The organism is Microtetraspora malaysiensis, from assembly GCF_001528665.1.
GTDB lineage: Bacteria > Actinomycetota > Actinomycetes > Streptosporangiales > Streptosporangiaceae > Microtetraspora_A > Microtetraspora_A malaysiensis.
The window spans coordinates 1-226,203 of record NZ_BBYJ01000005.1 but is presented as its reverse complement, the minus strand read 5'-3'; the positions used below and the strand labels follow the sequence as shown (position 1 = coordinate 226,203).

The window sequence follows — 226,203 nt, the reverse complement described above, 5'->3', positions numbered from 1 at the left end:
CGCGCAGGCCGCCGGGCTCGACCTCCACGAGCGCGGCGGAGATGCTGGTGGCCGCCTTGAAGATCGTGGAGTCGACGATGCGGACGGTCCCGCCGGAGAACCGCTGCGCCGGCTGTGCGAGCATCCGGTGCTTGAACGTGCTGGGCACGTCGCCGGTAGGGCTGACGATCCGGTCGGAGTCCAGGGCAGGCGGCACCTGGCCCTGGAAGATGTACTTCTCCTTCTCCGGCATGTTGGCCATCTGCTGCGGCGTCCAGCCGAAGTTCTTGGCAAGGATGTTCTTGGGGGTGTGCGCGAACCAGTCGCTCATCATGAAGGTGGAGTTCTCGGAGAATCCGCCGTCGTCGAAGACCAGCAGGAACTCCACGCCCTCCTCCAGCGCCTGGATGTAGTGCGGCACCCCCTTGGGAAAGAACCACAGATCGCCCTTCTGCACGTCGTCGAGAAAGTTGCGGCCCTCCTGGTCGACGGCGCCGATGCGGCAACTCCCCTCCAGCACGTACCCCCACTCCGCCTCCTTGTGCCAGTGCAGCTCGCGGTAGGCGCCGGGGTTGAGCTTCATGTCCACACCGGCCAACGTGGTGGCGATCGGCAGCTCCCGCTGGGTGACCTCGCGCGTCCAGCCGCCCTCCTCGATGCGGGTGTGCGCCATGGAGAAGGAGAACTTCATGTTGGGAACGGTGCCGTGATCGGTCTCCGGCGGCACGAGCAGGTCGGGGTTCTGCAGGTCCAGTTCGACGTTGCGGGGCCCGGTGTCCAGGCCACCCTTGCCGTCGCGCTGCGGATGCGGGATGCGCTGTTGCGGCTGCATGGGCTTGGTCATAGGTGATCGTCCTTTCGGGTCGATGCGGATGGGATCGGTCGCGGCGGCAGCAGGAACAGTTCGCGGACGAGGTCCGCGCCCCCCAGTGCCGCCACGGCCGGCGGTACGGCGAGGCACATGAGCGTCAGTGCCACCGTGAGCCACTCCGGGGTGTCGACGACGGGTGCCGCCGCGGCGAGCAGGGCCAGGGCGACCAGCTTGATCCGGGTCCGTGAGATGGAGACCGGGATGCCGACCGGCGTCGCAGGGCCGTGCTCCGGCCCACGGGCGGCGGTACGGATGGGATCGGTCCGGTGATGGTCGCTCTGCGCTGGCATCGGTCACCTCGGTGGCGGGATCGGGTCGGAACAGCTCAGAACAGCAGGGCGAGGGGCAGGGAGCAGGCCAGCAGGGCGACCACGGCCGCGGCGGTGGCCGCGATCGCGGTGGTGAGCGGGGCGTTGGCCAGCGGGCCCATGAGCGTGCGGTCCCGGCAGAAATAGACCAGCAGGAACAGCGCGACGGGCACGCCGAGGGAGATGACCACCTGGCTGAGGATCAGCAGTCCGGTCAAGGGTGCGCCGGCCAGCAGGGCCAGCACCGCCGGGGCCATGGTGATGACCCGCCGCACGTACACGGGCACCCGCCGGCCCAGAAAGCCGTGCATCACGACGTCGCCGGCCAGTGTGCCGATCCCGGCGGAAGACACCCCCGACGACAGCAGCGTGACGGCGAACGCCAGGGCGGCGACCCCGCCGATCCGGCTGGCCAGTTCGCCGTGCGCGGCCACCAGGTCACCGGCCCAGGCGCCGTCGGTCGCCGCGCCGAGCCCGGCGCCCAGAGCGATCATCGAGACGTTGACCAACGTGGCCAGGCCCAGCGCGAGCGAGCAGTCCAGCCGCAGGATCCGGCGGACCAGAGCCGGTTGGCGTCGGGCCGCCTGGGTGGAGACGCCGCGCCCCTGCACCAGTGCCGAGTGGAGGTAGACGGCGTGCGGCATAACCGTGGCGCCGACGATGCCCATTGCCAGAAGCAACGCCCCGTCGCCGCCCAGATTCGGGACCAATCCGGCGGCCAGCGCGCCGGCGGACTGGTGCCCCACAAAGACGATGTCGTAGCCGAATCCAGCGCCGACCAGCAGCAGGACCGCCGCGCTCGCCAGCTCAAAGGGGCGGGTCCGCCCATGACGCCGCAGTTCAAGCAGCATCAGGGACATCACGGCGGTCACCCCGGCCGAAACCGCGACCGGCATCCCGAACAGCAGGTGCAGGCCGATCGCGGCGCCCACGAACTCGGCCAGGTCGGTGGCCAGCACGACGATCTCGGCCTGCAGCCACAGCACACGGCTGCCCCACCTGCCGAACCTTCGGCGGCACAGCTCCGACAGACTCCGGCCGGTCGCCATGCCGAGCTTGGCCGCCTGGAACTGCACCAGGATCGCCACCAGGCTGGCCACCACGACGACCCACACCAGCGTGTAGCCGAGAGTCGCCCCCGCCGTCAGGTTGGTGGCGACGTTGCCGGGATCCACATACGCGATCGCCGCGACGAAAGCCGGCCCGAGTATGGGCACGATCCTGACGCTCCTACGGGCGGATGCACGCGTGCCTGTCCGCCGGTCCGCGTCCGTACTACGAACACTCACTAACCCTCCCCAAATCGCATAACTAAAACTGATCACAGCATCTATGACTTGATCCGCCGAAGTAGCGACGCTGGGGATGAATGCCCCCACAAAGGGGCGCACGAAACTAAGATCACTCCATAATTGCCTTATCGAGCGTCGAGGCGACCATAAATGTCGATTAATCAACACGAGGCACTTCTGCCTAATAATTCCCATCAAATCCGGACATAGCCGACCCAGCATTGACAAGGCAAAGTCCAAACAATCGCGCTGGCAGAACACCTCGCCGGGATGCGAGGCCGCACGAAAGACAGCGGCGAGAGAGAACTCATTGACCGAACAGTTGGCGGCCGAACAGGCCACCGACGGACCCCGGACGCCATCCCATGGCGTTTAGACTCGCCCGAATAATCACAAATAGCCATGTCTTACGGCTGGCGATCGGTCAGGAAGCGGGGAGGGCGACGGCCGCCGCCCGGAGGCGGGCGCGCGCCACGCGCCAGTGATCGGCGAACCGGCGGAAGAGGCCCTTGACGGGCCGCTGGTGCGACCGTGGATCAAGGCGGCAGTACGGCATTTGTGAGCACCGCCGCCCGACATGGCGGTCTATTGCGGAGCGGTGTACTCGATCGCGGCATGCTCGATGTAGGCGTCGAGCTCCGGGAGATTGACAACCACCGGGTTCACGCCGGAGCGCACTACCGCCCAGACCGTCTCAAACTCGGTGGAGGCGTTGATCTCCTGGTGAACGACGTAGGAGGGGACGAACACGAAATCTCCGGGGCCCGCTTCGGCTACGTGCTCCAGCCGGTCTCCCCATCGGAACCGGGACGTGCCGCTGACGACGTAAAGGACGGTCTCCTGGTCCCCGTGATGGTGCGCTCCAGTCACCGCGCCGGGCTTGACGGTGCTCAGGAATGCCGACAGATGGGCCGCGTCCGGGTTGCGGGCGTCGAAGGCGACGTCGCGGATGAGCCCGGGTGTCTGCGCCGTGTCGCCCTCGAGAGCGCCACGGCGTGCGATCCTGACCTGCTTGCCGGCGGAGATGTCACTCATGACTGTGGTTCTCCAGCGTCAAAGGTGCTGTTCGTTCCTGCGACCGCCCGCCAGGACTTGCCTCCGACCGCGAAGCGGAGCAGCCGCATGATCGCCAGATCCATGAATCCGAGTGTGTTTTATGCCACTCTATCCCGGTTGGAAATCACACAGCGCGACTTCTGCGGCCCTCGGCCAGCGGCTGCCGGGACTCGCATCAGGACGCGTCCGAGACGAAGATGGCGGACGTGCGATCACCGTCGTCCGTCTCGATGAAGCCGAATCCGTAGAGCTCTCCGGTCGCGGCCACCCGCGCGAAGGAGGACAGGAACGGTTTTGCACCCGGGGGGTGCGGAAGGTTGGAGATGGTCCAGGAGCCGTCTTCCCGGCGAGAAAGCACCGCTGAATAGTCTGCGTTTCCCTCCTGATCCATCTTTGTCGCGGCCACGTGAACGGCACCGCGCGTACCGCCGATCACCGCACCCAGCTGCCAGCCGTGCGGCACCGGGACCTGGCTCCAGAGGCGACCGTTCCAGCGCGCGGCAACGGGAATCTCCTGCCCGTCGGAGGCGCCCTCGCCCGTGTGGTCGGTGCTTGGCCCGGTTTGCGTTCCGAAGACCCAGACGTCATCCCTTGCCGCGGCGTGCACGCTGGTGAACTGGGTGAACGCCTGATCGTTGGGCGAGCCGAATGCGGAACCAAGGGACACGGTCCCCCAGGTTCGACCGTCGAAGTGGGCAACCGCCGCCCGATCCCCGCCGGCATCATCACGCCAGCCGATGGCCCACACATCCTCTTCGGAAGCGGCGCTCGTCGCGGTGACCCGGAGCGGTAACCGCACCCGCCGCCAGTTGCCGTCGTCGAAGAACCAGGTGTCCCCGACGTAGCCGCCGAACAGCCATACCCGGTGGCGGCCGACGGCCTGCACGCCGCTCACGTCCTGCTGGACCCGGCGGGCGAGCGTCCACCGGCGACCATCGAAGCGGAGCACATTGGCGAATCCGGTCTCGGAGCTGGACACAGCCCAGACGTCGGTCCGTGACGAGCCACTTGCGGACAGAAACGCGCCCTCGAACTTGCCCGGGAGCCGGACCGTGCGCCACGATGCCCCATCCCAGCGCAGCGTCACGGGGAACTGCGGCTCCAGCTCGTCACCCACATTGGTCTGGCCGAACGCCCATCCTTCCGCCGAGCCGACCATGACCCCGACATTCATCGAGTCGAACTCGCCGTAGTCGTGCTCATGTGCGATTCGCCATGGCGGACCAGCGGCGACGACCGGCTCCACCCCGGCAGGCGTCTTCCCGATCGTGGCCGCGGTCGCCACGGGGGACGATCCCGCTGACGGTGCCGTGGCAGGCCGCCGAACGGACTGGCAGCCGGTCAGGACCACCACCGTGACCACCACGCCCGCCGCTACGGCAACTCGCCGCGGCTTGCCCGGCTTTGGGAGTTCGGCAGCGTTCATTGCATCTCCTGGGGCGTCCATGTCGATGGAGGAACGTTAGAGGGACGGAGCACGGCGATCCAGGCGCTAGGTCGTGTCTGACAAATCAAGCCCTGCTGCGCGCGGCCCAGACGGCGCCTCGCTGCGTTGTCGTCGTCGGCCGTAGGCTCCGCTACGGCCTCCTCCTCCGCCTTGCGATGCATCCATCTGGATCCGCGCTCGCTACGGGCAGCATTTGTCAGACACTCCTAGATCTCCCCGTTGTAGAGCGTCGCCGTGGCCCGTGCCGATGCGGCGACGCGCTCCCGAAGCTCCGGCGGCGCGAGCACCTCCACCTCCGGGCCCAGCCGCAGCAGCTCTGCCTCCGCGTGGTCGAGGCTCTCGATGGGGATGACGGCCCGGCGCCACCCGCCGGGCTCCGGCTTTCCTTGGTTCACGCCATCGAGCACCGCCTGCGCCGTGACGTCCTGGAGGCGGGTGATGCCGACCGGTGAGATGCGTATCTCCGCTTCGCCCTGCCACAGCCGCTCCTGCAGCCGCGCCGTATGGGCCTGCCAGTGACGAGCCAGGTCGAAACGGACAGGTGGGTCGAACACCTCTTCCAGCGGCTCCAGGTCAAGGATCTGCCCGATCCGGTAGGTGCGCAGGTCATCGCCGGCACGGGCGACGGTGTACCAGCGTCCGGCCTTGAGCACGATCCCGTAGGGCTCCAGACGCCGCTCAACCACCTGCGGGGCTTGCCATCGGCGGTAGCGCACGCGGATGGCCCGCCGCTCCCACACCGCGGCCGCCACCGCCGGAAGATGCGGCACCTCGTCCGCCTGCCGGTACCAGCCCGGGGCGTCGAGGTGGAAGCACTCACGGATCCGCCGGACCTGCTCCTGCAGCGCGACCGGCAGGGCCGCCTCGAGCTTGAGCTCGGCCGCTGCCAGGACCGAGCCCATCCCCAGCTCGGCCGCCGGCCCGGGGAGACCGGCCAGGGGCAGAGCCTGCGCCTCGGCCGCGGTCAGCCCGGTCAGCCGCGTGCGGTAGCCGTCGAGCAGGGCGTAGCCGCCCGCGTGCCCCGCCTCGCCGTAGACCGGCACGCCCGCCGCGATCAGCGCCTGCACATCCCGGTACACCGTACGCACCGACACCTCGAGCGCCGCCGCCAACTCATCGGCGGTCATCCGGCCGCGGTTTTGCAGCAGGAGCAGAAGCGAGAGGAGTCGACCGGCGCGCATGGCCGGAAATCTACGGCCGATCCACTGACACGGGATGTCAGGGGACCGGTCCTAGCGTCTGCGGCATGACGAACAACGACTTCGCGTTCTTCACCGGCACCTACGACGTCGCCAACCGCTGGCGCAAGGACTTCCTCGACCCGACGGAGGGCGACGACCGTTGGGAGGAGTTCCCCGGCATCACCCGCGCCTCCTGCCACTTCGACGGCGCCGCCAGCTTCGACGAGATCGAGTTCCCGACCAAGGGCTTTTCCGGGCTGACCTTGCGGCTGTTCAACCCGGCGACCGCACAGTGGTCGCTGTACTGGGCCAGCAAGCGCACCGGCACCCTCTTCCCACCCGTCACCGGCAGCTTCGGCGCGGACGGCACCGGCGTCTTCCACGGCGACGACGAACACAACGGCCGCAAGATCAGGGCGCGCTTCATCTGGTCCGGCATCACCACCGACCGCGCCCACTGGGAGCAGGCGTTCTCCCTCGACGACGGGCAGACCTGGATCACCAACTGGCACATGGACTTCACCCGGCGCACGGCGACCGACGACAGGCCACGACTCGCAACGCGCCACTGATGAAACGCGGCTCAGATGTCCCTGCCGACGTCGTTGTCCTGACCCGGGAGAGTGGTCCGGCGCTCCGTGCCGCCCTGGGACGGCGTCGGCGACTGCTCCCCGGGACGCGGCGAGGCCGGGGTCGGCGGCGGCGTGGGGACGACGACCGGCGGGGGCAGCGGGCGGGTCGGCGGTGGGTCGCTCTCCAACCGGAACAACAGCAGCCACGCCATCACGACCATCATCGTGACGAGCGTGGCCAGCAGCGCCGCGGCCAGGCCGACCGCGCGCCTGGTCGCGGCCGGCGGGGGTGCGGGCGGCCCGGGCGCGGGCAGCGCCGGGTCGCGGTCGCCCAGCCAGTACGGCACGAAGTCCGGCCCGTTCCGGTCGCCGAGCAGCATCCCCGACACCATGACCGGTTCGAGGAAGCGCTCCGCCCCCGCCCCACCCGGCGCGTACGGCACGGCCACCCAGGGAGCCGGCCCGCCGTCCATGGCGAGCACCGTCAGGGCCGCGCGCGACCCGCGCCGCCTTCCGCGCCGTTCGGCCTCGCGGGCGGCGGCGACGAACCGGTCCCTGGCCACCGGGTCGAGGGCGGCGCCCCGGGTGAGGAGAGCGACGGAGACGGCGCGGCCGTCGGGGCCCTGCCCGAGGTAGACGAGGCCGGCCGGGCCGGTCAGCAGGCGGGCCAGCAGCACGAATGGCCCCAGGTGGGGCGGGTCGCCGTACTGCAAAGGTGTGGCCATCCAGCTCATGAAAACACACCGGACGGTTCCGGCTTCCGACGCCGGGCACTGTGTGGGCATGGATTCTCCCACCAAGTCACGATTGAATAACGCGCATGACCGTCGCGGATGAGCGCAGTGACCCGGATCGGGACCGGGCGGGGGACGACGACGCCGAGGCGTTGCGGGAGACCCTCGCCGAGGTGAGGCGGGTGATCGTCGGGCAGGACCACATGGTCGAGCGGCTGCTGGTGGCGCTGCTGGCCCGGGGCCACTGCCTGCTGGAGGGCGTCCCCGGGGTCGCCAAGACACTGGCCGCCTCGACGCTGGCCACGGTGGTGGGCGGCACGTTCGCGCGGATCCAGTTCACCCCCGACCTGGTGCCGAGCGACATCGTGGGCACCCGCGTCTACCACCCGGGCAGTGAGCGGTTCGACGTGGAGCTCGGCCCGGTCTTCGTGAACTTCCTACTCGCCGACGAGATCAACCGCGCCCCGGCGAAGGTGCAGTCGGCCCTGCTGGAGGTGATGGCCGAGCGGCAGGTCACCCTGGCGGGACGGACGCATCCGCTGCCCCGGCCGTTCGTGGTGCTGGCGACGCAGAACCCGATCGAGTCCGAGGGGGTCTATCCGCTGCCGGAGGTGCAGCGCGACCGGTTCCTGTTCAAGGTGCGGGTGCCGCATCCGAGCGCGCGCGAGGAGCTGGAGATCCTGCAGCGGATGAGCGTGCGGCCGCCGGCGGCCCGGCCGGTGCTCGACCCCGACCGGCTGACGCGGCTGCAGGAGGCGGCGGAGCAGGTCTCCGTCCACCATCTGGTCGCCGACTACGTGGTGCGGCTGGTGATGTCCACCCGCTCCCCCACCGAATACGGCCTGCGCGACCTGGAGGAGACGATCGAGGTCGGCGTCAGCCCGCGCGCCACGCTGGGGCTGATGGCGGCGGGCCGGGCGCTGGCGCTGCTGCGCGGACGCGACTACCTCCTGCCGGACGACGTGCGGGACGTGGCGATCGACGTGATGGCGCACCGGCTGATGCTCACCTTCGACGCCCTCGCTGACGACGTGGACGCCGAGCACGTCGTCCGGAGCATCCTGGCGACCGTCCCCCCGCCGGTCGTGGTGTGGAACCAGGGCGCCAGGTGATCCGCACATGAGCGCCGCGTCGCCGGAGCTCGCCCTGCGCCGCCTGGAGCTGACCGTGGTCCGGCGGCTGGACGGCCTACTGCACGGCAACCATCAGGGGCTGGTCCCGGGGCCGGGCAGCGAGCTGGGCGACACCCGCGTCTACGTCCCGGGCGAGGACGACGTCCGCCGCATGGACTGGGCGGTCACCGCGCGGACCACCACCCCGCACGTGCGGGACCTGATCGCCGACCGCGAGCTGGAGACGTGGGCCGTGGTGGACCTGTCGGCGAGCATGGACTTCGGCACCGCCGACATGGAGAAACGCGACCTGGTCGTCTCGGCCGTCGGCGCGATCGGGTTCCTGACCGGCCGGGTCGGCGACCGGTTCGGCGCGTACATCCTGAACGGGGTGGAGGTCCGCCGCCACCCGGCGCGCGGCGGGCGGCCCGCCCTGTACGCGCTGCTGCGCCGGCTGGCGGACGCGCCGCGCGGGGCGGGGGCGGTGGACCTGGGCGCCGCGGTGGAGTCGCTGGCCGCGGCCCATCACAAGCGGGGGTTGCGGGTGGTCGTCTCCGACTTCCTGGACGATCCGGGCTCCTGGGAGCGGCCGATGCGCCGCCTCTCCTCCCGGCACCAGGTGCTGGCCGTCGAGGTGATCGACCCGCGTGAGCTGGAGCTGCCCGACGTGGGCCTGGTGGCGCTCCATGATCCGGAGACCGGCCGTACCCGGGAGGTGCACCTGTCGCGCCGGGTCCGCGAGCGGTACGCCGTCGCGGCGGCCATGCAGCGGGAGGCGACCCGGGCCGCGCTGCGCCGCGCCGGGGCGGCGCACTTGGTGCTGCGCACCGACCGGGACTGGGTGGCCGACATCGTCCAGTTCGTGCTGCGGCAGCGGCGTACCGCGCATCTGGCCCGGCGCCGCCAGACGGGAGGGCGCTGATGATCTTCCTTTCCGCGGGCTGGCTGTGGCTGTTCGTCCCGGTCGCGCTCCTGGGCGGCGGATACGTCGCGTTGCAGTTCGCCCGCCGCAGGTACGCCGTCCGGTTCACGAACCTGCGGCTGCTGTCGGTGGTCGTCCCGGAGCGGCCGGCCTGGCGGCGGCATGTTCCCGCGGCGGTCTTCCTGGTGATGATGAGCGTCATGGTCCTGGCCGCCGCCCGCCCGGCGGGCGCCGTGCGCGTGCCGCGGGACCGGGCCACCATCATGATCGCGGTGGACGTCTCGCTGTCGATGGAGGCCCGGGACGTCTCGCCGACCCGGCTGGCCGCGGCCCGGCAGGCGGCCCAGCAGTTCGTCGCCGACCTGCCCGAGCGCTTCAACGTGGGAGTGGTGGCCTTCGCGCGGTCGGCGTCCGTGGTCATCTCCCCGACCGCCGACCACACCGCCGTGATCACCGCGATCTCCAACCTGACCACCCGGCCCGGCACCGCGATCGGCGAGGCGGTGTTCGACTCGCTCGACTCGATCAGGTCGTTCGATCAGCGGGCGGTGACCGATCCGCCACCCTCGGCGATCGTGCTGCTGTCCGACGGCGACAACACCTCGGGCCGCTCGGTCAACGAGGCGATCCAGGCCGCCGTGTCCGCCAAGATCCCCGTCTCCACTATCGCGTACGGCACGCCGGAGGGGACGGTCACCATCGACAACCGGCCGGTGCAGGTCCCGGTGAACAAGGCCACCCTGCAGTCGCTCGCCGACGGCACCGGCGGCCGGGCGTACGAGGCGCAGTCGGGCAGCGAGCTGCGCGACGTCTACGCCCAGATCGGCACCTCGCTCGGGTACAAGATCGTGAATCAGGAGATCACCCAGCGGTTCATCCTGGTCGCGCTGCTGCTGGGCGCGGTGGCGGCCGGGGCGGCCATGCTGCTGGGCGCACGGCTCCCCTGACCCGTTGGTAACGTCTCTGCACGTGGCACATTACTTCGAGGAGCGGCCGCGGACGGCCAGCCGGCCGGGCACGGTCACCCTGCTCCTCCCCGACCTGCATCTGCGGCTGGAGACCGACCGCGGGGTGTTCTCCCCCGACCGGATCGACGCGGGGACCCGCGTCCTGCTGGAGAGCGTGCCACCGCCGCCCGCCGAGGGCGACCTGCTCGACCTGGGCTGCGGCTACGGCCCGATCGCGCTGACCATGGCCTCGCGGGCGCCGGGCGCGACCGTGTGGGCGGTGGACGTGAACCGCCGCTCCGTGGAGCTGTGCGCGCGCAACGCCGAGGCCGCCGGCCTTGACAAAGTAAGGTCGGTTCATGTCGACGAGGTGCCCGGCGACGTGCGCTTCCGGGCGATCTGGTCCAACCCGGCCATCCGCATCGGCAAGCAGGCGCTGCACGAGATGCTGACCCGCTGGCTGGACCGGCTCACCCCGGACGGCGTCGCCTACCTGGTCGTCCAGAAGCACCTCGGCTCCGACTCCCTGCAGAACTGGCTGAACGAGCAGGGCTGGCCCACCACCCGGGCCGCCAGCCGGTCCGCCTACCGAATCCTCAAGGTGGAAGCGCGATGAGCACCCCCAACCCGCGCAGGCAGCTCCGTCCGACCGACGTCAAGCGGCTCAACCGCACCTGGCGCCGGGCGACCGGGTCCCGCCTCGCGATGATCCTCGAATCGGTCACCGGCCCGTTCAACATCGGGTCCGTGTTCCGCACGGCCGCCGCGTTCGGCGTGGAGACGATCTGGCTGGCCGGGAACGCGACCCCGCCGACGAACCCCAAGGCACAGAAGACCGCGCTGGGCACCGACCGGCTGGTCGAGTGGCACGAGCCGGTCCCCGCCGTCGACGCCGTACGCGCGGCGAAGGAGAAGGGGTACCGGGTCGTCGCGGTGGAGCTGACCGGGGACGCCGCGCCGCTGCACGAGGCGAGCCTCGGCGGGGATGTCTGCCTGGTCGTCGGCAGCGAGGACCACGGCTGCTCCCCCGCGCTGCTGGAGGCGGCCGACGCGGTCGTCTACATCCCGCAGGTGGGCCGGGTGGGCTCGCTCAACGTGTCGGTGGCGGCGGCCATCACGCTCGCCGAGGCGCGGCGGCAGGAATGGGTGACAGCGGCCGTTCATCCCTGATCATCGGATGTTCACCGGGCGCTGGCTGACGGGCTGGGCCTCCAACCGGCATACTCCTGGGCATACTGGAGCTGATCCGAGGAGCCGTGACCAACGAATGACCCGGCGTCGCTTCGCCTTTCTCGACCACCCCGGGCCGCTCGCCTTCGCCCACCGGGGCGGGGCGGCCGAGGGGCGGGAGAACACCATGTCCGCCTTCGCGCGCGCGGTCGAGCTCGGGTACACGTACCTGGAGACCGACGCGCACGCGACGGCCGACGGCGTGCTGCTCGCCTTCCACGACCACACGCTGGACCGGGTCACCGACAGCAAGGGCCGGATCTCCCAGCTCCCCTACCGCGAGGTGCGCAAGGCCCGCATCGGCGGCACGGAGGAGATCCCGCTGCTTGAGGACCTCCTCGGCGCCTGGCCGGACGTCCGGTTCAACATCGACGTGAAGGAGAGCGCGACCATCCTGCCGCTGGCCCGCGCGCTCCGCCGGACCAACGCCTACGACCGGGTCTGCCTGACCTCGTTCTCCGACCTGCGCCTGGCCCAGGCCCGCCGCGCCGTCGGCGTCCCGGTGTGCTCCTCGCTCGGGCCGCGCGGGGTGGCCACGCTGCGCGCCGCCGCCATGGGGTCGGGGTACGGCCGACTGCTCGCCTCCCTGGCCCGCGCCGGGGTGCCCTGCGCGCAGGTGCCGATCGGCGTGGGCGGGCTGCGCGTCACCACCCGATCCTTCATCCGCACCGCGCACGCGCTCGGCATGCAGGTGCACGTCTGGACGGTGGACGACCCGGCGGTGATGCGCCGGCTGCTCGACCTCGGCATCGACGGGATCATGACCGACAACATCACCGGCCTGCGCGACGTCCTCAAGGCGCGCGGCCAGTGGCATCCCCGCGCCTGAAACACCCGCACCCGACACCCCCGCCCGGCGAGGAGGACGTGTGACCGCCCCCCAGGTCATCGACGAGACCCCGAAGGCACGCCTTCGGGAACAACGCGGCTGGTACTTCTACGACTGGGCCAACTCGGTCTTCTACACCACGATCATCTCGGTCTTCCTCGGGCCGTACCTGATCCCCGTCGCCAAGGCGGCGGCGTGCGGCAAGGACTTCCCCGGGATGCCGGTGGACGCCTGCGTGGCCGACTTCGACCGGCTGGCGACCGGCGAGCTGGGCTTCGTCGACGTGCTGGGCCTCGACATCCGGCCCGCGGCCTACTTCGGGCTCGTCATGACGGTGTCGGTGCTGGTGCAGATCGTCGCCCTGCCCGTGGTGGGCGCGCTCGCCGACCACACCGGCCGCAAGAAGGAGCTGCTCGGCGGCTTCGCGTACGTCGGGGCCCTGGCGACCATGGGTCTGTACTTCGTGGAGGGCGACCGCTACCTGCTCGGCGGCGTGCTGTTCACCGTGGCGAACCTGTCCTACGGCGCGTCGGTCGTGGTCTACGACTCGTTCCTGCCGCAGATCTCCACGCCGGACGAGCGGGACCGCGTCTCCTCGCGCGGGTGGGCGATCGGCTACCTCGGCGGCGGCCTGCTCCTCGCGCTCAACCTCGCCCTCTACCTCGGCCGGGACAGCTTCGGCGTCAGCGAGGGCATGGCGGTGCGGATCAGCATGATGTCGGCCGGGATGTGGTGGGCGATCTTCACGGTCGTGCCGCTGCTCGCCCTGCGCAACCGGCCGGTCCCCGCCCACGAGACCACGGCGCTGCGGTCGGTGGGAGGCAGCTTCCGCCAGCTCGGGCGGACCATCGCGGAGCTGCGCCGCTATCCGCGCACGCTGCTGTTCCTGGTCGCCTACCTCGTCTACAACGACGGCGTCCAGACGGTGATCGGGAACTCGGCGGCGTACGCGTCGGAGGCGTTGAAGCTGAGCAAGGACGTGCAGATCAGCGCGATCCTGATGGTGCAGTTCGTGGCGTTCGGCGGCGCGCTCCTACTCGGCGCCCTCGCCGCCCGGTACGGCACCAAGCGCACCATCCTGGCGAGCCTGGTGCTCTGGACGGCGATCGTGGTCGTGGCGGTCTTCCTGGAGGAGGGCGCGGCGGCGCAGTTCTACGCCATGGGCTTCGGCATCGCCATCGTGCTCGGCGGCACGCAGGCGCTGTCGCGATCGCTGTTCTCGCAGGTGATCCCGCCCGGCAAGGAGGCGGAGTACTTCAGCCTGCTGCAGATCAGCGACAAGGGGTCGGCGTTCCTCGGGTCGCTGACGATCACGCTGGCCCTGCAGTTCTCCAACAGCTACCGGATCGCGATCGTCTCGCTGGTCGTCTTCTTCGTGCTCGGCTTCGGACTGCTGGTCGCGGTCAACGTCCCGCGGGCCATCCGGGAGGCGGGCAACGAGGTGCCGGAGCGCATCTGAGCGATCGCAGGCCGCGAAGGGCGGTTGGATCGGGCCTCCTGTGGGAATCCCCACACGGTATCAAGCGTTGAACGCGGTGGAGACCGACCCCTCTCAGGCGGGGACCTCAGGAGGCATTAAGAATGGGCGAGCGTGCGCTTCGCGGTACCCGGCTCGGCGCGACCAGCTACGAGAACGACCGCAACACTGATCTGGCTCCGCGCCAGGAGGTGTCCTACACCTGCCCCAAGGGCCATCGCACCACCGTGCCGCTTGCCGCCGAAGCCGAGATTCCGGCGAGCTGGGAGTGCCGCCACTGCGGGGCCACCGCTCTCCGGGTGGACGCCGAGCAGCCCCAGCAGAAGAAGGCGAAGCCGCCCAGGACGCACTGGGACATGCTGCTGGAGCGGCGCACGATCGAGGACCTCGAAGAGGTGCTCAACGAGCGCCTGGCGATCCTGCGGGCGCAGCGGCGCAAGAGCGCGTAGGGCACACGTCGGGTAGGAAGACGGATAGACCGACCGATGACGGCGGCCCCGGAGGGTTTTCCCTCCGGGGCCGTCGCGCGTTCCGAACGGGGGCCAAGTTCTGCCCACCGGCCCGCAAATCCGCCCGGGGCAATTGCGCACTTCAGGTGGCGTGGTCTGCCGCACAGGGCGCCAGGGTGCTGCGACCCCCCTCTGCCATCAGGGACAAGCACCACGAGATGATCACCCTATGGCGAATGTGGTTTTCTTCGATCTGGACGGCACCCTGGTCGATCATCGAAGCGCGGTCTTGGAAACGATCGGCCAGATCGTCCTGGCCGCGCCGAACGCGACGGCTCCACCAGAGGAGCTGGTGACGTTGTGGTGGACGCTGGAGGGGCGCCACATGCGGGAATACCTGGCCGGCCAGTGCTCCTTCGCTGAGCACCACCGGCGCAGGCTTCGTTCCTTCCTGCCCATGCTCGGCGAGCCGGTTCCCGAAAATCCCGGCCTTCTGGACGCCTGGATCGCCGACCGCTACCTCACCGTGTTCGAGGAGTCCTGGCGGAGCTATCCCGATGTCCAGCCATGCCTGGAGGCCCTGAAACGGCTTCCCCGAGGACCGCGCCTGGCCGTTCTCACCAACGGGGACCCCAAGCAGCAGCGCGCCAAGCTCGCTCGCTTCGGCCTCCTCGAATACTTCGAAGCCGTCCTGACCCCGACCGAGCTCGGTGCGGCCAAGCCCGTCGCCTACGCCGCCGCCTGCCGGCGGATGCGGACGGACCCCGCGCAGGCGGTCAACGTGGGCGACATGCTGGAAAGCGACGTGAACGCGGCCGCACTCGCCGGGCTCACCGGCATCTGGCTGGACCGCGGCATCGACTTCATCACCGGTGGACCATCGCCGACGGCAGACGAGACGGTGCTCCGCATCGAACGCCTCACCGACTTCCCCGAGCACCTATCACGCATGAACGCCTGACCGATTCCGGCCGCGTTCGTCGGTGGCGATCCCGGCCGAGCGTCGAACAGGTCGGCGGCGGGCATCTCCTGTTCGCAGACCGCGACCCCGGGCCGCCGGCCACCGCAGCCGTCGGCAAGTTCGTGACAGCCGTCATCGCCGACGCCGTGCAGCGACGACCGGCCTAGGGACCCGCCGCCGCGGTCACGGCTGCGACGCGAACCGATCGTGGCCAACGCCAACGACGGCCTCGCCGCCGCGCGCCCGGCCGCCACCACCGCAGGCCGGCGGCGGAAGGTTTGGATTTCCCGCGATTGCTACCGGGGTCACTCCCAGGTGACGGTGAGCTGGTTGCGCTGCCCGAACCGTTCGAGGTGGCGGCCCAGCACGTCCTGAACGGCGCCCAGCGACTCCTCGTCGTCGGCGGTGGCGCGCATGACGAGGCGGTCGGCCTCCGGGGTCAGCAGGCCCTCGCCGCGCCCGGGGAAGGTCAGCCGGTAGCCGCCGTCGGACAGCTCCTCGGCCTGGATCTTGCGTCCCAGATGCGCGGCGAGCTGCTTGGCGTACCGGGGGGCGGCGTCGGTGGCAACGTAGGCGATGGAGCTGGGCACGCGGATCCTCCTGCGTCAAACGGTCATCGATAAGCACATAGCGGTCTTCGCCAGACTATCCGCTTCCGCGGCACGCTTGAATGTTCAATCATCGCTAGGCTGGGGTCATGTCCGGGACGCGATGGTTGAGCGACGAGGAGCAGCGGATCTGGCGGGCCTACCTGGCCAGCACGCGGCTGCTCCAGGAGGCCCTGGAGCGGCAGCTCCAGCGCGACTCGGGCATGCCGCACGCGTACTACATGATCCTCGCCATGCTGTCGGAGGCGCCGAACCGGGAGATGACGATGACCCGGCTCGCCTGCGTCACCGGATTCTCCGCCAGCCGGCTCTCCCACGCCATGGCCCGTCTGGAGGAGAAGGGCTGGGTGCGCCGGGTCAAGCACGAGCGCGACCGGCGCACGACCATGGCCGAGCTGACCTGTGAGGGGTTCGCGATCCTGGAGGCGACCGCGCCCGGCCACGTCGAGGAAGTGCGCCGCCGCCTGTTCGACCCGCTCACCCCCGAGCAGGCCCAGGGGTTCCGCGACGTCCTGGCCGCCCTCATGGACGCGTACGCGCGCGAAGAGGACGACACGGGCACCGAGGACCGGCCCCTCACTCCGTGGGCGCCTGGATGCCCTCCAGGACCATGCTGAGGTAACGCCGGGCGATCTCGTCGGCGGGCAGCCGGCCGCCGGGGCGGTACCAGCTCGCCGCCACCCACACGGTGTCGCGCAGGAACCGGTACACCAGCGGCACGTCCAGGTCCGGCCGGAACGCGTTCTCCTTGATCCCCCGGTCGAGCAGCTCACCCCACATGCGCTCGAACCGGTCCCAGGACTCGCGCAGGTAGCCGAAGCGCTCCCCCTCCGACAGGTGCCGCGACTCGTTCTGGTAGATCACCACGGCGGCCCGGTGCCGGTCGATCGCACGGAAGGACTCCACGACGAGGCGCTCCATCGTCTCGCGCGCCCCCAGCCCCGCGGCGAGCACCTCGTCGTAGCGGGCCCACAGGTCGTCGAGGAACGTGGAGAGGATCTCGTCGACGATCGACTCCTTGGAGTCGAAGTGGTAGTAGAGGCTGCCCCCGAGGATGCCCGCCGCGTCCGCGATCTCCCTGACGGTGGTGGCGGCGTACCCTCGCGAGGCGAACACCTCGGCCGCGGTGGCGAGCAGCTCCGCGCGCCTGCCCGCCCGCGCGTTCGCGGCGCCCTCGTCGTCCCGCCGTCGTGGACTCATCTGTGCCGGCTCCCTGGATGCTCGAAGACGGGGCCGGTCGCCCCGTCACGTGTATGGCACTAGTCTCCCGTCTCCCGCCGGTCTCCCGGCCTAGGCCCAACGTCCGATGGCGGACGGGGGTGGCGCTGATCTACAACGGATGGCACGGGCCGCTCAGCCCGCGAGACATCGGACGAATCGGGGATACACCCATGCGCGCCATCCGCCTGCACGCCTTCGGACCCGCGGAGAACCTCCACTACGAGGAAGCCCCGGACCCCGCGCCGGCCGCCGGCCAGGTGCGGATCGCCGTACGGGCGGCCGGGGTGCACCTGGTCGACACCGTGCTCCGCGCCGGGAACCACGGCGGCGGCCCCATCCCCGTCCCGGAGCTGCCCACGATCCCCGGGCGCGAGGTCGCCGGGGTGGTCGACGCCGTCGGCGAGGGCGCCGACCCCGGCTGGCTGGGCAAGCGCGTCGTCACCCACCTGGGCATGGCGCCCGGCGGATACGCCGAGCTGGCCGTACGGGACGCCGCGGCGGTGCACGAGATCCCGGACGGGCTGGGGTACGAGGCTGCGGTCGCCATGATCGGGACCGGCCGCACCACCATGGGCATCCTGGACGTGGCCGCCATCACCTCCGACGACGTCGCGCTGGTGACCGCCGCGGCGGGCGGTATCGGCAACCTGCTCGTGCAGGCGGCGCTCGCCGCCGGGGCCACCGTGGTCGGGCTGGCAGGCGGCCCGGAGAAGGTCGCGCGGGTTCGCGCGCTGGGCGCCGCGCACGCCGTGGACTACACCCGGCCGGACTGGCCGCAGGCGGTGCGCGACGCGCTCGGCGACCGCCCGGTGACGGTGGGGCTGGACGGCGTCGGCGGCGCGCTGGGGCGCGGCGTGCTGGAGCTGCTGGGCATCGGCGGCCGGCTGGTCCTGTTCGGCTGGGCCGACGCCGCGAGCGGGCCGACCGAGGTCACCACCGGGGACCTGTACTCGCGGGGCCTGACGGCGACGGTCGCGGTCGGCCCTCGGGTGCTGAACCGGCCCGGGGGCCTGCGCGGCCTGGAGGAGCGGGCGCTGGCCGCCGCGGCGGACGGCGCGCTGGTGCCCCTGACGCAGGCGTTCGCGCTCAAGGACGCCGCCGCCGCGCACGCCGCGCTGGAGAGCCGGGCCACGACGGGCAAGATCGTCCTCGTGCCCTGACCGGCCTCCGGCCGGCCGGGAGCGGGTCAGCGGGAGCCGGCGAGATAGCGCTCGGCCAGCTCGCAGCTCCCCTCGGTGTATCCGGCGCCCAGCTCGCGGGCGATGTCCACGGCCGAGTGGGTGCCGATCCAGGCCACCAGCAGCAGCCGCCGGAACAGGATGAAGGTCCAGATCTCGCGCTCCTCCTCCTTCCCCAGGGGGAGGACGGCGCGGTATCCCCGGAGCCAGGAGTCGATCATCTCGGGCACCTGGGGGTGGTGCTCGATGAAGCTGAGCGCCGCGCCGAGGTCGTAGAGGTACCAGCCGAACCCGCAGTCGTCGAAGTCGATGACGTGCGGCGTGCCGGCCCCCTCGACGAGGAGGTTGGCGAGCCGCAGGTCGGCGTGGATGAGGCCGTAGCGGTCGCTCCCCCGCCCGAAGGCGGCGAGCCGCCGCCGCAGCTCGGTGTCCAGCCGCGCCAGGACGGCCGCGGCCTCGCCGTGGACCCCGGCGCCGTCCTGCCAGCGCCCCCAGCGGGATTCGGCGCCGAGCGCGGCGTCGTAGTCCCAGTGGAAGCGGTGGAAGCCGGGGGGCCGCCGCCAGCCGCGCGCGTGCCGGTGCATGCGCGCGGTGAGCGCACCGAGCCGTTCGAAGTCCTCGACCAGACGGTCCTCGGACGGCTCGGCCCCGGGCAGGTGCTCGAACATCACGCAGTGGCGCCGCTCGCCGCCCGGGCCGTCGATCGCGATGATCCGGGTGCCGGCGGCGGAGCGGATCACCCGGGGGGTGCGTACGCCGGCCTCCTCGCGCAGCGCCTGCAGCCAGTCCAGCTCGGAGGCGATCGCCCGCTCGGAGTGGTAGCCGAGGCGGTGTACGCGCAGGATGGAGCGCCGGCCGGTGGCCGGGTCGTCCACCCGGTACGTCGCGTTCTCCGAGACGTTGATCAGCGTCGCGGACGCCTCCGGCGACAGGGTGTGGCGGCGCAGCGCCAGGCGGGCGACGAGGTCGGTCCGCGCCAGCACCTCCGCGCCTCCGGAGAGGTCGTGTTCCCGCATGCGCTGTCCTCCGAGGGGCTGGCGAGGGCGGCAAGGTCACCGACATTGTGGAGCAGCGAGATATTTTCCAAGTAAATCATCCGTTAAACTGGTACACATGGGGACATATCGCGACGTTCCGGTGCAGTCGAGGCTGAGGGACCTCGTCCGCCCGCTTCCGGTGAAGGGCGTGCTGCGCCTGCGGCCGTTCGGCGACATCTGGCACAAGCCCGCGCTCAGCGTGGTGATCGCGACCGCCGTCCCCAGCCTGGTCCTGCTCCTCCTCGGCCGCCTCGACCTGGCCATCTACGCCTCCGCCGGCTCGCTGTGCGCGCTGTACTGCCACGGCCTGCCGTACGCCGCGCGGCTCCGGACGCTGCCCTGGGTGGTCGCGGGGATGCTCGCGGGCACCGGCGTGGCGCTGGTGACCGCCTCCCTCACCGACTCGACGCTCATCCGGGTGGCCGTCGCCGCACTGATCGCCGCCGTCCACCGCGTGCTCTGCGACGCCGCCCGCATCGGCCCTCCCGGCAACGTCGTCCTCACGTTCGTCGCCGCGACCTGCGCCTTCCTCCCACAGCGCCTGGGCGACATCCCCGGGCACCTGGCCGTCGGCCTCGGCGCGGGCGCGGTGGCGCTGCTGGTCTGCCTGGCCCCGGCGCTGCTGCGCCCGCACGGCCCGGAGCGCGTCGCCGTCGCCCGCGCCCTGGAGTCGGCCGCCCGGCTCCGCTCGGGGACGCCCGAGGAGGGGCCCGCGCGTGGCGCCGCCCGGCATGACACGGCCGCCGCCGTGAACGCCGCCTGGCACGCCCTCGCGCTGCTGCGGCCGAGGTCGGCCGCGGGCCTGCACTCGCGGGCGGCGCTGGAGCGGCTGGTGGAGCACGCGGAGGCCGCGCTCGCGGGCGGACGGGCCGACCCGGCCGAGGCCGCGCGGTTGCGCGAGTGGGCCCGCGCGCTGCGCCGGGGCGGCCCGCTGCCCACGGCTGCGCCGGAGCCCGGCGCCTGCGCCGTGTCCCGGATTCCCGCCGCGGGGGCCGGAGGCGGCCTGCGCCCCCTGCTGTCCGCGCTGCGGCCGGGGTCGCCGCTGCTCCCCATCGGGGCGCGGGTCGCGGTGGGTTGCGCCCTGGCGGGCTGGGCCTCGATGGCGGCCGGGGTCGGCCATCCGTACTGGGCGGTCGTCACCGCCGCGGCGGTCTTCCAGGCGAACACGTCGCTGAGCTGGCAGCGGGCGTTGCAGCGCGTGCTCGGCAGCCTGGCCGGGCTCGTGCTGTTCACCGCGATCCTGCCGGTGTCGCGGCTCGGCCCGCTCGCGCTGATCGCGACGGTCCTCGTCTGCCAGTTCCTGACGGAGGCGGCGATGACCCGCAACTACTGGGCGGGCAACGTCTTCCTGACCCCGATGGCCCTGCTGATGACGGAGTTCGCGGTGCGGCAGCCGGCGTCGGTGCTGGTCGCCGACCGCTGGCTGGACACCTGCGTCGGCGCGGCGCTCGGCGTTTTGAGCTGCCTCCTGGTGACGAACCGGCGGGCGGGTGGCCGGGTCGACCGCGCGCTGCGGCGGGCAGCCAGGGCCCAGGAGGACGCGCGTGACCTCGTCGCGGCGCGGGAGCCGTACGGCGCGGCCCCGAGCGCGAGGGAGGCGGCGCGGGTGCGGCGCGAGCTCGCCGAGGCCCTGGTCCAGCTCCGCGAGGCCGTCGACGTCGCCTCCGGCGAGTGGTGGCAGCGGGCGCTCCCCGAGCAGGAGGTCGCCCTGGCCGAACGTGAGGGACATCACCTGCTCGCCGAACTGGCCGCGCGGCTGCCCGTCGCGCGGGCCGCCTGACAGCCGCCCGACAGGGAGTGTCTGACAATTGCTTGATTTGTCGGACACGACTTAAGGAAGGGAGTCCGTATGGAGGACGTCGTCGCCGGGGTGGTACGCCAGTGGCAGGGGGTGCGCCCCGATCTCGATCTCGGGCCGATGGCCGTGATCGGGCGGCTGAGCCGCTGCTCGGCGCTGCTGCGCCAGGCCTCGGACGCACTGCTGGGCGATGAGGGCCTCACCCGGCCGGAGTTCGACGTCCTCGCGGCGCTGCGCCGGGTCGGCGGCGAGCTGACCCCGAGCCGGCTGGCCAGGGAGACGTTCGCGTCCGGGGCCGCCGTCACCAAGCGGGTCAGGGTCCTGGAACGCGAGGGACTGGTGGCGCGCCGGGTGGACGGGCGGGACCGCCGGGTGGTCCATCTGTCGCTCACCGAGCGGGGCCGCGAGCTGATCGACCGGCTCCTGCCCGAGCAGCTCGCCCTGGAGGCCGCCCTGCTGTCGGGTCTCGATCCGGAGCGCCAGGACAGGCTGGCCGCCGCGCTCGGCGAGCTGCTGGTCACCCTGGAGGGACGACTGGGCGGCCTGGTCGGCTGACCGGGCCGGTCGTCGAGGCCGGGCGTCGAGGCAGGTCGTCGAGGCAGGGCGCGGCGCGCGGGACGGCTACCCGCGTGCCGCGCCGGAGCCGTCCTTCCCGTACGCGGACAGGCCGTTGACGATGAGCGTGACGGCCTCCTCGTAGGCGTCGTCGTCGCGCGGGAACACCCCGTTGATCTCGGCGACCAGGAACCCGGCGGTGAACGCGAAGAGGGCGTTGCGCACCGCCGCCATCCGCTCCGCGGGCACGCCCGCCGCGGTCAGCGCCCGCAACAGCAGGCCCGCCACCGCGTCCTGGCGCATGAGCTGGGGGTGAGCGCACAGGTACGGGTAGAGCGAGGGGTGCCGGTGGGCCAGGGCGCGCAGCCCGGCGCCGAGGACCCTGACCTGCTCCTGCCAGGAGGACCCGTCGTCGTCGGCCGGCCTGATCTCGGAGAGCACCAGGTTTCGCACGCCGTCGAGGAGCGCCTCCTTGTTCGGCACGTGGTGGTAAAGCGACATCGGGTTGACGTTCAGCGCCGCGGCGAGTTTGCGCATGCTCAGCGCCTCGACCCCGTGCTCGTCGATGAGGCGCAGCGCCTCCGCGTGGATCTCCTCGGGCGAGAGGGGCGAACCTCTCCGTGCACTCACTGCCATACGCCGTATGGTAGCGTTCCATACGGTGTATGGCTGACAGAAGGTAGGAGGTCGTCTCTCATGGCCCAGCTCGCGTCCGTTCCCAGTCTCCGGGGGTTGCCCGTCGTGGGGAACGCGCTGCGCGTCCCGCACGACCGTCCGAGCGCGTACTTCGAGGAGGTGGCCGCGCAGCACCCGGGCGGTCTCTACCGGATGGAACTGCCCGGCCGGAGCGTGCTCTTCGTCTACGACCCCGACCTGGTGGCGGAGCTGTGCGACGAAAGCCGGTTCTACAAGCCGGTGGACGCGCCGCTGTCCACAGTGCGCGACTTCGCCGGTGACGGCCTGTTCACCGCGCGCGGCGACGACCCGGTCTGGGGGCAGGCGCACCGGATCCTCCTGCCCGCGTTCGGGCAGCGGTCGATGAAGGCGTACTTCCCGCAGATGCTGGAGGTCGCCGAGGCGCTGACCGCGAAGTGGGCCCGCTCCGACGAGGTCAACGTGCCCGAGGACATGACGCGGCTGACCCTGGACACGATCTCGCTCACCGGGTTCGGCTACCGCTTCGACTCCTTCCGGAGCGCCGAGCTGCACCCCTTCCTGCGCTCGATGGGCAACGCGCTGACCGAGGCGATGGCGCGCAACCGCCAGCTCCCGTTCGTCACCAAGATGAAGCGGCGGGCGGACGAGGCGTACCAGGCGGACATCGCTCGGATGCGCGAGCTGGTCGACGAGGTCATCCGCGAGCGGCGCGCGGCCGGGGCCGGCACGGGCGAGACCGACCTGCTCGGGCTGATGCTGCAGGCGGCCGACCCGCGCACCGGCGAGCGGCTCTCCGACGCCAACATCCGCGACCAGGTGCTGACCTTCCTCATCGCCGGGCACGAGACCACCAGCGGCCTGCTCTCCTTCGCGATCTACAACCTGCTGCGCAACCCGCAGGTGCTGGCCCAGGCGTACGCCGAGGTCGACCGCCTGCTTCCCGGCGACACCGTCCCGACGTACGAGACGATCATGAAGCTGGACGTCATCCCGCGGATCCTCGACGAGACGCTGCGGATCTGGTCACCCATCCCCTCGATCGGGCTGGCGCCGCGCGAGGACACGGTGATCGGGGGCCACTACCCGGTGGCGAAGGGGACCAAGTGCGCGGTGCTGCTGCCGCCGCTGCACCGCCACCCCAAGGCGTGGGAGCGGCCCGACGAGTTCGACATCGACCGCTGGCTGCCCGAGAACAAGGCCGCGCACCACCCGCACGCGTACAAGCCGTTCGGGAACGGCGAGCGGGCCTGCATCGGCCGCCAGTTCGCGCTCACCGAGGCCCGGCTGGCGCTCGCGCTCGTCCTCCAGCGGTTCGCGATCTCCGATCCGGAGGCGTACCGGATGGAGATCAAGCAGACCCTCACCATCAAGCCGGACAACTTCACGGTGCGGGTGCGACCGCGCCGGACGGCCGAGCGGCTGGACACCGCGCCCGAGCCCGAGCCGGCGGAGGCGGAGGCCGAGCAGGGCGCCCAGGTCCGGGTCCAGGGGGTGGGCCTGACCGTCGCCTACGGCTCGAACCTCGGCACCTCGCAGGACATCGCCGAGCAGGTCGCCGACCGGGCCCGCAGGTCCGGCTTCGCGACCACGCTGACCTCGCTCGACGCGCTGGAGCCGCCCCGGGACGGGCTGCTCGTCGTGGTCGCGGCCAGCTACAACGGCCGGGCCCCGGACAACGCCGCCGCCTTCGACGCGGCGGAGGGTCTCGGCGACCTGCGCGGGCTGCGCTTCGCCGTGCTGGGCTGCGGCAACACGCAGTGGCCGACGTACCAGGCGTTCCCGAGGAGGGTCGAGGACAAGCTGCTCGCCGCGGGGGCCGAGCAGTTCGTCCCGCGCGGCGAGGCCGACGCCTCGGCCGACTTCGACGGCGACGTGCAGGCCTGGACGGCCGCGCTCTGGTCGGCGCTGGCCGCCGAGTACGGCGCGGGCGCGGCGGGCGAGCCGGAGGGCCGCCGCTACCGGGCCGAGCTGCTGACGCAGACGCAGGTGCGGCCCGCGGTCGTCTCCGATCGGGCGGTCCCGCTCACGGTGATCTCCAACGAGGAGCTGGTCCGGGACCCGTCCGGGCTGTGGGACTTCGGCGACGAGCGGCCCCGGCCCGGGGTGCGCTCGATCGTCGCCGAGCTGCCCGAGGGCGTCACGTACGAGGCGGGCAACCACCTCGCCGTGTACGCGAGGAACGACCCCGAACTGGTCGCGTGGGCGACGCGCTGCCTGCGGCTGCCCGCCGGTCAGGTGGTGCGGCTGAGCCAGGAGGGCGAGCGCGCCACGCACCTGCCGCTCGGCGTTCCGGTGCCGGTGGAGCTGCTGCTGACCGAGTTCGTCGAGCTGCAGGAGGTCGCCACCCGCTCGGACCTGGAGACGCTGGCGTCCTTCACCGAGTGCCCGTGGACGCGGGGCGAGCTGGCCCGGATCGACTACGCCGAGGACGTGCTGGCCAAGCGGGTGTCGGTGCTGGCCCTGCTGGAGCGGTTCCCGTCGATCGCGCTGCCGCTGGAGGCGTTCCTGGAGATGTGCGGCCCGATCCGGCCGCGCTTCTATTCGATCTCCTCCTCGCCGCTGGCCGGGCCGCGGCGGGTACGGATCACGGTGGGACTGGTGGACGGCCCCGCCTGGTCGGGGGCGGGGCGGTACCGGGGGATGTGCTCGGCCTACCTGGCCGGTCTTGAGCCGGGGGACGCGTTCTACGGGTACGTCCGGGTGCCCTCTCCTCCGTTCCACCTGCCCGCCGACCCGGCCACGCCGTTGGTCCTGATCGGCCCCGGCACCGGTTTCGCGCCGTTGCGCGGCTTCCTGGAGGAGCGGTCGCTGCTGCCGGACGCCGGTCCGGCGAAGGTGTTCTACGGCTGCCGCCACCCCGAGCACGACTGGCTGTACCGGGACGAGACCTGGGACGCGGACGTGCGCGTGGCGTTCTCCGCGCTGCCCGGCCACCCGCACCGGTACGTCCAGGAGGCGCTGCTCGCGGACGCCGAGGGTGTGCGTGACCTGGTCGAGCGCGGAGCGTACGTGTACGTCTGCGGCGACGGCGTGCGGATGGCCCCGGCGGTGCGCCGGGCGCTGGTGGAGATCTGCGGCGAAGAAGGGGTACGCCGGCTGGACGCGGAGGGCCGCTACCAGCAGGACGTGTTCGGCGGCTGAGGAGCTCCCGCCGAAGTGGAAGGAGCGGGCCGGGCCCTACGCGGCCTGGAAGAAGACCGGCTGGGGCCCGCCCGTACGCATCGTGGACATGACCAGGGACTGGACGATCCGCATGATCAGGGCCTCGAGGAGCATGAAGGCCGCCTTGGCCAGGATGGAAGCCAGGAATTCGGACACTTGATACCTCACGGGGGTGAAACTGCACTTACGGCCAGATTCCACCACATAAACGGATAGTGAGGCACCATCTAAGTGAACGGAGGATGAACAGGCAATGACTACTCGGCGGCCCCCGTGATGGCAGGAACCAGTGTGACCTGCGGTGCGACCGAAATCTCGGGGTGAACCTCAGGATAGCCCGCCGGGTGGAGCGCCACCGCCCGCTCGACCACCCGCCCCAGCAGACCGATCCCCGTGGCGCAGCCGAGCCCGATGCCCCAGCCGAACGGCCCGACCGGGCGGCAGCCGAAGAAGTGGCTGAGTCCGGGAACCGACACGATCAGGGCCAGGACGGCGAGCGACGCCAGCGCGGCCAGCGTGACCGGGCGATCCCTGCCGCCGGCCATGAGCGTCTGCAGCAACTGCGTCGCCACCAGGCCGATCAGCCCGACCGTGTCCGCCCGTCCGCGCGTCCCGGTCATCCGCGCCAGTGCCCAGGCCAGCCCGGCGCCCACGGCCGTCGTCCCGGCGCGTACGTAGATGTCGCGGGTCAGGGCTTCGCCGAGGGACACCTCCGGCCCCTCCTCCAGGAGCTTCTCCGGGCTGATGGCGCTCGGCGGGCGCACCGCGACCATCATGGCCGGGAGCATGTCGGTGAGCAGGTTGACCAGGAGAAGCTGGCGGGCGTTCAGCGCGCTGCGCCGGGTGAGCAGGCTGGAGCCCACGGTGAAGAGGATCTCCCCGACGTTGCCGCCGAGCAGGATGCCCAGCGACTCGCGGACCGATCCCCACATCGCCCGCCCCTCGACGATGGCGTCGATGATCGTCTCAATGCGGTTGTCCGCCACGACGATGTCCGCGGCGGCGCGGGCGGCGGGCGTGGCCCCCGATCCGAGCGCCACCCCCACGTCGGCGAGCCGGATCGCGGGCACATCGTTGGCGCCGTCGCCGGTGACCGCCACGACCTTCCCGGCGCGGCGCAGGCAGGACACGATCCGCGCCTTGTGCGCGGGGGTGACCCGCGCGAAGACCGACACCTTGGGCAGCAGGTCGACCAGGGCGTCGTCGTCCATCTCGTCGATCTCGGGGCCGGTCATGACGGGCATCCCGTTCAGCGCGCCGACCTCGGCCCCGATCGCCTCGGCCGTGCTCGGGTGGTCACCCGTGATCATGACGACCCGGACCCCGGCGCGGATCAGCCCCTCCACGCTCCGCTTCGCCGTGGGCCGTACCGGGTCGGACAGGCCGAGGTAGCCGAGGAAGCACAGCCGGCTGATCCGGGACTCGTCCAGGTCGGCTCGGCTGGACGCGCGGCGCTCGGCCACCGCGAGCACGCGGTAGCCCTGCCGGGCCAGCCGGTCCACCTCCTCCTCCAGCTCCGTCCGGATCTTGTCGTCCAGGGGGACGGCCCCGCCATCGCGTACGACGCTGTCGCAGCGCTCCAGCACGACCTCGGGCGCCCCCTTGACGCTCAGCAGGTGGCCGGCCTCGGACAGGCCGAGCACGGCGTGGTAGCCGCGGGCCGGCTCGAACGGCATCTCGTCGACGCGCGTCCACTCGCGCAGACCGTCCTCGGGGGTCACGCCGATGCGGGTCCCCCCGTCCACCACGGCCCGGTCGGTCGGGTGCGGGATGGCCCGGCCGCCCCCGAACCGGGGGGACGCGCGCAGGGCGGCGCCGACGATCGGGCGCAGCCCCGGGGTGAGGGCGTCCACGTCCTCCTCCGTCCAGCCGTCCGACACCCGGCCCAGGCTGATGCGCCCCTCGGTGAGGGTCCCGGTCTTGTCGAAGCACAGCACGTCCACGCGGCCGAGCGCCTCGATGGTCGCGGGATTCCTGACCAGGGTGTTGCGGGTGGACAGCCGCCTGGCGGCGGCCAGCTCCGCCACGGTGGCGATGAACGGCAGCCCCTCCGGGACCGCGGCGACGGACAGGCTCACCGCGGTCGACACGGCGGAGGCGACCGGCGAACCGCGCAGCAGGTCGATCACCATCAGCAGCGCGCCGGAGCCGAGCGCGACGGGCAGGATGCGCTGGCTCAGTTCGCGCAGGCGCAGCTCCACCCCGCTCGGGGGCGGCCCCTCACCGCCCATCTCCGCCGTACGGCCCACCTCGGTCCCCCCGCCGACCGCGACGACCACGGCCAGGCCGTGCCCGGCCGCGACGGTGGTGCCCTGGTAGACCATCGACGTCCGGTCGGCGACGGCCGGCGCCGCCGTGGGCGCCGTCGTCTTGCTCACGAGCTGCGACTCGCCCGTGAGCGTGGACTCGTCCACCTCCAGGCCGACCGCCCTGATCAGCCGGGCGTCGGCGGGCACCGCGTCCCCGGCGCGCAGCTCGATCACGTCGCCCTGGACCAGGTCCTCGGCGATCGCTCCCCCGTGGCCGCCCCGGCGCAGGAGCCGTACGTGGAGCTCGGTCTCCTTCGTGAGGTGGCGCAGGGCGCGCTGGGCGTCCCTGCGCTGGGCGCCGCCGAGGACGGCGTCCACGACCATCACCCCGCCGATCAGGACGGCGTCCAGGACCGAGCCGACCACGGCCGACACTCCCGCGCCGGTGGCGAGGACCGGGGTCAGCGGGTTCGCGAGCTCCTCGACGGACGCCCGGACCAGCGACGGCGGCTTCTCCGGCACGTGGGGCGCGACCTCCCCGTGCCGGTGGACGGCCTCCTCCTCTTCCAGGCCGGCGGACGAGGTGTCCAGCCGGGTCAGCACGTCCGACGTCGCCATCGCGTGCCAGGGCGTGCGGTCGGTGGCGGTCGGCGGCCGCACACCGCGCAGGCCGCGGCCCACCAGCGCGCCGACGACCATCGCCGCCAGCGCGGTGGCGTCGCCGAGGAGGATGGCGCTCGGGATCGCGCGCCGGCCGGGGCCGAGCGCCGCCAGCCCGAGACCGAGCACGGCGGCGAACATGGTCACCCGGACGCTCTGCTCGCTGGCCTTCCTGGCATACGGCAGGCCGCGCAGCAGCAGGTGGACGCCCTCCAGGTCGGCGATCACGTCGGCGTCCCAGGGCACGTGCGACGAGCCGCTCCGGAAGACGCCGATGCCGAGGTCGGCCTCCGACAACCCGTGCGGGGAGCGTCGCGACACGAGCGCGACGCCGTGCCCGTCCCGTTGGAGGTTCCGCACCGTGTCGGCCAGGTGCGCGGCGCGTGCCGCCGTCTGGTCCACGCCCAGGCGGCGGCCGAGGCCCGGCTCCCCGCCGGCGATCATGACGCGGGCGGTGCCCATCGGCGCCGCGGCGAGCGCCTCCGAGAGCGGGTGCAATTCGGGCGCGAGACCCACGAGCGCGACCCGCGTGCCGTCCCTCCACACCTCGATCGGCCGTACCCCGTGCTCGCGCCACAGCGTCAGCCGCTCGGTCTCCCCCGTCTCCTGTTCCCGCTCGCGCGGGAGCGGCTCGGCGACCCAGTCGCCGTCCGTGCGCCGCGCGTCCGGCTTCTTCAGGTCGAGGAGCGTGTACAGCCGGGCGTGCAGCGTGTCGCGATCGCCGTCCGGCGTGAGCGGCACCACCTCCTCGATCTCCCACCCTCCGGTGGCGAGGACGGCGGCGTCGATGAGGACGGTGTCGATCCGGTCCATCCGGCGCAGCGCGATGCGGTGCAGCACGATGCCGCCACGCTCCGACAGCACGCGCACGAGGACACTGATGAAGCCGTCCCGGCCGAGCCGGGCCGCCTTGGGCGTCGTCGAGATCAGCACCGAAACGCCGCGCTCCTGGCTGCGGCTGATCACCGAGGTGAGGCCCTGCGCGCCCAGGGCGGCGAAGCTGGCCGCCTCGGCGTACCGCTCGATCGGGCCGTGCGGCAGGGGCGCGGAACGGGGCTTGGCGAGCACGCGCAGGTGGCGGTAGGCCCCTTCGTGCGCCGCGAACTCCTGCTCGCGCCGGGCCCAGGAGCGACAGCCCGCCCGGGCGTCGGCGTACCGGCCCGCGGCCGCGAGCGAGTCGAGGAAGAGGGCGATGGGCCGCACCGCGAGCGTCTGGATGACGATGCGGGTCGCCGTGAAGAGCGTGTCGGTGGCCGGCACCCCGATCCGGCGTTCCAGGGTCACCCGCACCCGGGGCATGTGCTCCACGAGCCCCACGAAGGCGGGGACGGTGGGTGGCAGCCGCCGTACATGGGTGAGGAGCCCGGCCAGCGCGAGGCCGGTGCCGGCGATGCCGCCGACCAGGGCGATGCTCGCGTGGACCTGCTGTGCCACGCCGTCGCGCGCCCACCGGACGCCGCCGGCCTGCTCGGCCTGCTCGGCCTCCTCTTCGTCGCCGACGTCGCCCGGGTCGGGGTCGCCCCCGCCCGGCGGGTCGGCCTCCTGGCCGTCGGGCTCGGCCACGCCCGTGTCGCACTCCTGGACGATCGCCAGCAGGCGGGACAGATCGGCGTCCTCGGCGTGACGCACGAAGACGCAGCCGAGCGCGCCGTTCACCTCGGCGCGGTCGGCGCCCGCCTCGCACAGGCGGGCCTCAAGCGCCTCGGCCGCGTCCCGGGTTCCGGGGCCGCCGATGCGGCGCAGTTCGATCCGGGTTCCGCCCGCGCACGCCTGGAGGCGGCGCGGGCGTGGTACGAAACTTCGCAGCGGCTCCGGGAGGATGCTGAGCAGCGTGCCGAAAGCGGACAGTCCGGGAAGCGCCATGTCAGCGACTCCGGTCTGTCACGTGGATCGGGTGGGCGGCGGTCCGGGTGGGCGTCTGGCCGCCGCCCGGACGGGATGGCGGCATCACCCGCGCGTCCGAGCGGACCGCATCGCCGGAGTCCGCGCCCGCGACCAGGCCTTGGACTCCTCCGTGCGACCCCGCTGCGCGAGCATGGTCCCCACGCCGATGGCGGCGGCGACCGGCCATTCGAGCACGCCGAGGACGGCGAGGGCGCCGAGGCCTCCGTAGTAGATGACGCGCTCCGGCGGCGGCAGGAACGACCGCGCCACGTCCACGGCGTGGCCGACCTCCTGGCGGCTCATGTGCGGCATCTCCACGTGCGGCATTTGCGGCCGGTGGAACTGGAGGCTGACCATGGGCAGGTTCAGCGTGAATTCACCGTTGTGCCCGTCATGCTGCCCCTGCGTGATCGGGGTCGGCATCGGCGTCGGTGTGGACGCGGTGCGGGCGGCGCGCGCGCGGGTCGCGGCGGTCCGCGTTGTCCGCGTCGCGGCGGCCCGCGTCCCGGCGGCGGTCCGCGTCGCGGCTGTCCGCGTCGCCGTCGTCGTCCGCTTGCTCGCGGGCGTCTCCACGGCCGGCTGCTTCTTCGTCGTCGGCCGGGGCGTCGTGGCCGCGCGTGTACGGGTCGTGCGGCCCGTCTGGGGCGTCTCCGTCACGATCGAGTCCCTCCTCCACCCGGGAGCGGTCCCCCGGCAAGACGGCAGGGAGGAAAGCGCCCGGCTGCGGGCGCGCCTCCCGTATCTCCATACTTCGCCCGCCCGTCGATTACGGAAAGCCCTAATCGCGTCCTTTTACAGTCCCATTCTCGATCCCGGACACTCCGCCGCCCGAACCGCGGGTCAGCGCAGCCGGAGCCGCTCCGGCAGTGCGGCGAGAGGCTCCGGCAGCCGCAGCGGGCCGCGTCCCGGGGTGACGGTGCCCAGAATCCGCGCCCCGGACGCGCCCGTGCAGCCGGGCACCGTCCCCGCCAGCCCGTGCGCGGTCAGCCAGCCCAGATAGGAGAACGCGATCGCCTCCTTGGCGTCGGAGGGCACGCCCAGCTCGTCGCTCGCCAGGAAGCGGGCGCCCGGCGCCCGGCGCCGCAACTCGTCCATGACGACCGGGTTGCGCACGCCGCCGCCGGACACGACCACCGTGTCCAGCCGGTGCCGCCGGATCTCCGCCGCCACGGTCTCCCCGGTCAGCGCGGCCAACGTCGCGAGCAGGTCCGCCAGGTCCGGCGCGTACGGCGCCGCCACCCTCGCGAGGTACCCCTCGTGGAACAGCTCCTTGCCCGTGCTCTTGGGCGGCGTGCGCCGGTAGTACGGGTCGGCGAGGAGCTCGGCGAGCAGCCCCTCGTGGACCCTCCCCGCCGCCGAGATCCTGCCGTCCTCGTCGTACGGCCGGCCGGTCGCGGCGAGCACGGCGGCGTCCAGGAGGGCGGAGGCCGGGCCGGTGTCGTACGCCACCGGGACGGCCGGCACGGTGAGGTTGGCGATCCCGCCGAGGTTGAGCGCCCCGGCGCGGCCGGGCAGTCCGGCCAGCAGCGGCAGGTCGAACGCGGACACCAGGGGCGCGCCGTGGCCGCCCGCGCTCACGTCGCGGACGCGCAGGTCCGAGACGACCGGGACGCCGAGGCTCTCGGCGATCCAGGCGGGCTGGCCGAGCTGCAGCGTGCCCCGGACCCGGCCGTCCTCGACCCAGTGGTAGAGGGTCTGCCCGTGCGAGCAGATCAGGTCGGCGGCGGGGCACTCCCGCGCCGCTCCGGCGAACGCCTGGCCGATCAGCGTGTCCAGGCGGCACACCTGCGCCATGTCGACCGGGTGCGGCGGCAGCGCGGCGACGATCGCGGCCCGCAGCTCCGGCTCGTACGGCCGCGCGCCCACATGCTCGACCACGCCGGTGAGAACGCCGTCGGCGGCCATGGTCCAGTCCACGACCGCGCTGTCGATCCCGTCATGGGACGTCCCTGACATCAGCCCGAGCACTCGCACGCCTGCTCCTTGTCGGGATTCTTCATAGGAATATAGTTCTTGGAAGATTATCTACACATGGAGAGCGTGTGACGACTCTGGTCATCGGCGTCGACGGCGGGGGCACCGGCACCCGCTGCGTGGTGGCGACACGTACGGGCCACGTGGCCGGGAGGGGAAGCGGCGCGGGCGCCAACGTGCTCTCCGCCGCCGACCCCGCGGGCAGCCTGCACTCCGCGCTGGAGGGGGCGCTGTCCGGCCAGGACCGCGACCGGGTCGCGGGCGGGGTGTTCGCGCTCGCCGGCGCCGGCTCGGCGCCGGAGCGGGCCGAGGCGCTGGCCGCCGAGGTGTGGCGGGCCTGCGGCCTGCCCGGGCGGCCGGTGGTGGCGCCGGACATCCTCGCCGCGTTCGCCGGAGCCACCGAGGAGCCATCGGGCCGGGTGCTCATCGCCGGCACCGGCGCGGTCGCCGCCAGGATCAGCGGGCGCACCGTCGTCGCCCGGGCCGACGGGTACGGCTGGATCCTCGGCGACGAGGGCTCGGGGGTGTGGATCGGGCGGCGTGCCGTACAGGCCGTGCTGGGCGCGCTCGACGGCCGGGGCACGCCCACGGCGCTGCTCGACGGGCCGCCGGAGTGCGCGATCCGCGACGCCCTGGTGGAGGCCCCGGGCGAGCCGGGCGCGCGCCTGACCCCGGAGGCGGTCGTACGGGTCGTCCAGGCGGGGGTCGACGAGGGCGGGCCCGCGTGGCTGGGCCGGTTCGCGCCGGCCGTCGAGGCCGCCGCCCGCCTGGGCGACGAACCGTCCCTGGCGATCCTGCGCGAGGCCGCGCGCCGCCTCGTGGCCACGGCCGGGTCCCTGGGCGAGGAGGCCGGGCCGACGGTGCTGGCCGGGTCGCTGCTCACCGAGCCGACCCTGCTGGCCGACCTGGTCAGGTCCGGGCTCGGCGGCCCCGCGGTCCCGGCCCGCGACGGCGCGGCGGGGGCGGCCGCTCTCGCCCTCCACCGCGCCGCGCCGGAGGCCTCCGAGGCCCCGGACGTGCTGGCCGCCCACCGCAGGCTCATCGCCTGATCGGGGGCGGCCCTGATCAGCGGACCGTGCGGCCGTCGCTCGGCTCGCTGATCCGGTTCACCTGGTCCACGGCCGCGACGTAGTAGGTCGCGCCCTGGCCGCCTTCGGGATCCACCCAGCGCACGTTGCGGCCCGCCGGGACGAGCCCGACCAGGTTGCGGGCGTCGGCGAAGTCGCCCGGCCCCGCCTGCCGGTCGAACCGGAAGACCGCGAACTGGAACGGGATGGTGCTGCCGGTCGCGACGATGTGCAGTTCGGCGCCTCCGGCCACCCGGCGGGCGGTGGCCAGGACCGGACGCCGCGGGGCCTGGCCGTTCGCGAGGCGCGGAAGCAGCGGGCCGAGGGCCGGTCGGGTGTAGTGGTCGGTCGCGACCGTGGAGAGGGAGCCCAGCCGGTCCTCGCGCACGTCTACGGCGCTGAACCAGATGTCCCCGCCGACCTCCGGATGGTTCCGGTTGAGCGTGAGGTGCTGGGTGAGCTCGCCCGGCTGGAACCACTCGGCAGGCTGCCCGTCGGCACCGGCCTTGTAGGCGGCCTGGCCGATCCACAGCTGCACGCCGGTGCCGGACGCGACGCCGGACCACCAGGGGATCAGCTTCGCGTAGTCGGCGTTCGACTGGCCGATGTACCAGTAGATCTGCGGCGCGATGTAGTCCAGCCAGCCCTTCCTGACCCAGCCCCGCGTGTCGGCGTGCAGGTTGTCGTAGGACTGGCCGCCGGCGGTGTCCGAGCCGAGGGGGTCGGTGGACTTGTTCCGCCAGATGCCCGACGGGCTGATGCCCCAGGCGACCTCCGGCTTGGCCTGCCGTACGCGCTGCTGCATCTCCTGGACGAGCAGGTCCACGTTGTGGCGCCGCCAGGCGGCGAGGTCGGGGAAGCCCGCGCCGTACTGTGCGAAGGCCGCACTGTCGTCGAACGCCGTGGTGTTGACCGGGTAGAAGTAGTCGTCGAAGTGCAGGCCGTCGATGTCGTACCGGGTGATCGCGTCCATCATCGCGTCCTGGACGAAAGCCCGTACCTCCGGAATTCCGGGGTTGTAGTAGAGCTTTCCGCCGTACGAGACGATCCAGTCCGGGTGCTTGCGGCCCGGGTGCTCGGGGTGGAGCTTGGCCGGGTCCGGCTGCATCGACACACGGTACGGGTTGAACCAGGCGTGGAAGGCCATGCCCCGCCGGTGCGTCTCCTCGACGAGGAAGCCCAGCGGGTCGTAGCCCGGATCCTGGCCCTGGACCCCGGTCAGGTACTCCGACCAGGGCTCGAAGTTCGACGGCCAGAACGCGTCGGCGGTCGGCCGGATCTGGACGAACACCGAGTTGAGCTTGCGCGCCTGCGCCAGGTCCAGCCAGGCGAGATACTCCGCCTTCTGCTGGTCGACGGTCAGGCCCGACTTCGACGGCCAGTCGATGTTGACCACCGAGGCGATCCACATCCCGCGCATCTGGCGCAGCGGGGGGATGTGGCCGTCGGGGCTCCCCGCCGCGAAGGCGGGCGAGGAAGCGAGGGCGGACAGGGGGAGAGCCGTCGCGGCGGTGGCCAGAGCCAGGCCGCGCAGGACGGAACGTCGGGTGGGGGAGCTCATCGGACCTCCGTTGGGGGATGAAGAAGAAGGCACCGAGCGCGAGATTGGCAGAAACTTACTTTCAGATCAATGACGGTGAAAGAAAGTGTCATTGATGTGTAACCTGCTTCAAGACATCCACACGGGAGGGTGACCTCGTGCCCGCACGCAGTTCCAGCCTGGACCGGCTGGCCATGACCGTCCTGCAGCCCGGCTTCGACGGCGTCGCGCCGCCCGCGTGGCTGCGCGAAGCGCTCGCCGACGGCCTGGGCGGCACCGTCCTGTTCGCGCGCAACATCGTGGACGTCGGGCAGACCGCCGCGCTCATCGCCGCGCTACGCGAGGAGAACCCCGCCGTGGTCGTCGCGGCCGACGAGGAGGGCGGCGCGGTCACCCGGTTCGAGGCCGCGCTGGGCAGCTCGTGGCCCGGCAACCGGGCCCTCGGCGTCGTCGACGACGTCGTACGCACCGAACACGTCGCCCGGGCCATCGGCCGGCTCCTCGCCGCCGCGGACGTGACCCTGAACTACGCGCCGGTGGCGGACGTCAACGCCAACCCGGCCAACCCCGTGATCGGCATCCGCTCCTTCGGGCCCGACCCCGACCTCGTCGCCCGGCACACCGCCGCCTGGATCACCGGCCTCCAGGCCGAAGGGGTGGCCGCGTGCGCCAAGCACTTCCCCGGCCACGGCGACACCGTCACCGACTCCCACCTCGCGCTGGCCACCGTGCACGCCTCCCTCGACGTGCTCCGCGAGCGCGACCTGCCGCCGTTCCGCGCGGCGGTCGAGGCCGGCGTCCGCTCGATCATGTGCGGCCATTTGCTGGTGCCCGCGCTCGACCCGGACGTCCCCGCCACCCTCAGCCGGAGGATCCTCACCGGCCTGCTCCGCGAGGAGCTCGGCTTCGACGGCATGCTCGTCACCGACGCGATCGAGATGCGCGCCGTCGCCGCCCTCCACTCCCCCGGCGAGGTCGCCGTACGCGCCCTCACGGCCGGAGCGGACGCGATCTGCGTGGGCGTCTCCTCCCCCGGCGGCGAGAGCGTCTACGCGCTGCGGGACGCGATCGTCGAGGCGGTGCGCGACGGCCGGCTCCCCGAGGAACGCCTCGCCGAAGCCGCGGCCCGGGTGCTCGCCCTCGCCGACTGGCACGCCGCCCAGGCCGCCGAGCGCCGCCCGGCCGAACCCGCGACGGCCGTCGACCGCGCGGCCGAGGAACTCGGCCTGGACACCGCCCGCGCCGCCATGCGCGTGGTCATGTCCGACGCGGCCTCCGTACCGCTCTCCCGGCCGCCCCTGGTGATCCACGTCGCCCCCCGGATGAGCCGGGCGGTCGAGCCCGGAGCCCCCGCCGGCCTCACCCGTGAGCTGGCCGGGCTGCTTCCCGGCACCGAGGGCCATACGATCATGACGGAAGCCACCGCGCTTCCCGACCTGAGCGGCGACCGGCCGGTCGTTCTGGTCGTGCACGACGCAGGCCGGCACGCATGGGTCCGCGAACTCGTGGCGACAGCCGTACGAGCCCGGCCAGACGCGATCGTGGTAGAGACCGGCATTCCCGCCGAAGCAGTCGGGGCGGTATATGTCACTACACACGGCGTCTCACGGGCCTCCGAGCGTGTCGTCGCTCGTTGGCTCACCGGCGGCGAGGACCCGAGACCCGGACAGGAGAAGGCGGCAGGGTGAACGAACACGAAGGGCCGAACCCGGTCAACCTGGTGGCGACGGTGCGGGCGGTCCTGCCGTCCCTCACCCCCGCGGCCCAAGCCGTCGCCCGCCTGATCCTGGACGACCCCGCGATGGTCGCCGGCAGCACGATCACCGAGTTCAGCGCCGCCTCCGGCACGAGCGAGGCGACCATCGTGCGCACCGCCAGAGCCCTCGGGTTCGCCGGCTACTCCCAGCTCCGCTTCGCCCTCGCCGCCGCCGTGGCACGTGCCAAGCCCGAACGCCTCGTCCCCGGCGACCTCGGCCCCGACGACCCCCTCACCGACGTGATCGCGAAGGTCACCCGGGCCGAGTCCGAGGCCCTCGCCGACACCGCCGCCCAGCTCTCCCCCGAGCGGCTCGCCGCCATCGTGGAGGCCATCGCCTCGGCCCGGCGGATCGACGCGTACGGCGTGGGGGCCTCGGGGCTGGTCGCGGTCGACATGGCGCAGAAACTCATGCGCATCGGGCTCCCCGGCCACTCCTTCACCGACGCGCACCTCGCCCTCACCAGCGCCGCCCTCGTCCGCGCCGGCGACGTCGCCGTCGGGGTGAGCTGCACCGGCGAGACACCCGACGTGCTCGGCCCCATGCGCGTGGCGAGCGCGGCCGGGGCCACCACCGTGGCGATCACCAACAACCCCCGCTCCTCCCTGGCCGAGCTGGCCGACCACGTCCTGGTGTCGGCCGGCCGGGAGACGGCGTTCCGCCCGGGGGCGCTGGCCAGCCGGATCAGCCAGCTCCTGATCGTGGACTGCATCTTCGTCGGCGTGGCCCAGCGCACCTTCGACACCTCCGACTCCGCCTTACGCGCCACCCGCGCCGCGCTCAACGGCTACATCGAGGATTCCCGCCGGCGTACCAAGACGGGATGAGCCCGTGGTCACTCGCCGCCGATAAGTGACGCCGCGGCGGCTGCTCCGGTATGCGCCGAGCCCCCGCCGTCGATGAGTGCCGCTGCGCTGCGGCGGGTGGCTGTTCGCCCGGCTGTCGGTCCGCGCGCCCAGGACGATGTTGGTGACATGGTGCCCGACCCAGGTTGCGTTCCCCCAGAGCACGTCCAGCTTCGGCACAGGCCGCCACGCCTCTCAGAATCTCTTGCCCGAAATCGGTCACGTCGTAGACGACATCGACGGTGAATACCTCGTCGAAACAGGGGGCACCGCTAAGGCGTCGGCGGTGTGGGAGGCTGGGCCGGTGCCTGTGACCCTCCGCCCCCTGGACGCCCGACACTTCTCTGCCTGGCTCGAACGCAGTCGAGCCGAGTACGCCAAGGATCTCGTTGCTTTGGGGCAAACGTCCGAGGACGCCTACCGGCATGCGGACGAGAGCATGGCTCACTTCTTTCCGTCCGGGATACCGACCCCAGGGCACGTGGTCTTCGACGTAGTCGACGATGCCGGGGTAACCGTCGGCTACCTCTGGATCGGACCGGATACGAGCGACGACGCCGACGCCTGGTGGATCTGGGACATCGTGATCGACGCCGACAAGCGTGGTCGGGGCCTCGGACGAATGGCCATGCTCCTCGGCGAGGAATACGCCCGGGCGCAGGGCGCTCATACTCTGGGTCTCAGCGTCTTTGGGTTCAACACAGGCGCGCGTGGCCTTTACGAGTCGCTCGGCTACCAGACGACCTCGGTGAAGATGCTCAAGAAACTCGACGGAGCCTCAGGCGACGTTGGCCCTGCCGACGACGGCGCGTAGGCGGGGGTTGTCGGTGTTGCGGTTTCGCCAGGCGATGTAGCGGCGGATCATGCTGGCCTGCTCCCGGTGGTCGGCGTCGTCGGTGCCGTTGAGGGTGGACTCGCGCAGCGCGGTGAACTGGGCCTCGATCCGGTTGAGGTAGGTGCCGCGCACCCTGGGTGCGCGAACCCGCTTGGCCATGAGCAGAGTGTGAGGCGATCACGCCGATCGCGGTGGGACCTTGATCGGCATGTCGCGACGAAGCGGGGCAAACCCCAGCTGATGCGGCACTAGATCCCCACCGACGAGGGTGGCCAGAACTACGGCGCAGTGATGATCTTGGAATTGGCCCGGTGTGGCACAAACCGTGGCACTGACGGGATTACGGTGTGCTCAGCGCCGCATCGATGGCCGCGCCATGGCGATCCAGCCAGGCCTCGCGCCGCTTGATCTCATCCCCGATGCCCTCATCCCACATCCTCGCCCAGCCACCGCCCTGCTCCTCGGCTCTCTGCTTCATCAGGAACCACGCCCGCCGGGTCCCCAGCGTGAGCATCTCGACGAGCCGGGAACGGTCGACGTCCGACATCCCGTAGGCGTCGGCCAGGATCCGGCAGCGGCGCGGCACGTCCACCTTCCGCAACAGCGGGTCGGCATCGACGGGGTCGCACAACGGCGCCCAGTACATCATCGCGTTGGACACCTCATCTACCCGGGTGGTCGGCCTGGCGAGGTCGAAGTCGATCAGCGCGGCCGCCTCACCGTCCCGGAACACGATGTTGTCTGGCGTGTAATCCCTGTGCCCGACCACCTCAGCCGGGTATCGCGGCGCGGGCGGCATACCCGGCGGCTCCGAGAGCCCCCGGCTCGGCCGCACCCCTTCAGGGATGACGAACCCCGCGACGGCGGCGTGGTAGCCGCGTACGAGGCGCCCGACGGAGGCCAGCCGCTCCTCGTCGGCGAGCCACGCCGGCCTCGGCCGCCCCGCGACCTCGCCGGGAACGAAGGTCAGTACCTCGCGCCCGGCCGCGTCGATGCCGAGGAACCGCGGCGCGCCCGGGTACCCGGCTTCCTCCAGATGGCCCAGCAACGCGTGGACAAGCGGGGCGTTGGGGCCGACCGGCCGGCGCACAGTGTCGCCGACCCGCACAACCCCCTCGGTGACGTCACCGCCGACGAGTGGGATCTCGGGGTGGGACTCGGACGATTCGACGTAGGTGAAAGAGTTCATTTTCCCTGGGGGGTAGAGGCCAACGACTCGGTCCGCCGCAGCGAATACAGTCATGATCTCAAAGCACACGACCCGATGCCGGATGAGTTCGCGGCCGAGGCGGACCTGGTCGACCGCAACGGCGCGCCCGCCATCTCCGCGGACGCCCTGCGACGCACCTTCGGTTACTTCTCCCTGACATTCCAGGCTCGATCGGCCCCGGAGCGCTGGCGAAACTGACCGGCAACCACTGCTGGTAGGCCTTCGCTTGACGCAATAATTCTTGCGGAGGTCGCCTTGCCTGAGCCATCCCACATCCCCGTCGCCTCCCACGCTTGCGTCTCCGCTGACACCAGGCGGGACGAACGTGGAGTTCAGGATCAACACAAGCTCAACCGGGCAACAGCAGCCCGGCATGGCTGGACTGTCGTCCACGAGTTCACCGACAACGACAAGTCCGCCGCGAAGGCCGACGTCGTCCGCGACGACATCGAGGCCATGCTGAAAGCGCGCCGGAGCGCTTCACCCGTGCATGTACTGACACCGGCTGGTCCTGCGATTGGGCGCTGCACCGCCCAGCTTCCGGGCAGGCCGGTGTCTACACATACGGAGGACCGGAAGAGGAAGGGCGAGGTGCGCGAGGATGGCGCCGTTGAGCATTGACTTGATCGAGCGGGCCCGCTCCGGGGACGAGGCGGCGTTCGAGCAGCTGGTCGGCCGGTATCGAGGCGAGGTGCAGATCCATTGCTACCGGTTCTTGGGCTCGCTCGCCGACGCCGAGGACGCCCTGCAGGAGACCCTCGCCGCCGCCTGGCGTGGTCTGGCCGGGTTCGAGGGACGAGCGTCTTTCCGCACGTGGCTGTACCGGATTGCCACCAACCGTTGCCTGAACTTGTTGCGCACGGCCAGCCGGCGCCCGCCCGCCGATCTGACAGGGCTAGATGTCGAGGCGCCCGAGCCGACCCGCCGAGGAGAGGTGGTCTGGCTGGAGCCCTACCCCGACGTGCTACTCGCCGACCTTCCCGACACCGCAGCCGGCCCGGAGGCCCGTTATGAGGCACGCGAGGCCGTTTCTCTCGCGTTCATCACGGCGTTGCAACTTCTCCCGCCTCGCCAGAGAGCCGCATTGATCTTGTGTGAGGTGCTGGACTTTCCCGCCCGTCAAGTCGCCGAGATGCTGGACACCACCGATCAGTCGGTTGCCAGCGCCCTTAAGCGGGCCCGGGCAACCCTTGCCCGGGAGCTACCCAAGACGGACCAGCCGACTCCGGCGGCGAACTCGCCCGCCGAGCAGGAAGTGCTCAGTCGGCTGGTTCAAGCGTTCGAGGACAGCGACGTCCAGGCCGTCGTCGCGTTGATGACCGACGACGTCTGGGTACGCATGCCTCCGGTCCCGCTCGAATACCAAGGCCGAGAACTGGCAGCTCGGTTCTTCGGCACGATCGCCTTCCGCCACGGTCGCCGTTATCGGCTCGTGCCGACCCGCGCCAACGGCCAACCGGCATTCGGTGTCTACCTCCGCGACCCGCTCACCCAGGTGGCACACGCGTTCGGCCTGTTCGTCATCACACTGGCAGGCGAGCGCGTGAGCGCCATCACCCGGTTCGACAGCGGGGTATTCGCGCGGTTCGGCTTGCCCAGGACTCTCGCTGACTGATGCGCGGAGTACGACCATGCCAGACGACTGATCCCGTCACAGTTGAGGAGTCCTGAAGGCGCCCCGGAGAGCGAGCCGGAGGATGGGGCGGGACCTGCGGCCGCCGGTCGCCGCTCCGCCCGAAGCCGGGTACCGCTTCTGGACAGAATCCAATATGTACACACGATGGATGGGCCGCTGGGTCCGGCTCGACAGCCCCCCGGCGGCGAGTACTTCGTGGAAGTGAACGACGGTTTCGCCGCGCTGGGCAATCTCATAGAGGTCGACCACCACGCCAGATCCCGGTTCACATGAGGTCCGCCCAGCGGGGTTCGAGTTCGACGCCGACGGCGCGCCGGCTGAGGCGGGCGGCCTCGATGAGGACGGTGCCGACCCCGCATATGGGGTCGCAGACCAGCTGGCCCGGTTCGAAAGATTCGGCGACGGCCGCCCAAATCGAGAGCGAAGCAGTGTCTATCAGGTAGGACGAGGAATGAGGCGCGCTGAACCTAGCCGCGCAACCACCGACAGACCGACGACGAGCCGGAATGAAAGGAATCCATCGAATGACGGACGCTGAACAACCCTCCGCAACGCCTGCCGAAGCGAGCGCGGACTATCAGAAGATGATCCGCGTGGAGGCCTCTCCTCAAGCGCTGTTCGATGCACTCACCAGCGTCTCCGGCCTCGCCGCCTGGTGGACCCGTGTCACGGGATCCGGCGACGCCGGCGGCGAACTCAGGTTCTTCATGAGCTCCCCCGAACCGCTCGTGATACATGTCGATGAGGCAACGCGGCCCACATCGGTGCGATGGACCGTAACCGAATGCAGCTTCCTCCCCGACTGGGTTGGAACGCGTCCGACCTTCACCATCACCCCGGTCGATGGCAACGCGTCTGAACTTCAGCTCCGTCACCACGGTCTAACTCCAGAATTGGACTGCATCGGGATGTGCACTCGCGGCTGGGACCACTTTCTCGCGAGGAGCTTGCGTGAGTACGTCGAAGTCGGCCACGGCAGCCCTCACGGAAGCAGCGCAGATAAAGCCCGCCGCGTCTAGGAACCCTACCGAATGACTCCGAAGGGAAGCGTTGCCCAAGCTCGCTCTTAGTTACCGGCACCGGACCGACTACATTCCAGACAAGGAGTGATCATGGCAAAGGTAATTTTTGGAAACCATTCGGCGGTTCGAGTTCCTCGGACAGAAAAGGACAGAATTCGCAGGTTCTATCGTGACGTCCTAGGCTGCGAGATAGCGAGAGAGGGTGACCAAAAGGACGACTTTCGCATGGGAGGCAACTTCTATATCGCGTTTCTCTACGAGAACGAGGGCGTCGCTCTGGATGAGAGCGGGTTTTTGAAAGCGATCTATCTGGAGCTGAAGACCGACAACGTCGAAGAGATGAGGCAAAAAATTGTCGCCTTCGGCGTCAACGTAATCGAAGTGCCGGATCCGCACCTCTACTTCCAAGCCCCTGGAGGACAGGTCTTGCGGCTGGTCGGAATCAACGAGGACCTCTCCAAATATGAGGGGACCGGGCACGGCGAACAGTTCGTTGGGCGGGCGTTTGAATGAGGGCACGAAAGCTCAAAAACGCAAACAAAAGGCGCCAGCCCGGCACAACGATTGCGACAGAGGAGCGGGGGCGACTGCTGGTGCTAGTGACCCGCCAAATCAGCCGTGGGCAAGACCCTGCTGAACTAACGGAATCGGCCCCGGATTCTTGTCTCGGCCACCAGCCGCAAAGTCGCCGCACACGGATTCATCGACCGGCTCGGCCGGCCACGGCGCATGGTTTCCCTTGCCCATGAGTCAGCTGAGGGTGTTGAACGTCGCTTCTGGGCGGTCACGTCGGGAGTACAGCTCCCAAGCCGCTTCGGCGATGCCATCGGGATCGAGTGTTCTGGCCCCCACGTCACCGAACTGGTCCTGCTGGGACTGGACCATCTCGTAGATGTCGCCGCGTTCGATAAGCCCACCGATGATCAGGCTTCCGGCGTAGACGCCCTTCTCGGCCAGTGCCGTGTTCAGAGTCAGGGCGTAGTTGCGCAGCGCGGCCGAAGACAGCGCGAGCGCGCCGAGGGCGGGCATGGGCATGACAGCGCTGAGGCCGCCGGCGAACAGCAACCCGCCGTCGCCACGCTCGATCATGCCGGGTAGCACCTTGCCGACCACGTCGACGGCCGGATACACCGAGGCCATCGCTTCTCGCACGCTCGCCGAGTCGGTATCGACGATCGGCGTCGGCGGGGCCTGCAGGTCGGCCGCGCCGGGCCCGTAGTAGAGCACGTCGATGCGGGAGAACCTGTCGGCGATGGCGTCCAGAGTGGACAGGATCTGGTCGCGGTCACGTACGTCGGCGACGAAGGACTCGGCTTCGATGCCCGCCTCGGCCAGAGAGGACAGGTATCCCGCGTGCCGGTGGTCGCTGCGGGATAGAGCGCCACCGCATGGCCCTCACGGCCGAAGCGATGCGCGATGGACATGCCGAGCCGGGGCCCGACGCCAACGCCGTTTGACCCGCGCCCCCGCCCCGTCGTGGCGGTCGACATGAGCAAGACCAAGCCGCGGGAGCCGGATCCAGGCACCTGGCTCCTGAACAAGATCGACATCCGCGAGCAAGGTCTGACCTGTCAGATCGAGCAGACACAGGCGCAGATCGACGCTCTGACAACGCGGCTGCGCGAACTCCAGGTCAGCCAGGGCATCCTCGTGGAGACCGAGCCGGGATTGTTCGCTCAGCCGCATCCCTAAAGACCCCGGCCCGGGCGTGACGTCGTCCATGGGCTGGCCCCCAGGGCGGTGGTGAGACGCGAAGCGAGCCTCGCGACGGCGGCATGCAGTTCCGGCCCGCCCTCGATGCGGAAGGGGAACGGCACGTTCGGCAGCCACTCCTGCGCGTACATCGTCGGATTGCTCGTGCTGCCGACGAGCACGCACCTGTCCCCCGACGGTTCGAGCCTTCCCATCGGCGGCCGGATCCAAGGCGCCACCTCTGCGAGGGGAGCGTCGAACACGACGCGCGTGGCGAATTCCCACCCGGTGCCCAGGTTCTCCTCCAGCGCCGCCACCGGGTCGAGGTCGTCGGGCGGCTCGAACGCGTGTGTGCTCCGCCGAACCTGGCGGACGCGGTCGACCCGGTAGGTGCGGACGGCGTCCGCGTGGTGGGAATAGCACAGCAGGTACCAGCGCCCGTGACGGACGACGACCGCCCAGGGGTCGACCTCGGCCTCCCACTGGTTGCCGGACTCGCTCTGGTAGGCGACCACCACGCGCCGCCGGTCCGCGATGGCGGCCACGAGCGCGCTGGTGGTGGCGGGATCCGGACGGGCCGAGAACCGGTCGGGCGCCGCCGACGCATACTCACGCAGCGCCGCCGCCTGCCGTCCGATGTTCTCGGGCAGGGCCCGGATGACCTTGCCCAGGGCGGCGCCGACGAGGTCGCTGACGTCGGTGGCCGCCGGCTGGCCATTGAGTACCGCCATGACCAGGCCAAGCGCCTCGGGTTCTGTGAAGGCGACCGGAGGCAGCCGCGTCCCGCGCCCAAGCTGGTATCCGCCATACGGGCCGCGGACCGACTCGACGGGGATGCCCGCCTCACGAAGGATCCCGACGTACCGGCGCGCGGCCCGCTCCGTGACGCCCAGACAAGCGGCGAGTTCGCCGGCCGTCACGCCAGGGCGGGCCTGGAGAATCTCCATGGCGCGCAGAGCTCGTGCGGTGGGACTGAGATCGGTCGGCACACGAGCACATTACGAGGTCACGTAATGAACAGGAAGTAGAACGTCCGGAATCGGCCCTAGCCTGACGTCCTGACCGCGTTCCGTCCTCGCCGGAACGCGCTGAAGAAAGAGAACTGACCATGGATATCCTGCTCATCGCCGGCCTGTGGCTCGACGGATCCGCGTGGGACGACGTCGTGCCCGTCCTTCAGGCGCTCGGCCACCGCCCCATACCGATCACCCTGCCCGGGCAGGGGGACGGATCTGCCTCGGCCACTCTCGACGACCAGGTGGCAGCCGTGCTCGCCGCGGTGGCGTCGGCGTCAGGAAAGCCCATGGTGGTGGGGCATTCCGCCGCTTGCACCCTGGCCTGGCTGGCCGCCGACGCGTGCCCGGAGCGGGTCGCCAAGGTCGCGTTCATCGGCGGCTTCCCGGCCGCGGACGGGCGGCCCTACGCCGACTTCTTCGAGGTGAAGGACGGCGTCATGCCCTTCCCCGGCTGGGGTCCTTTCGAAGGACCGGACTCAGCTGACCTCGGCGAGGAGGCAAGGAGCGACTTCACGTCCGCGGCGATTGCCGTCCCCGCCGGGGTGACGAAGGGCGTGGTACGCATGACGGACGAGCGACGGTTCGACGTACCCGTTCTCGTCGTGTGCCCCGAGTTCACCCCCGCCCAGGCTCAGGAGTGGATAGCCGCCGGTGACGTGCCCGAGCTGGCCAAGGCCAAACACCTTGACCTTGTGGACATCGACTCGGGCCACTGGCCCATGATCACACGGCCTGCCGAGCTCGCCCGGCTTTTGGCCGCCGCGGCCCCTGAGATCTGACGCAGCTGCCGGCCATCGCTCCTCGCTGATCAGCCGGGTCAGCGTAGCGATCCCGCTCGACAGCAGAGTGCCTTCGCGCAGCATGTGCACCACGGCGCGGTCGAAACAACGCCCACAGCCTTTCGACCGTCGACCACACCCCGGGGGCCAGGTGGCCGCAGACCTCCTGTTCATGTTCGGAGAACTCCGCCGGCTCCAGCAGGTCCAAGATCTCCCAGGCGTGCTCGTTGGGGGGGTCTTAAGATGGCCGGAAACGCCTTGACCGCCCGCCTTACCTGATTCAAGCGACGGAAGGGGCATCAACTCGCGCAATGCCCTCTTAGGCACCAGGGGAGACATTGCGGAGTTTAGTGGCCCGCCACGCAACCTTGCGGGTAACTCGTTCAGCTTCTGATCGGCGAGCTCGCGGCAGAGTTGGTCATGGGCTGTGCTCGGGCGTTGCGCCAGCGCACGTAGGCACCGATCGCCGCGTTCTGCTCGTCACGACTACGGTGGTCAGCGCCGTTCAGCGCGTGGTAGCGCAACGCGGCGAACTCCGACTCGATCCAGTGGAGTTGCCCCGGTTCCTTCGCGCTCCGTGTGATCCGCTGCAGCTTGCGGCCTTCCTCCATCGTTAACGGCCGGACGAACACTTCCGGTCGGCGAACCACGACCGCCTCCCATCATCCATATCGGCCTTGATGCCATCGCCTACTGCGCCCATCGGCGCCCAACCGCGACGAGCACTTTGCGGATGAGCCGGGCAGCATCACCGTCTCCTCCCCATACCGCCACGCGATCGCCGTCTACGGCGCGAATCGCTACATGGGATGAAGGTGGCCGGCCTGCGATGCCAGATCGCTTACCTGGCAGGTAATCGCCCTCCGCGCGAAGGGCGTGCCAAGATCGGCAGCGCACCGAACACGACCCACCGGGAGGACACCATGCCCGCCTACGTCATCGCCCACCTGCAGGAGGCGGCCCCGCACCCGGAGATCGCCGAGTACATCGAGCGGCTCCCCACCACCTTCGAGCCGTACGGCGGCCGCTATCTCGTCCACGCCACCCAGCACGAGGTGAAGGAGGGCGACTGGCCGGGACATGTCGTGATGATCGGGTTCCCGGGGATCGCCGAGGCGCGGGCGTGGTGGGATTCGCCCGCGTACCGGGAGATCGCGCCGCTGCGCTCGCGGCACATCGAGGGCGACATCATCATGGTCGACGGCGTGCCCGAGAACTACGTCCCGACGGCGGCCGTCACCGCCCTACGGAAGGCGGCGGCCCTGCCCGCGTAGGTCAGCGTCCGGGATGACAACAGGAGCGCACTCAGGCCCCTGGGTGAATTGGTCGATCTTGGTCGACGACCAGTCACGCACGTGCTGCCGGGAGCCTGGCGCTTGACCCTCACGCGTCGTCAGGCTGCATAGTCGGTGGCGTGGAGGAGCACTTGACCGTGGGACGCGTGGCCGAGCTGGCCGGCGTGACCGTCCGCACGCTGCATCACTATGACGAGATCGGGCTCGTGCGGCCGTCGGCGCGGACCGCAGCCGGGTACCGGGCCTACTCGGCGGGCGACGTGGAGCGGCTGCGGGAGGTGCTGGCCTACCGGCGGCTGGGCTTCGGGCTGCGGGAGGTCGCGGACCTGGTCGGCGACCCGTCCACCGACGCGGTCGCGCACCTGCGCCGACTGCGCGGCCTGCTGCTGGAACGGCGTGATCGCGCTGATGCCATGGTGGCGGCCATCGACAGGGAACTCACGGCTCGGGCGAAGGGAATGAAGATGACGCCGGAGGAGCAACTGGAGATGCTCGGCGCGCGGCTGTACGACGCGATCGGCGGCGCTTATATCGCGACCCGGCGCACCGAGCTGCGGATCGCCACGCAGATCTGGGATGCGCTTGGGGACGCACAGACGGTGCTGAACGTCGGGGCTGGCACCGGCTCCTACGAGCCCTCCGACCGCGACGTGACCGCAGTAGAGCCGTCGGCGGTCATGCGGGCGCAGCGACCCACTGGCGCGGCACCGTGCGTGGCCGCCGCCGCGGAGAGCCTGCCATTCAAGGACCAGTCCTTCGACGCCGCAATGGCCGTCTCCACCGTTCACCACTGGCGGGACCCGATCGCCGGGCTACGCGAGATGCGGCGCGTGGCCCGCCGCGTGGTGGTACTCACATTCGACGCCAGCGAGCCCGGATGGCAGCGCCGGTTCTGGCTTACCCGCGACTACCTGCCCGAGTTCGTCGGCCTCTTTACCCAATGGCCCTCGCTTGCCGGGATGGCCGACGCGATCGGCGCCCGCGCGGAGCCGGTGCCCATTCCGTGGGACTGCGCTGACGGCCTGTTCGAGGCATACTGGCGCCGGCCCGGGGCGTATCTGGAGGATCATGTGCGCCGCGCGATGTCGGTGTGGACGAGGGTCGGGCCGGAGGCCGAGCAGCGGGCGGTGCGAAGCCTCAGCGACGACCTCGCCTCCGGCCGGTGGGCCGAGCGTAACCGCGACCTCGCCGACCTCGACGCGGCAGAGCTTGGCCTCCGCCTGCTCATTGCCTGAACCGCGTCGCAACCTCAGCATCGTGGCTGTTCGTGAGAAGCGACCGCGTTCCTGGCTGGTTGCGGACGTGGTCTGCCGGGCGGACGGAGCTGTCAGAGCCGGCCGACGGCGCGGAGCAGGGCGCGGGCGAACCTGCTGAGCGTGAGCGCGGGCAGTTCGTCCGGCGTGAACCAGGGGGCATCGCCTGCCCAGCCGCTTGGTATCCGAGCCCTCGTCGACGCCACTCACGAAGCCGCCGTGACGAGCTCCCAGAGCCGCCGCACGAGACCCTCCGCCCAGTCCTCCCTGAACTGAAGTCGTCCCTGGCTCTGGATACTGCGGGTGCCGACTGATCATCCGGCCAGGTCAAGCCCGCATGGCGGTATGCCCTGAGGCCTCCGCCAAGTCGATCATGTCGGCAGACGTGCGGCGCGATCGGAGCCTCATGCTGAATACCTCGGCCTTGCCGAGCAGCGGTCGCGGGCGCGTCAGGCGCCTTGCCATGCGAGGCGGCCTGAGCGCAGGTCGTCGATCACCGCGCGCAGCCAGTCGCGTTCGGCGACGGCCACCGCGCGGAGGTACTCGGTCTCCAGCGCGGCGACGCGGGAGTGGCCGTCGACCACGTTGGCGGCGAGACCCTCCTCGCCCGCACCGCCCCCGAGGACCTGATGGCCGTCGGCCCGATGGAGGCGATGCCCGACGTGCCGGCATGGCACCGGGGCCGGATGGTGCTGGTCGGTGACGCCGCGCACGCCCCCTCCTCAAGCTCCGGCCAGGGCGCGTCACTGGCCGCCGAGAGCGCCGTCGAACTGGCCCGCTGCCTGCGTGACCTGCCCACCGCCGAGGAGGCGTTCACGGCGTACGAGCGGCTGCGCCGCCCCCGCGTGTCGGTGATCGCCGGGGATGCCGCCGCCAAGAACAAGGCGAAGGCGGGCAAGGCCGAAGGCCAGGCGGCGTTCCCGACCCCCGAGCAGATGTTCGCTCCCGTGCACCGGCACCACATCGACTGGGACGCCCGCATCACCGCCTGACGCCCCGGCGGTGACGGCGGCCCCATCAGTGGAACGCCTGCTCAGGGTCGGCAAGAGTAGGCCCGCAAGACTGGAACCGGATCCGCTGCCAGATCATGTTTCGTGGTGCAGGCTGCCGCCGAAGCCTTCGAACCCTGGCACGCCCTGGTCTTCGACAAGCTCCGCACTGCCGGCATCCGCGACGAGGACGCCGCGGGCCGCGACGTCCTCCACGCCTTCAACGAGACAGAGGTGGGCCGGCGGTCCCCTGAAATGTCGGCGATGGTCGGTGCGGCGGGAAAGCGGAGCGGAGTGCAGCGCAGCGCCACTCTCGGACGGCGAGCACCACGCCCCGGGGAACTCCCCTCAGCGAGAGTTGAGGATCTCGGTGACCCGGATGAACCCGTCCGTGCCGTGGCCTTGGGCGATGGCGCGCCGGGCCAGGTCGTCGACGGCGCGCAGCACGCTCGCGTCGATGCCATTGGCCTCGGAGGCGTGGACGATGTGGGCCACGGACGACGCCGCCGAGGTGATCGGGTTGCCTTCGCCGGAGAACGTGCCGCTGTCCACGTCGTCCGCCAACTGGTCGAAGAGCGGGGGGAGGATCGCGCCGATGCCCTTGGCGAACGGCGCCAGTTCCCGCGCGGTGATCCCTTCGGCCCTAGCCATCGCCAGGGCGTGCGCGTATCCCGCCATCGCGGTCCAGAAGATGTCGAGCAGCGCGATGTCGTACGCGGCCGCCCGGCCGACGTCCTCGCCGAGGTGGGTGTGGGTGCCGCCCAGGGCGTCCAGCACCGGCCGGCGCTCCAGGTAGAGCTCCTTCGGGCCGCTGTGGAGGAACACGGCGGCCGGTGTGCCGATGGTCGGGGTCGGCGTCATGATCGCGCCGTCGAGGTACCCGATGCCGTGCTCGGCCGCCCAGGCGGCGGTGTCGCGGGCGCGGTCGGGGGTGTCGGCGGTCAGGTTCACGAGGGCGCGTCCCTTGAGCGCGGCGGCGACCGCGTCGTGCCGTACGACGGCGTCCACCGCGTCGTAGTTCACCACGCAGATCACGGTCAGCCCGCTCGCGGCGACCGCCTCTTCGGGGGACGGGGCGCTCACCGCGCCCCTTTCGACCAGTTCCCGGTCCCGGCCCGGCGTCCGGTTCCAGACGGTGGTTCGCAGGCCGGCGTCGAGGAAGGCGCCGGCCAAGGACCGGCCCATCGGCCCCAGTCCGAGCACGGTGACGGCAGACTGGTCGGTATGTGACGTCATGGTTCAACTCCTGCATGGAAATCAACGAACGGCAACGAATGGGACGAAGATGACGCGCAGCCGCGCCCAGGACCTGAATGTCTGCGGAGTGACCGCCGCGATCGCGGTGATCGACGGCAAGTGGAAGACGATCCTGCTCTGGCTTCTGGAATCGCGCCCGTACCGGCCCGGCGAACTGCGCCGACGGCTGCCCGGCCTCACCGAGAAGGTGCTGACTCAGACACTCCGGGAGATGGAGGCCGACGGACTCGTCCACCGGGAGGTGCACGATGTCCGGCCGCTGAAGACCGTGTACTCCCTGACCGATTTCGGCCGGGAGCTGTCCGAAGCGTTGGCTCCGATCTCCGACTGGGGCCACCGGCGCCTGGACAGGCTGGCCGAGTCCCAGCGGGTTTCCTGAGCCACGGCTACGCCTCCCTTCGCACCGGATTTCGACGGCCGCGCGACCGCCCATGACCATGGTTCCGGCCACCACATCCCGCGACAAGTACCCACAAAAAGGTGGCTATCGGCCATGAGGAGCATCGGGCGCGTCTCCCGCGGCCTCTTCAGGGGGCCGCGGGCCCGGAAGGTGGAGCGGCTGGCCGGCCGTCTGCATGACGCGTGGCGCGCGGGACGCCGGCTGCCGGGCGGCGGCTACGAGCCGCAGATCAGGACGACCGCCGATCGGGCCTGGGTGAGACGGCACGGCGCCGACCGGGTGGACATCGCCAACACCGGTTACCGGGATCTGCCGGCCGACTGGCAACAGGAGAACCGGGAGTCGGCGATCGTCGCGGTCAGGCTGGTGACGGAGGGCCGCAGGCGCGGGGCCGACCTGTCGGGCGAGGAGTTCATGGAGTCCGCGAGCCACGCCGTGCACGAGGCATGGCTCGTACGCAACGGGCGGCGGGCGTCGCCGGAGCAGCGGCTGCCCTACCGCCTGCTGCCCGAGGCGGAGAAGGAGAAGGACCGGCTCGTGGTGCGCCTGGCGCTTGAGCTCTGGTCGTGAACGCCGGACGGCGCTCCGGTCAGGACGCGATCCGGAGCGCCTCGGCGGCGACGGCGTGGCGCAGGTCGCGGATGCCCGGCCGGCCGCGTACGGGGTGGACGTTGTTGGTCAGCAGGACGACGGTCAGCGCCCGTTCGGGGTCGACGACGAGGGAGGTCCCGGTGAACCCGGAGTGGCCGTAGGCACGGCCGAGCGGCCCCACGATGGCGGGGTCGCCGATGCGGACGCCGAGCCCGTGGTCGAACGCCGCCCCCGTGACGCCCTGGTCGCGGGTCATCTCCGCCACCGTGTCCGGGCGCAGGATCGGCCCGCCCCCGGTGCGCAGGGTCTCCCCGAAGCGGACCAGGTCGTCCGCCGTGGAGAACAGCCCGGCGTGCCCGGCGACCCCGCCGAGGCCGTACGCGGTCTCGTCGTGGACCTCGCCCCTGATGCAGCCGGGGCCGGGGCGGTCGGCCTGGTACTCGGTCGCGACGACACGCGGGAGCAGCTCGGCCGGGGGGCGGTAGCAGGTGCTCGTCAGGCCGAGCGGCCCGATGACACGGGTGCGTACGAGCTCGTCGAGGGGGGCTCCCCCGGCGATCTCGGCCACCCGGCCCGCCGTCACCATGCCGACGTCCGAGTAGACGTACCGCTCCCCGAGGGGGTGATCCGGCCGGGTGGTGAGGATCAGCTCCATCCGCGCGGCACGCACGGCGGGGCCGTCGCCGGGGATCTCCTCGTGGGCCCGGCGGCTCGGCGGCAGGCCGGCCGTGTGGGTGAGCAGGTGCCGCAGCGTGGTCGCGCGGTGCCCTCCGTACGCCGCCGGTAGCCAGGTGGCGACCGGCTCGTCGAGCTTGAGGAGGCCGTCCTCCACCAGCGACAGGATGGCGGTGGTGGTGAACAGCTTGGTGATCGAGGCGAGGTCGAAGACCGAGTCGCGGCGGGCGGGCGGACGTTTGTCCAGGAGCGCCTCCGTAGCTCCTGAATAACGTACGGCCTCACCCGCCGCGGCAGCGGCGACGACAGCTCCGTCCACGGCGATCACGGCGACCGCCGCCGAGCAGGCGGTGGGGACGGCGTCCGCGAGAATTCCCCGCAGGCTCGCGTCCGGGCCGCCGGAGTCTCCCGGGTCAGGCACCGACCACTCCCCCGGACGCGGCCTGCCTGGCCGCCTCCAGCTGGTCGCCGTTGGCCCGCAGGAGCGCCCTGGCGTCGTCGGCCGCGAGGTCGTGCTCGATCATGAGCACGGCCGCCTTGACCTGCCAGCCCGCCGCCTCCAGGGTCGCGTGGGCGGTGTCCAGGCCCGCGCCGGTGATGTCGCCCACCATGCGGGCGGCCCGGTCGACGAGCTTGGAGTTGGCCGCGGAGACCTCGATCATCGAGTTCCCGTACGTCCGGCCGAGCCGGACCATCGCGATCGTGGAGATCATGTTCAGGACCAGCTTCGTCGCGGTCCCGGCCTTGAGGCGGGTCGACCCGGTCACGATCTCGGGCCCGACGATCACCTCGATCCGGTGCTCGGACGCCGCGGAAAGCGCCGAGTCCCGGTTGCAGGACAGCCCGGCGGTCAGCGCGCCCCTGCGGGCGGCCTCCCCGACGGCCCCGATCACGTACGGCGCCCGCCCGCTGGCGGAGACCCCCACGACGCTGTCGAGCGGGCCCACCTCCTTGCCGGCGATGGCCGCGGCTCCGGCGGCGTCGTCGTCTTCGGCTCCCTCGACCGAGCGGGTCAGCGCGGGCACGCCGCCCGCGATGATGCCCTGGACGAGCTCGGGGTCGGTGCCGAAGGTGGGCGGACATTCGGACGCGTCGAGCACGGCGAGGCGGCCGGAGGTCCCGGCGCCCACGTAGAAGAGTCGTCCCCCCTGCTTCATGCGGGCGACGATCGCGTCGATGGCGGCCGAGATCTCCGGGATCGCCACGGCGACCGCCGCGGGGACCTTGGCGTCGGCCGCGTTCATGAGCCTGGCGACCTGTTCGGTGGGCAGCCGGTCGATCTCGCTGTAACGCGGATCGCTCTGCTCGGTGGACAGGTCGGCGAGTGGTTCAATCATCTCGTTCCATGTCGCTAATTTTCACCGGATGGTTCCATTATGCAAAGATTCTTCGGAGAATGGGATCATGTCACACGTACGAACCGGCGCCGAGCGGCTCGCGAACGATCCCGATCTCCTACGTGGGGGCCGGATCGGTCTCGTCACCAACCCGACCGGGGTTCTTCCCGATCTGACCCCGACCGCCGCGGCGCTGCAGGCGGCGGGGGTTCCACTGGCCGCGCTGTTCGGTCCCGAGCACGGGATCCGGGGCACGGCGCAGGCGGGTTTCGGCGAGGACGCGGGTCAGGACCCGGCGACCGGGCTCCCGGTCCTCGACACGTACGGCAGGAGCGGCGACGCCCTGGACGCGGTGGTGGCGGCCTCGGGCGTGGACACGCTCGTCTTCGACATCGCCGACGTGGGGACGCGCTTCTACACGTTCGTGTGGACGATGCACGACCTCATGGCGTCGGCGGCCCGGCTGGGGCTGCGCTTCGCGGTGCTCGATCGGCCCAACCCGCTGGGCGGCACCCGGGCCGAGGGCCCGGCGCTTGAGCCGTCCTGCGCGAGTTTCGTGGGCCGGGCGCCCCTCCCGGTGCGGCACGGCCTGACCCTGGGCGAGCTGGCGCTCCTCTTGAACGAGTCGATCGGCGTCGATCTGACCGTTGTCGTGCTGGAGGGCTGGCGGCGCTCCATGCGCTTCGCCGACACCGGTCTGCCGTGGATCATGCCGTCGGTGAACATGCCGACCCCGGACACCGCGCTGGTCTACCCGGGCACCGGCCTGGTCGAGGGCACGTCCGCGTCCGAGGGCCGGGGCACCACGCGACCGTTCGAGCTGGTCGGCGCGCCCTGGCTGGACGGCGGCTTCGCCGCCGGGCTGAACGGGCTCGGCCTGCCCGGCGTGCGGTTCCGCGACACCTGGTTCACGCCGGCGTTCCACAAGCACGCCGGCGCGGCGGTGCGCGGCGTCCAGGTGCACGTGCACGACGCCGAGGCGTTCCAGCCGGTGCTGACCGGGGTGTCGATCCTGCACCTGCTGCGCTCGCGGTGGCCGGAGCAGTTCGCCTGGACCACCGCCGACCCCGCCGGGACCGGCGTGGAGGGCGGCCGGCACTTCATCGACCTGCTGTGGGGCTCCCCGTCGCTGCGCGAGCGGACGGACGCGGGGGACGACCCCCGCGACCTGTGCCCCTCCCCCTGCCACCCGGAGGCCTGGTTGTACGGCGGGAAGCTGCTCTACCCGTGACATCCGGCCGTCACCGCAGGTCCCGGCGGTAGAGCCAGAAGACGCGCTCGGCCCGGGCCCCCACCGCTCCGGAGTAGAACCGCAGGGGGCCCACCCAGGAGATCTGCGCGCTCGCCAGGCCCGCCGCGCGCATCTCGGCCAGACAGCGGCGCAACAGCACGCCGCCGACGCCGAGCCCGCGCGCCGCGGGGGCGGTGCCCATGGGGCCGAACCAGGCGGGCCTGGCCCCCCACGCGGCGAAGCCGATGATCTCGCCGTCGCGGGACGCGTAGTGGCAGCCGGTGGCCTGCTCGGCCTCCCAGGCCCAGCTCGCGTTCCACTCATCGCGGACGAACGCCGCCACGGCGGCCCGCTCGCCGGGACCCGCCGCGCGTACGGCGACGCCCTTGCCGGCCAGCCGCTCGACGTCGGCGGCGACCGCCCCCTCGTCGCAGGCGGCGCCGGACAGGTCGGCGGTCATGTTCCAGGCGACCTGCTCGCGCTCGTAGCCGAGGGACTCGAACAGGCAGGCGGCGGCCGTGTAGCGCACGTCGACGCCGGGCCAGGCGTAGCAGGGCGGGTTGCCCGCGACGCGGACCGTGGTGACGCCCTCGCCGCGCAGCCACTCCTGCGCCGCCTCGACCAGCGCCCGCCCGCGTCCGGCGCCCCGGGCTCCGGGGTGGACGGCGAGCAGGTCGATGTGCCCGACGGACGGGTCGCGGGTGGACACCGAGGTGAGGACGGCGGCGTCGAGGTCGGGGGTCGCGAGCGCGGTCCAGCGGCGGTCGGCCGGAGGCGCGGCGAGCCGGGCGACCAGCCGCGGCGCCTCGGCCGCGTCGAAGGCGAGCGCGGCCGCGGCCAGCTCACCGAGGGCCGCGACGTCCCCCGACGCGTCGCGGACGCCCAGGTTCCCGGTCACGCCTGAACCGCCGGGGTGGCGACGACGCTGCGGCGCCGCGGATGGAAGCAGGCGTGTTCCTGCACCGTGCCGCCGTCGTGCCCGAGCACGGGCGTCTCGGCCTCGCAGCGGTCGGTGCGGAACGGGCAGCGGGGCGCGAAGAGGCAGCCCGTGTCCTTGCGGTTCGGGTCGATCGCCTCGGTCGGCGTCACACGCTCGGCGCCGGGCACCTCCAGGCCGTGCAGCACCGGGATGGCCGACAGCAGCGACTGCGTGTACGGGTGGACCGGGTCGGCGATGACCGTCTCGACCGGGCCGCGCTCGACGACCTGGCCCCGGTAGATCACGTACAGCTCGCCGTCCAGGCCGATGTAGCGGGCGGTCGCCACGTCGTGCGTGATGAACAGCACGCTCACGCCGAGCCGGTCACGCAGGTCCTTGAGCAGGGCCAGGATGCCGAGCCGCAGCGACACGTCGATCATCGAGGTGGCCTCGTCGGCGACGAGCATGTCGGGGTCGACGGTCAGCGCGCGGGCGATGACCACGCGCTGGCGCATGCCTCCGGAGAGCTGGTGCGGATAGCGCGACAGCACGTAGCCCGGGTCGAGGCCGACGAGGCCGAGCAGCTCCTCGGCCCGCTCGTCGATCCAGGAGCGGGAGCGGCCGGTCTGCTTGGCCCGCAGGGTCAGCGGCGCGTCCAGCGTCTGGTGAATGGTCCGCGCCGGGTTGAGCGCGGAGTACGGGTCCTGGTGGATGAGCTGGATCCGCCGGAAGTGCGACTGGCGCTGGCGGTGGCTCAGCGACGACATCGGGACGCCGTCGATGGCGATCTCGCCGGAGTCGTAGCTCTCCAGGCCGGCGAGGATGCGGCCGAGGGTGGTCTTGCCGCAGCCGGACTCGCCGATGAACGAGACCGCTCCGCCCTTCTCCATGGAGAAGTCGACGCCGCGCAGCGCCGGGACCTCCCGGGCGCCGAGCATGCTGCCGCGCTGCCGGAACGTCTTGGTGATGCCCTTGCCGGTGATCATGCCTGCTCCTCCCCTCTCGTGGGTCCCGTCGTGACGGTCTCCTTCTGCTCCCCCTCGCCGGCCGCCGTGTGGCAGGCCACGATGCGCGGTCCGATGGTGAGGACGGGCGGCTCGCCGGTCTCGCACACGTCCATGCGGACGTCGCAGCGCTCGCGGAACACGCACCCGTCGGGCGGGATGGTGCCCAGCGTCGGCGGGCGGCCGGGCAGCGCCCTGGCCTCGTCGATGTCGCCGACCAGTCGCGGGATCGCCTGGAGCAGGCCCCGCGTGTACGGGTGCCTGGGCGCGCCCAGCACCTCCCTGGTCGGGCCCTGCTCGACCAGGCGACCGCCGTACATGACGGCGAGCCGGTCGGCGATCTCGGCGACGACGCCGAGGTCGTGGGTGATGACGAGCGTGGTGAGACCGCGCTCCTCGTGGACCTCGCGGATGATCCGCAGGATGGTCGCCTGGGTGATCATGTCGAGCGCCGTGGTGGGCTCGTCCAGGACGACGACGTGGGCGTTGAGCACCAGTGCGAGCATGATGCCGACACGCTGGCGCATGCCGCCGGACAGCTCGTGCTGGTAGGAGTCGAGGACCCGCGCCCCGTCCAGGCCCATCCGGTCGAGGAGGCTCCGCGCCTCCTTGACCAGGCCGGGCAGGTCGTCGACCTCGTGCGAGCGCCCCAGGTCGAGGAGCTGCTTGCCGATCGTCTTGAGCGGGTTGAGCGAGTTCTGCGCGGCCTGGAAGACGTAGCCGACGTGCCGGCCGCGCGTCTTGCGCAGGTCTTCGCCGCCCAGGGTCACGACGTCGCCGAGGCCGTCGATGTCCACGCTTCCCGACCTGATCCGGCCGGGCGGCTGCACCGCGTTGAGCATCGACAGCGCCAGGGTGGACTTGCCGGAGCCGGACTCGCCGACCACGCCGGTGATCGTCCCGGGTACGAGCTCCAGGTCGACGCCCCGGACGGCGGGCAGTTCGCCCGCGCCGGTGCGGTAGACGACGGACAGGTCGCTGATACGGACGCCCGGCGCCCTCTTGTCAGTCACGGGCACCGGTCACTCCTCACGCAGGCGGGGGTTGAAGATCTCGTCCATGGCGTCGACGACGAGCACGATGCCCAGGGTGAGCAGCAGGATCGCCAGCAGCGGCGCCAGAAGGTACGGCAGGGCCGCGGTCGTGGTCAGCGCGCCGCCCCCGAAAACGGCGAGGTTGAGCATCACGCCCCAGTTGTTGGCCTCGAACGGCAGCACGCCGAGGAAGAAGAGGCCGACCTGCGCGTACACGGCTCCGGTGACCGCGATGAGCATGTTCATCGCGATGTACGGGGCCATGCTGGGCAGCAGCTCCCTGCCGATGATGTGCGGCGTGGACAGGCCGAGCCCGCGGGCCGCCTCCACGAATCCGCGCTCACGCAGCGAGAGCGTCTGGGAGCGCACCGCGCGGGCGACGCCGCCCCAGCCGAGCAGGCCGAGCACGAGGCCCATCTCGATGGCGCTGGTGAACTTCCAGATCGTGGACAGCACGAGCAGCAGCGGCAGACCGGGGATGGTCAGCTTCATGTCGGTGATCCGCATGAGCACGGTGTCCCAGCGGCCGCGCCTGAACCCGGCGAACAACCCGATGCCCGCGCCGAGCACGACCGTGATCACCGCGGTGACCAGGCCGGTCAGCAGCACGTACCGCGCTCCGGTCACGACCAGCGCGAGCACGTCGGTGCCCTCGAAGTCGGTGCCGAACGGGTGCGCCCAGCTCGGCGCGGCGTACAGCGCGTTCGTGTCGCGCGGGAGCCGCTCCGGGTAGAGCATCGGCCCGAAGATCCCCATGAAGGCGAACCCGGCCATGATGACCACGCCGACCATGCGGCTGGGCTTGCGCTTCATGACCCGCCAGACGCCGCGCCAGAAGTTGCGGCGCAGGGCGGCCGAGGCGCTGCGCGCCTCCGGCATGATCGTGCTCGCGGTCATGCCGCCTCACCTCCGCTTCTGACCCGGGGGTCGATGACGGTGTACAGCAGGTCGGCCGCGATGTTCGCGATGATGATCGCCACCGTGATGAGCAGGAAGGCCCCGCCCATCAGGGCGTAGTCGCGCCCGGTGATGCTGTCGATCAGCATCAGGCCGAGCCCCGGATAGTTGAAGATCCGCTCGATGAAGATCGCGCCGCCGAACAGCATGCCCAGCGACAGCGCGAGGATCGTGAACAGGGGCAGGATCGCGTTGCGCGCGATGTACCTGAAGATGATCGACCGCTTCATGCCGCGCAGTTCGGCGGCGAGGATGAAGTCGTCGCCGAGCACGGTGACGACGCTCGACTTCATCGCCAGGATCCAGCCGCCGTAGCTCGCCAGCGCGTACGTCACGACAGGAAGCGTGGCGTGCTGGATCAGCGAGCCGATGTAGCCGGCGTTGAACCCTGGCTCGAACATGATGTCGGCCGTTCCTCCCGCGGGGAGGATGGGGATCAGCGTCGTGAAGATCGCGCCGAGCAGCAGCGCCAGCACGTACTGCGGCACGCCGTGCAGCAGCGATCCGGAGATCGCGAGCAGGTCGCCGAGCTTGCCCTGGCGCTTGATGGCGGCGTACACGCCGAGGATGATCCCGACCAGGAAGCTCAGCAGGGTGCCGGCGAGGACCGGGATCAGCGTCCACTTGGCCGCGGACATGAGCACGGTCCCCACGCCGGTGCCCGGCACGGTGAGCGACTGGCCGAGGTCGAGCCGGGCCAGCCCCTTCATGTAGTCGAGGTACTGCTCCCACATGCTGCCGGTCGGCATGAACCCGTACAGGACGTTGACCGCCTGCTGGGCCGCCTCGGGCGACATGCCCTGTTCGACGAGCTTCTCGTACTTGGCCGCCATGGGGTCACCGGGGATGTTCCTGATGATCAGGAAACTGATCGTGGTGACCACCAGGATCATGACGAGCCCGCGGGCCAGATGGCCCGCGAGCCGTCGCACGACGGCGATTCCCCCGGAACGTCCCGGGACCCCGATGAGCGTCATGAACCTACTTCTTCTTGATCATTCCGAGCTGGAGCCACACGCCGGAGGTGAGGCGGAGCGCCTCGCTGTCGTTCTCCGGGAAGCCGGTGAACCGCGACGTGTTGATGAACTGCGTGTTGACGTAGTCCCACAGCTGGATAACGGGAAGGTCCTGGTTGGCCGCCTTGGCGAGCTGGCTGATGATCGCCTTCTGCTCGGACTCGGGAGCGGTGTTCAGCTTGCCGGTGAGCTCGCCGGGGTTGACCTTCCCGACGCCCTCGACATTGATCGTCTCGGGGCTGCCCATCCAGTTGCCGTCCTTGCCCGGGGCAGAGTGCTTGATCTTGCCGCCGAGGATGGACCAACCGTTGGAGGCGCCGTAAAGGCGCTGGTAGATGTTGTACGGCGCGGGGCCGAGGGCCACGAGCCAGAAGCCGACGTCGTACTTGCCCGCCGCCAGCTCCGAAAGGTAGAGCGGGTAGTCGGCGCTGGTGAGCACCTCGGCGCTGACGCCCGCCTCGTTGAGCTGGCTGGTCACGGCCTTGGCCGCGGACACCCAGTCGGAGAACGGCGCCGGCACGTTGATCGTGAACTTCCACGGCTTCCCGTCGGGAAGCGTCCACTTGCCGCCGGTCTTCTTCAGACCGGCTTCCTTGAACTCCTTCTCCGCCTTGGCCACGTCGAGCTTGTACGGCTCGAGCTGGCTCAGTTCGGAGCCGAGCCACGCCTCCGCGGGCTTCTGGTGGATGCCCGTGGTGGTCAGCGCCGGGGTGCCGCCCTCCGGAGAGGCGATCTTGGTGACCTCGTCCCGGTTGATCAGGTAGGCGAGGCCCCTGCGCACGTGGACGTTGTCGTAGGGCTTCTTGGACTGGTTGAACGCCATGGCGACCGAGACGGGCGAGAAGCCCTTGACGACCGCGTTTCCAGGCGTCTGGCCGATCCGCTTCATCACGTCGGCCGGCACCGCGGTGAACGGCGCATTGTCGAGCTTACCCGAAATCAGGTAGTTCCAAATCTGCTCGTTACCTGTGTAGTTGAGCAGCTTGACCTGGTCGGGGCCGACATTGGCGGCGTTGTAGAAGTTCTTGTTCTTGACGAGAAGGGCCTCGCCCGGGTTCATCCGCTCCAGCGTGTACGGGCCGGAGGAGACGTCCTTGGCGGGGGCGAAGGCGAGCACCTTGTCCGACAGCGCGGTGATTTCGGCGCGGGCCTTGTCGGCCTCGGCGCCCTCGCCGCGGGACGCCTTGAGGGTGTCCCAGAAGTTCGCGGGGATCGCGTCCTTCCAGATGTGCGCCGGGACGACGAAGCTGTCCATTACGCCACGAACGAACGTGACGCTGGGGTTGCTCATGTCCTGGGTGATCTTGACCGTGTGGTCGTCGACGATCTCCACGTCGGAGGCCGCGCCCGCGGCGCCGGGGGCGGTGGAGAAGGCCGTGCTGCCCTGCGTGTACGCGAGGGCGATGGAGAGCTTGACGTCCTCGGCGGTGACCGGCTTGCCGTCGGACCACTTGTTGTTCGGCTGCAGGTGCAACGTGACCGAGGAGTTGTCGGGCGCGATCTCCCAGGTCGCCGCGATGCCGGGGTAGAACTGGTTCGGGTCGGTCAGGGTGTTCTTGACCCACCCGAGCTTCATCGCGTTGTACCCCTGGAACATGTTGCCCTTGGGGTTCCACGGGTTGATCGGCCCGTTGACGTCGAGACCGGGCTTGAAGCCGTCGATGGTGGTGAAGACGCCGCCACCGGAGGCCGAGCTTCCACCCTTACTGGTGCTGCTGCAGGCCGTCGCGGTGACGGCGGCAAGGCTGAGCAACGACACAACCGCTGCTACACGCTTCATGGACCGCTCCGTGGGGGTCTTTTTATCGGGGCTGGACAGTCGGAACTTTTCCCGGACTTTATGGCGAAGCGGCGATGGCGTCAATTATCTCCACAAGCCGTGAAGCTTCTGTAACTTTCCTTCATCGCGTCACACGCGAAACCGATCGTCAGACCCTGAAGTCCATGGTCAGGAGAATGCCGCGCGGAACGCCCGGGCGAGGTCGAGCAGGTGGTCGTCGTCCCGGGCGGTGAGCTGGAGGTCGAGCAGGATCTCGTCCGCGCCCGCCTCGGCCGCCGCGGCCAGGTAGTCCGAAATCTGCGCCACGGTCCCCATGCCGGGGACGTGCGCCTCCGGCGCGGGCGCGTCCGTGACGATCGGGTTGGCCCGCAGCACCATGCGCAGGGCCTCGGGATCGCGTCCCGCGGCCTCCGCGGCCCGGCGGATCACGGCCCACATCCCGGTCAGGACCGGGATCGGCAGGGCGGCGCCGAGCCAGCCGTCGGCCCGGCGACCGACGCGCTCAAGTGCGCTAGAAGCGAAACCGGCCAGGTAGATCGGCATCCCGCCGGGCGGCTTGGGGAAGACCCGGCTCGGCGGGACCTGCCACCGCTCGTCGGCGTAGCTGACCGGGTCGTCGGTCCAGGCGGCGCGCAGCAGGTCGAGCGTGGCGTCGAGCCGCTCCCCGCGCGACTTCCACGGCACACCCACGGCCGCGTACTCATCGGAGGACCAGCCGAGCCCGAAGCCCGCGATCATCCGGCCCCCGCTCAGCGCGTCGATCGTGGTCAGCGAGCGGGCCAGCAGCATCGGCGGGTACCAGCAGGCGTTCAGCGTGCTGGTACCGAGCCGTACCCGCCGGGTGTCCGCGGCGGCCACGGAGAGCACGGCGAACGGGTCGAGGAAGACCAGGTGCTCGGCGGGGATCGTCCCTCCGCCGCCGGGATAGCGGTCGCGCGGGTGGAGCGGGGTGAGCAGCCGGTCCCCCACCCATAGACTGGCGAAGCCGAGTTCCTCGGCCTCTCGTGCCACCCGCCGCACGGACTCCAGTGAGGCGAACCGCCCGTACTGCGCCAGCGCCAGACCGAGCTCCATCCGCAACCTCCAACTGTTCCGAGAGGCCGACGATCCCGAGAGAATCCAACCCGGGACGCGTCCCGCAAATCAAGCCTTCGCCGGCCCTGCTGTCAGTCCTGCTCGTGCGGATCGCCGACGATGGCGCGCAGGGCCGCGACGTGCGCGTGGTAGGCGGCGCGGCCCGACTTCGTGAGGGACAGCCACACCCGCTGACGGGTGTCGCGCACGGCCTTGGTCTGCTCGACGTACCCGGCCTCCATCAACACGCTGACATGCTTGCTCAGCACCGAGGCGCTGACCTGCAGCCGCTCCTGCACCACGCCGAACTCGACCTTCTCGGCCGCCCCCAGCAGGGCGCAGATCCGCAGCCGGTTGGGCGCGTGGATGGTGGCGTCGAAGCCGCCGGCGGCCCTGTCGTCAGCCGTGTCGGTGGACTTCATGCCGATGCCCGTGCCCGTTCCCGTGCCCGCCGGTTGTGGAGGATGCCGTAGCCGATCGTCCAGCAGGCGCCGGTGACGGCGATGACCACCCAGACCACCGGGCCCCACCGGTCGTCGAGGAGCTGGCCGGCGATCCAGAGCAGGAGCAGCGGCGCCGCGAGGACCAGCTGCTGGCGCATCGTGAGCTCCCGCGGCGCGACGCCGGACCTGTCGACCTGCTTGTTGTAGACGCGCTCGATCGCCAGGTAGCCGACAACCAGGGCGACGATCAGTGCGAGGCCGACGATCTCGTGCAGCGCCTGGAGCATCAGGACGCCGCCCACCAGCAGGCCGAGCGTGGGAAAGAACCACGCGGGGATCGGGGTGTATCCGGCGGAACTGGCCTGCTGCGCGGCCTTCAGCGCGGCGGCGGCCTCTTCGGGGGAGGGACGTAACGCGTCCTTGTCTCTTTCCATACTGGAAAGGCTCTCCCAGACTTTCCAATCCGTCAACAGTCGAATTTCCGGTACGGAAAGTCGGCGGCGAAGCGGCCGCGCGCCTTCGGGCTCAGGCCTCGGCACGACACCGCCCACCCACCGGCCGCGCTCGCGCGTCTGCGCCCTCACCACGGACGTCACGACCCGGCTGGACGGAAGGCGGCCGTCAGGGGCGCCCGGCCAGCGAAACGTCCAGCATCGTTTGCGAACCGCGGACGAATCGGCACGATGCGGAGGCATGGACGACAGAAATCTCAACAACCGCCGGTTCGTGATGGTCAGCTCGACCGCGAGCGAGGTGGACCCGGACGCGCCGACCGAGTTCGTCTACCTCGAGGAGGACGGCATCGTCTGGGGCAGCTACTTCGGCGACACGGTGACCCACGGGCACTTCGTCGGCAGCCGGGACGACGACCGCCTGGAGATCACCTACATCCACCACCTCAAGAAGGGCGGGCACGCGGGCGGCCGGAGCACCAGCCGGATCGAGACCCGCCCCGACGGGCTGCTGCACCTCGTCGAGGAGTTCCAGTTCGAGGGCGACGACAGGACCCACGTCAGCGTGTGCGCCGAGGTCCGCTGACCCCGCACGTCCCCGTCGGGGGCGCTAGCCCTTGTCCCGCTGCAGCCCGGCCCGGCCCTCGGAGACGCCCTCGAAACGCATCTTGCCCAGCGGCACCCCGTCACCCGACGCCTCGGGTGCGGGCCGCCGCGGGGCGGGCCGCCGGTCGGTCGGCAGGATGTACGGCCGCTTGATCACCTCGTCGAGGATGAAGACGGTCTCGGTGGCCTTGACCGCCGGGATGTTCGCCAGGCGCTCGGTCACCAGGCTGTGCACGGCGGCGACGTCGGTCATCCGCACCTGGATCATGGCGTCGTGCTGGCCCGTGGTGATCGCGCAGTACTCCACCTCGGGCATCTGGGCGAGCTGCGCACGGAACTGGCGCCACATCTGCTGCCGCACGGTCACGAAGATCAGCGCGGTGATGCCGAGACCGGCCCGGACATGGTCGATCTCGGCGGTGAAGCCCTTGATCGCCCCTTCGGCGCGCAGCGCCTCGAACCGGGTGTAGGCGTTCGCGCGGGAGATGCCGACCCGGTCAGCGAGGGCGGAGACAGAGATCCGGCCGTTCTCCCGCAGCACCTCAAGGATCTTGAGATGTGTCGAGTCGAGTTCCAGGCCGATGCCGATACGTCCAGAAGGAGTGGTCCCAGGCGTCGGGTAGCTTGACATTTCGGTCACGGCAGTTTCCCCCTCATCAGATTTGTCTCAGCATCCCGGCACACGCTGGACTTTCTGTCGGACACTCCTGCACCATCATCTGCTAAACGTCTCACATGGCACATTTTCGGAGGATACAGATATGGCGCTCCGTTCGCGGCGCCGGCGGGCGACCACCGCCCTGCTGCCGGTCGTGCTCACCGGTGCTCTCGCCCTCGCCGCGTGCTCCAGCGGCGGCTCGTCCGCCACGCAGGGGCAGAGCAGCGCGGGCAAGACCCTCGTGATCGACACATCCTTCGATCTCAAGACGGCCGACCCGGGCCGCACGTACGAGCCGACCGGTCTGATCGTGGACAAGGCGGCCTACGACACGCTCCTCACCTTCGAGGGCGCGGACGTCACCAAGCCGGTCCCGTCCCTCGCCGAGTCGTACGAGATGTCGTCCGACGGCAAGGAGCTCACGCTCAAGCTGCGCAAGGACGCCACGTTCGCCGACGGCACCCCCGTCACCGCCGACGACGTCCTCTTCTCGCTGACCCGCGTGCGCGACATGAAGGGCACCCCCTCCTTCCTGCTCGACGGCGTCGAGGTGGCCAAGACCGACGACACCACCGTCACGCTGACCTCGAAGGCCCCCAACCCGGCGCTGCCGTACATCCTGCCGAACCCGGCGCTGGGCATCCTGAACTCCAAGGTCGCCAAGGAGAACGGCGCGACCGCGACCCCGGACGACAAGGCCGAGCAGTACCTCAACTCCGCCTCGGCCGGCTCCGGGCCGTACACGATCGAGTCGTTCAACGTGAGCAGCCAGGTGGTGCTCAAGAAGAACGACAAGTACTGGGGCGCCAAGAAGCCCGTCTACGACAAGGTCGTCCTGCGCAACGTCGAGTCGGCGACGCAGAAGCTCAACGTGCAGCGCGGCGACAGCCAGGTCGCGCTGAACCTGTCCGGCGACCAGGTGGGCGGCATCGGCGGCGGGCTCCAGGTCCAGCGGACCACCTCGGCGTACGTGTTCTTCCTGCTGGCCAACCAGGACCCGGGCGTCAGCAAGGTCACCTCCAACCCCAAGTTCGTCGAGGCGCTGCGCAAGGGCGTCGACTACACGGGCCTGCTGGAGCTGGCCGGTGAGGGCTCGACCCAGGCGGCGGGCATCATCCCGTCGATGTTCCTCGGCGCGCTCCCGGCCGACCAGGCCACCAAGCGCGACGTCGAGGGCGCGAAGGCGGCGCTCAAGGAGAGCGGCGTGGCCAACCCGACGGTCAAGCTGGAGTACCCGAGCGAGCTGACCGTGAACGGCCTGTCCTTCCAGCCGCTGGCCGAGCGCATCCAGGCCAACCTCAAGGAGGTCGGCATCACCGTGGAGATCGCGCCCGCGCCGGTCACCACGGCCCTGGACAACTACCGCAACGGCAAGGAGGAGCTCGGCCTCTGGTACTGGGGCCCGGACTTCCCCGACCCCAGCAACTACCTGTCGTTCCTGCCGGGCAAGCTGGTCGGCCTGCGCGCCGGCTGGAAGGCGGACTCGGACAAGGAGCTGGAGGCCGCGGGCGAGAAGGCCGCCACCGCGGTGACCGACGACGACCGCAAGCAGGCGTACACCGACGTGCAGACGAAGCTCAACGCCTCCGGGCCGTTCATCCCGCTGATCCAGCCGGGCCAGAACATCGTGACGGCCGGGTCCGTCACCGGCCTGCAGTACCACCCCGTGTGGACGATCAATGTCGCCGACCTCGGCGCCAAGTAAGGACCGCGCGGGCGGCGCGGCCCCGGACAGCCGGAAGGCTGTCCGGGGCCGCGTCGCCCGCCGGCATCCGTTCGCCCGTTTCCTGGTCCGCAGGATCATCACGGCGCTGCTGCTCGCCCTGGGAATCACGCTCGTCACGTTCATCCTGACGAACCTCGTCCCCGGCGACCCGGCCGCGGCCAACCTGGGCCAGCGCGCCATCGGCGACCCGGCGATCGTCGCGCAATGGCGCGCGGACCACGGACTGGACAAGCCGCTGCCCCAGCAGTACCTGGTGCACCTGTCCGGCGTGCTGCACGGGGACTTCGGGCAGAGCCAGCAGAGCCACCGCCCGGTGGCCGACGACCTGGCCGAGTTCGTGCCCGCGACGCTGGAGCTGGCCGGCGCGGCCATCCTGATCTCGCTGGTCCTCGGTGTCGGCTTCGGCGTCGTCGCCGCGCTGCGCCGGGACCGCCTGGCGGACCACATCCTGCGCGTGACCAGCCTGTTCGGCATCTCGGTGCCGACGTTCTGGCTCGCCCTCGTCGCGTTCTACGTGTTCTTCTACCGGCTGCAGATCACGCCGGGCAGCGGCCGGATCGACCCCGGCATGACGCCACCGCCGCACGCCACCGGCCTGTACACGGTCGACGCGGCTCTGGCGGGCCAGTGGGACGTGTTCGCCTCGGCGGCCGGCCACCTGGTCACCCCGGCGCTGGTCCTCGCGCTGTACACGATCGGCCTGCTCACCCGGTTCACCCGTTCGGCGGTGCTGGAGGTGCTCGGCCAGGACTACGTCCGCGCGGCCCGCGCCAAGGGCCTGCCCGGCCGGGTCATCCTGTTCCGATACGTCCTGCGTCCGGCGCTGGTCCCGGTCATCACGGTCGCGGGCCTCGCCTTCGGCAGCCTGCTGTCCGGCACCGTGCTCGTCGAGGCGATCTTCGCCTGGCCCGGCGTCGGCCAGTACGCCTACAAGAGCGCGACCTCCCTGGACCTGCCCGCCGTCATGGGCGTCGGCCTGGTGGTGGGCGTGGTCTACCTCGTCATCAACCTGATCGTGGACGTTCTGTACGGCGTCATCGACCCGAGAGTGAGACTGTCGTGAGACGACGGCAGACGGCGCCGCGGACAGGGGGGCTGATCCGGCGGCTGCCCGAGGCGTGGCGGCGGCCGCTGGCGATCGCCGGCGGTGTGGTGGCGATCGCCTGGATCGTGATCGCGCTGGCCGCGCCGGTGCTCGCCCCCCACGACCCGCTCGCCCAGGAGCTGCCCCGGCTGGCCCCGCCCGGCCCCGGCCACTGGTTCGGCACCGACCAACTCGGCCGCGACATTCTCAGCCGCGTGCTGTACGGCGCCAGGGTGTCGATCCCGCTGACGCTGCTGCTGGTGGCGCTGTCGGTGCTGATCGGCGGTCTGCTCGGCGCCTGCGCCGGATATTTCGGCAAATGGGTGGACGAGACGATCATGCGGCTGGCGGACCTGGTGTTCGCCTTCCCCACGATCATCCTCGCCATGGTGGTGGCCGCCGCGCTCGGCGCGAGCCTCGGCAACGCCGTGCTGGCCGTGCTCGTCGTGGCCTGGCCCGCCTACGCCCGAGTGACGCGCGGCCTGGTGCTCGGCATCCGCGAGCGGGAGTTCGTGGTGAGCGGCCGGCTGCTCGGCTTCTCGGCCTGGCGTTCGCTGCGCGTGGACGTCCTGCCCAACGTCACCGGTCCCGTCATGGTGCTGGCGACGCTCGACATCGGCACCGCGCTGCTGCTGCTGTCCGGCCTGTCCTTCCTGGGCCTCGGCGCCAAGCCGCCGTCGCCCGAGTGGGGCGCGATGGTCGCCTCCGGCGTGGAGGTCTTCGACAGCTGGTGGGTGGCGACCTTCCCCGGTCTCGCCATCCTGACCGTGGTGCTCGCGTTCAACTTCCTCGGGGACACGCTGCGCGACGCGCTCGACCCCCGTACCGCCCGCGCCATCAAGGAGCGTGCCATTTGAGCGAGCGACACGAGACGGCCGCGGGCAACGGCGTCCTCGCCATCGAGGGGCTCACCGTCGCCATCGGCGGCAAGGAGATCCTGCGCGGCGTCGACCTCACGCTGGAGCCGGGCCGGGTCCACGGCCTGGCCGGCGAGAGCGGCTCCGGCAAGACCATGACCGGCCTCGCCGTGCTCGGCCTGCTGCCGCACGGGGCCCGCGTGTCGGGCCGGATCGCGCTGGCCGGGCGTGACCTGCTGTCCCTGCCTCCCAAGCAGCTCAACGCCGTACGGGGGGCCGAGGTCGCCATGGTCTTCCAGGACCCGGCGACCAGCCTGCACCCCATGCTGACGGTCGGGCGGCAGCTCACCGAGCACATGCGCCACCACCTGCGGCTGAGCCGGGGCGAGGCGCGGGAGCGGGCGATCGACCTGATGCGCAAGGTCCGCATCCCCGGGCCGGAGGAGGCGATCGGCCGCTACCCGCACCAGTTCTCCGGCGGCATGCGGCAGCGCATCGCGATCGCGGTGGCGCTCGCCTGCGCGCCCAAGGTGCTCATCGCGGACGAGCCGACGACGGCGCTCGACGTGACCGTCCAGGCGGGCATCCTGCGGCTGCTGCGCGGCCTGTGCGACGACCTCGGCCTGGCCGTGCTGCTGGTCACCCACGACCTCGGCGTGATGTCGGCGGTCGCGGACGAGGTGAGCGTGATGAAGGACGGCCTGATGGTGGAGACGGGGCCGCGCGGCCAGGTGCTGGTCGAGCCGCGCCACGCGTACACGCGGGCGCTGCTCGAATCGCTGCCCGAGAACGCCGGGAACGCGGCGGCCGCGACCGCCGGGGCCGAACCGTCCGAAGGAGAGCCGGCATGACACTGCTGAAGGTGGACGACCTGGTCGTCGAGCACCGCACGCCCGGCCGCCCCGTGGTGCGGGCCGTCGCCGGGGCCAGCCTGAGCGTGGCCGCCGGAGAGGTGGTCGGCCTGGTCGGCGAGTCCGGGTGCGGCAAGTCGACGCTGGCCCGCACGGTGTGCGGGATCGGCCGCCCGGCCTCGGGGACCGTCTCGTTCCAGGGCCGCCCGGTGGCGCCGCTCGGCCTGCGCCGCAGGGACTCGTCCCTGACCGGCATCCAGATGGTCTTCCAGGACCCGTACGCGTCGCTGAACCCGCGGCGGCGGGTGGGCGACCAGATCGCCGACGGGCTGCGCACGGCGGCCGACACCTCGACCACGCCGGCCGACCTGCTCGACCGCGTCGGACTGCCGCGCGAGTTCGCCACGCGGTACCCGCACGAGTTCTCCGGCGGCCAGCGCCAGCGCATCGCGATCGCCCGGGCCCTGGCCGCCCGGCCGTCCCTGCTGATCGGCGACGAGCCGATCTCGGCGCTCGACGCGTCGGCGCAGGCGCAGGTCGCCCGCCTGATGCGCGACCTCGCGGTCGAGTCGGGCGCCGGGCTGCTCTTCATCAGCCACGACCTGTCCGTGGTACGGCTGATCGCCGACCGGATCGCGGTGATGTACCTGGGCAAGATCGTGGAGACCGGCCGGACCGACGAGGTCTGGGCCGACCCGCGGCACCCGTACACGCGGGCGCTGCTCGGCGCGATCCCGGCGCCGGACGGGGCCGGAGTGCTCCCGGCGGAACTCCCGGGGGACGTGCCCGACCCGGCCTCGCCTCCGACCGGCTGCCGGTTCCACCCCCGCTGCCCGAAGGTGATGGACGTCTGCAGGGAGCGCGAGCCCGAGTTCGGGCCGGTCGCCTGCTGGCTGCACGAGCCCGCCTGACCGGTTCTCCCGGTCGGGCGGGGCCTGATGACCAAAGTCCCGGCGGCGCGGGGGCCGTCGGCACTGGTCTCCCCGGCGGATACGGCGAAGTCTGGCCCTGTACGAGATCCGTCTATCTCGAGGAGGCCAACGATGCTCTCGCCCCTGGCGTCCGATCTCGGCGTTCAGTACCTTCTGGTGGCGGCTGAGCAGGCCCCGTCCGTGCTCAACACCCAGCCGTGGCGCCTGCGGACCTCCGGGCACGACCTGGCCGAGCTGCTGTGCGACCCGAGCCGCAGGCTGCGGGTGAGCGACCCCAGGGGCCGTTCGATGCATCTGAGCTGCGGCGCCGCACTGTTCAACCTCCGGCTGGCGGTCAGGGTCGGCGGCCACCGCCCGACGGTGTCGCTGCTGCCCGATCCGGACGAGCCCGAGCTGCTCGCCTCGATCCGGATGACCGATTCGACGCCGGCCAACGCGACGGAGCGCGCCCTCTACTCGGCGATCCGGGTGCGCCGGACCAACCGCGAGCCGTTCGAGGACCGGATGATCCCGCCCTCGGTCATGGCCGGCCTGCGCATCGCGGCCACCCGCGAGGGCGCGAACCTGCTCCCCCTGGACGGCGCGGCGGCGAACGAGCTCCTCGAACAGGTCGCGCTGGCCGACGACGAGATCGAGCGGGACAAGAGCTACCTCGCCGAACTGGCGGCGTGGACGGCCGGGCGCGCGCTGTTCGACGGCGTCCCGCGCCACGTGCACGGGCCGCGCGCGGACCGCGACCCGGCGCCGGTGCGCGACTTCGGGCTGGGCCACCGGGGACGGGACCGCCGGGTGGAGCGCTTCGAGTCGCACCCGCAGCTCGCCGTGCTCACCACCCGGGGCGACCGGCCGGTCGACTGGCTGCACGCGGGCCAGGCGCTGCAGCGGGTGCTCCTCATGGCCACCTGCCACGGGATCTCCGCGTCGTTCCTCAACCAGCCGCTCGACCTGCGTGACATGCGCCGCCGTACGGACCCGAGGCACGCGCGCGGGCACGCGCAGATGATCATCAGGCTGGGGTACGGCCCGGTGGTGCCGCGCGCTCCGCGCCGCCCGGCGGGCGAGCTGCTGCTCCAGGAGCGGCGCGGGCGCGACCGCCTGATGCCGCTGCTGCGCCTCTAGCGGGTCTCCAGGGGCTCCGGGCCGTCAGCTCTGGGGAATCACCGCGACGGGGCAGCGCGCGTCGTGCAGCACGGCCTGGGTGACCAGGCCGAGCGTCACCCTCGCCGGCTCGCGGTGCCCGCGGTTGCCGATGACGACCAGCGCGGCCTCCTTGCTCTCGGACACCAGGACCTCGGCCGCCGCCCGCTCCGCGAACGAGGTGGAGACCCGCACCTGCGGATACTTCTCGCACCAGGGCGCCACGATCCGCTGGAACCGGGCGCCCACCTCGCGGGGCGGCCCCTCGTCCTCCGCCCAGGCGTGTACGGCCAGCAGCTCGGCACGGCGCAGCGACGCCTCCTCCATGGCGAAGCCGAGCACCCTGCCGCCCAGCGGCGAGTCGTCCACGCCGACGACGACGGGGCCGGAGGCCGCGCCCGGCTCGCCGATGAGGATCACCGGGCAGGGCGCGTGCCCGGCGACCTGGACGGCGGTGGAGCCGATCTTGAGCCGCTCGAAGCCGCCCGTCCCCCGCGTGCCGAGGAGGATCAGCTCCTCGGCCGCCGCATCGGTGAGCAGGACCGACGCCGGTGACCCCTGCTCCAGCCGGCCCCGGACCTCCAGGCGCGGCGCCATCGTGGTGGCCAGGGTGACGCCCTTGCCGAGGGTGTGCTCGGCCGAGAGCCGTACGGTCTCGACGATCGACGGGTCGCTCGGCTTGACCTGGAACGGCCACTGCCAGGCGTGGGTCACCACCAGGGGCGCGTACCGCAGCAGCGCCTCGCGCACCCCGAGGCGCAGGGCCGTCTCGCTGAGCGCCGATCCGTCGTATCCGACCACCACGGGCCGCTGGTCGGCTCGCATGCCGTCTCCTCTCGTCGCGCGCTCCGCCGGGCCCTGGTTCAGCCGGACCGGCGCAGGAGTGCCAGCCGGATCATCCGGGTCATGTCCTGGGCGGTGACCATGCCGGTGATCTGTCCCCCCTCGGTGACGACGGCGGCCAGCTGGCCGAGGGCCGGGCGTTCGAGCAGCACGATCGCCTCGGCGTCGGGGCCGACCACCCGCTCGGGCGCCAGCGGCCGGGCCAGGTCGCCCAGACGGGTGGAGCCGCGCCGGGCGGGCGGCACGGCGGCCAGTTCCTCCAGCGTGACAGATCCGACGGGCTCACCCCCGAACGCGACCACGGGGAACACCGTCTGGTGCGATCGGGACGCGACGCTGGAGACGAACTCCCCGACGTCGAGCCAGGCCGGGGCGAGGTCGGGCAGCGGGGTCATCACGTCCTTGATCCGGACGCCGGCGAGCCCCTCACGCGCCGAGCGCGCGGTCATCTCGGTGCCCGCCGCGCCGGCCAGGAACCATCCGATGATCATGAGCCAGAGGCCGCCCGCCCACGTGGTGAACAGCACCTCGGCCACGCCCGCGGCGATCAGCAGGAGCCCGAGTCCCTGCCCGGCCCGCGCGGCGGCCCGGTCGGCCCGGAAGCGGTCGCCGGTGCGCCACCACACCACGGCGTGCAGCGCCCGGCCGCCGTCGAGCGGCGCGCCGGGGAGCAGGTTGAAGACCCCGAGCAGCAGGTTCATCAGCGCCAGCCACATGAGGGCGGACATCACCAGGCGCGGCCCGGGCGCGTACACGGCCACGACGAAGGCGATCCCCCCGACGGCCAGGCTGGTCAGCGGGCCGACCAGGGAGATCTCCAGCTCGCCGCGCGGCGTCCGCGCCTCGCCCTCCATCTGCGTGACGCCGCCGAAGAGCCACAGCGTGATCGACCGCACGGGGATGGCCCGCCACCGGGCGACCAGCGCGTGCGCCAGCTCGTGGGCCAGCAGCGAGGCGAAGAACAGCACGGCGGTCACCACGGCGAGCACCCAGTACAACCGGGGAGCCTGGCCGGGCACCGCGCCGGGCAGCACGGCGCCGGCGAGGCTGACCGCGATCAGCGCCGCGATCACCAGCACCGACCAGTGGACGCCCACCGGGATCCCGGCGATCCGCCCGAGCCGCAGACTCTGCTTCATACTTCCACCATCCGCCCGAACGGCCGGTCCCGGCAGGGACGTCTCGTCCCTTTCGCCGAGGACTTTCGACTGCCCGTGGCGGGGCGGATGTAACCGATCAGCCGGCGGTGGCGGCCTCGGTCAGCCGCACGCCGTCCGCGTCGCGTCTCGGTAGCGGCCGGGGGTGATCCCGAAACAGCGGACGAACCAGCGGGTGAGGTGGCTCTGGTCGGCGAACCCCGCCTCGGCCGCCGAGTTGCGGCTGGTGGGTCTGGCGGTCCACGGCGGCAGGAACGACGTGGACAAGGTCCTCAAGGGGCTGCCGCTGCACCCCTGACACCGTTCCGGCGCGGCCGCCCGGCCGCCCGGCTGTCGGGCTGTCGGGCTGTCGGGCTGAGACTCAGCCGATGTCCATCCACATCAGCAGGACCAGGCCGAGGATGTGGCCGAGGATCACGAAGACGACCAGGAAGATGAAGATGAACTTGGCCGGGCCGTGCTCGAAGTACTTGCCCTTCTCGACGAGGGGCGGCCGCTGCGCCTGGCGCTCGGCGATCCGCTCTTCGAGACTCTTCCGCCGCAAAGGGGCCACGACCTTACCTCCGGTCAGGTGAGCCGCTCCGGCCTTCCGGGGTCGGCGGCTCACGGACTCAGCGATTAGTTGGTGCACAAATCATTTGTGTACTAATTTTTATACCACGCCCGTCGTACGGAGGTGCATGTGACCGGCTTCGCCGACATTCAGGACCCGTTGTCCCTGGAACGCCAGGTGTGTTTCGCACTGTCCGTCGCGTCCAGGAACGTCATCGCGGTCTACCGTCCACTGCTGGAGCCGATGGGCCTCACCCATCCGCAGTATCTCGTCATGCTGGCGCTCTGGGAGCACGCGCCCCTGGCCGTGAAGGACCTCAGCCGGATGCTCCAGCTCGACCCGGGCACCCTCTCCCCGCTCCTGAAGCGCCTGGAGGCGGCCGGGCTGGTCCGGCGTGAGCGCGACCCCGAGGACGAGCGCGCCCTCGCCGTCGTCCTCACCGAGGCGGGCCGTGACCTCCGGTCCGACGCGAAGAGGATCCCGCCGGCGATCGTGGCCCGGCTCGGCATGGGACTGGACGAGCTCCAGCACCTGCACGAGTCGCTCATGCGCGTGATCGCCGCCGCCAACGCCGCCAACAACGGCCACGCCCCGCACGATCCGGCGCCGACCGGCGTCAGGACCCGATGAGGACGTCGATCAGCGCGGGGAACGCGACCCCCGCCCCGTAGAGCGCGAACGGGACGGGGAACTGGAGGCAGAAGGCGAGAAGGCACCCTTGACCGCCTCCGAGCGGGGACGGCGGCGGGTCCTGCGGGCCGAGCCCGCGCCACAGCGATCGGGGCTCGGAGAGCAGGTAGGCGACGGCGCCGATCGTTCCGACGGTGAACAGCCAGAACCAGGCCCAGCGGTTGCCGAGCCGGGGCCGGGCGGTGCCCAGCATGATGAGGAGCGTGGCGATCCAGGCGGTCGCGACCGCCCAGCTCCCGTGGGGCAGGGGCACCCGGAACGGCCAGGAGGGGAAGATCCCGCGGCGGGACCCGTCCTCGGCCCGCCGTACCACCGGGCGCGGGTCGGGCACATAGGCGTCGGCGTCGGAGATCTCCGGGGCGACGTCGGCGAGAAGGCCGGCCTGCGTGTAGGGAACGTCGCCCGGCCACGGCGACCGCGCCCGGTACCAGAACAGCGGGGCCGTGGACCAACGCACCTCCCACAGCTCGGCGCGCGCGTCGCCGCCGCCGCCCGTGGAGATCACGTAGGTGACCCGTCCGGCGGCGAGGTCGGCGCGCAGATCGGCGAGGTCGCGTTCGCGGGGCGCGACGCTGAGCAGGGTGACGAAGCCGCCCCACACCAGCACGACGAGCAGGAGCACGCGCACCCACAGCCCCGCGATCCGGTACGGCTCCCGGTACTCCGCCACGCGCTTCCCCCGATCGTCTTGGCACCCCGCACTCTTCTGGATCATCTCGTACCGAACCGGGCCGGATGCCGGGAATTCGTGGCATTCGACCGGAATGCGGGGGCGGGCGGTCCCTCAGTCGTCGAGGGCGTCCGGGTCGAGGGGCGGGTCGTCCACCGCCTCGGCCATGGTCTCGATGAGCCGCAGCACCGCGCGGCAGTCGCCGACCGCGTTGTGGTCGCCGCCGGGCAGCGCGTGCCGGCGCCAGTCTCCGCGCCGCTCGTCCCACTGGCCTCTGAACCAGCCGTACACGGTCATCGCGCACTTCCAGGAGAAGCCGCGCGACCAGGCCATGGCGTAGTCGAGGCTGCGGACGCGGGCGACCTCGGCGCGCAGGAGGCGTCCGTCGTACCGGCTGTTGTAGACGATCACCGGCCGGTCGGGCGCGGTGAGCACCGTGCTCAGCTGAGGCAGGACCTCGCCGAAGGCGGGCTGCCCGGCGACGTCGCGGTCGTGGTAGCCGTGGATCGCGGACGCGTCGGCCGGGATGGGCACACCGGGGTCGACCAGCGTGTCGAGCAGGACGTCGCCGCGCATGTCGACGACGCTGACCTGCACCGCGCGGTCGGTGTTCGGGTCGGTGCCGGTGGTCTCGGTGTCGAGGATGACGGCGTTGGACCGGAGCATCGCGTCGGCCCACCGGATCGCCCTCCAGCGTTCGGCCTCGAGATCAATCGTGTCATGGTCGCGGTAGAGTTCGAACTCGCGGCCGTCGATGACGACGAGCGCGACGGGCGGTCTGACCGGCAGGCGGCGTCGCTTCGCGAGCTGCCCCTTGGTGCGGAGGTCACGGGCGTTGGCCTGCCGCCAGGTGAGCCGGGGCAGTCCCTCGGGCGCGACCGCGGGGGAAGTGGTCATGATCGCGATATAACAGTCGCCACCGACACTTTCGCACCCCCGCCTCGCGCGGCACGTACGGAACGAGCGGCGGAAGGCGGCCGATGGAGCAGGGCGCGGGCGTGGCAGAACGGCCGGAGATGCCGGAGGCGTGGCCGCACACCGTGGCGGACGCGGAGGCGGAGCAGGAGCGGCTGCGCCCCTTCGTGGACCTCGCCGACCCCGGGCCGGAGACCGTCCGGTACGTCGCGGGCCTCGACGTCGCGTATGAGGGCCAGGACGAGGGCGACCGCCTCACCGCGGCCGTGGTGGTCCTGGACGCGCGGACCCTCGACGTGGTGGACCAGGTCGTCGTGCGGGAGCGCGCCCGGTTCCCGTACGTGCCGGGCCTGTTCGCCTTCCGCGAGCTGCCGCCGCTGCTGAGCGCGCTCGACCGGGTGCGGGTCACGCCCGAGCTGCTGGTCTGCGACGGGTACGGCCTGGCCCACCCGCGCCGGTTCGGCCTGGCCTGCCATGTCGGCGTGCTGACCGGGCTGCCCGCGATCGGGGTGGCCAAGACGGCGTTCGTCGGCCGCTACGAGGTCCCCGCCTCGGAGCGCGGCGCGTGGGCGCCGATCGTGGAGCGCGACGAGGTGGTCGGGCGGGCGCTGCGCACGCGTACGGGTGTCAAGCCGGTCTACGTGTCCCAGGGGCACCGGATCGGCCTCGACAACGCCTGCCGGCACGTGCTGCGGCTCACTCCCGAGTACCGTCTGCCCGAGCCGATCCGGCTCGCCGACCGGCTCTCCCGTTCAGGGGTGCCGGCCGCCTGACCCCGCCCGCTCCGCAGCTCTCTGGCGCCTATGGGGCCGTTGCGGCGCAGGAAACATCTCGATAACGGACGTAACGCACATGTTGCCACGAATCACAACAGGTCCGTATCGTCACGGCCATATTCTATAGAATCCAGAATATGGAGGGCCTGGATGAGTGCCACGTCGCGAGCAGCGATCGTCGTCGACGCCGCCGGCGAGGTGCGGATCAGGTCCTATGAGGTGCCGGCCCCCGGGCCGGGCGAGTTCACGCTCAAGGTCGAGCTGTGCGGCGTCTGCGGCACCGACGCGCACGTCTACCAAGGGCGGCTGCCGAGCATCGCCTTCCCCGCACTGCTCGGGCACGAGATCGTCGGCACCGTCGCCGCGCTCGGCGAGGGGGTGACCGCCGACCACCGCGGCCGTCCCGTCGCCGTCGGCGACCGCGTCGGCGTTTTCCCCGCCGTGAGCTGCGGCCACTGCCACCAGTGCCAGGTGCGGCGCCGCCCGGCGAACTGCCCCGGCCGCCGCCCCTCCTACGGCTTCAAGTCCCCGGTGACGACCCCGCCCCATCTGACCGGCGGGTTCGCCGAGTACCTGCACGCGGCCAACGCGGGCACGGTGTTCCACCGTACGGACCTGCCGCCCGAGGTCGCGGTGCTCCAGGAGCCGTTGTCAGTCGCGCTGCACGGCGTCGAGCGCGGCGGGGTCCGCCTCGGCTCGACGGTCGTCGTGCAGGGCGTCGGCGCGATCGGCCTGATGGCCGTGGTCGCCGCGCGCGCCGCCGGGGCATCCCGGGTCGTCGCCGTCGGCGCCCCCACGGCTCGGCTGGAGCTGGCCGAGGCGCTCGGCGCCGACGTCGTCGTGGACATCGCCCAGGTGGCCGACGTCCCCGGGCGGCGGCGGGCGGTCTTCGACGCGCTGGACGCACCCGGCGCCGACTGTGTGATCGGCGCGAGCGGCTCCCCGCACGCCTTCATGGAGGCCATCGGGCTGGTGGCCGACGGAGGCGTCCTGGCCGAGCTGGGCAACTTCACCGACCGGGGCACCGTCCCCTTCAACCCCTTCGGCGACCTGCTGAAGCGGGACATCACCATCGCCGGCGTCTACGGCGCCGGCCCCGACATGCAGCGCAGGTACCACGAAGCGCTGCTCATCCTGGAGCGCGGCGGCCGACCGTACGACCGTGTGGTCAGTCACCGCGTGCCCCTGGAGCGGGTGGGCGAGGCGCTCACCGCGCTCGGCGGCGGCTTCTCCCTCGATGGCCGGGACATCGTCAAACTCGCGATCGATCCCTGGGCCTGATCCCCCTATCCCCCGTAAAACCCTTGAGAGGAGAACCGGCCATGCGCCGATATCTCCGGCTGGCGGCGACCGCCGCCGTCTTCAGCCTCACCGTCACCGCCTGTGGCTCGTCCGGAGGCGATGACGCCCCCGCGGCGGACGGCGGCGGCCTGGGCACCGCGCAGAACCCCGTCGCGATCCGGGTCCTCGCCAACGACGCCTTCGCCAAGCAGTGGCAGGACCAGCTCGTCCCCGAGTTCACCAAGAAGTACCCGAACATCAAGGTCACCGTGGACGGCGTGCCGTACAACGACCAGCTCGCCAAGTCGATGCTGGAGCTGACCGGCCCGACCGCGACGTACGACGTCGTGCTGGGCGACGACCCGTGGATGCCGCAGCTCGCCAAGACCGGCGGCCTGGTCGACCTGAAGACCGACCTCGCGAAGTTCACCGACGCGAGCTACGAGTGGGACGACATCAACTCCGCCGCCCTGGCCGCGGGCGAGTGGGACGGCCACCAGTACGGCGTGCCGGTCCGGTCGAACCTGCTGCTGATGTTCTACAACCGGTCGCTGTACAAGAAGGCCAAGGTCGACGAGCCGACGGCGGAGACGACCTGGGAGCAGTACTTCACGGACGCGGCCAAACTCGTCCAGGACACCACCGGCGACGGCAAGACCGACTCCTGGGCGGTCGGCACCTACTTCACCAAGGACCCGCTGACGCCCACGATCTGGCAGACCGTGCTGAACTCCGACGGCGGGAAGCTGCTCGACGAGAACCTGAAAGTCCAGTTCGACAACGAGACCGGCGTCAAGGCGCTGCAGACGCAGGTCGACATGCTGAAGTACGCCCCTCCCGGCGCGGCCACGTACCAGTTCAACGAGCCCCTCGAGGCGTTCCGCCAGGGCAAGGTCGCGACGATGTTCATGTGGGGCAGCGTCTACAAGGGCACGGCCATCGACACGGCGACGACCACTCTCAAGGAGGACGAGGTCGGGGTCACCACCCTGCCGGCCGGCAGCGCGGGGCCGGGCGCGCACCGCGGCATCTGGACGGCGGGCGTGGCCAAGAAGTCGACGCACCAGGCCGCCGCGTGGACCTTCCTCCAATGGATGACCTCCAAGGAGGGCGAGCAGTGGGTCGGCGCGAATCTGGGAACGTTCCCGGCACGTGACTCCACGCTGAACGGCACGCCGCCCACGCCGTGGCTGAAGCCCGTCTACGACGCCATCTCGGCCGGCTACGACGCCATCGCCAAGGGCCAGATGTGGCGCCCGCGCCTGCCCGAGTCCGACGCCGTGCAGCAGATCCTCGCGCTGCAGACCAGTCGGGCCGTCTCCGGCCAGGCCACGGCCCAGGAGGCGATCCACCAGGCGGCCACCGACATCTCCGCACTGCTGAAGTCCAAGGGCTACCCGCAGTGAGTGCGGTGCGAACCCCGTCGTCCCGGGCGAGGGCCGCCGGCCCCGCCCGGGGTTCCGGGGGTCCGCTCCGGCGGCGCGGGCTCCGCCTCGGCGAGCCGGGGACGGCGTGGGTGTTCCTCACCCCGGCGATCGTCCTACTGGCCGGCATGCTGCTGTACCCGATCATCTACACGGTCTGGGTGAGCCTGTCCGACTTCGACCTGTCCACGTTCCAGCCGGGCGACTGGGTCGGGCTGAAGAACTACGAGACGGTGATCAACGACCCCGGGTTCCTGGAGTCGCTCAAGGTCACCGGGATCTACCTGGTGATCGCCCTGCCGGTGCAGCTCGTGCTCGGCTTCGCCATCGCGTTCCTGCTGAACGTGGAGTGGCGCGGCCGGGGCGTGCTGCGCGCGCTGTTCCTCATCCCGATGGTGGTCGCCCCGGTGGTCGCGGGCGGTGTCTGGCGGATGCTGCTCGACCCGCTGTGGGGCGTGGTCAACTACGCCCTCGGCCTGGTGGGCGTCGGGCCGGTCGAGTGGATCGGCGACCCCACCCTCGCCATGGTCAGCCTCATCGTGATCGACAGCTGGCGGTGGACGCCGTTCGTCGTCCTGGTCGCGTCGGCGGGCATCATGGCCCTGCCGTCCGACGTGTACGAGGCGGCGAAATCGGACGGCGCGTCACGCTGGCAGACGCTGCGGCATGTCACGGTGCCGCTGCTGGTCCCGGTGATCGCGGCGGCCTTCATCGTCCGGTGGTTGGGCGCGGTCAAGATGTTCGACATCGCGCTCGCCGCGACCAAGGGCGGTCCCGGCCAGGCCACCGACGTGGTGAACCTCTACATCTACGAGAAGGGGTTCCGCGGGCTGGAGTTCGGGTCGGCGTCGTCCATGGCCACGATCGTCCTGGTCATCACCATGATCATCACCTACTTCCTGTTCCGCCTGAGCCGTTATCTGGAGAACCGATGGTGAGCAGCGGCCGCCTGGGACGGGCGGCGGCGATCGGCGGGGCGATCCTGGCCACGCTCGTCTTCCTCTTCCCCGTGATCTACATGGTCGGCATCTCGTTCAAGCTGCCGCGCGACATCTTCACGGTGCCGCCGCGCTGGTTCAGCGAGCTGACCTTCGACAACTACACGAGCTACTTCCACCAGGCCCGGATCCTGCCGCGCATGGTGAACACCGTCATCGTGGCGGCCGGGTCGGCGATCGTCTCCATGGTCGCCGGGGCGATGGCCGGGTACGCGCTGACCCGCATGCGGATGCGCGGCGCGGGCGTCATGGCGGGCGTCATCCTCGCCTCGCGCGCGGTGCCGCCGATCGCGTTGGTCGTGCCGATGTTCCTGGTGGCGCGGCGGCTCGGCCTGACCGACCAGTACATCACCGTGATCCTCGCCTACGTGACGTTCCTGGTGCCGTACGTGGTCTGGCTGATGCGGGCGTTCTTCCGGAGCCTGCCCAAGGAGCTGGAGGAGGCGGCGATGCTGGACGGCTGCGGCCGGTTCGGCGCCTTCTTCCGGATCATCGTGCCGTGCAGCCTGCCCGGGCTCATCTCCACGATGATCTACTGCATCATCCTCGCCTGGGAGGAGCTGCTCTTCGCGCTGATCCTCACCAACGACAAGGCGGTCACCATCCCGGTGGCCATCGCCGGCATCGCGGCCGACACCGAGAACGGCGGCCTGTGGGGCCCGCTCGCGGCCGTGGGCGTGCTCACCGTCCTCCCCGTGGTGATCTTCGCGCTGGTGGTGCAGAAGTACCTCGTCAAGGGGCTCGCGGACGGAGCCACGAAGGGATGAGGATCCGCGATGTCCGGGCTCGGCTCATCGAGCTGCCCTATCCGCGCCCCTTCGTCCCCTCCTGGGCTCCGGAGGGCGCGCACCGCAGCATGTCCGCTGTGATCGTCGAGGTCGAGACGGACGAGGGGGTCGTCGGCGTGTCCGGCGGCGACATGGGCCACTCGACCGGGCCGCTGCTCCTGGAGACGATCAGGGGCTGGATCCGGCCGCGGCTGGTCGGGATGGACCTGTTCGCCACCCAGCACATCGCCAACCACCTCCGCTACGTCGCCGAGTACGTCTTCCCACGCCCATGGGTGGTGGGCGTGGCGGTCTGGGACGCCGTCGGCAAGGCGTGCGGACGGCCGCTGCACAAGCTGTGGGGCGGGCACGCCGACCGGGTGCGCGCGTACGCGAGCTTCGGCGAGGTCCGCGACCCGGCGCAGCGGGTCGCGGACGCGCTGCGCGTGGTGTCCGAGGGCTTTACCGGGCTCAAGCTGCGGATCCACGCCGACACGGTGGCCGAGGACGTCGCCCAGGTGGCGGCGGTGCGCGAGGCGGTCGGCTCCGGCGTCGCCATCATGGTGGACGCCAACCAGGCCGCGGCCCGCTGGCGCTACCGGCCGGACGGCAGCCGGATGATGTGGGACTTCGACCGGGCGCTCACCACCGCGCGGGAGCTGGCCGCGCTCGGCGTGACCTGGCTGGAGGAGCCGCTGCCCCGGCACGATTACCGGGCGTTGCGCGAGCTGACCGCGATCTCCCCGGTCCCGATCGCGGGAGGCGAGCACAACAGGGGCATCGGCCAGCTCGTCCGCCTCCTGGAGGACGACTGCTTCACCATCTACCAGCCGGACGCCAACGAGAGCGAGGACATCGCCGCCCTGCGCGACTTCGGCGCCATGGCGGCGGCGCGGCAGCGCCGGGTCGTTCCGCACGCGTGGGCGACCGGGCTCGGCGTGGCGGGCAACCTGCACCTTTCCGCCTCGCTGCCGACCTGCGACTGGCTGGAGTACCCGTACGACCCTCCGGTGATCGTCCCCGAGGTCTTCCACGTGATGCTCACCGAGCCGCTTCTGCCGGATTCCACGGGCTTCGTAGCCGTTCCTGAGGGCCCGGGTCTGGGTGTAGAGCTGGACCACGCGGTGATCGAACCGCTGACTGTCCAACGGGTCTGAGGAGTGTCGCAAACGATGACAGAAACGTTCCTCACGCCGGAACGGCCGTTCCGGACCAAGGCCGAGCTCGCCGCAGAGCACATCAAGCAGATGATCATGTCCGGCCAGACCCCCCCGGGGACCAAGATCATCACAAGGGTGGTGGCGGAGGCCGTGGGCGTCAGCGACACCCCCGTGCGGGAGGCCATCAAGCAGCTCGTGTCGGAGGAATGGCTGGTCGAGCGGCCGCACATCGGCGCGGTGGTCGCCGAGTTCACCGTAGCCAACGTGCGGGAGCTGTACAGCATCCGGGCGGCGCTGACCGCGCTCGCGCTCGAGCTGCACGCGGCGCCGCTGTCCGGCGCGCGGCTGGCCGCCGTGGACGAGGTGCTCGCCGCCTCCGAGCGGGCGATCGCGGACGGCGACGTCGCCGCATTCGCCCGGCTCAACCGGCGCTACCACTCGCTGTTGTGCGACACGGAGGAGTCCCGGATCGTGCACCGGATGCTCCAGGGGCTGTGGGCCAAGACCGAGACCGCGCAGCGCGGCTTCCGGCTGGTGCCCTGGCGGCTGCCGCACTCGCACGCCGAGCACATGGCCATAAGGGACGCGCTCGTCGCCGGGGACATCGCCCGCGCGAGCGAGCTGCAGCACGCCCACGAGATGGCCGCAATGGACGCGCTGATCCACGTCATAGGCGGAAACCGATGAAGGCAGGAATGAAGACAGGAAAGGCCCTCGTCGCAGGGCGCTGGCACACGACGACGGAGACGTTCCCAGTGGTGAACCCGGCCACCGGTGAGACGGTGGCGCAGGCGGCCGAGTGCGGCCCCGAGGTCGTCGCCGAGGCGGTGGACGCGGCGGCGGCCGCGCTGCCGGGCTGGCGGGCGATGCCGGCCCACGAGCGCGCCGCGATCATGCGGCGGGCCGCCGCCCTGCTGGCCGAGCGGGCGCCCGAGATCGGGGCGACGCTGACGGCGGAGCAGGGCAAGCCGCTGGGCGAGGCCGTCGGCGAGGTGGTCGCGGGAGCCGACCACCTCCTGTGGTCCGCCGAGGAGACCCGCCGCGTGTACGGCGAGACGATCCCCTCCACCAGCGCGGACACCAGGATCATGGTGCTGCCCGAGCCGGTGGGTGTCGTCGCGGGCATCACCCCGTGGAACTTCCCCGTGTCGATGGTCACCCGCAAGCTCGGCCCGGCGCTGGCCGCGGGGTGCACGGTCGTGCTCAAGCCGTCCGAGCTGACCCCGATGTCGGCGGTCGCGGTGGCCGAGTGTCTGGCCGACGCGGGCTTCCCCGCGGGCGTGTTCAACCTGGTCACCACGACCCGCCCGCAGGCGTTCGCCGACGTCGTCATGGCCGACCCGCGGGTGCGGAAGATCTCGTTCACCGGATCGACGGCGGTCGGCCGGCGGCTCATCCGGCAGAGTGCCGACGACGTGAAGCGACTCAGCGTCGAGCTGGGCGGCCACGCCCCCGTGCTGATCTTCCCCGACGCGGACGTGGCGGCGGCCGCCGCGGGCGTCGCCCGGGCCAAGTTCATGAACGCGGGCCAGGCCTGCACCTCGCCCAACCGGATCTACGTCCACGAGAGCGTCGCCGAGGAGTTCACCACGGAACTGGCCCGCCTGGCGGACGCGATCGTCGTCGGCGACGGCGCCGCGGACGGGGTCACCATGGGCCCGCTGATCGACGAGCGGGCGGTCGCCAAGGTGCGGCGGCACGTCGAGGACGCGCTGGCGGGCGGCGCCCGCCGGGTGACGGCACGGGAGCCGGGCGAGCCGGACGGGCAGTTCCACCCGCCCGTCGTGCTGGCGGACGTCCGCGACGACATGCTCGTCTGCCGGGAGGAGACGTTCGGCCCGCTCGCGCCGGTGCTCACCTTCTCCGGGGACACGCGGGACACCGAGGACGCCGTCGTCGCGCGGGCGAACGCCACGCCGTACGGGCTGGCTGCGTACGTGTGGACGCGAGACCTGGCCCGTGTGGTGCGGGTCGGCGAGGCACTGCGCTTCGGAATCCTCTCGATCAACGGCGCACCGCTCGCGCCGCCGCAAGGACCGTTCGGCGGGGTCAAGGGCAGCGGGTACGGCCGCGAGGGCGGCCATCACGGAGTGGAGGACTTTGTGGAGCGCAAGTACGTCAGCCTGGGGTTGGGCCGATGACGGGCGCCACGGCCCCGGCGGCCGTGCCGATGAGCGCCTCCGCGCGCAGGGTGGCCGAGCGCGAGATCACCCGCCGGGTGGATCTGTGCCGTCCCGACGGGCGGCTCAATCCCGAGGCGGTGGGCTGGAGCCGCGCCCCGCTGCACCGGGCCAACATCCGCGGCTGGGGCCGCACGATGCGCTGGGACTACTGGTGCGTCGCCACGCCCGAGCACATCTTCGCCTTCAGCGCGTCCAGCCTGGACTACCTGGCGGGCGAGTCCGTGTGGTACCTGGACCGGACGACCCGGCGGGACGTGGCGAGCCGGAGCCTGCTCGTGCCCGGCCACGGCCTGTCGTTCTCGCCGCGCGGCGGCGAGGGCAGCGTGCGGATCGGCCGGGGCGCGGTGCGGATCGCGGTGGACGAGACCGCCGAGGGCACCCGGCTGCGGGTGCGTTCGGCTGAGTTCGACGCCGACCTGCTGGTCCACCGGATCCCGGACCGCGAGAGCCTGAGCGTGGTGGTCCCGTGGTCGTCGCACCGGTTCCAGTACACGGTGAAGGACGTGGGCCGGCCCGCCGAGGGCACCGTGACGGTCAACGGGCGGCGGATCCGGTTCTCGCCGGAGGAGGCGCGGGCCACGCAGGACCTCGGCCGGGGTCGCTGGCCGGGCGACATCGTGTGGAACTGGGGGGCCGGGTACGGCCGGGCCGGCGACCGCGAGATCGCGATCCAGATCGGCGGCAAGTGGACCGACGGCACCGGCAGCGTCGAGAACGGCCTGGTCATCGACGGCCGACTGCACAAGATCAGCGAGGAGCTGGTCTGGCACTACGACACCTCGGACTGGATGGCCCCCTGGCGGATCACCGGCGAGCGGGTGGACCTGGTGTTCACCCCCGAGTACGTCCGCTCGGCCGACGTGCGGCGGCTCTACCTGATGCGCAGCCGAGAGGACCAGGCGTTCGGGCACTACAGCGGCACCGTCGTCGCCGACGACGGTGCCGTGATCGAGGTAGGCGATCTGTTCGGATGGGCCGAAGAGGTCCAGCGGCGCTGGTAGGGGGACGCGCATGACACAGCACACGATGAACGCCGAGGAAACGCCGGAGCCGTTCGCGGCCGACCTGCCCTTTGGGGCGGGGGCCGCGCTCGACCCGCTGCGCAGGGACGCCGACCTGGCCGAGCTGAGCCGCGACCTGCTCGACGTCCTGGTGGTGGGCGGCGGCGCGACCGGCACCGGGGCCGCGCTCGACGCGGCCTCGCGGGGCCTGACCACCGCGCTCGTCGAGGGCGGCGACCTCGCCTCCGGCACGTCGAGCAACTCCAGCCGCCTGCTCCACGGCGGTGTGCGCTACCTGGAGCAGATGGAGTTCGGCCTGGTGCGCGAGGCGCTGCACGAGCGCGGGCTGCTCCAGGACCTGGCACCGCACCTCGTGCGCCGGATGTCCTTCCTCTACCCGCTCACCCGCCGGGTGTGGGAGCGCGGGTACGTCGGGGCCGGGCTCACGCTGTACGACGCGCTGGCGGGCATGGGCGACCGACACGGCTTCCGCCGGCACCGGCACCTGAGCCGGCGCGGCCTGCTCCGGCAGGTGCCGCAGCTCCGGCCGGACGCCGCGGTCGGCGCGCTCCGCTACGAGGACGGCCACGTCGACGACGCCCGCCTCGTCCTGACCCTGGCCCGTACGGCGGCCCGCGAGGGCGCCACCGTGCTCAGCCGGGTGAAGGTCACCGGCCTGGCGAGCCGCTCCGACCACACCGTCGCGACCTGCGTGGACGCGCTGACGGGAGCGGAGTTCCGGGTCCGGGCCCGGCGGGTGGTCCTCGCGACCGGCCCCTGGTCCGGGCTCGCCCAGAAGATGCTCGGCGCGGGCGACGTGCGGGTGCGCGCCTCCAAGGGCGTCCACCTGGTGTTCTCCCGGGAGCGGCTGCCGCTGGACAGCGCCCTCATCGCGCGTACGCCCAGCTCGGTGCTGTTCGTCATCCCGACCGGCGACGTCGTGCTGCTCGGCACCACCGACACGCCGTGGGAGATCGGCCCCGGGCCGGTGCTGCCGACCGGCGCCGACGTCCGCTACCTGCTCGACCAGGCCAACCAGTGGCTGCGCGAGCCGCTGCGGCCGTCGGACGTGGTCGGCGTGTACGCCGGCCTGCGGCCGCTGGTGGACCAGCCCGACCGGCAGGACACCCAGGCGATCAGCCGCGAGCACGTGGTACGGGAGGTCGCGCCCGGCTGCGTGGTCGTCGCCGGCGGCAAGCTCACCACGTACCGGGTGATGGCCCGCGACGCGGTGGACGCGGTCGCGGCCGGGCTGCGCGCCGTGCGCCCCTCCGCCACCGAGCACCTCTCGCTGGTCGGCGCGAACGGTTTCGCCCAGTCCTGGACCCGCCGCGACGCGGCCGCGGCCGCGGCCGGGCTACCGGTCTCCGCGGTGGAACGGCTGGCCCGCCGCTACGGCTCGGACTATCCGGCGCTGCTCGCCATGGGGCGGCGCGATCCCGAACTGCTCGCGCCGGTGCCGGGCGCACCCTCGCTGCTGGCCGCCGAGGTCCTCTACGCGGCCCGGCACGAGGCCGCGATGACTGTGGACGACGTGCTGCTGCGGCGCAGCAGGGCCGGGCTGGAGACCCCAGACGGCGGCGCCGCGGCGGCCCCGCGCGTCGCCGAGCTGCTCGCGGGGGCACTCGGCCGCGGCGCGGAGTGGGCGCGGGAGCAGTCGGAGGAGTACGTGCGGGCGGCCGAGGTGCGCCGATCGGCGCTCGCCGCCTCGGACGACTCCGAGCTGGTGCCGCTGCTCGGCGCGCTGGCCGGCCGCGGGAGCGGTGCCGCGTGACCGTCCTCGCCATCGACGCCGGGACGACCGGCGTCACCTGTCTGCTGGTCGCCGAGGACGGGCGGGTGGTGGCGCGCGGCCAGCGTGAGTTCCCGCAGCACTTCCCCGCCCCCGGCCTGGTGGAGCACGACCCCGACGAGATCTGGGCGGCCACGCTCACCGCCGCCTCCGACGCCCTGGCCGCCGCCGCGGCGGACCGGGGCGAGCCGGCGGCGGTCTCCTGCGTGGGGCTGACGAACCAGCGCGAGACCGTCGTCCTGTGGGAGCGCGACACGCTGCGCCCGGCCACCCGAGCGATCGTGTGGCAGGACCGCCGCTCCGCCGGGGAGTGCGACCGGCTGCGCGAGCACGAGCCGCGGGTCCGCGAGCTCACCGGGCTCCCTCTCGACCCGTACTTCTCGGCGACCAAGCTCGCCTGGCTGAGCGCGAACGTGCCCGACGTGTGGGCCGGGGTGCGCGCGGGCCGGGTCGCGGTCGGGACGGTCGACTCCTACCTGCTGGCCCGGCTGACCGGCGGGCGGCTGCACGCGACCGACCCGTCCAACGCCTCGCGGACGCTGCTGCTCGACCTCGTCTCGGCGTGCTGGTCACCCGAACTGGCCGAGCTCTTCGGGGTGCCGCCGTCAGCGCTGCCGGAGATCGTCCCGTCCAGCGGGAGCATCGGCCGCACCGATCCCGCGCACTTCCTTGGGCTCGACGTGCCCATTTCCGGCGTGGCCGGCGACCAGCAGGCGGCGCTGTTCGGGCAGGCCGGGTTCACGCCCGGCGCGATGAAGTGCACGTACGGCACCGGCAGCTTCCTACTGGTCAACACGGGCGACCGGATCGCCCCGGCCGGCGCCGGGCTGCTGTCCACCGTCGCCTGGCAGCTCGAAGGGCGGCCGGTCCAGTACGCCCTGGAGGGGTCGGTGTTCGTCACCGGGGCGGCGGTGCAGTGGTTGCGCGACGGGTTGCGGCTGATCGAGCGCTCCGCCGACAGCGAGCGGCTGGCCGCGTCCGTGCCGGGCAGCGAGGGGGTGGTCTTCGTCCCCGCGCTCACCGGCATCGGCACACCGCACTGGGACCCGCACGCCAGGGGCGCGATCCTCGGCATCACCCGGGGCACCACCGACGCGCACGTCGCCCGCGCCGTCCTGGACGGCATCGCGTACCAGATCCGCGACGTCGTGGAGGCGGTGACCGGGACGGCGAGCATCCCGGTGGACCGGCTCGCCGTGGACGGCGGGGCCGCGGCCAACGACCTGCTCTGCCAGATCCAGGCCGACCTCCTCGGGCGGCCGGTCGTCCGGCCGAGGACGACCGAAACCACCGCGATGGGCGCGGCCTTCCTGGCCGGGCTCGGCGCCGGGGTCTGGCGCGACCTCGCCGAGGTGGCCGAGGCGGGCGAGGGCCGCCAGGTGTTCACGCCGCGGCCGCTGCCCGGCGACGGGTACCGCCGCTGGCTGGACGCGGTGGACGCCGTGCGGAAGTTCGGGTCGTGAGCGGGTGCTGACCCGTCGGCGTCAGGCGGCCGCGGCGAGCATCCCGTGCGGGTCGAGCACGTACTTGCGGGCCGCGCCCCTGTCGAACTCCGCGTAGCCGCGCGGCGCCTGGTCAAGCGGGATCGGCGTGGCGTTCACCGCGTCGGCGATGCGTACCCGGTCGTGCAGGATCGCCATCATGAGCTGGCGGTTGTAGCGCATGACCGGGCACTGCCCGGTGGCGAACGCCAGCGACTTGGCCCAGCCGAGGCCGATCCTGATCGACAGCGAGCCCTGCCGGGCCGCCTCGTCCTTGGCGCCGGGGTCGCCGGTGACGTAGAGGCCGGGGATGCCCACGGCGCCGCCCGCCCGGGTCACGTCCATAATCGTGTTGAGCACGGTGGCGGGGTGCTCCGTGCCGGCCTCGCGCCCGTGGCCGCGCGCCTCGAAGCCCACCGCGTCCACGGCGCAGTCCACCTCGGGCACTCCGAGGATGCGCTCGATGTGCTCGCGCGGCTCGCCCTGCGACACGTCGGCGGTCTCGCAGCCGAAGCCGTGGGCCTGGGCCAGCCGTTCCTTGTTGAGATCGCCGACGATGACGACCGCCGCCCCGAGCAGGAACGCCGACGCGGCCGCGGCCAGTCCGACCGGCCCCGCGCCCGCGATGTAGACGGTCGAGCCCGGCCCGACCCCGGCCGTGACGCAGCCGTGGAACCCGGTGGGGAAGATGTCGGCCAGCATGGCGAGGTCGAGGATCTTCTCCATCGCCTGGTCCCGGTCCGGGAACTTCAGCAGGTTCCAGTCGGCGTACGGCACCAGCACGTACTCCGCCTGGCCGCCGACCCAGCCGCCCATGTCGACGTACCCGTACGCCGATCCGGGCCGGTCCGGGTTGACGTTCTCGCAGATGCCGGTCTTGCCCTCCTTGCAGTTGCGGCAGCGGCCGCAGGAGATGTTGAAGGGCACCGAGACCATGTCGCCGACTTTGACGAACTCGACGTCCGGGCCGACCTCGGCGACCTCGCCGGTGATCTCGTGCCCGAGGACGAGGCCCTGGGGGGCGGTCGTCCGGCCGCGCACCATGTGCTGGTCGCTGCCGCAGATGTTGGTGGCGATCGCCTTGACGATCGCGCCGTGCGGAACCTTGCGGCCCACGTTGGCCGGGTTCACGCCGGGGCCGTCCTTCAGCTCGAACTCGGGATAATCGATGGCGTGCACTTCGACCGTGCCCGGACCCTCGTATACGACGCCCTTGTTCCCAGGCATGTCTGCCCCTCCCCGTCCCGGGCGTACCCGGTCAGGCCCGGCCCGAGGGAACCGCGGAACCCCCGGATCCGGCCCGAAGATTGCAGCTCACTTCATTGTAAATCGCCCATTGATCGCAAAATCGGGCATGCCTGATCAGGAGGGCGTACGGCACCGCCGGCGCAGGTCGTCGACGCGTTCGGTGAGCCCGCGCCGGTCGAGATGTTCGAGCAGCGGCACCATGACGCGGCGGCTGCTGTCCAGCGCCCGCCGCGCCTCGCTGACGGTGAACGGCTGCGGCAGGCGGGCGAGCAGCTCCGCCGCACGCAGGTCCGCGCCGGCCGGGAGCACCACGCCCTCGGCCACCCGCAGCAGCGCGCCGGTGCGCACCGCCGCCGCCACCTCCTTGGGGCCGAGGCCCAGCTCTGCCAGCCGTCCCGCCTCCGGCGCGAGGAAGGGCCGGGCGGCGAGCTCGGCGCGCAGCCGCTCGACCGCCGCGGCGACGGCCGGGGGCAGCGCCGCGGCCCGGTCACCGGGCCCGGTCACGATCCGCCCGTCGTGGACGGCGAGCGGCGGCGCGACGAGGGACGCGACGAGCCGCCGGTCGGGCAGGCCGAGCGCGCGCCGGGCGACCTCGACCGGCATCCCGGGCTCCAGGGGGTGCTCGGCCGCGTACCGGCCGACCGCGCCGGGCAACCGCTCCCGGAGCCGGGTCCAGTGGGCCGGATCGGCGTGCCAGTCCCCGGACACCGGCTCGCCCTCGGGCGCGCACCCCATGGCGCGCAGGTCCGCCGTACGCAGCAGCCGGTGCGTACGCAGCAGGGATCGGGCGTCCGGCGCGGCCTCCGCGAGCTCGGCGGCGCGCTCCCCGGCCGCGCCTCTACGCCGCAGCGCGGGCGGCCGGGGGTCGAGCACCGTCGCCCCGGCCAGCACCCGGACGGCCGCGCTGTGTCCCGGGTCGCGCAGGAGCAGCACGTCGCCCAGGTGCAGCGGCAGCGGACGGCCCAGGCGGAGCCGGGCGATCGGCCCGCCGAGCGGCCGCACGTCGCACACCGCGGCCGCCGACCCGATGTGCGCGGTCAGCCGCGCCGGCAGGGCCGGCCCGCCCTCCCCCGGGTCGGCGGCCGGGCCGACCCGGCGGATCCGGACGTCCACGACGTCGGTCCACGTCCACGCGCCCGGGGTCACGAGCACCTGGCCGCGTTGCGGCGCGGCGGAGGAGCGCAGGTTGAGCGCCACCCGCGCGACCCCGGCCACGGACGGCACCGCCTCCTTCAGGCATTCGACCGCCCGCACCCGCGCCGCGCCGGAGGGCAGCGCCAGCTCGTCGCCGACCGCGACCGTCCCGGCGGGCAGCGTCCCCGTCACGACGGTGCCGCTCCCCCGCACGGTGAACACGCGGTCGATCCACACGCGCACCGGTGCGCGGGGGTCGGGCGCGGGCAGCCGGGCCACGAGGCGGTCCAGCACCGCCCGCAGGCCGTCCAGCCCTTCGCCGGTGCGCCCGCTCACCGCGACCCGCTCCACGCCGCCCAGTCCGGCGCGGGCCAGCCGCGCCGCCGCCTGCGCCGTCGCGGGCCCCGGATCGGCGAGGTCGGCCCGCGTGACCGCGAGCAGGCCGTGCCGTACCCCGAGGGCCTCCAGGGCGGCCAGGTGCTCCTCCGACTGGGGCATCCAGCCCTCGTCGGCGGCGACGACGAACATCACGGCGGGCGCCGGTCCCACTCCGGCCAGCATCGTGGCCAGGAATCGCTCGTGCCCGGGCACGTCCACGAACGCGAGCCGCTCCCCGGAGGGAAGCGACGTCCACGCGTAGCCGAGCTCGATCGTCAGGCCGCGCCGCCGCTCCTCCTCCAGCCGGTCCGGCTCCATCCCGGTGAGGGCGCGCACGAGCGTGGACTTGCCGTGATCCACGTGACCGGCGGTGGCGACGACGTGCATCACTCCCCCTCCGGAGCCGCGTGCGCGGCCAGCGCGGCCCGCGCCACGTCGCCGTCCCGCGCCGCCGGTACGGCGCGCAGGTCGAGGAGGAGCCGCCCGCCCTCGATCCGGCCGACGACGGGCGGCTCGCCGGTGCGCAGCGGCGCGGCGAGCCGTACGGGCAGGCTCACCGCCGCGCTCGGCAGTGTGATGCCGGGCGCTCCGCCGCCGCCCACGGCCGCCGCGCTGGGCACGGCGCGCGCGTCGAGGCCGGCCCGGGCGAGCGTGCCCGCGAGGGCCGCCGCGCGGGCGGCCAGCTCCTCCGGGTCGGCGCGCAGCGCCTCGGCGACCGGTGTCGCGGGGCCGCGCAGGGTGGCCTCCAGCGCGGCCAGGGTGAGCTTGTCCACGCGCAGGGCGCGGGCGAGCGGGTGCCGCCGGCACCGCTCGACCAGGGCGCGGCGGCCGAGCAGCAGCCCGGCCTGCGGGCCGCCGAGCAGTTTGTCGCCGCTGGCCGTGACCAGGTCGGCGCCGGAGCCGAGCGCGGTCGCGGCGTCCGGCTCGTCCGGCAGCAGCGGCTCGGGGCGGAGCAGGCCGGAGCCGACGTCGGCCACGACGGGCACGCCGAGCCCGGCCAGCTCGGCGACGCCCGCGGCACCGGTGAACCCCTCGATCCGGTAGTTCGACGGGTGCACCTTGAGCACGAACCCGGTGTCCGGGCCGAGCGCCGCGGCGTAGTCCTCGCGCGAGGTCCGGTTCGTGGTGCCGACCTCGCGCAGCCGCGCCCCCGTCGAGACCAGCAGGTCGGGGATCCGGAAGCCGTCCCCGATCTCGACCAGTTCGCCGCGGCTGACCACGATCTCGCGCCCCCGGGCCAGCGCGGTGGCGGCGAGGATGAGCGCGGCGGCGTTGTTGTTGACGACGTGCGCGTCCTCGGCGGCGGGGACCGCCCGCGCCAGCGCGTCGAGCGCGTCCCGTCCCCGCCGGGCCCGCCTGCCGGTGGCGAGGTCGAACTCCACGTCGGCGGCCCCCGCCGCCGCCGTCACCGCCTCGATCGCCGCCGCCGACAGCGGCGCCCGGCCGAGGTTGGTGTGCAACAGCACGCCGGTAGCGTTGATCACCGGGCGCAGGGCGGCGGCGCGCGCGGGCAGCGCCGCGACCGCCGCCCGGACGACGTCGTCCGGGCTCAGCTCGCCGTGCCGTACGCGCCGCTGGGCGGCGGCGACGGCCTCCTTGACGGCCGCTCTCCCGAGGCGTCCCTGCGCCGCGACCAGTTCCGGTGCGGCCAGCACGGTGTCGGTGCGCGGCACCCGTCTGCGTCGATCCACCGTCCGAACATAAGACGCCGCCGGAGCCGAACCGAAGCAGGCGAGCCGCGAACGGCGGGTGTCATCCGCCGCCGGGCGCGCCGTCGTCGCGGGAGCGGGCGGCGCGGCCGCGGTAGGCGCGCGCCGCGAGGACGGCCAGGGCGACCAGGACGAGCGCCAGCGGCAGCGCCGCGTCGGGCACGTGGCCGGCCACGTCCCGGAGCCACACCTGCAGTGAGAACTGCTCGTCCACGCCGGACAGCCCTCCGAGGGAAGCGGTGCCGTCCGTGACGAGGAACAGCACGCCGATGGCGATGAAGAGCAGCCCGGAGACCAGGCTGGTGGTGTGCGTGCGCAGCGGGCCGAGGCGGATCGGCCGGCCCCGCAGCCAGGACCTGCGGCCGAGGTCGAAGCGGTCCCACAGCAGCGCGAGGACGAACAGCGGCACGGCCATGCCGAGCGCGTAGAGCGCCATCAGCGCCGCGCCGTACGCGGGCGCGCCCCCGGCGGCGGAGACGGTCAGCACGCTGCCGAGCAGCGGCCCCGAGCAGAACCCGGCCAGGCCGTAGACCGCGCCGAGCGCGAACACCGAGGCGGTGGAGGAGATCCGGATCCGCGCCGCCGCCCGGCCGGCGGCGGCCACGCCGAAGCCCTTTCCCAGGACGGCGGCGCCACCGAGGACGATCAGCACGACCCCACCGACGGTGGTCGCCACGTCCCGGTAGCGGGTGATCAGCGCCCCGACCGCGCCGACGCCCGCGCCCAGCGGCACGAGCACGACCGCGAGCCCCGCGTAGAACACCGCCGTGCGCCGGGCCAGCGTGCCCACCCGGTCGAAGGCGTACGCGAAGAACGACGGCAGCAGCAGCGCCGAGCACGGGCTGACGAGCGAGAGCAGCCCGCCGAGGAACGCGCCGAGGAACCCGACCTGCGTCATCCGCCCGCCGCCGCCTTGTCGATCATCGCGGTGAACTCCTCGATGGGCTGGGCGCCGAGCAGCGGCTGCCCGTTGATGAGGAAGGCCGGGGTGCTCGGGACGCCGAGGGCATTGCCCTCGAGCATGTCCTTCTCGATCGCCTTGTCGAACGCGCCGCCCGCCATGTCCTTGGCGAACCGGTCGAGGTCGGGCACCCCGGCCTGCTCGGCGAACTTCCGCAGCACGGCGGGGGTGAGGTCCGGGTGGCCGCGGTCCGGCGCGGCGCCGAAGAGCGCGGCGGCGAACTCCTTGTACTTGCCCTGGGCCCCGGCGGCGCGGGCCGCCTTCGCCGCGTTGATCGACTGCTCGCCGAAGATCGGGAAGTCGCGCCACTCGATGCGCAGCGTCCCCTTGCCGACGTAGCGCTCGACCAGTTTGGGCTCGGTGTCCCGGCCGAACTTGGCGCAGAACGGGCACCGGTAGTCCGAGTAGACGACCATCGTGACCGGTGCGTCGGTGCGGCCGATCGCGAGGGGGTCGTCCGGCGCGCGGCGGGCGGCCGAGGTCAGGGGGCCCGACTCGGCGGCGGGCGACCCGGACGGGGATGCCTCACCCGTGGAAGTCGCGCTCGCCGCGGGCGCCGGCCGCTTCGCCTCCTCCTGTGACGGACGGCTGACCAGGGAGACGACCAGGGCCACGGCGACCACCATCAGGACCGTGACCAGCACGGTGGTGCGCCTGGCGGTGGTGCGCCGGTCGTTCGTCTCCATAAGTCCTCCGTGTCGCCGGGCGTGATCTACTATCGAGCATAGTAGTGACCCCGGGGAGCGCCGGATCAGGCCGGGCGCACACTGAGGCAGTAGGCCAATACCCCGAGCGCGACGACCCCGATCGAGACGAGCGCGGGCGCCAGGGCGAGCGCCGCCGCGAGAGCGTACCCGGCGCGGCCGGGCGGCCGTCCCGCCGCCGCCCGCTCCCCGCCGAGCCAGCGGAGCCGCACCTCGACCGCGTCCCTGGACATGGCGAGCGCGGTGCTCGGCGCACCCCGGCCGACCACGGCGAGGAGCCCGGCGCGTACGGACCCGGGGCCGTGCAGGCGGGCCGCGGCCGCGTCGGCGGCGAGCTCGACCAGCACCCGAATGGCTCCGGGCGCGCGGCGGCACAGCGGCACGAACGGCAGCGCCTCGGCCACGACGTCGGCGAGCAGCACCAGGAGGTGGTGCCGGCCGCGCATGTGCGCCCGCTCGTGCGACAGGATCGCGTCACGCTCGCGCGGGCCGAGCCGGGCGACGCCCCGGGTCGCCACGACGGCCCCGTCCCGCCCGCCGACGCTGTACGCGAGCGGCGTGTCCTCGTCCACCCACAGGACGGAGCGCTCGCAGCGGGAGACCGCGCGCAGCAGCGCCAGGTGCTCCCTGCGCCACCGCCTGCGCCGCCACGACAGGCGCCCGGCCACCGCGGCCACCCACGCCAGGGCGCAGAAGACCGCCGCCGCTCCGGCCGCCCGCGCCACGTGCTCCCACACCGCCTCGCCGTCGGCGCGTACGGCGTTGACGCAGCTGTGGCTCATGCCGATCAGGCCGTCGACGACGTACGCGCGCGGCGCCAGCAGCACCACGGCGGCGACCAGGGCCGTGAGGACCATCAGGGCGATCGAGCTGACCCAGCCCGCCAGGGCGAGCCCCGGCCGCACGCTCGGCGTCACGGCGGTGCGCAGGTAGAACGGGCCGGCGACGCCGATCACGACGGTGGCCACGAGCAGCCCGAGAGCGACGGTCATCCGCGGCCTCCCCGCCGGTTGAGCGCGCGGCGCAGGATGTCGGACTCCTCCGGGGTCGCGGAGCGGGCGAAGTGCAGCAGCACCCGCTCGGCGTCCCCGCTGGAGGCGAGCACGTCGCGCAGCAGTTTGGCGCCCGCCTCGGCGCGCGACTCGCTGGCGGTGTACTCGTAGGCGCGGCCGGCGCGGTTCCTGCGGACCCACCCCTTCCCGTGCAGGTTGTCCAGCACGGTCATGACCGTCGTGTAGGCCAGGGGGCGCGGCGTGTCGAGCCGTTCGAGCACCTCGCGGACGCGCAGGGGGCCGCTCGCCGACCACAGGACGTCCATGACCTTGGCTTCGAGTTCGCCGAGACCGCGCATCGCCTCTCACCCTTCCCGAACGTGGGCTCCCGAACGTGGCCGCGAACCGGGCGCGAGAGCCCGCGCGCCGCCCTTGGACAGGACCGCCGGGCGAGCGGGGCCGGGCCCTCCTCGCCGTCCGCCACGGACGACAGTAACGGAGGACGCCGACACCCGGTCCGCCCCGCCTTTCCGCGTCCTCCGCCGCGCCCGGACGGCCCGGGAACGGCGGCGCCGAGCGACCGAGCCTTTACCAGGTCAGGGGAATGACGGGGAGGCAGCCCGCCGGGTTCCCTGTTACGAAGGAGACATAACCCCCACATTCATCCAAGCCGACGCACAGGAGGTCGTGATGATGTGGCTGGAGGTCGCGGTGGAAGCGGAGGGTCCGAACGCTGTCGTCCGTCCGCGCGGTGAGATCGACCTGACCACGGCGGGCATCCTGTGGGACACGCTCGACCGCGTCATCCAGCAGGTGGCGATCCCGAAGATCGAGATCGACATGGGCGAGGTGTCGTTCATGGACTGCGCCGGCGTACGAACGCTCATACCGATCAAGCAACACGCCCGGGAGCAGGGCGGCACATTCGTGCTGACTCACATCCCGCCGGTGGTCGAGCGGCTGCTCTCGGCCGTGGGACTCGACCACGAACTCGAACCGTGCGAGAGGGCCGCCAGGGCCCCGCTCCGCTCCGTGCCCACGGAGCCCCTCGCCTGGCCATGGACAATCCCTCGATAATTACGCGTCACGCATATTTGCGTGCTCAGAATCTTTGCGGATCGCGCAAGAAATGCTACGGTACTCGGCATGGACATCGAAAGTGAGCGTCCGGGACTGCGCGAACGCAAGAAGCAGGAAACCCGCATCGCGCTGAGCTGGGCGGCCATCCGCCTCGCGGTGGAGCGCGGGCTGGACAACGTCCGGGTGGAGGACATCGCGGCCGAGGCCGGCGTCTCCCCGCGCACGTTCAACAACTACTTCTCCAGCAAGGGCGAGGCGATCGTGGCCCGGCATTTCGACCGGGCCCGGCAGATCGCCGAGGAGCTGCGGGCACGCCCGGCGTCGGAGCCCCTCTGGGAGGCGCTGGCCAACGCCGTGACGGCACGGTTCGCGCTCGGCCAGGACACCGGCGGCGAGAGCACGCCCGACCGGCAGTGGGTCGACGGCGTCCGGTTGATGATCAATGATCCGGCGCTCACCGGCGCCTTCGCCGCGGCGGCGGCCGCCGCGGAGGCCGAGCTCGCCGCCGCGGTCGCCGACCGTACGGGCACCGACGCCGCCCTCGACCTCTACCCGCGGCTGGTGGCGGGCGCCGTCGGGGTCGCCATCAGGGTGGTCATGGAGCGGTGGCTGAACGCCGAGCCGCCCATCCCGATCGCCCGGCTCCTCCATGACGCGCTCGGTCAGCTCTCGGCCGGCCTGCCGGTCCCCCCGAAGGGGCCGTCCCACCCCTGAAAATCCCCCTTTCCCCCGTACGAGAAGGACCCCCCCATGAACGTCGACGTCGTCATCGCCGGAGCCGGGCCGAACGGGCTGATGCTGGCCTGCGAGCTGAGCCTCGCGGGCATCCGGCCGCTCGTGCTGGAACGCCTGCCCGAGCCCACCGAGGAGAACCGGGCCAACGGCCTGGTCGGCCAAGTCGTGCGGATGCTCGACCGCCGCGGGCTGCACCGGCGGCTCAGCGGCAGCCCCGAGCCGCCCCGACCCGGGCCGTCCTTCGTGTTCGGCGCGCTGCCGCTGGACCTGAGCGTCCTGGAGGACAACCCGCTCTACGGGCTGCCCGTGCCGCAACGCCGCATCGAGCAGGTGCTGGAGGAGCGCGCCGTCGAGCTCGGCGTGGAGATCCGCCGCGGCCACGAGCTGACCGGCCTCACCCAGGACGACGACGGCGTGAACGCCGACATCTCCGGCCCGGGCGGCCCCTACCGGGTGCGCGCCCGCTACCTCATCGGCGCGGACGGGGGCCGCAGTCGCACCCGCAAACTGGCCGGCATCGACTTCCCCGGCGTGACGAGGGACGACACCGTCCACCGCACCGCTCAGGCCGCAGTTCCCGCGGCGCTGGTCGACCCGGCGACCGGAGGGCTCGACGTGCCCGGGTACGGGCCGATCCCGCCGTTCCGGCACCACCGCACCGAGCGCGGCATGTTCGTGTACGCACCCTTCCCCTCCCGTCCGGCACTGGTGGGCACGACGGAGTGGCCCACGGCCGGGGACGACGCGGAGGCCTTCGACGCGCCCATGACCCTCGACGACCTGCGCCTGAGCGTCCGCCGCGTGCTCGGGGCCGACCTGCCGCTCGCGCCGCCCGACGGCCCGGGTCCGCACATGCTGCGCCGGCTGGTCGGCGGCAACACCCGGCTGGCGGACCGCTTCCGCGCCGGCCGGGTGCTGCTGCTCGGCGACGCCGCCCACGTCCACTCGGCGATGGGCGGCCCCGGCCTGAACCTGGGCCTCCAGGACGCCGTCAACCTGGGCTGGAAACTCGCCGCCGAGGTCCACGGCTGGGCGCCGCCCGGACTGCTGGACACCTACGAGAGCGAGCGGCGACCGGCCGCCGAGCGGGTGATCATGCACACCCAGGCCCAGTCCGCCCTGGTCGCGCCGGGCGCCGAGGTCACCGCGCTGCGCGCGCTGTTCGCGGAGCTGCTCGCCGACCGGGACGCCGTACGACGCGTCGCCGAACTCATGGCGGGCGCCGACATCCGCTACGACATCGGCGGGGCACACCCGCTGACCGGCCGGTGGGCCCCCGACCTCACGCTGGACACTCTCACGCCGGACACAGGGAGCGGCCCGGTCCGCCTCGCCACGCTGACCGAGAACGCCCGGCCCATGCTGCTGGACCTCACCCCGGACGCGTCACTCTCCGGAGCGCTCAGCGGCTGGCAGGACCGGGTGGACGCGGTCCCGGCCCGCGTTCCTGAGACCGCCTCCGCCGTCCACGATCGAGCTCCGGTCACGGCCCTGCTCCTGCGGCCGGACTGCTACGTCGCCTGGGCCTCGGATTCGCCGAATCCGGGTGCCGACGAGCGCGCGGCCTTGCGCGCCGCGCTGACCCAATGGTTCGGAGCCCCCACGAGCCGGTAAGCGGGCCTACGCTCGCCACTCCTCACTCGCTCCGGCTTTCCTCCCGGTTTTCCCGGCAGTATTGAGAAGAATTCTTTACGCAATTATCTTCTCATTTATGGTGGAGATCCAGCGGAGAGACCTGTCCGATCCCGAGGCGCCGAAGAACAGCGGTACAGCCATTAGCGCCGAGAACGATCTTGGTGCGAGTTATCGCTTAGCTCGGCATTCGCAACGGTTCGATCAAGAGCGCGACGTGCACTCCTGATGTATCGCTGTGGAGTTTCTGACCAATGAGCCAGCGTACGGGAGCTTCGCCAAGGTGCCGATGCGGTTGGAGCTGGAACGATTTTTCTACCTAGACGACGTGGACCGGGACCTGGTCGCGCTGCGCCGGACAAAGTCGCACCAACTGGGGTTCGCGATACAACTGACAACCGTGCGGTACATCAGGTTGTTCAACATCAGGTTGTTCCTGGAGGACCCGCTCGCGGTGCCGCGGGGTGTTTACCGCGCCGACCGAGCTGTGGGAGACAGCGTTGGGGCGGGCCGAGGTGCTGGAAGACGCTGCCGTAGGCCGCTGCCGAGGGGTCAGGCGGAGAACTGAGACCGCCCTTGGGTGAGGAGTGTCATGGAGGCACGAGAGCGGTTGGACCGCGAGTACGAGCAGCTCCGCGAGCAGCAGGTCGATCCTGCGCGCAGAGGCCCGACGCCCGCTCAGTGGCAGTCCCTGGCCGACAGGTACCGCAACGCGCTGCGGGACCGTCCGGACGTCGACACCACCCGCGGCCTGGCCCGGGCGCTGTGGCGGTTGTCCATGGCGCTGCATGCGGCGGGGGACCCGGCAGGCGCCCTTGGGCCGGGACGGCAGGCGGTGGCCGAGTTCGACGCCGCGTTCCGGAAGACGCTGGGGTGGAACGCAGACGAGCAGTCCCCTGCCGTCGATGCGGTACTGGCGGAGCTACTCGTGGCCCGATGCGACCTCGCCGAAGCCGCCGCCGCGGCGGGCAAGCCCGGTGAACGCATCCGCATTCTCGAAGACGCCCGCGAGGCCGGGCGCAGCATTGCCGCGGGCCCGCGTTCGCTGCGGGCCCTGGGGACGGTGCACCACAATTTGTCCGTCGCCGAGATGAGCCGTCTGGTCGACGGATTTCGTCGCGGAGGAACCGATGTCGACCCGATGGTCCCCGCTCTGTCGGCCTCGCGTGCGGTGGAGATACGCCTGAAGGCGCTCACGCCGGCCGACCCGCTGAGCATGTGGGAACTCGCCAACACCTATATCCAGTACCTGCGTTGTCTTGGCTTGGTCAAGGAGCCCGCTCGCGCGGTAGAGGTGGCCAAGCTGGCGGCGGACCTCGTCGCGCTGCTCCCCCAGGGGACGATCGCCGACCTTCATCCCCAACTCGCCGAAGCGGTGGGCATGCTGCGGATCGCGTACCCGGCGCACGCCCGCGCGCTCGGCCGGGCGCTCGAGGACGCTCGCCCGCGCCGAGGCTGGCGTCGGCGCCGGATCTGAGACCGTACGAAGGAGGGAGTGGCGATGATGGCCGCACTCCGGCTCGAGGCCCAGGATGTCGTGGGGTTGGACCGATGGTGCTGGACGCTGACCGGGGCCGACGGCCGAGTACTCGCCCGCCACGACGTACGCCTGAACCCGGATAGCCCGCAGTATGAGGCGTCCCTTGATCTCCTGGGATATCTCCAGCGCCATGCCGCCCCGGACCTGCGCGAGATCCGGGAAGAGGAGATCGTCCGCAACGTGGGGGAGTGGCTGGTTGAGGAGGTGCTCGGGCCGGTCGCCGACGCGCTGTGCGCGGCGGCTCCCGCGGCGGTCCAGGTGGTGGCGCCCACGCATGCGCCGTACCTGCAGAACCTGCCGCTGGAGCTCGCGTGGGTGCGAGGAAGGCCCCTCGCCCTGCAGGACGTGACACTGGTGTGGCAGTGCGACCGCAGCGCGGAACCTCCCGTCGCCGAGCCGGAGCCGCCCGGCGGTCGGCCGGTGCGGGTTCTCGCGCTGTTCAGCCTGCCGGAGAGCAGCAGGACGCTGAACCTGCGCCGCGAGCGGCAGGCACTGTACTCGTGCTTCACCGAGGCGGCTCGGACGGGACGTGGGGTCGAGTTCCGCAGTCTGCAGTACGGGGTGACCCGGAAGCGGCTCCAGTCCGTGCTGGCGCGGCCCGAAGGCTGGGATCTGATCCACGTGTCCGGCCACGGGACACCGGGTGAACTGCTGCTGGAGACGGAGACCGGGCAACCGGACCGGGTTTCGGCAGGGGACCTGGTGGAACTGCTCGTGGTGGCGCGCGGCGTCAGGCTGGTGACGCTGTCAGCGTGCTGGTCGGCTGCGGCGGCGCTGCGTGTACAACACCGACTCCTCGAACTGCCGGATCACGGCGATCGCCCGGCTGCTGCCGAGCCGACGCCCCGGCCGGTCGGCGCCCTCGCGAACCTGGTCGCTGACCGGCTGGGGTGCGCGGTGCTGGCGATGCGATATCCGGTAACCGACGATTTTGCGATCGACATGGCCGAGCGGCTCTATCCGCGCATGATCCTCGACGGTCACCCGTTGCCGAAGGCTCTGGCCGGCACGCTCAAGGAGCTCGCGGAGGAGCACCGGGGCCATGTGCCTGAAGCACTACAGGCAGCGACTCCGACACTCGTCGGCGCGCGGGCGGCTGAGCTCGCGATGGTCGCCCCGCACATTCTTGTGCCGCCCGAGCGTGGCGAGGCAACGCCGGACACTGTGTCCACGGCGCCGGAGCCAAGTACGGCGGGGACGGCGAGTACGCCGCGTCCACCGATAACAGGGACGCCGCCTGTGCCAGCGCGATTCGTCGGCCGCGTCGCCCTCATGGCGTGGGCCGGTGCGGCACTTTCGCCGCACGGTGACCATCGCGGTGTGCTGCTGAGTGGGATGCCCGGTGTGGGCAAGACCACGTGTGCCGCGGAGCTGGTGCTGACCCATGAACATGCCTTCGAGAACGTCGTCTGGTTCCAGGTCACGCGGGCCCAGGAGCCGGGCTCTGACAGCGCTCTTGCGGAACTGGCTCTGATCATGGAGCAGGCGGATCCCGGGCTGCGCTGCGTCGAGCTCTTGACGGACGCCGACCGCTTCGTGGAACTGCCAGCACTGCTCGGCGACGTCATGCGGCGGCACCGTCTCCTACTCGTCATCGACGGCATCGACCCGCTGCTCGACCATGACGGCGACTGGCAGGACCAGCGGTGGCGGCGGCTGTTGGACGCCCTCGCCGGACACGAGGGAGCCGGGCGGCTGATTCTGACCGGCCGCAGCACGCCTCGTGCGCTTCCACCAGGTCTGCTCGCCAAACCCATTGGTCTGCTCACCCACGACGAAAGCATGCTCCTGACCCGGGAACTGCCCAATCTCGCCAGACTGGTGAACGGCAACGTGCCCTGCGTGCCCGCGGCACCGGCACGCCGATACGCTCGCGCTCTCCTCGAATCGGCGCAAGGACACCCACAGTTGCTGGAACTGGCCAACGGCCTGTGCAGCGATCCCAGCCGCATCATGTCGCTGGCAGAGGCCGCCAGAGGGGCACTCGAAGGTGCCGAAGGCGACGACCGATTGCTGCGCGTGATACGCGCCTGGACCCGTGCCATCGTCGATGGCCTGCCGACGGAGCACCGTGACCTGTTCCTCTTCCTGTGCTGCCTGGACACCGCGGACCGCATACCTCCGACCGTGGAGCAGAACTGGCCGGAGCTGCGCGCGCACCTCGGCCACGGCGAAGCGCCGCTGAGGGCGAGCCTGCAGACGCTGGTGGACCGAGGCCTGGTCACACCGCGCTCGTCGCCGGCTTCCTACGACATTCAGCCCGCGATCGCAGCAGTGGGACGCGACCTGGCCGGCGACAGCTTCCGCACGATGGTCGACCTGCGACTGGCCGGGTACTGGGTGTCGTTGTTCCGGATGGCGTGGGACCGAGAGGGCACCGATGCGGACCAGGCGCACATGGCCGGCCCGGTGCTCGCGCGGGCCGGGCTGTCTGCCGTGCCCTATCTCGCGCGCCGGGGCGAGTTGCAGTGGGCCGAGGTACTTCTCGAGGCAGTGCTCCGCCGCGACACCTCCATGCCGACCATCGCCCGGGTCCACCCGCTGCTGCGATGGCTTGCCACGCTGCGGGCGACCACCACGGGTGGGCAACCCCTCTCCGGAGCGCTCGATCTGGTCCTCAAGGTCGTCAAACCCCAGGACGCCGAAAGACAGGCCCGCCTCGCGTTGGAACGAGCGCGTTCCGAGGGGGACCATTCGGAGGCGGCCACTGCCGCAAGCCGCTTGATCGAATTGGTTGTGTCGACAGGACGTTTGGAAGAAGCGATCGCACTCGCCGACGAACAGATCGATCATGTGCGGCTGGCGGGACTCGGTGTGTGGTCGCGTCTCCACAGCGAGGTCCAGCGGGTGCATGTGCTGGCTGAGTCGCGGTACGCGGAGCAGGCGCTGACCGAGGCGGCGGAGCTGCGCCGCCGGATCGAGGCGGTGCCGCGCGAGCGAACTGAGCGGGAGGGCGTGCTCTGGTGGGAAGTATGGGAAGAACTCCACGAATCCGCCCAGCGGGCAGCCATTCGCACCGCCAACTGGCAGCAGGCACTCCAATACACCGCCGAGCTGTGCCGAACAAAGGAAGCGCGCGGCGCCCCGGCCACCGAACTCGCGAAGGCCCGCTTTCCCGCGTACATGCCACTGGCGCAACTGGGGCGCACCGACGAGGCGCTCTTGCTACTGGACTGGTGCAGGGCGCGCTTCTCTGACAGTCCGCCGCTACTCGGCGAGGTGCTCGGCGCCCTGGGCAACGTCGAGCACCTGCGCGGGCACGGTGACCTCGCCATCGCCCGCGCACAGGACGCCCTCCGCTACGCCTATCTGGCGAACATCCCCTCCTCCATCGCGATCGGGCACGCCAATCTCGGCACCTATCTGCACGACCACGCACGGGACAGCGCGCAAGCGGCGGCCCACCACCTGGTCGCCGCGCTGTTAGGCCGGCTGACCAGTGGCGTCACCACCAACGCCATGCACGCGCTCGCGGGCGATCTGCACGAGTTCGGACGGACAGCCGACCCGGCCACCGACCCGGACAGGCTGTCCGAGCAGGTCGGCACGGTTCCCGGCGTGGACCTCCACAGCGTCCTGCGACAGGTGGCGCCCGACCCGGCACTCCTGGGCGACCTTCTGACGGACCTCGTGAACGAAGCCCGCCGACTGGCGGATCAACCCGCGGGGCCGGGCATCAGGGAAGCCGTGTGGGCCGTGGCCTGGGAACCGGTCGTCGCCGCCCTCGTGGCGGCCGCCCGCGGCAACACCGCGGCCTACATCCAGCTGCGGCGACGCCTCACCAAGCTGGAGAACCTCGACCCGCAATTCGCGAAACTGGCCGCGGTACTGAGGCGGATCCATGACGGCGAACGCGGCCCGCGCCTCCTCGCCGGCCTCGGCCCACTCGACGCCGCCGTCGCCACCCGCGCCCAGGACGCACTGGAGAACCAAGCGAGCGTCGACATTGACCTATGGCCTGCGATGCATTTCGGCATAGCCCTCGCCAATATCGTCGCCACCGCCACCGGGCATCCCGAAGGAGCGGACGCGACCCAGAGTTTCCTGGACGACCTCGCCGGCGACCCCGACCTTGTGCCCATGGCCGAGGTCCTGACCGACATCGTCGGTGGCAGCCGCGACAGCGGTCAACCAACACGACTCAACGATCCGACACAACGCGCGGTGATAGGTGCGGTGCTGCATCACATCTCCAAAGTCGAGTCAGCCAACGGAAGCCACCCCGGTGGCTGACATCAACAGGACCACCCCGACAACCCGACAAGCAAGAGGAAGCAGCCATGGACGACAAGCCACAGATCAACGCCGTGCGGCAGCTTGAGAACGGAGATCTGGAGCGCTTCAACGGCGAGGCCTGGGAACCGTATCTGGACATCGAGCATGACCCGGGCGATTGGCCCCTGGGACTGGCCAGGGGCGATGATCGACCATGACGACCCCCGCACCCGACGACAGCGGAACGATCCTCCCGTTCGATGCAACACTGCCCTCGCCGCTCGAAGCCGTTCCCGATCTGCGGGCCGCGGCACGCTGGATCCTTGCCGCGTTCGGAGCCGTCGGCGCCGCTTTGATCGGCGGCGGCCCTCTGGTCGCCGTCGGCCGGGTGCACGGAGTCGCGGACGCCTTCGGCGTGGGCATCGCGCTCTTCGTCGCTCTCACAGGAGTGAGCATCGCCATTTGGCGCGTCAGTCGGGTGCTAGAACCGCCGATCACCACGCCCGCAACACTCGCCACACCGGCCCTTCGCGGCCTGCGCGAGATGATCGACCGCTCCCCGGCCGACTTCTTCGGCACCGCCGCCACCAGCGTCGACGACCTGTTGAGCCACCGGGCCGTCGCCGTGAACATCCATCGCGCCATGCTCTCCGAAAGCGATCCCTCGCGGCGCGAGGTGTGGCGCCGCCACCTGAAGCGCGCCCGAGTCAACATAGCTCGCGCCGCACCCCTTGAGCGCTGGCTGCTCGCCATGGCACACGTCTACCAGATCCAGGCGGCACTGCGCGCGGCTCGATACTGGTGCCTGATGGGAGTCGCCCTCGTCGCAGCAGGCACGGCGGGGTTCCTCATCGTCACCGGCAACGGATAACCGACCGCTGCCCAGGTCCCGCGCGAGCCCTACGGACGTTCCTGATCCTTCACCACCTGAGCCCAGCGCCAGGAGATCCTCGCCACAAATCCGGCCCGGCGGTGAAGCGCCGCAAGCCCGTCCGCCGGGGCGACCGCGCCATCCCCGCCGCCCGGCTGGAGAGGCTGCTCATCGACCCCGCGCACGCTCTTCCTGGAACCGACCCCGGACGCGTCACGCTCCTCACTCACTCCGCGAGCGGCCTCGTCCCTCGGCCGACCACTCCCCTCGCTGCGTCGGGTTCGCTCCGCGCTCACTGGTCACTCACCCCTCCTCACTCACTCCGCGGGCGGCCTCGTCCCTCGGCCGACCACTCCCCTCGCTGCGTCGGGTTCGCTCCGCGCTCCCTGGTCACTCACCCCTCCTCACTCACTCCGCGGGCGGCCTCGTCCCTCGGCCGACCACTCCCCTCGCTGCGTCGGGTTCGCTCCGCGCTCCCTGGTCACTCACCGCTCCGGCATTTCTCCCGATGGATCTTCACGACGGGTATTGAGAAGATTTCTTTGCACAGCTATCTTCTCATTCATGATGGAGATCCAACGGAGAGACCTGTCCGACCCCGAGGCCCTCAAGGCGCTCGCCCATCCGCTGCGCCAGCGGCTGCTCACCCGCCTCCAGCGGCGGGGCCCGGCCACGTCGGCGATCCTCGCCGCCGAGTTCGGCGAGGATCGCGGTGCCACGAGCTACCACCTGCGATGCCTCGCCCGCTTCGGCTTCATCGAGGTGGACGCCAACCGCTCGGCGGGGCGGCGGAAGTACTGGCGGGCCGTCCCCCTCGACCTGCGGCTGCCCGGCCACCCGGCGGACGCCGACGCGGAGGCGGAGGCGGCCGGGGCCGAGCTGGGCCGGCGGTGGCGCGAGCAGGGCGAGCACGACCTGGCGGCGTTCCTCGCGGACGAGCGCGCCTTCGGCGAGTTCGGCGACGCGGCGCTGAGCTCGATCGGCGGCACCACCCTGACGGCCGCCGAACTCGCCGCCTTCACCGAGGAGTACGTGGCGCTGCTCAACCGCTGGCGCCGCGATCCGGACGAGGCGCCCGAGGGCGCCCGGCACATCACCGTGATCTTCCACGCCTTCCCCACACCGTGACGGGGCGAGGCGTGATGACCGAAGCCCCGGCCCGCCGGCCGTCTCTGTGGCGCAACCGCGACTTTCTCGTCCTGTGGAGCGGCCAGATCGTGTCCACCCTGGGTTCCCGGGTCAGCGCGATGGCCATGCCGCTGCTCGTGCTCTCGATCACGGGGTCCGCGGCCGACGCCGGCGTCGTGGCCGCCGCGACCTCCCTCCCCTACCTGGTGGTGAACCTCCTCGCCGGCACGCTGGTCGATCGCTGGGACCGCCGGCGCGTCATGCTGGCCGGCCAGCTCACCGCGGGAGCCGCTCTCGCGAGCGTCTGCGTCGCGTGGTGGCTCGGCGCCCTCACACTGCTCCACCTGGTGATCGCCGCGTTCGTCCAGGGCGCCTGCTTCGTCTTCTACGGCCTCGCCGAGGAAGCGGCTCTACCGCAGATCGTGCCCGCGTCGCTCCTGCCCGCCGCGATCGCGCAGAACGAGGCCAAGACCCGCGGCGCCGGACTCGCCGGCCCTCCCCTCGGCGGCGCTCTCTTCGGCATCGGCCAGGCCATCCCCTTCCTGGCGAGCGCCCTTTCCTATCTGGTCGCCGCGTTCGCCCTGCTGTTCGTACGGTCCGACCTGCGAAGCGAACGCGCGGAGCCGCCAGGATCGCTCTGGCACGACACCACGGCGGGCCTGCGGTGGCTCTGGGGGCACCCGCTGATCCGGGCCGCCGTGCTCCTGGTCGCGGCGAGCAACATGATCTTCGCCGGGCTCTCCCTCGTGCTCGTCGTGCTCGCCCAGGAGATGGGTGCCTCCTCGGCCGAGACAGGAGTGATGATGGGCGTCTACGGCGGGGGCGGGCTGCTCGGCGCGATCGTCGCCGGCCGTCTGCACCGCCGGTTCAGCCCCAGAGCCGTGATCATCGGGGTCAATTGGGTCTGGGCCCTGCTCCTCCCCCTGATCGCGGTCGCCCCGCACCCGCTGCTGGCCGGTGTGATCGCCGCGGGGACCTCCTTCGTCGGCCCGATGTGGAACATCGTGATCGGCACGTACCAGATGACGCTGGTGCCGAACGGGATGCTGGGGCGGGTCGGCAGCGCGGCCATGACGCTGAGCTGGGGCGTCATGCCGTTGGGCTCCCTGGCCGCGAGCTGGCTCCTCACCGTGCTGGGCCCCGGCGGCACCGTGCTGGTCCTCGCCGGCGGGATGCTGGCCGTCGCCCTCGCCGCGACCGCGAGCCGGGCGGTACGGCAGGCCCCTCCCCTGCCCTCCGGCCTCACCGCCGGGTGACGCGGCCGCGCTCCGGGTGGTGAACGTCACGGCGCTTACTCCGGACAGCTGCGCGACCTCCTCGCGCCGCACGGAGCCTCACTTGTGGGGCCGGGACGTCCGGCGAAGGCGTACTCCATCGAGGGCGAGGTCGAGCAGTTGGCCGGCCTGGATTGGGCCGTCGGGTTCCCCTTCCGTGGCCAGGGCGATGGCGCTGACGAGTTTGAGCAGTTGGGTGATGGTGGCCTCGGGGCGTACGGCATCCGCCTGGCGGGCGCTCGCAAGGAGTTCGTCGCCGGCACTGATGATCATTGTGTGGCAGGTGTTTCCCAAGGTTGGGTCGCCGTGGCGGTCCCCGCGCATCAGTGATGCCCCGAGGCCGCGGTTGGCTACAGCGTGCGCGCCGACGGCACGGAGCCAGGTAACGAGCGCGGTTCCCGGGTCGGGGTCGGAGAGCAGGTCGTGCGCGGTGGCGCAGAGGGCCTCTACTCGGCTCTTGAAAACGGCTTCCAGGAGAGCCTGCCGGGTGGGGAAGTGCCGGTGGAGGGTGGCCGAGCCGACCCCGGCGTTCCGGGCGATCTCCTCCAGGGAGGCCTCGGCGCCGTGTTCGGCGATGACGGTCTCGGCGGCGGCCAGAACGCGGTTGTAGTTGCGGCGCGCGTCGGCACGCATCGGCCGCGGAGCCGGGGCGACTGCGTCCTTGGGCACGGAATCTCCTGATGACTTGCTAACTGGGGTGACCCTCCATATCGTATCGAACGATAACCGGAGGACCACCCCAGTTATGGGGATGCGTCCTTCGTCGGCGTGGACGAAGTCGAGGAGAGACGTGGAGTCGACAGCAAGGACCATCGTCGTGGTGGGGGCGACCGGTCCGCAGGGCCGGGCGGTGACACAGCACCTGCTGAGCAGCGGTTGGCAGGTGCGCGCGCTCACGCGTGATCCGGACGGGGCGCCGGCCAGGGCGCTGGCGAGCATCGGCGCGCACATCGTGCGGGCGCGGATGGAGGACGTCGCGTCCTTGACCTCCGCAGCGCAGGGCACCTACGGCATGTTCAGCGTCCAGCCCACCGTCGGCTCTCCCGGCACCGCGCCCGGCTTCGGCGCCGACGACGAGGTCCGCTGGGGGATCAACGTTGCCGAGGCGGCACACGCCGTCGGCGTCGAGCATCTCGTCTTCACCTCGGTCGCCGGCGCAGACCGTCACGGTGGCGAAACGCTGCCGCGGAACCTGATCAGCAAGTGGCGGATCGAGCAGCACATCGCCGGACTCGGCTTACCCGCGACGATCCTGCGGCCGGTCTCCTTCATGGAGAACTTCACGAGCGGATACGCCCTGCAAGACGGAGCGTTGACCACCGCCCTCGCGCCCGAGGTTCCTCAGCAGATCATGGCCGTGGACGATGTCGGCTTCGTCACCGCGCTGGCGTTCTCCCGGCCCGAGGAGTGGATCGGCCGCGCGGTCGCGCTGGCGGCGGACGAGCTCACGCCGGTCCAGATCGCCGCGACCATCGAGCGCGCGCTCGGACACCCGCTGCCGTATGCCCAGATCCCGATCGATACGATCCGGGCCCTCAGCGAGGACTTCGCGTTCGCCTACGAGTGGCTCAACGAACGTGGCTACCGCGCGGACATCCCCGCCACGCGCCGGATCCACCCCGGGGCGATGGATCTGCGCACCTGGCTGGAGCGCACCGGCGCCGCCCAGATCGCCGCCTTCCTGGCCACCCAGCGCACCGCGGAGCGGCAGGCGTGAGCGCCCGCGAGCGCACCCTCGGGCGCATTGGGATCTGGGCGGGCGACCTCGACAGCTACCCCGCGACAGGAGTCCGCGAAGCCGCCGCCGCGATCGAGGACCTGGGCTACAGCACGATGTGGTTCGCCGAGACCACGGGGCGAGAGGCCATGGCGCAGGCCGCGATCCTGTTATCAGCCACCCGGCGGATCACCGTGGCCGTCGGCATGACCGACATCTACGCACGCGACGCAGTGACGACCGCCGCCGCCCAGCGCACCCTGGAGGACGCGTTCCCCGGGCGATTCCTGCTCGGTCTGTGGGAGAGCCACCCCAGCCTCGCCGCGGACGTCCGCGGCCACCACTTCGGCCCACCACCGGCAACGATGCGCTCCTACCTCGACGCACTGGACACCGCCCCGTTCGGGCCACTCGCCACAACGGCCCCGCCCCACCGTGTGCTCACCGCCCTTGACCCCGACATGCTCGCGCTCGCCGCCGAACGCACCCGGGGCGCCAACGTGCTGGGCATGCCTGTCGAGTACACCCGCATCGCCAGGGCGACACTCGGCCCCGACGCGCTCCTGGCCATCACCCAACTATGTGTGTTGAGCCCCGACCGCTCTCGAACTGTCGAACTGGCCCGCACCACGGCAGCGGCGGCCCTGCCCAACCGCCGCACACTCCTGTGCGACCTCGGATACAAGGACGCGGACACACTCGACGAACGACTCGTCGACGCGATCGTGGCCCACGGCCCTGCCGAGGAGATCGTCCATCGCGTCCATCACCACCTTGACGCCGGAGCCGACCACGTGAGCCTCCACCTGCTCACCGCCACCCCCGCCACCCCGCCCGTTCGCCAGTGGGAGCGACTCGCCGCGCACCTCATTGTCTGATCCCGCGCATTCGTGCCAGGGAACAGCGAGAGCGACGGGCACGCCCTCGCGGGAGCTCTGAATCGACCGGCGCCTCCCCTGCCCTCCGGCCTCACCGGCGGGTGACATGGCCGCCGTGCCGTGCGTACCGGACGTGGACGAGGGCCCACACGGCGAGCGCGAGCAGGCTGATCGCCCCGCCCAGCACACACACCGCGCCCCAGCCGGCGGCCGCGTAGACGGCGGTCGAGGCGATGGCGCCGGTGGCGCTGCCGATCGAATAGAAGACCATGTAGCCGCCGATCAGCCGGCTGCCCGCCTCCGGGCGTACCGCGTAGATGACGCTCTGGTTCGTGACGTGGACGGCCTGGACGGCCAGATCGAGCACGACCGCGCCGACCGCCAGCGCCCACAGTGACCGCTGGGTGAAGGCGAGGGGCAGCCAGGACACGGCGAGCAGGGTCAGCGCCGTGCCGGTGGTCCACTCGCCGAGGCCGCGGTCGTGCAGGCGTCCGGCCGGGGCGGCGGCCAGTGCCCCCGCCGCGCCGACCAGCCCGAACGCTCCGATCGCGGTGTGCGAGAGCGACAGCGGCGCGGCGCTCAGCGGCAGCGCGACGCAGCTCCACAGGGTGCTGAACGCGGCGAAGACGAGCAGGGCGAGCAGGGCGCGGAACCGGAACACGGGCTCTTCGGTGAACAGCGCGATCGTCGACGCCAGCAGCCGCCGGTACCCCATGGACGGCCCGCGCCGGTCGCGGCGCGGCAGCAGGCGGCGCAGGCAGAGGGCGATCAGAAGAGTGAGGACGGCGGAGGCCAGGTAGACCGACCGCCAGCCCGCGAGGTCCGCCAGAGCGCCCGAGACGGTACGGGCGAGCAGGATGCCGACGACCACCCCGCCGGTCACCTGGCCGACGACCCGCCCCCGCCGCTCCGGCCCGGCCAGGGACGCGGCGAACGCGACGAGCGTCTGGGTCACGACGGCGAGGAAGCCCACCACCGCGAGGGCGGCGAGCAGGACCGGCGCGCCGGGGGCGGCGCCCACCACGGCCAGCGCCCCCGCGAGCAGCGCCGACTGCGTGACGACGAGGCGGCGCGGCTCGACCAGGTCGCCCAGCGGCACCAGGAAGAACAGGCCGAACCCGTAGCCGATCTGCGTGAGAGTGACGACGGCGCCGACGGCCGCCGGCCCGATCGCGAGATCGTGGCCCAGCGTGACCAGGAGGGGCTGCGCGAAGTAGACGTTGGCGACCGCCGTCCCGCACGCCACGGCGAACAGCGCCGTGACCCAGCGGGAGGGCGCGGGCGGCGCCGTCCTCTCACCCACCGATGGCGGCGGCGTGCCCTCGTCCCCCGATGAGGGCGGCGTGCTCTCCCGCGCCCCCTCCCGTGTCCCCACGTGCTCGTCCGCCGTCGTCGTCTCCTGCGGGCAGGTCACAACCCCTCCTCCAAATCGGTTGCATCTTGCTACCACTCGAACGCTAGAGGAGATTGGTAGCATGTTGCAACCGGCATTGAACGAGGGAGGACGCGATGGTCAGGCGGACCCGCTTCAACGACAGCGACTGCCCGGTCGCGCGTTCGGTCGACGCGATCGGCGACTGGTGGTCGCTGCTGATCGTCCGCGACGCGTTCGACGGCAGCCGCCGCTTCGGCGAGTTCCAGCGCAGCCTCGGCGTGGCCAAGAACATCCTCACGGCGCGGCTGCGCGCCCTCGTGGACGGCGGCGTCCTCGAGGTCGTCCCCGCGTCCGACGGCAGCGCCTACAACGAGTACGTCCTGACCCCCAAGGGCCGGGATCTCTTCAACGTCATCGTCGCGCTGCGGCAGTGGGGCGAGGCCCACTTCTTCGCTCCGGACGAGCCGCACTCGGAGATGGTCGACCGCCGGGACGAGCACCCTCTCCACGCGCTGGAGGTGCGCTCCGCCGACGGAAGGCGAATCGGTCCCGACGACGCCGTGGTGAAGAAGGTCGCGCCGCCCGCCGCCGCACCTACGCCCAGCGCTCCCAGTGTTCCCAGTTGAGACACCCCGCACCGACCCCGTATTGGAGTGGCATGTCATCGCTCGCCCGTCCCGCCGACCACGCCGACGTGGAAGCGGCCGTACGCACGCTCACCCGCGCGTTCGCCGACTATCCGTGGATGCGGCACACGGTCGCGGCGGACGACCACCTCGGCCGGATCGGCCGGTTTCAGGAGCTGTTCGTGACCCGCATCGGCCTGCCGCACGGCCGGGTCTGGGTCACGCCGGACTGCGCGGCGGCGTCCGTCTGGACCACCCCCGAAAGCACCGGCATCGGCGAGGTGTTCGCGGAGCTGGCGCCGGTCTTCGCCGAGCTGAGCGGCGACCGGGCGCCCTTCGCCGCCTCGGCCGAGGCCGCGCTGGCTCCGTACCGCCCGGCTGAGCCCGTGTGGTTCCTCGGCTCGGTCGGGGTCGATCCGGACCACCAGGGCAAGGGGCTGGGCCGGGCCGTGATCGAGCCCGGAATCAAGGCGGCGGAGGAGGCGGGGGTCCCCGCCTTCCTGGAGACGTCCACCGAGGCGAACGTCGGGTTCTATCGGCGGCTCGGATTCGAGGTCACCGCCGAGGTGGAGCTGCCGGACGGCGGCCCGCGCACCTGGGCGATGGTCCGCCGCCCGCGCTGAGCCAGGTCCGCCACAGGGGCGGCCTGAGGTCCGTCAGGCTATCCAGAGGCCTGTCAGGCTATATGGACGCGCACGGGGCGGCGGCCGCCCCGTGCGCGGAGGTCAGATCAGTGACCGGCGGTACCCGGGGTGACCACGGTCTGCCCCTTGCCGTGCTTCTTGCCCCTGTGGTGGTGCCCCTTCCCCTTGCCCCTCTTCATGCCCTTCCCGTGAAGGACGCCGCTTCCGCTCCGGTGGCTGTGGAGCTGGGCGGAGACGTTGTGGCCCGCCGAGTTGGCGTGGCTCTCGGCGAGGGCCACACCGCCCCCCGTGCTCCCCGTCCAGACGACTCCGGCGACTGTCAGGCCCAGTGCGGCCACGGCGAAACGCGTGACGTTCAACTTCCCCTCCGATGACTACAGACGGCGATGTCGCCATCACTGTAGATGACGAAGAGGTGCCGACAGCGAGTACTCGCGCACGTCGTCATCTTGCGTTCAGGGTCGGGGCGCCGCGATGGAGATCCAGCGGAGGTGGGGCGGCCCTCCCGGTCCCCGAGTGGGGACCGGGAGGGCGCAGGTGCGCGGCCTCGCCGAGGACGCCGGTTCCGTGGCCCGGCTCAGTCCTTCGGCCGGGCGAAGAGTTCGAGGTGCGAGCACCGGACGCATCGGTACGCGTCGATGATCCAGCGTGGTTTGCCAAGGCGTCTGGCACCGCCGAACACGCCCCGTTCAAGGGGGCCCGGGATCCAGCGGCCGTACCCCTGAGAATGCTCGCCGCTGTCTTCGATGAACCCCTGCTCCAGATTGGGGCTGCCGCAATGGGTGCATTTCACATCCCAAGTATGTGGGCTAGCCCCTCCCGCGATCACGCGGTCTTCCGGGCCGGCTCTCCAGCGGTTGTGGGGGTAGCCCTCCGGGCCGCAGACGGGCGGCGTCCGGCGGCCAGGAACAGCGGGACCGCCATGAACAGCCGCCCCGTGCGGGCCCGCTCGGCCTGCTCGGCGACCCACGCGGCGGCCTGCTCGTCCGAGACACCACCTTTCGCGCAGGCCGCCCGGCCGATCCGCGCCATCATGGGCATCGCGGCCGCGTCCGTGAACAGCGCGACCCGCGCCTCCACGGTCACGTCGTCGAATCCTCCGTCCAGCAGCATGTTCCGGTACTGCCGGGCGGCGCGGGGGCGCGCGACGGTGTCGGCGCGAGCGTGGACAATCAGCCGTGTGAGGACGGGGTCATCCGAATCGATGACGAAGGCGTCCCAGTCCTGGCCGATCAGGACGATGCGACCGCCGGGCGCGAGTACCCTGCGCGCCTCGGCGAGCGCACGGGCCGGGTCGTCGATCTCGTGGTAGACCTTGTCGGCCCGATACCCGTCCAGCTCGCCGTCCTCGAACGGCAGCCGGTACGCGTCACCGGCCCGCAGGTCCGCCCGGGGCCGGATCCGCCGCCCGGTGTCGATCATCCGCTCGCTGTGGTCCACGCCGATCGCCGTCACGCCGCGATCGGCCAGCTCCTCGACGGCCAGCCCCGTGCCGCAGCCGACGTCGGCCACGCGGGCCCCGGGCGCGGCCCCGAGCAGTTCGTACGACCGGGCGCGGTACTCCGCCGAGCCCGGCTGGGAATCGACCGCCTGGAGCAGTCGGATCAGATCGTCGGCGGCGCTGTGCTCGCCGTCCAAAGTGGTGTCGCTGGACATGCGATCAAGCATCCGACTCGCCGACATGCAGTCAATTGACGCGTTGGGCATCGGGGAGGCGGCCGCGTCCGTACACAGCGTGCCCAGCGCGGGCCGGTCGGCGTCAGTGGGAGCGGCCGAGCCTGACCGGCGGCAGGTACTCCTCCACCAGCTCGCGCTCCCACCACTGGCCGGTCGCGCGCCGCTCCCGGTGTGTGGTGAAGCTGTAGCGGTAAAGGAGGGCGCGGACGAAGGTCGGCGGGGCGTCCGGGAAGGGGACCTCCCGCAGCAGCCGCAGCGTCGCCTCGTCGTTCGTGAGCAGCTTGCGCGCGAACGGCATGAGCCACGGGTGCGCGTACGCCGCCGACAGCCCGGCGAACCACATCAGCCAGTCGAGCCGCAGGTGGTACGGCGCGAACTGGGGCGGCAGCCGCCCCGGCGCGCCCGGCTTGCCCTTGAACTCGTACTCCCGCCACACCGTCTCCGGCGTGACCGCCGGGTCGCGGGTGCCCTCGATCACCACCTCGTAGCGGGCCCTGGTCACGCTGCCGAAGGCACCGTACGTATTGACCAGGTGGAACGGGTTGAAGCTGGCGTTCATCACCTGGTGCCGCGACACCAGGTTGCGGGCCGGCCAGTAGCTGAGCACGACGACGAGCACGGTCACGGCGAGGACCACCCCGGTGAACCACAGCGGCTCGGCCGTGGGGTGCGGCGGTGGCGGGAGCCCCAGCATGCGGACCAGGTCCGCCCACGAGACCACCGAGGCCGCCAGCACGACGGTGAGCCAGTTCAGCCAGGCGAAGTTCCCCGAAAGGATCAGCCAGAGCTGGGTGGCGATGATCACGCCCGCCGCCACGCTCGCGTACGGCTGGGGCGCGAACAGCCCGAACGGCGCGACGAGCTGGGCGACGTGGTTGCCCGCGACCTCGACCCGGTGCGCCGGCCGGGGCAGCCGGTGGAAGTACCAGCTCAGCGGGCCCGGCATCGGCTGGGTCTCGTGGTGGTAGTACAGGCAGGTCAGGTCGCGCCAGCAGCGGTCGCCGCGCATCTTGATGAGGCCGGCGCCGAACTCCAGCCGGAACAGCAGCCAGCGCAGCAGCCACAGCACGAGCACGGGCGGGGCGGTGCCCCCGTTGCCGAGGAAGATCGCGAGGAAGCCGGCCTCGCACAGGAGCGACTCCCAGCCGAAGGCGTACCAGACCTGGCCCACGTTGACGATGGACAGGTAGAGGACCCACAGGAGCGCCCACAGCGGCATCGCGCCCCAGAGCGGGAGCAGGTCGGCGAGCCCGGCCAGGAGGACCGCGGACAACAGCGCGCCGGTCCCCGCGACCAGGGAGAAGAACCGGTCCGAATAGTGGAGGTGGAAGATGCTCGGCGCGCGCGGGAACGGCACCCGGCGCAGGTACGCGGGCACCGGCGTCAGTCCGTTCTCGCCGAGCAGCGCGGGGAACTGGTTCAGCGCGACGAGGAACCCGATCAGATAGATCGCGGCCAGGCCTCGCTGGAACACCATCCGGCTGAGCCAGTAGTCCGGCGCCGCGAACCAGTCCATGATCGTCACCCCCTTCGGTGCTACTCCCCCGGGGCGCCCCCGAAGACCCTGCGCAGCGCGGCGCGCGCCGCGTGGTAGCCGCACATGCCGTGCACTCCGGGTCCCGGCGGGGTGGCCGAGGAGCACAGGTAGACCGTCCGGTCCGGCGTGGCGTACGGCAGGACGGCCGGGCGCGGGCGCAGCAGCAGGCGCAGCCGGTCGCACCGGCCACCCGCGATGTCGCCCCCGGGGTCGTTGCGGTCGCGCGCCTCGATCTCGGCGGGCCCGGCGGCGGCCCGGGCCAGGACGCGCTCGCGGAATCCCGGGGCGAAGCGCTCGATCTGGCGCTCGATCGCCTCCGTGAGGTCGCCGCGCCAGCCGTTCGGCACGTGCCCGTAGACCCACAGGACGTGCCGGCCGGCCGGCGCCCGGGTGCCGTCGAACAGGCTGGGCTGCGCGGCGATCAGGAACGGGACGCGCGGCGCGACGCCCCGGTGGTCGGCGCGCAGGGCGGCGCCGATCTCCTCGAACGTCGGCCCGATGTGCACGGTGCCCGCGCGAGCGCACTCCGCCGCCGTCCACGGGACCGGCCCGGACAGCGCGTAGTCGATCTTGAAGACGCCGGGGCCGTGGCCGTAGCGGCGCATCCGGGCCGCGAACCGCTCCGGCAGCCGGTCGCCGGCCAGGACCGCGAGGTCCTCCGGCATGACGTCGAGCAGGTACGCGCGGGCGGACGGCAGCTCGGCGAGGCTCGTGACGGGGCGCCCGGTCTCGATCCGTCCGCCGAGGGCGCGCAGCCGCGCCGCGAGCGCGTCCGCGAGCGCCTGCGAGCCGCCGCGCGGGAACGGCCAGCCCACCTCGTGCGCGGCGAGCGCGAACAGCAGCGCGACCCCGCCGGTGGCCGGGGAGCCGAGCGGGGCGATCGCGTGCGCGGCCAGCCCGGCGAGCAGGGCGCGCGCCCGCTCACCGCGGAAGAGGCGGGCGAGCAGCGCGGCGGGCGGCACCGCGCGCAGGCCGAACCGCGCGAGCAGCCACGGATGGCGGGGCAGCCCGGCGAGCGGCGCGCGCAGCACGTCCGGCGCGAGCGCGTCCCACCGCCCGAGGAACGGTTCCACCAGGCGGCGGTAGACGGCGCCGTCCCGGAGCACACCGTGGGCGAGCGAGGCCGCGGTCTCCTCGGCGGAGCGGGCCAGCGTCACGGCGGTGCCGTCCGGGAACGGGTGGGCCAGCGGGAGGGGCGGCTCCACCCAGGTCAGGCCGAGCTCCTCCAGCCGCAGCTCGTGGAAGGCGGGCGAGCCCGCCCCCAGCGGGTGGACCGCCGAGCAGACGTCGTGGTGGAAGCCGGGCAGCGTCAGCTCCCCGGTCCGCGCCCCGCCCCCGACGGTCGCCGCCGCCTCGTACACGTGTACGGCGAGGCCGGCCCGGGCGAGCGTGACGGCCGCCGTCAGCCCGTTCGGCCCGGCGCCCACCACGACCGCGTCCACCTCGGCCCGCACATCGGCCCCCACATCGGCCCGCTGCCGCGGCTCGGTTCCGGCCACAGTCGCCGACTGCCCAGCGCGGCGATCCTTACCCGGGCCCGGGTCGAGCGGATCAGGTGAGCCCGGAACAGGTCTGGGCGTCGGCGTCCTTGGCGGCGCCGGGCACCCAGCGGACATTCGCAAACGACGCGGAGAACGCCCCGTCCGTGTAGACGAGGAACGGCGTGTTGACCGCCTCCAGGTCGAGACCGGCCTCCGCGAAACAGGCGATCGGGACCTTGACCGTCGCCGTGGTCCCCATGGGCAGCCGCTGGAACAGGGACGTCGCCGCCACCTCCGACATGCACGGGTAGACGCAGTGCACGCCCAGAACGGTCCGCGCCGCCGGGAGCCGGTGGACGATCACGTCGAAGACCAGCGCCGCACCGGCGTTGAGATAGCCGCGCAGGTCGGTGCCGCCCGCCGGGTCCTGCATGTAGATCTGCCCGGGGCCGCCGCCGGTCCAGGTCACCTTCAGGCCGTCCTGCTGCACGTTGACGTCGGCCGGGACCACGCTGATCACGGAGTGCGCCGCCTCGCCGTCCACACCGATCTCGGTGCCGCCCCAGTTTTCGTCGGAGCCGATGTAACTCCGGTATGGCGCGACGTCCGTACGGTTGTGGATCTCCAGGTCCTCGGTCGCGGTGCCGCCGCCACCGTTGCCGGAGCACCCGGCCGCAGGCGACGTCTCATCGAGCGTGCCGACGGATCCCGCCTGCCCGTCGCGCAGGCCGTACCCAAGCGGGAAGAGCGGGTCGTAGCCCTCGTCGCCCGCGTTGAGCGGGGTCTGGCACGCGGTCTTCGGCCAGGAGTACGGAAGGGTGCCGGTGAAACCGCCGCCGGGCCTTCCCCCGTGCCGGGACCGGACGAGCAGGTCGGCCACGCCGCCGCCCTCGGTGCCGGGCAGCCAGGCGACGACGAACGCGTCCGAGCGGTTCAGCTCCTTGTTGACCCACAGCGGGCGGCCGGTGACGTAGACGGTGACCACGGGGACGCCCTTGCCGCTGACCTTGTCCAGCACGGCGAGGTCGCCGGGATAGAGCTTCGCCGCCTCCAGCGAGCGCCGCCCGATGTCTCCGACCCCTTCGGCGTACGGCGTCTCGCCGAGTACCGCGATGACCGCGTCGAACGTGGTGGGATCGACGTCATCAGCCGTTTCGGCGAAGGTCACGTTGGCCGCGCCGAGCGCCTCACGCAGCCCGCCGAGGATCGTCGTGCCGCCGGGGAAGTCGGCGTTGGTGTTTCCGGTGCCCTGCCAGGTGAGGGTCCAGCCGCCGGTCTGGTTCTGCAGGCTGTCCGCGCTCTTCCCGACGACCAGGACCTTCGCGCCCGAGGCCAGCGGCAGGACCTTGCCGTTGTTCTTGAGCAGGACCTGTGACTCGCGCACGGCCTTCCTGGCCAGCGCCTTCGCCTCCAGCGCCGACGCCGACCCGGCCCCGGCGCGGGCGGACGGCTTCGGCGCGTCGAACAGGCCGGCCCGCAGCTTCACCCGCAGGATGCGGGTCACCGCGTCGTCGATCCGCGCCATCGGGATCTCACCGGCCTCGACCTGCGCGACGGTGTTCGCGATGAACGCCTTCCAGTCGTTCGGCACCATCACGACGTCGATGCCGGCGTTGATCGCCCGCGCGCAGCTCGCGTTGGTGCACCCGGCCACCTGGCCGATGCCGTTCCAGTCGGAGACGACGACGCCGTCGAAGCCCATCTTCCCCTTGAGGATGCCGGTCAGCGCCCGCTCGCTGCCGTGAAGCTTGCCCTCGTCGATGCCGAGGTCGGCGTTGGTCCAGCTGTTGAAGGACGCCATCACGGTCTGCGCCCCGGCGGCCAGCGCACCGTAATAGCCCTGACCGTGAATGTTGATCATCTCGGCCTCGGAGGACGGGTTGACGCCCTGGTCCTGCCCCTTGAGGGTGCCTCCGTCGCCGATGAAGTGCTTGGCGGTCGCGATTACGCTCCGCTCCCCGATGCCGCGCGGGTGGTCGCCCTGCAGCCCGCGGACCATCTCGTATCCGTAGGCGCGGGTGATCCGGGGGTCTTCGGAGAAGCCCTCGTACGTGCGGCCCCAGCGGTCGTCCCTGACGACGGCGAGGGTGGGCGCGAACGCCCAGTCCTGGCCGGTCGCCCGGATCTGCGTGGCGGTCGCGGCCCCGATGTCCCTGACCAGGCAGGGGTCGTGCGCCGCCCCGAGCCCGATGTTGTGCGGGAAGACCGTCGCGCCGTAGACGTTGTTGTTGCCGTGCACAGCGTCGATGCCCCAGATGACCGGGATCTTGGTCCGGGTGGCGACGGAGGCCGCCCAGTACGCGTCGGCGAGGTCGAGCCAGGCCCGCGTGGACGCGTGCTTGTCCCGGCCGGGCCAGGAGCCGCCGCCGTTGAGCACCGAGCCGATGCCGTACTGACGGACCTCCTCGGGGGTGACGGCGCCGATCTCCGGCTGGGTCATCTGCCCGACCTTCTCGGCGAGCGTCATGCCGGCGAGGGTCTTCGCCACCCGCTTCTCGTCGGCCGGGTTCCTCTTGATCCGGCTGGTGACTTTCGGCCAGTCGGGGAGCGTGGCGAGGCTCGCGTCGGCGCGGGCGCATCCGTCGCGGCCCAGGGGCGGCGCCCCGACCACCGGCTGGGCGGGGCTCTCACCCGCCCCCGCGTTCGCGCCGGGAACTCCGGCGAGGCCCCCCGCCAGTACGGCGAGGCCGGCCAGCACCGCGGAGGTGCGTCGACGCGCCCGTAACCGGGCGAACGGTCGTGTCATGGGGGGGTCCGTTCTCAAGAGGCGGCAACGGCGATCGTGACGGCCCCGTGGGCCACCGCGTTGCGCAGATCCTCATCCCGGCCCGGCGGTCAGTCAACAGTCTGAGAGCGCTCTCCAACGGCACCCTCGTTCGCCTGGGAAACAGTGACTTCTTCGAAGGCGTCCCGGGAGAGCGTTTTCTCGTTGACACGCGGACCCGACAGCGCGGCGAGGCGCTCCCACATCGCCCCGCCGCGCCGTATCGCCGTGCCAGGATGGCGAGCTCAGGCCGAGAACGTCGCCACGTCGCGGTCGTAGTGCCGGTGGACCTTGATGGCGTCGGCGAACGCCTGGACGAACGCGCCTCCCGACGCGTCGGGCCCGATCACGCCCTGGGTGCCGGGCAGCCGGGCCGCCTGCAGCAGGGCCGAGCCGCCCGGCAGCGCCGCGATGGCCTTGCCGTGCTTGAACGCCTCGCGGACGAAGTGGACGGCGGGCCCGTCCTCGGCCAGGAGGCCGCCGTCGGCGAGCAGGACCGCGTCGTACAGCACGGAGTTGGTCGCGGTGAGCTGGCGGTCCACGGCCAGCGAGGCGGCGTTCCCCTCGTGCGGCCCGATCAGTTCACAGATCGCCCCCTGGCCCTCCAGCGCCTCCTTGACGGGGGTCAGCGCGCTCGCGTCGGTGGCGTCGGCGACCAGGATCGCGATCTTGCGGGTGGCGATCGTCTCACGCGCCGAGTTGGCCTGGCTCAGCGCGGGCGACGCCTTGCCGTGGTTGGCCGGGCCGCCCGCGGGCACCGGCATGCCGAGCCCGAGGGCGACCTGGGTGGCGAGCTCGTGGTCGATGTGGACGAGGTGCTCGACGACCTTCTCCTTGATGTTCCGGCGCTCGACGTGGCCGAGCTCGAAGAGGAAGGCGTTCACGATGTGCCGCTTCTCCCAGAAGGACATGCTGTTCCAGAACAGCGTGGCCTGGCTGTAGTGGTCCTCGAAGCTGGGGCTGCGCTTGCGGATCTTCCGCCCGTCCACCCGCTCCTGGTAGTGCTGGAACACGCCGGAGAAGTCGCCGCTGACCACGCCGGACATCGGGCAGCCGCCGCTGATCGAGTTGATGGAGTAGCTGGTGCCGCTCTGGTGGATCATCCGCTGGTGGTAGCCGTCGCGGTTGTCGTTGTGCACCGGCGCGACCGGCTGGTTGACCGGGATCTGGGCGAAGTTCGGCCCGCCCAGCCGGATGAGCTGGGTGTCGAAGTAGGAGAAGTTCCTGGCCTGCAGCAGCGGGTCGTTGGTGAAGTCGATGCCGGGCACGACGTTGGCGGTGCAGAAGGCCACCTGCTCGGTCTCGGCGAAGAAGTTCTCCGGGTTGCGGTTGAGCGTCATCCTGCCGACCGGGCGCACCGGCACGATCTCCTCGGGAATGATCTTCGTGGGGTCGAGCAGGTCGAAGTCGAAGGCGTGCTCGTCCGACTCGGGCACGATCTGCAGGCCGAGCTCCCACTCGGGGAAGGCGCCGCGCTCGATCGCGTCCCACAGGTCGCGCCGGTTGAAGTCGGGGTCGTTGCCCTGGACGCGCAGCACCTCGTCCCACACCAGCGAGTGGGTGCCGAGGAGGGGTTTCCAGTGGAACTTCACGAACGTGGCCCGGCCCTCGGCGTTGACCAGCCGGAACGTGTGCACGCCGAACCCCTGCATCATGCGGAAGCTGCGTGGGATCGCCCGGTCGGACATCAGCCACATGACGAAGTGCAGGGTCTCCGGCTGGCACTGCACGAAGTCCCAGAGGGTGTCGTGCGCCGACTGGGCCTGCGGGATCTCGTTGTGCGGCTCCGGCTTGACCGCGTGCACGAAGTCGAGGAACTTGATGCCGTCCTGGATGGGGAAGACCGGCATGTTGTTGCCGACCAGGTCGTAGTTGCCCTGCCGGGTGTAGAACTTGGTCGCGAACCCGCGCACGTCCCGTACGGTGTCGGCCGAGCCGCGCGAGCCGGCGACCGTGGAGAAGCGCACGAACACCGGGGTGACCAGCGACGGGTCGCACAGGAAGTCGGCGACCGTGTGCTCGGCGAGCGACTCGTACACGCGGAACTGGCCGTAGGCGCCGGAGCCGCGGGCGTGGACCACGCGTTCGGGGATGCGCTCGTGGTCGAACCGCATGATCTTCTCGCGGAAGTGGAAGTCCTCCAGGAGCGTCGGACCGCGCTCCCCGGCCTGGAGCGAGTTGTCGGTGTCGTCGATCAGCACACCCTGGTCGGTGGTGAGCCGGGTGCCCTGGAGATCGACACGGTGCTGGTCGAGTTGCCGCTGCTTCTCGTCCTTCTCGACGGCGTCCTCGTGGCGCACGGGTCCCCCTTCACGGTTGGCGGTCTCTGTCCGTTCGGGGGGACCTTGGGGTCTATACCCTCGTGCACCACATCGGTTAAACAGGGATCAGACGGTCAGCGCCGGTCGGGCGCAGCCCCGCGATCAGGGCGTCCGCGTCGCGGACGAGCACGGCGCGGGCGGCCGCGTCGGCCACCTCGGCCGCCGCCGACCGGAACTTCTCCAGGTGGTGGATCGCCTGGTCCGGGTGGTCCTTGACGTCCTGGTGGTTCGCCGCCTTGAGGAAGTCGGCGAGCTGCGCGCCCAGCGTGCCGCCGACGGAGAACCGGTCCAGCAGGGTCTCCAGGTCGCCGAACGACGTGGTCACCGTCAGCGTCCTGACCTTCTCGGCGGTGTTCCCCGCCTTGTCGGTCGCGGTCGCCTTCAGGGTGTGCTCGCCGAGCGCCAGCGTGTGCAGGTCGAGCGGCTCGCCGAGGGTCAGCTCCTCGCCGTCGAGGGTGGCCGTCACCGCGTCGATCCCCGAGCCCTCGTCCGCTGCCTCGGCGGTGACGGTGACGCGGGCGGCGTCGCCGTACGTGCCGTCGCCGGTGACGCCTCCGACGGTGAGCGTGGGCGCGGTGGCGTCCAGCTTCACGGTGACCTTCTTGGCCTCCTCCGTGTTGCCGGCCTTGTCGGTGGAGCGGAACGCCACCGTGTGCGTGCCGTCCTTCTTGAGGGTGAACGGCTCGGTGTAGGCGGTCCAGTCGCCGTCACCGTCGCCGACGCGGTACTCGGTCGTCGCGACGCCCGAGCCCTCGTCGGTCGCCGTCAGGGTGACGGTCACCGGCGCGGTGTGCCAGCCGCTCGGCCCCTCCTTGGGATCCAGCGCGGCGGCGGTCACCGGAGCCTTCCCGTCCGGCCCGAGTTCCTTGATCCGGATGTTGCGGAACGCCACCTCGTCGCCCGCGCCGTGGTTCTGGATGCCCACGTACCCCTGCTGGAGCGAGCGGGCGGGGTCGGTGTTGGTGAAATCGTTGATCTGCGTGCCGTTGAGAAAGACCCGCAGCCGCTCCCCCTCGACCTGGATCTCGTACGTGTTCCACTGGCCGGGCGGGTTCAGCGCGGCGTCGCGCGCGGCGAGGTCGGCGGACTGGAAGCCGTAGACGGAGCCGGTGGTCTTCTCCGGGGCGTCCGTGGCGTCGATCTGGATCTCGTACCCGTTGTTCACCGCCGACCACGGGTCGTCGGAGGCGGGGAAGCCGACGAACACGCCCGAATTGTCGTCGCCCCGCATCTTCCAGTCGAGCTTCAGCGAGTAGGAGTGGTACTCCTTCGCCTTGTACCAGAACAGGCCCATGCCGCCCTGCGAGGTCAGCGTGCCGTCGGCGTTGGCGAAGCCGCCGGGGCCCGCCTGCTGCCAGCCGGTCGTGTCGCCGTCGTAGATCGCGGTGTAGCCGGTCTCCGGCCGGCAGTCCGCCTTGGCGTCGCCCATGGCGTAGGCGATGCCGCCGCGCAGGTGCTCGCGGAAGGCGGGCTCGGCGAAGGAGGCCGCAGTGTGCCCGCCGCCGGTGTAGAAGGACCGGCCCCCGTCGTACGGCTTGCACCAGGCGATGGGGTGGTCGGCGCCCATCTTCCCGCCGGAGTAGGTCGACTCGTCCAGCGTGGCCAGCACGTGGGCGGTGGTCCGTGCGTTGGACCTGTAGTCGTACCACTCGTCGGTCCGGCTCCAGGACGGGCCGAGGTGCGCGGTGGCCGGGTGCGCCCGGTCCTCCACCTTGACCGTGGCCTGCTGGACCGCCGGGTGCGAGGCGAACCAGGCGCCCACCAGGCCGCCGTACCAGGGCCAGTCGTACTCGGTGTCGGCGGCGGCGTGGACGCCGGCGTAGCCGCCTCCGCCCTTGACGTAGGACTCGAACGCCGTCTGCTGGGCGTCGTTCAGCACGTCGCCGGTGGTGCTGAGGAAGACGACGGCCTTGTACTTCGCCAGGTTGGCGGTGGTGAAGGCGCCCGGGTCCTCGGTCGCGGTGACCGTGAAGCCCAGGTCCTTGATCGTCTGGATGCCCGCCGGGATCGAGTCGTGCCGGAAGCCCGCCGTACGGGAGAAGACGAGCACGTCACCGGAGCCGCCGGGACCGCCGGATGCCGGCAGGACGAACTTCTGCGCGGCGCCGCCGTCGCAGTCCCTGATGACGAGCTGGCCGGTGTCGGCGCCGTCGAGGCAGCGGCCGGACTGCGGGTTCTTCAGCGAGCCGTCCGATCCGGCGCTCCACTGCTGGGCGCCGGTGTTGTTGCAGGTGTAGATCTGCACCTTGGTGCCGTCGGCCGTGGCGCCGCCCGCGATGTCCAGGCACTTGCCCAGCGCCTTGACGGTCGTCCCCTCGATCGTCCAGACCTGCGCGCCGGTGTCGTTGCAGGTGTACAGCTGGACCTTGGTGCCGTTCGCGCTGTTGGCTCCGGCGACGTCGACGCACAGTCCGCCGGGCCCGGTGATCGGGCCGATGGCCGGGCCGGTGCCCGCCGGCTCCTTCAGCAGGGTGAAGTCGTCCAGGTCGAACAGCGCGCCGGAGCCGCCGGTGAAGACGAGGAACAGCTCGGTCGTGCCGGCCGGGGCTCCGGCGAGTGTGGCGGAGACGTCGACGAAGGTCTCCCAGCCTCCGGTCACCGGCACGGACGCCTTGCCGAGCAGGGTGCCGGTCGCCGAGCCCGCCCGGACCTCGATCGTGCCGCCGGCGCCGCCCGAGGAGACGCGCGCGGTGAAGCCCTTGGCCTCACTCAGCTCGTAGGGTTTGAAGGAGATCCAGTCGCCCTTGTGGACGTCGCCGACCGTCCTGCCGCCGTGCGCCGACGCCTTGTTGATCTGGGAGACGCCGGACATCGCCGTGTAGTGCTCGGCCTGGCGGTGGCGCGGCTGCAGGATGTGCTGGGTGTGCGTGGTCAGCCCGCCCTTGTCGGTGTACTCGGCGTCGAAGACCGCGAAGATGTTGGCCGCGTCGTCGTGCTCGCCGTCGGACGGGATGGTCAGCTCGCCCGCGCAGCCCTTCGTGGACGTGATCTGGTGGCCGTGGCTGTCGTGGCCGAGCACGTACGTCATCGTGACCTTGTCGCAGTCGATCTCCCCGTCCTCGGGGTCGGTCACCTTGATCGTGAACGGCACGGTGTCGCCCCACTCGAACAGCCGGCCGGGGCCGGGCTGCTCGATGGTGACGGTCGGCGCGGTGTTGCCGGCGGTGATCCGCACGCCGGCGCGGCCCACGTTGCCCGCCGGGTCCTGCACGGTGAGGGTGGCGGTGTAGTCGCCGTCCTCGGTGTACGTCGTGGTCGGATTCGGGTCGGTGGAGGACGTCCCGTCGCCGAAGTCCCAGGCGTAGGTGAGCGGCTCGCCCTCGGGGTCGGCCGAACCGGCCGAGGAGAAGGAGACGGTCAGCGGCGTCCTGCCGGAGGTCTTGTCGGCCTTGGCCACGGCGTGCGGCGCGCGGTCGCGTCCCTTGATGTACTCGATCCGGTACAGCGCGGAGTTCTGGTCGCCGCCGAAGTAGCCCGAACCGTAGTCGAGCACATAGAGCGCGCCGTCGGGGCCGAAGGCCAGGTCCATGACCTGGGTCCCGGTCCACGGGAAGTCCGCGATCTCCCCCCGGGTGCCGTCGGCGGGGACGTCGATCGCCTTGATCCAGCGGCGGCCGAACTCGCCGGCGAAGAAGTGGCCGTCCAGCTCGGCCGGGAACTTGACCTGGGAGTCCAGGTCCGGGTCGTAGCGGTAGATCGGGCCGCCCATCGGGGACTCGGACCCGCTCCCGAACTCCGGCGGTGAGCCCTCGTCGCCGCCGTACTTGATCCACGAGGGCCGGGCGGGCGGCAGCGTGTCCATGCCGGTGTTGCGGAAGGAGCGGTTGGCCGGGCCGCCGGCGCAGTCGTGCTTCGGCCCGGACGGGCCGGACGGGAAGGTGAACGCGTTGTAGGTCTCGGCCGCCGTGTTCGTGCCGGTGCAGTACGGCCAGCCGTAGTTGCCCGGGCCGGTGACGCGGTCGAACTCGACCTGGCCGCTCGGGCCGCGGTTGGGGTCGGAGCTGCCCGCGTCAGGGCCGTAGTCGCCCACGTAGACGATGCCCGTGGTCTTGTCCACGCTCATCCGGAACGGGTTGCGGAAGCCCATGGCGTAGATCTCCGGCCGGGTCTTGGGCGTGCCGGGCGGGAAGAGGTTGCCCTCCGGGATGTCGTAGCTCCCGTCCGGCTTGACCTTGATCCGCAGGATCTTGCCGCGCAGGTCGTCGGTGTTCCCGGCGCTGCGCTGGGCGTCGTACGCGGGGTTGCGGTCGGGCCGCTCGTCCAGCGGGGAGTAGCCCGCCGAGTCGAAGGGGTTGGAGTCGTCGCCGGTGGACAGGTAGAGGTTGCCCTGGGCGTCGAAGTCGATGTCGCCGCCGACGTGACAGCACATGCCGCGGTCCGCGGCCACGTCGAGGATCTTCACCTCGCTGGCCGCGTCCAGCGTCCAGTCGGGCTTGATCGTGAAGCGGGCGAGCCGGTTCACGCCCTGCCAGGCGGAGAAGTCGGTCCCGGTCACCGGGGCGTCGCCGGCCGGGGTGTTCAGGCGCGGCGCGTAGTAGAGGTAGACGAACCTGTTCGCGGTGAAGCCGGGGTCGGCCGCCACGCCCTGCAGTCCCTCCTCGTCGTGCGTGTAGACGTTGAGGGCGCCGACGACCGTCGTGTTCCCCTCCGCGTCCGTACGGCGCAGCGTCCCGTCACGCGAGGTGTGCAGCACGGACAGGTCGGGGAGCACGCTCATCGTCATGGGCTCGCCCATCTCGGGCACGCCCTTGGCCAGCTCGATCCGCTGGTAGTCGGCGGGGTCGACGGCCGCGTGGGCGCGGGCGGGCGCGGCCGGGCCGATCGTCGTGGTCAGCGCGGTGAGGCTCGTGAGAGCCAGCAGTAAGGCGCAGATCCGCGCGACCCAGCGGGTGGCGCGGCTGGTCCGCCTGGGGGGCATGGCGGGGTTCCCTTCGCTTGGGGGGTGGTCGCGTCCCGGTGAGGTGGCACAGGGGCACGGGACGCAGAGCGGGGGTGACGGACCCGGGTGGCACTCGCCGCGCCCCGCCGTCTCGGCGCGGCGGCGGAGCGGGCGACCGGGCCCGACTGGACGGGAACGGCTACCGATAGCGAATTACCGGCGACATGCGTCGGATGTCGTCCGTATTTCGCGAAAGTAAGCCGGACTTATGCCGACTGTCAACGAAAGGCAAAGATCCGCTGATGTAACATCGCGGGAAAGCACCGGGTCCGGACGTCGGTTGATGGGAGACGCGCTTGACGCACGGCACTGTGAGCGAGCCCGGCGGCGGAGCGGCCCCGGGCGCGGGGGCCCTGCTCGCGATCCTGCGGGACGGCCAGGCCCGCACCCGCGCCGAGCTGGCCCAGCTCACCGGCCTGGCCAGGTCCACCGTCTCGCAGCGGCTCGACGTGCTGATCGACCACAAGTGGATCGTCCCCTCGCGGGACACGGTCTCCTCCGGAGGACGGCCGGCCACCGCGTTCGCGTTCAACCGCGGCGCCCGCATCGTGCTGTCGGCCGACCTCGGCGCGACGCACGCCCGGCTGGCGGTCACCGATCTCGGCATGGCGGTGCTGGCCGAGCGGGCCGCCGAGCTGCCGATCGAGCGCGGCCCGGAGCCGACGCTGTCCTGGCTGGTCACCGCGTTCGAGGAGATGCTGGCCGAGGCCGGGTACCCGCTCTCCCAGGTCTGCGGCGTCGGGCTCGGTCTGCCCGGGCCGGTGGAGCACGTGACCGGGCGGCCGGTGAACCCGCCGATCATGCCGGGCTGGGACGCCTTCCCGGTGCCCGAGTGGCTCGGCGCGCGGCTCGCCGCCCCCGTCCTGGTCGACAACGACGTGAACATCATGGCCCTCGGCGAGCACTGGATCGCCAGCCCGGAGGTCGACCACCTGCTCTTCGTGAAGATCGGCACCGGCATCGGGTGCGGCGTCATCGCCGACCGGCGGCTGCACCGGGGCGCGCAGGGCGCGGCCGGCGACGTCGGGCACATCCGGGTCGGCACCGCGGGCGACGCGCTGTGCCGCTGCGGCAACACGGGCTGCCTGGAGGCGGTCGCGAGCGGCGCGGCGATGGCCGCCCGGCTGCGCGAGGCGGGCGTCGACGCCGCCGGCAGCCGCGACGTCGTACGGCTGATCCGCGGAGGCAGCGCGCAGGCCGCGCAGGTCATCCGGCAGGCCGGGCGGGACATCGGCGGCGTGCTCGCGGCCATCGTCAACTTCTTCAACCCGTCGGTCATCGTCGTCGGCGGCGACATCGCCGAGGCGGGCGAACACGTCCTCGCCGGGGTGCGCGAGGCGATCTACAGCCGCTCGCTCCCCCTCGCCACCCAGCACCTGACCATCCGGGCGAGCGAGCTGGGCGACCGGGCGGGCGTCATCGGGGCCGCGGTCATGGTGGTCGAGCACGTGCTCGCGCCGGGGACGGTGGACCAGGCGGTCACCCTCGCCGCGCATTGACCCGCCGCCGACGGTGCCGTAACAATGAGGGCGCCCTGATCCTCCGCGACGGTGGCACGCCGCCGGGATCGCCGGGCGCCTGCGCACCCCAGCGCGCCCCCGACGTGTTCGGCGCACGCGTCCGCACCGAGAGGACGGCTGCGATGACCGCACACGAAGATCCCACCGAGACCTCGTCCGCCCTGCGGCGCGCGCTCGGGCTGAGCCGGCGCCGCTTCCTGGCCGCCACGACGGGCGTCACCGCGGCGACGGCCCTGGCCGCGACCGGCCCGCTCGCCGCGACCGCGAGCGCCGCCACGAGCACGGCCGCCCAGAGGGGTGGCAACGGCGTGCTCGTGCCTCCGGGCAAGCGCGGCATCATCCTCTACACCGTCCGCGACGCGATCGGCCGCGACCCCGGCTCCACCCCGCTCGCGTCCGGCTTCCGCCGGGTGTTCGAGGAGCTGGCCCGCATCGGCTACAAGCAGGTCGAGTTCGCCGGCTACGGCCAGCACCCGAACGCCGAGGGCGGCGCCGATCTGGAGAACGTCGAGGGCGCCCGGCTGCTGCGCCGCTGGCTGGACGACAACGGCCTGCAAGCGGAGGGCAACCACGGCTTCATCCCCGGCTCGTGGCCGCTCACCACGGCCGACCTCGACCGATTCAAGCTGCACCTGGAGATCGCGAACATCCTCGGCCTCGGCCACATGGGCACCGGCGGCGACCCCACCGGCAGCGCCTACCGGGCCGACTGGGACGTGGCCGCCGAGAAGTGGAACCACCTGGGCTCGCTGGCGTCCGCGGCCGGGATCAAGCTGTACACCCACAACCACGACGTGGCGTACGGATTCCTCCTCGACAGCGGCCCGCCGGACGCGGCCGGGCGGCCCACCCGCTCGTCGGGCGTCCGCAAGCTGGAGTACTTCCTCACGATCACGGATCCGGCGCACGTCTACCTGGAGATGGACATCTTCTGGGCGCACGTGGCCCAGTTCAAGTTCCGGACCTACACCGCGCCCGACGGATCGGCGCAGACCGCCGTCTTCGACCCCCTCGCGGTCGTACGCGCCCAGACGAAGCGCTTCCCGCTGTTCCACGCCAAGGACGGCAAGCACAACCCGGCGGGCGCCAACGGCTACGACATGGTGCCGTTCGGCACGGGTGACATCGACTACGCCGGCTTCTTCGCGAACATGGGGGCCAAGGGCTACCACAACCCGATGTACGAGCAGGACAACGCCCCCGGGGACGCGGCGGACCCGGGCCGCTCCCTGCGGTACGCCGAACTGAGCTACGCCAACCTGGCCGCGCTGCGCGGCTGACCCGCCGCGCCGTACCCCGCCCCCGCGCTCACTTCTCGTCGCCGCGCGCCGGCTCCGGCTCCGGCTCGGGCTCCCGTTCGGGGGCGCGCAGCGTGCCGGCGTGGGCGCGGGCGGCGGGGTCGCGGCGCGACCTGAGCAGGCTGGCCACGGTGGTGACGGCCAGCACGACGACGATGACGCCCAGCGAGAGCATGGTCGAGATCTGCGGCACACTGTCGCTGAGGCCGTGCGCCCAATGCAGCACCAGCTTCACGCCGATGAACGCGAGGATCAGCGCCAGCCCGGTGGACAGGTAGACCAGCCGGTCGAGCAGCCCCTTGACGAGGAAGAACAGCGCCCGCAGCCCGAGCAGGGCGAACACGTTGGCCACCAGGACGATGTACGGCTCCTCGGTCACGCCGAACACCGCCGGGATCGAGTCGAGCGCGAAGAGCAGGTCGGTGCTGCCGATCGCGATGAGCACCACGAACAGCGGGGTGACCACGCGCCGGCCGCCGACCCGCGCGATCATCCGGCCGCCGACGTAGTCGGAGGTGACCGGCAGCACGCGGCGGGTCAGCCGGACCAGCGCGTTGTCCTCGACGCTCGGATCCTCCTGGCGGTGCCGGTAGAGCTGGACGGCGGTCCAGATCAGCAGCGCCCCGAACACGAGGAACATGAACGAGAACAGCGACAGCAGGGCCGCGCCGAGCACGATGAAGGCGACCCGCATCACCAGCGCGATCATGATGCCGAGGGTCAGCGCCTTGCGCTGGTGCTCGGCGGGCACCGCGAACGTGCTCATGATGATCACGAAGACGAAGAGGTTATCAACCGAGAGGCTCTTCTCGACGACGTACCCGGCGAAGTATTCGGCGCCGTACTCCCAGCCCGCGTAGGCGGCGAAGACCAGGCCGAAGGCCACCGCGACCGCGATGTAGAAGACCGACCAGCCGACCGCCTCGCGGAAGCCCACCGTGTGCGGCCGGACGATCCCGAGGATCAGATCGAGCGCGAACAGCAGCACTATCACGCCGATGGTCAGCGCCCAGCCGACCGGGGTTATCTCCAGCAAGGGATGACCTCCACCAAGTCCGCGGCCATGTCCGCAGGCATGGTCGCGTCGTTCCGCGCGGATCGCCCGTCGCCGCTGCTCGGCATGCCACGGCGTCGGGGCCGGGATTCACGGGGTTCGTCCGCGCTCGCTCGTCCGCCTAACGCGCGCCGGGCGGCCCAGGTTCCGCCCCCGGCGCCCGAATTCCGCGCGTCCCGGCCCCTGCCGTCAGCCGACCCTGCCGTCAGCGGACCCGGCGGAAGAAGGCGCGAACGTCGGCCACGAGCAGGTCCGGCGCCTGGAGCGCGGCGAAGTGGCCGCCGCGGTCGAACTCCGACCAGTGCACCACGGCGTGCTCGCGTTCGGCGAAGGCCCGCACGGTGGAGTCTCCGGGGAAGACCGCCATGCCGGTCGGAACGGGGCAGCGCTCGAACCGCCGTCCCCAGGAGGCGGCGGCCTCCTTGTACAGGCGCGCCGCCGAACCGGCGGTGCGGGTCAGCCAGTACAGCGTGACGTTGGTGAGGATCGCGTCCCGGTCCACACCGCCGACGCCCTGCCCGTACCCGTCGAACCATTCGAGGTACCAGGCGAGCTGCCCGACCGGCGAGTCGAGCAGGGCGTAGGCGAGGGTCTGCGGCCGGGTGCTCTGGATCGCGGCGTAGCCGGACCGCTCGCCGTTCCAGCGGGTGATCCCGGCCAGCCGGGCGCGCTCGGCGTCGGTCAACCCGTCCGTCTCGCCCGGGTCGCCCGACGGGAGCGCGAAGAACGCGTTCACATGCAGGCCCGCGACGTGGTCGGGCGCGGTCCTGGCCAGCTCCGGCGAGATCCGCGCACCCCAGTCGCCGCCCTGGGCGCCGTAACGCGCGTAGCCGAGGCGGCGCATCAGCTCCGCCCAGGCGCGGGCGACGCGGGGGACGTCCCAGCCGGCCGCCGTGGTCGGGCCGGAGAACCCGTACCCGGGGATCGACGGGACCACCACGTGGAACGCGTCGGCGGGGTCGCCGCCGTGCCCGCGCGGATCGGCCAGCGGCCCGATCAGGTCCAGGAACTCGGCGACCGACCCGGGCCAGCCGTGGGTGAGGATCAGCGGCAGCGCGTCCGGCTCCGGCGATCGGACGTGCAGGAAGTGCACATTCTGGCCGTCGATCGTGGTGGTGAACTGCGGGAAGCCGTTCAGCCTGGCCTCGTGCGCGCGCCAGTCGTAGGCCGTCCGCCAGTGCTCGGCCAGCTCCTTCACCCGGCCGAGCGCCACGCCGTACGACCAGGCGGTGCCGGGGATCTCGTCCGGCCAGCGGGTGGCGGCGATCCGGGCGCGCAGGTCGTCCAGATCGGACTGGGGGATGTCACTACGGAACGGCCGGATGTCGGTCGCGTCAGTCATGTCGGTTATGTCGTTCATGGCGGTGACCGTAGGGACGAACGCGGCCAGGTTCCGGCCGCGATCAGTGCGAGACTGGCCGGCGTGTTGGAGACCTCGGCCCGGCTGCTCCGCCTGCTGTCGCTGCTCCAGTCGCGGCGCGACTGGAGCAGCGCCGATCTCGCCGACCGGCTCGGCGTCGCGCGGCGCACGGTCCGGCGCGACGTGGAACGGCTGCGCTCCCTCGGCTATCCGGTGCACGCCACCCCGGGCGTCTTCGGCGGCTACCGGCTCGGCGAGGGCGCCGCCCTGCCGCCGCTGCTGCTCGACGACGAGGAGGCGGTCGCGGTGGCGGTGGGGCTCCGGTCGGGCGCCGCCGGAGGCGTGGCCGGGATCGAGGAGACCTCCGTCCGCGCCCTGGCCAAGCTGGAGCAGGTGCTGCCGTCCCGGCTGCGGCGCCGTGTGGCCGCGTTCCAGACCTTCACCGTGGCGATGCCCGGCACGGGCCCGACCGTCGACGTGGACGTGCTCACCGCGCTGACCGCCGCCTGCCGCGACCATGAGCGGCTGCGGTTCGACTACACGGCGCACGACGGGTCGGTGGGCGTCCGCACGGTGGAGCCGCACCGCCTGGTGAGCTGGGGCCGCCGGTGGTACCTGGTGGCCTGGGATCCGGACCGCGACGACTGGCGCGTCTTCCGCGCCGACCGGGTCCGGCCCCGCGTCCCGACCGGCCCGCGGTTCGCGCCCCGGGACTCCCCCGACGGCGACGTGGTCGCCTTCCTGTCCAGACGGATGGGCACGGCCATGTGGCCGTGCCAGGCTCGGGTCCGGGTCCACGCCCCCGCCGAGGCCGTCGCCGGGAGGATCACCGGGGTGGTGGAGCCGATCGACGACCGGAGCTGCGCGCTGACCGTCTGCGGTGACTCGCTGCAGACCATCGCGGTGATCCTGGGCTTCCTCGACGAGGACTTCGACGTCGTCGAGCCGCCACTCCTCACCGAGCATCTGGCCCGGCTCGCCGCCCGCTACCGGGCCGCCGCGCGCCCGGGATAAGGGGGCTTCATGACCTCCGTCCCCTTCCGGACTCCGCACCCGCGGCTGACAACCGCTCCGCCGCCCGGGTGGTGTGCGTGGACGGCGGGGGGTGCGTGCTGCTGCCGCGCCGGCACGACCCGGTGGCCGGCCGTACGTTCTGGGAGCCCCCGGGCGGCGGCGGCTTCAGCGGGCCGGGTTCAGCAGGGCGGGTTCAGCTGCGGCCGACCTCCTGCGCCACCCGCTCCAGCCGGTTCCGGTAGTCCTCCCACCGCGCCTGGTCTCCGGAAGCGATTCCGCCGTCGCCCTCCCGTGTTCCGACGACGCCGTCGATCAGCTCCCGGACGATGTCGGCGTGCCCGATGTGCCGGTGGGTCTCCGCGATGATGTGGACCAGGACACGGTGCAGTGTCGCCTTGCCGTACTCCGGAGCCCACCACTCCACATGGCCGACGGTGTCCAGCCCCAGTGCCTGGATCGTGGCGTCCGAGTGTTTCCACGCACGCCGGTAAAGGCCGACGATGTACTCGCGGGACTGGTCGGCGGTGGCCCACATGTCCACGTTGGCTTCGGCGTGGTGGCCGAGCCAGGACACCGGCTCGTCGAAATGCCGGTCGAACACATAGCCCAGGTACAGCAGCTCGACGGTGGTCAGATGTTTGACCAGCCCCAGCAGGTTGGTGCCGGTCGGCGTCAGCGGCCGGCGGATGTCGTACTCCGAGAGCCCGTCGAGTTTCCACAGCAGCGCCTCGCGCGCTTCCTGCAGGTATCGGTGAAGATCGGCTTTCAGATCTGCTTCGGTCATAGTGGAATGCCTCCTGTGAAGTGATGCCCTCGCCTGCGAGAGAGACGGAGAGGGCAGGTCGTCGGTGCCTCGCGGCCCTCGAATGTCAGTCGAAGAGGAGACTCCCGCCGTGCGGCAGAATCGTCGCCCGTGAGCGAAGTTTTTTCCGCCACCTCCGCGGATACGGCAGTGGAGGGCGCCGAGGATCCGGACCTGGCCCTGGCACGCGACGGGGACGACGCCGCGTTCACCCGTCTCATAGAGCCACTGCGCCGGGAGCTGCACGCCCACTGCTACCGCATGCTCGGCTCCACCCACGACGCGGACGACGCCCTGCAGGACGCCCTGCTGCGGGCATGGCGAGGTCTCGCGCGCTTCGAAGGCCGCAGCTCACTGCGCTCGTGGCTGTACACCGTGGCCACCCGTACCTGCCTGGACATCGTCGAAACCCGCGGCAGACGGGCCCTGCCCGTCGACCTCGGCCCGTCCAGCGACCACGCGGTGGTCGGCGGCAACCCACTGGCCGACGTCGCCTGGCTGGGCCCGTACCCCGATGCCGGTCTCGGGGACGGACCGGCCGGCCCGGACGCACGCTATGAGCAGCGCGAAGCCGTCGAACTCGCCTTCGTCGCCGCCCTACAACACCTGCCGGGCAACCAGCGGGCGGCGCTGCTGCTCTTCGAGGTCCTCGGCTTCTCCGCCGCCGAGATCGCCACCACGATGAACACGTCGACCACGTCGGTGAACTCGGCCCTGGCGCGAGCCCGCAAGGTCGTCGAGGAGAAGGTTCCCTCCCCCACCCAGCAGCGGACGCTGCGAAAGATCGACGACGCGCGCCTGCGAGAGATCGTCGCCGGGTTCTCCACCGCGCTGGAACGCGGTGACGCCGACACCCTGGCCGCTCTGCTCACCCAGGACGTCACCTGGTCGATGCCGCCGATGGCGCACTGGTACCACGGCATCGAGGCCGTCATCGACTTCGCCCTGCGGGTCCCGCTGACCGGATGCGGCTCCTGGCGGCACCTTCCGACCAGCGCGAACGGCCAGCCCGCCGTGGGCTTCTACCTCTGGAACGACGACCTCGGCGCCTACCTCAACTGGTCGATCAACGTGCTGACGCTGCGCGGCGAGCGAATCGCCGAGATCACCACGTTCATCGGCCCCGGCCACTTCCCGTCATTCGGGCTGCCCGCCTCGCTGGCCTGACCAGGATCGATGCCCGGTCCGGACGGCGTCGGCGCCGCTCGGACCGGCTCGGCGCAGCCGCCCGTCGGCCCCCCGGAGCCGGCCGCCGTCGTGGAGCGGCTCCTCACGGCCCGATGATCGGCCGACCGGGCGCCGCGTAAACTGGCACCCCGCCCAAGGGGACGTTCCACCCGCGAACGGACGTTTCCGCCGAATTGACGATTGTTCGAGGTGAACGCGATGCCGGCGGGAGCCGCACTGCCCGACCTGACCGGGCTCGGCGAGGGGTTCCACGCCTTCTGGCGCGAGCGGCATCTGTGCACGCTCACCACGGTGCGCCCGGACGGGACGCCGCACGTGGTGCCGGTCGGGGTGACCCTGGACGCCGAGACGGCGGTGGCCCGGGTCATCACCTCACGCGAGTCGCACAAGGCCCGGCTGGTGGCCGCCGCCGGGCCGTCCGGCGTGGCCGTGGCCGTGTGCCAGGTGGACGGGCGCCGCTGGTCCACCCTTGAGGGCCGCGCCGTGATCCGCGACTCCCCCGAAGAGGTCGCCGACGCCGAGCGCCGGTACGCGCTGCGCTACAAGCCCCCGCGGGAGAACCCGCGACGCGTGGTGATCGAGATCCGCGTCGTCCGGGCGCTCGGCAATGTCTGAGCCGCACGAGGCCATGCACGACACGATGTCCGAGCCGGGCGTCACCGTCGTCGGCGTCGGGACGGACGGCTGGAGCGGTCTCGGCCCCGCCGCGCGCGCGGCCGTACGGGCGGCCGAGGTCCTCATGGGCAGCGCCCGGCAGCTCGACCTGGTCCCGGACGGCGGCGCCGAGCGGGTGACCTGGCCCTCTCCCCTGCTTCCCGCGCTGCCCGGGCTTCTCTCGGCGCACCGGGGGCGGGCGGTGTGCGTGCTGGCCAGCGGGGACCCCCTGTTCTTCGGCATCGGCTCGACGCTGGTCCGCCTGCTCGGCGCCGGCCGGGTGCGGGTGCTGCCGCACCTGTCGTCGTTGTCACTCGCCTGCGCCCGGATGGGCTGGACCGTGCAGGAGACCGAGGTGGTGAGCCTGGTCGGCCGCCCCGACGCGCTGCTGCACCCGGCAGTCCTGCCCGGACGCCGGGTGCTGGTGCTCTGCTCGGGGAGGGACGCGCCCGCCCGGATCGCCGCCCTGCTCACCGCGCGCCGGTACGGCGCGAGCACGCTGACGGTGCTGTCCGACCTCGGCGGCCCCGGCGAGAGCCGCTCCTCCGGTACGGCGCGGCGGTGGGCGGCGGACACCCCCGACGCGTCCTCTCTCCGGGTCGTCGCGGTGGAGTGCCGGGCCGACCCGGGAGTGACGCCGCTCCCCCGCGTGCCCGGCCTGCCGGACGACGCGTACGAGCACGACGGGCAGCTCACCAAGCGGGAGGTGCGCGCCGTGACCCTGTCCCGGCTCGCGCCCGTGCCCGGAGAGCTGCTGTGGGACGTGGGCGCCGGGGCGGGCAGCATCGCGATCGAATGGATGCGCAGCCATCCGGCCTGCCGGGCGATCGCGGTGGAGAGCCGCCCCGAGCGGGCGGAACGCGCGGCGCGCAACGCCGCGGCGCTGGGCGTGCCCGACCTGAACGTCGTCGTGGGCGCGGCACCGGGCGCGCTCGCCGGGCTGGACGTCCCCGACGCCGTCTTCGTCGGCGGCGGCGCGACCGCGCCCGGCCTGCTCGACGCCTGCTGGGCCGCGCTGCGGCCGGGAGGGCGGCTGGTGGCCAACGCGGTCACCCTGGAGTCGGAGGCGGTCCTGACCGGCTGGCACGGCCGGCTCGGCGGCGACCTCGTGCGTCTCGCGGTCACCCGCGCGGCGCCGGTCGGCGGCTTCACCGGCTGGCGGGCCATGATGCCCGTGACCGTCTGGTCGGCGGTCAAACCATGGACGGATCTCGGCGAGGAGGAGCGATCGTGACGGACGCGCGGGGCGGAATGGTGCGTTTCGTCGGGGCGGGGCCCGGCGCCGCCGACCTCATCACGGTGCGCGGCCTGCGGGTGATCGCCACCTCCCCGGTGTGCCTGTACGCCGGATCGCTGGTGCCCCGGGAACTGCTGGACGACTGCCCGCCGGGGGCGCGGCTGGTGGACACCGCACGGCTCACCCTGGACGAGATCGTCGCCGAGATGGCCGCCGCGCACGCCGCCGGGCTGGACGTCGCGCGGCTGCACTCGGGCGATCCGTCGGTGTTCAGCGCGATGGCCGAGCAGATGCGCCGGCTGGACGCGCTCGGCGTGCCGTACGAGGTGGTGCCCGGCGTCCCCGCCTTCGCCGCCGCGGCCGCCGCGCTGAAGCGGGAGCTCACGGTGCCGGGCGTCGGGCAGACGATCGTCCTGACCCGCACGGCGGCGCGGGCGACCCCGATGCCCGAGGGCGAGGACCTGGCCACGCTGGGCGCGAGCCGGGCGACCATGGTGCTGCACCTCGCCGTGCAGCGCGTCGAGGCGGTCGTCGAGGAACTGCTCCCCGCCTACGGCGCGGACTGCCCGGTCGCCGTGGTGGCCCGGGCGAGCAGGGACGACGAGCTGGTCCTGCGCGGCACGCTGGCCGACATCGCCGCGCGGGTCCGCGAGGCCGGGGTGATGCGCACCGCCGTGATCGTGGTGGGCCGGGTGCTGACCGCGTCGGCGTTCCCCGACAGCCACCTCTACTCGGCGGAACGGTGCCGGGATTGACCGGTCTCCCCCTTGGCGCCCGCGCGGCCGACGATCACGCCCGCCCTGTCGATGACCACGACGTCCGCCTCGACCGGCGCGCCGCGCAGCACCTCGCGCGCGGTCCGCAGCGCCCGCTCGGCCACCAGGTCGCCGAGCGGGAGTCCGGCCTCCTGGCACAGCCGCAGCGCGTGCAGCGCCGTGTTCGCGGCGCGTACCCGCTCGGCGAGGACCGGGTCGCCTCCGGCGCCGAGCACCAGCCCGGCGAGCAGGTCGGGGTTGACCTGGGAGCGGCCGGAGTGCAGGTCGAGGTGGCCGTCGGCGAGCTTGGACAGCTTGCCGATCCCGCCGGCCACGGTGAGCCGGGCCACGGGGTGGCGGCGCAGGTACTTCAGCACCGCGCCGGCGAAGTCGCCCATGTCGAGCAGCGCGTCCTCGGGCAGGCCGTACAGCTCGGCGGCCACCCGCTCGGAGGTGCTGCCGGTGCAGCCCGCCACGTGGGTGCGACCGGCCGCGCGGGCGACGTCCACGCCGCGCCGGATGCTGTCGATCCACGCCGAGCACGAGTACGGCACGACGATCCCGGTCGTCCCCAGGATGGACAGGCCGCCGAGGATGCCGAGCCGCGGGTTCCAGGTGCGGCGGGCCAGCTCCTCGCCCCCTTCGACGGAGATCTCGACGACCACGTCGCCGGTCCCGCCGCAGCGCGCGGCCACCTCGGCGACGTGCTCGCGCATCATCCGCCGCGGCACCGGGTTGATGGCGGGCTCGCCCACGTCGAGCGGCAGCCCCGGCTTCGTGACGGTGCCCACGCCGGGCCCGGCGAGGAAGGTCACGCCGCTGCCCGGGAGGCCGGGCCGTACGGTCGCGGAGATGAGCGCGCCGTGGGTGACGTCGGGGTCGTCGCCCGCGTCCTTGACCACGGCCGCGGTCGCCTCCCCGTCCGCCAGCCGTTCGCGGGCCAGCGCGAACGCCGGCCGCTGCCCCTTCGGCAGCGCGATCTCGACCGGGTCGGGGAAGGCGCCGGTGAGCAGCGCCGTGTACGCCGCGGTCGTCGCGGCGGTGGCGCACGCCCCGGTGGTCCATCCGTGGCGCAGTGGTGTGCTCATCGGGCCGGCCTCACGAAGCTGAAGGAGCTGAAGGAGCTGGTGGATCTGACGGAGGTGGAGGCATGACGAGACGGCTGCTGATCCTGGGCGGCACCGCGGAGGCCAGAGGACTCGCCGAACGGCTGGTCGGACGTCCCGGGCTGCGCGTGGTGTCCTCGCTGGCGGGACGGGTGGCCGACCCGCGGCTCCCGGCCGGCGAGGTGCGTGAGGGCGGTTTCGGCGGGCCGGACGGCCTGGCCGCCTGGCTGCGGGAGCACCGGATCGACGCCGTGGTGGACGCCACCCATCCCTTCGCCCGGCGCATGACCGCCTCGGCCGTCGCCGCCTCCGCCGAGACCGGGGTGCCGCTGCTGGTGCTGCGCCGTCCCGGTTGGCGGCGGCGTCCGGACGACGACTGGCGCTGGGCGGCGACGCTGGAGGAGGCCGCCGCGCTGCTGCCCGGTCTGGCCGGCGACGGCGGGCGGGTGTTCCTCACGACCGGCCGCCGCAGCCTGGCCGTCTTCGCCGGCCTGGACGACCTGTGGTTCCTGGCCAGGTCGGTGGATCCGCCCGAGCCGCCGATGCCCCGGCGCACGCATGTGGTGCTGTCGCGCGGGCCGTACACGGTGCCGGGCGAGCTGGCGCTGATGCGCGAGCACCGGATCGATGTGCTCGTCACCAAGGACAGCGGCGGTGAGATGACCACGGCCAAGCTGGCCGCCGCCCGCGAGCTGGGGCTGCCCGTGCTCGTCGTACGGCGGCCGCCCGCCCCGGACGGCGTCCCGCTCGTGGACACCGTCGAGGCGGCCGTGGCCTGGGTCGGGGCTCACGCCGGATAGCGGCGCGGCGTGTAGACGACGGGCCGTCCGTCCCGGTCGACGACCTTCGTCGTGGAGGAGCCGACGATCAGCAGGGTGCGCATGTCGATCTCGGCCGGGTCGAGGGCGGCCAGCTCGACGACGCGGACGCTCTCCTCGGGCCCGCCGACGTCCCGGCCGATGACCACCGGGGTGTCCGGGGCGCGGTGTTCGAGCAGCAGGTCGCGCATGGCGGCCACCTGCCAGGTACGGCTGCGCGAGGCCGGGTTGTAGATCGCGAGCACCAGGTCGGCCTTCGCGGCGGCGGTGATCCGCCCGGCCACGACCTCCCACGGCTTGAGCAGGTCCGACAGCGACAGCACGCAGTAGTCATGGCCCAGCGGCGCGCCGGCCCGGCTCGCCACCGCCTGGGCGGCGGTGAGGCCGGGCACCACGCGTACGGCGACACCGGCGAACCGGGGCTCGGCCGCCACCTCCAGCACCGCGCTGGCCATGGCGAACACACCGGGGTCGCCGGACGACACCACGGCCACCCGCGATCCGGCCGCGGCCAGTTCCAGCGCGTGCGCCGCCCGCTCGGCCTCGACCCGGTTGTCCGTCGGGTGCCGGAGCTGGCGCGGGTTGGGCGGCACCCGGTCGAGGTAGGGCCCGTAGCCGACCAGCTCGTCGGCGGCGGCGAGCGCCTCCTGCGCCTCGGGGGTGAGCCACGGCCGTCCGGCGGGACCCAGCCCGACCACGACCACCTCGCCCGCGCGTACCGGCTCGGGGGCGGGATCCGTCGCCGGGGCGCCGGCCGGGGTGAGCGGGCTCGGCAGCAGCGCGAGCGAGAAATACGGCACGGTGGCCGGGTCCACCTCGGCCAGCGGCTCGACGCGCTGCTTCTCGGTGGTGGCCCGCTCGACGTACCAGGCGTCGTCGAGGCGCCCGGCCTCGGCGAACGCCGCCCGCACCTTCTCGAAGGTGCGGCCGAGCTTGAGCACGGCGGCCGAGTCGGCGGCGGCGAGCCGTTCGGTCAGGACGTCCGCCGGGAGCGTGCCCGGCAGCACGGTGAGGGTCTCGTCCCGCTCGACCAGCGGACGACCGAGCACCGCCGACGCCCCGCTGACGGAGGTGACGCCCGGCACCACCTCGGTCGGATAGCGGTGGGCGAGCCGCTTGTGCATGTGCATGTAGGAGCCGTAGAAGAGCGGGTCGCCCTCGCACAGCACGACCACGTCCCGGCCCGCGTCCAGGTGCGCGGCCAGCCGGACGGCGCACTCGGCGTAGAAGTCGTCCAGCGCTCCCTGGTAGCCGCCGGGGTGGTCGGTGGTCTCGGTGGTGACCGGATAGATCAGCGGTTCCTCGATCTGGTCGCCCCGCAGGTACGGCAGCGCCACCGACCTGGCGATGCTGCGCCCGTGCCGGGCGCTGTGGTAGGCGATCACGTCGGCGGCGCCGAGAAGCCGGGCCGCCTTCACCGTCACGAGTTCGGGGTCGCCGGGCCCCAGGCCCACCCCGTACAGGCGACCGGGCTGTGCGCTCATGTGGTTCACTCCTCCTCGCTGGCGATCGCGTTGACGGCCGCCGCCGCCATGGCGCTGCCGCCCCTGCGCCCGTGCACCACCAGGTGTTCCAGGCCGGACGGGTGCTCGGCCAGCGCCACCTTGGACTCGGCGGCGCCGATGAAGCCGACCGGCACACCGAGAACGGCCGCCGGGCGGCCCGCGCCCTCCTCGACCATCTCCAGCAGGCGGAACAGCGCGGTCGGCGCGTTGCCGATGGCGACCACGGCGTTGTCGAGCCGGTCGCGCCACAGTTCGAGCGCGGCGGCGCTGCGGGTGGTGCCCATCCGGGCCGCCAGCTCCGGGACCCTCGGGTCGCCGAGCGTGCACAGCACCTCGTTGTCCGCCGGGAGGCGGCGCCGGGTCACGCCGGAGGCGACCATCATGGCGTCGCACAGGATGGGCGCGCCGGCGAGCAGCGCCTCGCGCGCCGCCGTCACGACCCCCGGCGACCAGGCCAGGTCGTCCACCAGGTCGACCATGCCGCAGGCGTGGATCATGCGGACGGCGACCCGGGACACGCCCGGCGGCATCCCGCCCAGGTCGGTCTCGGCGCGGATGGTGGCGAAGGACCGGCGGTAGATCTCCGCCCCGTCCCGGATGTAGTCGATCACAGTCCCTCTCTGGTCGCCGCGACGGCGGCGCTCGTCTGCTCGGCGCCGGGGAACGCACGGCTGACGCCGTCCGCCTCGACGCGGTATCCGTGCGTGGTCGCGACCACGTCCACGACCCGGCCGCGCGGCCGCCCGCAGCGCCGCTCGCACCCCGCCCAGTGCGCGGGGATCCGTCCGGCATCGGTCGGTGAGCGTACGGCATCGCGGGAAACGTCCGCATCCGGCCGGGGGTCGCCGAGCGCGGCGCGGATGTCGGCGTGGACGTCGGCGCGGGACTTGGCGCATCCGGGACGGCCGGCGCAGGCGGTCACGCCGAGCCACGGGGACGCCGGGTCGGCGACCAGGCCCGCCTCGGCGAGCCTCGCCCGCCACCGCCCGGCATCCGCGGGCGTCAGGTCGGGCACGACGACCGTGCGCCAGGGCGTCACGCGGACCTCTCCGGCGCCGTCGCCGGCGGCCGCGGCGAGCGCCTCCGCCTGGGCCGGGGTGAGCCGCCCGAGCGGGGGGAGGACGGCGAGAGCCACCCGGCCGTCCGGTTGCCCGACCACGCCGACAGCGCCGCCCGCGCCGGTTTCGGCGGCGTACGCCTCGGGAGGACGGGCCGCGGACCGGCGCAGCCGGGGCTCCAGCTGGACGGCACGGGCCGCGACGCGGACGGGACCGTCCGCCAGCTCGCGAAGTCGCCACGCGCGCGACCCCTGCGCGGCGCGCTCGGCCAGGAACGCCTCGGCGACGGCGAGCAGGCCCGCCGTCTCCGCCCCCGAAGGGGCGCGCAGCCCGGGGTCGGCCCCGGCGAGCAGCAGCGCGGCCTCGCTTTCGTCCGCCGCGGCCACCGGCCGCAGCGTGACGTCGGCCTCCAAAGCGGCCACGTCGCCGGAGCCGTCGTCCAGCGCGAACAGGAAGCGTCCGGGCAGCTCGGCGAGGCCGGGCCGGGCGCACAGCGCGCGGTCCAGCTCGGCGACCAGGGGGCGCACGTCGCGCCCGCCCGCGGCGCTCCGCCCGGCGAGCGGCGAGGCCACGATGTTGCGCGCCCGCTCATGCGTGGCGGACGGCAGCAGCCCGGCGGCGGCCATCCGCGCGGCGAAGTCCGGAGCCTCGGCGGGGGCGCGCTCCGCGCCCCCGCAGGCGTCCGGCGGGAGCCGCAGGCCGCGCACCTGGAGGTTGGCCCGGGAGGTGAGCTCGATCACGCCGGACCCGAGCTCACGGGCCGCGGCGGCGACCGCGCGGAGCTGGCCCGCCGTCACCGCGCCTCCGGGGATCCGGACCCGCGCCAGGCCACCGTCGGCGGCGGCGTGGACCTGGAGCGCGCCGGGGCACGCGTCGGGTCCGGAGCGTCCGGGAAGGTCACTGTTGAACACGCAGAGGATGCTAACGCCCTGTTTTCTGGGGGATGCCCGCCTGGCATAGTGTGATCCCAGACGACGGCAATGGGAGGAAGCCGGTGTAAAACCGGCGCGGTCCCGCCACTGTAACCGGGGAGCGACCCCCACCGACGGCCACGGTCCGGCAACGGACGGGAAGGCCGGGGCGAGCGTCGATCCGGGAGCCAGGAGACTCCAGCCGTCGTGACGACCACGACCTGGGGCGAGGACCCCAAGGGAGGATTTCGCGTGCGCTTCGTGCCGTCCACCGAGCAGGCCGACGTCCTGCTGTTGTCGACCTCCGACACCGACCTGCTCAGCGCCCGGGCCTGCGGCGCGGGCTACCGGCTGGGCAATCCCGCCCGAATCGACGTGGCCGACCTCCCCGCGCTGGTGGAGGGCGTCCGGCTCGTCGTCGTACGGCTCCTCGGCGGGCGGCGCGCCTGGGAGGACGGGCTGGACGCCCTGCTCGCCGGCCCCCGCCCGGTCGTGGTGCTCGGCGGCGAGCAGGCGCCCGACGCCGAGCTGATGGAGCTGTCCACGGTGCCGGGCGGCGTCTGCGCCGAGGCGCACGCCTATCTCGCGCACGGCGGCCCGGCCAACCTGGCCCAGCTCCACGCGTTCCTCTCCGACACGGTGCTGCTGACCGGGCACGGGTTCGCCCCGCCGGAGCCGCTGCCGAGCTGGGGACCGCTGGAGCGGACGGCACGGCGCTCGGACGGGCCGGTGATCGGCGTGCTCTACTACCGCGCCCACCACGTGGCGGGGAACACGGCGTTCGTCGAGACGCTGTGCCGGGCGGTCGAGGACGCGGGCGGGCAGGCGCTGCCCCTCTACTGCGGCTCGCTGCGGACCGCCGAGCCCGAACTGCTAGACGCCCTGCGCCGGGTCGACGCCCTCGTCGTCACCGTTCTCGCGGCGGGCGGCACCCGCCCGGCGACCGCGTCGGCCGGGGGCGACGACGCCGCGTGGGACGTCGGCGCGCTCGCCGAGCTGGACGTGCCGATCCTGCAGGGGCTGTGCCTGACCACCGGGCGGGACGCGTGGCAGGAGGACGACGACGGGCTGTCCCCGCTGGACGCCGCGTCCCAGGTGGCGATCCCCGAGTTCGACGGCCGGATCATCACAGTGCCGTTCTCGTTCAAGGAGATCGACGCCGACGGCCTGACCGTGTACGCCGCCGACCCCGAGCGGGCGGCCCGGGTCGCCGGCATCGCCGTACGGCACGGCCTGCTGCGGCACGTCCCGGCGGCGGAGCGGCGGATCGCGGTCATGCTCTCCGCCTACCCGACGAAGCACTCCCGGATCGGCAACGCGGTCGGCCTGGACACCCCCGCGAGCGTGGTCCGGCTGCTGGCCGCGATGCGCGAGGCCGGCTACGACCTCGGGGAGGGCTTTCCCGGGGTGGACGGGCAGGACGGCGACGCGCTGATCCACGCGCTCATCGCGGCGGGCGGCCAGGACCAGGAGTGGCTCACCGAGGAGCAGCTCACGGCGAACCCGGTGCGGATCCGGGCCGACCGGTACCGCGCCTGGTTCGAGACGCTGCCCGAGGACCTGCGCGGCAACGTGGAAAGCCACTGGGGGCCGCCGCCCGGGGAGCTCTTCGTGGACCGGTCGCGTGACCCCGGCGGCGAGATCGTGCTGGCCGCCCTGCGGGCGGGGAACCTCGTGGTGCTGGTGCAGCCCCCGCGCGGCTTCGGGGAGAACCCGATCGCGATCTACCACGATCCGGACATGCCGCCGAGCCACCACTACCTGGCCGCCTACCGCTGGCTGGCGGACGAGTTCGGCGCGCACGCGATCGTCCACGTCGGCAAGCACGGCAACCTGGAGTGGCTGCCCGGCAAGTCGGCGGGCATGTCCGCCTCCTGCGGGCCCGACGCCGCCCTCGGCGATCTCCCGCTGATCTATCCGTTCCTGGTGAACGACCCGGGCGAGGGCACCCAGGCCAAGCGGCGGGCGCACGCCGTGCTGGTCGACCACCTGGTGCCGCCGATGGCACGGGCCGAGACGTACGGCGACATCGCCCGGCTGGAGCAGCTGCTGGACGAGCACGCCTCGATCGCGGCCATGGACCCGGCGAAGCTGCCCGCGATCCGCGCGCAGATCTGGACGCTGATCCAGGCCGCCCGGCTCGACCACGACCTGGGCATCGCCGGCCGCCCGCACGACACCGAGTTCGACGACTTCCTGCTGCATGTGGACGGCTGGCTGTGCGAGGTCAAGGACGCCCAGATCCGCGACGGTCTGCACGTCCTCGGCGTCGCCCCCGAGGGCAGGGCGCGGGTGGACCTCGTGCTGGCCATGCTCCGCGCCCGCCAGATCTGGGCCGGCCGGGAGGCGCTGCCGGGCCTGCGCGAGGCGCTCGGCCTGACCGAGGACGGCGCCGCCGCCAGGGTCAGCGTGGATGAGGCCGAAACGCTCGCCCGCGCGCTCGTCGAGGGCATGGAGGCGGGCGGCTGGGACCCGGCCGCCGTTCCCGGCGTGACCGCGTCCGTGCTCGGCGCGGCCGAGCGGGCCGCCGCCGTACGCGAGGTGCTGCGGTTCGCGGCCACGGAGATCGTGCCCCGGCTGGCCCGGACCGTCGACGAGATCGGCGCGCTGCTGCACGCCCTCGACGGCGGGTACGTCCCGGCCGGGCCGAGCGGCTCGCCGCTGCGCGGGCTGGTCAACGTGCTGCCCACCGGGCGGAACTTCTACTCGGTCGATCCGCGCGCGGTGCCGAGCAGGCTGGCCTGGGAGACGGGCCAGGCGATGGCCGACTCGCTGCTCGACCGGTACCGCGAGGAGACCGGCGAGTGGCCGCGCTCGGTCGGCCTGTCCGTCTGGGGCACCAGCGCGATGCGCACAGCGGGCGACGACGTGGCCGAGGTGCTCGCGCTGCTCGGCGTGCGGCCGGTCTGGGACGAGGCGTCGCGTCGGGTCAGCGGCCTCGAACCGATCCCGGCGGCGGAGCTGGGCCGTCCCCGCGTCGACGTGACCGTGCGCGTCAGCGGGTTCTTCCGGGACGCCTTCCCGCACGTCGTCGCGATACTGGACGACGCCGTACGGCTGGTGGCGGGCCTGGACGAGCCCGCCGAGGTCAACTACGTGCGGGCGCACGCGGAGGCCGACCGGACGGTCCACGGCGACGACCGGCGGGCCACGCTGCGGATCTTCGGGTCCCGGCCCGGCGCGTACGGCGCGGGCATCCTCCCACTCATCGACAGCCGCAACTGGCGCGACGACGCCGACCTGGCCGAGGTGTACGCGGTGTGGGGCGGCTACGCCTACGGCCGCGACCTGGACGGCGTGCCAGCCCGCGAGGACATGGAGAACGCGTACCGGCGGATCGCGGTCGCGGCCAAGAACATCGACACCCGCGAGCACGACATCGCCGACTCCGACGACTACTTCCAGTACCACGGCGGGATGATCGCCACCGTGCGCGCGCTGACCGGCCGCGCCCCGGCCGCGTACGTGGGCGACAGCACCCGGCCGGACGCGGTGCGCACCCGGACCCTGCACGAGGAGACCGCGCGGATCTTCCGCGCCCGGGTGGTCAACCCCAACTGGCTGGCGGCGATGCGCCGGCACGGCTACAAGGGCGCGTTCGAGCTGGCGGCCACCGTGGACTACCTGTTCGGGTACGACGCCACGACCGGCGTGGTCGCCGACTGGATGTACGACCGGCTGGCCGAGACGTACGTCCTGGATCCGGAGAACCGGGCGTTCATGTCCGAGTCGAACCCGTGGGCGTTGCACGGCATCGCCGAGCGTCTGCTGGAGGCGGCCGACCGCCGGATGTGGGAGCACCCGGACCCGGAGGTCCTGAAGGCGCTGCGCGCGGCCTACCTGGCGGTCGAGGGCGACCTCGAGGACCGCTGAGGCTCCCGCCTGCCGTCGTTCGGAAATGGGTCTCCCGCCGGGGAAACAGCGGGGTTAGGGTCGGCAGATGCCCGCGAAAACGCGGTTGTCCAAACGGCTCGCGCGACGCCTCGCGCTGGGCGTGGCGATCGCGGCGGCGGTCCCGGCCGTACCGGTGGCGGCGCTGATCGTCCTGCCCTTCCCCACCCGGACCTTCTGGATCCTGACGGTGTTCGCCCGCGAGTACAGCCTGCTCGGCGCGCTGGCCGCCCTGGCGGCGACGGCGGCGGCCGTCGCCGCGCTGTGGCTCGGCGCGCGGCGGGCGGGCGCGGTGACCGCCGTTGTAGCGGCGCTGTGCCTGGTGGCCACGCTCGTCCCCGTGGTGACCGCCCATCGCGACGCCCGCCGGCTCGGCGTGCCCCTGTCCTACGCCGCCTACTTCCAGCGCCCCGCCACCGCGGCGGACCGCGGGCCGGACGCCACCGTGACCTACGCCCGCATCGGCGGCACGGAGCTGCGGCTGGACGTGTGGCGCCCCCGCTCGGCGGCGGAGAAGCGCGGCCCGGCGGTGGTGCTCGTCCACGGCGGAGGCTGGACCAAGGGGCGGCGCGGCATGACACCCCGCTGGAACGAGTGGCTCACCGAGCACGGCGCCACGGTCTTCGACATCGACTACCGGCTGGCGCCGCCCGCCACCTGGACCCAGGCCCCGGGCGACGTGCGGTGCGCCACCGGCTGGGTCCGGCGCAACGCCGCCCAGTACGGCGTCGATCCCGGCCGCATCGCGTTGCTGGGCATGTCGGCCGGCGGCCACCTGGCGCTGCTGGCCGCCTACACCTCCGACGACGCGGTCGGGGCGAACGCGTTCCCGCCGACCTGCGAGACCTGCAGCACGTCGGTCAGCGCGGTCGTCTCGCTGTACGGACCCTACGATCTGGCCTACTCGTACGACCTGGCCGTCCCCTGGTGGGCCGAGAAGTGGCTCTCGGACGGCGAGGGGCGGGGGACGCTGTACGACTTCATCGGCGGGTCGCCGGAGAAGGAGCGCGCGGCCTACCGGACCGCGTCGCCCATCACCTACCTGGGGGCGGACGTGCCACCGACCCTGTCCATCCAGGGCGGGCACGACCAGATCGTGTACCCCGACGACGGCCGCCGCGCGGCGCGCCTGGCCCACGAGGCGGGCGCGTCCCACCGGTACGTCGAGATCGAGTACGCCGGCCACGCCTTCGACCTCGCCTGGGGCGGGTTCGGCGCGCAGATGGCCAGAGCCGAGATCGGCGACTTCCTCCGGCGCACCATCCGGACGGGGTGAGTCAGCCGCCCGCGGGGGTGCAGGCGGCGACGAGGCGCGCGGCGAGCTCGGGGCTGCCCGCCCAGTGCAGGTGGAGGTATGACGCGGCCAGCAGCGGTTCGCCGAAGCCGTCGGCCCCGCCGCGCCAGCGGAACAGCGGCGGCTCCGCGTGCCCGGGATCGGTGGCGGTGCGGTGGAACTCGTGGCCGCGGTAGCGCTCGCCCTCCCGGGTGAGCACCGAGTGCGCGGTCGCCACGGCGTCACGGTAGCCGAGCGTCAGCCTGCCGGTCATCGTCGCGGTGACGGGGAGCCGGCCGCACATGGGGTGGCCGTCCAGCTCGCGGGCGAGGTAGAGCAGCCCGGCGCACTCGGCCGCGATCGGCCCGGCGAAGGCCGCCACCCGCCGCCGCAGCGGCTCGTTGGCCGACAGGTCGGCGGCGTACACCTCGGGGAAGCCGCCGCCGACGACGATCGCGCCCGTGCCCTGCGGGAGGCGCTCGTCGCGGAGCGGGTCGAACGGCACCACCTCGGCTCCGGCGGCGGCCAGCAGCTCGGCCTGCTCGGCGTACCCGAAGGTGAAGGCCGGGCCCCCCGCCACGGCCACGACCGGCCGCGCGCCGGAAGGGGGCCGTTCCAGGGAGGAACCGGCGCTCCAGGGGCGCGCGGCGAGGGGCGGCGCGGAGCGGGCCAGCGCGACCAGCGCCTCCAGGTCGCAGGACGCGGCGACCAGCTCGCCCATGCGCTCCACGGCGGACACCGCCTCGGTACGGCGCTCGGCGGCGGGGATGAGCCCGAGGTGCCGGGACGGGGTGGCCACCCCGTCCGCGCGCGGGATCACGCCGAGCACCGGCACGCCGCTCTCCGTCAGCGCGGAGCGGCAGATCTCCTCGTGCCGCGGCGAGCCGACCCGGTTGAGGATCACCCCGCCCAGCCGCACCCGGGTGTCGAACGCGGCGAACCCCTGCACCAGCGCGGCGACGGAACGGCCCTGCCCGGCGGCGTCCACGACCAGGACCACGGGGGCGCCGAGCAGCCGCGCGACGTGCGCGGTGGAGGCGAACTCCTCCAGCCCGGCGCCGTCGTACAGGCCCATGACGCCCTCGACCACGGCGACGTCGGCGTCGCGCGCCCCGTGTAGGAACAGCGGCTCGACCAGGTCGGCACCGGTCAGCCACGGGTCGAGGTTGCGGCCCGGCCGGCCGGTGGCCAGCGCGTGGTAGCCGGGGTCGATGTAGTCGGGGCCCACCTTGTGCGGCGAGACCCGCAGCCCCCGCGCGCGCAGCGCCGCCATCAGGCCGGTCGCGACCGTGGTCTTCCCGCTGCCCGACGACGGCGCCGCGATCACCAGACGTGGGATCACCATTCGATGCCCTTCTGCCCCTTCTGCCCGGTGTCCATCGGATGCTTGACCTTGCCCATCTCGGTCACCAGATCGGCGGCCTCGATCAACCGCGGATCGGCGTCCCGCCCCGTGATCACGACGTGCTGGGCGCCGGGCCGCGCGTTAAGGGTCTCGACCACCTCGGCGACGTCCAGCCAGCCCCACTTCATCGGGTACGTGAACTCGTCCAGCACGTAGAAGCGGTAGGTCTCCGCGGCCAGGTCGCGCTTGATCTGCTCCCAGCCCTCGCGGGCGGCGGCGGCGTGGTCCTCGTCGGTGCCCGGCCGCTGGATCCACGACCAGCCCTCGCCCATCTTGTGCCAGGTCACCGGGCCGCCCTCGCCGGAATCGCCGAGCACCCGCAGAGCGCGCTCCTCTCCGATGCGCCACTTGGCCGACTTGACGAACTGGAACACCCCGATCGGCCACCCCTGGTTCCAGGCCCGCAGCGCCATCCCGAAGGCGGCGGTCGACTTCCCCTTGCCGGGGCCGGTGTGCACGATCAGCAACGGCCGGGTGCGGCGCTGCCGCGTGGTCAGGCCGTCGTCCGGCACGACGGCCGGTTTGCCCTGCGGCATCTCAGACCGCCTTCCTGTAGTCGTTCCGGTGTCCGCCCGCCGGTCCCCCGCCGCGCCTGTCCTCGTGCCTGTGCTCGTGTCTGTGCTGGTCTCTGTGCTGGTGTCTGCGCTGGTGTCTGTGCGCGCGGACGAGGTCGCGCAGCCCGCCCTCCGCGAGCGCGTCGAGCCGTACGGCGGGCACGCCCAGCCGCTCCGCGAGGTCGAGCGCCAGGCCCAGCCGCACCGGGCCGCTCTCGCAGTCCACGACGACGCCGGGCGTGCCGGCGAGCCGGGCGGCCGGGCCGGCCACGTCGCTCCCCGCCGTGGCCCGGCCGTCGGTGACCACGACCAGCAGCGGCCGCCTGGAGGGATCGCGCATCCGCTCGACGCGGAGCACCTCGGCCGCGCGACGCAGCCCCGCGGCCAGCGGGGTCCGGCCACCGGTCGGCAGCTCGCGCAGCCGCGCCGCCCCGGCCTCCACCGAGGAGGTCGGCGGCAGCGCCAGCTCGGCGTCCGCCCCCCTGAACGTGATCAGCCCGACCTTGTCCCGCCGCTGGTAGGCGTCCAGGAGCAGGCTCAGCACGGCCGCCTTGACCTCCTTCATCCGCCGGCGCGCCGCCATCGAGCCGCTCGCGTCCACGACGAACAGGACGAGGTTGCCCTCCCTGCCCTCCCGGACCGACTCGCGCAGGTCGGTGTCGCGGATCAGCAGGCCCGGCCCGGTGCGGCCGCGCTCGCGCTGGTGCGGCGCGGCGGCGCGCAGGGTCGCGGGCAGGTGCGGCCGCTGGAGGCGGCCGGAGGGCAGCCGCGCGCCGACGGTGCGGCCGTTCGGGGTGCGCGCCCGCGAGCGCCGCCCCGCGGCGCCCTCACCCAGCCCCGGCACGCGGAAGGGCCGCACCCGGTACGGCTCGCCGGCGGCGATCACCCGCTCGCCGGGCGCGGCGCCGTCAGGGGCGGGGCCGTCGCTCTCGGGGGCGCTCCGGTCCGCGCCGCGAGGGTCGCCGGGATCGGCCGAGTGGTCCGCGCCCTCCGGGGTGGGTCCATCAGCGCCGTCCGCCCCATCCGGGCCGTCCGCGCTGTTCGGGTTCGGGCTGTCCGGGCCCTCGGGTCCCGGGTCGTGCGGACCCTCGGGGCCGGGGCCGGACGGACCGGGGTCCGGGTCGTCGTCCGGGTCCGGCGTGTCGTGCCGGGACAGCAGGTCGTCGAGCTGGTCCTCGTCGAGGCCGGGCGCGTCGAACGGGTCGCGCCTGCGGCGGTGCGGCAGGGAGAGCCGGGCCGCCTCGCGCACGTCCTCGCTCGTCACCGTGGCTCGGCCACGCCACGCCGCGTGGGCGATGGCGGCGTTGGCGGTCACCAGGTCGGCGCGGAGCCCGTCGACCTCGAAGCCGGCGCACACGGCCGCGATCTGGCGCAGCCGAACGTCCGGCAGGACAACGTCCGCGACCCGCTCCCTCGCCCGCAGGATGCGCTCGGCCAGCGCCGCCTCCTCCCCCCGCCACCGCGCGGCGAACCCCGCCGGGTCGGCGTCGAAGGCCAGCCGCCGCCGTACGACCTCGGCCCGCTCGTCCGGGTCGCGGGACGCCCGCACCTCGACGGTCAGCCCGAAGCGGTCCAGGAGCTGCGGCCGCAGCTCGCCCTCCTCCGGGTTCATGGTGCCGACGAGCAGGAAGCGCGCCGCGTGCCGTACGGAGACCGACTCGCGCTCGACGAAGCAGGTCCCGAGCGCGGCGGCGTCGAGCAGCAGGTCCACGAGGTGGTCGTGCAGCAGGTTGACCTCGTCCACGTAGAGCACGCCTCGGTGGGCGGCGGCGAGCAGGCCCGGCTCGAACGCCTTGACGCCCTCGGTGAGCGCTCGCTCGATGTCCAGCGCCCCCACCAGCCGGTCCTCCGACGCGCCCACGGGCAGTTCCACGAGCGCGGCCGGGCGCGACCGGCGCTGCTCGCCCTCGGCGTGGGGGCCGTCCGGGCAGGAGGGGTCGGGAGCCGCGGGATCGCACGCGAAGCGGCATCCGGCGACCACGTCGACCGGGGGGAGCTGCGCGGCCAGGGCGCGGACGATCGTCGACTTGGCGGTGCCCTTCTCGCCGCGCACCAGCACGCCGCCCACCCGGGGCGAGACCGCGTTGAGGATCAGCGCCAGTTTGAGGTCGTCGAGCCCCACGACGGCGCTGAATGGATAGGCGGTGATCACATCGGTCCCTTCTCGATGGTCCGGCCGGGCGTGGTCGGCCGCCGCGCGGCACGGCGGCGTCGCGGAAGAACGCGGGATGAAGAACGCGGGATACGGGACCCCGCGCGGAGGCGCGGGTCAGGAGGCGGTGGCGGTAGGAGGGACGCCGGGCGCGGCGGGGCCGCAGCCGTGATCGTGGTCGTGGGGGCGTGCGATCGCCGACCCGCTCATCGATGCCTCCTTGGGATGACGCGTCCCGCCAGACGAGGACGCGGCGGCCAAGTGACCTGGCTCCCGGAACTCTCGTTCCGGATACAGTGGCGCGACCGCACCGGCATCTCACCGGACTTCCCTCGGACCACCGCGAATCCTCGGGAACGTATCCCGCGCCCATCGCGAGCGTCAACTTCGTCCGTTCTCCGCCCGGCCGGGGGCGTCCGTCCCGGCGCACCCGGCACCGCTGTTGCGGCCACTGTTGCCGCCACTGTGCCGTTACCCCGTCTTGTCGATATCGAGAGACCAGGCTTACGCTGAACGCGCCTCGGCAAACGGGAAGTCCGGTGCGCGCCCCATCCGGGACGCAATTCCGGCGCGGCCCTCGCCACTGTGATCGGGAATGTTCTCGCTCGTCCGCGTACGCGGAAGCCACTGGGCGCCAGTCGCCTGGGAAGGCGAGCGAGATGTGCCAACCCGTCAGCCAGGAGACCGGCCAAGGCGCGGAAACACCATCCACGAGGTGCTGGAAAGGTCGGCGTTTCAATCATGCACATTGCCGAGGGATTCCTCCCTCCGCTCCACGCGGCGGCCTGGACCGTCGCGGCCGCCCCCTTCGTCGTCCACGGTGTCGTACGACTCAATCGGCAGTTGAGGGAGAACCCCGAGGCGAAGCTGCTCCTCGGAGCGTCCGGGGCCTTCTGCTTCGTCCTGTCCGCCCTGAAGATCCCCTCGGTCACCGGCAGCTGCTCCCACCCCACCGGCACCGGCCTCGGAGCCATCCTGTTCCGGCCGCCCGTGATGACCGTGCTCGGCACGATCACGCTGCTCTTCCAGGCCCTGCTGCTCGCCCACGGCGGGCTGACCACGCTCGGGGCCAACGCCTTCTCCATGGCCGTCGTCGGCCCCTGGGCCGGATACGGCGCGTACGCGCTGACCCGGCGGCTCGGCGGCGGGCTGCTCGTCGCGGTCTTCGCCGGCGCCTTCACCGCCGACCTGGTGACGTACTGCGTGACGTCGGCGCAGCTCGCGCTCGCCTTCCCCGACCCGGCCGGCGGCTTCGCCGGGGCGCTGACCAAGTTCGGCGCGATCTTCGCGGTGACCCAGATCCCGCTCGCCGTCAGCGAGGGCCTGCTCACGGTGCTCGTCGTCCGCCTGCTCCGCTCCACCAGCGCGGCCGAGCTGATCCGGCTGCGCGTCCTCAAGGAAGGCGGGGTGGCCTCGTGAAGCGCAACGTCGTCGTCAACCTGCTCCTGCTGGCCGCCGTCGCCGCGCTCGCCGTGCTGCCCCTGGTGATCGGCGCGGGCGACGGACACGAGGAGCCGTTCGCGGGCGCGGACGCGCAGGCGGAGACCGCGATCGCCGAGCTCGCTCCCGACTACAAGCCCTGGTTCGCCTCGCTGTACGAGCCGCCGTCCGGGGAGATCGAGTCGGCGATGTTCGCCCTGCAGGCCGCGATCGGCGCCGGGTTCCTCGGCTACTACTTCGGCGTGGCGCGCACCCGGAACCGGTTGCGGCCCGTGTCCGCGGCGGACCTGGCGCCGGGAGCGGACCGCGGCGGGGCGGCCGAGCCCGGCGGCAGGTGAGCTCGCCACGTGCTCGCGATCGACGCCGCCGCCTACCGCAGCCCGTGGCGGCGGCGCCACCCCGCGGCGAAGGCGGTCCTGGCGGGGACGCTGCTCCTGTGCGCCCTGGTGCTGCCGCCCTGGCCGGGCGCCCCGATCACGGCCGCGATCGCCCTCGCCGTCGCGCTCGGCTGGGCCCGGGTGCCGCCGCGCGCGTTCCTGCGCTCGGCCCGCGCCCCGCTCGCGTTCATCGTCACCGGCTCGCTGACCTTCCTCGTCAGCGTGGACACGTCCGGGCTCACCTGGGCGCCCGGCGGGGCGGCGCGGGCGGGTGAGGTGATCGGCCGCTGCGTGGCCGCCGTACTCGCCCAGCTCCTGTTCGCCATGACGACGCCGCTCGCCGACGTGCTGCCCCGTCTGGCCCGCCGGCGCGGCCTGGCCGGCCTCGCCGAGGTGGCCGGGCTCGTCTACCGGATGCTGTCCGTCGTGCTGGAGACGGTCGACGCCGTACGGCGGGCTCAGGCGGACCGGCTCGGGGCGCTGTCGTGGCGGGCCCGGTGGAGGTCGGTCACGGGGCTGGCCGCCCAGGTCTTCGTCCTGTCCTTCGAGCGGGCGCGGCGCCTGGAGGACGGCCTGCGCGACCGCGGCTACACGGGCGAGCTCGCCGTCAGCGTCGGGCCCCTCCCCCTGCGCGGCCGCTTCCTTGCGCTGGCCCCGCTCCCCGGGGTGGCGGCGGCCGTGCTGACCGTCGCGCTGTCCCTCGTGCCGGGCCTCGGCTGAGGCCGGCCCGTCCCCTCCTCCGAAAGGGATGCCTGCCATGACCGCGGTGCTCGCCGCCGACCGGCTCTCGTACGCGTATCCGGGGTCCGCCCCGGTGTTCTCCGAACTCAGCCTGGAGGTGGCCCGGGGGACCTCCCTCGCCGTGCTCGGGCCCAACGGCGGCGGGAAGACCACGCTGCTGCGCCTCCTGTGCGGGGGGCTGCGCCCGGCAGCGGGCCGGATCCTGCTGGACGGCCGGCCCGTCGCCTACGGCCGCGCCGCGCTCGCCGAGTTCCGCACGCGGGTCCAGTTCGTGCACCAGGATCCGGACGACCAGCTCTTCGCGGCCACGGTCGGGCAGGACGTCTCCTTCGGCCCGCTGAACCTCGGCCTGCCTCCGGAGGCCGTCGCGGCGCGCGTGACGTCGGCCCTGGAGGACATGGAGATCCCCTTCCTCGCCGACCGGCCCACCCACCTGCTGTCCTTCGGCCAGCGCAAGCGGGTCGCGATCGCGGGGGCGCTCGCACTGCGCCCGGTGGTGCTCATCCTGGACGAGCCCACGGCCGGTCTCGACCCGGCGGGCACGGAGGCGCTCCTGGAGACGCTGCGGCGGCTGCAGGCGGACGGCACCACGATCATCGCGTCCACGCACGACGTGGACTTCGCCCACCGATGGGCCCGGGACTCCGCGATCATCGCGCGGGGAGAGCTGCGCGCCGGGCCGGCGGACACGCTGCTCACCGACGCCGCCCTGCTGCGCGCCGCCTCGCTCCGCCCGGCCTGGGGCCCGGCGGTGGGGCGGGCGCTGCGCGCCGTCGGCGGGCTGCCCGCGGACGCGCCCGACCCGCGCAGCCCGGAGGAGGTGCTCGGTCTCCGGCCGGAGCCCCGGCCCTGATCGGAGGCCGAAGCCCGGCCGCGGAGGCCGGGCCCCCGCCGGCCTAACCCGCCTCCCCCTGGCCGGGGGACCCTCCCCTGCTGTTACGCAGCCAGATCACGACTCCGACCACGGCCAGGGCGAGGAGGCCGCCCCAGATCCACCCTCCGGCGCCGCGCCCGCCCGCCACGTCCCGGGCCGCCGACGCGGACGGCTGCGCGGCGGGCAGGGTGACCACGGACGGGGTGGTCCCGGGCGTCGGCTCGCTCGCGGCGGCGACACTCGACGCCGAGATGGAGGCCACCGGTGTGGCCGCCCCGGCCGCGCCCGAGCCGGTCACCGTGAAGGGGATCTCCCCTTCGATGGGGTGGCCGTCCGAGGAGACGACCCGCCAGGCGATCACGTAGCCGCCGGGTGCCAGCGGCGTCGTGACGTCGGCGCGGACCTTGGCCCCTTCGACAATGTGCGGCGCGCCGATCGCGACCGGCTTCCCGGCGCCGTCGCGCATCGCGACGACGGGGAAGCGGACCTGGGCGCTGTAGTCGAGCTCGATCGTCGTGAGCTCGGTGACCTCGGCGTTCTCGGCGGGGGTGCTGCTCTTCAGGCTGTCGTGGGCCTGGGCGGCGGTCGTCGCGGCGGTGAGGAAGATCCCGCAGCCGAACGCGGCTATGAGGCCGCCGCGGATGAATCGTGGCAGGAATGCCATCTCTGACTCCATACAAGATCCCGGACGTGGCCCGGAAAACCGGAAAGCGCTCTCGCCGTACGGCGGAGCGGGTGAGCGTCGGGAGCGCCGGTCAGCCTTGGGCCGGCGCGGGGCGAAGCGGCGGGCCGCGCCGGTGGATCGCCGCCTCGACCTCTCTGCCGACGTGCGGCCCGGGCTCGGACGGCGGAACGGGACGGGCCGGCGGCGCGAACACCCCGGCCGAGAGGGCGCGGATCCACCGGAGCACGCCCAGGGGGGCGGCGCTCCACAGCCGCAGCATCAACCACACCGCGCGCTCACCGCGATACAGCCACCAGCCGGTGGTCACGGCGAGGGCCAGGTGCGCCAGCGACATCCCCTCGTCGAGCTGGCCGGCGGGTCCGGCCTCGGCGAGGGGCGCCGGCACCGGCGGCAGGCCGCCCACGGTCGGCCCGATCTCGGCGACCGGCACGGGCGGGAACGGCACGGATGGGAACGGCACGGGTGGGAACGGCACCGCGGGCCCGGCCGGAGCGGATCGGGCGAACAGCTCGTGCAACAGGGCCTGGGCGCCGATCGTCGCCGCCAGCACCATCTGGGGCCCGCGCTCGCGGCCGTTCAGCGGGTACGCGACGGCCAGCGCGCCGACCGCGCCGAGCGCCATCACCCCGGGCGAGACCGTGCCGCCGCCGGCGAAGGCGTGCGCGACCGCGGAGACGACGACGCACACCGCCGCGAACACGACGGCTCGCGGCAGGCGCAGGGCCGGCTCCCCGGATGACATGCCAAGCATCCTTCCAGGAGGGGAGGTCGGTGAGAAGCTTGGCCCGCTCGGACGCGGGCCGGTCGCACGGGCCGACCGGCGGCCTCCCATGGGCCGGAGGGACGAGAGCCCGTGCCGGGCGGGTACAAAGACCCTGTTTGCCATGATTCGTCCACTTAGAGGGTGGAAGCATGAAACGAGCGCCCTCCGGTGAATGCGACGTCCTCCTCCGCGACGGCGGGATCGCCCATCTGCGTCCGCTGCGCCCCGCGGACCGGCCCGCCCTGCACGACCTGGTCGAGCGGACCAGCGAACGCTCCGCGTACCTGCGGTTCTTCAGCGGGGGCCGGGCCTCGGCCCACGTCCACGCCGATCATCTGACCGATCCGGACTACGCCGGCCACGCCCTCGTCGCGCTGATGAACGGCCGGCTGGTGGCGGTCGCCGAGTACGTGACCGACGGCACCGGCGAGACGGCCGACCTCGGCATCCTCCTCGACGACGGCGTGCACGGCCTGGGGCTCGGCACGCTCCTGCTGGAGCACCTGGCCCTGGACGCGGCCGAGGGCGGCGTACGCGAGATGGTCGCCGACGTCCTGGCCGAGAACCGGCCCATGCTCGACGTCGTCCGGGACCTGGGCCTGGAGGTGGGGCGGCGGCACGAGGGCGAGCAGGTGGAGCTGCGGATCGTCCTGCGGCCCACCCGCCGTCTCCTCGCGAAGGTCGAGGAGCGCGCGCATGAGGCGGAGCGCGCCTCGCTGGCCGGGTTGTTCTCACCGGACTCGGTGGCCGTCGTCGGCGCGGGCCGCGACCCGTCGAGTGTGGGCCACCGGGTGCTGCGCAACCTGGTCGAGGGCGGCTTCACCGGCCCGATCTATCCGATCAACCCGCGCGCGGACCGGATCTGCGACCGCACCGCCTACCCGGACCTGGACAGCGTCCCCGGACCGGTCGGGCTGGCGGTCGTCGCCGTGCCCGCGCCGGCCGTGCTCGACGTGGCGCGCGACTGCGCCAAAGCGGGTGTGGGGAACCTGGTCGTGGTGAGCGCGGGCTTCGCCGAGACGGGCGACGCGAAGCAGGAGGCGGAGCTGCTGGCGATCTGCCGCGAGGCGGGGATGCGCCTGGTCGGCCCCAACTGCCTGGGCGTCGTGGACACCGGGTCGCGGCTCAACGCCAGCTTCCTGCCCACGGCTCCCGCGCCCGGCCGGCTGGCCCTGATGTCGCAGTCGGGCGCCGTCGCGGTGGCGCTGATCGACCGCGCCGCCGAGGTCGGCCTCGGTCTGTCCGGCTTCGTCTCCGTCGGCAACAAGGCGGATGTGAGCGGCAACGACCTGCTGGAGTACTGGGAGGACGACGACCGGACCGGCGTGATCGGCCTCTACCTGGAGTCCTTCGGCAACCCGCGCCGGTTCGGCCGGATCGCCCGCCGCGTCGGCCGCGCCAAGCCGATCGTGGTGGTCAAGAGCGGCCGCAGTGCCTCCGGCGACCGGGCCGTGCGCTCGCACACGGCGGCCGCGGCGACCCCGGACACGGCGGTGGACGCGCTGCTGACCGGCGCCGGCGTGATCCGGGTGGACACCGTCCAGGACCTGCTCGACACGGCCCGGCTGCTGATCGGGCAGCCGCTGCCCGCCGGCGGCCGGGTGGCGATCGTCGGCAACTCCGGCGGCCCCGAGGCGATGACGGCCGACGCCTGCGAGCGGCTGGGCCTGGAGGTGCCCGAGCTGTCGGCCGAGACGAAGCGGCGGCTGCGCGAGCGGCTGCGGCCGGGCGCCGCCGTGGGCAACCCGGTCGACCTCACCGCCGACGGCGGGGCGGACGAGCTGGGCTTCGCCGTCTCCGCCGTGCTGGACGACCCCGGCGTGGACGCCGTCGTCGTGGTCTACACGCCGCCCTTCGGCTCCGGCCGGGTCCGTACGGAGGCCGCCATCGAGGAGGCGACCCGTGGCACAGGCAAGACCGTGCTCGCCTGCGTCGTGGGCCACGACGGGCTGATCGGCGGCCGGGTGCCGTCGTACGCGTTCCCCGAGCAGGCGGTGCACGCGCTGGCCCGCGCGGTGTGCTACGCCCGCTGGCGGGCCCGTCCGGAGGAGCCGGAGACGGAGACGGACTCCGAGCGGGAGCGGCGCGCGGTCGCGACGGCGGAGGAGATCGTCTCCCAGGAGCTCGCCCGCACGCCGGGCGGCGGCTGGCTCGACCACCGCACCGCGTCCCGGCTGCTCGGCTGCTACGGCGTGGAGGTGTGCGAGTCGATCGGCGTGGACGGGCCGGAGAGCGCGGCCGAGGCGGCGGCGCTGGCCGGGCTGCCCGCCGTCCTGAAGGCCACCGGGCCCGACCTCGTGCACAAGAGCGACGTCGGAGGGGTGCGGCTGGGGCTGCGCACACCCGAGGAGGCGGCCGCGGCGTACCGGGAGATGGCCGAACGGATCGGCCCGGCGATGACCGGCGCGATCGTGCAGCGGATGGTGACCGGCGGCGTGGAGATGATCGTGGGGGGCGTCCGGCACGCCACGTTCGGCCCGCTGGTCATGGTCGGCATGGGCGGGGTGACCGCCGAGCTGCTGGCCGACCACGCGTTCCGGGTGCCGCCGCTGACCCACGCGGACGCGGCCGAGATGATCAGCGAGTTGCGCTGCGCGCCGCTGCTCTTCGGCTACCGGGGACGCCCGGAGGTGGACGTCAAGGCGCTCGAGGAGCGGATCGTCCGCATCGGGCGGCTGCTCGACGACCTGCCCGAGGTCGCCGAGCTCGACGTCAACCCGCTGCTCGTCACCCCGCGCGGGGTCGCGGCGGTGGACGTCCGGGTCCGGCTCGCGCCGGCCGCTCCCCCGCCCTCGCCGTTCCGCCGCCGGTTGCGGTGAACGGCCGGCGACGGAGCGGCGGACCGGCGGGTCAGCGGGGGCTCGAGTGGCGGGAGGACACGACCGCGACGGGGCAGTGAGCGTGGTGGAGCACGCCGCGGCTCACCGAGCCGAGCACCATCGCGCCGATCCTGCTCCTTCCGTGGGAGCCGACGACGAGCACGGCCGCGGCCGCGGCCACATCGACCAGCGCGCTGACGGGGTGGTCGCAGACGACCTCGACCTCCGCCCGCACGTCCGGATATCTCGCCCGCCAGGCGGCGATCCGGCCGACGTCGAGGGTCTGCCGGAGTTGCCGCGCCTCCTCGGGGTCGAAGACGGAGTAGCCCGCGTAGACCTCGGGAGGCGGCCGCCACCCGTACACGGCGCGCAGCCCTCCACGGCGCAGCCGCGCCTGCTCGAACGCGTAGCCGAGGGCGGGCTCGCACCCCTCGGACTCGTCCACGCCGACGACCACCTCGGTCGCGTCCGCCGCCGTGCGGCCGGGCCGTACGACGACGACGGGGACGGCGGTGTGGCCGGGGAGGTGCCCGCTCACCGAGCCGAGCAGCATCCCGGCGAAGCCGCCCCGGCCGCGGCTGCCGACCACCAGCTCGGAGGCGCTCTCCGCTTCACGGAGCAGGACGCGGGCCGGGGCGCCTTCGAGGAGCCGGGTGGACACGTCGAGGCCGGGGTGCCGCTCCCGGGCGATCTCCTCGGCCTCGCGCAGGAACTCGCCGCCGGCCCGGCTCAGCGCGTCGTCCAGCCCGGGGATCGGGTACGACCGGGCCCCGTGCGGGGGACGGTAGACGGCGTGGACCAGGCGCAGCGGCGTGCCCTTCCTGGCCGCGTCGTCGGCCGCCCAGGCGACCGCGGCCGCGGCGGGCGGGGATCCGTCCACGCCGACGAGGATCGGCTCGGCCATCCCTCCCCCTCTCCGTCCTCCCGTCCCCGCGCGGGGCGGTCACGGACGGACGATCACGACCGGGCCGCGCGCATGATGCAGGACGGCGTGCGCGACGAAGCCGAGGCCGAGCAACGAACGGCCTCCTTCGTGCGCGCCCAGGATGGTGAGGTCGTGCTCGGCGGAGGCCTCGATCAGCGCCTTGGCCGGGTGCGCGCGCACGACCTGCTGGATCAGCTCGACGTCGGGCCGGATCTCGCGCCATCCGGCGACGGCCTGGGCGAGCAGGGCCTCCTCCTCCTGCCCGACGGCCTCGACGTCGTACACGAGGGGCAGCATGTCGCCCGGCCCCGTGCTGGTCGGGTGGGTCCAGGCGTGCAGGACGCGCAGGACCGCCCCGCGCAGCTCGGCCTCCCGGAAGGCGAAGTCCAGGACGGCGCTCCGGTCGGCCCGCCCGGTGACGCCCGCGACGATCTGGCCGCGCGCGTGCGGGTACGGCCCGCGGACGATGACCACGGGGCACGGCGACCGGGAGGCGGTGTAGCGGCTGACGGAGCCGAGCAGCAGCTCGGCGAAGCCGCCGCGCCCCCGGTTCCCTACGACCAGGAGCTGCGCCCCCTTGGCCTCGGCGACGAGCGCCTCGCCCGCGCCGCCCTCCAGGATCTCGGTGGTCACCTGTACGTCCGGGCGGCCGGCCCGGACCTGGTTGGCCGCGCCCTGGAGGAGCTCTTCCAGGGCCTCGGCCCGCTCTTCGCCCCAGCGGCCGGGCTCGGGCACCAGCGGGATGTGGTGGGCCCATTCCGTGGCCACGTGGGCGACCCGTACCGGCGCGCCGCGCAGCGCGGCCTCCCGTCCGGCCCATTCGGCGGCCTGCAGCGAGACCGGCGACCCGTCGACGCCGACCACGATCGGTTCCCTCATGGCGCCCCCTCTCCCGCGGGCCGTACTGCGCCCTCTGTCGGTATATATCCGTGCTGCCCCTCTTTCAGTACGCCCCTCCATCCACACACCCCTCTAATCCGCCATATCACCTTTTGTGGTGGTTTTTCGCGGCGAAGGGTGGGCAGTGGCATTTCTTTGGAGCATCAGTCACGAGCGTGGAGCCAGCCATGGCCGAGAGCAGGAGCGAAACCCTGAGGGTCGCGTGGCACGGCGGCGACCGCTTCGAGATCCGGATCCGCGGGCACTCCGTGCGGGTGGACGAGCCGAAGGACTTCGGCGGAAGCGACACCGGGCCCACCGCGACCGAACTCTTCGTCGGCAGCCTCGCCGCGTGCGTCGCGGACTGCGCCGAGCGGTACCTGCACCGATGCCAGCTTCCCGCCGGCGTCACGGTCACCGCGCGGTACGACCTCGGCCTGCAGCCGGCGCGGTTGAGCAAAGTCGCGCTCGACGTCGAGGCGCCCGGGCTGCCCGAGGGGCTGCGCGAGTCCTTCACCGCGGTCATCCGGCACTGCCCGGTGCACAACACCCTGTTCCGCCCGCCCGAGGTGACCTTCCACGTCCTCACCTCCGGGCACGAGGCGGTCTGCCACCACCCGTGAGAACGTCACCCGGGGCGCGGCCCCGGCTGCTTGAAGATCGTGTAATCCTGGGACGCAGTCTTCCTATGGTTACTGCGGCATCGGCGGCACCGGCGTGACCAGCCTCACCCGGTAACCGCGGGAGAGGATGCGGAGGCTGCCCCTCGGGCGGTCAGCGACGCCGCAGTGATGGGTCGAATCGGGGAGGACGGCGTCGCGCGAGCCTCTGTCACATGGCGGTGCGGGCGGACCACAGCTCGGGGAAGACGTCCCGCCCCATCGTGCGCTCCAGCCAGCCCGCGCCGCTGGAGCCGCCGGTGCCGATCTTGGCGCCCATCGTGCGCCGCACCGCCATCAGGTGGCGGTGCCGCCACTCGGAGAACCGCTCGGCCACGTCGGTGAGCGCCTCGGCCAGCTCCCACAGGGTGTCGCCCGGCCCGAGCTCGGTGTAGACGCGCACCCACGCCGCCTCCACCACCGGGCTCGGCTCGTACGGATCCGCCGGGTCGCGGGTGAGGGTCGCCGCGGGGATCGGGTGGCCGCTGCGGGACAGCAGCGCCAGCACGGCGTCGTACAGGCTCGGCGCGCGCAGGGCGGCCAGCAGCTCCCGGTAGGTCTCCGGGCTCCCCCGATGCGGGCGGGTCATCGGCTCGGACTTGTTGCCGAGGAGGAACTCCACGTGGCGGTACATCGCCGACTGGAACCCGGACGCCTCGCCGAGTTTCTCGCGGAAGGCGTTGAACCGGGGCGGAGTGAGCGTGCCCAGCGCCGACCAGGCCGCGGTCAGCACGCCCAGATAGCGCGTGACCCGGCGCAGGACCGCGGTCGCCCCGGCGGCGTCGTCCTCGTCCAGCCGCCGCACGGCCAACTCCAGCTCGGTCCTGATCAGCCCGAAGTACAGCTCCATGACCTGCGTGGTCACCAGGAAGGCGGGCTCCTCGGGCTCGTCGGTCCGCGGTCTGAGGAGCGCGTGCAAGACGTCGGTGCCGACGTACTCGTCATACGGCGTGCGATGCGCGAAGTCCACCGTGGGCGTTCTCATGTCTCTCTCCTCGTTCACCTCCAATGGTCCGCCTCTCCGACAAAGCATGAAATATCCTGAGAAAGGCGATATGTCGTTTGGACCTTCCGTTCGGAAGCCAGATCGGCGGTTCGCTTTGCGTGTCCGCGATCGGCGGCTCGCACGTCGTCGGCGCTGTGGCGCGGAGTCATCGGGAGGCGCGGTCGTGGACGCGATGGACTGGGCGATCCTGTCCGAGTTGCAGGCGGACGCGCGGCTGTCGTACAGCGAGCTGTCCCGCCGGGTGCACATGTCGGCGCCCGCCGTGGCGGAGCGGGTCCGGCGGCTGGAGGAGTCCGGGGTGATCTCGGGCTACCACGCCCACGTGGACCTCGGGCTCGCCGGGCGTTCGGTGCGGGCGCTGATCCGCATGGACTGCTACGGTCCGCGGTGCGTGCTCCGCGACGCGGAGGCGCTGACCCGGCCGGAAATTCTCCAGGTGTACCGGGTCACCGGCGACACCTGCTGCCTGCTCCTGGTCGCGGTGCCGTCGATGGAGGAGTTCGAGGCGCTGATCGACCTGCTCGCCCGGCACGGCCGGCCCTCCAGCACCATGGTCCTGTCCAGCCCGGTGCCGTGGCGGCCGGTCACCGCCCCCGAGTGAGCGCTCCTTCTCCCTGGTACGCGAACGCCCCGAGGGGGACGCCCCTCACGAAAGCCCACACCCACCACCACGCGACAACGCACCGCCAGTTGCATGAACCCCATCAGAGACGCGGGACGAGAGTGCCACGGGGTCTTGACGGCGGACCTCCTATGGCGTTTTGATTAGGAAAGTTTCCTAATGGAAACCGCCTTTCCCGCAGTTCACAGGATCCAGAGCACCGGGTCTCACACCAGTGGATGCACTTCGGGGTGTGCCTCCCACCAGCGTCCGAAGACAGGGTTGTCGTGCACATGGTCGATGAACGCCGCGGCCAGGCCGCGATAGAGCGCCCCGGCGGCCGCGTCGCCCAGGCGGTCCCTGCGCCACGCGACGAGCAGCCGTGCCATCTGCGGCTCCCCCGCGAGCGGCCGTACGGCGGTGCCCGCCGGCGCGGGCCAGCAGGGATCGACCAGCCGCACGCCGTGCCCGTCCGCCACCAGGGGGCGGGCGGCGCCGCTCGGCGCCTCGAAGCGCACGTCGGGCTCGAAGCCGGCCGCCCGGCACGAGGCCCGCAGCGCGGCGAGGGAGCCGTCGTCGGCTCCCGGCGGGCTGATCCACGCCTCGTCCCTGAGGTCGGCCAGCCGGATCTCCTCGTTTCCGGCGAGCGGGTGCGCCGCCGACAGCGCGACGAATATCGGATACCTGGGGACCAGCGTCCGGCTGACGACCGGCGGCGCCAGGCTGACGTCGAACCCTTCGATGACGCCGAGCAGCGCCGCGTCGAGCCGCCCGTGCGTGAGCGCCTCGGCCAGCAGCACCGCGGAGGGCTCGATGCGTAGTGAGATCTCACGTCCGGGCAGGACGTCGCCGACCCGGTTGACGATGGTGCCCACGCAGCCGACGTGGACCGAGCCCAGCCGCAGCGATCCGGCCTCGGACGGCCCGAGCAGGTCGCCGAACAGCGCGTCGACCTCGGACAGGACGATCCGGGCGCGGGCGATGACCTGGTTGCCGAGCGGCGTCGGCTCCACCCCGGTGCGGCTGCGGACGAAGAGCTCGCCCCCGATGAGGGTCTCGACCCGGCGCAGCAGGTTCGTCATGGCCGGCTGGGAGAGCCCCACCTGGGCCGCCGCCCTGGTCAGGCTGCCCGATTCCGCTATCGCACAGATCATTCGGAGATGCCGGATATCGAGATCCATAACGGGAAATTATGCGGCAATGAATAGCCAGCGGCTTGATTCTCGGGACAAACTTCCGGCTGTCTCTCCCTTCGCCCGCCACCTGCCCACCACCGTCTCGCCCCGCCCCCACCACCGGCCCGCCGATTCCGGCCGCACCGCTCGCGGTACGGCTCTCGCCGGGAACAGCGCAAAGGAGCCCAACATGATGTCGATCAGAGGTGACGTCCGCACCGGAAACGTGTCATGGACATCTCGACGAGGCTGAGCGACGGCGGCTTCCCGGCGTGGCCGTTGCCGCTGGACGCGACCTGCGCCGAGTTCGCCCGGTCGATCGCGCGCGCCCTGTGCCGCGAGTTCCGCCTGCCGCGCGACGTCACCTGCGACGTCACGCTGATCGCCTCGGAGCTCGCCACCAACGCCCTCCTGCACGCGTACCGGACCACGCCTTCCGGCGGGGGGCGCCCGGAGATGTGGGCCTACCTGCGGCGGCACGCCGGACCGGAGATCGTGTTCAAGGTGTTCGACCCCGTGGTGTGGAAGGGGCCGCCGCGCCGCCCGCCGCAGTCGCCGCCCACGGACTCCACCGGCGGGCGCGGCCTGCACCTGGTGGACGCGCTGACCGCCGAGCACGGTGGGCGCTGGGGCGTCCACCCGACCCGCGGCCGCCTCGGAGCGTCGCCCGCGCTGGGAAAGGCGGTGTTCTTCACCGTTCCGCTCCCGGTCCCGCTCGCCGCCCCGGTCCCGGAGCGCGCCCCGCGCCTCCCCCCGGTACGGCCCCGGCCGTGGTCACGCCGCCGGTCCGCCGAGCGGATCCAGGCGCTGCTCGCCGCCCGCGGCCTGCGCGCGCACCTGTCCTGCGACGGGAGCCTGCGGCAGGAGCGGGGCGCGTGGCAGGTGTGGGTGCGCGAGGAGTGGATCTCCTACCGGCTGCTCGACGGCGAGGGCGTCCGGCTTCCCGCCTCGGACGTGATCGAGGTCGTCGAGCGGATCGTCCGGCACGCCGAGGAGCGCACGACGGTCTGCTCCCTGTGACCTGCTCCCTGTGACAGGCCCGCCGCGTGCCCCCTACGAAAGGACGCGCAGGGGCGGGCGGCGGCCCCAGGTGGCCCAGCGCCAGAGCCACTCAAGGGGGCCGAAGCGGTACCGGCGCAGCCAGAGGGTGGACCACGCCCACTGGAGCGCGAGGATGACGCCCGCGGTCAGGAACATCGCGGTCCACGACCGGCCGACCGGCACGCCGAACAGCCGAGCGGCCACCAGGACGAGGACCGTGGCGGTCAGGTAGTTGGTCAGCGCCATCCGGCCGAGCGGCGCGAAGACGACCTGCAGCGCGGCCCGCAGCGGCGTCCGGAGCAGGACGAGGATCGCGCACACGTACAGGCCCGCGAGCAGCGTCCCGGACACGGAGAGGGCGGAGGACCACAGGCCGCGCGTGCCGTCGGTCCGCGACGTGATCTGCCACCAGAGGGCGGGCGCCGCCGTGACCGCGAAGACCAGGCCGAGCGCGGCGGGCACCCGGGTCGACCGCTCGATCCGGTCGACCACCCCGTACCGGGTCAGCGCCGAGCCCAGCAGGAACAGCCCCGCGATCAGCAGGAATCGGTCGCCGTGCATGACCCACGACGCCACGAAGAACACGGGAGAAAGGGCGGCCACGGCCCATCGGGGCAGCCAGGTCGAGGGCAGCAGCACCAGCAGGCCCATCACGGCGTAGGTGCTCAGGATGTCGCCCCGCCACAGCAGCAGGAAGTGCGCCACGCCCATCGCGAGCAGGATCAGGAGCCGGCGCAGCAGGAGCCGGCGCGGATGGGCGACGCGGCCCCCTGCCGACTCCAGCAGCAGGGAGAACCCGATCCCGAACAGCAGGGAGAAGATCGGGAAGAAGCGCTGCTCGACGAGTAGGCCCATCCACTCCTCCGCCGGGCCGCCCGCCGAACCGGGCGAGAGGAGGTCGACGACGCTCGCGATCGGCTGGACGTTGGCGAGCAGGATCCCGCACAGGGCGACCCCGCGTACGACGTCGAGCGCGGCGATCCGGGGACGCCCGGGAGAAGCACCGGGTGAGGCGCCGGAAGGGGCGGGCGCGGGGCCGTCCTGTACGCCGGCGCGGACGGGGTCCGCCGGACGCCCGCCGCTGTGAGCGCCGCTCCCTTCGATCCGGATGCTCGAAGAACGATCTGTATGTGACATGGCGCTCATCCTGGGGACCGCGGCCCGGTGGCGGCACCGGCCGAAAGGGCGGTTCTCCGCCCCGGGATCGTACTTTCGGCCGGTACGGCCGACCGATGATCATCTCGTAGCCTCGACGCTTGTGAACGTTCCCGAGTGGCTGGCCGGGCGGGCCAGGAACGCGTCCGACATCGGGCTCGCGGTCGTCTTCGCCGCGGTGCTCGCGTTCTGGGCGTCCCGGATCGCGGAGAGCTGGGGAAGCGGCTACTGGCAGTTCGGCTGCGTCGCCGGGGCGGTGGTGTGCCTGATCGCGCTGCTGCGCCGGCGTGAGCGGGCGTGGGCGGCGATCGCCGGGCTGGCCGTGGCGGCGGTCGCGATCCCGGCCGCCCTGTTCGGCGGTCTGCCCGCCGAGCCCGGCCCCGCCATGGCCCTCGGCCTGTCCGTGCTCGTCGGTTCCGCGGTCAGGACGCTCCCGGCCCGCTCGGCGGGCGCGATCGCGGCGGGCGGACTGGCGGTGGTCGCCGCGAGCCTGTTCAGCGCTCGTACGCTCGCCTTCGGCGTCCCGGCGGTCACGATGCTGAACGGCGCGGGATGGCTCGCCGCGGTCGCGGCCGGGCCGCCGCCGCGGCTGCTCGCCGCCCGCCGGAGAGCGGCGGCGGACAAGGTGCGCCGCGACGAGCGCCTGGCGCTGGCCAGGGAACTGCACGACGTGGTCGCCCATCACGTCACCGGCATCGTGCTCCAGGCGCAGGCGGCCCAGCTCGTGGCGCGCAAGCGCCCCGAGCAGGTGGACGCCTCGCTCGCGGGCATCGAGGCCGCCGGCTCCGAGGCACTCGCCGCGATGCGCCGCGTCGTCGGCCTGCTGCGGGACGCCGACGGCGCGGACCCCGCGACCCGCTCCCCCGAGCGTCTGGAGGATCTGGTCGAACGCTTCGGCGGGGCCGACGGCCGGACGGTGCGCCTGCGGCTGCCGGACGACGACGAGGCGGCGGCCTGGCCGCCCGAGGTGACGAGCACCGTCTACCGGGTCGTCCGGGAGTCGCTGACCAACATCGCCCGCCACGCCCCGCAGTCCCGCACCGTCACGGTCGGCATCGCGCAAGATCGGGACGCCGTGACCGTCGAGGTCACCGACGACGCGCCGCGTTCGTCCGCCCGGTCCCCCCGTCGCCGCGGGTACGGCCTCGTCGGGATGCGGGAGCGCCTCGAGGCGCTCGGCGGGACGCTGCGCGCCGGACCGCGCGAGGACGCCGGCTGGTCCGTGTGCGCCACCCTGCCCGTCCCGACGCGGGAGCGGCGATGACCATCAGGGTTCTGCTGGCGGACGACCAGGCGATGGTCCGCGGCGGCCTGCGGCTCATTCTGGAGGACCAGCCCGACATCAGCGTGGTCGCGGAGGCCGCGGACGGCGCCGAGGCGGTCGAGCTGGCCCGGCGGCTGCGCCCGGACGTGTGCCTGGTGGACATACGGATGCCGCGTCTGGACGGCATCGACGTCACCCGCGCGCTGGCCGGCCCCGGCGTCGCCGACCCGCTCCGGGTCGTCGTGGTCACCACCTTCGACCTCGACGAGTACGTCTACGGCGCGCTGCGCGGCGGCGCGGCCGGCTTCCTCCTGAAGGACGCGGGCCCCGCGCTGCTGGTCGAGGCCGTGCGGGCGGCGCACGCCGGCGACGCCCTGGTCTCCCCGTCGGTCACCGTCCGGCTGCTGCGCCATCTGACCGCCGGCCCGGCCCCCGGCGCGGCGAGATCGGCCGCGCCCGACCGGCCGCTGTCCGACCGGGAGATCGAGGTCGTCCGGGCGATCGCCCGGGGCCGGACGAACCAGGAGATCGCCGCCGAGCTGTTCATCTCGCTGAGCACGGTCAAGAGCCACGTGTCCGCCATCCAGGCCAAGCTCACGGTGCGCAACCGGGTCGAGATCGCCGCCTGGGCCTGGGAGCATCACCTGATCGGGCCGATGTAGCGCCGGGACGTATGCCGGGGACCGGGCGGCGCCCCCTGGAACGGGCCACACCGATCCGCTCCCGCCGCAGGTCAGGCCGCCGAACGCACGGGAACCGCCGCGGCCCGAGCCGTAACCCGGCCATAACGGAGACTTATGCCTCCGGTTATGGCCGCTGGTTTGATTTCGTCATCAAACTACGGGCGGCACACCCCTTCGATCCTCCGGCGGTGAATCCCCCGGAGCCACCTGGCCGCCCGCAGCAGAACCCCGCCGCGTCCCCTCGCGTCCCCTCACGTCCCGGGGCCGCCGCAACGTCCCCCCGCCACATCCAACCTCACGCTCGTTCCTCGACACCCCCCCGGAGGTCGCACGTGGGAGTCACCCCACCCCTGCGCGCACGCAGAAGGCCGACACTGGCCGCGCTCGTTCTCACCCCCGTCCTCGGTCTGGGGCTCGTCCTCCAGCCGGCAGCCGCCGCCGTCGCCGTCGCCGAAGCACCGGCGACGACCGTTTCGGCGGGCAAAACGCCGCCCCCCGCCCCGCCGCTGCTCAGAAACGACGGCGCCGACAGCGCCGATCACGTCCGGCGCTCCCCGCTCCCGGTCGACGAGCGGGCGCCGCTCCCCTCCTCCACCGAACGGCTGCGGCGCGACTACGACCGGCCCGATCCCGCCCCGGCGCACCCGCGCCCGTCCGCGAAGGAGAAGGCGACGTCCGCCGCGCGGGCCGGGGCGGCCGCCGCGTGCAACGTGAGCGACTTCACCAGCCGGACCGGAAGCGCGCTCGTCCAGCAGATCAAGTCGTCCACCACGGAGTGCGTCAACACGCTCTTCATGCTGACCGGCTCCGACGCGGCCGCCGCGTTCCGCGAGTCGCAGATGGCGAGCGTCGCCTACGGCCTGCGCGACAACGCGGCCTCCTATCCCGGCGACAACACCACCGGCACCGCCCAGCTCGTGCTCTACCTGCGCGCGGGCTACTACGTGCACTGGTACTACCCCTCGACCGTGGGCGCGTACGGGCCCGCGCTGAAGACGGCGATCCAGTCCGGGCTGGACGCGTTCTTCGCGAACTCCCGGTCCTCGACGGTCAGCGACGCCAACGGCGAGGTGCTCGCCGAGGCCGTCACGCTGATCGACAGCGCCGAGGAGAACGACCGCTACCTCTCCGTGGTGAAGCGGCTGCTGAACGGCTACACCGGCGCCTACGACGCGTACTGGTGGATGCTGACCGCGGTCAACAACGTCTACACGGTGCTCTTCCGCGGGCACCAGGTCCCGGCGTTCGTCACCGCCGTCCAGGCGGACCCCAGCGTGCTGGACACGCTGAACGCGTTCGCGACGAACCATCTCAACCTGCTCGGCACCGACAGCGCGTACCTGACCTCGAACGCGGGCCGGGAGCTGGGCCGCTTCCTCCAGCACGCGACGCTGCGGGCCACGGTGCGGCCCCTGGCCACGAACCTCCTCCAGCGCAGCTCCATGACCGGGCCGACCGCACCGCTGTGGGTGGGCGTGGCCGAGATGACCGACAGCTACGACAAGGCGAACTGCTCCTCCTACGGCACCTGCGACCTGCAGGCCCGCCTCGCCGCGACCGTCCTGTCCATCACCTACGACTGCGGGCCGAGCATCAAGGTCCGCGCCCAGGACATGACGGCGGCGCAGCTCGCCGACTCCTGCGCCAGCCTCACCGCCCAGGACGCGTACTTCCACAACCTCGTCAAGGACAGTGGCCCGGTCGCGAACGACAACAACACGACGATCGAGGTCTGCGTGTTCGATTCGAGCACCGACTACCAGACCTACGCGGGGGCGATCTTCGGCATCGACACCGACAACGGCGGGATGTACCTGGAGGGCGACCCGGCCGCCGCCGGCAACCAGCCCCGCTTCATCGCCTACGAGGCCGAGTGGGTGCGTCCCGCGTTCCAGATCTGGAACCTCAACCACGAGTACACCCACTACCTCGACGGCCGGTTCGACATGTACGGCGACTTCGGGGCCGGCGTCACCACCCCGACCATCTGGTGGATCGAGGGCTTCGCCGAGTACGTCTCCTACTCCTACCGGAACGTCGTCTACGACGCCGCGATCGCCGAGGCGGCGAAGCGGACGTACGCGCTGAGCACGCTGTGGGACACCACCTACTCCCACGACACCACGCGCGTCTACCGCTGGGGCTACCTCGCGGTCCGGTACATGTTCGAAAAGCACCCCGCTGACGTCGCGACCGTCCTCGGCCGCTACCGGACCGGCGACTGGAACGGCGCCCGCGCCTTCCTCACCGGCACGATCGGCGCCCGCTACGACGCCGACTGGCAAACGTGGCTGGCCGCGTGCGCGTCCGGGGCCTGCGCGGGCGGCGGGAACGGCGGCAACCAGGCGCCGCAGGCCGCGTTCACGTTCAGCGTGAACGGCCTCGCCGTGAACTTCACCGACGCCTCCACCGACCCCGACGGCACGATCACCGCGCGCCGCTGGGACTTCGGTGACGGCTCGTCGTCCACCTCGGCCAACCCCTCGCACACGTACGGCGCGGCCGGCACGTACCCGGTGACGCTGACCGTCACCGACAACGGCGGTGCGACCGGCACGACCACCCGGCAGGTGGCCGTGTCCTCCGGGCAGTCCATGCCGGAGTGCACCTCCGCCGACACCCGGGAGCTGGGCAAGAACTGCCGGCGGAGCGGCGTCTCCGCGACCGCCGGGAACTACGCCTACTTCTTCCTGTACGTCCCGGCCGGCACGGCCCGGCTCGTCATCACGTCGTCGGGCGGCACCGGGAACGCCGACCTCTACTACAGCGCCGGCTCGTGGGCCACGACGTCGGCGTACACGCAGCGGTCGGCCGGGTCCGGCAACGACGAGACCCTGACGGTGGCCAACCCGGCGGCCGGCTACCACTACGTCAGTCTGTACGCCGCCCAGGCCTTCTCCGGGGCCTCGGTGCAGGTCGAGTACTGACGCCCGCCGCCGTTCCGTGACGATCACCTCGGCCGGGACCGGACCTCGCGTCCGGTCCCGGCCCTCACGGCGTGGCGGGACGGGCGGTCTCCCCCCGGATCAGCAGGCGGTGCCCCTCCTGCAGCTCTTCCGGGAGGTCGTCGGGCGAGAACCACCCGGCCTCCAGGATCTCGAAGCCGTCGGTCCTGAGCGTGCCACCGAGGAACTCGGCCTCGTAGGCCACCTCCAGCCGCAGCCGGAAGCCACTCTTGAGCAGGACGAGCCGGTGCGCGCGGACCTCCAGCCCGGTCTCCTCGCGCACCTCGCGGGCGACCGTGTCCTCGAACGTCTCCGACCGCTTCGCGTACCCGGACGGCAGGCCCCACTGGCGGCCCTCCGGCCACAGGCGGTGCTTCAACAGCAGCACCCGCCCCTCGGAGTCGCGGACGATCCCGGTGACGCCGACCATGAACGTGGCGTGCGCGAGCCACAGCAGACGCCACTGCATCGGGCCGCGGATGGCCCGCCACAGGCGGGCGATGAGCCTCTTCACGTCGTCCCCCCGGGGCGGTGTGCTGATGATCGCGAGTCCGTCCACGATGGCGCAACCGCCGCCGGATTTCCAACCGCCGCGATTCCCGAGTCGCGGCCGGTGCCGGGTCGCGGGTCGCGGATCGCGGGTCAGCGGCCGGCCGGCTCCGGGAAGCCGGCCGGCAGCGGACGCGCGTGCAGCACGTCCAGGCGCGACACGGCGCGCGTCAGCACCACGTAGAGCCGGTTGAGCCCGCGCTCCTCACCCTCGACGATGTCGGCGGGCTCGGCCACGACCACGTGGTCGTACTCCAGGCCCTTGGCCAGTGACGCGGGCAGCACCGTGACCCGGGTGGGGCCGTCCGCCGGCTCACCGGGCGAGGCGGTCAGCGCGCCGACGGCCTCGCCCGGCAGGCCCTCCCGCAATGTGGCGGCGAGCGCGTCCACCGCTCCGCCCGGCGCGATCACCGCGATCGACCCGTCGTGCCGCAGCGCCTCGCGTACGGCGTCCAGAGTCGCGCGCGGCAGGTCGGGCGTCCGCGTCACGTGGACCCGGCCGTCGGCGCGGAAGGAGCGGGTCGGCGGCACGTCCACGTCCAGGACGTCCAGCAGGTGGTTGGCGAGCCGCGCGACCGCGCCGGGGACCCGGAATCCGGTCGTCAGCGCGATCACCCGCGCCTCCGGCTTGCCCAGGTGCCCGAGCAGGTCACGCCAGTCGCGGGCCGCCCACGGCGTCGTCCCCTGCGCGAGGTCGCCGAGCACGGTGATCGAGCCGTACTCGCTCCGGCGCGCGACGACACGGCACTGCATCGCCGACAGGTCCTGCGCCTCGTCGACGATGACGTGGCCGTACCCGGGCGCGCGCCGCAGCAGGCCGGCGACCTCGTCGAGGAGCACCAGGTCGGCGGCCGACCACCGGGCGCTCCGGTACGTGCGCGGCGGCCTCGCCCACAGGATCGCCGCCCGCTCCTCCGGCGTCAGGACGCCGTCCGCCGCCCGCGCCAGCGCCTCCGGGTCGCCGAGCACCCCGGCGACCACCTCCTCGGGCCGCACGTCCGGCCACACCGCGTCGACGAACGGCGTCGCGGCGCGGGACGTCCGGCGGGTCCAGACCCCGTCGAGGTTCCGGCCGCGCGCCTCGGCCTGCCGTCCCAGCGCGGCGACGACCCGGGCGATGACGCGCTCGCGTCCCACCGCGTACGGCGCGGCCTCGCGGCGGGTGTCGTCCACGATGCGGCGCAGTTCCTCCTCCGGCACCCGCCACCGGTAGGAGCCGTCGGTCACTGTGGCCGGCCCCTCGGGCCGGCGCACCCGCGCGTACAGGGCCCGGCGCAGGACGGCCGCCATGCGGACGTCGTGCTTGACGGCGGCCGCCGCGGCGTCGTCCTCGGCGTAGCCGTTGATGTCCGCCTTGATGTCCTGCTTGGCTTCCCCCTTGGCCTCCCCGGCTGTTGTCCGGGCGCGGGTCCGGGCCGGCGCCGCCTCGCGGGCCAGCAGGCGCTCCATGGTGGTCTGCTCGACGTCCACCTCACCGAGCACGGGCAGCACCGCCGAGATGTAGTGGAGGAACGCGGGGTTCGGCCCGAGCACGAGGACCCCCGACCGGGAGAGCCGCTGCCGATGCGCGTACAGCAGGTACGCGGCGCGGTGCAGGCCGACGGCGGTCTTTCCGGTTCCGGGCGCGCCCTGGACGCAGATCGACTCCTCCAGCTCGGCCCGTACCAGCTCGTCCTGCTCGGGCTGGATGGTGGCCACGATGTCGCGCATGGGACCGACGCGGGGGCGTTCGATCTCCGCCGCGACGATCCGGCTCGCGGCCCCCGTGTCCTCGCCCCGGTCGAGGTGCTCGTCCTCGTATCCGGTCAGCTCGCGCTCCGCCCAGCCGAACCTGCGGCGTACCGCGATGCCGAAGGTGGCGCCCGCGCCGGCCCGGTAGAACGCCCGCGCCACCGGCGCGCGCCAGTCGATCACCATGGGCGGCTCGCCCGGCCCGCCGGAGATGTGCCGTCGGCCCATGTAGTAGCGCCGGCCCCGGTGGTCGCCCGCGTCCGCGCCCGAGCCGAACTCCAGTCGGCCGAAGAACGGCGGGCCGCCGGGCTCCTCGGTCAGCTCCTTGGCCAGGCTTTTCAGGTGGCGCCCGAGCCGCTCGGCGCTGTACCGGTCGCCCGCCACCTGTTCACCGATGACGACGTTCAGCCGGGCGCCGTCCAACATCGCGCGCAGCCCCTCGTCGCAACGCGCGGCGTACGCCTTCTCCTCGTCGAGTCCGTTCATCCCACCACCTTAAGTTAACCGAGTTAATAGATTAACCGAGTTAACTGGTTGCTATGCTGGCGGCGTGACAGGACTTCGGCGGCTGAAGCGGCAGCGGACCCACGACGCGATCTCCGCGGCGGCGATCTCGTTGTTCCTGGAGCGCGGCTTCGACGAGGTGTCCGTCGCCGAGGTCGCCGCGGCGGCGGAGGTGTCCAAGCCCACGCTGTTCAAATACTTCGCGACCAAGGAAGACCTCGTCCTGCACCGCATCGCCGACCACAGGGGCGAGGCTGCCCGGGTCGTACGGCACCGCGCGCCCGGGGTGGACCCGCTGGCCGCGCTCCACGCGCACTTCCTCGACGGCCTCGCGCGGCGTGACCCGGTCACCGGGCTGAACGACGACCCCGAGGTCATCGGATACCACCGGATGGTCTTCTCCACGCCCTCCCTGTTGGCCCGCCTGTTCCACCACATGGCCGCCGACGAGGAGGCCCTCGCGGCGGCGCTCGGCGAGGACGCGGACGACCTCACCGCGCGGCTGCTGGCCGCTCAGGTGATCGCGGTCCAGCGTGTGCTCGCCCGCCGCAACTGGGCGGCGCTCGCCGAGGGAATGAGCGCGGACGACGCCCACCCCTCGGCCGTCTCCGCCGCCGACCGGGCGTTCGCCCAGCTTCGCGACGGCGTCAGCACCTGAGCGCGTACGGGCGGCATGTCACGCCGCGCGGGCGGCGACGAGGTCGGGGACGCCCGCGCCGTCGAGCACGGCCGCCCGGTATCCCTCCCGGGCCAGGAGCGTGGCGGCGATCGCGGCGCGGCGGCCGGAGCCGCACGCGACCAGCACCGGCCGCTCCCTGTCCAGCCCGTCCGGCACGCCGTCCGCGACCAGGTCGGGCAGGAAGCGCTCCACCGCCCCCTCCAGGCGTACGGCGGCGCGCTCACTTGGCATCCGCACGTCCAGCAGCTGGGCGCCGGGCTCGTCCAACCGGGCGGCGAACGCCGCGAGGTCGAGCAGCTCGAACGTCGCCGTCGCGGCGGTCCCGAGGTCGCGGACCACGCCCCGCACCGCGTCCATGCCGAGCCGCGCGAGCTGCGTACGCGCCTCGGCCACGTCCTGCTCGGGCCCGGCCACCAGCACGATCGGCGCCTCGTACGGCAGCAGCCACCCGGCCCAGCTCCCGAAGTCGTCGCCGAGCGCGATCCCGACCGAGCCGGGGAGGTATCCCGCGGCCTGGACGGCCCTGGGCCGGATGTCGACCACGACCGGCTCGTCCGGCGCGCCGCCGGCGCCCCCCGCCTCGCCGTTCCGCCCGGCGCGCGGCACGGAACGGGCCGGCCCGGAAGAGGGCAGCGGGGACAGCTCGGACAAGGACAGCTCGGACAAGGACAGCTCGGGCACGGCGACCGGCGGCATCGGCGGCACGCCGTACATGTTCGCGGGCCCCAGGTGCTGGTAGAAGGCCGGGATCGGCAGCGGGGCCGCGAGCAGCTCGTCGGCCAGCCGGTCCGGGTCGTCGTACGCGAGCATCGGGTTGCCGGCGATCTCGTCCCCGATCGTGGAGGTGTGCCGGCCCGCCCCGCTCACCGAGCAGAACGATCCCTCGCCGTGCGTCGGGAACAGCCCCACCGCGGGCGGAAGCGCGGCCAGCCGGCGGAGCGAGCCGTGCTGCAGCCGGGCCAGCGTGCGGGCGCGGGCCGGGCCGAGCAGGTCGGGCCGTCCGGCCGACGCCACCAGGAGGCTGCCGCCGGAGAAAACGGCGACCGGCTCGCCGTCGATCAGGACCAGATAGCTCGTGTGCTCGGGCGTGTGCCCCGGAGTGTGGATCGGGCGGATCACCAGCCCGTCCTCCGCCGGGATGTCCTCCAGGTGGAAGGCCGGGGTGTGCCGGTAGGCGGGCGCGGCGGCGGCGGGCAGCACCAGCTCCGCCCCGGTGCGCGCGGCGGCCTGCTCGCCGCCGGAGACGTAGTCGTTGTGCAGGTGCGTCTCCAGCACGAACCGGAGCTGCACATCCCGCTCGGCGGCCGCGTCGAGGAAGCGGTCGATGTCGCGCTGCGGGTCGACGAGCACCGCTCTGCCCGCGTGCGTGAGCAGGTACGTCTGGTCCCCGAGGCCCGGGGTACGGAAGGACACGATCTCCATGGCTCACCTCACTGGGATTGACACCCCTGGGGGTATCTCGGACAGATATGGGGCTCATATACACCCGGGGGGTATGTGAGAGTCAGCAAAAGGTCCCGGCCGGACCGGGGGCGACGCGCACCCCCGGAGCTCAGGCCAGGGACAGGAACAGCTTCTCCAGCTCGGCGACGCTCATCGGCGGCTCCTCGCCCCGCTCCTGGGCGGCCTGGCAGCACCGGAGGCCGCTCGCGACAATCTTGAACCCCGCCCGGTCGAGCGCCTTGGAGACGGCGGCGAGCTGGGTGAGCACCTTGGCGCAGTCCTCCCCCGCCTCGATCATCGCGATCACGCCGGCGAGCTGGCCGTGCGCCCGCCGGAGTCGCGTCACCGCGTCGCCGACCATCGACTCGTTCATCTCCATGGCCTCAAAGTACCCCCAGGGGTATGTCGAGGCAAATCGCACCCAACGCCGGCCCGTACGGTCAGCCGCGGCTGGTGTCGATGACGCAGAAGCGGTTGCCGTCGGGGTCCGCGAGCCCCACGAAGTCGGGGTCGTCCGGGTAGAGGTCCCAGTCGACGCGCCGCGCGCCCAAGGCCACCAGGCGCTCGACCTCGGCGACCTGCTCGGCCGCGTCATCGGCGTACAGATCCAGGTGGACCCGCGGGTGCTCCTGGACCGGCGTCTCGCTGAGACCGAGTGACAGGTGCGGCCCCGCCTCCTTGGCCGGGACGAGCACCACCCAGTCGTCCTCCATCTCGTCACGCGGGACGTAGCCCAGCGCCTCCATCCAGAACGCCGCCGCACGCGGCACGTCCGAGACACCCAGCACGACGGATCCGAACCTCAGCATGACCAGATTCTGGCAGACGGCGACGGCTCCCGATCGTCCGCGTGCGCGGCGACGGGCCCGGTGAACGCCGGCCGGATCAGCGGTGGAGCACCTCGGCGACGCGGTCGACCTGGCCCGCGTCAGCGGACCAGCAGTACAACATGACCTCGTCGGCGCCGATGTCGCCGAACGCGCTCACGGCTCGCAGGACCGCCTCCGGGGTGGTCAGCATCCCGTCGGCGACGCGGTCCCGGTACTCCGCGAAGGTGTAGTACGCCCGGACGGCCTGCCGGGCCTCATCCACCACCCGGTCCGGACCGAGCGCCACGTTGGCCTGGGCCACCAGCCGAGGACCGCCGGAACGTCCCGCCTCCTGCCACGCCCTCTCCACAGTGCGGAAGAACCGGCCCATCTCCTCGGGCGAGAACATCGCGCCCAGGAACCCGTCTCCCCATCGCGCGACGCGCTCGGCTGTGGCCGGGACGAACCCGCCGAACAGCACCTCGGGGCCACCGGGCCGCACGGGCGCGGGCCCGATGGGGCCGATGTCCCCGCTGTCCCCGCCGTATGGCTCGCCCGCCCAGACACGCCGCAGGACCGCCATCTGCTCGTCGAGACGGCGACCGCGACGCCGGTAGTCGACGCCCGCCGCCCGGAAGTCGTCCTCCCTCACGCCCACCCCTATGCCGAGCGTGAACCGGCCGCCGGAGATCCGGTCGAGTGTCGCGGCCTGCTTGGCCAGCAGGGGCGTCTCCCGTGTCGGGGCGATCAGCACCTCGGTCATCACGCGGATCCGCGAGGTCGCTCCGGCGACGGCGGCCAACGTGACCAGCGGCTCGGGGTTGTGGTACACGAGGCGGTCCAGCATCGCCAGAGTCGTGAACGGACCGTCCTCAGCACGGCGCACCCAGGCCGACAGCGAGCCGGGGTCCGCGATGGGCAGACCGAGTCCCACTTTCATGACGTTCCCCCCTTTTCCTGCTTCCCTCCCCGCCAGTCCCCTTCCCCGCCAGTCCCCTTCCTGTCGGGCCCCCTTCCTTCCGGTCCGGCCGACGTCCGCGATGCCGTACCTCCGCGCCGGAGGAAGTGTTCGCAGCGACGCTCAGCGAGTCGACCCCGAGCCGTACGGGCGCCGGTTGGGACGAGCGCGCATGGCCGGCCAACGCCACGGCGTTCGCCCGAGCCGCTCAGCATGGGCAGCACGAGTGCGGGATCAATCCCTCAAGCGCCATCGCGCCGTGGCCACGAGGTGCGACAAATTGGCCGTACGCTACGAAGTGGCTATGAAGGTGGATCCGAGAGCCATGTGTCGGTCGGTTTGAGAGCCACTTGCTGATCAACTGCCTTGGAGTGTTAGTGAAAAAGAGAGCCATGCCAGTGGGCCTGGGGCATGGCTCTCGTGACGCTGTGTGAGTGTTGTCGGCGTACACCTCCCGCTGCGGAGGCGAGTACGCGTAAACGTGCACAGCCCGAGGACGGTTAGCCGGTGGCGGTGATGTGGCTTTGACGGCGGCCAGGGTTCGTGAGGCGGCAGCAGGGGTGCGACGTACGCGTATGTTCGACCAGGTTCAGTGGAGTTCCTGGCGTTCTGCCGTTTCGTCCAGACGATGGAGCAGGTGCGCCCAGCCGTCGCTGGTCTCCTCTTCGAGTACGGCGGGCAGACCACTGTGGCGCAGGGTGAGCTCGGTGCCATCACCGTCCGGGGTCAGGGTGACTTCGACTCGGGATGCCTCTGGTGCCATGTCGGGCGCTCCTGGTGTGGCCTCCCAGCCGAAGGTGAAGACGAGACGTTCGTACGGCACGAGCTCCACGAATCGTCCGCGCATCACCGGGCGTGGGCCCTCGTGCATCGCAACCTGCAAGGTGCCACCGGGGCGGGCGTCCAGCTCGGCCGTTCCCCACCATTGCGCCAGGCGTGCCGGGTCGGTGAAGAACTGCCAGACCGTCTCGGGACGCGCACGGATGTGCAACGTCTGCTCAATCGTCTTGCTCACAACGATCCCTTCACGTCCTGGTCATCAGTGTGCGCGCGTTCTTCTCGCTCGGCTTCGTGCTGGAGGCGGCTGAGCGAGGTGGACCACATTGTCTCCAGGAACGTCACCGCTTCGGCCAGTCCCTCCGGACGTAGCCGATAGAAGCGGCGATTGCCTGCGCGGCGGACGTCGACGAGGCGGGCTGCTGTCAGCGTTCGCAGATGCTGGGATACCGCAGGGCGACTGATTTCGGGAAAGCGCTCGGCGATCTCGCCTGCCGATACTTCGCGATCCCGCACCAGGACGAGGATGGCGCGGCGGGTCGGGTCCGCCACAGCGCGAAGCGCGTCGTCCATGGGCCACCGCCTTCGTTTGCGCACTGCCGGGACAGCATGTAAGAGTTTAAGCAATATCTTACACTCTATCGATGACGAGGATCCGCTATGTCAGGAGACGACAACACCTGTGCCCCGCGATCGGAGAACCAGTGCCTGACTGCGCTGGTTGGCCGTTGGCATTCGCAGGGGCGTATAGCGGCCACCGCGACCGACCCGGTGATCCGCATCACCGGGTCGGACACCTACGAGTGGCTGGCGGGCGAGCACTTCCTCATTCACCGTGTGGACGTGCGCATGAATGAGGAGCACGTCGAGGTCATCGAGATGATCGGGCCCTACGATCCAGCGAGCCGGACCTACCCCATGCGCTCCTTCGACAATCACGGCAACTTCGTCACCATGCGGGCAAGCGTCGACGACGAGGGTGTCTGGACGTTCGCCGGTGAGATGGAGCGGGCGACGCTGGTGATCGCCGAAGACGGCGACTCCATGACGGCCGAATGGGAGCGCACTGACAACGGCTCAAACTGGCGGCACTGGATGGACATGAGCTTCACGAGGGCTTCCAGCCCCAGCGCCATCCCTGGCCGCTGAATCCCTCGCAGATCAGAAGCCTCACCGTCGAGCTCGCCTCGCCGTTCCTGGTGGAGGCACTACAACACCATCATGCTATGCGCGTCTATCCGTACGCGCCTTTGCACATGGAGGTGTACGCCGACAAGTGTGGTCAGCTGGCTTGCTCGGCTCTGGCTCGGGTCTGGGCAAGACGGTAGGAGTCGGTGCCGGTCTCGATGATGTTGCCGGCGAAGGTGAGCCGGTCGACGATCGCGGCGCAGAGGCGCGGGTCGGTGAAGGTGCGGGTCCAGCCGGAGAAGGACTCGTTGCTGGCGATGGCGACGCTGTTCTTCTCTTCGCGTTCTGTGAGGACCTGGAAGAGGAGCTCGGCGCCGTGTCGGTCGAGTTCCATGTAGCCGAGTTCGTCGATGCAGAGCAGGTCGACGCGTCCGTAGCGGGCGACGGTCTTGGCGAGGACCTTCTCGTCGGCGGCCTCGACGAGTTCGTTCACGAGCTTGGTAGCAAGGGCGTAGCGGACCCGGTAGCCCTTCATCGCGGCCTCGGTCCCGAGGGCGATGAGCAGGTGGGACTTGCCGGTGCCGGAGTCGCCGATCAGGCAGAGGGGCTGGCCCCTTTTCACCCATTCGCAAGTGGCGAGCGTGTGGATGGTGGCGGGGTCGATGCCCGGGTTGGCGTCGAAGGCGAGGGCGCGCAGGGACTTGTCGCGGGGAATCTGGGCGGCCTTGATGCGGCGTTCAGAGCGGCGGCGAGCGCGGTCGTCGCATTCGGTCAGTAGGAGTTCGGCGAGGAATCCCAGGTAGGACATCTGCTCGCGGGCCGCCTGCTCGGCCAATTCAGGAAAGGCGGTGCGGATGCTGGGCAGGCGGAGCATCCGGCAGGCCTGGTCGATGGAGGCCTGGGCGGCCTGTTCGGTCATGCCGCGGTGGGGGACGCTCATGGTGTTTCTCCTTGGGCTGGGCGCTCGCCGGGCGGCCGGGCGCGTTTGAGGAGCTGGTCATAGGCCGTCACCGAGGGCAGCGGCCGGGTGTCGCGGGGAAGCTGGGCCAGGCGCCGTTCGGTCAGGAACGTCACCGTTGCCTCGTGGTTGTCGTGCTGGGCGGGCTCGGGAGCGGCTTGTTGGTCTTCCTCAGCGGCTTTGCGGGCCTCCAGGGCGACCGGCGTCGGCGGTGAGGGCGCCGGCCCGCAGCGCGGCGGCCAGGCCGGTGACCAGATGCTCGGTGGGGAGATGACGGGCCAGGAGCAGCACTTCGATCAGCGCGCGGGTGCCGTCGCGGTCGCCGTGGGCCTTGCAAGCCGCCGCCCACCAAGTGTCGTGAACCGGGGTGAACTTGCCTGCGGCCCGCGCCTGCTCCAGAGCGGTCGCGCCCGGCAGCGCGCCGGGCTTGCGGATCAGGACCTCCAGATAGTGGTCCAGCTCCAGGCGCCGACCGCCCTTGGCGAACAACCGATCGTGCTCGGCGACGACCTGCTGCCCGTCATAGACGATCAGGTGGGAGGCGTGCAGCATCACCCGCAGCTGGCGGCCGATGAACCGGGCCGGGACCGAGTAACGGTTCGTCCGGACGGTGATCTGGCTGTAGCGATCGACCCGGACCGGGAGCAGCAGCCCGGTCTCGAACGGCCCCTGCGAGACCGTCCGCAGCAGCGGCCGCTCGATCGCGAGGTACTCGCCGACGGTCCTGGCCCGCGCCCCAATCCGCCGTCCCTCGTCGGCCTCGTCCCAACGGTCGATCATCTCGTTCAGCTCATCCAGCGAGCCGACCTCTGGAATCGGGACCAGGTGGTTGCGGCGGAACCAGCCGATGTCGCCCTCGACCCCGCCCTTCTCGTGGGCGCCCTTGATCCCCGGCTGGCAGTAGAACGCCTCGACCCCGTAGTGCTCGCGAAACGCCGTCCAGCGGGCGGACTCCGTCCGGGCCCGGGTGAACCCCAGCACCGCGGAGACCGCGGCCTTGAGGTTGTCGTAGCGGACCTTGCCCGTCGGGACTCCGCCCAGCACCCTGAAAGCATGGACGTGTCCCTCGAAGAATGCCCTGCCCTCCGGTGGCCAGCACCCGGTGGACCGCCTTGCCCGAATACGACAATCGGAACGAGAACAGGAAGCACTTCACCTGCTCGCCCGCGATCCGGACCGTCACGTCCCCGAAGTCGACCTCGGCCTCGACTCCCGGCAGATGCGACTGCGGGATGAACGCCTCCGGCGGACCCCGGCCTGCCTCGACCCGGATCTCGCCCCGCCGGTGAGCGACATAGGTGCGGACGATCTGATACGAGATTTCCATCGCCTGGTGCTCGTCCACCAGCCGTGCGAAGATCCGCTTCGCCGTGTGCCGCTGCTTGCGCGGCGCATCCAGATCGGCCCGCAGCATCTCGTCGATCAATGGTTTGAACTCATCCAGCCGACTCGCCCGCGGCGCCATCTTCTTCCTCGGCTCCGGCCACGGCTGACGCAACGCCTCAGCCACCGTGTTCCGGCTGACCCGATACTTGATCGCGATCTGCCGACCCGACAGCCCCGCACGAGAATCCCGGCGAATCGCCGCGAATACCTCCACCTTGGACTGGGGGTGTGTCACCAGCGTCTCCTCACACGGAGTAACGCTTCGATACTCGCACCGCTAACCCTCAGGTGGCTCTGGAATTCGCTAACACGGCTCCACCCCCACCGAGCGCCACAGAGCCACTGACCGACATTCGGCTCTTAAATTCACCTACAGAGCCAACGAAGCGACCGTGCTGATCGCAGTCCTCAATGAGTGGCTGTGAACGTCACCTCGGCGCGGTCCAGCATGAGCAGTGCGTCGGCAGCCGCTGGCGACAGCACTGTGTTGTCTTGCACGTCGGCGAGAGGGACCCACACTGCCGCCTCGGTAGAGCCATTGGCCTCGGTCACCGTCGGCGTCCCTCCCTTGAGAGCTACCGCGTAAAACAATGCTGTCAGGCTCCAGCTCACGCCGTTTCTCTGGGCCGAGTATGTCCTCGCGTCGAGCAGGTGAGCCTCGATCAGTTCAAGGCCCGTTTCTTCCAAGAGTTCGCGGGCCAGTGCCTCGACAGGCTGTTCGCCTGGATCGATCCCCCCACCAGGCAAGTGCCACAGACCTGGCATGAAGACGGGAGAAGCATCCGACAACCGACCCAACAGCAGTCGATCCTCTTCCACAGCGATTGCATACGCCGAAATGCGGGTTCTTACCTGGGTGTTCACAGACCCCATCCCCCTGCACCGAACCACGTCAGGCGGAACCCTAACGCCATCAAGATCGACTTTCGCAACAGGCCCTCCCGTGCACGAACTCAAGCGGCCAGCACGCAACGCCGCCGAGCTGATGTCCCTCGCCAATGGGCTGCAGGTCTCCGGGATCCAGCTGCCAAGACTCCGCCCGGAACATCCGGCGGGGTCTTGGCACGCGGCTGATTGACCTCTCTACTTTTCAAGCTCGGCCGGTCAGCTCTCTGGCTCGCTGCCGGGCCCAGTGCTCGGTCGCCAGCACCGCTTCCATGGTCATCGCGTCGGCGGCGAGCTGATCGTGCTCGTTCATCACGCGCTCCACGATGTCGATGATCCCGAGGAACGGCAGGCCGCCGGCGAGGAAGGCGGCGACGCACTCCTCATTGGCCGCGTTGAACACCGCAGGCATGGTCCCGCCCGCCGCCCCTGCCGCGCATGCCAGGCTCAGACCGGGGAACGCGTCGTGGTCGACGGGCAGGAACTCCCAGGTGGATGCCTGTGACCAGTCGCACGCGGGAGCGGCGTCGGCCACCCGTTCCGGCCAGCTCATGCCCAGGGCCAGCGCCATCCGCATGTCCGGCGGCGCGACCTGGGCGAGGGTGGAGCCGTCGCGGAACTCGACCATCGAGTGGACCATCACCTGCGGGTGGACCACCACGTCGATCCGGTCGAAGGGGATGTCGAACAGCAGATGGGCCTCGATGACCTCCAGGCCCTTGTTCACCAGGTTCGCGCTGTTGATCGTGTTGACCGGTCCCATGTCCCATACCGGATGGGCGAGCGCTTGGCCGGGGGTGACCTCGGCCATCTCCGCACGGCTGCGCCCGCGGAACGGGCCGCCGCTGGCGGTCACCACCAGACGGCGCACGTCCTCGCTCCTGCCGCCCTGGAGGCACTGGAAGAGCGCGGAGTGCTCCGAGTCCACGGGCAGGATCTGACCGGGTGCGGCCTGCTTCTTCACCAACGGCCCGCCCACGATCAAGGACTCCTTGTTCGCGAGGATCAGCCGACTGCCGGTCTCCAGGGCCGCCAGGGTGGGGGCCAGGCCGATGGAGCCGGTGATGCCGTTGAGCACCGCGTCACAGGGCAGTGCGGCGAGTTCGGCGGAGGCTCGCGGCCCGCACACCACCTGCGGCAGCCGAGCACCCACCGCGCCCCGGCGCCCGGCCTCCGCCCGGAACACCTCCTCGAACTCCGTCGCGCGATCAGCCGCGATGCCCACGCACTCCACGCCCAGGGCCAGCGCCTGCCGGGCGAGCAGTTGCAGGTTGCCGCCTCCGGCCGAGATCGCCGCGACCCGGAAGCGATCGCGATTGCGCTCGATCACGTCGATCGCCTGCGTGCCGACGGATCCCGTCGACCCAAGAAGGACCAGGTTGCGAGGTTCATGGAAGGCAGAGGCCATGATCGGAATGCTAGCGGCGCTGCCTTGGCAGGCGGAGACCAGCCCTGCCCAGCCTACCAATGAGAGGGGGCCAAGGCCCGGGGCCGGTGAGAGGGCGGGGGCCAGCGGGAGAGCCGGGCCTGTGAGAGGGCCCGGGCCGGTGAGGGGTCAGCGCAGGCAGGCGGCGAGCTTCTGCTCCAGCACCTGCTTTGGCGCGGCACCGACCCACGACCCCTTGGTCTCGCCGCCGGAGTAGACGACGAAGGCGGGGACGGCGGTGACACCGTGCCGGGCCGCCAGCTCTGGCTCCTGCTCGATGTCGACCTTGACCACGTGGCTCAGCCCGCGTGTCCGCCGGGCGCGACGACGTCGGCGAGCGGCCGAGGGAAGGCCGGGGACGCCGCCTCCGCGACGCGGTGGTTCTCGACGTCCCGCGCGATCTCCTCCTCCACCAGGTCGTGGTTGACGGCGATCGCGGCCGCCGACGCCATACCGGCCGCGGTGATCACCTGTGCCCGCCGGTCGGCGACGTTGCCCACGGCCCACACACCGGGGACGCTCGTACGGCCCGATGGGTCGGTGATCAGCTGGCCGCTCTCGTCCCGGGCGCACCCGAGGCCGGTCAGCAGGTCGTCGTGGGGCACCATGCGCGGGAAGACGAACACCGCGCCGCGAGGCACCACGCTGCCCTCGGCCAGCTCGACGCCGCGCAGCCGGTCGTCGTCCACCACCAGCCGCTTGACCGGGCCGTCGACGACCCGCACCCCGCGCGCGGCCAGCCGCTCGCGCTCGTCGCCGGTCAGGTCCATGGTGTGCGGGAAGAAGACGATGTCGGCCGACCACTGCCGCAGCAGCATCGCGTGCCGCACCCCTTCCGGGTGGGTGCCCAGCACCCCGATCGGCTCGTCACCGACCTCGTAGCCGTGGCAGTACGGGCAGTGCAGTACGTCCCTGCCCCACCGCTCACGCACCCCGGGGATGTCCGGCAGCTCGTCGCGCAGCCCGGTGGCCACCACGACCCGCCGTGCCGGGAGCGCCGGGCCGCCCGCCAGGTGCACCTGGAAACCGTGCTCGATGTGGCCAACGTCGACAATGTGGTCAATGTGGTCGATGTGGTCGGCCCGGCCCTCGATCACGTCCACGCCGTATCCGGCCACCTCGGCCCGGCCCACCTCCAGCAGGGCCGCCGGAGGCATCCCGTCCCGGGACAGGAAGCCCTGCATGTGGGAGGCCGGGGCGTTGCGCGGGCTCCCGGCATCCACCACCGCAACCCGGCGGCGAGCCCGGGCGAGCACCAGGGCGGCGCTCAGCCCGGCCGCGCCCCCGCCGACCACCACCACGTCGTATCCGGAATCGTTCGATGCCGCGTTCTTCGTATCGCTCACGGCGACCACCTCCGCCCATAGGCTGCGGCCGCCGGCCCGGAAGTGCCAACCTTTGTTGCCAATTCTGGGAACGCTGTCGTGGCGGCCCGCCTCAGTACGGCAGCCGCCGCCCGCCGGGTGTCCGCAGGTCCAGCGGGGCCGCGGTGGACTTTCTGCCCTTGGCCTTCCTGATCCTCTGCATCTCCGCTCGTCCTCTCAGCTCTCCAGGCTCGGCTGTCCGGTCTTGGCTCTCCAGAATCAGACGTCCAGCTCGAACCAGACGGCCTTGCCCGCGCCCGTACGCTCGACGCCCCAGTCGCGGGACAGGGCCTCGACGAGGAGCAGCCCACGCCCGCACTCCTCCTCCTCGGGCATGTGCTGCACCTGGGGAAGCGCGGGGCTCGCGTCGGCGACCTCGCAGCGCAGGACGCCGCCCGAGGCGGAGAGCGTGACGACCGGCTCTCCCGCGCCGTGGCGCAGCGCGTTGGCGATCAGCTCGCTCACCAGGAGTTCCGCGAGCTCGCTGTGCTCGCCGTACCCCCAGGCGGCGAGCTGGGCGCGGACGAGTCGCCGCGCGGCGGGCGTCGAGGACAGGTCGCGCGGGAGGATCCACGAGGCGTGCCGGTCGCGCGTCGCCGTGGCGGTGTGGGCGGCTCCGGCGTACCCGCAATGGCCCGGCAGCCGCATGTGATCACGCGGCCCGAGCATAGGAAGCCCTGTGTGCGGGGACGCTGCGCCCATCGGGCAGCAGCTCGCCGGTGTCCTCGAAGACCACGACGCCGTTGCAGAGCAGACCCCAGCCCTGCTCGGGGTGGAAGGCCACGAGGCAGGCGGCGCAGTGATCGGGAGCATCCGCGGACGGGCACGGCGGGATGTGCCGGCACATATCAGTCACCTCGCTCGTCCGACACCGGCGAAGCCGGAGCCGGAGAATTCATGGAAGGCCGGCGGCCGGGCGGCCCGGCGCAGCAACTCCCCGAGCGAGAAGTTGACGGTGCGCGGCCTTTCTAGCATCAGGTTGTGGCCGGTTCGCGGGAGGACGACGAGAGCGGCGCCCGGCAGCGTGTACGCGATCGCCTCGCTGTGCTCGACCGGCGTGACCATGTCGTCCCCGCCGACCAGGATCAGCGTGGGCACGTTCCGCAGCACCGCCAGGGCGGCCCGCCCGTCGTGCGCCAGCAGCGTCGCGTAGAAGTCCCCGATCACCTCGATCGGAATGGAGTCGATGATCCGGACGGCGGCCGCCCACACCGCGGGCGACACGTTCGACGCGAACGAGTACCGCCGCACCAGCAGGTGCAGGAGGTCGGCGACGGCGCGGTGCCCGTGCCCGCCCATGATCGATGTCCCCGCCAGCACCTTGAGCAGTCCGGGGACGAACGGCTGCAGCAGCCGCGCGCCGTACGCGGGCAGCCCCAGCGTGACGTGGTCCAGCCCGCCCGCCGAGGTCGCCATCAGCGCGACCCCGGCGACGCGGTCCCGGAACAGGTCCGGGTGCGCCTCGGCCAGCGCCATGATCGCCATACCGCCCATCGAGTGTCCGATCAGGACCACCGGCCCGGACGGGACGACCTCTTCCAGGACCCGGTACAGGTCCCGGCCGAGCTGGGTGATGGTCGCCGATCCGGCGGGGCCGCGACCCGACCGGCCGTGCCCGCGCTGGTCGTACAGGACGAGCCGGGCCTGGTCGGCGAACGCGGTCCGCTGGTCGCTCCAGCAGTCAAGGTGGAGCGCCAGGCCATGGCAGAAGACCATGGTCAGCTCGGCGTCGGCGCGGCCGCCGACCTCCACGTACAGCTCCAGGCCGTCGTCGGCCGCGACGGTGCGCGCCGTTCGGGCGGCCGGGGCCGCGTCTCGGGAGTCGCGCGGAACATCCGTCACGGCGTTCGGCAGCGCCTCGGCCAGCTCAGAGGCCAGGCCAGAAGCCAGCTCAGAGGCCGGCTCAGAGGCCAGCTCAGAGGTCCGGGCAGAGGTCCGGTCCCCCCGGGGACCGAGCCCGCGGATGGTGGTGCCGTCGTACCCGTCCGACGACGGTCCATGGGGGCGATCTCTGAACATTGCCGCCTCCCTCCGCTCGTCAATCGGGCTCCTGGGCGATGTCATCGATAACCTGCTTTCGCCTCCCACGATCGCGCCGTAAGTCCCCGATGTCTGCGCGGGCAGCCGCCATCTTGCGGGCATGCCTGCGGCCATACCGGCTTTCCTGCTAGCTGCAATGACGAGGCGGCGACCGGCTGCGACCCTGGAGACGTGTCGTTGAGATGCCTCATCGTGGACGACAGCGATCACTTCAAGGAGGCCGCCCGCCGGTTGCTCGAAGCGGATGGCATCGCCGTGGTCGGTGTCGCGTCCACCATGGCCGAAGCGCTGCGCCAGACCGGCGAGCTCCGGCCGGACTGCGTGCTGGTCGACATCGACCTCGGCGAGGAGAGCGGGTTCGATCTGGCCCGGCTGCTCACGGACGTGACGGCCGGCGGTCCGCCGTACGTCATCCTGATCTCGACGTACGACGAGGCGGATTTCGCGGAGATGATCGCGGCCAGCCCGGCTGTCGCGTTCCTCGCGAAGCCGAACCTGTCGGGCTGGGCGATCGGCTCGATCCTGCGCGAGGCCGTCGGCGAAGGGGCGTGAACCCGGGGGTTCCCGGCGCTAGCGCGACTCCAGGAAGGCGAGCACCGCGAGGACACGGCGGTGGTCGTCCTCCGTCTCCGGCAACCGCATCCGGGACATGATGCTGCGCACGTGCTTCTCGACGGTGCCCTCGGTGATCCAGAGCTTGTGCGCGATGCCCGCGTTGGAGCGCCCCTCCGCCATCAGGGCGAGCACCTCGCGCTCGCGGTCGGTCAGCAGCTCCAGCGGGTCGTGTCTGCGCCGCGCGGTGATGAGCTCCGTCACCAGGGCGGGATCGACGACCGAGCCTCCGTGGGCGATCCGTTCGAGCGTCTCGACGAATTCGGTCACGGCGGTGACCCGGCTCTTGAGCAGGTAGCCGACCTGGTGCCCGGCGGCGAGCAGTTCCATGGCCTGGTCGACCTCGACGTGCGCCGACAGCATGAGGACGCTCGTCTCCGGGAACTCCTCGCGGATCACGCGGGCCGCGTCGAGCCCCTCGGTCGTGTGCGTGGGGGGCATCCGGATGTCGACGACGGCCAGCACCGGGCGGTGTTCGCGGACGAGGGCGAGCAGCTCGTCGGCGTTCCCCGCCTGGCCGACGACCTCGAACCCCGACCGCTCCAGGAGGCTCGCCAGCCCCTCCCGCAACAGGACGTCGTCGTCCGCCAGGACCACCCGCGTCCGTTCCTCGTCCACCTCATCGCCGCCGTTTCACGTCGGTCGGCCGCGCCACGGGACACGCCGCAGGGGACGGAACGCCGTGCCGTACCGGCCGGCCACGGGCGCTCTGACCTGCGTCGACATCGAACACGCCTCCGGGTTCGTACGGAGTAACGTGGAGGCATGCGTGCGCGGCTGATGTCGTTGCTGCTACGCCCGACGCGCCTGCCCGTCCTGTGGGGCGTCATCGTCAGCGCCTTGTTCGTAGCGGCGGAGACCTTCCTGACCGACCCGCTGGAGAGGTGGGCACCGGGCAGCTCTCTGGGGGTAGTTTACCTACTCGGCGTTCTCGTGGTCTCGTACCTCTGGGGGCTGCGGCTGGGCGTCGTCACCGCCGTGGTCAGCGGTTTCGCGTTCGACTATTTCCACCTTCCCCCTGAGTACACGATCACGCTCTTCAGCAGCTGGTCGTGGATCGCGCTCATCATCTTCATCGTCGTCGCCCTGCTGGCCGGCTGGGCCGCGGCGCTGATGCGCTCCCTCGTCATCGAGGCGGACAATCGGCGCCGGGAGGCCGACACCGACGCCAAGATGTCCCGGCTTCTCATGCGCACCGAGCGCGTGCGATCGGCACTACCGGCCGCCTCCCAGCGCCTGGCCAAGGGGCTCGGCCTGCCGTTCCTGACGATCGAGGTCGACGCGGTTCCGGGCGACGGGGAGCGCACGGCGCTGCCGCTGGTCGAGGGCGCCACCAGGCTCGGCACGCTCCTGGTCCCCGACGGCCTGCCCGACACGACCATGCGCCGCCTGCGCGAGCGTGTCGTACCGTCCCTCGAGGCGCTCCTGCACGCGGCCCGCGACCGCGAGGCGATCAGCCAGGCGCTGGAGACGAGCCGCGACCAACTACGCCGGATCGCCGAAGTGCAGGCCGCGCTGCGCCGGGTCGCGACGCTGGTCGCGCGCGGAGTCCCGCCGACGGACATCCTCGACGCCGTCGCCTGCGAGACCGGCCTCCTCCTGCGGGCGGACTACACGGTGATCGAACGCTACGAGCCCGACGGCACGATCGTCCTGGTGAGCTGGTGGAGCAAGGAGGGCGCCGCCAGCTCGATGCCGCCTGTGGGCTCGCGCTGGCCGGTCAGGGAGCACAGCGTCTCCGGCCTGGTACGGAAGACCCGGCGCCCGAGCCGGATGACGAGGTACGACAACCCGGACGGGGAGCTGGCCGAGTGGGCCCTCACGCAGCGGATCGTCTCCGCGGTCGGCAGCCCCATCGTGGTCGAGGCGCGGCTGTGGGGCGTCGTGATCACCCTCTCCCGCGCCCCGGAGCCCCCGTCGCAGGCCGACGAGGAGCACATGCGCGAGTTCACCGAGCTCATCGCGACCGCGATCTCCAACGCCCAGGCCCGCGACGAGCTCGCCGCCTCCCGCTCCCGCGTCGTCGCGGCCTCCGACGAGACCCGGCACCGCATCGAACGCGACCTGCACGACGGGGCCCAGCAACGTCTCGTCTCACTCGGGCTGGAACTGCGGACCATGGAGTCCGGCGTGCCGGAGGATCTGGTCGAGCTGAGGCAGCGGCTGTCCAGCGCCGTCGACGGGCTGACCCTCGTGCTGGAGGACCTGCGGGAGCTGTCCCGGGGCATCCACCCGGCGATCCTCTCCAAGGGGGGTCTGGGGCCCGCGTTGAAGATGCTCGCGCGCCGCTCCCCCGTCCCCGTCGAGCTCGACGTACGCGCCGACCGGCGGCTGCCGGAGCGGGTCGAGGTGGCCGCCTACTACGTGGTGTCGGAGGCGCTGACGAACGTGGCCAAGCACGCCCAGGCGTCCATGGCCCGGGTCGAGGTGGACGTGGACGACGCGCGCGTCACGATCTCGGTCCGCGACGACGGGGTCGGCGGAGCGGACACCCGCGTCGGCTCCGGGCTCATCGGCCTCAGCGACCGCGTCCAGGCGCTCGACGGCACGCTGGAGATCGCCAGCCCCGCCGGTCAGGGCACCACGCTGACCGCGACGATCCCCCTCGGCACCGGCTGACGGCCGCCACGCCCGTGTTCATGGGACGTCGAGACGGTCGGCGAGCGGCAGGCGGACGACGAACCGCGCGCCGCCCGACGCCGACTCCTCGACCGTGACGGTCCCGCCGTGGGCCTCGGCGATGTCCCGGACGATGGCGAGGCCCAGCCCGGCGCCCCCGTGGCTCCGGCTGCGGGCCGTGTCCAGCCGGGCGAACCGTTCGAAGATCCACGCACGCTCGGCCGGGGGGATGCCGCACCCGTCGTCGGCCACGACCAGCTCGGCGTGGCCGCCGTCCTCGCGCACCTCGACCTGGAGCACGTGCTTGCCGTGCCGCTGCGCGTTATCAAGGAGATTGGCGACGAGTCGCCGGACCTCGTGGCAGACGACCTCGACCGTCGTTCCCGGCGTGAGCCGCGGCAGCACCGGCAGCGGGTCGGCGCGCGTGGCGATCTCGGTCTCGACCAGCTCCGCCAGATCCACCCGGGCCGGCTCACCGGACGCTCGCATCCCGACCTTGGCCAGCACGAGAAGATCGGAGACGATCGCCTGGAGGCGGTCCACGTCCCGCAACGCGCGGCCGAGGAGCTTGTCCAGCTCCGTCGTGTCCGGGTGGAGCTGGGCCTCCTCGAGCTGCGTACGGAGGCCCGCGATCGGGGTGAGCAGCTCATGTGCGGCGTCGGACACGAACTGCCGCTGCTGGGCGAGCATCCGGTCGATCCTTTTCCGGAGGCTCTCCGCCTCGTCCGACGTCGCGCCGTTCACGGCCGAGGACGGACGGGAGTTCCGGTCGGGGGCCGGAGCGGCCACCGACGTGCCGTTCACCCCGCCGACGGGGACGGGTCTCGGGTCGCGCTGACACATGACGCCCATCCAGAGTTCTTGTCACGTCCAGGAGAGGCACCGTCCGGGCCTGCTCGTCCGTGGTCCGGAGAGCCGAGGAGTGCCTTTCTTTAACGATGACGTCCCTTCGGCGCGCTGTCTGTGCGGGTAGCCACCATTTCCACCCCCATGCCAGCAGGGTTCCCGGCATTACCGCCAGCCGGTATGCCGGGACCGCCTACTCCCCCACCACGTCCGGCTCGAGAGCCGCGGGCAGCACGCCGGTCCGATGGAGGTGGTCGCGGGCGGCGGCGATGGCCTCGGGCGTGGTGGCGAAGACGTGGCCGGCCCGGTCGAGGTCGGCGATCACGCCCAGCGCGTGCAGGGGCTGGTGGTGGCCGTCTCTGATGCCGGAGATGTAGACGGTGATGCCGCGCCGTCGCAGCCGGGTGATGGCGTCGCCGAGAACGAGGGCGCCGCTGGCGTCGATGGCGGTGACCCGGGACATGCGCAGGATGACCACCGACACGTCGGCGACGTCGGAGAGCTCCAGCAGGAAGCGGTGGGCGGCGGCGAAGAACAGCGGCCCGTCCAGGCGGTAGGCGACGATGTGCTCGGCGAGCAGGGCGTGCTCCTCGTCGGTGTGGTCGCCGGGCAGGTCGGGGCGCAGCGGCACGGCGTCCAGGCGGACGTTCCGCGCGATGGCCCGGAGCGCGAGCGCCCCGGCCACGATCAGGCCGAGGATGACGGCCTGGACCAGGTCGAGCGCGACGGTGGCCAGCCCGGTCAGCACCAGGACGACGGCGTCGCCGCGGGTGGAGCGGAGCATCGCCTTGACCGAACCGGCCTCGACCATGCGGAAGGCGGTGGCCAGCAGCACGCCGGCCAGCGCGGCCAGCGGGATCTTGGCGACCAGCCCCGAAGCGGTGAACACGATCACCGCGAGGATCGCGGCGTGGGCCAGCGCGGCCAGCCGCGACTGGGCCCCGGACCGGACGTTCACCGCCGTACGGGCGATGGCGCCGGTGGCGGGCACACCGCCGAACAGCGGCGCGACAAGGTTGGCCAGGCCCTGCCCGAACAGCTCCCGGTCGGGGTCGTGCTTGTGGTTGACGCTCATGCCGTCCGCGACGGCGGCCGACAGCAGTGACTCCAGCGCGGCCAGCGCGGCCACGGCGACGGCGGGGGCGAGCAGCGAGCCGAGGGCGGAGACGTCGAGGAACGCCAGGGACGGCGCGGGCAGACCGGCGGGCAGCTCGCCGATGCGGGGCACGTCCAGGCCGGCCAGCTCGGCGCCCACGGTGGCGGCGGCCACGGCCAGCAGGGAGAAGGGCACGGTCGGGCGCAGCCGCGCGCCCGCGAGCATCAGCGCGGCCACCGCGACGGCGATGGCCGGCGGCCACCAGTTCGGATGGGCGAGGAAGTCGCGGGCGGCCTGCCAGGCCACCACGGTGACCTTGTCGCTGTGGGAGGCGGGCACGCCGAGCGCGCCGGGGATCTGCTGCAGGCCGATCACGCAGGCGATGCCGAGGGTGAACCCCTCCACCACCGGGGCCGGGACCAACGCCATGTACTTGCCCGCGCGCGCCAGCGCCAGCGCGACCAGCAGCAGCCCGGCCAGTACGCCGACCGTCAGCACGCCGGAGGCGCCGTGCGCGTGCATGATCGGCACCAGCACCACCGTCATCGCGCCGGTCGGCCCGGTCACCTGCAGCCCCGAGCCGCCGAAGACCGCGGCGATCGCCCCCGCGACCACCGCCGTGGCCAGCCCGGCGGCCGCGCCCAGCCCGGACGAGATGCCGAACCCGAGCGCCAGCGGCAGCGCCACGATCGCCACGGTCAGCCCGGCCAGCAGGTCGCGGCGCGGACGGCGGGCGTAGGCGGCGATCTCGGCCCGCTCGGGCAGCAGCGAACGCAGGCGGGCCCGGCTCGCCGACATCAGCGTGCTCATGAGACGCCGCTGTTCGCTTCGTCCGCCAGCAGCTCGCTGAGCAGCTCGTTCTGTCCCGTCAGCTTCTCGGTGAGGAGGACGCGGGCGGCGCGCAGCAGCTCGGCCACCCGCCCGCCGGCCAGGGCGTACACCATGGTGTTGCCCTCGCGCTGCGCGGTGACCATGCTCGAACGGCGCAGCACGGCCAGGTGCTGCGACAGCCCGGTCGGCTCCACCTCGATCGCGGCCAGCAGCTCGCGCACCGACGTCGGCCCGTCCTGGAGCAACTCCAGCACCCGGATCCGCACCGGGTGGCCCAGCAGCCGGAACAGCTCCGCCTTGGCCTCGTACAGCGGCACCGACATCACACGTCCGCCTTACCGGCCGGCCCCGCGCCGCCGTCCCTGCCGGGGCGCGGCCGTGCCGCACCCTGCGTCCTCGCGGGCGGCTCCTGCCCGGCCACGCCGGCGAATGCCCTGATCACGTCACTCCCGTGGTCCCGTTATCGCATAAGCGACAGAATGCAATTGCGCATTTTCGCAATTACGATACATCGGCGCACCGCATGCTCCGCACACAGGGGCCGGTGGCGACGGAACCTCGCCGGGCAATATCGGGATGCCGACCGCGCACGGCGGTCAATAGGGTGATGTGATGACGATCTTCGGCCCGGTCATCGACGTACGCCCCCTGTTCCCCCGCGAACGACGGGCCATGCTCGACCTGCTGCGCGCCCTGGATCCGGCCGACTGGGCCAGGCCGACGGTCTGCCCGGGCTGGGATGTGCACGACGTCGCCGGCCATGTGCTCAACGACTACATGCGGCGCCTGTCCGGCAGCCGGGACGGATACGGCGGCGCCGTCTTCGGCGACGGCGAGACGCTTCCCACCTATCTCGCGCGTACCAACGAGGAGTTCGTCCGGGCGACTCGCCAGCTCAGCCCACAGCTGCTGATCGAGCTGCTGGAGCACCTGGGACCGCGCCTGGACACCGTCTGGGCCGCACACGATCCGGAGGCGCCCGCCGGCCTGAACGTGTCCTGGGCGGCGACGGACGTCGACAGCCCCGCCTGGCTGGACATCGGACGCGAATACACCGAATTCTGGAGCCACCAGCAGCAGGTGCGCGACGCCGTCGCGCGTCCCGGCGCGACCGAGCCGGAACTCATGGCGCCCGTCCTGGACATCTTCGCCCGCGCCTTGCCGTACGCCCTGCGAGGGCACGACCGTCCGGAGGGCACCGCCGCGCACCTGGAGGTGCTCGGGACGGCGGGCGGCCGATGGAGCGCGGCGTGGCAGGGCGGCCGGTGGCGGATGGCGACGCCGGGAGACGAACCGGCCGCGCGCGTCTCGATGGGCCAGGACACCTTCTGGCGACTCGCGACCCGAGGCATCACCGTCGAGGAGGCCCGCCGGCGCTCGGAGCCGAGCGGCGATCCGGAGCTCACCGCCGCCATGACGACCCTGCTCGCGGTCGTCGCGGAGAACGGCGACAGCCGCTGAACAGGCGATCGAGCGCTTGATCTTCGGGGGTCATTCGCGCGACCGGGCCGGGACAGCGGCTCTCGGCGGGGCGGAGGTCGCGGACCGGGCGATGTGGTTCCGCAGCTCCGGCACCGCCCAGACGATCGCCGCCACGGTCGCCGTTGTGAGCAGCCCACCGGCGCAGATCACCACTCGGGGATCGAGGAGTGACGTGGCGGCCCCGTGCAGCAGGTTCGCGATGTGCGGGCCACCGAAGAGGACGACGGTGAGCGATCCCTGGATCCGGCCGCGCATGGCGTCGTGGGTGTGTGCCTGCGTGATGGCGTTGCGGAAGGTGCTCAGCACGAAGTTGACCGCACCGCCGAGGACGAGCGCCGCCAGTGCGATCCACAGCTGTGCGGCCAGTCCGAGGAACACGACGGTTATGCCCCAGGCGGCGGCCGCCCCCGCCATGAGCGCACCGTGGCGTCGGGCGCGAGTGAACGTGCCCGACAACAGCCCGGCTGCGACGACCCCGGCCGGATAGGCGGCGTAGAGCAGTCCCAGCTCCAGGCCGCCTCCGGCGGGTCCGCCATAGGTGTGCTGGGCGAGTTCCGGAAACAGGGCCGTCGGCATGCCGAAGACCATCGCCGCGAGGTCCACCGCGAGCACCGCCACCAGCAGCCGGCTGGCCGCGAAGTACCGGAAACTGGCCACTACCTGGCTGATCGTGGGGCGACGCCGACGGTGCCGCGCGGCCGGATCGCGCGATGATCCGGCCGGGTGCGGCTGCGCCGGCAGCGGTGGAAGCGGCGGAAGTGGCGGCAGCTTGGCGACCGCCCACACAACGGCCATCAGCGCGACGGCATCGAACAGGTACAGCGTGTCGAGCCCGACTATCGGGATCAGGACCCCGGCCAGCGCCGGTCCGACGATCGACCCGGCGTAGCGGGTCAGCGAGCTCAGGCTGTTCGCGGCCGGTAGCAGCTCGACGGGGACGAGGCGGGGCACCACCGCGCCCATCGTGGTCATGATCGCCGCGAAGGACAGGCCCTGGCAGGCGACCAACAGCATCACGACCGGGACGGACCGCCCGCCGAGCACGGCCTGGGCCCACAAGGCCGCGTACGTGAACGCGAGGCCGCAGTTGGCCGCCAGTAGCACTCTTCGCCGGTCCATGAGATCGGCGAGCGCGCCGATCCACAACGCCGCCACGACCAGCGCGGCGAACGACGACGCCGCCGCCGCGCCCACGACCGCCGAGGAGCCGGTCACCGTGTACAGCTGCGTCGGCACGGCGACCACGCTGAACGAACCGCCCACCGCGCAGACCGCCGACGCCGCCCACAATCGCCGGAAGGCCGCGACGGCCAGCGGGCGGCGGTCCACCGCGTAGGCGCCGAGTGACCGGACTTTCGACGCGCTCACCGCCCGGTGCCCGCGGGCCTGGCCGCGGCCGGCGCCTCCAGGCTCACCACGTCGGCGACGACGCAGGCGATGTTGTCGGGGGCGCCCGCGGCGTACGCCCGCGCGACCAGTTCGTCGAGCACGTGCTGGGGTGCGGCGGGCCCGGTCAGCACCTCGCGCAGCGATCCGGCGGGGACGACGGCGGACAGGCCGTCGGAACACAGCAGGTACCGGTCACCGGCCGCGGCCTCGTGCAGCGACAGGTGCGGCCGGGCCCCGCCGGTACCGGTCAGCGCTCGCGCGAGCAGCGAGCGTCGCGGATGCGAGGCCGCTTCCTCCTCGGTCAGCCGGCCCTCGTCGACCAACGACTGGACGTAAGTGTGGTCATGGGTGATCTGGAACAGTTCCCCGTCCCGTACGAGGTAGGCCCGGGTGTCACCGATGTGCACCAGCGCCAGCCGGGAACCCGACCACAGCAGTGCGGTCAACGTGGTGACCGCCTCACCCGACGGTGTCGACGCGGCGATTTCCCCGATCATCCGGTCGGCTTCGCCGACCGCGTCGGAGAGAGCGCCCAGCAGGTCCTCGGCCGGGACGGCCATGGTCTCCAGCGGTTTGAGCGCGTCGACGGCCGCCGCGCTCGCGAGGTCCCCGGCCGGGCCGCGGACCCCGTCGGCCACCGCCAGCAGCCGGGGGCCGGCGTACGCGGTGTCTTCGTTGCTCGTGCGCACCAGTCCCGACTCTGACCGGGCGGCGTAGCGAATCCCCAGTACGGTCGCCGTCTCTTCCACGGTGCTTCCTCTTCCCGACAGGTAGTCGACGAGGAACGTGGCCAACTGCCCGCGGGCGGCGGTCTCGGCCAGCACCTGCTCCCAGTAGCGGGCGATCTCTTCGGCCGCCGCGCTCGCCGGCAGGTCGCACACCTGCCGGATGCGGGCCAACGGCATGCCCAGCCGCCGCAGCCAGGCGATCAGCCGGGCCCGCTCCAGCTGCGCCGGATCGTAGAACCGGTATCCGGACTCTCCGTCCACCGCGGCCGGGCGCAGCAACCCGAGTTCGTCATACAGCCGCAACGCCTTCGGCGACAGCCGGGCTGCCCGAGCGAACGCCCCGATTGTCAGCAGCCGCACCGCTCCTCCTCGTCCCGGCCGCCGTGGCCGGTACGGACGATGCTGCTGCTTCACCCAGGGGGAAGGTCAACACGCCGCCGTGTTCCCGGCGTCGGCCGTCCGGCGTACGCGGGCCCTCCCGCGGCGCGGCGACGCCGTACCGCGGGAGGGCCCGTTTGGGGGCGCGGGTCAGGCGGCCGCGCGGGCGGCCAGCGCGACCGTTGCCTGGCGGGTGACGCCGTTCACGGTGACGGCGACCACGACCTGCCCCGGGCGCAGCGCCGTGATGGTCCCGGTCTCCGGGTCCAGCACCGCGACGTGCCACGGCTTGGCGCCGGCGCGATCGCCGACGTGCAGGTTCGGGGAGCCGGACCAGTCGGCCGAGGCCGGATAGGCGGCGGGCACCGTACGGCCGTCCTGCGTCAGGGTGGCCGACACGCGGCCGGACTCGCCGACCTTCATGGAAGCGGGCGCGGTGAGGGTCAGCTCGTCCACGTGCGGGCGGACCTGCGTGCCGATCCAGGTCGGCGCGTCCACGAACCAGTTGCGCCGGACGTGCTCGGCCTCCTTCGCCGTCACCGGGTCGACGCCCCACAGCGACCAGCCGGTGAACCCTCCGTCGTCGGCCGCCGTGGCCGGGTTCTTGCCGGAGTTGCCGTTGATGAAGTACGGCACGGCGTCGACGTGCGAGGCGTGGAACGTCCCGACGTGACCACCGATGTAGGCCGCTCCCTTGCCGGTGGTGCGCTGGAAGTCGGCCAGCCAGCCCTCGACCAGCGCGGCCTCCTTGCGGTCGCCGAGCTGGCTGCCCTTGCCGGGCGTGGGGTCGCGCGGAGGCACGTGGAACAGCACGGCCACCGACCCGATCGCGGGGTCCTTCGCGGCCGCGTCGAGCTGCTTCCTGAGCATGGCCACCTGTTCGAACCCTCCGCCGAGCAGGTTCAGCCGCGAGGTGTCGAGGGTGATGAAGCGGGTGCCCTTGTGGTCGAACGTGCCGTAGGTGTCGCCGAAGACCGCCTTGAAGTTGTCGATCTTTCCGCCCATCACCTCGTGGTTGCCGGGCACGTAGTGGAACGGCAGCTCGCCGCCGAGTTCCTCGTCCAGGATGCGCTTGGCCAGCGCGAAGTCCTCGGGGGACGCCTCGTCGACGAGGTCGCCGTCGATGATCAGGAATTCGGGCTTGGCCGCCTTGATCTCCCGCAGGGTGCGGCGGACGTTGGCGACGATGTCGCTGCCGGGGTCGCGCGCCACGAACTGGCCGTCGGACATGACCGCGAACCGCCACGGCATGCCGGCCACCTCGGTGCCGGTACGGACGACCGGGTCGGTCACCTTGACGGCGGCCGGGGCGCTCACCTGCGGCGGCACCTTGGCGACCAGCCCGTCGATGGCGATCTCGCCGTTGTACAGCGTGTCGGCCCTGGTCTCCGCGACGTAGAAGCGCCGGAGCTTCAGCGGGTAGTTCACCCCGGGCGGGACGGCGAACTCGACGTACTTCCAGCCGGTCCAGGTGAGGTAGGGGCCGCGCAGGATCTGCGACTGCCCCTGGGCGTCGTAGAACTCCAGGCTCGGCCACTCCCCGTGCCCGGAGGAGCTGATCCACATCCCGAACGCCTGCGGCTGCCCCTCCACGGTGATCTCCCGGGGTGGGCTGGCGTAGGCCGCCCGCGTGGCGGTCGACTGGGTGAAGTCGTACGCGAGCCGTAGCCCGCCGCCGCTCTGACCCGGCGTCGGCGACAGCGATCCGGTGGCGCGCGCCGCGGAGAACGTCCAGGACGCGGCGTCCTCGAAGTCGGCGACCGAGACGTCCTGGTAGCCGATCGTCACCGGCACCGCGGTGGTCACCTTGCCGGCCGTGACGGTGATCGTGCCCGAGCCGGTCGCCTTCTTCGACGTCACCGTGAACAGACCGTGCTCGGCGGGGGCGACGTCGAACAGGGTCGTGTCGTAGTCGAGGCGCAGGTCGCCGGGCTCGATGGGAGCGGAGTTGCCGTTGCGGTCGTAACCCACCACGCCGAAGACGCCCGCGTCGTCCGCGCCGCCGAGGCCGACCAGGTCGGCCGTGGCGCCCAGCCGTTCGAGGGGCTGCAGGACGGTGAGCTCGATCGTGCCCTTGACGCCGCCGCGCGAGGCGGTGACGGTCGTCTGGCCGGGCGTCGAGGCGTGGAAGACGCCGTCGCGGCCGACCTGCCCGTGCACGGCCGGTGTGGCCCGCCACGAGGGCGCGCCGGCCACCGGGCCGTACGTCTCGTCGTAGCCGTCGGCGGTGAGCTTGCGGGTGAGCCCGGGGAAGACCCGGTCGGTGCTCCCGCCCGCGGTCGGACCGGTGCCCGGCGCCTTCACCGGGTCGGCGGCCGTCTCGACCCAGAAGCCCTTGAGCTTGCCGCTGCCGGCGGGGGCGTAGAGGGCCAGGCCGTTGGGGACGTGTCGCTCCTCGCCGTCGGAGGGGCTGTTCTCCACGCGGGCGTCGGCGGAGCCGGGCTTGCGGGCGAGCATCGTGGAGGAGCCGCCGCCGTCGAGGTTGATCGCGTTGTGCGCGCCGAGCTCGGCCATCATGGCTCCGAGTTCGGTGAGGGTGACGCCCCGGCTGTCGGCCTGGCGGCCGTCGACGGTCAGCATGTACATCGTGCGGCCGTCGGCGGAGAAGCCGACGGCGGTGCGCGGGTGGGCGGCGTTGTCGGAGGAGACCTGGGCGGCACCGTCCTTGACGAGGATGTCACCGCCGCCGACCGCGGTCTTGACGGCGCCGCCGTCGGAGGCCTTCGGCTGGTACGCCACGTCGACGCGGTCGCCCGGCTTCAGCCGGGCGAGGGCCGCCGCCCCGGCCTCGCGGCCGAGGAGGATCGTCGTGCCCGCCGGGATGGGGCCGCCGCCGGCGGCGGAGCGTACCTCGGCGACGGCGCCGTCGCGGAGCACGACCTCGGTGACCGCGGCGGCGCCCGCGACCGCGCGGCCGCGATCGTAGGAGCCCCAGAGCGGGGTGAACACGCCGACGCCGCCGGCCTGGATGAGCTGGTTGAACTGGGTCAGGGTGATCGGTTCGCCGCCCGCCGGGGTGGCGCTGCCGTCGAACCGCATCTGCAGCACGCGCCCGACGCCGTCGGGCGTGAGCGCGACCGCGTTGCCGTGGCCGGCGACCGGGGACTGGACGAGCTCCCCGTCGCGGACGCCGACGCCCTGGGCCGCCCCCGAGTTGTTGATGTCGAAGAAGTCGCCGTTGACGGCGGCGATGGCGCGGCCGCGCTTCACCGGCCCGGACAGCGGCTCGGTCTTCGACACCTCCCCGGAGAAGACGTAGCCGGCGCTCGCGCCGCCGGTGAGGTCGGCGGTGATCGCGTCGGCGCGTAACCAGCCGGCCGCGTCGTAGCGGTCGAACGAGGAGAGCGTGACACCCGGCGCGACCGGCCGGGTCTGCTTCGCCGTCTCCAGCCGCTGCGTGCCGGGGGTGGCCAGCAGCGTGGAGGCGGCCGGATACGAGGACGCGGGGGCGGCGTCCTCGACGAGGGGGTGCTGTGGCTGTGGGGGTTGCGCGTCGGCCGTGGCGGGCCCGGCGGTCGCGCCGAACGCGAGCAGCGGGGCGAGGAGGGCCACGGCCAGCAAGCGGGGGTGGTGACTTTGATGACGTTGTGACACGAGCGAACTCAATCGCGTTCTGGTTACAAGTTTCAAGACTTGGACGTGTCCTAAAAGAAAACTTCATGCGGCCTCCGCGATCTCCCATCCCACCGCGGATTCGGCCCCACACAGGCGAATACCGCCCCAGGCCTGGGCAAATGACCACTGCCGCCAACGCCGCCCCCGCCACCGAAGCCGACCCGAGCGGAACAAGAAAACCGGCGCCGCCCTTTACAATGTAGATCACTGCCGGGGCGTCACGGGCGCCGATCACGGCCGGCGCGCCCCACATTGTCGAAGCCGGGCCCGACACGAGAATGGGTGCGACCAGGATGCGGATATTTGTCCAGTCCCCTCAGGCCACCAGGAGATTGCCCATCATGGCCATGTCCTCGTGTTCCAGGTTGTGACAGTGGAAGACGTAGCGACCTGGGTAGCCGTCGAAGCGAACGATGATCTCGGCCTGTTCGGCCGGCCGCAGGTCGAGGGTGTCCTTCCAGCCCAGGTCGTAGGCACCGGGCCCGCCGTTGCCGCGCGAGAGCACCTGGAACGGCGCCAGGTGCAGGTGGATCGGGTGATGGAAGTCGGTGATGAGCCGCCAGACCTCGACCGTGCCGAGCCGGGCACGGGCATGGACGACGTCGGGGCCGAACGGGAGGCCGTTGATCGTCCAGCCGGTCATGCCGTGCATCGTGTCGTGCCGGAAGCGCAGGGTGCGGGTGACCACGGCATCGGCGCGGTCCAGCGGAACGATCCGTGAGAGCCGGTCCGGCACGCGGCTGTCGTCGTGGGCCGCACGGGCGACGCGGAACCGCATGACCTGTGCCGTCGGGCCGCTGCCGAACTCGTTGACCAGCGTGACCTCCTGGCCGACGCGGTAGGCGCCGAAGTCGACCACCACGTCGTACCGCTGGGCGGGCGCCATCTCGATGGCGTCATGCCGTAGCGGACGCTCCAGCAGCCCGGCGTCGGTGCCGATCTGGACGAGCCCGCCGCCACCCGGTGGGGGCGGGTCCAGGGCGAGCCGGTAGCGCCGGGCGTTGGAGGCGTTGAGCAGCCGCAGCCGGTGACGGGCCGCGGAGACCTCGGCGAGCGGCCAGGGCACACCGTTGACGAGGATGACGTCGCCGAGCACTCCAGGGCTGTAGGCGTCCATCACTCCCGGCGTGGTCAGGGTGGGGTCGAGACTCGGGTACAGCAGCGAGCCGTCCTCGGCGAACGACCGGTCGGCGATCATCAACGGCAGGTCGCGCTCGCCCCGGGGCAGCGGCAGCGCGTCCTCCTCGTCGTCGTGCACGAGATGGAAGCCGGCGAGCCCGCGCCAGACGCTGGGACCGGTGAAGTCCATCCGATGGTCGTGGTACCAGAGGGTGGCGGCGCGCTGCTCCAGCGGATAGCGGTAGTCGCGCTCCCCGATGGTGACGGCCCCGGCCATGTCATGGTGGTGTCCCTGGCCAGGAGCGACGGCGACGGGCATCAGCAGGTCGGTCGGGTAGCCGTCCTCGGACGAGGGCGTCCGGCCGCCGTGCAGGTGGACGACGACCGGCGCCGGCAGCTCGTTACGGTGCCGCACGACCGTGGGCCGGCCGCTGCGCGACACGATCGTCGGACCCGGGAAGATGCCGTTGTACCCCCAGATCCGGGTCCGTAGGCCCGGGATCAGCTCGACGTCGGCCGCTCGCTGTACCACCTCGTAGTGGTCGCCGGCTGCGTCGCTGCGCACCGGCGTCAGCACCGGCGGGACGGCGAGGGGCAGGCGAAACCGGGCCGGGAGCGGGGCCCGGCTCAGCAGCAGAGTGCCGGTCGAGGTCGACCCGTGTATGCCCGACAGCAGCGGCACCCCGACGCCCGCCGCCACCGCCGCACCGCCCAGCACACCGAAGAAGTTCCGTCTGTTCATCGCCTTCATGCCCGCCCGCCGCCCTCCGCCGAGCGGGGCCGACGCCAGGCCCAGTGGACGAGGACGACGGCCAGAAAGATGATCGAGACGCCGAGCGGAATGTGCACGGTGAGCATGCGCGCGAAGCCGAGCACGATCTGCAGGGCGACCAACCCGAACAGCGCAAGGCACGCGAGCACCGGCCAGAACGGCCCGCCGCCCGGCCATCTGATGGGTATCGCGGCCACCGCGGCGACGAGCACGGCGATGCCGGCCGCAGTGGCGTTCTCCCGGTGCGTGTGGAGCGCGGCGAATGTACCCGACAGGAACTGCCCGGCGAACACCGCCTGGTCGAACAGCAACACCGCGGCCACCGTCATCGCGCCCCGGAAGGGCCACCGAACCCAACGTCGTGCCCGGCGGACCTGGCCATCACCGGTCTCGGCAAGTAAGGGGGAAGTCGTCATCGATCCTCAAATGGGCGAGGCGAGATAGTCTCAGATGAGACTATCTCTGACTACCCTACACTGGGGAGGCGATGAACGCTGAAAACAGCCCGAGCCCTCCACCGGCCGGACGCGACTACAGCCTCGGGCCACTGCTGCGGCTCGCCGGGCAGCGCGCGTCCGCGGCGTTCTCCGAGGGATTGGTCCCGCTCGGCATCGAGGGCCGCCACTTCGGCGTGCTGCTCAACCTGGTCCGCCACGGGCCGGTCAACCAGCGCAAGATCGGCGCGCTCACCGGGAGCGACAAATCGTCGATCGTACGGACGGTCGACGATCTCGAGGCCCGGGGCCTCGCAGTACGCCGGCCCGCCGCAGGTGACCGGCGCGCCTACGCGGTGGAGATCACCGACGCGGGCCGGGAGCTGTTCGCCCACGCGGAGGCGGTCGCCATGCGCGTCAACGGCGAGCTGCTGGCTCACCTGACCGCGGAAGAGCAGGACCACCTCCGGCACCTGCTGCGCAGGTTCGTCTCCCCATGAGGACCTCAGCCCCCTCGCCCGCCCTGCCGCGCGCGATGCCGGGGCGGATGCCCCAGGCGTTCTCCGTCAGCACGTCACCGTGGCCGCTGTGGGCAGAACACCATCGGTGAAATAGCGGTTGATGTGGGCGCGGGCGCAGGCGTTGACACCGTAGAGGGTGTGGCCGGGACCCTCGTGGCGGACGGTGACACTGCCCGGCACCTGCGCGAGCACCCGCTGGACGGCGTCCGACTCGCCCCACGCGCCCGCGCCGAGCATCGGCGGCAGCCCCTTCGGCAGCGGGGTGGGCGGGTTGCTGACCGGGACCGGCCAGCCGACGCAGCCGAGACTCCCGGTCGCCAGGGTGTTGGCGGCTCCGGCGTCGGGGGCGACCTTGCGCAGCCGGGCGACCAGCGGCTCCAGTTCGGCGCGGCCGGAGGGACGGGGCCAGTCGAGGCATTCGGTGACGCCGGTCGACTGGTCGGGATAGCGAAGGCCGCGCTCGGGGACGAAACCGGAGGCGTCACCGGCGGCGGCCGCGCGGATGTCGCGCGCCAGCTTCGGCCACGCCTCGGCGCCCTGCTTGGCGGAACCGATCGCGAAGGCCTGGAGGTCGCTGCCGTCGTACGCGATGCCGGACTTCTTGGCCGGTATCGGCGCGCGGCCGGCCCTGGCGATCAACGTGCGCCACTTCCCCGGCACGTCGCGGCACTTGCCCGCGGCCGCGCACCAGTCGAAGAACCGGTCGATGGCCTGCTGATTGCTCCTGGCCATCTCCTCCTGCTCGCCGGCCCAGTCGCCGGTGCTGTGGTGCCACGTGCCGTCGAGCACCATCGTGCGCACCTGGCCGGGGAACAGCCGGGCGTAGTCCTGCCCGTAGAACCCGGCGTAGGAGGCGCCGTAGAAGTTGAGCTTGGCGCCGCCGAGCGCCTTCCTGATCGCCTCCATGTCCCTGGCGTTGTCCGCCGAGCTCATGGCGGCGAAGAGCTCGGGGTCCTTGGCGCGGCAGGCCTCGGCGTAACCGCGGTTGGCGTCGGCGAGCCGCCCGAATTCGGCGTCGTCCCCGGGGAGCTTCGGCAGCGGGAGCCGGGTCCAGGTGCACGGCAGACCGGTGCCGAGGCCGCCGAACTGCTCGCCGTATCCCCGGGTGTCCCACGTGACGATGTCCATGCGCTCGCGGAGCCCGGACCACCAGTCGAGGGACTGGGTGAGGGCGATCCCCGGCGCGCCCGGCCCGCCGTACGCCACCACCACAGCGCCCTCGGAGCGGCCGGTGGCCTTGAGCCGGCCCAGTTTCAGCGTGATCGTGCGGCCGTCGGACTTCCGCCAGTCGACCGGAACCTCGAGGTCGGCGCATTCCATCCCGACCTTGTCGCCGGGGCAGGGCTTCCATTCGAGCGGATCGGCGGCCTGCGGCGCGTGCGCGCCCGAACCCAGCAAGGTCAGCGCTACGGCGATTGATTTCAGCATGCCGATCACGATCGCCGAAGCGGCGCTCCGGCCGCGTCGGACCGGGGGCTGGTTCGGCGATCGGCGGATCAGACCGGGGGATGTCATCCCGCCGCGGCACGACGGCGCGCCCGTCAGCCGCCGGTTCACGGCCGGAGTGACAGCGGCCGGAGTGACAGGGGTCCGATCTCACCCCGGTCGCTCCTGTCACTCCTCGGAGCTGTGCCGTTCCGCGAGCAGCTCGGCCGGGGCGTCGACGGCGGCGAGGAACGCGGACGCCGCGGGTGTGAGGCTGAACCGGCTCCACGCAAGGTGCTCGACGCGGGCCGGCGCGTCGGACACCTGGACGGTGATCACGCCGGTGAGCTGCGGCGTGTAGGCGGACGGCAGCATGGCGATGCCGAGCCCCTGCCGGACGAGCTGGGCCATGAAATCCGCGGCGGTCACTTCGAAGGCGACCTCGCGGCCGAGGCCCGCGGCCGCGAAGGCCTGGTCGGACTGGATCCGCCCCGCCGTACCGGCCGGGAAGTCCACGAACACCTCGGACGAGAGCCGGTGGAGATCGACATGCGGCTCCCCCGCCAGCGGATGCCCCGGTGCGACCACGGCGACGAGCCAGTCATGGGCGAGCTCGCGGGAGCGGACGCCCTGCGGGCGGGCCGTTGCCGGCAGGCCCAGGAAGGCCACGTCGACGGTCCCGTCCTTGATCTGTTCGACGAGGTCCTCGCTGGCGCCCACGCGCAGGCCGACGCGCACGTTCGGGTATTTCCGGCGAAAGCCGTCCAGCGTGGCCGGGACGTCGATCGCGGCGACGGTGGGGATCACCCCCACGGTGAGCCGTCCGCGTACCTCCCCGGCAGCGGCGGCGACCTCGGCCACGGCGCGCTCCGCGGCGTCCAGGCATTGGCGGGCGGCGGGGAGGAACGCCTCACCGGCCGGCGTCAGCCGCACCATGCGGCTGGTGCGGTCGAAGAGCCGCGCGCCGAGTTCACGTTCCAGCCGGGCGATCTGGTGGCTGAGTGCGGACTGGACGACCAGGCACCGCTCGGCGGCGCGGGTGAAGCTGTTCGTCTCGGCCACCGCGAGGACGTAGCGGATCTGCTGGAGCTCCATGGATCTATCGTGGATCACGATAGATGAAGTGACAAACATGTGTTGGACTCATTGATGCCGCAAGGCCCAGACTCAGTGACGTGAGAAACACGGCGACACACACCATCTCGACGGGAACCACCACAGGTCGCTCGTACGGGAACCTGGCCGGTACGGCGGCGACGGCGCTCGCGCCCGTGGTCTGGGGCACGACCTACATCATCACCACCGAGTTCCTCCCCCCGGGGCATCCGCTGTTCGCCGGGCTGCTGCGGTCGCTCCCCGCGGGCCTGATCGCGCTCGCGTTCACCCGGACGCTGCCGCGCGGGGCGTGGTGGTGGAAGGCCGCGGCGCTCGGTGTGCTGAACATCGGCCTGTTCTTCCCGTTCCTGTTCACGGCCGCGGAGCGTCTGCCGGGCGGCGTCGCCGCCACGCTGGGGGCGGCTCAGCCGATCATCGTCGCCGCCCTGGCCGTGATGGTCCTCCACGAGCGCCCGTCCCCGCGCCGCTTCGTCTGGGGTGCGGTCGGCGTCGCGGGCGTCGGCCTGGTGGTGATCGGCCCTGCCGCGGCCTTCGACGCGGTCGGGATCGGGGCCGGACTCGCCGGCGCGGTCGTGATGGCGTTGGGCGTGACGCTCACCAAGCGCTGGGGACGCCCCGCCGGTGTCAGCCCCACGGCGTTCGCCGGATGGCAGCTCACCGCCGGCGGCCTGTTCCTGGTGCCCGTCACGTTCCTCGTCGAAGGGCCGCCGCCCGCGATCGACGGCACCGCCGCGATCGGCTACCTCTGGCTCGGGCTGGTCGGCGGCCTGCTCGCCTACGTCCTGTGGTTCCGCGGCGTGACCGCGCTGCCCGTCACGTCGGTCGCGGTCCTCGGCCTGATCTCCCCGATGGTCGCCGCGCTTCTCGGCGCCCTCCTGCTCGGCCAGACGCTCGGCCCGATCCAGCTTCTCGGGTTCGCGCTGGCGCTGGCCTCGATCGTCGCGGGACAGCTTCCCCCGCGCACGTCCACGCGCCGCCGCCTCGGCGTCCGCGCGGCGTCCGAGCAGCGCACCGCCGCATGACACCGTGAAAATGACACGGTGAAAATGACACCGTGAAAACGTCGACGCCGTCCCCGCTGCTTCACCGCCTTCCCCCACCGAGACGAGATCATCGGCCGGGGCGGGGCGGAGTAGCGACCGGGACGGCGTTCCGGCTTTCTAGCTTCCTAGCTTTCGACGAGCCGCTCGTGCAGGCGCCGGGCCGCACGGACGAATCCGCTCGTCCCCTTGCGCGCGGCGATCTCGGAGATCACCGGGAGCGGGCCGCGCGCGTCCGCCCGGCGGGCGGCCTCGACGGCGAAGGTGAGCGCCTGGGTGTGGGCGGAGTGCGTGCGCTCGCCCGGCCCCGGCAGGTAGACGGGCAGCAGGCCGGTCATGATCTCCCAGACCTCCCGGTGCGCGCCCTTTCTCGCGCAGGCGTCCAGCGACTCCGTCACCCGGCTCAGCTTGACCGAGGCCCGCCGGAGGATGAGGCCGAGCTGCCTGCCGCACTCCGCCGCGGGCAGGCAGCCGGCGGCGACCGCGCGCAGCAGCAGCTCCTGGCCACGCTCAGGCGTGTGGTGCCAGAAGTGCTCCGCCAAAAGGCAGGCGATCAGCAGCGCCAGGCCCTCACCCACGGGTCCGTCTTGGTGGAACAGCTCGGTCACGCGCTCCTGCAAGTAGACGGGCCGCTCCTGCAGGGGGAGCAGGGAGGGCACGAGGTACATGGCCACCGCCTCCCGGTCGGAGGGCAGGACGAGCCGCCAGTACGCCATGGCGGCGCTGTCGTCCCGGCTCCAGCAGTGCGGGTCGGCCAGGAGCGCGTCGACCAGCTCCATCCCCGTCGGCTCCAGCCGGATGCGGGGACGCAGTCTGGGGCTCTGCTCTCCCGACTGCCGGTCGTGGGTGTAGTCGCCGCCGGCGTGGGACCAGTCGACGCGCATCGCGGGCTCGGGCCGTTCCTTCAGCCAGCGGGCCAGCGTGACGCCCGCCTCCGAGGTCAGCCTCCCGGCGCGCTCCATCACGTCGGGATCCGCCTCCCTCGGCAGGCGGAGCAGCGCCTGCTGCAGGTCGGCGGGCAGCGCCCGCACACCCGCCCGCTCGTAGCCCTCCAGGCGGGCGACCAGCGCGGCGGGGTCGATGTGCCCCGAGGTGAGGGTCGGGGTGGCCAGCAGGTATGGCGGGAGCTCCCCGGCCTTCAGGGCCGCGCGGATCTCGGCGCAGCGCAGGAGCACGGCCCGCTGCGGCAGGGCGAGGGTCTCCGGGCCGGGCAACCGGTCTCGCGACATGCCCGGCTCGGGGTCGGGTGGCTCCGCGCCGGGGTCGGCGGCTTCGCACAGCAGCGCATGGGTCCACTGCTCCGGCCGGGACCAGTGCCGCCGGCGGTACAGCTCCTCCCGGACCTGCGGTTCGCGCTTGCCGCGCGGCGCCTTCCTCGCCGCCGGATTGCGCACGAAGGCGTCGAGCCAGCGCTCGAACGCGACGCCAACGTCGAGATACCTGTGGATGCCGGCCAGGTCGTCGAGGGTGGGTGAGAGAGGCTTGCGGGTGGGCGCCGGGAACGACGGAAGCGGAACGGCCTGGAAGTCGTCGGCCTCCACCGGCGCGGAGTCCATTTCGCCGTACGCCTCGGCCAGCCGCGCCACCAGGTCCGCGGGCAGCACGGTCGCCGCCTCGCGAACGGCCTCGGCGCCGACCGGCGAGAAGCGCCCGGCGTACTTGGCGGCCAGCCGTACCGCCCGCTCCTGCGCCTCGTACGACTCGCACAGGAACGCGGACGCGAGCGCGGGCGCCAGATGGTCGAGGTCGTCGCCGGCGTCACGGGCCGCCTGGTCGAGCAGGGTCAGCCCGGCGCGTACCAGCTTGCCCTCGGCGCGGAACAACAGCGCCTCCACCGCCTCGTTGACCTCGTCGCCACTGAGGCCGCCGGCTCGGCGCAGTTGCTTCAGGGCCAGCTCGGCCACCGGCCCCGGTGCGGCGGGCAGCAACCGCAGGTAGTCACGGGAACGCTCCTGGCTGGGAGCGGGGTCGAGCAGGTCGTGCAACCGGACGAAGAAGCGCAGGTCGGCGGCGTTGCCGCCGAGCAGGAACCGCCGGACGCAGCCGTCGACCAGCAGGTCGCGGCCGACCCGGCCCGCGTCGGCCAGGTCACGGAGCGCGAGCAGCCAGGAGCGCCGGTCCCGGTCCCATTCGGGGGCTTCGAGCCGCTCGTCGCGCAGCGCCCGGCCCACGCCCTCGGCCTCGAAGACGCGGTGGACCAGGTGCTCGGCCAGCGGGTCGCCCTCCAGGTCGGGCGGGGTGGACACCCAGGCGACCACGAGCGGATCGTGGTCGGGTGGGACCGCTCCGGTGCGGCGCAGCAGTTCCAGCGCCAGCTCCGCGCTGTCGTCCCTCGCCTGTGCCCGGGTGCCGCGCAGCCGCAGGGCCAGCCGTACGGCGAGGTCGGCCTGCCACTCCGCCGGGCGGGCCGTGATGACCTGGAGCAGCGGGCCCAGCTCGGTCTCCGCCCCCCAGCGGGCGAAGTCCCGCCGGTACAGCCAGGTCGCGACGGCCGCCGCGCCGCCGAGCGTGCCCGCGCCGGCGACCCGCATCGGCTCGATCCAGCGGTCGCGCTCGCTCCAGTCCACCGTGAACGCGCGGCGGCTGTGGCGCCCACTCATCCACCAGTTCCGGTGCGCCTCGTCGCCGGAGACGCCCCGGGCCGTCTCGGCGCGGACGAACTCCTTCATGGCCAGCTCCTCGGCCTGGGACACCTTGGCCTGGCGGCGCTCGTGTCGCTCATGGGCCTCCTGCCTGGCGGCGCCGATGTGGCCGGGCAGCTCGCGGGCCACCTCGCGTCGTCCCGCGTCGTCGAGGCCGAGCACCTCGGCCGCCGTCCGCACGGCGTCGCCGTCGGCGATGACCTTGCGCACCCTCTCCCAGGCGTTCATGCGGTCTCCGCCTGTGCCGTGAAGAGGCGCGGGTGGCAACCCGGAAGCACGCTCCCGCGATACGGGGACGGCCCGAGGAGGGCACCGGCGGAAGATATGGGGGAACAGACGTCGGAACACGCCTGCGTCGCAGTCGTCATGCCGCAGAGGCTAGAGATCACCTCCGACAAAACCACAGCGCGGCGACGGCCCCGGCAGCCTCGTCGCGCTTCAGAAAGGCGGAATGCCATCCGCCGGGTCAGATGGCGGGCCGGCCGGCGGCCTCAGAGCCGGGAGCCCGAGGCGATCCCGGCCCTCCACCGGTGGACGGCACGGCTGGAGCGCAGGTGGACGAGGGTGAGATCGGGATGCCGGGCCACGCGCTCGACGGTCTCGCGTCTCCTGCGTTCGTACTGGGACCAGGACCAGCGGATGGGATGTCCGGGGTCCAGCCAGTCGCTGAAGCCCTCGCGGTTGCCGTTCCACAGCTCGCGCCGTGTGACGGCCCGGACGATCGAGCGCCACACGACGCGCCGCGTCACCGTGAGACGGGGCAGGTCAAGCCAGACGACCGTGTCGGCCCGCTGCCACAGCAGGTCCCCCAGGTCGTTGTGGTACTGGTCCTCGGTCACCCAGCGCGGCCCCGCCGAGAACGACTCCACGTCGGACCGGAACTCCGGCCGCTTGCGCCAGCCCGGTCCGTGGTGCAGGGCGTCGAGCTCGTACCGGGGCAACCCCAGCGTCGCGGACAGCGCCGCGGCCAACGTCGTCTTCCCCGATCCGGAAATGCCGGAGATCAACACCCTGTCCATGGCACCTAATCTGGCCTGTCGCACCGCCGCCGGTCCAATCGCCGCCACCCGATCCACCCTGGGACCGGGTGTGGCACGGCGCTCGCCGTCCGCCCGGCTACTCGGCGGACAGTGCCCCCGCGACCTTGGCGGCGAGGGTGACGTTGCCGCGGTAGACGTCCACGTTGACCTCCAGGCTCCGCCCGCCCGTGTCCCGCTGGATGAAGTCGAGCAGGAACGGCGTCGCGGCGTTGCCGCCGATCCCCTGCCGGTCGGCCTCCGCCCAGGCGCGTCGCAGCACGTCGTCGAGCACTTCCGGCGGCAGCTGCCGCGACTCGTCGACGGGGTTGGCGAGCAGGACCGTCTGCCGCAGCCCCAGCTCGTCCCGCGCGGAGATGATCTTTGCGGCCTCCTCGGGAGAGTTCACCGAATAGTGCAGCTCGTATCCGGAGTCCGAGACGTAGAAGCCGGGGTAGCGGCGGGTCCCGTACCCGATGACAGGGATGTTCAGCGTCTCGAACCGCTCCAGGGTCGCCCCGATGTCGAGGATCGACTTCACGCCCGCGCTGACGATCGTGATGGGGGTCACGGCCAGCGTGGTCAGGTCCGCCGACTCGTCGAACGTCTCGGACGCCCCGCGGTGGACGCCGCCGAGCCCGCCGGTCGCGAAGACCCGAACGCCGACCCGGTTCGCCAGGTACGCGGTCGCCGCGACGGTCGTGCCGCCGTGCCGTCCGAGCCCGGCGACCACCGGCAGGTCGCGCAGGCTCACCTTGTCGATGTCGTCGGTCTCCGACAGCGTCGCGATCTGTTCGGCGGTCAGCCCGACCGTGGGGACGCCCTCGTAGACGCCGATCGTCGCGGGGACCGCGCCCTCGGCCCGGATCCGGTCCTCCGCCTCCAGGGCGACCGCCAGGTTCCGGGGCCGCGGCAGGCCGTGGGTGAAGATCGTGGATTCGAGGGCGACGACGGGCGCGCCGGCCTCCAGCGCGCGGGTGACGTCGTCGGAGACGTGGATCGCAAGACGTGACATACGTTCAGACCTTCTTCGGAGCAGACCTTCGTCGAGCCGCCCACGGAGCGTCACGTGAGCACGGGCTTCCCAGGCTAGAGAGGCGTGCACTCAAGAACCAGAATGAAAAGCGCAGTCTGCGATAGCTTCACGCTATGAAGTTCACCCTCCGGCAGGTCGAGGTCTTCCTCGCCGTCGCCGACTGCCTCCATTTCGGCCGCGCCGCGGACAGGCTGCACATCTCGCAGCCGACGGTGAGCCAGGAGGTCGCCCGCCTGGAACGGGCCGTCGGCCTCGCCCTCCTCGACCGCAGCCGCCGTACGGTCACGCTGACCCCGGCGGGCAGGGTCATGGCGTCCGAGGGCCGCCTGCTCCTCGACCAGGCGGGCTCCCTCATCGGGAAGGTCCTGCTCCACGAGGACTCGAGGATGAACACCGCCCGCCTCGTCGCGTCGCCGAGCGTGGTGAACCGGCTGCTTCCCGCCGTCATCAGCCAGGCGGAGACCGAGCTTCCCACCCTGAAGATCGACGACATGTCCGTCGAGACCGGCGCGGTCTCCTCGACGCTCGCCGCCGAGGTGGCCGATATCGGCCTGGGACGCTTCCTCGACGACCTGCCCGGCTTCCGCACGGAGACGATCGCCGACGAACCGGTCTACGTCGCGATCAGCCGCGGGCATCCGGCCGCCGGGCGGCCCGCCGTGGCCCTGCGCGACCTCCAGGACGTGCCGCTGCTCCTGTGGCCGAGGGAGCAGCATCCGAGGTACTACGACTTCATCCTGGCGATGTGCGCCGATCGGGGGCTCGAGCCGCACGTGCTCATGAGCCCGCCCCGGATCGTCGGCTCCCGCCTCTACCTGCTGTCGCAGGGGCGGGCGTTCTCGCTCGTGCCGGGCTCGACGACCGGACACCTGTCCGGGGACGTCGTCGCCGTTCCCCTTCAGGAGCGGGCGAGGCTTCCCCTGGAGATGCAGTGGCGGTCGGACGACCGGCGACCGCAGCTCCTCGCGCTGCGCGCTCTCATCCGCGCGAAGGGGGCGGAGCTGGCGGACCGTACACGCGTCGGCGAGACGGCGCCGACGGCTCCCTGACCACGGGTCCCGGACCTGGGCTCGGCGACAAAACTTGAGTAGGATTCAAAATCCATCGGCCCGCTGTCCGGTCTCCTCGTGAGGGCCGCGCCGCTCCCCCTGTCCGATCCGGAGGAAGACGTGAGACTGACGCCCACAGAGCGGGACCGGCTGCTGCTGTTCACCGCGGCCGAGCTGGCCCGTTCCCGGCGGGCCAGGGGTGTGCGGCTCAACGTGCCCGAGGCGACCGCGCTCATCGCGGACACCGTGTGCGAGGCGGCCCGCGCGGGCGCGCGGCTGGCCGACGCGATCGAGGCGGGCCGCGGTGTCCTCGGCCCGGACGACGTGCTGCCCGGCGTGCCCGACATCGTGACCGAGATCCAGGTCGAGGCCGTCTTCGACGACGGCACCCGGCTCGCCGTCGTCACCGACCCGTTCGGCGGCGGCTCGCTCGGCTCCGACGCCCCAGGCGCGGTCCTGGCCGCCGAACCCCCGGCCGACGACGACGAGGAGCCGGCGGAGACCGTCGAGATCGAGGTCGTCAACACCGCCACCGTCCCGATCAGCGTGACCTCGCACTTCCACTTCTTCGAGGTCAACCCGCTGCTGCGGTTCGACCGCGCCGCCGCCTACGGCCGCCGGCTGGCCGTCCCCGCGGGCTCCACGATCCGGTTCGACCCCGGCGCCCGCCGTACGGTGCCGCTGGTCCCCATCGGCGGCGCGCGGGTGGCGATCGGCTTCGCGGGCCTGGTGGACGGCCCGCTGGACGCGTCCGGCGCGTTCGAGACCGCGATGGAGCGGGCGCGGGCCTGCGGATATCTGGGGGCATGATGAGCCTGTACGGCTACCGCAAGGGCGACCGGGTGCGGCTGGGCGACTCGGGACTGGTCGTCGAGGTCGAGCATGACTCGCAGAAGCGGGGCGAGGAGTTCCTGGCCGGGTTCGGCAAGACCGCCAGGGACGGGCTGCATCTGAAGGCCGCGTCCGTACGCGACACGTGCGACCTGGTGATCAGCAACGTGCTGATCCTGGACCCGGTCCTGGGCGTGCGCAGCGCCTCGATCGGCGTGCGCGAGGGGCGGATCCACGCGATCGGCCGCGCCGGCAACCCCGACACGCTCGACGGCGTGGACGTGGTGGTGGGCACCGGCACCGCGATCGTGTCCGGCGAGGGCCTGATCGCGACGGCCGGCGCGATCGACACCCACGTGCACCTGCTCTCACCGCGGATCATGGAGGCGTCGCTGGCCTCCGGCGTGACGACGATCATCGGCCAGGAGTTCGGCCCGGTGTGGGGCGTCGGGGTGAACTCGCCCTGGGCGCTGCGGCACGCGTTCAACGCCTTCGACGCCTGGCCGGTCAACATCGGCTTCCTGGCCCGCGGCTCGTCCTCCCACCCCGCGCCCCTGGTCGAGGCCCTGGTCGAGGGCGGCGCGTCCGGCTTCAAGGTGCACGAGGACATGGGCGCGCACACCCGTGCCCTGGACACCGCCCTGACCGTCGCCGAGGAGTACGACGTCCAGGTGGCGCTGCACACCGACGGGCTGAACGAGTGCCTGTCCGTGGAGGACACCCTGGCCGTGCTCTCCGGGAGGACGATCCACGCGTTCCACATCGAGGGCTGCGGCGGCGGGCACGTGCCCAACGTGCTCAAGCTGGCCGGGGTGCCGAACGTGATCGGCTCCTCCACCAACCCGACGCTGCCGTTCGGCCGCGACGCCGTCGCCGAGCACCACGGGATGATCGTCTCGGTGCACGATCTCAAGCTCGACCTGCCCGGCGACGCCGCGCTCGCCCGGGACCGGATCAGGGCGGGAACCATGGGCGCCGAAGACGTCCTGCACGACCTGGGCGTCATCGGCATCACCTCCTCCGACGCGCAGGGCATGGGCCGGGCCGGGGAGACCGTCCGGCGCACGTTCGCCATGGCCGGCAAGATGAAGGCCGAGCGCGGCGCCCCCGACCGGCACGACAACGAGCGCGTGCTGCGCTACCTGGCCAAGCTGACGGTCAACCCCGCCATCGCGCACGGCCTGTCCCACGAGGTCGGCACGCTCGAGGTCGGCAAGCTCGCCGACATCGTGCTCTGGCGCCCGGCCTACTTCGGGGCCAAGCCGCAACTCGTCCTGAAGGCGGGCTTCCCCGCGTACGGCGTGACCGGCGACCCGAACGCCTCCACCGACGTCTGCGAGCCGCTGGTGCTCGGGCCGCAGTTCGGCGCGCACGGCGCGACCGCCGCCGACCTGTCGGTCGCCTTCGTCGCGCAGGCCGCCGTGTCCGGCGACCGCATGCCCACCCGCAGGCGCCGGGTCGGCGTGCGCGGCACCCGCGGCATCGGCCCCGCCTCGATGGTGCGCAACGCCCGTCTCGGCCGCGTGGACGTCGATCCGCACGGCCGCGTCTCGCTGGACGGCGAGCCGGTCGAGTCCGGCCCGGCCGACTCCGTTTCTCTCAACCGCCTCTATTTCCTCTGAGGAGCGATCTCCGTGTTCATGCCGCCGGAGTGGCACCCGCACAGCCGTACCTGGATGTCGTGGCCCGTCGGCTACGCCCTGGACCGGGCGGAGGCGTCGTACCGGGCGTGGTCGGCGGTCGCCAACGCGATCGTGCGCCACGAGCCCGTCACGATGCTGGTCGACCCGTCGGAGCGGGCGTCCGCGGCCGCCTGGCTCGACCCGCGGGTCGAGGTGGCCGAGCAGCCGCTCGACGACTGCTGGATGCGCGACAACGGCCCCACCTTCGTGGTCGACGGCGGGCGGCTCACGGGGATCGACTGGACCTTCAACGGCTGGGGCTGGGCCCCGCACGAGAAGGACGACCTGGTCGCCGCGTCCGTCCTTGACCGGGTGGGCGTGCCGCGGCGCCGCACCGCGATGGTCGGTGAGGGCGGCGGCATCCACGTGGACGGCGAGGGCACGGTCATCGTCACCGAGACCGTCCAGCTCGACCCCCGCCGCAACCCCGGCTGGACGAAGGCGGACGCCGAGGCCGAGCTGCGCGCCCTGCTGGGCGTGGAGAAGGTGATCTGGCTCCCCCGCGGCCTGACCGCCGACTACGGCGGCTACGGCACGAACGGCCACGTGGACCTGCTGGCCTCGTTCGTACGGCCCGGCCTGGTGCTCTGCCACGTGCAGCCCGACCCGGCGCACCCCGACCACGAGGTCACCCGGGAGAACCTCGCGATCCTGCGCGCCGCCACGGACGCCAAGGGCCGCCCCCTCGAGGTGATCGAGCTGCCCGCCCCCACCGTCCTGGAGGCGGACGGCAAGCCGGTCGACTACTCGTACATCAACCACTACCTCGCCAACGGCCTGGCCCTGCTCTGCTCCTTCGACGACCCGAGGGACGCCGATACCGCCGACCTTTTCGCGAAGCTCTTCCCCGGCCGCACGATCGCGTCGGTCGACGCCCGCGACATCTTCGCGCTCGGCGGCGGCATCCACTGCATCACCCAGCAGCAGCCCGCGATCTGACCCCCGCGCCCCGGCCGGTTTCCCCCACCTCGAACCCGGCCGAAAATTCGTACGGACGCGGGTCAGCGTGTGGGTTCGGCGAGGTGGGCGAACTCGGGGTGGTGCCAGGGGAGCCGGACCGGCTCGGCCGGGATCTCGCCGGCGTAGAGGCGCTCCAGCACGCCGGCCAGCCCCCAGGGAACGACGTTCTCCGTCGTGGCCCGGATATCCGCGAACGTCCACCATCGGTGCCCGGTGATGTACGTGCGCTCGTGGCGTTCGAGACCCGCCGGGTCCAGGTCGAAGACGGGCGTCCGGAGGAAGAAGAACGACTCCACGGAGAACCGGATCCGGCCGTCCCAGTCCCCCCTCCAGTGGCCGGAGGTGGTGGCGACGACGGGGCCCAGGTCCTCCGGCGCGACCCGGCGGCCGGTCTCCTCGCGCAGCTCACGCGCCGCCGCCACGTTGAGCGGCTCCCGCTTGGCGACGCCGCCGCCGGGGGTGAACCAGGTGGCGTCCACGCTGCTGAAGAGCAGGAGCCGGTCGTCGTCGTCCGCGAGAAGAACCCGCGCGGTCGGGCGCTGGATGAAACGGGGCATGATCAGAGCCTAAACGGATCTCTCTCGCGGGTGGCGCGGCTCACCCCGCCCCTGCCTGCCGGGCGATGTTCCGTGATACCAACCTGTGGGACACCGGACAGCGTGAGGGAGAGCATGGACGCGGACGCCAGGGCACAAGACGCCATATATCAGGACAGCATGCCGGAGGATTCGGGGACGGCAGACGGCGTACGGCAGTTCGCCGACAGGGTCCGGGGCTGCCTGTTGGGCGGAGCGATCGGCGACGCGCTCGGCGCGCCCGTGGAGTTCGACTCGATCGCCACGATCCGCCGCGTCCACGGCGCGGCCGGGGTGACCGATCTCGTGCACGATTGGCGTGCCGCGTTGGGCCTGATCACCGACGACACCCAGATGACGCTCTTCACCGTGGAAGGGCTCATCCGCGCCCACCTGCGCGCCCGCGGCCGGGGCGTCGGCGGTGCGGAGGTGGGCCCAGAGGTGGGCGCGGAGGTATGCCCGGAGGTGGCCGTCGTCCGCAACGCCTACCTGCGCTGGCTCGACACGCAGAACCACCGGCTGCCGCCGCCGCCCGACGGCCTCGTCCGCACCGGCCGGCTTCGTGAGGAGGCGTGGCTGTATTCGCGGCGCGCTCCCGGAAACGCCTGCCTGTCCGGGCTGCGTTCGGAGCTCGGCCCGCTCGCGGCTCCCGGGATGCCGGGGCCGGTCAACCCCGGGTCCAAGGGGTGCGGCACGGTCATGCGGTCCGCGCCGTTCGGGCTGGCCGCCGCCGACGCGGGCCGCGCCTTCCGGCTGGCCGCCGAGTGCGCCCAGATCACCCACGGGCACCCCACCGGCTATCTGGCCGCCGGGGCCTGCGCGGCGCTCGTCTTCTTCCTCGTACGGGACGTGCCGCTGGAGCGGGCCGTCGACAGCACCCTCGACCTGCTCGGTGCGCACCCCGGGCATGGGGAGACCACCGCCGCGCTCCGGGCCGCGGTCGCCCTGGCGGCGAAGGGGGATCCGTCGCCCGAGGCGGTCGAGTCACTCGGCGGTGCGTGGATCGCGGAGGAGGCCCTGGCGATCGCCGTCTACTGCGCCCTGGTCGGCGGGGAGGACATGGAGCGGGCGCTGCCGCTGGCCGTCAACCACTCCGGCGACAGTGACTCCACCGGCGCGATCTGCGGCAACCTCCTGGGTGCGCGGTACGGCGAGGCCGTGCTCCCCCGGCGCTGGCTGGCCCGGCTCGAAGGCCGTGACTCCATCTCGCGGCTCGCCGGCGACTTCGTCACCGCGTTCACCGGCGGCGACCTCCCCGCCGACGCCTATCCCGGCTGCTGATCGGCGGCCGACGCCTTCGTGAACTCGCCGGCGCGGCCCCGGAGGTGCCGGGCGGCACCGCGGCGGGTTCCTGTGCGGCCGGGGCGCACGTGCGAATGGTGGGGTGGGCCTCACCGTGTTTCGGGATGCCTCGGCCATGTCACCGGGCCAGTCGTGATCTCTACGGTGAGCGCATGACAATCCGCACGAAACGGCCGGTCAGCCCGGCATCGGCCCGCTCCGCGAATCGGGTGAAGACCGTACCGGTCGCCCTGTCGGCCCTGTCCGCGCTCCTGGGCCTGCCCGCGCTGCCGGCGGCGGCTCAGGCCGCCCCGTCCCTCGCCTGGAGGGCCTGCCCGTCCGGCCAGGGCCCGGCGGAGATGGAATGCGCGGCGATCGAGGTGCCGGTGGACTGGTCCGCGCCGGGCAAGGCCACGATCACGCTGGACCTCGCCCGGCTGCCCGCCACCGAGCCGTCGCTCCGCCTCGGCAGCGTGCTCGTCGTGCCCGACGGCGGTCCGGGGATCCAGGGCGTCCTCTCCCCTGCCCCGGAGTCGTTCACCACGTTGCGCCGGCGCTTCGACGTCGTCGGCTACAACCCGCGCACCAGCGCGGCCGGACGCTATCTGCCGCCTTCCTGCGGGGTTCCCGGGCTGCCGCTCAACGACCCGCGTGACCGCGCCGCGTACGAGGCCCAGGCGGCCGGCCTGGAACGCCTGGTCGAGCGGTGCCGCCGGGACGACACGACCGGGCTGGCCGACCACCTGGACTCGGTCTCGGTGGCCAGGGACATGGAGGCGATCCGAACCGCCCTCGGTCAGGACCGGCTCACCATGCTGGCCTTCTCCTACGGCGGGGTTCCGGCCGCCGCCTACGCGCGGCTTTACCCCGGGCACGTCCGAGCGGTGGTCTTCGACAGCACGCCGGACCCGACGGTGGGTTGGCGCGGCATGGAACGCGCGCAACTTCGCGCGACCGAGGCGGCGTTCAAGCGCTTCACCACCTGGTGCGCCGGTGACGACGCGTGCGCCCTGCGCGGGCGGAACGTGCGCACGCTCTGGCGCGCGCTGGTCAAGAGCACCGGCCGCAGGCCCGTCACGTACGCCTCCGCCCGGCTGGGCGAGATCAGACTGACCGATGTGCACCTCAAGGCGCTGGCCCGGGTGGTCCTCCCCGTTCCGGAGAAGGCACCCGAGTTCGCCGACGCGCTGTTCAAGGCGAGCAAGGGCGACTTCGCCTGGTTCGGCGAGCAGGTCCTGGGCATCTCCGCGAGCTGGAGCTCTCCGGGCGCGGCGGCGACCCGCTGTCCGGATGGCCTGGTCAGGCTGGGGTACGAGGCGCTGGTCAGCGACCGCCGTTACAGCGAGCGGATCTCCCGCGACTTCGGCGGCGGGGTCGGCACCGGGCTGGAGGCCCTGGCCTGCTCCGGCTGGCGGCACCGGCCGGTGAACCCACCACGCCCGCTGCCGGCCGGCCTGCCTCCCGCCCTGGGACTCGGCGGCGACCGCGACTTCCCGGTCACCGATCTCCTGGTGAGCAGGATCCCCCGCTCGGTCACCGTCCGCTATGACGGCCCCGTCCACGTCGTCTACCTGCGCGCGAAGGACCCGTGCGTGACCGGGTACGCCGACCGGTATCTGACGGAGCTGACGTTGCCCCGCGCCGGCACCCTCTGCTCGCCCCGGTAGTGACGACACGATGCCCACGCGGACCACGCGGCCCACGCGCCGCTCCTGCTCGGGCCGCGTCTCAGGGAAAGGTGGGGTTTACCTCACCTTTTTCTGGGATATCCGAGTCATGTCGTCGAGCCGTGCCGATCTCTAGGGTTGGCGCATGACCACTCCCTGGGACCGGATTCGCGGCCACTGGTCGTCACCGACCTGGCTCCGCACCGTCCACGTGACGGCGGGCGTCCCGATCGCGCTCATCTCGATGGCATCGATCTTGGTGCTGGTCGCGCTGTCGGTCGTCGTGGCATGGACGGTCGTCGTCCCCCTGGTCGCGCTGCTGATCCTCACCCGGATCGTGCCGCTGCTCACCTGGCTGCAGCGCTGCCGGTTCGCCGCCTTCCTCGGCCAGGACATCCCCCCGCTGCCGCGTCTCCCCCGGGACGGGAGCCCGCTCAGACGGCTTCTCCTTCAAGCGCGATCGGGCGGCCTGTGGCGGCAGATCGCCTATCACCTGGCGGTCGGCCCCCTGATCGGCGCGGCGGGCTTCCTGGGCGGGGCCGTGGCGTGGTCGGCCTGCCTGGTCGCGGCCATCATCACCGTGCAACTCCTGCTGGCCGGAGGCGGCTGGACCACCGCCCCGCCCGCGGCGGGCGCGCTGGCGCTGTTCGTGGTGGTGCCGTGGCTGCTTCGCGGGATCACCGCGCTCGACACGCTCGCGGCACGGGCGTTGCTCGGTCCCAGCGTGAAAGACGAGCTGGCCAGGCGGGTGGAGACGCTGCGGGAGAGCCGGGCCGAGGTGGTCGAGGCCGCCGACGCGGAACGCCGCCGGATCGAACGCGACCTGCACGACGGCACGCAGCAGCGGCTCGTGTCGCTCGCCCTCAACCTCGGCATGGCCCGCACCGCCTTCACCGACCTGCCCGAGCCCGCCCGCCACGTGATCGTGCGCTCGCACGAGGAGGCCAAGCAGGCGTTGAAGGAACTGCGCGACGTCGTGCAGGGGTTGCACCCGGCCGTGCTCAACGATCAGGGCCTGGACGCGGCGCTGTCCGGCGTCGCCGCGCGCGCCCCCTTCCCGGTGCGGCTCAGCGTCGACGTGCAGGAACGGACCTCTCCCGTGGTCGAGGCGGTGGCGTTCTTCGTCGTCTCCGAAGCGCTGACCAACGTCGCCAAGCACGCACGAGCCTCCGAGGCCGAGGTGACCGTGCGCCGCGACGGCGACGTGCTCCGCCTCGTCGTACGCGACGACGGCCAAGGGGGCGCCGATTCCGCCAAGGGGTCGGGTCTGCGCGGCCTGGCGCAGCGTGCGGGCTCGGTGGACGGGACCCTGCGCGTCGACAGCCCGAGCGGTGGCCCGACAACGATAGAGGTGGAACTGCCGTGCGCGTAGTGCTCGCCGAGGACTCCGTCCTCCTCAGGGAAGGCCTCGTGTGGGTCCTCGGATCCGCCGGCTTCGAGGTCGTGGCCGCGGTGTCCGACGCCGAGGGGCTGCTGCGGGCGGTGGACGATCAGGAACCCGATCTCGTCGTCACGGACGTGCGGATGCCGCCGTCGCACACCGACGAGGGCCTGCGCGCGGCGCTGCTGCTGCGCCACCGGCGGCCGAAGCTGCCCATCCTCGTGCTCTCGCAGTACGTCGAGGAACGCTACGCGACCCGGCTGCTGTCCACGGCGACGACCGGCATCGGATATCTGCTCAAGGACCGGGTGGCCGACGTGGCCGAGTTCCTCGACTCACTGCGCCGGGTCGCCGCGGGCGGCACCGCGCTGGACCCCGAGGTGGTCGCCCAGCTGCTGCTGCGCCGGCACAGCGATCCGCTGGACCTGCTGACCCGCAGGGAGTCCGAGGTGCTCGCGCTGATCGCGGAGGGACGGTCCAACGCCGGCATCGCCGAGGCCCTGGTGGTCTCCGAAAGCGCGGTCGGCAAGCACATCAACAACATCTTCGCCAAGCTCGGGCTCTCCGGCGCCGAGAAGGATCACCGCCGGGTGCTGGCCGTACTGCGATTCCTGAAGATTTGAGAGGCGACATGATGCGACGAGCGGTGCGGACCAGGTGGATCGTCGCCGGCGCGGCGCTGACCGTGTCCGCGGTGGTGGCGATGACGTTGGCGGCGTGGTCGGAGATCCGCGTTCCCCACAGCTACGACTTCTCCTTCCCCGGCTCCTACCAGTCGTCGGTCCTCGATCAGAGGGGGACCGAGACGAGGACCGTGACGTACGCCGTCACCACGCCCCAGATCATCGTGGACGTGCGGGGCAGGGTCGACGTGCGGGTCGCTCCGGGCGTCCCCGGACGCCTCTCCGTCAAGCGGGAGACGACCTGGCACGGCGGGTCACCCTCGATGCGCGAGACCTGGGAGTCGGGGAAGACGCTTCGGGTCGAGGTGGCCTGCCCCCGAGACCTGGGGCGGGAGGATCCCGGCTGCCGCACCGTCTACACCTTGAGCGCGCCCCCCGGCGTCGCCGTGCTGGTGACGACGCCCGGCGGGACCATGCGGTGCCCGCCGGCCGCGGCCGAGGTGACCTGCGGCCCACACCACGAGACCCAGGTCACCGAAAGCCCAGACAACGCTTAGCGCAGACGTTCCTCAACCCCTTGATCCGGCACAGCGAACGGCGGCCCCCGGAACATCTCCCGGAGACCGCCGTTCGTCCTGCTCCTACGTGAAACCCT

The 226,203-nt window shown here is 72.3% G+C and carries 208 protein-coding genes, 3 pseudogenes and 2 riboswitches (1 of these 213 only partly in view); of the genes and pseudogenes, 104 read left to right on the top strand and 107 right to left on the bottom strand.

Annotation, left to right across the window (positions count from 1 at the left end; genetic code table 11):
• From AWQ71_RS03860 to AWQ71_RS03835, 6 genes are all read right to left on the bottom strand, one after another.
• Positions 1–823, bottom strand: partial view of an oxalate decarboxylase family bicupin gene (locus AWQ71_RS03860; RefSeq protein WP_281195307.1) — the 5' portion only. 332 nt of this gene lie to the left of the window's left edge; 823 of the gene's 1,155 nt are visible here — the first part of the coding sequence; the start codon lies at positions 821–823; its stop codon lies beyond the left edge, outside the window.
• Positions 820–1,140, bottom strand: coding sequence for a hypothetical protein (locus tag AWQ71_RS03855; RefSeq protein WP_067126728.1), 321 nt, complete (start codon positions 1,138–1,140; stop codon positions 820–822). The genes AWQ71_RS03860 and AWQ71_RS03855 overlap by 4 nt, the downstream gene beginning before the upstream one ends.
• A gap of 35 nt (positions 1,141–1,175) precedes the next feature.
• Complete coding sequence (locus AWQ71_RS03850; RefSeq protein ID WP_218001633.1) at positions 1,176–2,375, bottom strand: Nramp family divalent metal transporter; 1,200 nt, start codon at positions 2,373–2,375, stop codon at positions 1,176–1,178.
• Between the two features lie 660 nt (positions 2,376–3,035).
• Complete coding sequence (locus AWQ71_RS03845; RefSeq protein ID WP_067126725.1) at positions 3,036–3,485, bottom strand: cupin domain-containing protein; 450 nt, start codon at positions 3,483–3,485, stop codon at positions 3,036–3,038.
• A 196-nt stretch (positions 3,486–3,681) separates the two neighbouring features.
• A complete protein-coding gene (locus tag AWQ71_RS03840; protein ID WP_157570165.1) occupies positions 3,682–4,932 on the bottom strand; it encodes a hypothetical protein in 1,251 nt (416 codons plus the stop codon).
• Between the two features lie 227 nt (positions 4,933–5,159).
• Positions 5,160–6,134 carry a helix-turn-helix transcriptional regulator gene (locus AWQ71_RS03835; protein WP_067126718.1) on the bottom strand — a complete coding sequence of 325 codons (975 nt, stop codon included), beginning with the start codon at positions 6,132–6,134 and terminating at the stop codon, positions 5,160–5,162.
• Positions 6,135–6,199: 65 nt separating this feature from the next.
• On the opposite strand from AWQ71_RS03835, the gene AWQ71_RS03830 reads away from it, so the two are divergent.
• The gene (locus tag AWQ71_RS03830; RefSeq protein ID WP_067126715.1) at positions 6,200–6,706 is read left to right on the top strand and encodes a hypothetical protein; all 507 of its coding nucleotides are present in this window, start codon (positions 6,200–6,202) and stop codon (positions 6,704–6,706) included.
• Positions 6,707–6,717: 11 nt separating this feature from the next.
• Here AWQ71_RS03830 and AWQ71_RS03825 read toward each other — a convergent pair whose 3' ends face one another.
• Positions 6,718–7,431 (bottom strand): hypothetical protein, encoded by a 714-nt coding sequence (locus AWQ71_RS03825; protein WP_245658095.1) that lies wholly within the window; start codon positions 7,429–7,431, stop codon positions 6,718–6,720.
• 95 nt (positions 7,432–7,526) lie between these two features.
• On the opposite strand from AWQ71_RS03825, the gene AWQ71_RS03820 reads away from it, so the two are divergent.
• The 9 genes from AWQ71_RS03820 to AWQ71_RS03780 all read left to right on the top strand — a co-directional run bounded on the left by AWQ71_RS03820 (position 7,527) and on the right by AWQ71_RS03780 (position 15,367).
• Positions 7,527–8,552 (top strand): AAA family ATPase, encoded by a 1,026-nt coding sequence (locus AWQ71_RS03820; protein ID WP_067126709.1) that lies wholly within the window; start codon positions 7,527–7,529, stop codon positions 8,550–8,552.
• Positions 8,553–8,559: 7 nt separating this feature from the next.
• Positions 8,560–9,474, top strand: a complete 915-nt coding sequence (locus tag AWQ71_RS03815; RefSeq protein ID WP_067126706.1) for a DUF58 domain-containing protein — start codon at positions 8,560–8,562, stop codon at positions 9,472–9,474.
• Positions 9,474–10,421 (top strand): VWA domain-containing protein, encoded by a 948-nt coding sequence (locus AWQ71_RS03810; RefSeq protein WP_067126703.1) that lies wholly within the window; start codon positions 9,474–9,476, stop codon positions 10,419–10,421. Before AWQ71_RS03815 ends, AWQ71_RS03810 begins: the two co-directional genes overlap by 1 nt.
• Before the next feature lie 22 nt (positions 10,422–10,443).
• The gene (locus AWQ71_RS03805; RefSeq protein ID WP_067126700.1) at positions 10,444–11,037 is read left to right on the top strand and encodes a class I SAM-dependent methyltransferase; all 594 of its coding nucleotides are present in this window, start codon (positions 10,444–10,446) and stop codon (positions 11,035–11,037) included.
• Positions 11,034–11,591 (top strand): TrmH family RNA methyltransferase, encoded by a 558-nt coding sequence (locus AWQ71_RS03800; protein ID WP_067126698.1) that lies wholly within the window; start codon positions 11,034–11,036, stop codon positions 11,589–11,591. The genes AWQ71_RS03805 and AWQ71_RS03800 overlap by 4 nt, the downstream gene beginning before the upstream one ends.
• A 97-nt stretch (positions 11,592–11,688) precedes the next feature.
• Positions 11,689–12,480 (top strand): glycerophosphodiester phosphodiesterase family protein, encoded by a 792-nt coding sequence (locus AWQ71_RS03795; protein WP_067126695.1) that lies wholly within the window; start codon positions 11,689–11,691, stop codon positions 12,478–12,480.
• A gap of 40 nt (positions 12,481–12,520) precedes the next feature.
• On the top strand, positions 12,521–13,939 hold the full coding sequence (locus AWQ71_RS03790) for an MFS transporter (protein ID WP_067126692.1): 1,419 nt from the start codon (positions 12,521–12,523) through the stop codon (positions 13,937–13,939).
• A 122-nt stretch (positions 13,940–14,061) separates the two neighbouring features.
• The gene (locus AWQ71_RS03785) at positions 14,062–14,406 is read left to right on the top strand and encodes an RNA polymerase-binding protein RbpA (protein ID WP_066947626.1); all 345 of its coding nucleotides are present in this window, start codon (positions 14,062–14,064) and stop codon (positions 14,404–14,406) included.
• Between the two features lie 229 nt (positions 14,407–14,635).
• Positions 14,636–15,367, top strand: a complete 732-nt coding sequence (locus tag AWQ71_RS03780) for an HAD family hydrolase (RefSeq protein WP_067126689.1) — start codon at positions 14,636–14,638, stop codon at positions 15,365–15,367.
• A gap of 305 nt (positions 15,368–15,672) precedes the next feature.
• Here AWQ71_RS03780 and AWQ71_RS03775 read toward each other — a convergent pair whose 3' ends face one another.
• A complete protein-coding gene (locus tag AWQ71_RS03775; protein WP_067126686.1) occupies positions 15,673–15,957 on the bottom strand; it encodes a DUF2218 domain-containing protein in 285 nt (94 codons plus the stop codon).
• Between the two features lie 107 nt (positions 15,958–16,064).
• On the opposite strand from AWQ71_RS03775, the gene AWQ71_RS03770 reads away from it, so the two are divergent.
• Positions 16,065–16,592 carry a MarR family winged helix-turn-helix transcriptional regulator gene (locus AWQ71_RS03770; RefSeq protein WP_067126682.1) on the top strand — a complete coding sequence of 176 codons (528 nt, stop codon included), beginning with the start codon at positions 16,065–16,067 and terminating at the stop codon, positions 16,590–16,592.
• Here the strand turns inward: AWQ71_RS03770 and AWQ71_RS03765 are convergent.
• Positions 16,552–17,175 carry a TetR/AcrR family transcriptional regulator gene (locus AWQ71_RS03765; protein WP_067126679.1) on the bottom strand — a complete coding sequence of 208 codons (624 nt, stop codon included), beginning with the start codon at positions 17,173–17,175 and terminating at the stop codon, positions 16,552–16,554. The two genes, AWQ71_RS03770 and AWQ71_RS03765, sit on opposite strands and share 41 nt — an antisense overlap.
• 191 nt (positions 17,176–17,366) lie before the next feature.
• Between AWQ71_RS03765 and AWQ71_RS03760 the strand changes: the two genes are divergently transcribed.
• Positions 17,367–18,356 carry a zinc-binding dehydrogenase gene (locus AWQ71_RS03760; protein WP_067126676.1) on the top strand — a complete coding sequence of 330 codons (990 nt, stop codon included), beginning with the start codon at positions 17,367–17,369 and terminating at the stop codon, positions 18,354–18,356.
• A 26-nt stretch (positions 18,357–18,382) separates the two neighbouring features.
• Here AWQ71_RS03760 and AWQ71_RS03755 read toward each other — a convergent pair whose 3' ends face one another.
• The gene (locus AWQ71_RS03755; RefSeq protein WP_067126673.1) at positions 18,383–19,390 is read right to left on the bottom strand and encodes a phosphotransferase enzyme family protein; all 1,008 of its coding nucleotides are present in this window, start codon (positions 19,388–19,390) and stop codon (positions 18,383–18,385) included.
• Between the two features lie 97 nt (positions 19,391–19,487).
• Between AWQ71_RS03755 and AWQ71_RS03750 the strand changes: the two genes are divergently transcribed.
• Both AWQ71_RS03750 and AWQ71_RS03745 read left to right on the top strand, forming a co-directional pair.
• Positions 19,488–21,191, top strand: a complete 1,704-nt coding sequence (locus tag AWQ71_RS03750; RefSeq protein ID WP_067126669.1) for an FUSC family protein — start codon at positions 19,488–19,490, stop codon at positions 21,189–21,191.
• Positions 21,192–21,260: 69 nt separating this feature from the next.
• Positions 21,261–21,764, top strand: a complete 504-nt coding sequence (locus AWQ71_RS03745; protein ID WP_067126666.1) for a MarR family winged helix-turn-helix transcriptional regulator — start codon at positions 21,261–21,263, stop codon at positions 21,762–21,764.
• Between the two features lie 66 nt (positions 21,765–21,830).
• Here the strand turns inward: AWQ71_RS03745 and AWQ71_RS03740 are convergent, their stop codons facing one another.
• Positions 21,831–22,400, bottom strand: a complete 570-nt coding sequence (locus AWQ71_RS03740) for a TetR/AcrR family transcriptional regulator (protein ID WP_084258467.1) — start codon at positions 22,398–22,400, stop codon at positions 21,831–21,833.
• Positions 22,401–22,460: 60 nt separating this feature from the next.
• Here AWQ71_RS03740 and AWQ71_RS03735 point away from each other — a divergent pair, with 60 nt between their 5' ends.
• Positions 22,461–25,562 carry a bifunctional cytochrome P450/NADPH--P450 reductase gene (locus tag AWQ71_RS03735; RefSeq protein WP_067126660.1) on the top strand — a complete coding sequence of 1,034 codons (3,102 nt, stop codon included), beginning with the start codon at positions 22,461–22,463 and terminating at the stop codon, positions 25,560–25,562.
• A 36-nt stretch (positions 25,563–25,598) separates the two neighbouring features.
• Here AWQ71_RS03735 and AWQ71_RS42530 read toward each other — a convergent pair whose 3' ends face one another.
• The 4 genes from AWQ71_RS42530 to AWQ71_RS03720 form a co-directional block, all read right to left on the bottom strand.
• Positions 25,599–25,739, bottom strand: coding sequence for a hypothetical protein (locus AWQ71_RS42530; protein WP_169806510.1), 141 nt, complete (start codon positions 25,737–25,739; stop codon positions 25,599–25,601).
• 101 nt (positions 25,740–25,840) lie between these two features.
• Complete coding sequence (locus AWQ71_RS03730; RefSeq protein WP_067126657.1) at positions 25,841–30,355, bottom strand: cation-translocating P-type ATPase; 4,515 nt, start codon at positions 30,353–30,355, stop codon at positions 25,841–25,843.
• Positions 30,356–30,439: 84 nt separating this feature from the next.
• A complete protein-coding gene (locus tag AWQ71_RS43170) occupies positions 30,440–31,033 on the bottom strand; it encodes a hypothetical protein (protein WP_218001632.1) in 594 nt (197 codons plus the stop codon).
• Between the two features lie 183 nt (positions 31,034–31,216).
• A complete protein-coding gene (locus AWQ71_RS03720) occupies positions 31,217–32,350 on the bottom strand; it encodes an anhydro-N-acetylmuramic acid kinase (protein ID WP_067126654.1) in 1,134 nt (377 codons plus the stop codon).
• A gap of 68 nt (positions 32,351–32,418) precedes the next feature.
• Here AWQ71_RS03720 and AWQ71_RS03715 point away from each other — a divergent pair, with 68 nt between their 5' ends.
• Positions 32,419–33,399 carry an N-acetylglucosamine kinase gene (locus AWQ71_RS03715; RefSeq protein ID WP_067126651.1) on the top strand — a complete coding sequence of 327 codons (981 nt, stop codon included), beginning with the start codon at positions 32,419–32,421 and terminating at the stop codon, positions 33,397–33,399.
• A 16-nt stretch (positions 33,400–33,415) separates the two neighbouring features.
• Here AWQ71_RS03715 and AWQ71_RS03710 read toward each other — a convergent pair whose 3' ends face one another.
• Complete coding sequence (locus AWQ71_RS03710) at positions 33,416–34,978, bottom strand: glycoside hydrolase family 10-like protein (protein WP_067126648.1); 1,563 nt, start codon at positions 34,976–34,978, stop codon at positions 33,416–33,418.
• A gap of 137 nt (positions 34,979–35,115) precedes the next feature.
• On the opposite strand from AWQ71_RS03710, the gene AWQ71_RS03705 reads away from it, so the two are divergent.
• From AWQ71_RS03705 to AWQ71_RS03695, 3 genes are all read left to right on the top strand, one after another.
• On the top strand, positions 35,116–36,645 hold the full coding sequence (locus tag AWQ71_RS03705) for a glycoside hydrolase family 3 protein (RefSeq protein WP_174550668.1): 1,530 nt from the start codon (positions 35,116–35,118) through the stop codon (positions 36,643–36,645).
• The gene (locus AWQ71_RS03700) at positions 36,642–37,541 is read left to right on the top strand and encodes a MurR/RpiR family transcriptional regulator (RefSeq protein WP_067126645.1); all 900 of its coding nucleotides are present in this window, start codon (positions 36,642–36,644) and stop codon (positions 37,539–37,541) included. Before AWQ71_RS03705 ends, AWQ71_RS03700 begins: the two co-directional genes overlap by 4 nt.
• A gap of 136 nt (positions 37,542–37,677) precedes the next feature.
• Positions 37,678–38,373 carry a GNAT family N-acetyltransferase gene (locus AWQ71_RS03695; RefSeq protein WP_218001631.1) on the top strand — a complete coding sequence of 232 codons (696 nt, stop codon included), beginning with the start codon at positions 37,678–37,680 and terminating at the stop codon, positions 38,371–38,373.
• Here AWQ71_RS03695 and AWQ71_RS03690 read toward each other — a convergent pair.
• Together AWQ71_RS03690 and AWQ71_RS03685 are read right to left on the bottom strand one after the other, a co-directional pair.
• Positions 38,338–38,553, bottom strand: coding sequence for a hypothetical protein (locus AWQ71_RS03690; RefSeq protein WP_067126642.1), 216 nt, complete (start codon positions 38,551–38,553; stop codon positions 38,338–38,340). The genes AWQ71_RS03695 and AWQ71_RS03690 overlap by 36 nt on opposite strands.
• Positions 38,554–38,734: 181 nt before the next feature.
• On the bottom strand, positions 38,735–39,583 hold the full coding sequence (locus AWQ71_RS03685; RefSeq protein ID WP_067126638.1) for a phosphotransferase: 849 nt from the start codon (positions 39,581–39,583) through the stop codon (positions 38,735–38,737).
• Positions 39,584–39,658: 75 nt separating this feature from the next.
• Between AWQ71_RS03685 and AWQ71_RS41285 the strand changes: the two genes are divergently transcribed.
• From AWQ71_RS41285 to AWQ71_RS03680, 3 genes are read left to right on the top strand one after another with little or no spacing between them, the layout of a single operon-like run.
• Positions 39,659–39,802 (top strand): hypothetical protein, encoded by a 144-nt coding sequence (locus AWQ71_RS41285; RefSeq protein WP_157570164.1) that lies wholly within the window; start codon positions 39,659–39,661, stop codon positions 39,800–39,802.
• 57 nt (positions 39,803–39,859) lie between these two features.
• Positions 39,860–40,225: a recombinase family protein gene (locus AWQ71_RS44585; RefSeq protein WP_169806509.1), complete on the top strand. Its 366-nt coding sequence runs from the start codon at positions 39,860–39,862 to the stop codon at positions 40,223–40,225.
• On the top strand, positions 40,215–41,219 hold the full coding sequence (locus AWQ71_RS03680) for a sigma-70 family RNA polymerase sigma factor (protein ID WP_218001629.1): 1,005 nt from the start codon (positions 40,215–40,217) through the stop codon (positions 41,217–41,219). Before AWQ71_RS44585 ends, AWQ71_RS03680 begins: the two co-directional genes overlap by 11 nt.
• 286 nt (positions 41,220–41,505) lie before the next feature.
• Here the strand turns inward: AWQ71_RS03680 and AWQ71_RS44255 are convergent, their stop codons facing one another.
• Positions 41,506–41,655 carry a DNA methyltransferase gene (locus AWQ71_RS44255; protein ID WP_218001649.1) on the bottom strand — a complete coding sequence of 50 codons (150 nt, stop codon included), beginning with the start codon at positions 41,653–41,655 and terminating at the stop codon, positions 41,506–41,508.
• A 109-nt stretch (positions 41,656–41,764) separates the two neighbouring features.
• Between AWQ71_RS44255 and AWQ71_RS03670 the strand changes: the two genes are divergently transcribed.
• On the top strand, positions 41,765–42,259 hold the full coding sequence (locus AWQ71_RS03670; protein WP_067126630.1) for an SRPBCC family protein: 495 nt from the start codon (positions 41,765–41,767) through the stop codon (positions 42,257–42,259).
• Between the two features lie 93 nt (positions 42,260–42,352).
• The gene (locus tag AWQ71_RS03665) at positions 42,353–42,775 is read left to right on the top strand and encodes a VOC family protein (RefSeq protein ID WP_067126627.1); all 423 of its coding nucleotides are present in this window, start codon (positions 42,353–42,355) and stop codon (positions 42,773–42,775) included.
• A 237-nt stretch (positions 42,776–43,012) separates the two neighbouring features.
• On the opposite strand, the pseudogene AWQ71_RS03660 reads toward AWQ71_RS03665, so the two are convergent.
• Positions 43,013–43,627 (bottom strand): annotated as a pseudogene (locus tag AWQ71_RS03660) (SDR family NAD(P)-dependent oxidoreductase); the annotation flags it as partial.
• Positions 43,628–43,750: 123 nt separating this feature from the next.
• On the opposite strand from AWQ71_RS03660, the gene AWQ71_RS03655 reads away from it, so the two are divergent.
• Positions 43,751–43,954, top strand: a complete 204-nt coding sequence (locus AWQ71_RS03655) for a hypothetical protein (protein ID WP_067126624.1) — start codon at positions 43,751–43,753, stop codon at positions 43,952–43,954.
• Here AWQ71_RS03655 and AWQ71_RS03650 read toward each other — a convergent pair.
• Complete coding sequence (locus AWQ71_RS03650; protein ID WP_067126621.1) at positions 43,951–44,943, bottom strand: helix-turn-helix transcriptional regulator; 993 nt, start codon at positions 44,941–44,943, stop codon at positions 43,951–43,953. The two genes, AWQ71_RS03655 and AWQ71_RS03650, sit on opposite strands and share 4 nt — an antisense overlap.
• A gap of 119 nt (positions 44,944–45,062) precedes the next feature.
• Here AWQ71_RS03650 and AWQ71_RS03645 point away from each other — a divergent pair, with 119 nt between their 5' ends.
• The gene (locus AWQ71_RS03645; protein ID WP_067126618.1) at positions 45,063–45,749 is read left to right on the top strand and encodes an alpha/beta fold hydrolase; all 687 of its coding nucleotides are present in this window, start codon (positions 45,063–45,065) and stop codon (positions 45,747–45,749) included.
• 383 nt (positions 45,750–46,132) lie between these two features.
• Here the strand turns inward: AWQ71_RS03645 and AWQ71_RS03640 are convergent, their stop codons facing one another.
• Positions 46,133–46,399, bottom strand: coding sequence for a hypothetical protein (locus AWQ71_RS03640; protein ID WP_218001628.1), 267 nt, complete (start codon positions 46,397–46,399; stop codon positions 46,133–46,135).
• A gap of 273 nt (positions 46,400–46,672) precedes the next feature.
• Here AWQ71_RS03640 and AWQ71_RS03635 point away from each other — a divergent pair, with 273 nt between their 5' ends.
• Together AWQ71_RS03635 and AWQ71_RS03630 are read left to right on the top strand one after the other, a co-directional pair.
• A complete protein-coding gene (locus tag AWQ71_RS03635) occupies positions 46,673–47,023 on the top strand; it encodes a DUF1330 domain-containing protein (RefSeq protein ID WP_067127547.1) in 351 nt (116 codons plus the stop codon).
• A 167-nt stretch (positions 47,024–47,190) separates the two neighbouring features.
• Entirely contained in the window at positions 47,191–48,279 is a 1,089-nt protein-coding gene (locus tag AWQ71_RS03630) for a MerR family transcriptional regulator (protein WP_218001627.1), read from the top strand.
• Between the two features lie 467 nt (positions 48,280–48,746).
• Here AWQ71_RS03630 and AWQ71_RS44250 read toward each other — a convergent pair whose 3' ends face one another.
• Positions 48,747–48,881: a hypothetical protein gene (locus AWQ71_RS44250; RefSeq protein ID WP_281195289.1), complete on the bottom strand. Its 135-nt coding sequence runs from the start codon at positions 48,879–48,881 to the stop codon at positions 48,747–48,749.
• On the opposite strand from AWQ71_RS44250, the gene AWQ71_RS03625 reads away from it, so the two are divergent.
• Positions 48,867–49,289 (top strand): FAD-dependent monooxygenase, encoded by a 423-nt coding sequence (locus tag AWQ71_RS03625; protein ID WP_369407182.1) that lies wholly within the window; start codon positions 48,867–48,869, stop codon positions 49,287–49,289. The genes AWQ71_RS44250 and AWQ71_RS03625 overlap by 15 nt on opposite strands.
• Before the next feature lie 345 nt (positions 49,290–49,634).
• Here AWQ71_RS03625 and AWQ71_RS03620 read toward each other — a convergent pair whose 3' ends face one another.
• Positions 49,635–50,522 (bottom strand): NAD(P)-dependent oxidoreductase, encoded by an 888-nt coding sequence (locus AWQ71_RS03620; protein ID WP_067126605.1) that lies wholly within the window; start codon positions 50,520–50,522, stop codon positions 49,635–49,637.
• A 49-nt stretch (positions 50,523–50,571) separates the two neighbouring features.
• Between AWQ71_RS03620 and AWQ71_RS03615 the strand changes: the two genes are divergently transcribed.
• The gene (locus tag AWQ71_RS03615) at positions 50,572–50,922 is read left to right on the top strand and encodes a winged helix-turn-helix transcriptional regulator (RefSeq protein WP_067126602.1); all 351 of its coding nucleotides are present in this window, start codon (positions 50,572–50,574) and stop codon (positions 50,920–50,922) included.
• Positions 50,923–51,036: 114 nt separating this feature from the next.
• Positions 51,037–51,513, top strand: coding sequence for a hypothetical protein (locus tag AWQ71_RS03610; RefSeq protein ID WP_067126599.1), 477 nt, complete (start codon positions 51,037–51,039; stop codon positions 51,511–51,513).
• A gap of 19 nt (positions 51,514–51,532) precedes the next feature.
• Here the strand turns inward: AWQ71_RS03610 and AWQ71_RS03605 are convergent, their stop codons facing one another.
• Both AWQ71_RS03605 and murQ read right to left on the bottom strand, forming a co-directional pair.
• A complete protein-coding gene (locus AWQ71_RS03605; protein ID WP_245658094.1) occupies positions 51,533–52,630 on the bottom strand; it encodes a serine hydrolase domain-containing protein in 1,098 nt (365 codons plus the stop codon).
• Entirely contained in the window at positions 52,623–53,546 is a 924-nt protein-coding gene (gene murQ / locus AWQ71_RS03600; RefSeq protein WP_067126596.1) for an N-acetylmuramic acid 6-phosphate etherase, read from the bottom strand. Before murQ ends, AWQ71_RS03605 begins: the two co-directional genes overlap by 8 nt.
• A gap of 67 nt (positions 53,547–53,613) precedes the next feature.
• On the opposite strand from murQ, the gene AWQ71_RS03595 reads away from it, so the two are divergent.
• On the top strand, positions 53,614–54,777 hold the full coding sequence (locus tag AWQ71_RS03595) for an exo-beta-N-acetylmuramidase NamZ family protein (RefSeq protein WP_084258463.1): 1,164 nt from the start codon (positions 53,614–53,616) through the stop codon (positions 54,775–54,777).
• 10 nt (positions 54,778–54,787) lie between these two features.
• On the opposite strand, the gene AWQ71_RS03590 is transcribed toward AWQ71_RS03595, so the two are convergent.
• From AWQ71_RS03590 to AWQ71_RS03550, 9 genes are all read right to left on the bottom strand, one after another.
• On the bottom strand, positions 54,788–55,675 hold the full coding sequence (locus AWQ71_RS03590) for a GNAT family N-acetyltransferase (protein WP_067126590.1): 888 nt from the start codon (positions 55,673–55,675) through the stop codon (positions 54,788–54,790).
• Positions 55,672–56,682: an ABC transporter ATP-binding protein gene (locus tag AWQ71_RS03585; RefSeq protein ID WP_067126586.1), complete on the bottom strand. Its 1,011-nt coding sequence runs from the start codon at positions 56,680–56,682 to the stop codon at positions 55,672–55,674. The genes AWQ71_RS03590 and AWQ71_RS03585 overlap by 4 nt, the downstream gene beginning before the upstream one ends.
• Positions 56,679–57,713 (bottom strand): ABC transporter ATP-binding protein, encoded by a 1,035-nt coding sequence (locus tag AWQ71_RS03580; protein WP_245658093.1) that lies wholly within the window; start codon positions 57,711–57,713, stop codon positions 56,679–56,681. The genes AWQ71_RS03585 and AWQ71_RS03580 overlap by 4 nt, the downstream gene beginning before the upstream one ends.
• Positions 57,714–57,722: 9 nt before the next feature.
• Positions 57,723–58,631, bottom strand: a complete 909-nt coding sequence (locus tag AWQ71_RS03575; RefSeq protein ID WP_067126580.1) for an ABC transporter permease — start codon at positions 58,629–58,631, stop codon at positions 57,723–57,725.
• Positions 58,628–59,668 (bottom strand): ABC transporter permease, encoded by a 1,041-nt coding sequence (locus AWQ71_RS03570; RefSeq protein WP_067126578.1) that lies wholly within the window; start codon positions 59,666–59,668, stop codon positions 58,628–58,630. Before AWQ71_RS03570 ends, AWQ71_RS03575 begins: the two co-directional genes overlap by 4 nt.
• Positions 59,669–59,672: 4 nt before the next feature.
• Complete coding sequence (locus AWQ71_RS03565) at positions 59,673–61,487, bottom strand: ABC transporter substrate-binding protein (protein ID WP_067126575.1); 1,815 nt, start codon at positions 61,485–61,487, stop codon at positions 59,673–59,675.
• Positions 61,488–61,655: 168 nt separating this feature from the next.
• Positions 61,656–62,561, bottom strand: a complete 906-nt coding sequence (locus tag AWQ71_RS03560) for a TIGR03619 family F420-dependent LLM class oxidoreductase (RefSeq protein ID WP_067126572.1) — start codon at positions 62,559–62,561, stop codon at positions 61,656–61,658.
• A 92-nt stretch (positions 62,562–62,653) separates the two neighbouring features.
• Entirely contained in the window at positions 62,654–62,983 is a 330-nt protein-coding gene (locus AWQ71_RS03555; protein ID WP_067126569.1) for a transcriptional regulator, read from the bottom strand.
• Positions 62,980–63,438, bottom strand: a complete 459-nt coding sequence (locus AWQ71_RS03550) for a hypothetical protein (protein WP_067126566.1) — start codon at positions 63,436–63,438, stop codon at positions 62,980–62,982. The genes AWQ71_RS03555 and AWQ71_RS03550 overlap by 4 nt, the downstream gene beginning before the upstream one ends.
• Positions 63,439–63,697: 259 nt before the next feature.
• Here AWQ71_RS03550 and AWQ71_RS03545 point away from each other — a divergent pair, with 259 nt between their 5' ends.
• Positions 63,698–64,042 (top strand): avidin-fold protein, encoded by a 345-nt coding sequence (locus AWQ71_RS03545; RefSeq protein WP_084258461.1) that lies wholly within the window; start codon positions 63,698–63,700, stop codon positions 64,040–64,042.
• A 24-nt stretch (positions 64,043–64,066) separates the two neighbouring features.
• Here the strand turns inward: AWQ71_RS03545 and AWQ71_RS03540 are convergent, their stop codons facing one another.
• The gene (locus AWQ71_RS03540) at positions 64,067–64,693 is read right to left on the bottom strand and encodes an Lrp/AsnC family transcriptional regulator (protein ID WP_084258460.1); all 627 of its coding nucleotides are present in this window, start codon (positions 64,691–64,693) and stop codon (positions 64,067–64,069) included.
• A gap of 130 nt (positions 64,694–64,823) precedes the next feature.
• On the opposite strand from AWQ71_RS03540, the gene AWQ71_RS03535 reads away from it, so the two are divergent.
• From AWQ71_RS03535 to AWQ71_RS03510, 6 genes are all read left to right on the top strand, one after another.
• Positions 64,824–66,425 carry an ABC transporter substrate-binding protein gene (locus AWQ71_RS03535; RefSeq protein WP_067126561.1) on the top strand — a complete coding sequence of 534 codons (1,602 nt, stop codon included), beginning with the start codon at positions 64,824–64,826 and terminating at the stop codon, positions 66,423–66,425.
• The gene (locus AWQ71_RS03530; protein WP_067126558.1) at positions 66,400–67,509 is read left to right on the top strand and encodes an ABC transporter permease; all 1,110 of its coding nucleotides are present in this window, start codon (positions 66,400–66,402) and stop codon (positions 67,507–67,509) included. Before AWQ71_RS03535 ends, AWQ71_RS03530 begins: the two co-directional genes overlap by 26 nt.
• The gene (locus AWQ71_RS03525) at positions 67,506–68,387 is read left to right on the top strand and encodes an ABC transporter permease (protein WP_245658092.1); all 882 of its coding nucleotides are present in this window, start codon (positions 67,506–67,508) and stop codon (positions 68,385–68,387) included. Before AWQ71_RS03530 ends, AWQ71_RS03525 begins: the two co-directional genes overlap by 4 nt.
• Positions 68,384–69,238: an ABC transporter ATP-binding protein gene (locus tag AWQ71_RS03520; protein ID WP_067126555.1), complete on the top strand. Its 855-nt coding sequence runs from the start codon at positions 68,384–68,386 to the stop codon at positions 69,236–69,238. The genes AWQ71_RS03525 and AWQ71_RS03520 overlap by 4 nt, the downstream gene beginning before the upstream one ends.
• Positions 69,235–70,149, top strand: coding sequence for an oligopeptide/dipeptide ABC transporter ATP-binding protein (locus tag AWQ71_RS03515; protein WP_067126552.1), 915 nt, complete (start codon positions 69,235–69,237; stop codon positions 70,147–70,149). The genes AWQ71_RS03520 and AWQ71_RS03515 overlap by 4 nt, the downstream gene beginning before the upstream one ends.
• Positions 70,150–70,281: 132 nt before the next feature.
• Positions 70,282–71,289 carry an Acg family FMN-binding oxidoreductase gene (locus AWQ71_RS03510; protein ID WP_067126549.1) on the top strand — a complete coding sequence of 336 codons (1,008 nt, stop codon included), beginning with the start codon at positions 70,282–70,284 and terminating at the stop codon, positions 71,287–71,289.
• A 24-nt stretch (positions 71,290–71,313) separates the two neighbouring features.
• Here AWQ71_RS03510 and AWQ71_RS03505 read toward each other — a convergent pair whose 3' ends face one another.
• Together AWQ71_RS03505 and AWQ71_RS03500 are read right to left on the bottom strand one after the other, a co-directional pair.
• The gene (locus tag AWQ71_RS03505) at positions 71,314–72,132 is read right to left on the bottom strand and encodes a universal stress protein (RefSeq protein WP_067126546.1); all 819 of its coding nucleotides are present in this window, start codon (positions 72,130–72,132) and stop codon (positions 71,314–71,316) included.
• Between the two features lie 38 nt (positions 72,133–72,170).
• Positions 72,171–73,289 (bottom strand): site-2 protease family protein, encoded by a 1,119-nt coding sequence (locus AWQ71_RS03500; RefSeq protein ID WP_067126543.1) that lies wholly within the window; start codon positions 73,287–73,289, stop codon positions 72,171–72,173.
• 193 nt (positions 73,290–73,482) lie between these two features.
• Between AWQ71_RS03500 and AWQ71_RS41275 the strand changes: the two genes are divergently transcribed.
• Positions 73,483–73,605: a DUF2000 family protein gene (locus AWQ71_RS41275; protein WP_245658091.1), complete on the top strand. Its 123-nt coding sequence runs from the start codon at positions 73,483–73,485 to the stop codon at positions 73,603–73,605.
• Between the two features lie 63 nt (positions 73,606–73,668).
• Here AWQ71_RS41275 and AWQ71_RS03495 read toward each other — a convergent pair whose 3' ends face one another.
• Positions 73,669–73,860, bottom strand: a complete 192-nt coding sequence (locus tag AWQ71_RS03495; RefSeq protein ID WP_245658090.1) for a hypothetical protein — start codon at positions 73,858–73,860, stop codon at positions 73,669–73,671.
• Positions 73,861–73,989: 129 nt separating this feature from the next.
• Here AWQ71_RS03495 and AWQ71_RS03490 point away from each other — a divergent pair, with 129 nt between their 5' ends.
• Positions 73,990–74,490: a MarR family winged helix-turn-helix transcriptional regulator gene (locus tag AWQ71_RS03490; protein ID WP_067126536.1), complete on the top strand. Its 501-nt coding sequence runs from the start codon at positions 73,990–73,992 to the stop codon at positions 74,488–74,490.
• Here the strand turns inward: AWQ71_RS03490 and AWQ71_RS03485 are convergent.
• Positions 74,477–75,220, bottom strand: coding sequence for a hypothetical protein (locus tag AWQ71_RS03485; protein ID WP_067126533.1), 744 nt, complete (start codon positions 75,218–75,220; stop codon positions 74,477–74,479). The two genes, AWQ71_RS03490 and AWQ71_RS03485, sit on opposite strands and share 14 nt — an antisense overlap.
• 114 nt (positions 75,221–75,334) lie before the next feature.
• A complete protein-coding gene (locus tag AWQ71_RS03480; RefSeq protein WP_084258458.1) occupies positions 75,335–76,117 on the bottom strand; it encodes a 3'-5' exonuclease in 783 nt (260 codons plus the stop codon).
• A gap of 83 nt (positions 76,118–76,200) precedes the next feature.
• Here AWQ71_RS03480 and nfi point away from each other — a divergent pair, with 83 nt between their 5' ends.
• From nfi to glpK, 11 genes are all read left to right on the top strand, one after another.
• On the top strand, positions 76,201–76,908 hold the full coding sequence (gene nfi, locus AWQ71_RS03475; protein WP_169806508.1) for a deoxyribonuclease V: 708 nt from the start codon (positions 76,201–76,203) through the stop codon (positions 76,906–76,908).
• Between the two features lie 153 nt (positions 76,909–77,061).
• Complete coding sequence (locus tag AWQ71_RS03470) at positions 77,062–78,192, top strand: zinc-dependent alcohol dehydrogenase (RefSeq protein WP_067126530.1); 1,131 nt, start codon at positions 77,062–77,064, stop codon at positions 78,190–78,192.
• Between the two features lie 41 nt (positions 78,193–78,233).
• Complete coding sequence (locus AWQ71_RS03465; RefSeq protein WP_067126527.1) at positions 78,234–79,598, top strand: ABC transporter substrate-binding protein; 1,365 nt, start codon at positions 78,234–78,236, stop codon at positions 79,596–79,598.
• On the top strand, positions 79,595–80,554 hold the full coding sequence (locus AWQ71_RS03460; RefSeq protein ID WP_067126523.1) for a carbohydrate ABC transporter permease: 960 nt from the start codon (positions 79,595–79,597) through the stop codon (positions 80,552–80,554). The genes AWQ71_RS03465 and AWQ71_RS03460 overlap by 4 nt, the downstream gene beginning before the upstream one ends.
• A complete protein-coding gene (locus AWQ71_RS03455; protein ID WP_067126520.1) occupies positions 80,548–81,381 on the top strand; it encodes a carbohydrate ABC transporter permease in 834 nt (277 codons plus the stop codon). The genes AWQ71_RS03460 and AWQ71_RS03455 overlap by 7 nt, the downstream gene beginning before the upstream one ends.
• Positions 81,378–82,538 carry a mandelate racemase/muconate lactonizing enzyme family protein gene (locus AWQ71_RS03450; RefSeq protein ID WP_067126517.1) on the top strand — a complete coding sequence of 387 codons (1,161 nt, stop codon included), beginning with the start codon at positions 81,378–81,380 and terminating at the stop codon, positions 82,536–82,538. Before AWQ71_RS03455 ends, AWQ71_RS03450 begins: the two co-directional genes overlap by 4 nt.
• A 15-nt stretch (positions 82,539–82,553) precedes the next feature.
• Complete coding sequence (locus AWQ71_RS03445) at positions 82,554–83,228, top strand: GntR family transcriptional regulator (RefSeq protein WP_067126513.1); 675 nt, start codon at positions 82,554–82,556, stop codon at positions 83,226–83,228.
• Between the two features lie 8 nt (positions 83,229–83,236).
• On the top strand, positions 83,237–84,682 hold the full coding sequence (locus tag AWQ71_RS03440; protein ID WP_067126509.1) for an NAD-dependent succinate-semialdehyde dehydrogenase: 1,446 nt from the start codon (positions 83,237–83,239) through the stop codon (positions 84,680–84,682).
• On the top strand, positions 84,679–85,725 hold the full coding sequence (locus AWQ71_RS03435; protein ID WP_084258454.1) for a DUF2804 domain-containing protein: 1,047 nt from the start codon (positions 84,679–84,681) through the stop codon (positions 85,723–85,725). Before AWQ71_RS03440 ends, AWQ71_RS03435 begins: the two co-directional genes overlap by 4 nt.
• A 10-nt stretch (positions 85,726–85,735) precedes the next feature.
• The gene (locus AWQ71_RS03430) at positions 85,736–87,499 is read left to right on the top strand and encodes a glycerol-3-phosphate dehydrogenase/oxidase (protein ID WP_157570162.1); all 1,764 of its coding nucleotides are present in this window, start codon (positions 85,736–85,738) and stop codon (positions 87,497–87,499) included.
• Positions 87,496–88,980: a glycerol kinase GlpK gene (glpK, locus tag AWQ71_RS03425; protein ID WP_067126503.1), complete on the top strand. Its 1,485-nt coding sequence runs from the start codon at positions 87,496–87,498 to the stop codon at positions 88,978–88,980. Before AWQ71_RS03430 ends, glpK begins: the two co-directional genes overlap by 4 nt.
• Positions 88,981–89,001: 21 nt before the next feature.
• On the opposite strand, the gene fdhA is transcribed toward glpK, so the two are convergent.
• The 7 genes from fdhA to AWQ71_RS03390 form a co-directional block, all read right to left on the bottom strand.
• A complete protein-coding gene (gene fdhA / locus AWQ71_RS03420; protein ID WP_067126500.1) occupies positions 89,002–90,225 on the bottom strand; it encodes a formaldehyde dehydrogenase, glutathione-independent in 1,224 nt (407 codons plus the stop codon).
• Positions 90,226–90,360: 135 nt separating this feature from the next.
• Positions 90,361–92,145 carry a selenocysteine-specific translation elongation factor gene (selB, locus tag AWQ71_RS03415; RefSeq protein WP_067126497.1) on the bottom strand — a complete coding sequence of 595 codons (1,785 nt, stop codon included), beginning with the start codon at positions 92,143–92,145 and terminating at the stop codon, positions 90,361–90,363.
• Positions 92,145–93,449: an L-seryl-tRNA(Sec) selenium transferase gene (gene selA / locus AWQ71_RS03410; protein ID WP_084258452.1), complete on the bottom strand. Its 1,305-nt coding sequence runs from the start codon at positions 93,447–93,449 to the stop codon at positions 92,145–92,147. The genes selB and selA overlap by 1 nt, the downstream gene beginning before the upstream one ends.
• Before the next feature lie 61 nt (positions 93,450–93,510).
• Complete coding sequence (locus AWQ71_RS03405; protein ID WP_067126492.1) at positions 93,511–94,365, bottom strand: cytochrome c biogenesis CcdA family protein; 855 nt, start codon at positions 94,363–94,365, stop codon at positions 93,511–93,513.
• Entirely contained in the window at positions 94,362–95,114 is a 753-nt protein-coding gene (locus AWQ71_RS03400) for a DsbA family protein (RefSeq protein WP_067126489.1), read from the bottom strand. Before AWQ71_RS03400 ends, AWQ71_RS03405 begins: the two co-directional genes overlap by 4 nt.
• Positions 95,115–95,179: 65 nt before the next feature.
• Entirely contained in the window at positions 95,180–96,124 is a 945-nt protein-coding gene (locus AWQ71_RS03395; RefSeq protein WP_067126486.1) for a M56 family metallopeptidase, read from the bottom strand.
• Complete coding sequence (locus tag AWQ71_RS03390) at positions 96,121–96,483, bottom strand: BlaI/MecI/CopY family transcriptional regulator (protein ID WP_067126483.1); 363 nt, start codon at positions 96,481–96,483, stop codon at positions 96,121–96,123. Before AWQ71_RS03390 ends, AWQ71_RS03395 begins: the two co-directional genes overlap by 4 nt.
• 331 nt (positions 96,484–96,814) lie before the next feature.
• Between AWQ71_RS03390 and AWQ71_RS42525 the strand changes: the two genes are divergently transcribed.
• The 11 genes from AWQ71_RS42525 (at position 96,815) to AWQ71_RS03335 (ending at position 108,581) form a co-directional block, all read left to right on the top strand.
• Positions 96,815–97,201, top strand: coding sequence for an STAS domain-containing protein (locus AWQ71_RS42525; RefSeq protein WP_067126480.1), 387 nt, complete (start codon positions 96,815–96,817; stop codon positions 97,199–97,201).
• A 69-nt stretch (positions 97,202–97,270) separates the two neighbouring features.
• Entirely contained in the window at positions 97,271–97,918 is a 648-nt protein-coding gene (locus tag AWQ71_RS03380; protein ID WP_157570161.1) for a TetR/AcrR family transcriptional regulator, read from the top strand.
• Between the two features lie 36 nt (positions 97,919–97,954).
• Positions 97,955–99,553 carry an FAD-dependent monooxygenase gene (locus AWQ71_RS03375; protein WP_067126477.1) on the top strand — a complete coding sequence of 533 codons (1,599 nt, stop codon included), beginning with the start codon at positions 97,955–97,957 and terminating at the stop codon, positions 99,551–99,553.
• A 97-nt stretch (positions 99,554–99,650) separates the two neighbouring features.
• Entirely contained in the window at positions 99,651–99,800 is a 150-nt protein-coding gene (locus AWQ71_RS41270) for a hypothetical protein (RefSeq protein WP_157570160.1), read from the top strand.
• Between the two features lie 9 nt (positions 99,801–99,809).
• Positions 99,810–100,139: a DUF4158 domain-containing protein gene (locus tag AWQ71_RS44580; RefSeq protein ID WP_067126474.1), complete on the top strand. Its 330-nt coding sequence runs from the start codon at positions 99,810–99,812 to the stop codon at positions 100,137–100,139.
• Positions 100,140–100,163: 24 nt separating this feature from the next.
• The gene (locus AWQ71_RS03365; RefSeq protein WP_067126472.1) at positions 100,164–101,048 is read left to right on the top strand and encodes a hypothetical protein; all 885 of its coding nucleotides are present in this window, start codon (positions 100,164–100,166) and stop codon (positions 101,046–101,048) included.
• A gap of 24 nt (positions 101,049–101,072) precedes the next feature.
• The gene (locus tag AWQ71_RS03360; RefSeq protein WP_157570159.1) at positions 101,073–105,344 is read left to right on the top strand and encodes an NB-ARC domain-containing protein; all 4,272 of its coding nucleotides are present in this window, start codon (positions 101,073–101,075) and stop codon (positions 105,342–105,344) included.
• Positions 105,345–105,391: 47 nt separating this feature from the next.
• Positions 105,392–105,544: a hypothetical protein gene (locus AWQ71_RS41265; protein ID WP_157570158.1), complete on the top strand. Its 153-nt coding sequence runs from the start codon at positions 105,392–105,394 to the stop codon at positions 105,542–105,544.
• Complete coding sequence (locus tag AWQ71_RS03350; protein ID WP_218001625.1) at positions 105,541–106,197, top strand: hypothetical protein; 657 nt, start codon at positions 105,541–105,543, stop codon at positions 106,195–106,197. Before AWQ71_RS41265 ends, AWQ71_RS03350 begins: the two co-directional genes overlap by 4 nt.
• A 564-nt stretch (positions 106,198–106,761) precedes the next feature.
• Complete coding sequence (locus AWQ71_RS03340; RefSeq protein ID WP_084258450.1) at positions 106,762–107,325, top strand: ArsR/SmtB family transcription factor; 564 nt, start codon at positions 106,762–106,764, stop codon at positions 107,323–107,325.
• Positions 107,326–107,339: 14 nt separating this feature from the next.
• Entirely contained in the window at positions 107,340–108,581 is a 1,242-nt protein-coding gene (locus AWQ71_RS03335; RefSeq protein ID WP_067126461.1) for an MFS transporter, read from the top strand.
• A 78-nt stretch (positions 108,582–108,659) separates the two neighbouring features.
• Here AWQ71_RS03335 and AWQ71_RS03330 read toward each other — a convergent pair whose 3' ends face one another.
• Positions 108,660–109,268: a TetR/AcrR family transcriptional regulator gene (locus AWQ71_RS03330; RefSeq protein ID WP_245658089.1), complete on the bottom strand. Its 609-nt coding sequence runs from the start codon at positions 109,266–109,268 to the stop codon at positions 108,660–108,662.
• Positions 109,269–109,389: 121 nt separating this feature from the next.
• Between AWQ71_RS03330 and AWQ71_RS03325 the strand changes: the two genes are divergently transcribed.
• Together AWQ71_RS03325 and AWQ71_RS03320 are read left to right on the top strand one after the other, a co-directional pair.
• Entirely contained in the window at positions 109,390–110,316 is a 927-nt protein-coding gene (locus AWQ71_RS03325) for an NmrA/HSCARG family protein (protein ID WP_067126455.1), read from the top strand.
• Entirely contained in the window at positions 110,313–111,194 is an 882-nt protein-coding gene (locus AWQ71_RS03320) for a TIGR03620 family F420-dependent LLM class oxidoreductase (RefSeq protein WP_067126452.1), read from the top strand. Before AWQ71_RS03325 ends, AWQ71_RS03320 begins: the two co-directional genes overlap by 4 nt.
• 91 nt (positions 111,195–111,285) lie before the next feature.
• On the opposite strand, the gene AWQ71_RS03315 is transcribed toward AWQ71_RS03320, so the two are convergent.
• Complete coding sequence (locus AWQ71_RS03315) at positions 111,286–112,608, bottom strand: MFS transporter (protein ID WP_245658088.1); 1,323 nt, start codon at positions 112,606–112,608, stop codon at positions 111,286–111,288.
• A gap of 95 nt (positions 112,609–112,703) precedes the next feature.
• Between AWQ71_RS03315 and AWQ71_RS03310 the strand changes: the two genes are divergently transcribed.
• Together AWQ71_RS03310 and AWQ71_RS03305 are read left to right on the top strand one after the other, a co-directional pair.
• Positions 112,704–113,195 carry a winged helix-turn-helix transcriptional regulator gene (locus AWQ71_RS03310; protein WP_067126449.1) on the top strand — a complete coding sequence of 164 codons (492 nt, stop codon included), beginning with the start codon at positions 112,704–112,706 and terminating at the stop codon, positions 113,193–113,195.
• Positions 113,196–113,227: 32 nt separating this feature from the next.
• A complete protein-coding gene (locus AWQ71_RS03305; protein ID WP_067126446.1) occupies positions 113,228–113,818 on the top strand; it encodes a GNAT family N-acetyltransferase in 591 nt (196 codons plus the stop codon).
• A 107-nt stretch (positions 113,819–113,925) separates the two neighbouring features.
• On the opposite strand, the gene AWQ71_RS03300 is transcribed toward AWQ71_RS03305, so the two are convergent.
• The 7 genes from AWQ71_RS03300 to AWQ71_RS43585 form a co-directional block, all read right to left on the bottom strand.
• Entirely contained in the window at positions 113,926–114,198 is a 273-nt protein-coding gene (locus AWQ71_RS03300) for a hypothetical protein (RefSeq protein WP_067126443.1), read from the bottom strand.
• 466 nt (positions 114,199–114,664) lie between these two features.
• The gene (locus tag AWQ71_RS03295) at positions 114,665–115,495 is read right to left on the bottom strand and encodes a methyltransferase domain-containing protein (protein WP_067126440.1); all 831 of its coding nucleotides are present in this window, start codon (positions 115,493–115,495) and stop codon (positions 114,665–114,667) included.
• Between the two features lie 103 nt (positions 115,496–115,598).
• Positions 115,599–117,032, bottom strand: coding sequence for a lipase maturation factor family protein (locus AWQ71_RS03290; protein ID WP_067127515.1), 1,434 nt, complete (start codon positions 117,030–117,032; stop codon positions 115,599–115,601).
• 20 nt (positions 117,033–117,052) lie between these two features.
• On the bottom strand, positions 117,053–118,552 hold the full coding sequence (locus AWQ71_RS03285) for a phytoene desaturase family protein (RefSeq protein WP_245658087.1): 1,500 nt from the start codon (positions 118,550–118,552) through the stop codon (positions 117,053–117,055).
• A gap of 52 nt (positions 118,553–118,604) precedes the next feature.
• Positions 118,605–121,280 (bottom strand): glycoside hydrolase family 3 protein, encoded by a 2,676-nt coding sequence (locus tag AWQ71_RS03280; protein WP_067126437.1) that lies wholly within the window; start codon positions 121,278–121,280, stop codon positions 118,605–118,607.
• A gap of 263 nt (positions 121,281–121,543) precedes the next feature.
• A complete protein-coding gene (locus tag AWQ71_RS03275) occupies positions 121,544–123,598 on the bottom strand; it encodes a catalase (RefSeq protein WP_067126434.1) in 2,055 nt (684 codons plus the stop codon).
• Between the two features lie 76 nt (positions 123,599–123,674).
• Positions 123,675–128,537 carry a ThuA domain-containing protein gene (locus tag AWQ71_RS43585; RefSeq protein ID WP_067126431.1) on the bottom strand — a complete coding sequence of 1,621 codons (4,863 nt, stop codon included), beginning with the start codon at positions 128,535–128,537 and terminating at the stop codon, positions 123,675–123,677.
• Between the two features lie 317 nt (positions 128,538–128,854).
• Here AWQ71_RS43585 and AWQ71_RS03265 point away from each other — a divergent pair, with 317 nt between their 5' ends.
• Together AWQ71_RS03265 and AWQ71_RS03260 are read left to right on the top strand one after the other, a co-directional pair.
• Positions 128,855–130,057 (top strand): ROK family transcriptional regulator, encoded by a 1,203-nt coding sequence (locus AWQ71_RS03265; protein ID WP_067126428.1) that lies wholly within the window; start codon positions 128,855–128,857, stop codon positions 130,055–130,057.
• 143 nt (positions 130,058–130,200) lie between these two features.
• Positions 130,201–131,358: a sugar phosphate isomerase/epimerase family protein gene (locus AWQ71_RS03260; protein ID WP_067126425.1), complete on the top strand. Its 1,158-nt coding sequence runs from the start codon at positions 130,201–130,203 to the stop codon at positions 131,356–131,358.
• A gap of 28 nt (positions 131,359–131,386) precedes the next feature.
• Here AWQ71_RS03260 and AWQ71_RS03255 read toward each other — a convergent pair whose 3' ends face one another.
• Positions 131,387–132,412, bottom strand: a complete 1,026-nt coding sequence (locus tag AWQ71_RS03255; RefSeq protein ID WP_067126421.1) for a TerC/Alx family metal homeostasis membrane protein — start codon at positions 132,410–132,412, stop codon at positions 131,387–131,389.
• Positions 132,413–132,635: 223 nt separating this feature from the next.
• A complete protein-coding gene (locus AWQ71_RS03250; protein ID WP_245658086.1) occupies positions 132,636–133,790 on the bottom strand; it encodes an epoxide hydrolase family protein in 1,155 nt (384 codons plus the stop codon).
• A gap of 63 nt (positions 133,791–133,853) precedes the next feature.
• Between AWQ71_RS03250 and AWQ71_RS03245 the strand changes: the two genes are divergently transcribed.
• A complete protein-coding gene (locus AWQ71_RS03245; RefSeq protein WP_067126414.1) occupies positions 133,854–134,804 on the top strand; it encodes a helix-turn-helix transcriptional regulator in 951 nt (316 codons plus the stop codon).
• Between the two features lie 193 nt (positions 134,805–134,997).
• Here AWQ71_RS03245 and AWQ71_RS03240 read toward each other — a convergent pair whose 3' ends face one another.
• Positions 134,998–135,588 (bottom strand): DinB family protein, encoded by a 591-nt coding sequence (locus tag AWQ71_RS03240; protein ID WP_067126411.1) that lies wholly within the window; start codon positions 135,586–135,588, stop codon positions 134,998–135,000.
• Between the two features lie 129 nt (positions 135,589–135,717).
• On the opposite strand from AWQ71_RS03240, the gene AWQ71_RS03235 reads away from it, so the two are divergent.
• The 4 genes from AWQ71_RS03235 to cobM all read left to right on the top strand — a co-directional run bounded on the left by AWQ71_RS03235 (position 135,718) and on the right by cobM (position 139,440).
• Positions 135,718–136,773: a sigma-70 family RNA polymerase sigma factor gene (locus AWQ71_RS03235; RefSeq protein WP_084258444.1), complete on the top strand. Its 1,056-nt coding sequence runs from the start codon at positions 135,718–135,720 to the stop codon at positions 136,771–136,773.
• A gap of 219 nt (positions 136,774–136,992) precedes the next feature.
• Positions 136,993–137,409, top strand: a complete 417-nt coding sequence (locus AWQ71_RS03230; protein WP_067127509.1) for a pyridoxamine 5'-phosphate oxidase family protein — start codon at positions 136,993–136,995, stop codon at positions 137,407–137,409.
• Entirely contained in the window at positions 137,402–138,682 is a 1,281-nt protein-coding gene (gene cbiE, locus AWQ71_RS03225; protein ID WP_245658085.1) for a precorrin-6y C5,15-methyltransferase (decarboxylating) subunit CbiE, read from the top strand. Before AWQ71_RS03230 ends, cbiE begins: the two co-directional genes overlap by 8 nt.
• Positions 138,683–138,699: 17 nt before the next feature.
• Positions 138,700–139,440: a precorrin-4 C(11)-methyltransferase gene (gene cobM, locus AWQ71_RS03220; RefSeq protein ID WP_067127506.1), complete on the top strand. Its 741-nt coding sequence runs from the start codon at positions 138,700–138,702 to the stop codon at positions 139,438–139,440.
• Here the strand turns inward: cobM and AWQ71_RS03215 are convergent.
• Positions 139,413–140,528 carry a cobalt-precorrin-5B (C(1))-methyltransferase gene (locus AWQ71_RS03215; RefSeq protein WP_067126402.1) on the bottom strand — a complete coding sequence of 372 codons (1,116 nt, stop codon included), beginning with the start codon at positions 140,526–140,528 and terminating at the stop codon, positions 139,413–139,415. The genes cobM and AWQ71_RS03215 overlap by 28 nt on opposite strands.
• A gap of 62 nt (positions 140,529–140,590) precedes the next feature.
• Between AWQ71_RS03215 and AWQ71_RS03210 the strand changes: the two genes are divergently transcribed.
• A complete protein-coding gene (locus AWQ71_RS03210) occupies positions 140,591–141,346 on the top strand; it encodes a cobalt-precorrin-6A reductase (protein ID WP_067126399.1) in 756 nt (251 codons plus the stop codon).
• Here AWQ71_RS03210 and AWQ71_RS03205 read toward each other — a convergent pair.
• From AWQ71_RS03205 to AWQ71_RS03195, 3 genes are read right to left on the bottom strand one after another with little or no spacing between them, the layout of a single operon-like run.
• Positions 141,334–142,848: a precorrin-2 C(20)-methyltransferase gene (locus tag AWQ71_RS03205; RefSeq protein WP_067126397.1), complete on the bottom strand. Its 1,515-nt coding sequence runs from the start codon at positions 142,846–142,848 to the stop codon at positions 141,334–141,336. The genes AWQ71_RS03210 and AWQ71_RS03205 overlap by 13 nt on opposite strands.
• A 5-nt stretch (positions 142,849–142,853) precedes the next feature.
• Positions 142,854–143,480 (bottom strand): precorrin-8X methylmutase, encoded by a 627-nt coding sequence (locus tag AWQ71_RS03200; protein WP_067126396.1) that lies wholly within the window; start codon positions 143,478–143,480, stop codon positions 142,854–142,856.
• Entirely contained in the window at positions 143,477–144,838 is a 1,362-nt protein-coding gene (locus AWQ71_RS03195) for a ferredoxin-like domain-containing protein (RefSeq protein ID WP_067126393.1), read from the bottom strand. Before AWQ71_RS03195 ends, AWQ71_RS03200 begins: the two co-directional genes overlap by 4 nt.
• 47 nt (positions 144,839–144,885) lie before the next feature.
• Positions 144,886–145,059: riboswitch (cobalamin riboswitch) on the top strand.
• A 40-nt stretch (positions 145,060–145,099) separates the two neighbouring features.
• On the opposite strand from AWQ71_RS03195, the gene cobN reads away from it, so the two are divergent.
• Positions 145,100–148,711, top strand: coding sequence for a cobaltochelatase subunit CobN (gene cobN, locus AWQ71_RS03190; protein WP_067127504.1), 3,612 nt, complete (start codon positions 145,100–145,102; stop codon positions 148,709–148,711).
• Positions 148,712–148,778: 67 nt separating this feature from the next.
• A complete protein-coding gene (locus AWQ71_RS03185) occupies positions 148,779–150,005 on the top strand; it encodes an alpha/beta hydrolase (protein ID WP_067126391.1) in 1,227 nt (408 codons plus the stop codon).
• 1 nt (position 150,006) lies between these two features.
• Here the strand turns inward: AWQ71_RS03185 and AWQ71_RS03180 are convergent, their stop codons facing one another.
• Genes AWQ71_RS03180 through AWQ71_RS03170 form a run of 3 tightly spaced genes read right to left on the bottom strand, consistent with a single transcriptional unit; the run spans position 150,007 to position 154,113 of the window.
• Positions 150,007–151,347, bottom strand: a complete 1,341-nt coding sequence (locus AWQ71_RS03180) for a cobyrinic acid a,c-diamide synthase CobB (RefSeq protein ID WP_067126388.1) — start codon at positions 151,345–151,347, stop codon at positions 150,007–150,009.
• Complete coding sequence (gene cobO / locus AWQ71_RS03175; protein WP_067126385.1) at positions 151,341–151,943, bottom strand: cob(I)yrinic acid a,c-diamide adenosyltransferase; 603 nt, start codon at positions 151,941–151,943, stop codon at positions 151,341–151,343. The genes AWQ71_RS03180 and cobO overlap by 7 nt, the downstream gene beginning before the upstream one ends.
• Before the next feature lies 1 nt (position 151,944).
• Entirely contained in the window at positions 151,945–154,113 is a 2,169-nt protein-coding gene (locus AWQ71_RS03170; protein ID WP_084258442.1) for a putative cobaltochelatase, read from the bottom strand.
• A gap of 504 nt (positions 154,114–154,617) precedes the next feature.
• Positions 154,618–154,820, top strand: a riboswitch (cobalamin riboswitch).
• Positions 154,821–154,854: 34 nt separating this feature from the next.
• Between AWQ71_RS03170 and AWQ71_RS03165 the strand changes: the two genes are divergently transcribed.
• The 4 genes from AWQ71_RS03165 to AWQ71_RS03150 are packed head-to-tail and all read left to right on the top strand — an operon-like array spanning position 154,855 to position 157,524.
• Complete coding sequence (locus tag AWQ71_RS03165) at positions 154,855–155,532, top strand: energy-coupling factor ABC transporter permease (RefSeq protein WP_067126382.1); 678 nt, start codon at positions 154,855–154,857, stop codon at positions 155,530–155,532.
• Positions 155,529–155,891: an energy-coupling factor ABC transporter substrate-binding protein gene (locus tag AWQ71_RS03160; RefSeq protein ID WP_067126379.1), complete on the top strand. Its 363-nt coding sequence runs from the start codon at positions 155,529–155,531 to the stop codon at positions 155,889–155,891. Before AWQ71_RS03165 ends, AWQ71_RS03160 begins: the two co-directional genes overlap by 4 nt.
• A gap of 9 nt (positions 155,892–155,900) precedes the next feature.
• Positions 155,901–156,650, top strand: coding sequence for a cobalt ECF transporter T component CbiQ (cbiQ, locus tag AWQ71_RS03155; protein WP_067126376.1), 750 nt, complete (start codon positions 155,901–155,903; stop codon positions 156,648–156,650).
• A gap of 37 nt (positions 156,651–156,687) precedes the next feature.
• Positions 156,688–157,524: an energy-coupling factor ABC transporter ATP-binding protein gene (locus AWQ71_RS03150; RefSeq protein ID WP_067126373.1), complete on the top strand. Its 837-nt coding sequence runs from the start codon at positions 156,688–156,690 to the stop codon at positions 157,522–157,524.
• 43 nt (positions 157,525–157,567) lie between these two features.
• Here AWQ71_RS03150 and AWQ71_RS03145 read toward each other — a convergent pair whose 3' ends face one another.
• Both AWQ71_RS03145 and AWQ71_RS03140 read right to left on the bottom strand, forming a co-directional pair.
• The gene (locus tag AWQ71_RS03145; RefSeq protein ID WP_067126370.1) at positions 157,568–158,209 is read right to left on the bottom strand and encodes a copper resistance CopC family protein; all 642 of its coding nucleotides are present in this window, start codon (positions 158,207–158,209) and stop codon (positions 157,568–157,570) included.
• 91 nt (positions 158,210–158,300) lie between these two features.
• Positions 158,301–158,972: a hypothetical protein gene (locus AWQ71_RS03140; RefSeq protein WP_067126367.1), complete on the bottom strand. Its 672-nt coding sequence runs from the start codon at positions 158,970–158,972 to the stop codon at positions 158,301–158,303.
• 170 nt (positions 158,973–159,142) lie between these two features.
• Here AWQ71_RS03140 and AWQ71_RS03135 point away from each other — a divergent pair, with 170 nt between their 5' ends.
• Positions 159,143–161,812, top strand: a complete 2,670-nt coding sequence (locus AWQ71_RS03135; protein WP_067126364.1) for a bifunctional acetate--CoA ligase family protein/GNAT family N-acetyltransferase — start codon at positions 159,143–159,145, stop codon at positions 161,810–161,812.
• Between the two features lie 31 nt (positions 161,813–161,843).
• Here the strand turns inward: AWQ71_RS03135 and AWQ71_RS03130 are convergent, their stop codons facing one another.
• Both AWQ71_RS03130 and AWQ71_RS03125 read right to left on the bottom strand, forming a co-directional pair.
• Positions 161,844–162,716, bottom strand: a complete 873-nt coding sequence (locus tag AWQ71_RS03130; RefSeq protein ID WP_067126361.1) for a universal stress protein — start codon at positions 162,714–162,716, stop codon at positions 161,844–161,846.
• A gap of 39 nt (positions 162,717–162,755) precedes the next feature.
• Positions 162,756–163,616, bottom strand: coding sequence for a universal stress protein (locus AWQ71_RS03125; RefSeq protein ID WP_067126358.1), 861 nt, complete (start codon positions 163,614–163,616; stop codon positions 162,756–162,758).
• Positions 163,617–163,804: 188 nt separating this feature from the next.
• On the opposite strand from AWQ71_RS03125, the gene AWQ71_RS03120 reads away from it, so the two are divergent.
• Positions 163,805–164,239 carry an OsmC family protein gene (locus tag AWQ71_RS03120; RefSeq protein WP_067126355.1) on the top strand — a complete coding sequence of 145 codons (435 nt, stop codon included), beginning with the start codon at positions 163,805–163,807 and terminating at the stop codon, positions 164,237–164,239.
• A gap of 208 nt (positions 164,240–164,447) precedes the next feature.
• On the opposite strand, the gene AWQ71_RS03115 is transcribed toward AWQ71_RS03120, so the two are convergent.
• On the bottom strand, positions 164,448–165,260 hold the full coding sequence (locus AWQ71_RS03115; RefSeq protein WP_084258437.1) for a tryptophan 2,3-dioxygenase: 813 nt from the start codon (positions 165,258–165,260) through the stop codon (positions 164,448–164,450).
• Positions 165,261–165,453: 193 nt separating this feature from the next.
• Between AWQ71_RS03115 and AWQ71_RS03110 the strand changes: the two genes are divergently transcribed.
• Positions 165,454–165,882 carry an Lrp/AsnC family transcriptional regulator gene (locus AWQ71_RS03110; protein ID WP_067127501.1) on the top strand — a complete coding sequence of 143 codons (429 nt, stop codon included), beginning with the start codon at positions 165,454–165,456 and terminating at the stop codon, positions 165,880–165,882.
• Between the two features lie 227 nt (positions 165,883–166,109).
• On the opposite strand, the gene AWQ71_RS03105 is transcribed toward AWQ71_RS03110, so the two are convergent.
• Positions 166,110–167,063 (bottom strand): LysR family transcriptional regulator, encoded by a 954-nt coding sequence (locus AWQ71_RS03105; protein ID WP_067126349.1) that lies wholly within the window; start codon positions 167,061–167,063, stop codon positions 166,110–166,112.
• A 225-nt stretch (positions 167,064–167,288) separates the two neighbouring features.
• Here AWQ71_RS03105 and AWQ71_RS03100 point away from each other — a divergent pair, with 225 nt between their 5' ends.
• Complete coding sequence (locus AWQ71_RS03100; protein ID WP_067126346.1) at positions 167,289–168,077, top strand: ATP-binding protein; 789 nt, start codon at positions 167,289–167,291, stop codon at positions 168,075–168,077.
• A 33-nt stretch (positions 168,078–168,110) separates the two neighbouring features.
• Here AWQ71_RS03100 and AWQ71_RS03095 read toward each other — a convergent pair whose 3' ends face one another.
• Positions 168,111–169,235, bottom strand: coding sequence for a DUF418 domain-containing protein (locus tag AWQ71_RS03095; protein ID WP_084258435.1), 1,125 nt, complete (start codon positions 169,233–169,235; stop codon positions 168,111–168,113).
• Positions 169,236–169,356: 121 nt separating this feature from the next.
• On the opposite strand from AWQ71_RS03095, the gene AWQ71_RS03090 reads away from it, so the two are divergent.
• The 3 genes from AWQ71_RS03090 to AWQ71_RS03080 all read left to right on the top strand — a co-directional run bounded on the left by AWQ71_RS03090 (position 169,357) and on the right by AWQ71_RS03080 (position 174,127).
• The gene (locus AWQ71_RS03090) at positions 169,357–170,517 is read left to right on the top strand and encodes a sensor histidine kinase (RefSeq protein ID WP_245658083.1); all 1,161 of its coding nucleotides are present in this window, start codon (positions 169,357–169,359) and stop codon (positions 170,515–170,517) included.
• Positions 170,514–171,179, top strand: a complete 666-nt coding sequence (locus AWQ71_RS03085) for a response regulator (RefSeq protein WP_067126344.1) — start codon at positions 170,514–170,516, stop codon at positions 171,177–171,179. Before AWQ71_RS03090 ends, AWQ71_RS03085 begins: the two co-directional genes overlap by 4 nt.
• A 353-nt stretch (positions 171,180–171,532) precedes the next feature.
• A complete protein-coding gene (locus tag AWQ71_RS03080; RefSeq protein WP_245658082.1) occupies positions 171,533–174,127 on the top strand; it encodes a collagenase in 2,595 nt (864 codons plus the stop codon).
• Positions 174,128–174,191: 64 nt separating this feature from the next.
• Here the strand turns inward: AWQ71_RS03080 and AWQ71_RS03075 are convergent, their stop codons facing one another.
• Complete coding sequence (locus tag AWQ71_RS03075) at positions 174,192–174,659, bottom strand: NUDIX domain-containing protein (RefSeq protein ID WP_067127490.1); 468 nt, start codon at positions 174,657–174,659, stop codon at positions 174,192–174,194.
• A 128-nt stretch (positions 174,660–174,787) separates the two neighbouring features.
• Positions 174,788–176,911, bottom strand: a complete 2,124-nt coding sequence (locus tag AWQ71_RS03070; RefSeq protein WP_067126341.1) for a HelD family protein — start codon at positions 176,909–176,911, stop codon at positions 174,788–174,790.
• 64 nt (positions 176,912–176,975) lie between these two features.
• On the opposite strand from AWQ71_RS03070, the gene AWQ71_RS03065 reads away from it, so the two are divergent.
• A complete protein-coding gene (locus AWQ71_RS03065) occupies positions 176,976–177,587 on the top strand; it encodes a TetR/AcrR family transcriptional regulator (protein ID WP_067126339.1) in 612 nt (203 codons plus the stop codon).
• A gap of 18 nt (positions 177,588–177,605) precedes the next feature.
• Here the strand turns inward: AWQ71_RS03065 and AWQ71_RS03060 are convergent, their stop codons facing one another.
• The 6 genes from AWQ71_RS03060 to AWQ71_RS03035 all read right to left on the bottom strand — a co-directional run bounded on the left by AWQ71_RS03060 (position 177,606) and on the right by AWQ71_RS03035 (position 182,168).
• Positions 177,606–179,030 (bottom strand): MBL fold metallo-hydrolase, encoded by a 1,425-nt coding sequence (locus AWQ71_RS03060; protein ID WP_067126336.1) that lies wholly within the window; start codon positions 179,028–179,030, stop codon positions 177,606–177,608.
• A gap of 130 nt (positions 179,031–179,160) precedes the next feature.
• Entirely contained in the window at positions 179,161–179,430 is a 270-nt protein-coding gene (locus AWQ71_RS03055; RefSeq protein ID WP_067126333.1) for a metal-sensitive transcriptional regulator, read from the bottom strand.
• Between the two features lie 61 nt (positions 179,431–179,491).
• Positions 179,492–179,860, bottom strand: a complete 369-nt coding sequence (locus tag AWQ71_RS03050; protein ID WP_067126330.1) for a VOC family protein — start codon at positions 179,858–179,860, stop codon at positions 179,492–179,494.
• Between the two features lie 76 nt (positions 179,861–179,936).
• The gene (locus AWQ71_RS03045; RefSeq protein ID WP_067126327.1) at positions 179,937–180,800 is read right to left on the bottom strand and encodes an LLM class flavin-dependent oxidoreductase; all 864 of its coding nucleotides are present in this window, start codon (positions 180,798–180,800) and stop codon (positions 179,937–179,939) included.
• A gap of 607 nt (positions 180,801–181,407) precedes the next feature.
• Complete coding sequence (locus tag AWQ71_RS03040; protein WP_169806507.1) at positions 181,408–181,833, bottom strand: SRPBCC family protein; 426 nt, start codon at positions 181,831–181,833, stop codon at positions 181,408–181,410.
• Positions 181,830–182,168 (bottom strand): ArsR/SmtB family transcription factor, encoded by a 339-nt coding sequence (locus AWQ71_RS03035; protein ID WP_067126321.1) that lies wholly within the window; start codon positions 182,166–182,168, stop codon positions 181,830–181,832. The genes AWQ71_RS03040 and AWQ71_RS03035 overlap by 4 nt, the downstream gene beginning before the upstream one ends.
• Before the next feature lie 87 nt (positions 182,169–182,255).
• Between AWQ71_RS03035 and AWQ71_RS03030 the strand changes: the two genes are divergently transcribed.
• Positions 182,256–182,744 (top strand): DUF1579 family protein, encoded by a 489-nt coding sequence (locus AWQ71_RS03030; protein ID WP_067126318.1) that lies wholly within the window; start codon positions 182,256–182,258, stop codon positions 182,742–182,744.
• A gap of 133 nt (positions 182,745–182,877) precedes the next feature.
• On the opposite strand, the gene istB is transcribed toward AWQ71_RS03030, so the two are convergent.
• From istB to AWQ71_RS02990, 9 genes and pseudogenes are all read right to left on the bottom strand, one after another.
• The gene (gene istB / locus AWQ71_RS03025) at positions 182,878–183,663 is read right to left on the bottom strand and encodes an IS21-like element helper ATPase IstB (protein WP_067126315.1); all 786 of its coding nucleotides are present in this window, start codon (positions 183,661–183,663) and stop codon (positions 182,878–182,880) included.
• Positions 183,660–185,302 (bottom strand): annotated as a pseudogene (gene istA, locus AWQ71_RS44850) (IS21 family transposase). The gene istB and the pseudogene istA overlap by 4 nt, the downstream one beginning before the upstream one ends.
• A gap of 173 nt (positions 185,303–185,475) precedes the next feature.
• Positions 185,476–185,931: an NUDIX domain-containing protein gene (locus tag AWQ71_RS03015; protein WP_067126311.1), complete on the bottom strand. Its 456-nt coding sequence runs from the start codon at positions 185,929–185,931 to the stop codon at positions 185,476–185,478.
• A 226-nt stretch (positions 185,932–186,157) separates the two neighbouring features.
• Entirely contained in the window at positions 186,158–187,360 is a 1,203-nt protein-coding gene (gene dxr / locus AWQ71_RS03010) for a 1-deoxy-D-xylulose-5-phosphate reductoisomerase (protein WP_067126308.1), read from the bottom strand.
• Positions 187,361–187,507: 147 nt separating this feature from the next.
• Positions 187,508–187,672 (bottom strand): thioredoxin family protein, encoded by a 165-nt coding sequence (locus AWQ71_RS42510; RefSeq protein ID WP_169806506.1) that lies wholly within the window; start codon positions 187,670–187,672, stop codon positions 187,508–187,510.
• 5 nt (positions 187,673–187,677) lie between these two features.
• Positions 187,678–188,724, bottom strand: a complete 1,047-nt coding sequence (locus AWQ71_RS03005) for an NAD(P)/FAD-dependent oxidoreductase (protein WP_218001622.1) — start codon at positions 188,722–188,724, stop codon at positions 187,678–187,680.
• 237 nt (positions 188,725–188,961) lie between these two features.
• Positions 188,962–189,390, bottom strand: a complete 429-nt coding sequence (locus AWQ71_RS03000; protein WP_067126302.1) for an ATP-binding protein — start codon at positions 189,388–189,390, stop codon at positions 188,962–188,964.
• A gap of 4 nt (positions 189,391–189,394) precedes the next feature.
• Positions 189,395–189,589, bottom strand: coding sequence for a DUF5999 family protein (locus AWQ71_RS02995; protein WP_067127488.1), 195 nt, complete (start codon positions 189,587–189,589; stop codon positions 189,395–189,397).
• 5 nt (positions 189,590–189,594) lie between these two features.
• The gene (locus tag AWQ71_RS02990) at positions 189,595–190,761 is read right to left on the bottom strand and encodes an alpha/beta fold hydrolase (RefSeq protein WP_067126299.1); all 1,167 of its coding nucleotides are present in this window, start codon (positions 190,759–190,761) and stop codon (positions 189,595–189,597) included.
• 192 nt (positions 190,762–190,953) lie between these two features.
• Between AWQ71_RS02990 and AWQ71_RS02985 the strand changes: the two genes are divergently transcribed.
• Positions 190,954–191,334 carry a response regulator gene (locus tag AWQ71_RS02985; protein ID WP_218001621.1) on the top strand — a complete coding sequence of 127 codons (381 nt, stop codon included), beginning with the start codon at positions 190,954–190,956 and terminating at the stop codon, positions 191,332–191,334.
• Between the two features lie 18 nt (positions 191,335–191,352).
• Here AWQ71_RS02985 and AWQ71_RS02980 read toward each other — a convergent pair whose 3' ends face one another.
• Entirely contained in the window at positions 191,353–192,012 is a 660-nt protein-coding gene (locus AWQ71_RS02980) for a response regulator transcription factor (protein ID WP_067126293.1), read from the bottom strand.
• A 147-nt stretch (positions 192,013–192,159) separates the two neighbouring features.
• Here AWQ71_RS02980 and AWQ71_RS02975 point away from each other — a divergent pair, with 147 nt between their 5' ends.
• Entirely contained in the window at positions 192,160–194,013 is a 1,854-nt protein-coding gene (locus AWQ71_RS02975; protein ID WP_084258423.1) for a sensor histidine kinase, read from the top strand.
• Positions 194,014–194,031: 18 nt separating this feature from the next.
• Here the strand turns inward: AWQ71_RS02975 and AWQ71_RS44845 are convergent, their stop codons facing one another.
• The 4 genes and pseudogenes from AWQ71_RS44845 to AWQ71_RS02960 all read right to left on the bottom strand — a co-directional run bounded on the left by AWQ71_RS44845 (position 194,032) and on the right by AWQ71_RS02960 (position 197,109).
• Positions 194,032–194,502 (bottom strand): sensor histidine kinase, encoded by a 471-nt coding sequence (locus AWQ71_RS44845; RefSeq protein ID WP_439650358.1) that lies wholly within the window; start codon positions 194,500–194,502, stop codon positions 194,032–194,034.
• A gap of 15 nt (positions 194,503–194,517) precedes the next feature.
• Positions 194,518–194,703, bottom strand: a pseudogene (locus AWQ71_RS44840) (histidine kinase dimerization/phospho-acceptor domain-containing protein); the annotation flags it as partial.
• A 349-nt stretch (positions 194,704–195,052) separates the two neighbouring features.
• A complete protein-coding gene (locus tag AWQ71_RS02965) occupies positions 195,053–196,765 on the bottom strand; it encodes a SulP family inorganic anion transporter (protein WP_174550666.1) in 1,713 nt (570 codons plus the stop codon).
• Complete coding sequence (locus tag AWQ71_RS02960) at positions 196,762–197,109, bottom strand: ArsR/SmtB family transcription factor (protein WP_067126287.1); 348 nt, start codon at positions 197,107–197,109, stop codon at positions 196,762–196,764. The genes AWQ71_RS02965 and AWQ71_RS02960 overlap by 4 nt, the downstream gene beginning before the upstream one ends.
• A 289-nt stretch (positions 197,110–197,398) precedes the next feature.
• Between AWQ71_RS02960 and AWQ71_RS02955 the strand changes: the two genes are divergently transcribed.
• On the top strand, positions 197,399–198,247 hold the full coding sequence (locus AWQ71_RS02955; RefSeq protein ID WP_067126284.1) for a maleylpyruvate isomerase family mycothiol-dependent enzyme: 849 nt from the start codon (positions 197,399–197,401) through the stop codon (positions 198,245–198,247).
• Positions 198,248–198,277: 30 nt separating this feature from the next.
• On the opposite strand, the gene AWQ71_RS02950 is transcribed toward AWQ71_RS02955, so the two are convergent.
• The 5 genes from AWQ71_RS02950 to AWQ71_RS02930 form a co-directional block, all read right to left on the bottom strand.
• On the bottom strand, positions 198,278–199,636 hold the full coding sequence (locus AWQ71_RS02950) for an MFS transporter (RefSeq protein WP_084258420.1): 1,359 nt from the start codon (positions 199,634–199,636) through the stop codon (positions 198,278–198,280).
• The gene (locus tag AWQ71_RS02945; RefSeq protein WP_067126278.1) at positions 199,633–200,745 is read right to left on the bottom strand and encodes a MerR family transcriptional regulator; all 1,113 of its coding nucleotides are present in this window, start codon (positions 200,743–200,745) and stop codon (positions 199,633–199,635) included. Before AWQ71_RS02945 ends, AWQ71_RS02950 begins: the two co-directional genes overlap by 4 nt.
• Before the next feature lie 168 nt (positions 200,746–200,913).
• Entirely contained in the window at positions 200,914–204,315 is a 3,402-nt protein-coding gene (locus tag AWQ71_RS02940; RefSeq protein WP_245658118.1) for a phosphodiester glycosidase family protein, read from the bottom strand.
• Between the two features lie 379 nt (positions 204,316–204,694).
• On the bottom strand, positions 204,695–206,239 hold the full coding sequence (locus AWQ71_RS02935) for a multicopper oxidase family protein (protein WP_084258549.1): 1,545 nt from the start codon (positions 206,237–206,239) through the stop codon (positions 204,695–204,697).
• A gap of 5 nt (positions 206,240–206,244) precedes the next feature.
• Positions 206,245–206,598 carry a hypothetical protein gene (locus tag AWQ71_RS02930; RefSeq protein WP_067126268.1) on the bottom strand — a complete coding sequence of 118 codons (354 nt, stop codon included), beginning with the start codon at positions 206,596–206,598 and terminating at the stop codon, positions 206,245–206,247.
• Positions 206,599–206,756: 158 nt separating this feature from the next.
• Between AWQ71_RS02930 and AWQ71_RS02925 the strand changes: the two genes are divergently transcribed.
• Positions 206,757–207,203 carry a MarR family winged helix-turn-helix transcriptional regulator gene (locus tag AWQ71_RS02925; RefSeq protein ID WP_067126264.1) on the top strand — a complete coding sequence of 149 codons (447 nt, stop codon included), beginning with the start codon at positions 206,757–206,759 and terminating at the stop codon, positions 207,201–207,203.
• A gap of 66 nt (positions 207,204–207,269) precedes the next feature.
• Here AWQ71_RS02925 and AWQ71_RS02920 read toward each other — a convergent pair whose 3' ends face one another.
• Complete coding sequence (locus tag AWQ71_RS02920) at positions 207,270–208,652, bottom strand: alpha/beta fold hydrolase (protein ID WP_169806505.1); 1,383 nt, start codon at positions 208,650–208,652, stop codon at positions 207,270–207,272.
• A 186-nt stretch (positions 208,653–208,838) separates the two neighbouring features.
• Positions 208,839–209,744, bottom strand: coding sequence for a LysR family transcriptional regulator (locus AWQ71_RS02915; RefSeq protein ID WP_067126256.1), 906 nt, complete (start codon positions 209,742–209,744; stop codon positions 208,839–208,841).
• Between the two features lie 80 nt (positions 209,745–209,824).
• On the opposite strand from AWQ71_RS02915, the gene AWQ71_RS02910 reads away from it, so the two are divergent.
• Positions 209,825–210,787: an EamA family transporter gene (locus AWQ71_RS02910; RefSeq protein ID WP_245658081.1), complete on the top strand. Its 963-nt coding sequence runs from the start codon at positions 209,825–209,827 to the stop codon at positions 210,785–210,787.
• 146 nt (positions 210,788–210,933) lie between these two features.
• Here the strand turns inward: AWQ71_RS02910 and AWQ71_RS02905 are convergent, their stop codons facing one another.
• The 3 genes from AWQ71_RS02905 to AWQ71_RS02895 form a co-directional block, all read right to left on the bottom strand.
• Positions 210,934–213,675, bottom strand: a complete 2,742-nt coding sequence (locus AWQ71_RS02905; RefSeq protein WP_067126253.1) for a DUF7824 domain-containing protein — start codon at positions 213,673–213,675, stop codon at positions 210,934–210,936.
• 263 nt (positions 213,676–213,938) lie between these two features.
• Positions 213,939–214,466 (bottom strand): P-loop NTPase family protein, encoded by a 528-nt coding sequence (locus AWQ71_RS02900; RefSeq protein ID WP_067126250.1) that lies wholly within the window; start codon positions 214,464–214,466, stop codon positions 213,939–213,941.
• Between the two features lie 97 nt (positions 214,467–214,563).
• Entirely contained in the window at positions 214,564–215,478 is a 915-nt protein-coding gene (locus AWQ71_RS02895) for a pseudouridine-5'-phosphate glycosidase (protein ID WP_067126247.1), read from the bottom strand.
• A gap of 134 nt (positions 215,479–215,612) precedes the next feature.
• Here AWQ71_RS02895 and AWQ71_RS02890 point away from each other — a divergent pair, with 134 nt between their 5' ends.
• From AWQ71_RS02890 to AWQ71_RS02875, 4 genes are all read left to right on the top strand, one after another.
• Positions 215,613–216,548, top strand: coding sequence for a LysR family transcriptional regulator (locus AWQ71_RS02890; protein WP_067126244.1), 936 nt, complete (start codon positions 215,613–215,615; stop codon positions 216,546–216,548).
• A 120-nt stretch (positions 216,549–216,668) separates the two neighbouring features.
• Positions 216,669–217,358 carry an urease subunit gamma gene (ureA, locus tag AWQ71_RS02885; RefSeq protein WP_067127476.1) on the top strand — a complete coding sequence of 230 codons (690 nt, stop codon included), beginning with the start codon at positions 216,669–216,671 and terminating at the stop codon, positions 217,356–217,358.
• The gene (locus AWQ71_RS02880) at positions 217,355–219,001 is read left to right on the top strand and encodes an urease subunit alpha (RefSeq protein ID WP_157570154.1); all 1,647 of its coding nucleotides are present in this window, start codon (positions 217,355–217,357) and stop codon (positions 218,999–219,001) included. Before ureA ends, AWQ71_RS02880 begins: the two co-directional genes overlap by 4 nt.
• Before the next feature lie 18 nt (positions 219,002–219,019).
• Positions 219,020–220,000 (top strand): agmatine deiminase family protein, encoded by a 981-nt coding sequence (locus AWQ71_RS02875; protein ID WP_067127473.1) that lies wholly within the window; start codon positions 219,020–219,022, stop codon positions 219,998–220,000.
• Between the two features lie 62 nt (positions 220,001–220,062).
• On the opposite strand, the gene AWQ71_RS02870 is transcribed toward AWQ71_RS02875, so the two are convergent.
• Positions 220,063–220,578 carry an NUDIX domain-containing protein gene (locus tag AWQ71_RS02870; RefSeq protein ID WP_067126238.1) on the bottom strand — a complete coding sequence of 172 codons (516 nt, stop codon included), beginning with the start codon at positions 220,576–220,578 and terminating at the stop codon, positions 220,063–220,065.
• 159 nt (positions 220,579–220,737) lie between these two features.
• Here AWQ71_RS02870 and AWQ71_RS02865 point away from each other — a divergent pair, with 159 nt between their 5' ends.
• From AWQ71_RS02865 to AWQ71_RS02845, 5 genes are all read left to right on the top strand, one after another.
• The gene (locus AWQ71_RS02865; protein WP_084258416.1) at positions 220,738–221,877 is read left to right on the top strand and encodes an ADP-ribosylglycohydrolase family protein; all 1,140 of its coding nucleotides are present in this window, start codon (positions 220,738–220,740) and stop codon (positions 221,875–221,877) included.
• A gap of 173 nt (positions 221,878–222,050) precedes the next feature.
• Positions 222,051–223,544, top strand: coding sequence for an alpha/beta fold hydrolase (locus AWQ71_RS02860; protein WP_157570153.1), 1,494 nt, complete (start codon positions 222,051–222,053; stop codon positions 223,542–223,544).
• A gap of 145 nt (positions 223,545–223,689) precedes the next feature.
• On the top strand, positions 223,690–224,916 hold the full coding sequence (locus tag AWQ71_RS02855) for a sensor histidine kinase (RefSeq protein WP_067126229.1): 1,227 nt from the start codon (positions 223,690–223,692) through the stop codon (positions 224,914–224,916).
• Positions 224,907–225,548 carry a response regulator gene (locus tag AWQ71_RS02850; RefSeq protein WP_067126226.1) on the top strand — a complete coding sequence of 214 codons (642 nt, stop codon included), beginning with the start codon at positions 224,907–224,909 and terminating at the stop codon, positions 225,546–225,548. Before AWQ71_RS02855 ends, AWQ71_RS02850 begins: the two co-directional genes overlap by 10 nt.
• Before the next feature lie 8 nt (positions 225,549–225,556).
• Positions 225,557–226,105 carry a hypothetical protein gene (locus AWQ71_RS02845; protein WP_157570152.1) on the top strand — a complete coding sequence of 183 codons (549 nt, stop codon included), beginning with the start codon at positions 225,557–225,559 and terminating at the stop codon, positions 226,103–226,105.
• Positions 226,106–226,203 lie beyond the last annotated feature (98 nt).

Excerpts from the sequence above, each read along its gene's own strand:
- AWQ71_RS03855 (WP_067126728.1), bottom strand. The coding sequence starts at position 1,140 with ATGCCAGCGCAGAGCGACCATCACCGGACCGATCCCATCCGTACCGCC.
- AWQ71_RS03845 (WP_067126725.1), bottom strand. The coding sequence starts at position 3,485 with ATGAGTGACATCTCCGCCGGCAAGCAGGTCAGGATCGCACGCCGTGGC.
- AWQ71_RS03840 (WP_157570165.1), bottom strand. The coding sequence starts at position 4,932 with ATGAACGCTGCCGAACTCCCAAAGCCGGGCAAGCCGCGGCGAGTTGCC.
- AWQ71_RS03835 (WP_067126718.1), bottom strand. The coding sequence starts at position 6,134 with ATGCGCGCCGGTCGACTCCTCTCGCTTCTGCTCCTGCTGCAAAACCGC.
- AWQ71_RS03830 (WP_067126715.1), top strand. The coding sequence starts at position 6,200 with ATGACGAACAACGACTTCGCGTTCTTCACCGGCACCTACGACGTCGCC.
- AWQ71_RS03825 (WP_245658095.1), bottom strand. The coding sequence starts at position 7,431 with ATGGCCACACCTTTGCAGTACGGCGACCCGCCCCACCTGGGGCCATTC.
- AWQ71_RS03820 (WP_067126709.1), top strand. The coding sequence starts at position 7,527 with ATGACCGTCGCGGATGAGCGCAGTGACCCGGATCGGGACCGGGCGGGG.
- AWQ71_RS03815 (WP_067126706.1), top strand. The coding sequence starts at position 8,560 with ATGAGCGCCGCGTCGCCGGAGCTCGCCCTGCGCCGCCTGGAGCTGACC.
- AWQ71_RS03810 (WP_067126703.1), top strand. The coding sequence starts at position 9,474 with ATGATCTTCCTTTCCGCGGGCTGGCTGTGGCTGTTCGTCCCGGTCGCG.
- AWQ71_RS03800 (WP_067126698.1), top strand. The coding sequence starts at position 11,034 with ATGAGCACCCCCAACCCGCGCAGGCAGCTCCGTCCGACCGACGTCAAG.
- AWQ71_RS03795 (WP_067126695.1), top strand. The coding sequence starts at position 11,689 with ATGACCCGGCGTCGCTTCGCCTTTCTCGACCACCCCGGGCCGCTCGCC.
- AWQ71_RS03785 (WP_066947626.1), top strand. The coding sequence starts at position 14,062 with ATGGGCGAGCGTGCGCTTCGCGGTACCCGGCTCGGCGCGACCAGCTAC.
- AWQ71_RS03780 (WP_067126689.1), top strand. The coding sequence starts at position 14,636 with ATGGCGAATGTGGTTTTCTTCGATCTGGACGGCACCCTGGTCGATCAT.
- AWQ71_RS03770 (WP_067126682.1), top strand. The coding sequence starts at position 16,065 with ATGTCCGGGACGCGATGGTTGAGCGACGAGGAGCAGCGGATCTGGCGG.
- AWQ71_RS03765 (WP_067126679.1), bottom strand. The coding sequence starts at position 17,175 with ATGAGTCCACGACGGCGGGACGACGAGGGCGCCGCGAACGCGCGGGCG.
- AWQ71_RS03760 (WP_067126676.1), top strand. The coding sequence starts at position 17,367 with ATGCGCGCCATCCGCCTGCACGCCTTCGGACCCGCGGAGAACCTCCAC.
- AWQ71_RS03755 (WP_067126673.1), bottom strand. The coding sequence starts at position 19,390 with ATGCGGGAACACGACCTCTCCGGAGGCGCGGAGGTGCTGGCGCGGACC.
- AWQ71_RS03750 (WP_067126669.1), top strand. The coding sequence starts at position 19,488 with ATGGGGACATATCGCGACGTTCCGGTGCAGTCGAGGCTGAGGGACCTC.
- AWQ71_RS03745 (WP_067126666.1), top strand. The coding sequence starts at position 21,261 with ATGGAGGACGTCGTCGCCGGGGTGGTACGCCAGTGGCAGGGGGTGCGC.
- AWQ71_RS03740 (WP_084258467.1), bottom strand. The coding sequence starts at position 22,400 with ATGGCAGTGAGTGCACGGAGAGGTTCGCCCCTCTCGCCCGAGGAGATC.
- AWQ71_RS03735 (WP_067126660.1), top strand. The coding sequence starts at position 22,461 with ATGGCCCAGCTCGCGTCCGTTCCCAGTCTCCGGGGGTTGCCCGTCGTG.
- AWQ71_RS03730 (WP_067126657.1), bottom strand. The coding sequence starts at position 30,355 with ATGGCGCTTCCCGGACTGTCCGCTTTCGGCACGCTGCTCAGCATCCTC.
- AWQ71_RS03710 (WP_067126648.1), bottom strand. The coding sequence starts at position 34,978 with ATGAGCTCCCCCACCCGACGTTCCGTCCTGCGCGGCCTGGCTCTGGCC.
- AWQ71_RS03695 (WP_218001631.1), top strand. The coding sequence starts at position 37,678 with ATGTTGGTGACATGGTGCCCGACCCAGGTTGCGTTCCCCCAGAGCACG.
- AWQ71_RS03690 (WP_067126642.1), bottom strand. The coding sequence starts at position 38,553 with ATGGCCAAGCGGGTTCGCGCACCCAGGGTGCGCGGCACCTACCTCAAC.
- AWQ71_RS03685 (WP_067126638.1), bottom strand. The coding sequence starts at position 39,583 with ATGAACTCTTTCACCTACGTCGAATCGTCCGAGTCCCACCCCGAGATC.
- AWQ71_RS41285 (WP_157570164.1), top strand. The coding sequence starts at position 39,659 with ATGCCGGATGAGTTCGCGGCCGAGGCGGACCTGGTCGACCGCAACGGC.
- AWQ71_RS03670 (WP_067126630.1), top strand. The coding sequence starts at position 41,765 with ATGACGGACGCTGAACAACCCTCCGCAACGCCTGCCGAAGCGAGCGCG.
- AWQ71_RS03665 (WP_067126627.1), top strand. The coding sequence starts at position 42,353 with ATGGCAAAGGTAATTTTTGGAAACCATTCGGCGGTTCGAGTTCCTCGG.
- AWQ71_RS03655 (WP_067126624.1), top strand. The coding sequence starts at position 43,751 with ATGAGCAAGACCAAGCCGCGGGAGCCGGATCCAGGCACCTGGCTCCTG.
- AWQ71_RS03645 (WP_067126618.1), top strand. The coding sequence starts at position 45,063 with ATGGATATCCTGCTCATCGCCGGCCTGTGGCTCGACGGATCCGCGTGG.
- AWQ71_RS03635 (WP_067127547.1), top strand. The coding sequence starts at position 46,673 with ATGCCCGCCTACGTCATCGCCCACCTGCAGGAGGCGGCCCCGCACCCG.
- AWQ71_RS03620 (WP_067126605.1), bottom strand. The coding sequence starts at position 50,522 with ATGACGTCACATACCGACCAGTCTGCCGTCACCGTGCTCGGACTGGGG.
- AWQ71_RS03615 (WP_067126602.1), top strand. The coding sequence starts at position 50,572 with ATGACGCGCAGCCGCGCCCAGGACCTGAATGTCTGCGGAGTGACCGCC.
- AWQ71_RS03610 (WP_067126599.1), top strand. The coding sequence starts at position 51,037 with ATGAGGAGCATCGGGCGCGTCTCCCGCGGCCTCTTCAGGGGGCCGCGG.
- murQ (WP_067126596.1), bottom strand. The coding sequence starts at position 53,546 with ATGATTGAACCACTCGCCGACCTGTCCACCGAGCAGAGCGATCCGCGT.
- AWQ71_RS03595 (WP_084258463.1), top strand. The coding sequence starts at position 53,614 with ATGTCACACGTACGAACCGGCGCCGAGCGGCTCGCGAACGATCCCGAT.
- AWQ71_RS03585 (WP_067126586.1), bottom strand. The coding sequence starts at position 56,682 with ATGATCACCGGCAAGGGCATCACCAAGACGTTCCGGCAGCGCGGCAGC.
- AWQ71_RS03575 (WP_067126580.1), bottom strand. The coding sequence starts at position 58,631 with ATGACCGCGAGCACGATCATGCCGGAGGCGCGCAGCGCCTCGGCCGCC.
- AWQ71_RS03570 (WP_067126578.1), bottom strand. The coding sequence starts at position 59,668 with ATGACGCTCATCGGGGTCCCGGGACGTTCCGGGGGAATCGCCGTCGTG.
- AWQ71_RS03565 (WP_067126575.1), bottom strand. The coding sequence starts at position 61,487 with ATGAAGCGTGTAGCAGCGGTTGTGTCGTTGCTCAGCCTTGCCGCCGTC.
- AWQ71_RS03560 (WP_067126572.1), bottom strand. The coding sequence starts at position 62,561 with ATGGAGCTCGGTCTGGCGCTGGCGCAGTACGGGCGGTTCGCCTCACTG.
- AWQ71_RS03555 (WP_067126569.1), bottom strand. The coding sequence starts at position 62,983 with ATGAAGTCCACCGACACGGCTGACGACAGGGCCGCCGGCGGCTTCGAC.
- AWQ71_RS03550 (WP_067126566.1), bottom strand. The coding sequence starts at position 63,438 with ATGGAAAGAGACAAGGACGCGTTACGTCCCTCCCCCGAAGAGGCCGCC.
- AWQ71_RS03545 (WP_084258461.1), top strand. The coding sequence starts at position 63,698 with ATGGACGACAGAAATCTCAACAACCGCCGGTTCGTGATGGTCAGCTCG.
- AWQ71_RS03540 (WP_084258460.1), bottom strand. The coding sequence starts at position 64,693 with ATGTCAAGCTACCCGACGCCTGGGACCACTCCTTCTGGACGTATCGGC.
- AWQ71_RS03535 (WP_067126561.1), top strand. The coding sequence starts at position 64,824 with ATGGCGCTCCGTTCGCGGCGCCGGCGGGCGACCACCGCCCTGCTGCCG.
- AWQ71_RS03530 (WP_067126558.1), top strand. The coding sequence starts at position 66,400 with ATGTCGCCGACCTCGGCGCCAAGTAAGGACCGCGCGGGCGGCGCGGCC.
- AWQ71_RS03515 (WP_067126552.1), top strand. The coding sequence starts at position 69,235 with ATGACACTGCTGAAGGTGGACGACCTGGTCGTCGAGCACCGCACGCCC.
- AWQ71_RS03510 (WP_067126549.1), top strand. The coding sequence starts at position 70,282 with ATGCTCTCGCCCCTGGCGTCCGATCTCGGCGTTCAGTACCTTCTGGTG.
- AWQ71_RS03505 (WP_067126546.1), bottom strand. The coding sequence starts at position 72,132 with ATGCGAGCCGACCAGCGGCCCGTGGTGGTCGGATACGACGGATCGGCG.
- AWQ71_RS03500 (WP_067126543.1), bottom strand. The coding sequence starts at position 73,289 with ATGAAGCAGAGTCTGCGGCTCGGGCGGATCGCCGGGATCCCGGTGGGC.
- AWQ71_RS03480 (WP_084258458.1), bottom strand. The coding sequence starts at position 76,117 with ATGACCACTTCCCCCGCGGTCGCGCCCGAGGGACTGCCCCGGCTCACC.
- nfi (WP_169806508.1), top strand. The coding sequence starts at position 76,201 with ATGGAGCAGGGCGCGGGCGTGGCAGAACGGCCGGAGATGCCGGAGGCG.
- AWQ71_RS03470 (WP_067126530.1), top strand. The coding sequence starts at position 77,062 with ATGAGTGCCACGTCGCGAGCAGCGATCGTCGTCGACGCCGCCGGCGAG.
- AWQ71_RS03465 (WP_067126527.1), top strand. The coding sequence starts at position 78,234 with ATGCGCCGATATCTCCGGCTGGCGGCGACCGCCGCCGTCTTCAGCCTC.
- AWQ71_RS03455 (WP_067126520.1), top strand. The coding sequence starts at position 80,548 with ATGGTGAGCAGCGGCCGCCTGGGACGGGCGGCGGCGATCGGCGGGGCG.
- AWQ71_RS03450 (WP_067126517.1), top strand. The coding sequence starts at position 81,378 with ATGAGGATCCGCGATGTCCGGGCTCGGCTCATCGAGCTGCCCTATCCG.
- AWQ71_RS03445 (WP_067126513.1), top strand. The coding sequence starts at position 82,554 with ATGACAGAAACGTTCCTCACGCCGGAACGGCCGTTCCGGACCAAGGCC.
- AWQ71_RS03440 (WP_067126509.1), top strand. The coding sequence starts at position 83,237 with ATGAAGACAGGAAAGGCCCTCGTCGCAGGGCGCTGGCACACGACGACG.
- AWQ71_RS03435 (WP_084258454.1), top strand. The coding sequence starts at position 84,679 with ATGACGGGCGCCACGGCCCCGGCGGCCGTGCCGATGAGCGCCTCCGCG.
- AWQ71_RS03430 (WP_157570162.1), top strand. The coding sequence starts at position 85,736 with ATGACACAGCACACGATGAACGCCGAGGAAACGCCGGAGCCGTTCGCG.
- fdhA (WP_067126500.1), bottom strand. The coding sequence starts at position 90,225 with ATGCCTGGGAACAAGGGCGTCGTATACGAGGGTCCGGGCACGGTCGAA.
- selB (WP_067126497.1), bottom strand. The coding sequence starts at position 92,145 with ATGCACGTCGTCGCCACCGCCGGTCACGTGGATCACGGCAAGTCCACG.
- AWQ71_RS03405 (WP_067126492.1), bottom strand. The coding sequence starts at position 94,365 with ATGACGCAGGTCGGGTTCCTCGGCGCGTTCCTCGGCGGGCTGCTCTCG.
- AWQ71_RS03400 (WP_067126489.1), bottom strand. The coding sequence starts at position 95,114 with ATGGAGACGAACGACCGGCGCACCACCGCCAGGCGCACCACCGTGCTG.
- AWQ71_RS03395 (WP_067126486.1), bottom strand. The coding sequence starts at position 96,124 with ATGACCGTCGCTCTCGGGCTGCTCGTGGCCACCGTCGTGATCGGCGTC.
- AWQ71_RS03390 (WP_067126483.1), bottom strand. The coding sequence starts at position 96,483 with ATGCGCGGTCTCGGCGAACTCGAAGCCAAGGTCATGGACGTCCTGTGG.
- AWQ71_RS42525 (WP_067126480.1), top strand. The coding sequence starts at position 96,815 with ATGATGTGGCTGGAGGTCGCGGTGGAAGCGGAGGGTCCGAACGCTGTC.
- AWQ71_RS03380 (WP_157570161.1), top strand. The coding sequence starts at position 97,271 with ATGGACATCGAAAGTGAGCGTCCGGGACTGCGCGAACGCAAGAAGCAG.
- AWQ71_RS03375 (WP_067126477.1), top strand. The coding sequence starts at position 97,955 with ATGAACGTCGACGTCGTCATCGCCGGAGCCGGGCCGAACGGGCTGATG.
- AWQ71_RS41270 (WP_157570160.1), top strand. The coding sequence starts at position 99,651 with ATGGTGGAGATCCAGCGGAGAGACCTGTCCGATCCCGAGGCGCCGAAG.
- AWQ71_RS03365 (WP_067126472.1), top strand. The coding sequence starts at position 100,164 with ATGGAGGCACGAGAGCGGTTGGACCGCGAGTACGAGCAGCTCCGCGAG.
- AWQ71_RS03360 (WP_157570159.1), top strand. The coding sequence starts at position 101,073 with ATGATGGCCGCACTCCGGCTCGAGGCCCAGGATGTCGTGGGGTTGGAC.
- AWQ71_RS41265 (WP_157570158.1), top strand. The coding sequence starts at position 105,392 with ATGGACGACAAGCCACAGATCAACGCCGTGCGGCAGCTTGAGAACGGA.
- AWQ71_RS03350 (WP_218001625.1), top strand. The coding sequence starts at position 105,541 with ATGACGACCCCCGCACCCGACGACAGCGGAACGATCCTCCCGTTCGAT.
- AWQ71_RS03340 (WP_084258450.1), top strand. The coding sequence starts at position 106,762 with ATGATGGAGATCCAACGGAGAGACCTGTCCGACCCCGAGGCCCTCAAG.
- AWQ71_RS03335 (WP_067126461.1), top strand. The coding sequence starts at position 107,340 with ATGACCGAAGCCCCGGCCCGCCGGCCGTCTCTGTGGCGCAACCGCGAC.
- AWQ71_RS03310 (WP_067126449.1), top strand. The coding sequence starts at position 112,704 with ATGGTCAGGCGGACCCGCTTCAACGACAGCGACTGCCCGGTCGCGCGT.
- AWQ71_RS03305 (WP_067126446.1), top strand. The coding sequence starts at position 113,228 with ATGTCATCGCTCGCCCGTCCCGCCGACCACGCCGACGTGGAAGCGGCC.
- AWQ71_RS03295 (WP_067126440.1), bottom strand. The coding sequence starts at position 115,495 with ATGTCCAGCGACACCACTTTGGACGGCGAGCACAGCGCCGCCGACGAT.
- AWQ71_RS03290 (WP_067127515.1), bottom strand. The coding sequence starts at position 117,032 with ATGGACTGGTTCGCGGCGCCGGACTACTGGCTCAGCCGGATGGTGTTC.
- AWQ71_RS03280 (WP_067126437.1), bottom strand. The coding sequence starts at position 121,280 with ATGACACGACCGTTCGCCCGGTTACGGGCGCGTCGACGCACCTCCGCG.
- AWQ71_RS43585 (WP_067126431.1), bottom strand. The coding sequence starts at position 128,537 with ATGCCCCCCAGGCGGACCAGCCGCGCCACCCGCTGGGTCGCGCGGATC.
- AWQ71_RS03260 (WP_067126425.1), top strand. The coding sequence starts at position 130,201 with ATGACCGCACACGAAGATCCCACCGAGACCTCGTCCGCCCTGCGGCGC.
- AWQ71_RS03250 (WP_245658086.1), bottom strand. The coding sequence starts at position 133,790 with ATGAACGACATAACCGACATGACTGACGCGACCGACATCCGGCCGTTC.
- AWQ71_RS03240 (WP_067126411.1), bottom strand. The coding sequence starts at position 135,588 with ATGACCGAAGCAGATCTGAAAGCCGATCTTCACCGATACCTGCAGGAA.
- AWQ71_RS03230 (WP_067127509.1), top strand. The coding sequence starts at position 136,993 with ATGCCGGCGGGAGCCGCACTGCCCGACCTGACCGGGCTCGGCGAGGGG.
- cbiE (WP_245658085.1), top strand. The coding sequence starts at position 137,402 with ATGTCTGAGCCGCACGAGGCCATGCACGACACGATGTCCGAGCCGGGC.
- cobM (WP_067127506.1), top strand. The coding sequence starts at position 138,700 with ATGGTGCGTTTCGTCGGGGCGGGGCCCGGCGCCGCCGACCTCATCACG.
- AWQ71_RS03215 (WP_067126402.1), bottom strand. The coding sequence starts at position 140,528 with ATGAGCACACCACTGCGCCACGGATGGACCACCGGGGCGTGCGCCACC.
- AWQ71_RS03210 (WP_067126399.1), top strand. The coding sequence starts at position 140,591 with ATGACGAGACGGCTGCTGATCCTGGGCGGCACCGCGGAGGCCAGAGGA.
- AWQ71_RS03205 (WP_067126397.1), bottom strand. The coding sequence starts at position 142,848 with ATGAGCGCACAGCCCGGTCGCCTGTACGGGGTGGGCCTGGGGCCCGGC.
- AWQ71_RS03185 (WP_067126391.1), top strand. The coding sequence starts at position 148,779 with ATGCCCGCGAAAACGCGGTTGTCCAAACGGCTCGCGCGACGCCTCGCG.
- AWQ71_RS03180 (WP_067126388.1), bottom strand. The coding sequence starts at position 151,347 with ATGGTGATCCCACGTCTGGTGATCGCGGCGCCGTCGTCGGGCAGCGGG.
- cobO (WP_067126385.1), bottom strand. The coding sequence starts at position 151,943 with ATGCCGCAGGGCAAACCGGCCGTCGTGCCGGACGACGGCCTGACCACG.
- AWQ71_RS03165 (WP_067126382.1), top strand. The coding sequence starts at position 154,855 with ATGCACATTGCCGAGGGATTCCTCCCTCCGCTCCACGCGGCGGCCTGG.
- AWQ71_RS03150 (WP_067126373.1), top strand. The coding sequence starts at position 156,688 with ATGACCGCGGTGCTCGCCGCCGACCGGCTCTCGTACGCGTATCCGGGG.
- AWQ71_RS03145 (WP_067126370.1), bottom strand. The coding sequence starts at position 158,209 with ATGGCATTCCTGCCACGATTCATCCGCGGCGGCCTCATAGCCGCGTTC.
- AWQ71_RS03140 (WP_067126367.1), bottom strand. The coding sequence starts at position 158,972 with ATGTCATCCGGGGAGCCGGCCCTGCGCCTGCCGCGAGCCGTCGTGTTC.
- AWQ71_RS03135 (WP_067126364.1), top strand. The coding sequence starts at position 159,143 with ATGAAACGAGCGCCCTCCGGTGAATGCGACGTCCTCCTCCGCGACGGC.
- AWQ71_RS03130 (WP_067126361.1), bottom strand. The coding sequence starts at position 162,716 with ATGGCCGAGCCGATCCTCGTCGGCGTGGACGGATCCCCGCCCGCCGCG.
- AWQ71_RS03125 (WP_067126358.1), bottom strand. The coding sequence starts at position 163,616 with ATGAGGGAACCGATCGTGGTCGGCGTCGACGGGTCGCCGGTCTCGCTG.
- AWQ71_RS03120 (WP_067126355.1), top strand. The coding sequence starts at position 163,805 with ATGGCCGAGAGCAGGAGCGAAACCCTGAGGGTCGCGTGGCACGGCGGC.
- AWQ71_RS03115 (WP_084258437.1), bottom strand. The coding sequence starts at position 165,260 with ATGAGAACGCCCACGGTGGACTTCGCGCATCGCACGCCGTATGACGAG.
- AWQ71_RS03110 (WP_067127501.1), top strand. The coding sequence starts at position 165,454 with ATGGACTGGGCGATCCTGTCCGAGTTGCAGGCGGACGCGCGGCTGTCG.
- AWQ71_RS03105 (WP_067126349.1), bottom strand. The coding sequence starts at position 167,063 with ATGGATCTCGATATCCGGCATCTCCGAATGATCTGTGCGATAGCGGAA.
- AWQ71_RS03100 (WP_067126346.1), top strand. The coding sequence starts at position 167,289 with ATGGACATCTCGACGAGGCTGAGCGACGGCGGCTTCCCGGCGTGGCCG.
- AWQ71_RS03095 (WP_084258435.1), bottom strand. The coding sequence starts at position 169,235 with ATGTCACATACAGATCGTTCTTCGAGCATCCGGATCGAAGGGAGCGGC.
- AWQ71_RS03085 (WP_067126344.1), top strand. The coding sequence starts at position 170,514 with ATGACCATCAGGGTTCTGCTGGCGGACGACCAGGCGATGGTCCGCGGC.
- AWQ71_RS03070 (WP_067126341.1), bottom strand. The coding sequence starts at position 176,911 with ATGAACGGACTCGACGAGGAGAAGGCGTACGCCGCGCGTTGCGACGAG.
- AWQ71_RS03060 (WP_067126336.1), bottom strand. The coding sequence starts at position 179,030 with ATGGAGATCGTGTCCTTCCGTACCCCGGGCCTCGGGGACCAGACGTAC.
- AWQ71_RS03055 (WP_067126333.1), bottom strand. The coding sequence starts at position 179,430 with ATGGAGATGAACGAGTCGATGGTCGGCGACGCGGTGACGCGACTCCGG.
- AWQ71_RS03050 (WP_067126330.1), bottom strand. The coding sequence starts at position 179,860 with ATGCTGAGGTTCGGATCCGTCGTGCTGGGTGTCTCGGACGTGCCGCGT.
- AWQ71_RS03045 (WP_067126327.1), bottom strand. The coding sequence starts at position 180,800 with ATGAAAGTGGGACTCGGTCTGCCCATCGCGGACCCCGGCTCGCTGTCG.
- AWQ71_RS03035 (WP_067126321.1), bottom strand. The coding sequence starts at position 182,168 with ATGGACGACGCGCTTCGCGCTGTGGCGGACCCGACCCGCCGCGCCATC.
- AWQ71_RS03030 (WP_067126318.1), top strand. The coding sequence starts at position 182,256 with ATGTCAGGAGACGACAACACCTGTGCCCCGCGATCGGAGAACCAGTGC.
- istB (WP_067126315.1), bottom strand. The coding sequence starts at position 183,663 with ATGAGCGTCCCCCACCGCGGCATGACCGAACAGGCCGCCCAGGCCTCC.
- dxr (WP_067126308.1), bottom strand. The coding sequence starts at position 187,360 with ATGGCCTCTGCCTTCCATGAACCTCGCAACCTGGTCCTTCTTGGGTCG.
- AWQ71_RS03000 (WP_067126302.1), bottom strand. The coding sequence starts at position 189,390 with ATGCGGCTGCCGGGCCATTGCGGGTACGCCGGAGCCGCCCACACCGCC.
- AWQ71_RS02995 (WP_067127488.1), bottom strand. The coding sequence starts at position 189,589 with ATGTGCCGGCACATCCCGCCGTGCCCGTCCGCGGATGCTCCCGATCAC.
- AWQ71_RS02990 (WP_067126299.1), bottom strand. The coding sequence starts at position 190,761 with ATGTTCAGAGATCGCCCCCATGGACCGTCGTCGGACGGGTACGACGGC.
- AWQ71_RS02975 (WP_084258423.1), top strand. The coding sequence starts at position 192,160 with ATGCGTGCGCGGCTGATGTCGTTGCTGCTACGCCCGACGCGCCTGCCC.
- AWQ71_RS44845 (WP_439650358.1), bottom strand. The coding sequence starts at position 194,502 with ATGCGAGCGTCCGGTGAGCCGGCCCGGGTGGATCTGGCGGAGCTGGTC.
- AWQ71_RS02965 (WP_174550666.1), bottom strand. The coding sequence starts at position 196,765 with ATGAGCACGCTGATGTCGGCGAGCCGGGCCCGCCTGCGTTCGCTGCTG.
- AWQ71_RS02960 (WP_067126287.1), bottom strand. The coding sequence starts at position 197,109 with ATGTCGGTGCCGCTGTACGAGGCCAAGGCGGAGCTGTTCCGGCTGCTG.
- AWQ71_RS02955 (WP_067126284.1), top strand. The coding sequence starts at position 197,399 with ATGACGATCTTCGGCCCGGTCATCGACGTACGCCCCCTGTTCCCCCGC.
- AWQ71_RS02935 (WP_084258549.1), bottom strand. The coding sequence starts at position 206,239 with ATGAACAGACGGAACTTCTTCGGTGTGCTGGGCGGTGCGGCGGTGGCG.
- AWQ71_RS02930 (WP_067126268.1), bottom strand. The coding sequence starts at position 206,598 with ATGACGGTGGCCGCGGTGTTGCTGTTCGACCAGGCGGTGTTCGCCGGG.
- AWQ71_RS02925 (WP_067126264.1), top strand. The coding sequence starts at position 206,757 with ATGAACGCTGAAAACAGCCCGAGCCCTCCACCGGCCGGACGCGACTAC.
- AWQ71_RS02920 (WP_169806505.1), bottom strand. The coding sequence starts at position 208,652 with ATGCTGAAATCAATCGCCGTAGCGCTGACCTTGCTGGGTTCGGGCGCG.
- AWQ71_RS02915 (WP_067126256.1), bottom strand. The coding sequence starts at position 209,744 with ATGGAGCTCCAGCAGATCCGCTACGTCCTCGCGGTGGCCGAGACGAAC.
- AWQ71_RS02905 (WP_067126253.1), bottom strand. The coding sequence starts at position 213,675 with ATGAACGCCTGGGAGAGGGTGCGCAAGGTCATCGCCGACGGCGACGCC.
- AWQ71_RS02900 (WP_067126250.1), bottom strand. The coding sequence starts at position 214,466 with ATGGACAGGGTGTTGATCTCCGGCATTTCCGGATCGGGGAAGACGACG.
- AWQ71_RS02895 (WP_067126247.1), bottom strand. The coding sequence starts at position 215,478 with ATGTCACGTCTTGCGATCCACGTCTCCGACGACGTCACCCGCGCGCTG.
- AWQ71_RS02890 (WP_067126244.1), top strand. The coding sequence starts at position 215,613 with ATGAAGTTCACCCTCCGGCAGGTCGAGGTCTTCCTCGCCGTCGCCGAC.
- AWQ71_RS02880 (WP_157570154.1), top strand. The coding sequence starts at position 217,355 with ATGATGAGCCTGTACGGCTACCGCAAGGGCGACCGGGTGCGGCTGGGC.
- AWQ71_RS02875 (WP_067127473.1), top strand. The coding sequence starts at position 219,020 with ATGCCGCCGGAGTGGCACCCGCACAGCCGTACCTGGATGTCGTGGCCC.
- AWQ71_RS02870 (WP_067126238.1), bottom strand. The coding sequence starts at position 220,578 with ATGCCCCGTTTCATCCAGCGCCCGACCGCGCGGGTTCTTCTCGCGGAC.
- AWQ71_RS02865 (WP_084258416.1), top strand. The coding sequence starts at position 220,738 with ATGCCGGAGGATTCGGGGACGGCAGACGGCGTACGGCAGTTCGCCGAC.
- AWQ71_RS02860 (WP_157570153.1), top strand. The coding sequence starts at position 222,051 with ATGACAATCCGCACGAAACGGCCGGTCAGCCCGGCATCGGCCCGCTCC.
- AWQ71_RS02855 (WP_067126229.1), top strand. The coding sequence starts at position 223,690 with ATGACCACTCCCTGGGACCGGATTCGCGGCCACTGGTCGTCACCGACC.
- AWQ71_RS02845 (WP_157570152.1), top strand. The coding sequence starts at position 225,557 with ATGATGCGACGAGCGGTGCGGACCAGGTGGATCGTCGCCGGCGCGGCG.